178 protein-coding genes, 4 tRNA genes and 2 riboswitches are annotated in these 214,828 nt (G+C 49.6%); of the genes, 120 read left to right on the top strand and 62 right to left on the bottom strand.

All coding sequences use genetic code 11. The features are described 5' to 3' along the window. Positions 1–105: 105 nt before the first annotated feature. The 21 genes from D889_RS0108925 (at position 106) to D889_RS0108820 (ending at position 20,307) form a co-directional block, all read left to right on the top strand. Positions 106–182 (top strand) — tRNA-Met (locus D889_RS0108925). A 2-nt stretch (positions 183–184) separates the two neighbouring features. Then, positions 185–261: transfer RNA gene (locus D889_RS0108920), tRNA-Asp, on the top strand. Positions 262–312: 51 nt separating this feature from the next. Beyond that, positions 313–385: transfer RNA gene (locus D889_RS0108915), tRNA-Phe, on the top strand. Between the two features lie 244 nt (positions 386–629). Continuing rightward, positions 630–1,346, top strand: coding sequence for a response regulator YycF (gene yycF / locus D889_RS0108910; protein WP_010630819.1), 717 nt, complete (start codon positions 630–632; stop codon positions 1,344–1,346). Continuing rightward, entirely contained in the window at positions 1,343–3,154 is a 1,812-nt protein-coding gene (walK, locus tag D889_RS0108905) for a cell wall metabolism sensor histidine kinase WalK (protein ID WP_010630818.1), read from the top strand. The genes yycF and walK overlap by 4 nt, the downstream gene beginning before the upstream one ends. Next, positions 3,151–4,476, top strand: a complete 1,326-nt coding sequence (locus tag D889_RS0108900) for a YycH family regulatory protein (protein WP_010630817.1) — start codon at positions 3,151–3,153, stop codon at positions 4,474–4,476. The genes walK and D889_RS0108900 overlap by 4 nt, the downstream gene beginning before the upstream one ends. Continuing rightward, positions 4,473–5,279 carry a two-component system regulatory protein YycI gene (locus D889_RS0108895; RefSeq protein WP_010630816.1) on the top strand — a complete coding sequence of 269 codons (807 nt, stop codon included), beginning with the start codon at positions 4,473–4,475 and terminating at the stop codon, positions 5,277–5,279. Before D889_RS0108900 ends, D889_RS0108895 begins: the two co-directional genes overlap by 4 nt. A 50-nt stretch (positions 5,280–5,329) precedes the next feature. Continuing rightward, on the top strand, positions 5,330–6,124 hold the full coding sequence (locus D889_RS0108890) for an MBL fold metallo-hydrolase (RefSeq protein WP_010630815.1): 795 nt from the start codon (positions 5,330–5,332) through the stop codon (positions 6,122–6,124). A gap of 171 nt (positions 6,125–6,295) precedes the next feature. Further along, entirely contained in the window at positions 6,296–7,534 is a 1,239-nt protein-coding gene (locus D889_RS0108885; protein WP_010630814.1) for a S1C family serine protease, read from the top strand. A 477-nt stretch (positions 7,535–8,011) separates the two neighbouring features. Further along, positions 8,012–8,491, top strand: coding sequence for a 23S rRNA (pseudouridine(1915)-N(3))-methyltransferase RlmH (gene rlmH / locus D889_RS0108880; protein WP_010630813.1), 480 nt, complete (start codon positions 8,012–8,014; stop codon positions 8,489–8,491). Between the two features lie 240 nt (positions 8,492–8,731). Beyond that, the gene (locus tag D889_RS0108875; RefSeq protein ID WP_010630812.1) at positions 8,732–8,980 is read left to right on the top strand and encodes a PepSY domain-containing protein; all 249 of its coding nucleotides are present in this window, start codon (positions 8,732–8,734) and stop codon (positions 8,978–8,980) included. A 381-nt stretch (positions 8,981–9,361) separates the two neighbouring features. Then, positions 9,362–10,120, top strand: coding sequence for a YveK family protein (locus D889_RS0108865; RefSeq protein WP_010630811.1), 759 nt, complete (start codon positions 9,362–9,364; stop codon positions 10,118–10,120). Then, positions 10,117–10,809, top strand: coding sequence for a CpsD/CapB family tyrosine-protein kinase (locus tag D889_RS0108860; protein WP_010630810.1), 693 nt, complete (start codon positions 10,117–10,119; stop codon positions 10,807–10,809). The genes D889_RS0108865 and D889_RS0108860 overlap by 4 nt, the downstream gene beginning before the upstream one ends. Before the next feature lie 78 nt (positions 10,810–10,887). After that, the gene (locus D889_RS0108855; protein ID WP_010630809.1) at positions 10,888–11,577 is read left to right on the top strand and encodes a sugar transferase; all 690 of its coding nucleotides are present in this window, start codon (positions 10,888–10,890) and stop codon (positions 11,575–11,577) included. A 102-nt stretch (positions 11,578–11,679) separates the two neighbouring features. After that, entirely contained in the window at positions 11,680–12,780 is a 1,101-nt protein-coding gene (locus tag D889_RS0108850; RefSeq protein WP_238537543.1) for a glycosyltransferase, read from the top strand. A gap of 62 nt (positions 12,781–12,842) precedes the next feature. Beyond that, complete coding sequence (locus D889_RS0108845) at positions 12,843–14,087, top strand: O-antigen ligase family protein (protein WP_010630807.1); 1,245 nt, start codon at positions 12,843–12,845, stop codon at positions 14,085–14,087. A 4-nt stretch (positions 14,088–14,091) separates the two neighbouring features. Further along, the gene (locus D889_RS0108840) at positions 14,092–15,312 is read left to right on the top strand and encodes a glycosyltransferase family 4 protein (protein WP_010630806.1); all 1,221 of its coding nucleotides are present in this window, start codon (positions 14,092–14,094) and stop codon (positions 15,310–15,312) included. Between the two features lie 16 nt (positions 15,313–15,328). Further along, positions 15,329–16,546: a glycosyltransferase family 4 protein gene (locus D889_RS0108835; protein ID WP_010630805.1), complete on the top strand. Its 1,218-nt coding sequence runs from the start codon at positions 15,329–15,331 to the stop codon at positions 16,544–16,546. A 54-nt stretch (positions 16,547–16,600) separates the two neighbouring features. Next, positions 16,601–17,587, top strand: coding sequence for a glycosyltransferase family 2 protein (locus D889_RS0108830; protein WP_010630804.1), 987 nt, complete (start codon positions 16,601–16,603; stop codon positions 17,585–17,587). Between the two features lie 72 nt (positions 17,588–17,659). Further along, positions 17,660–18,763, top strand: a complete 1,104-nt coding sequence (locus D889_RS0108825) for a glycosyltransferase (RefSeq protein WP_010630803.1) — start codon at positions 17,660–17,662, stop codon at positions 18,761–18,763. Positions 18,764–18,861: 98 nt separating this feature from the next. Beyond that, positions 18,862–20,307 carry a flippase gene (locus tag D889_RS0108820; RefSeq protein ID WP_010630802.1) on the top strand — a complete coding sequence of 482 codons (1,446 nt, stop codon included), beginning with the start codon at positions 18,862–18,864 and terminating at the stop codon, positions 20,305–20,307. A gap of 57 nt (positions 20,308–20,364) precedes the next feature. Here D889_RS0108820 and D889_RS0108815 read toward each other — a convergent pair whose 3' ends face one another. The 9 genes from D889_RS0108815 to D889_RS0108775 all read right to left on the bottom strand — a co-directional run bounded on the left by D889_RS0108815 (position 20,365) and on the right by D889_RS0108775 (position 29,562). Continuing rightward, a complete protein-coding gene (locus D889_RS0108815; protein WP_010630801.1) occupies positions 20,365–21,243 on the bottom strand; it encodes a beta-1,6-N-acetylglucosaminyltransferase in 879 nt (292 codons plus the stop codon). 63 nt (positions 21,244–21,306) lie between these two features. After that, positions 21,307–22,416, bottom strand: coding sequence for a DegT/DnrJ/EryC1/StrS family aminotransferase (locus tag D889_RS0108810; protein WP_010630800.1), 1,110 nt, complete (start codon positions 22,414–22,416; stop codon positions 21,307–21,309). Positions 22,417–22,423: 7 nt separating this feature from the next. Beyond that, the gene (locus D889_RS0108805) at positions 22,424–23,353 is read right to left on the bottom strand and encodes a glycosyltransferase (RefSeq protein ID WP_010630799.1); all 930 of its coding nucleotides are present in this window, start codon (positions 23,351–23,353) and stop codon (positions 22,424–22,426) included. A 72-nt stretch (positions 23,354–23,425) separates the two neighbouring features. Continuing rightward, entirely contained in the window at positions 23,426–24,442 is a 1,017-nt protein-coding gene (gene rfbB, locus D889_RS0108800; protein ID WP_010630798.1) for a dTDP-glucose 4,6-dehydratase, read from the bottom strand. 23 nt (positions 24,443–24,465) lie between these two features. Continuing rightward, the gene (gene rfbA, locus D889_RS0108795) at positions 24,466–25,341 is read right to left on the bottom strand and encodes a glucose-1-phosphate thymidylyltransferase RfbA (RefSeq protein ID WP_010630797.1); all 876 of its coding nucleotides are present in this window, start codon (positions 25,339–25,341) and stop codon (positions 24,466–24,468) included. 64 nt (positions 25,342–25,405) lie between these two features. After that, positions 25,406–25,837, bottom strand: coding sequence for a sugar 3,4-ketoisomerase (locus D889_RS0108790; protein WP_010630796.1), 432 nt, complete (start codon positions 25,835–25,837; stop codon positions 25,406–25,408). Positions 25,838–26,022: 185 nt separating this feature from the next. Beyond that, positions 26,023–27,270: an Nramp family divalent metal transporter gene (locus tag D889_RS0108785; RefSeq protein ID WP_010630795.1), complete on the bottom strand. Its 1,248-nt coding sequence runs from the start codon at positions 27,268–27,270 to the stop codon at positions 26,023–26,025. A gap of 30 nt (positions 27,271–27,300) precedes the next feature. Beyond that, on the bottom strand, positions 27,301–28,530 hold the full coding sequence (locus D889_RS0108780; RefSeq protein WP_010630794.1) for a magnesium transporter MgtE N-terminal domain-containing protein: 1,230 nt from the start codon (positions 28,528–28,530) through the stop codon (positions 27,301–27,303). A 195-nt stretch (positions 28,531–28,725) separates the two neighbouring features. Beyond that, positions 28,726–29,562, bottom strand: coding sequence for an aldo/keto reductase (locus D889_RS0108775; protein WP_010630793.1), 837 nt, complete (start codon positions 29,560–29,562; stop codon positions 28,726–28,728). A 197-nt stretch (positions 29,563–29,759) separates the two neighbouring features. Here D889_RS0108775 and D889_RS0108770 point away from each other — a divergent pair, with 197 nt between their 5' ends. The 5 genes from D889_RS0108770 to D889_RS0108745 all read left to right on the top strand — a co-directional run bounded on the left by D889_RS0108770 (position 29,760) and on the right by D889_RS0108745 (position 35,817). Beyond that, the gene (locus D889_RS0108770) at positions 29,760–30,092 is read left to right on the top strand and encodes a peptide-methionine (S)-S-oxide reductase (RefSeq protein ID WP_238537535.1); all 333 of its coding nucleotides are present in this window, start codon (positions 29,760–29,762) and stop codon (positions 30,090–30,092) included. 269 nt (positions 30,093–30,361) lie between these two features. Beyond that, the gene (locus D889_RS0108760) at positions 30,362–32,326 is read left to right on the top strand and encodes a putative bifunctional diguanylate cyclase/phosphodiesterase (protein WP_010630791.1); all 1,965 of its coding nucleotides are present in this window, start codon (positions 30,362–30,364) and stop codon (positions 32,324–32,326) included. A gap of 122 nt (positions 32,327–32,448) precedes the next feature. Further along, on the top strand, positions 32,449–33,633 hold the full coding sequence (locus D889_RS0108755) for a pyridoxal phosphate-dependent aminotransferase (protein WP_010630790.1): 1,185 nt from the start codon (positions 32,449–32,451) through the stop codon (positions 33,631–33,633). Positions 33,634–33,708: 75 nt separating this feature from the next. Next, entirely contained in the window at positions 33,709–34,929 is a 1,221-nt protein-coding gene (locus D889_RS0108750; protein ID WP_010630789.1) for an EAL and HDOD domain-containing protein, read from the top strand. Positions 34,930–35,007: 78 nt separating this feature from the next. Beyond that, positions 35,008–35,817, top strand: coding sequence for an outer membrane protein assembly factor BamD (locus tag D889_RS0108745; protein WP_010630788.1), 810 nt, complete (start codon positions 35,008–35,010; stop codon positions 35,815–35,817). 138 nt (positions 35,818–35,955) lie between these two features. Here D889_RS0108745 and D889_RS0108740 read toward each other — a convergent pair whose 3' ends face one another. The 3 genes from D889_RS0108740 to D889_RS15250 all read right to left on the bottom strand — a co-directional run bounded on the left by D889_RS0108740 (position 35,956) and on the right by D889_RS15250 (position 37,988). Next, positions 35,956–36,360 carry a hypothetical protein gene (locus D889_RS0108740; RefSeq protein WP_010630787.1) on the bottom strand — a complete coding sequence of 135 codons (405 nt, stop codon included), beginning with the start codon at positions 36,358–36,360 and terminating at the stop codon, positions 35,956–35,958. A 131-nt stretch (positions 36,361–36,491) separates the two neighbouring features. Beyond that, positions 36,492–37,229, bottom strand: a complete 738-nt coding sequence (locus D889_RS14925) for a glycosyltransferase (RefSeq protein ID WP_010630786.1) — start codon at positions 37,227–37,229, stop codon at positions 36,492–36,494. Between the two features lie 261 nt (positions 37,230–37,490). Beyond that, entirely contained in the window at positions 37,491–37,988 is a 498-nt protein-coding gene (locus tag D889_RS15250) for a glycosyltransferase (protein ID WP_051077506.1), read from the bottom strand. Positions 37,989–38,054: 66 nt separating this feature from the next. On the opposite strand from D889_RS15250, the gene D889_RS0108725 reads away from it, so the two are divergent. Continuing rightward, entirely contained in the window at positions 38,055–39,005 is a 951-nt protein-coding gene (locus D889_RS0108725; protein ID WP_010630784.1) for an NAD-dependent epimerase/dehydratase family protein, read from the top strand. A gap of 76 nt (positions 39,006–39,081) precedes the next feature. On the opposite strand, the gene D889_RS0108720 is transcribed toward D889_RS0108725, so the two are convergent. Continuing rightward, positions 39,082–40,083: a glycosyltransferase family 2 protein gene (locus D889_RS0108720; protein WP_010630783.1), complete on the bottom strand. Its 1,002-nt coding sequence runs from the start codon at positions 40,081–40,083 to the stop codon at positions 39,082–39,084. A gap of 134 nt (positions 40,084–40,217) precedes the next feature. Between D889_RS0108720 and D889_RS0108715 the strand changes: the two genes are divergently transcribed. From D889_RS0108715 to D889_RS0108705, 3 genes are all read left to right on the top strand, one after another. Next, positions 40,218–41,135 (top strand): glycosyltransferase family 2 protein, encoded by a 918-nt coding sequence (locus D889_RS0108715; protein WP_010630782.1) that lies wholly within the window; start codon positions 40,218–40,220, stop codon positions 41,133–41,135. Continuing rightward, positions 41,136–41,903 carry a glycosyltransferase family 8 protein gene (locus D889_RS0108710; RefSeq protein WP_010630781.1) on the top strand — a complete coding sequence of 256 codons (768 nt, stop codon included), beginning with the start codon at positions 41,136–41,138 and terminating at the stop codon, positions 41,901–41,903. Positions 41,904–41,983: 80 nt separating this feature from the next. Next, entirely contained in the window at positions 41,984–43,048 is a 1,065-nt protein-coding gene (locus tag D889_RS0108705; RefSeq protein ID WP_010630780.1) for a glycosyltransferase family 61 protein, read from the top strand. A gap of 42 nt (positions 43,049–43,090) precedes the next feature. On the opposite strand, the gene D889_RS0108700 is transcribed toward D889_RS0108705, so the two are convergent. The 4 genes from D889_RS0108700 to D889_RS0108685 all read right to left on the bottom strand — a co-directional run bounded on the left by D889_RS0108700 (position 43,091) and on the right by D889_RS0108685 (position 47,812). Next, the gene (locus tag D889_RS0108700; RefSeq protein WP_081498652.1) at positions 43,091–44,299 is read right to left on the bottom strand and encodes a glycosyltransferase; all 1,209 of its coding nucleotides are present in this window, start codon (positions 44,297–44,299) and stop codon (positions 43,091–43,093) included. A 380-nt stretch (positions 44,300–44,679) separates the two neighbouring features. Next, entirely contained in the window at positions 44,680–45,483 is an 804-nt protein-coding gene (locus D889_RS0108695; RefSeq protein WP_238537530.1) for a putative nucleotide-diphospho-sugar transferase, read from the bottom strand. Next, positions 45,473–46,453 carry a UDP-glucose 4-epimerase GalE gene (galE, locus tag D889_RS0108690; protein ID WP_026038996.1) on the bottom strand — a complete coding sequence of 327 codons (981 nt, stop codon included), beginning with the start codon at positions 46,451–46,453 and terminating at the stop codon, positions 45,473–45,475. Before galE ends, D889_RS0108695 begins: the two co-directional genes overlap by 11 nt. Positions 46,454–46,528: 75 nt before the next feature. Continuing rightward, positions 46,529–47,812, bottom strand: a complete 1,284-nt coding sequence (locus D889_RS0108685; protein ID WP_026038995.1) for a UDP-glucose dehydrogenase family protein — start codon at positions 47,810–47,812, stop codon at positions 46,529–46,531. A gap of 426 nt (positions 47,813–48,238) precedes the next feature. Between D889_RS0108685 and D889_RS0108680 the strand changes: the two genes are divergently transcribed. The 7 genes from D889_RS0108680 to D889_RS0108650 all read left to right on the top strand — a co-directional run bounded on the left by D889_RS0108680 (position 48,239) and on the right by D889_RS0108650 (position 55,659). After that, positions 48,239–49,267: an NAD(P)-dependent oxidoreductase gene (locus tag D889_RS0108680; RefSeq protein WP_010630775.1), complete on the top strand. Its 1,029-nt coding sequence runs from the start codon at positions 48,239–48,241 to the stop codon at positions 49,265–49,267. Positions 49,268–49,699: 432 nt separating this feature from the next. Beyond that, positions 49,700–50,671 (top strand): ketopantoate reductase family protein, encoded by a 972-nt coding sequence (locus tag D889_RS0108675; protein ID WP_010630774.1) that lies wholly within the window; start codon positions 49,700–49,702, stop codon positions 50,669–50,671. A 172-nt stretch (positions 50,672–50,843) separates the two neighbouring features. Further along, positions 50,844–52,037, top strand: a complete 1,194-nt coding sequence (locus D889_RS0108670) for a phosphopentomutase (RefSeq protein WP_010630773.1) — start codon at positions 50,844–50,846, stop codon at positions 52,035–52,037. 16 nt (positions 52,038–52,053) lie between these two features. Continuing rightward, the gene (locus tag D889_RS0108665; protein ID WP_010630772.1) at positions 52,054–53,355 is read left to right on the top strand and encodes a pyrimidine-nucleoside phosphorylase; all 1,302 of its coding nucleotides are present in this window, start codon (positions 52,054–52,056) and stop codon (positions 53,353–53,355) included. A gap of 17 nt (positions 53,356–53,372) precedes the next feature. Beyond that, positions 53,373–54,020: a deoxyribose-phosphate aldolase gene (gene deoC, locus D889_RS0108660; RefSeq protein WP_010630771.1), complete on the top strand. Its 648-nt coding sequence runs from the start codon at positions 53,373–53,375 to the stop codon at positions 54,018–54,020. A 116-nt stretch (positions 54,021–54,136) separates the two neighbouring features. Next, positions 54,137–54,208, top strand: a tRNA-Glu gene (locus tag D889_RS0108655). Positions 54,209–54,456: 248 nt separating this feature from the next. Then, positions 54,457–55,659, top strand: a complete 1,203-nt coding sequence (locus D889_RS0108650; RefSeq protein WP_010630770.1) for an NAD(P)/FAD-dependent oxidoreductase — start codon at positions 54,457–54,459, stop codon at positions 55,657–55,659. A gap of 98 nt (positions 55,660–55,757) precedes the next feature. Here the strand turns inward: D889_RS0108650 and D889_RS0108645 are convergent, their stop codons facing one another. The 4 genes from D889_RS0108645 to rpiA form a co-directional block, all read right to left on the bottom strand. Next, a complete protein-coding gene (locus D889_RS0108645) occupies positions 55,758–57,065 on the bottom strand; it encodes an O-acetylhomoserine aminocarboxypropyltransferase/cysteine synthase family protein (RefSeq protein ID WP_010630769.1) in 1,308 nt (435 codons plus the stop codon). Positions 57,066–57,195: 130 nt separating this feature from the next. Continuing rightward, positions 57,196–57,302, bottom strand: a riboswitch (SAM riboswitch). A gap of 151 nt (positions 57,303–57,453) precedes the next feature. Further along, a complete protein-coding gene (locus D889_RS0108640) occupies positions 57,454–58,950 on the bottom strand; it encodes an aldehyde dehydrogenase family protein (RefSeq protein WP_010630768.1) in 1,497 nt (498 codons plus the stop codon). A gap of 158 nt (positions 58,951–59,108) precedes the next feature. Next, on the bottom strand, positions 59,109–60,077 hold the full coding sequence (locus tag D889_RS0108635) for a Gfo/Idh/MocA family protein (RefSeq protein ID WP_010630767.1): 969 nt from the start codon (positions 60,075–60,077) through the stop codon (positions 59,109–59,111). 11 nt (positions 60,078–60,088) lie between these two features. Then, positions 60,089–60,757: a ribose 5-phosphate isomerase A gene (gene rpiA, locus D889_RS0108630; RefSeq protein WP_026038994.1), complete on the bottom strand. Its 669-nt coding sequence runs from the start codon at positions 60,755–60,757 to the stop codon at positions 60,089–60,091. 383 nt (positions 60,758–61,140) lie between these two features. On the opposite strand from rpiA, the gene D889_RS0108625 reads away from it, so the two are divergent. From D889_RS0108625 to rlmN, 12 genes are all read left to right on the top strand, one after another. Further along, positions 61,141–61,938: a transporter substrate-binding domain-containing protein gene (locus D889_RS0108625; protein ID WP_010630765.1), complete on the top strand. Its 798-nt coding sequence runs from the start codon at positions 61,141–61,143 to the stop codon at positions 61,936–61,938. 2 nt (positions 61,939–61,940) lie between these two features. Then, positions 61,941–62,636, top strand: coding sequence for an amino acid ABC transporter permease (locus D889_RS0108620; protein ID WP_010630764.1), 696 nt, complete (start codon positions 61,941–61,943; stop codon positions 62,634–62,636). Between the two features lie 18 nt (positions 62,637–62,654). Further along, on the top strand, positions 62,655–63,398 hold the full coding sequence (locus D889_RS0108615) for an amino acid ABC transporter ATP-binding protein (RefSeq protein WP_026038993.1): 744 nt from the start codon (positions 62,655–62,657) through the stop codon (positions 63,396–63,398). A 348-nt stretch (positions 63,399–63,746) separates the two neighbouring features. Further along, on the top strand, positions 63,747–64,958 hold the full coding sequence (locus tag D889_RS0108610; protein ID WP_010630762.1) for an NRAMP family divalent metal transporter: 1,212 nt from the start codon (positions 63,747–63,749) through the stop codon (positions 64,956–64,958). A 40-nt stretch (positions 64,959–64,998) separates the two neighbouring features. Next, positions 64,999–65,760 (top strand): LamB/YcsF family protein, encoded by a 762-nt coding sequence (locus D889_RS0108605; protein WP_010630761.1) that lies wholly within the window; start codon positions 64,999–65,001, stop codon positions 65,758–65,760. Positions 65,761–65,807: 47 nt separating this feature from the next. Beyond that, positions 65,808–66,611, top strand: coding sequence for a putative hydro-lyase (locus D889_RS0108600; RefSeq protein ID WP_010630760.1), 804 nt, complete (start codon positions 65,808–65,810; stop codon positions 66,609–66,611). Between the two features lie 70 nt (positions 66,612–66,681). Then, complete coding sequence (gene pxpB / locus D889_RS0108595; protein WP_010630759.1) at positions 66,682–67,401, top strand: 5-oxoprolinase subunit PxpB; 720 nt, start codon at positions 66,682–66,684, stop codon at positions 67,399–67,401. Beyond that, the gene (locus D889_RS0108590) at positions 67,392–68,396 is read left to right on the top strand and encodes a 5-oxoprolinase subunit C family protein (RefSeq protein WP_010630758.1); all 1,005 of its coding nucleotides are present in this window, start codon (positions 67,392–67,394) and stop codon (positions 68,394–68,396) included. Before pxpB ends, D889_RS0108590 begins: the two co-directional genes overlap by 10 nt. 129 nt (positions 68,397–68,525) lie before the next feature. Next, a complete protein-coding gene (locus tag D889_RS0108585; RefSeq protein ID WP_010630757.1) occupies positions 68,526–69,869 on the top strand; it encodes a C1 family peptidase in 1,344 nt (447 codons plus the stop codon). Between the two features lie 266 nt (positions 69,870–70,135). After that, complete coding sequence (locus D889_RS0108580) at positions 70,136–72,493, top strand: hypothetical protein (protein WP_010630756.1); 2,358 nt, start codon at positions 70,136–70,138, stop codon at positions 72,491–72,493. A gap of 182 nt (positions 72,494–72,675) precedes the next feature. Further along, a complete protein-coding gene (locus D889_RS0108575) occupies positions 72,676–73,731 on the top strand; it encodes an AI-2E family transporter (RefSeq protein WP_010630755.1) in 1,056 nt (351 codons plus the stop codon). Between the two features lie 40 nt (positions 73,732–73,771). Beyond that, positions 73,772–74,845, top strand: coding sequence for a dual-specificity RNA methyltransferase RlmN (gene rlmN / locus D889_RS0108570; protein WP_010630754.1), 1,074 nt, complete (start codon positions 73,772–73,774; stop codon positions 74,843–74,845). Positions 74,846–74,932: 87 nt separating this feature from the next. Here the strand turns inward: rlmN and D889_RS0108565 are convergent, their stop codons facing one another. The 4 genes from D889_RS0108565 to D889_RS0108550 all read right to left on the bottom strand — a co-directional run bounded on the left by D889_RS0108565 (position 74,933) and on the right by D889_RS0108550 (position 78,727). After that, positions 74,933–75,592: a ferric reductase-like transmembrane domain-containing protein gene (locus D889_RS0108565; RefSeq protein ID WP_010630753.1), complete on the bottom strand. Its 660-nt coding sequence runs from the start codon at positions 75,590–75,592 to the stop codon at positions 74,933–74,935. A gap of 23 nt (positions 75,593–75,615) precedes the next feature. Continuing rightward, the gene (locus tag D889_RS0108560) at positions 75,616–76,551 is read right to left on the bottom strand and encodes an FAD:protein FMN transferase (RefSeq protein WP_018962283.1); all 936 of its coding nucleotides are present in this window, start codon (positions 76,549–76,551) and stop codon (positions 75,616–75,618) included. Further along, positions 76,551–77,270, bottom strand: a complete 720-nt coding sequence (locus D889_RS0108555; RefSeq protein ID WP_010630751.1) for a DUF2271 domain-containing protein — start codon at positions 77,268–77,270, stop codon at positions 76,551–76,553. The genes D889_RS0108560 and D889_RS0108555 overlap by 1 nt, the downstream gene beginning before the upstream one ends. A gap of 284 nt (positions 77,271–77,554) precedes the next feature. Further along, positions 77,555–78,727 carry an MGDG synthase family glycosyltransferase gene (locus D889_RS0108550; RefSeq protein ID WP_010630750.1) on the bottom strand — a complete coding sequence of 391 codons (1,173 nt, stop codon included), beginning with the start codon at positions 78,725–78,727 and terminating at the stop codon, positions 77,555–77,557. Positions 78,728–78,987: 260 nt separating this feature from the next. On the opposite strand from D889_RS0108550, the gene D889_RS0108545 reads away from it, so the two are divergent. Continuing rightward, entirely contained in the window at positions 78,988–80,385 is a 1,398-nt protein-coding gene (locus D889_RS0108545) for an MFS transporter (protein WP_010630749.1), read from the top strand. Positions 80,386–80,469: 84 nt separating this feature from the next. Here D889_RS0108545 and pepT read toward each other — a convergent pair whose 3' ends face one another. Continuing rightward, positions 80,470–81,696: a peptidase T gene (pepT, locus tag D889_RS0108540; RefSeq protein ID WP_010630748.1), complete on the bottom strand. Its 1,227-nt coding sequence runs from the start codon at positions 81,694–81,696 to the stop codon at positions 80,470–80,472. Positions 81,697–81,924: 228 nt separating this feature from the next. On the opposite strand from pepT, the gene D889_RS0108535 reads away from it, so the two are divergent. The 8 genes from D889_RS0108535 to ybaK all read left to right on the top strand — a co-directional run bounded on the left by D889_RS0108535 (position 81,925) and on the right by ybaK (position 91,505). Beyond that, the gene (locus D889_RS0108535; protein WP_010630747.1) at positions 81,925–82,695 is read left to right on the top strand and encodes an ABC transporter ATP-binding protein; all 771 of its coding nucleotides are present in this window, start codon (positions 81,925–81,927) and stop codon (positions 82,693–82,695) included. Positions 82,696–82,732: 37 nt separating this feature from the next. After that, a complete protein-coding gene (locus D889_RS0108530; RefSeq protein ID WP_010630746.1) occupies positions 82,733–83,560 on the top strand; it encodes an ABC transporter permease in 828 nt (275 codons plus the stop codon). Positions 83,561–83,578: 18 nt separating this feature from the next. Beyond that, on the top strand, positions 83,579–84,586 hold the full coding sequence (locus D889_RS0108525) for an ABC transporter substrate-binding protein (protein WP_010630745.1): 1,008 nt from the start codon (positions 83,579–83,581) through the stop codon (positions 84,584–84,586). A gap of 227 nt (positions 84,587–84,813) precedes the next feature. Further along, the gene (locus tag D889_RS0108515; RefSeq protein WP_010630744.1) at positions 84,814–85,776 is read left to right on the top strand and encodes a TerB family tellurite resistance protein; all 963 of its coding nucleotides are present in this window, start codon (positions 84,814–84,816) and stop codon (positions 85,774–85,776) included. Positions 85,777–86,426: 650 nt separating this feature from the next. Then, on the top strand, positions 86,427–87,491 hold the full coding sequence (locus D889_RS0108510) for a PTS sugar transporter subunit IIC (protein WP_051001342.1): 1,065 nt from the start codon (positions 86,427–86,429) through the stop codon (positions 87,489–87,491). A 429-nt stretch (positions 87,492–87,920) separates the two neighbouring features. Continuing rightward, positions 87,921–89,402, top strand: a complete 1,482-nt coding sequence (locus D889_RS0108505) for an APC family permease (RefSeq protein ID WP_010630742.1) — start codon at positions 87,921–87,923, stop codon at positions 89,400–89,402. A gap of 40 nt (positions 89,403–89,442) precedes the next feature. After that, on the top strand, positions 89,443–90,786 hold the full coding sequence (locus tag D889_RS0108500; RefSeq protein WP_238537541.1) for an aspartate aminotransferase family protein: 1,344 nt from the start codon (positions 89,443–89,445) through the stop codon (positions 90,784–90,786). A gap of 236 nt (positions 90,787–91,022) precedes the next feature. After that, complete coding sequence (gene ybaK / locus D889_RS0108495; RefSeq protein WP_010630740.1) at positions 91,023–91,505, top strand: Cys-tRNA(Pro) deacylase; 483 nt, start codon at positions 91,023–91,025, stop codon at positions 91,503–91,505. Positions 91,506–91,514: 9 nt separating this feature from the next. Here ybaK and D889_RS0108490 read toward each other — a convergent pair whose 3' ends face one another. Beyond that, positions 91,515–92,000: a hypothetical protein gene (locus D889_RS0108490; RefSeq protein WP_010630739.1), complete on the bottom strand. Its 486-nt coding sequence runs from the start codon at positions 91,998–92,000 to the stop codon at positions 91,515–91,517. A gap of 322 nt (positions 92,001–92,322) precedes the next feature. On the opposite strand from D889_RS0108490, the gene D889_RS0108485 reads away from it, so the two are divergent. Further along, entirely contained in the window at positions 92,323–94,119 is a 1,797-nt protein-coding gene (locus tag D889_RS0108485; RefSeq protein ID WP_010630738.1) for a carbon starvation CstA family protein, read from the top strand. 155 nt (positions 94,120–94,274) lie between these two features. Here the strand turns inward: D889_RS0108485 and D889_RS0108480 are convergent, their stop codons facing one another. Further along, positions 94,275–94,664 carry a hypothetical protein gene (locus D889_RS0108480; RefSeq protein ID WP_010630737.1) on the bottom strand — a complete coding sequence of 130 codons (390 nt, stop codon included), beginning with the start codon at positions 94,662–94,664 and terminating at the stop codon, positions 94,275–94,277. Between the two features lie 411 nt (positions 94,665–95,075). Between D889_RS0108480 and helD the strand changes: the two genes are divergently transcribed. The 7 genes from helD to D889_RS0108440 all read left to right on the top strand — a co-directional run bounded on the left by helD (position 95,076) and on the right by D889_RS0108440 (position 104,898). Then, positions 95,076–97,409, top strand: coding sequence for an RNA polymerase recycling motor HelD (gene helD, locus D889_RS0108475; RefSeq protein WP_026038989.1), 2,334 nt, complete (start codon positions 95,076–95,078; stop codon positions 97,407–97,409). Between the two features lie 290 nt (positions 97,410–97,699). Continuing rightward, entirely contained in the window at positions 97,700–100,549 is a 2,850-nt protein-coding gene (locus D889_RS0108465) for a sigma-54-dependent transcriptional regulator (RefSeq protein WP_010630734.1), read from the top strand. Between the two features lie 332 nt (positions 100,550–100,881). After that, positions 100,882–101,379 (top strand): PTS sugar transporter subunit IIB, encoded by a 498-nt coding sequence (locus tag D889_RS0108460; protein ID WP_010630733.1) that lies wholly within the window; start codon positions 100,882–100,884, stop codon positions 101,377–101,379. A gap of 163 nt (positions 101,380–101,542) precedes the next feature. Further along, the gene (locus D889_RS0108455) at positions 101,543–102,520 is read left to right on the top strand and encodes a mannose/fructose/sorbose PTS transporter subunit IIA (protein ID WP_010630732.1); all 978 of its coding nucleotides are present in this window, start codon (positions 101,543–101,545) and stop codon (positions 102,518–102,520) included. A 29-nt stretch (positions 102,521–102,549) separates the two neighbouring features. Continuing rightward, positions 102,550–103,356 (top strand): PTS mannose/fructose/sorbose transporter subunit IIC, encoded by an 807-nt coding sequence (locus D889_RS0108450; protein ID WP_018962276.1) that lies wholly within the window; start codon positions 102,550–102,552, stop codon positions 103,354–103,356. Positions 103,357–103,373: 17 nt separating this feature from the next. After that, positions 103,374–104,285, top strand: coding sequence for a PTS system mannose/fructose/sorbose family transporter subunit IID (locus D889_RS0108445; RefSeq protein ID WP_010630730.1), 912 nt, complete (start codon positions 103,374–103,376; stop codon positions 104,283–104,285). 229 nt (positions 104,286–104,514) lie between these two features. Next, a complete protein-coding gene (locus D889_RS0108440; RefSeq protein WP_010630729.1) occupies positions 104,515–104,898 on the top strand; it encodes a DUF956 family protein in 384 nt (127 codons plus the stop codon). 174 nt (positions 104,899–105,072) lie between these two features. Here D889_RS0108440 and D889_RS0108435 read toward each other — a convergent pair whose 3' ends face one another. Beyond that, a complete protein-coding gene (locus D889_RS0108435) occupies positions 105,073–108,135 on the bottom strand; it encodes a hybrid sensor histidine kinase/response regulator (protein ID WP_010630728.1) in 3,063 nt (1,020 codons plus the stop codon). Between the two features lie 244 nt (positions 108,136–108,379). On the opposite strand from D889_RS0108435, the gene D889_RS0108430 reads away from it, so the two are divergent. From D889_RS0108430 to D889_RS0108375, 12 genes are all read left to right on the top strand, one after another. Continuing rightward, positions 108,380–109,462 (top strand): response regulator, encoded by a 1,083-nt coding sequence (locus D889_RS0108430; RefSeq protein ID WP_010630727.1) that lies wholly within the window; start codon positions 108,380–108,382, stop codon positions 109,460–109,462. A 352-nt stretch (positions 109,463–109,814) separates the two neighbouring features. Further along, positions 109,815–118,220: a SpaA isopeptide-forming pilin-related protein gene (locus tag D889_RS0108425; protein ID WP_010630726.1), complete on the top strand. Its 8,406-nt coding sequence runs from the start codon at positions 109,815–109,817 to the stop codon at positions 118,218–118,220. A 172-nt stretch (positions 118,221–118,392) separates the two neighbouring features. After that, positions 118,393–119,235, top strand: coding sequence for a DUF488 family protein, N3 subclade (locus tag D889_RS0108420; protein ID WP_010630725.1), 843 nt, complete (start codon positions 118,393–118,395; stop codon positions 119,233–119,235). Positions 119,236–119,407: 172 nt separating this feature from the next. Beyond that, positions 119,408–120,058 (top strand): class A sortase, encoded by a 651-nt coding sequence (locus tag D889_RS0108415; RefSeq protein WP_010630724.1) that lies wholly within the window; start codon positions 119,408–119,410, stop codon positions 120,056–120,058. A gap of 42 nt (positions 120,059–120,100) precedes the next feature. Next, positions 120,101–121,993 (top strand): ABC-F family ATP-binding cassette domain-containing protein, encoded by a 1,893-nt coding sequence (locus tag D889_RS0108410; protein ID WP_010630723.1) that lies wholly within the window; start codon positions 120,101–120,103, stop codon positions 121,991–121,993. Positions 121,994–122,071: 78 nt separating this feature from the next. Continuing rightward, positions 122,072–124,810 carry a sigma 54-interacting transcriptional regulator gene (locus tag D889_RS0108405; protein WP_010630722.1) on the top strand — a complete coding sequence of 913 codons (2,739 nt, stop codon included), beginning with the start codon at positions 122,072–122,074 and terminating at the stop codon, positions 124,808–124,810. Between the two features lie 120 nt (positions 124,811–124,930). Then, positions 124,931–125,443 carry a PTS sugar transporter subunit IIB gene (locus D889_RS0108400; RefSeq protein WP_018962275.1) on the top strand — a complete coding sequence of 171 codons (513 nt, stop codon included), beginning with the start codon at positions 124,931–124,933 and terminating at the stop codon, positions 125,441–125,443. Between the two features lie 15 nt (positions 125,444–125,458). Beyond that, the gene (locus tag D889_RS0108395; RefSeq protein WP_010630720.1) at positions 125,459–125,932 is read left to right on the top strand and encodes a PTS sugar transporter subunit IIB; all 474 of its coding nucleotides are present in this window, start codon (positions 125,459–125,461) and stop codon (positions 125,930–125,932) included. 21 nt (positions 125,933–125,953) lie between these two features. Beyond that, positions 125,954–126,751 carry a PTS mannose/fructose/sorbose/N-acetylgalactosamine transporter subunit IIC gene (locus D889_RS0108390; RefSeq protein WP_010630719.1) on the top strand — a complete coding sequence of 266 codons (798 nt, stop codon included), beginning with the start codon at positions 125,954–125,956 and terminating at the stop codon, positions 126,749–126,751. Beyond that, positions 126,744–127,592 carry a PTS system mannose/fructose/sorbose family transporter subunit IID gene (locus D889_RS0108385; protein ID WP_010630718.1) on the top strand — a complete coding sequence of 283 codons (849 nt, stop codon included), beginning with the start codon at positions 126,744–126,746 and terminating at the stop codon, positions 127,590–127,592. Before D889_RS0108390 ends, D889_RS0108385 begins: the two co-directional genes overlap by 8 nt. A gap of 72 nt (positions 127,593–127,664) precedes the next feature. Beyond that, on the top strand, positions 127,665–128,078 hold the full coding sequence (locus D889_RS0108380; RefSeq protein WP_010630717.1) for a PTS sugar transporter subunit IIA: 414 nt from the start codon (positions 127,665–127,667) through the stop codon (positions 128,076–128,078). A gap of 1 nt (position 128,079) precedes the next feature. Further along, complete coding sequence (locus tag D889_RS0108375) at positions 128,080–129,780, top strand: glycoside hydrolase family 13 protein (RefSeq protein WP_010630716.1); 1,701 nt, start codon at positions 128,080–128,082, stop codon at positions 129,778–129,780. A gap of 110 nt (positions 129,781–129,890) precedes the next feature. Here D889_RS0108375 and D889_RS0108370 read toward each other — a convergent pair whose 3' ends face one another. The 3 genes from D889_RS0108370 to D889_RS0108355 all read right to left on the bottom strand — a co-directional run bounded on the left by D889_RS0108370 (position 129,891) and on the right by D889_RS0108355 (position 134,250). After that, entirely contained in the window at positions 129,891–132,071 is a 2,181-nt protein-coding gene (locus D889_RS0108370) for an alpha-galactosidase (RefSeq protein WP_010630715.1), read from the bottom strand. A 257-nt stretch (positions 132,072–132,328) separates the two neighbouring features. After that, positions 132,329–133,534, bottom strand: coding sequence for an ABC transporter permease (locus D889_RS0108360; RefSeq protein ID WP_010630714.1), 1,206 nt, complete (start codon positions 133,532–133,534; stop codon positions 132,329–132,331). Continuing rightward, positions 133,531–134,250: an ABC transporter ATP-binding protein gene (locus D889_RS0108355; protein WP_010630713.1), complete on the bottom strand. Its 720-nt coding sequence runs from the start codon at positions 134,248–134,250 to the stop codon at positions 133,531–133,533. The genes D889_RS0108360 and D889_RS0108355 overlap by 4 nt, the downstream gene beginning before the upstream one ends. Before the next feature lie 175 nt (positions 134,251–134,425). Between D889_RS0108355 and D889_RS0108350 the strand changes: the two genes are divergently transcribed. Then, the gene (locus D889_RS0108350) at positions 134,426–135,043 is read left to right on the top strand and encodes a TetR/AcrR family transcriptional regulator (protein ID WP_238537529.1); all 618 of its coding nucleotides are present in this window, start codon (positions 134,426–134,428) and stop codon (positions 135,041–135,043) included. 44 nt (positions 135,044–135,087) lie between these two features. Here the strand turns inward: D889_RS0108350 and D889_RS0108345 are convergent, their stop codons facing one another. Next, positions 135,088–135,717 carry a fumarylacetoacetate hydrolase family protein gene (locus tag D889_RS0108345; protein ID WP_010630711.1) on the bottom strand — a complete coding sequence of 210 codons (630 nt, stop codon included), beginning with the start codon at positions 135,715–135,717 and terminating at the stop codon, positions 135,088–135,090. A 71-nt stretch (positions 135,718–135,788) separates the two neighbouring features. Further along, complete coding sequence (gene pdxK / locus D889_RS0108340; protein WP_010630710.1) at positions 135,789–136,625, bottom strand: pyridoxine/pyridoxal/pyridoxamine kinase; 837 nt, start codon at positions 136,623–136,625, stop codon at positions 135,789–135,791. 247 nt (positions 136,626–136,872) lie between these two features. Between pdxK and D889_RS0108335 the strand changes: the two genes are divergently transcribed. From D889_RS0108335 to ptsP, 9 genes are all read left to right on the top strand, one after another. After that, on the top strand, positions 136,873–138,648 hold the full coding sequence (locus D889_RS0108335) for a sensor domain-containing protein (protein ID WP_158511563.1): 1,776 nt from the start codon (positions 136,873–136,875) through the stop codon (positions 138,646–138,648). Between the two features lie 127 nt (positions 138,649–138,775). Next, positions 138,776–139,879, top strand: coding sequence for a LysM peptidoglycan-binding domain-containing protein (locus D889_RS0108330; protein WP_010630708.1), 1,104 nt, complete (start codon positions 138,776–138,778; stop codon positions 139,877–139,879). A gap of 454 nt (positions 139,880–140,333) precedes the next feature. Further along, complete coding sequence (qoxA, locus tag D889_RS0108325) at positions 140,334–141,266, top strand: cytochrome aa3 quinol oxidase subunit II (protein ID WP_141629368.1); 933 nt, start codon at positions 140,334–140,336, stop codon at positions 141,264–141,266. Positions 141,267–141,268: 2 nt separating this feature from the next. Then, a complete protein-coding gene (gene qoxB, locus D889_RS0108320; RefSeq protein WP_010630706.1) occupies positions 141,269–143,233 on the top strand; it encodes a cytochrome aa3 quinol oxidase subunit I in 1,965 nt (654 codons plus the stop codon). Beyond that, positions 143,233–143,862, top strand: coding sequence for a cytochrome aa3 quinol oxidase subunit III (gene qoxC, locus D889_RS0108315; RefSeq protein WP_010630705.1), 630 nt, complete (start codon positions 143,233–143,235; stop codon positions 143,860–143,862). The genes qoxB and qoxC overlap by 1 nt, the downstream gene beginning before the upstream one ends. A gap of 1 nt (position 143,863) precedes the next feature. Beyond that, positions 143,864–144,184, top strand: a complete 321-nt coding sequence (gene qoxD, locus D889_RS0108310) for a cytochrome aa3 quinol oxidase subunit IV (protein WP_010630704.1) — start codon at positions 143,864–143,866, stop codon at positions 144,182–144,184. Between the two features lie 301 nt (positions 144,185–144,485). Next, positions 144,486–145,403, top strand: a complete 918-nt coding sequence (gene pfkB, locus D889_RS0108305) for a 1-phosphofructokinase (RefSeq protein ID WP_026038986.1) — start codon at positions 144,486–144,488, stop codon at positions 145,401–145,403. A gap of 198 nt (positions 145,404–145,601) precedes the next feature. Further along, on the top strand, positions 145,602–147,527 hold the full coding sequence (locus D889_RS0108300; RefSeq protein WP_010630702.1) for a PTS fructose transporter subunit IIABC: 1,926 nt from the start codon (positions 145,602–145,604) through the stop codon (positions 147,525–147,527). Between the two features lie 235 nt (positions 147,528–147,762). Next, positions 147,763–149,481 carry a phosphoenolpyruvate--protein phosphotransferase gene (gene ptsP / locus D889_RS0108290; protein WP_010630701.1) on the top strand — a complete coding sequence of 573 codons (1,719 nt, stop codon included), beginning with the start codon at positions 147,763–147,765 and terminating at the stop codon, positions 149,479–149,481. Between the two features lie 209 nt (positions 149,482–149,690). On the opposite strand, the gene D889_RS0108285 is transcribed toward ptsP, so the two are convergent. Continuing rightward, positions 149,691–151,709 carry a penicillin-binding transpeptidase domain-containing protein gene (locus D889_RS0108285; RefSeq protein ID WP_010630700.1) on the bottom strand — a complete coding sequence of 673 codons (2,019 nt, stop codon included), beginning with the start codon at positions 151,707–151,709 and terminating at the stop codon, positions 149,691–149,693. Positions 151,710–151,915: 206 nt separating this feature from the next. Here D889_RS0108285 and D889_RS0108280 point away from each other — a divergent pair, with 206 nt between their 5' ends. Both D889_RS0108280 and D889_RS0108275 read left to right on the top strand, forming a co-directional pair. Beyond that, a complete protein-coding gene (locus D889_RS0108280; protein ID WP_010630699.1) occupies positions 151,916–153,514 on the top strand; it encodes a bifunctional metallophosphatase/5'-nucleotidase in 1,599 nt (532 codons plus the stop codon). 12 nt (positions 153,515–153,526) lie between these two features. Next, complete coding sequence (locus tag D889_RS0108275; RefSeq protein ID WP_010630698.1) at positions 153,527–154,240, top strand: uracil-DNA glycosylase; 714 nt, start codon at positions 153,527–153,529, stop codon at positions 154,238–154,240. Positions 154,241–154,331: 91 nt separating this feature from the next. Here D889_RS0108275 and D889_RS0108270 read toward each other — a convergent pair whose 3' ends face one another. The 7 genes from D889_RS0108270 to glpA all read right to left on the bottom strand — a co-directional run bounded on the left by D889_RS0108270 (position 154,332) and on the right by glpA (position 163,696). Continuing rightward, positions 154,332–155,999, bottom strand: coding sequence for a glycerol-3-phosphate dehydrogenase/oxidase (locus D889_RS0108270; RefSeq protein WP_010630697.1), 1,668 nt, complete (start codon positions 155,997–155,999; stop codon positions 154,332–154,334). Positions 156,000–156,184: 185 nt separating this feature from the next. Beyond that, the gene (gene glpK / locus D889_RS14915) at positions 156,185–157,717 is read right to left on the bottom strand and encodes a glycerol kinase GlpK (protein ID WP_238537540.1); all 1,533 of its coding nucleotides are present in this window, start codon (positions 157,715–157,717) and stop codon (positions 156,185–156,187) included. Between the two features lie 24 nt (positions 157,718–157,741). Then, on the bottom strand, positions 157,742–158,578 hold the full coding sequence (locus tag D889_RS0108255; RefSeq protein WP_010630695.1) for an MIP/aquaporin family protein: 837 nt from the start codon (positions 158,576–158,578) through the stop codon (positions 157,742–157,744). A 336-nt stretch (positions 158,579–158,914) separates the two neighbouring features. Next, positions 158,915–159,478, bottom strand: a complete 564-nt coding sequence (locus D889_RS0108250) for a glycerol-3-phosphate responsive antiterminator (protein WP_010630694.1) — start codon at positions 159,476–159,478, stop codon at positions 158,915–158,917. A gap of 225 nt (positions 159,479–159,703) precedes the next feature. Next, on the bottom strand, positions 159,704–160,939 hold the full coding sequence (locus D889_RS0108245) for an anaerobic glycerol-3-phosphate dehydrogenase subunit C (protein ID WP_010630693.1): 1,236 nt from the start codon (positions 160,937–160,939) through the stop codon (positions 159,704–159,706). Continuing rightward, positions 160,936–162,081 (bottom strand): FAD-binding protein, encoded by a 1,146-nt coding sequence (locus D889_RS0108240; protein WP_010630692.1) that lies wholly within the window; start codon positions 162,079–162,081, stop codon positions 160,936–160,938. The genes D889_RS0108245 and D889_RS0108240 overlap by 4 nt, the downstream gene beginning before the upstream one ends. Further along, on the bottom strand, positions 162,074–163,696 hold the full coding sequence (gene glpA / locus D889_RS0108235; RefSeq protein WP_010630691.1) for an anaerobic glycerol-3-phosphate dehydrogenase subunit GlpA: 1,623 nt from the start codon (positions 163,694–163,696) through the stop codon (positions 162,074–162,076). The genes D889_RS0108240 and glpA overlap by 8 nt, the downstream gene beginning before the upstream one ends. A 395-nt stretch (positions 163,697–164,091) precedes the next feature. Here glpA and D889_RS0108225 point away from each other — a divergent pair, with 395 nt between their 5' ends. Continuing rightward, positions 164,092–164,472, top strand: coding sequence for a hypothetical protein (locus tag D889_RS0108225; RefSeq protein WP_010630690.1), 381 nt, complete (start codon positions 164,092–164,094; stop codon positions 164,470–164,472). A 42-nt stretch (positions 164,473–164,514) separates the two neighbouring features. Here the strand turns inward: D889_RS0108225 and D889_RS0108220 are convergent, their stop codons facing one another. The 3 genes from D889_RS0108220 to D889_RS0108210 form a co-directional block, all read right to left on the bottom strand. Continuing rightward, positions 164,515–165,924 (bottom strand): PH domain-containing protein, encoded by a 1,410-nt coding sequence (locus D889_RS0108220; RefSeq protein WP_010630689.1) that lies wholly within the window; start codon positions 165,922–165,924, stop codon positions 164,515–164,517. After that, positions 165,914–166,396: a PH domain-containing protein gene (locus D889_RS0108215; RefSeq protein ID WP_010630688.1), complete on the bottom strand. Its 483-nt coding sequence runs from the start codon at positions 166,394–166,396 to the stop codon at positions 165,914–165,916. Before D889_RS0108215 ends, D889_RS0108220 begins: the two co-directional genes overlap by 11 nt. Positions 166,397–166,526: 130 nt before the next feature. Next, positions 166,527–167,720 carry an MFS transporter gene (locus D889_RS0108210; RefSeq protein WP_345938775.1) on the bottom strand — a complete coding sequence of 398 codons (1,194 nt, stop codon included), beginning with the start codon at positions 167,718–167,720 and terminating at the stop codon, positions 166,527–166,529. A gap of 457 nt (positions 167,721–168,177) precedes the next feature. Between D889_RS0108210 and D889_RS0108200 the strand changes: the two genes are divergently transcribed. Both D889_RS0108200 and D889_RS0108195 read left to right on the top strand, forming a co-directional pair. Beyond that, positions 168,178–169,323: a branched-chain amino acid aminotransferase gene (locus D889_RS0108200; protein ID WP_010630686.1), complete on the top strand. Its 1,146-nt coding sequence runs from the start codon at positions 168,178–168,180 to the stop codon at positions 169,321–169,323. Positions 169,324–169,432: 109 nt separating this feature from the next. Further along, positions 169,433–170,593, top strand: a complete 1,161-nt coding sequence (locus D889_RS0108195) for an aminotransferase A (protein ID WP_010630685.1) — start codon at positions 169,433–169,435, stop codon at positions 170,591–170,593. Between the two features lie 153 nt (positions 170,594–170,746). On the opposite strand, the gene D889_RS0108190 is transcribed toward D889_RS0108195, so the two are convergent. Further along, entirely contained in the window at positions 170,747–171,223 is a 477-nt protein-coding gene (locus D889_RS0108190; RefSeq protein ID WP_010630684.1) for an Hsp20/alpha crystallin family protein, read from the bottom strand. Positions 171,224–171,359: 136 nt separating this feature from the next. Here D889_RS0108190 and D889_RS0108185 point away from each other — a divergent pair, with 136 nt between their 5' ends. From D889_RS0108185 to D889_RS0108175, 3 genes are all read left to right on the top strand, one after another. After that, positions 171,360–171,947 (top strand): cysteine hydrolase family protein, encoded by a 588-nt coding sequence (locus D889_RS0108185; RefSeq protein WP_010630683.1) that lies wholly within the window; start codon positions 171,360–171,362, stop codon positions 171,945–171,947. Positions 171,948–172,043: 96 nt separating this feature from the next. Next, entirely contained in the window at positions 172,044–173,837 is a 1,794-nt protein-coding gene (recQ, locus tag D889_RS0108180; RefSeq protein ID WP_010630682.1) for a DNA helicase RecQ, read from the top strand. A gap of 73 nt (positions 173,838–173,910) precedes the next feature. Further along, positions 173,911–174,090: riboswitch (Lysine riboswitch) on the top strand. Between the two features lie 171 nt (positions 174,091–174,261). Further along, positions 174,262–175,716, top strand: a complete 1,455-nt coding sequence (locus D889_RS0108175) for an amino acid permease (protein WP_010630681.1) — start codon at positions 174,262–174,264, stop codon at positions 175,714–175,716. Positions 175,717–175,840: 124 nt separating this feature from the next. Here the strand turns inward: D889_RS0108175 and D889_RS0108170 are convergent, their stop codons facing one another. Continuing rightward, positions 175,841–176,404: an LOG family protein gene (locus tag D889_RS0108170; RefSeq protein WP_010630680.1), complete on the bottom strand. Its 564-nt coding sequence runs from the start codon at positions 176,402–176,404 to the stop codon at positions 175,841–175,843. Positions 176,405–176,623: 219 nt separating this feature from the next. Between D889_RS0108170 and D889_RS0108165 the strand changes: the two genes are divergently transcribed. Continuing rightward, positions 176,624–176,953, top strand: a complete 330-nt coding sequence (locus D889_RS0108165) for a DUF1516 family protein (protein WP_010630679.1) — start codon at positions 176,624–176,626, stop codon at positions 176,951–176,953. 47 nt (positions 176,954–177,000) lie between these two features. On the opposite strand, the gene D889_RS0108160 is transcribed toward D889_RS0108165, so the two are convergent. Next, positions 177,001–178,194, bottom strand: coding sequence for an aminotransferase class I/II-fold pyridoxal phosphate-dependent enzyme (locus D889_RS0108160; RefSeq protein WP_010630678.1), 1,194 nt, complete (start codon positions 178,192–178,194; stop codon positions 177,001–177,003). 249 nt (positions 178,195–178,443) lie between these two features. On the opposite strand from D889_RS0108160, the gene D889_RS0108155 reads away from it, so the two are divergent. Next, positions 178,444–179,703, top strand: coding sequence for a glycosyl hydrolase family 18 protein (locus D889_RS0108155; protein ID WP_018962267.1), 1,260 nt, complete (start codon positions 178,444–178,446; stop codon positions 179,701–179,703). Between the two features lie 79 nt (positions 179,704–179,782). Then, complete coding sequence (locus D889_RS0108150; protein WP_141629367.1) at positions 179,783–180,661, top strand: NAD(P)-dependent oxidoreductase; 879 nt, start codon at positions 179,783–179,785, stop codon at positions 180,659–180,661. A 73-nt stretch (positions 180,662–180,734) separates the two neighbouring features. Here D889_RS0108150 and D889_RS0108145 read toward each other — a convergent pair whose 3' ends face one another. Then, complete coding sequence (locus D889_RS0108145; RefSeq protein ID WP_010630675.1) at positions 180,735–181,304, bottom strand: PilZ domain-containing protein; 570 nt, start codon at positions 181,302–181,304, stop codon at positions 180,735–180,737. Positions 181,305–181,522: 218 nt separating this feature from the next. Here D889_RS0108145 and D889_RS0108140 point away from each other — a divergent pair, with 218 nt between their 5' ends. Next, the gene (locus D889_RS0108140) at positions 181,523–181,897 is read left to right on the top strand and encodes a DUF423 domain-containing protein (protein ID WP_010630674.1); all 375 of its coding nucleotides are present in this window, start codon (positions 181,523–181,525) and stop codon (positions 181,895–181,897) included. 38 nt (positions 181,898–181,935) lie between these two features. Here the strand turns inward: D889_RS0108140 and gerQ are convergent, their stop codons facing one another. Together gerQ and D889_RS0108130 are read right to left on the bottom strand one after the other, a co-directional pair. Beyond that, positions 181,936–182,454: a spore coat protein GerQ gene (gene gerQ / locus D889_RS0108135; RefSeq protein WP_010630673.1), complete on the bottom strand. Its 519-nt coding sequence runs from the start codon at positions 182,452–182,454 to the stop codon at positions 181,936–181,938. A gap of 42 nt (positions 182,455–182,496) precedes the next feature. After that, positions 182,497–182,919 carry a cell wall hydrolase gene (locus D889_RS0108130; protein ID WP_010630672.1) on the bottom strand — a complete coding sequence of 141 codons (423 nt, stop codon included), beginning with the start codon at positions 182,917–182,919 and terminating at the stop codon, positions 182,497–182,499. 321 nt (positions 182,920–183,240) lie between these two features. Between D889_RS0108130 and pta the strand changes: the two genes are divergently transcribed. Further along, on the top strand, positions 183,241–184,233 hold the full coding sequence (gene pta, locus D889_RS0108120) for a phosphate acetyltransferase (RefSeq protein ID WP_010630671.1): 993 nt from the start codon (positions 183,241–183,243) through the stop codon (positions 184,231–184,233). 267 nt (positions 184,234–184,500) lie between these two features. On the opposite strand, the gene D889_RS0108115 is transcribed toward pta, so the two are convergent. The 3 genes from D889_RS0108115 to D889_RS0108105 form a co-directional block, all read right to left on the bottom strand. After that, positions 184,501–185,388, bottom strand: a complete 888-nt coding sequence (locus D889_RS0108115; RefSeq protein ID WP_010630670.1) for a DMT family transporter — start codon at positions 185,386–185,388, stop codon at positions 184,501–184,503. 271 nt (positions 185,389–185,659) lie between these two features. Further along, positions 185,660–186,862, bottom strand: coding sequence for an FTR1 family protein (locus tag D889_RS0108110; protein ID WP_010630669.1), 1,203 nt, complete (start codon positions 186,860–186,862; stop codon positions 185,660–185,662). A gap of 160 nt (positions 186,863–187,022) precedes the next feature. Next, on the bottom strand, positions 187,023–187,496 hold the full coding sequence (locus D889_RS0108105) for a hypothetical protein (protein WP_010630668.1): 474 nt from the start codon (positions 187,494–187,496) through the stop codon (positions 187,023–187,025). A 176-nt stretch (positions 187,497–187,672) separates the two neighbouring features. Here D889_RS0108105 and D889_RS0108100 point away from each other — a divergent pair, with 176 nt between their 5' ends. From D889_RS0108100 to D889_RS0108065, 7 genes are all read left to right on the top strand, one after another. Beyond that, positions 187,673–188,635 (top strand): CPBP family intramembrane glutamic endopeptidase, encoded by a 963-nt coding sequence (locus D889_RS0108100; RefSeq protein WP_010630667.1) that lies wholly within the window; start codon positions 187,673–187,675, stop codon positions 188,633–188,635. 132 nt (positions 188,636–188,767) lie between these two features. Then, positions 188,768–189,547 (top strand): hypothetical protein, encoded by a 780-nt coding sequence (locus tag D889_RS0108095; RefSeq protein WP_018962263.1) that lies wholly within the window; start codon positions 188,768–188,770, stop codon positions 189,545–189,547. Positions 189,548–189,584: 37 nt separating this feature from the next. Continuing rightward, positions 189,585–189,962 carry a GntR family transcriptional regulator gene (locus tag D889_RS0108090; RefSeq protein ID WP_010630665.1) on the top strand — a complete coding sequence of 126 codons (378 nt, stop codon included), beginning with the start codon at positions 189,585–189,587 and terminating at the stop codon, positions 189,960–189,962. Then, positions 189,959–190,651: an ABC transporter ATP-binding protein gene (locus D889_RS0108085; RefSeq protein WP_010630664.1), complete on the top strand. Its 693-nt coding sequence runs from the start codon at positions 189,959–189,961 to the stop codon at positions 190,649–190,651. Before D889_RS0108090 ends, D889_RS0108085 begins: the two co-directional genes overlap by 4 nt. After that, on the top strand, positions 190,641–191,573 hold the full coding sequence (locus D889_RS0108080) for an ABC transporter ATP-binding protein (protein WP_010630663.1): 933 nt from the start codon (positions 190,641–190,643) through the stop codon (positions 191,571–191,573). Before D889_RS0108085 ends, D889_RS0108080 begins: the two co-directional genes overlap by 11 nt. Continuing rightward, positions 191,566–192,522 carry an ABC transporter permease gene (locus tag D889_RS0108075; RefSeq protein WP_010630662.1) on the top strand — a complete coding sequence of 319 codons (957 nt, stop codon included), beginning with the start codon at positions 191,566–191,568 and terminating at the stop codon, positions 192,520–192,522. The genes D889_RS0108080 and D889_RS0108075 overlap by 8 nt, the downstream gene beginning before the upstream one ends. Before the next feature lie 161 nt (positions 192,523–192,683). Beyond that, positions 192,684–192,980 carry a hypothetical protein gene (locus D889_RS0108065; RefSeq protein ID WP_010630661.1) on the top strand — a complete coding sequence of 99 codons (297 nt, stop codon included), beginning with the start codon at positions 192,684–192,686 and terminating at the stop codon, positions 192,978–192,980. Between the two features lie 70 nt (positions 192,981–193,050). Here D889_RS0108065 and D889_RS0108060 read toward each other — a convergent pair whose 3' ends face one another. Beyond that, positions 193,051–193,884, bottom strand: a complete 834-nt coding sequence (locus D889_RS0108060) for a lipoate--protein ligase family protein (RefSeq protein ID WP_010630660.1) — start codon at positions 193,882–193,884, stop codon at positions 193,051–193,053. Positions 193,885–194,085: 201 nt separating this feature from the next. Here D889_RS0108060 and D889_RS0108055 point away from each other — a divergent pair, with 201 nt between their 5' ends. The 5 genes from D889_RS0108055 to D889_RS0108035 all read left to right on the top strand — a co-directional run bounded on the left by D889_RS0108055 (position 194,086) and on the right by D889_RS0108035 (position 200,128). Next, positions 194,086–194,889 carry a GNAT family N-acetyltransferase gene (locus D889_RS0108055; RefSeq protein WP_238537527.1) on the top strand — a complete coding sequence of 268 codons (804 nt, stop codon included), beginning with the start codon at positions 194,086–194,088 and terminating at the stop codon, positions 194,887–194,889. 229 nt (positions 194,890–195,118) lie between these two features. Further along, positions 195,119–197,137, top strand: coding sequence for a beta-glucoside-specific PTS transporter subunit IIABC (locus D889_RS0108050; protein WP_010630658.1), 2,019 nt, complete (start codon positions 195,119–195,121; stop codon positions 197,135–197,137). Positions 197,138–197,322: 185 nt separating this feature from the next. Further along, positions 197,323–198,108 carry a PHP domain-containing protein gene (locus D889_RS0108045; protein ID WP_010630657.1) on the top strand — a complete coding sequence of 262 codons (786 nt, stop codon included), beginning with the start codon at positions 197,323–197,325 and terminating at the stop codon, positions 198,106–198,108. Between the two features lie 137 nt (positions 198,109–198,245). After that, complete coding sequence (locus tag D889_RS0108040; RefSeq protein WP_018962261.1) at positions 198,246–199,541, top strand: HD domain-containing protein; 1,296 nt, start codon at positions 198,246–198,248, stop codon at positions 199,539–199,541. Positions 199,542–199,615: 74 nt separating this feature from the next. Then, positions 199,616–200,128, top strand: coding sequence for a YwgA family protein (locus tag D889_RS0108035; protein WP_010630655.1), 513 nt, complete (start codon positions 199,616–199,618; stop codon positions 200,126–200,128). Between the two features lie 62 nt (positions 200,129–200,190). Here D889_RS0108035 and D889_RS0108030 read toward each other — a convergent pair whose 3' ends face one another. The 3 genes from D889_RS0108030 to D889_RS0108020 form a co-directional block, all read right to left on the bottom strand. Beyond that, on the bottom strand, positions 200,191–201,423 hold the full coding sequence (locus D889_RS0108030) for a glutathione synthase (RefSeq protein ID WP_010630654.1): 1,233 nt from the start codon (positions 201,421–201,423) through the stop codon (positions 200,191–200,193). Positions 201,424–201,511: 88 nt separating this feature from the next. Further along, on the bottom strand, positions 201,512–201,742 hold the full coding sequence (locus tag D889_RS0108025) for a YdbC family protein (RefSeq protein WP_010630653.1): 231 nt from the start codon (positions 201,740–201,742) through the stop codon (positions 201,512–201,514). Positions 201,743–201,770: 28 nt separating this feature from the next. Then, positions 201,771–202,001, bottom strand: a complete 231-nt coding sequence (locus D889_RS0108020) for a hypothetical protein (RefSeq protein ID WP_010630652.1) — start codon at positions 201,999–202,001, stop codon at positions 201,771–201,773. Between the two features lie 179 nt (positions 202,002–202,180). Here D889_RS0108020 and D889_RS14905 point away from each other — a divergent pair, with 179 nt between their 5' ends. Next, complete coding sequence (locus D889_RS14905) at positions 202,181–202,705, top strand: YwhD family protein (protein WP_428834901.1); 525 nt, start codon at positions 202,181–202,183, stop codon at positions 202,703–202,705. 61 nt (positions 202,706–202,766) lie between these two features. On the opposite strand, the gene D889_RS0108010 is transcribed toward D889_RS14905, so the two are convergent. From D889_RS0108010 to D889_RS0108000, 3 genes are all read right to left on the bottom strand, one after another. Next, the gene (locus tag D889_RS0108010) at positions 202,767–203,231 is read right to left on the bottom strand and encodes a DMT family transporter (RefSeq protein ID WP_010630649.1); all 465 of its coding nucleotides are present in this window, start codon (positions 203,229–203,231) and stop codon (positions 202,767–202,769) included. Between the two features lie 17 nt (positions 203,232–203,248). Continuing rightward, positions 203,249–203,698: a DMT family transporter gene (locus D889_RS0108005; protein WP_010630648.1), complete on the bottom strand. Its 450-nt coding sequence runs from the start codon at positions 203,696–203,698 to the stop codon at positions 203,249–203,251. A gap of 132 nt (positions 203,699–203,830) precedes the next feature. Further along, positions 203,831–205,873, bottom strand: a complete 2,043-nt coding sequence (locus D889_RS0108000; protein WP_010630647.1) for a transglycosylase domain-containing protein — start codon at positions 205,871–205,873, stop codon at positions 203,831–203,833. A 262-nt stretch (positions 205,874–206,135) separates the two neighbouring features. On the opposite strand from D889_RS0108000, the gene D889_RS0107995 reads away from it, so the two are divergent. Beyond that, positions 206,136–206,561: a DUF1934 family protein gene (locus tag D889_RS0107995; protein WP_010630646.1), complete on the top strand. Its 426-nt coding sequence runs from the start codon at positions 206,136–206,138 to the stop codon at positions 206,559–206,561. A 79-nt stretch (positions 206,562–206,640) separates the two neighbouring features. After that, on the top strand, positions 206,641–208,311 hold the full coding sequence (gene argS, locus D889_RS0107990) for an arginine--tRNA ligase (RefSeq protein ID WP_010630645.1): 1,671 nt from the start codon (positions 206,641–206,643) through the stop codon (positions 208,309–208,311). 74 nt (positions 208,312–208,385) lie between these two features. On the opposite strand, the gene D889_RS0107985 is transcribed toward argS, so the two are convergent. Further along, positions 208,386–209,597 carry a phospholipase D-like domain-containing protein gene (locus D889_RS0107985; protein ID WP_010630644.1) on the bottom strand — a complete coding sequence of 404 codons (1,212 nt, stop codon included), beginning with the start codon at positions 209,595–209,597 and terminating at the stop codon, positions 208,386–208,388. A 396-nt stretch (positions 209,598–209,993) separates the two neighbouring features. On the opposite strand from D889_RS0107985, the gene rpoE reads away from it, so the two are divergent. The 4 genes from rpoE (at position 209,994) to murA (ending at position 214,423) form a co-directional block, all read left to right on the top strand. Then, a complete protein-coding gene (gene rpoE / locus D889_RS0107975; protein WP_345938774.1) occupies positions 209,994–210,467 on the top strand; it encodes a DNA-directed RNA polymerase subunit delta in 474 nt (157 codons plus the stop codon). A 203-nt stretch (positions 210,468–210,670) separates the two neighbouring features. Continuing rightward, entirely contained in the window at positions 210,671–212,269 is a 1,599-nt protein-coding gene (gene pyrG / locus D889_RS0107970; protein ID WP_010630641.1) for a CTP synthase, read from the top strand. 208 nt (positions 212,270–212,477) lie between these two features. Beyond that, complete coding sequence (locus tag D889_RS0107965) at positions 212,478–212,849, top strand: response regulator (RefSeq protein ID WP_010630640.1); 372 nt, start codon at positions 212,478–212,480, stop codon at positions 212,847–212,849. Positions 212,850–213,127: 278 nt separating this feature from the next. Continuing rightward, positions 213,128–214,423, top strand: coding sequence for a UDP-N-acetylglucosamine 1-carboxyvinyltransferase (gene murA, locus D889_RS0107960; RefSeq protein ID WP_010630639.1), 1,296 nt, complete (start codon positions 213,128–213,130; stop codon positions 214,421–214,423). The last annotated feature ends 405 nt before the right edge of the window (positions 214,424–214,828 follow it).

The following is a 214,828-nucleotide window of genomic DNA, read 5'->3' as shown; positions in this document are numbered from 1 at the left end:
CTTCATCTGAGGAACATTTGCTATTGTGCGTGAACGATGTTATAATATCACTTGTGCCGCGAAAGGGAATACACCGGCAGGCTGAAACAGCCGATAATTGAACATCGCGGGGTGGAGCAGTCTGGTAGCTCGTCGGGCTCATAACCCGAAGGTCGCAGGTTCAAATCCTGCCCCCGCAACCAATGGGTCCGTGGTGTAGTGGTCTAACATGCCTGCCTGTCACGCAGGAGATCGGCGGTTCAAACCCGCTCGGACCCGCCATTTTTATTTTCAATTAATTTTTTTTACATAAATTCTCTCTACAATTTTTATGGCTCGATAGCTCAGCAGGTAGAGCAGAGGACTGAAAATCCTCGTGTCGGTGGTTCGACTCCGCCTCGAGCCATCGGAGGGCAGTGCGTTCATCACGATGAACCATTAAAATAACAGGGTTCCCGGAATTGTCCGGGGGCCCTGTTTGCATCGGTATCATTATGACAGAGCCTGAATGGATATGGTAAAATAACTAAGTATAAGACATTACCATGCATATCTGACCGGATGGGTCACTGTTGAATGAAACACAACCTCGATTTCATGTAAGCATCCGGAAGATCTGAAAGCAGTTATAGACGCGAGGGGATTAGAAAATGGCAAGTAAAATTTTAGTCGTTGATGATGAACAACCGATCGCAGATATATTGCAGTTTAACCTGGAAAAGGAAGGATACGACGTCGTCTGTGCCTATGACGGTCAGCAGGCGATCGATATGGTAGAACAGGAGAATCCGGATATGATCCTCCTGGATGTGATGCTGCCGGTTAAAGACGGTATGGAAGTCTGCCGCGAAGTGCGGAAGACACATAATATGCCGATCATTATGCTGACCGCCAAGGACTCGGAAATCGACAAAGTGCTCGGTCTGGAGATGGGTGCCGATGACTATGTCACCAAGCCCTTCAGCAACCGGGAACTGATTGCCAGAGTGAAAGCAAATTTGCGAAGGCACAAACAGGAGTCGGACGACAGCGACAAGCCGAAAGAGAATACGATTGAGATCGGGGATCTGGTCATCCATCTGGATGCCTACGTGGTGACAAAGCGGGGCAAACCCATCGATCTGACGCACCGGGAGTTTGAACTTCTGCACTATCTGGCGGATCATATCGGTCAGGTTATGACCCGGGAAAATCTTTTACAGACAGTCTGGGGCTATGACTATTTCGGTGATGTTCGGACAGTGGATGTCACCGTCCGGCGGCTCCGGGAAAAAATTGAGGACAACCCGAGCCGGCCGATCTGGATTATCACCCGCCGCGGTGTCGGCTATTACCTTAATGCTCCGGATCAAGGAAATCAGGAATGAATAAAGTCGGCTTTTTCCGGTCCATTCAATTTAAAGTTGTACTGGTCTATACTCTACTGATCCTGCTGGCCATGCAGCTGATCGGCGTGTATTTCACTGAGAATTTGAAAACCATGCAGCTGAACAACTTTGAAGAATCTCTGGTGAACCAGAGCAAGCTGATCGCTGTAAATATCAGTGAGGTACTCAAGGTATCACAGAACCAGGTCGCCGATCATTCAAACCGGCTTGCTGAACAGATTGGCAATCAGTTTACAGGAATCAGTGATATCCGGGAAGTAGAGGTCATTGATGAAAACCGGGTGATCGTTGCTGCGGATGACCGGAATGCGATCGGGAAGAGTACGACCAACGACCTGATTATTCAGGATCTGTCCTCCAGAAAAACGAACAGTTACCGGCGGACGGACGGCAGCAGCGGCGAACGCGTGGCGATTGTCACTGTGCCGATTATGATCGGCAGTCAGCATTATGGCGTACTCTATGTGGAAAAAAGTCTGGAAAGTGTCTACAGCCAGCTTCAGCTGATCAATAAAATTCTTGCTACGGCAACCATTTTTTCTCTGCTGATTACGGCGGTGCTCGGTTTTTTCCTTGCCAGAACGATCACCAAACCGCTGGTGCAGATGCAGCGCCAGGTACTTGCCGTCACTCAGGGTAATTTCAACCGAAAAGTGGACATGGTGGAGAAAGATGAGATCGGTCAGCTGGCCGCATCATTTAACAATATGACCGCGAAGCTTCGCGAGGCAACATCGACAACCGAATCGGAACGGCGCAAGCTTAAATCTGTACTGACGTATATGACCGACGGGGTTATTGCCACCGACCGAAAAGGAAACGTGATTCTGATGAACAACCGGGCGGAAGAACTGCTCGGTGTTTTCCGCAACGATGTGATCGGGAATTCGATTCTCGATCTGCTGAAGATCAGAAAAAAGTACCGCACGATGGATCTTTACAAATTGACTGATTCGATTGTTCTGGATTTCAGTAATGATACGGAGACCGTTCTCCTGCGTGCCAACTTTTCAGTTGTAAAAAGGGAGAGCGGGGTGGAAAGCGGACTGATCGCCGTCATCCATGATGTCACCGAGCAGGAACAGGTAGACATGGAGCGCAGGGAATTCGTGGCCAACGTCTCTCATGAACTGCGCACGCCTCTGACGACGATGAAGAGCTATCTGGAGGCCCTGCAGGACGGTGCGGTGGAAGATCCGAAACTGGCGGCTAAGTTTCTTGATGTGACTCAGAAAGAAACAGAACGCATGATTCGTCTGGTCAAAGATCTGCTCCAATTGTCCCGCCTTGACTCAAAGGATTATAAAATCAATCTTCAGCGCACGGACTATGTCGGCTTCTGCAGTCAGATAATTGATCGTTTTGAAATGACCAAGAGACAGAATATCCAGTTCGCCCGCAAATTACCCAAGGGCTCGTTTTTCGTTCAGATTGACCGGGACAAGCTGACACAGGTTATCGATAATATTCTGTCTAATGCAATGAAATATTCTCCTGAAGGCGGGCTGATTACTTTTCGGGTTGCCCGGAGGGGGCATAAGATCAGAACGACGATCAGCGATCAGGGCGTCGGCATTCCGAAAGAAAATCTGAAGAAAGTATTTGATCGTTTCTACCGTGTCGACAAGGCACGTTCGAGAAAACTTGGAGGCACAGGCCTTGGCCTGGCTATTGCCAAGGAAATGATCGAAGCTCAGGGCGGCGAGATTTGGGCGGACAGTGAGTGGAATCAGGGCACTTCGATTCACTTTATCCTGCCGCTTGACCGGGACGGTGAGCGCGTATGAACCGGGAATTTTTCAAATCATTGCTGCTTGGGGTTCTGGTTGTGGCCAGCATCGCAATGACCTGGAATATCTGGTTTTATAAAATGGACTATAAGAATTACAAAGGGCCGTCTAATTCGGCTAATTCTGTTGCGATTGCCGGATCTTATAAGATGAATGAGGTTATTCGTCCAACGCTTGTGATCGCACACGCGCAGAATGGGACAAGCGGCGAGACGGCATCCGCGCAAATCCGGGAGATGTATCAGGCTTTTCAGCGCGTCTCATTCACAAATATTGTCCCAAGCAGTAAAAAAAGCCTATCACGCAAGTCAGGTACGGTTTCCTATGAGATTGTTTTCCCGTCGCCGTTGATACAGGGCACGCTGAACAAATTGTTCCATTTTCACTCCGGAAATGGTCAGATTCCCCAGAGTGCGCAGATCGACCGGATCGAAATTTATCAGGCTGCAGGTACGGGAACACTGATGGCTTCATTTCGTTCAGGAGCAAACCAGGAACAGTTTTCGGCAAAAGTTTCCGGGACCAGCCTGAGCAGACTGTCCGCAAACTACTCGGAAGACCGTTCTTCACCGTATCGCCTGCAGCGGCTGAAAAATTATACGGCCTATTTACCGGCAGGCTACACCAAGATACGTTCGCAGCTGATGTATTTTCAGAAGACGCCGATCAATGCATTCATTCCGATTTTATTTACGGATCCGAAAAATGTTTTTCATGACCGGGGGAAAACCGCATTCAATGACGGGACAAGCCAGCTGGAAGCCACGAACAATATTATGCAGTATGTCAATACAGGGATTACCAATAATTCTTCCGGCCTGTCCGATCCGATCATTCATAGTTATGAGTTTATCGATAACTTCAAGGCATGGACCAATAATTTCATTTATGACGGCTATTCCGATGCATCCGATCAGCAGAAGACGGTGACCTTCAGAATGATGTTCGGGGATTATATGGTTTTTAATACCGAATATTATCCTAATCCGTTTCTTACGACCATGGAACTGACCTGGGAGAATCAGGATCTGACAAGCTTCAACCGGACCCTGCTCACGTTCAGCAGAATCGACGCAACGAATGCCGTTGTCCTGGACCCTGGAAATATGGTCCTGCAGAAACTGCGACAGGCTTCGGTGCCGGTCAACCAGATTGAGGATATGGTCATCGGCTATAAGGTCGCCAATCCTATGTCCGGAAACAACACTTCGTTGATGGCCTCTCCGGACTGGTTCTATAAGATTAACGGCAAATGGTATTCTGAAACTTCGGCACTGCTCTCCCGGCAGCCGAATTCGCAAAGGGAGAATCTGCAATGAACTGGAGTAAAACCAAGTCCATTTTCATTATCTGCTTTCTTCTTCTGGATGCTTTTCTGATTTTTGAAATATATATGCGCCAGCAGAGCGACGAGATGTCACGGCTGAATACGGGATCCGGGACACAGAACTCATTCCGGATGCAGACGTCGATTCCGGCAACACCTCAGAATGTGACATTTCTGAGCGGCAGCCGGATGGACTTTTCCCGGGAAAGAAAAAATATATCCAGTCTGATCAGTCCGGGAACCGGGACGGTCCGTCAGAAAATCAGTATTGACGGCAGCGGGAAGCAACTGATGAGTGTTTTCGACTCACCGATCAATGGGAAAATCACTGATCCGGTGGTCCAGAAGGGAATATTGACGCAGGTGTACAGAGGCCAGGCGTATAGTTACTGGAAGGGCGGATCCGGCGAATCAGATGCGAGCTTTACACAGGTTTATGATAATCGCCCGGTGTTCATCAGCAAGCACAGCAATATCCAGATGCTTACCTTCACATTAAGAAATCATAAAGTGGTCAGCTATCGTCAGAGTTATTTCAAATTCAAGCAATCGAACACCGTCGACATCATCAGTGCCGATAAAGCAATCAGTAATCTTGGTGAGAATACCAATCTGCTGGATGCTCAGCAACCGGTTATCAAGACGATTGAACTGGGTTACATCAATCTTATCGGAGATTCCAATACGGATTCACTGGTTTTCATACCGGCATGGCATATTGTCGTGCAAACCCGTCAAACGCAGAGAGAATACTTTGTCAATGCCATGTCGGGGAACGTTCAGACAATGAACTGACGGATCGCAGGAATGATGTCGGCAATCGGATCGGGGAAGGAAGAACAAATATGGCAGTACAGTACAGCGTGCTGGCAAGCGGGAGTACGGGCAATTCGTTATATATAGAGACACAGCAGCAGCATCTGCTGATCGACTGCGGTCTGAGCGGAAAGAAAATGATCGGCCTGCTCGGGCAGATCGGCCGTAAGCCGGAAGATATCGACGGGATACTGGTCACTCATGAACACAGCGATCATGTCAGAGGCCTCGGCGTTTTTGCCAGGCGTTTTCATACGCCGGTTTACGCCAATGATAAAACATGGAAAGCAATGGCTTCGATCACCGGCGGTATTCCGGATGAACAAAAATTTGAATTTCAGGCGAATACAATCAAAAAATTCGGGAATCTTGATATAGAGTCGTTTTCTGTATCCCATGATGCGGCAGATCCGATGTTTTATATTGTCCATGACGGTAACCGTAAATTAACGCTTCTGACGGATCTCGGTTATGTTTCCGAGCATATCAAGGGGTTGATCCGTGATTCAGATGCGTACATAATGGAAGCCAATCACGATACCGAGATGCTGATGATGGGGCCTTATCCGTGGAGCGTCAAGCGAAGAATCCTTGGGGACACGGGACATATCTCGAATGACGATTCCGGAGCCGCGCTGACCGAGGTACTGGGAAATCATACGAAGCGCATTTATCTGGCTCATCTGAGCCGGGACAATAATATGAAAGAACTTGCCCGGCTGAGTGTCGGCCAGAAGCTGGAGAGCATCGGTCTGAAAATGGGCCGGGATCTCACGCTGATGGACACAGATCCGCAGCGGGCCACGCATCTCGCCGCCATCTGAGCCGGAGAATGACCAAAAAGGATAAAGATAGGGAATTTTTTCTTTTGTATATAAATCGTCACATATTTATGATGCATACCGCTTCCGGTGTTACATTATGGGTAAAATGATTTTGCCGGCGGAGTGCACTGATCTGCCGCTGCCGGCAACGGAACACAGGGAGGAATAGGAATGGGCTATTATGACGACAATCATAATGAGGAGCTGCCGCAATCCGAGAAGAAGCCGGCTCACCGGGCAGGAAACCGGAGCGGGTGGTTCTTTGCCGGATTTATCGGGGCGATCGTCGGGATTGTCTGTTTTTTGATTTTTGCGCCGATCCTCTCCGATCTGGGGATATTACCCTATACGATTAATACGGGGAGTCAGGTGACCAAGGGCCTTGGCGCGGGTAAAAGTACCGCTACCCAGCAGGTCAATGTGAAAGTCAGCTCCAATGTCACTCAGGCTGTAGCCAAATTGTCTCCGGCTGTCGTGGCTGTCATCAATCTGCAGAAAGCGAATTTCTTTGATAATAAGTATACAGAGTCGGGCATTGGATCAGGCATTATTTATAAACGCGCAGGCCCTTACGCTTATGTGGTAACCAATGATCATGTTGTTTCCGGTGCCGGCCGGGTGGAGGTCCGTTTCTCAGGGAACCAGAAAGTGCAGGCCAAAGTGCTGGGCAAGGACGCATTATATGATCTGGCTGTTCTCAGGATTCCGTCGACTTATGTAACGACTGTTGCCGAGTTCGGAAATTCGGCAACCCTGCAGCGAGGTGAACCGGCAATTGCGATTGGGAATCCGCTTGGTTTTTCCGGATCGGTGACGGAGGGCATTATCAGTTCCACCAACCGGACGATACCGGTCGAAAGCAACAATGCATCCATTGAGGCTCAGGTGCTTCAGACGGATGCAGCGATCAACCCCGGGAACAGTGGCGGTGCGCTGGCGAATATTGCCGGCCAGGTCATCGGGATCAATTCATCGAAGATTACCTCAATCGGTTCCGGTTCGAATACCAGTGTTGAAGGCATTGGCTTTTCAATCCCGATAAATGTTGCCAAGCCGGTGATCAGCAAACTGGAACAGAACGGCAAGATCGAGCGTCCGATGCTGGGCATCAGTATCGTCGACCTGACCATGGTCCCGTCGGATGAAGCCAGTCAGCTGCAGATTCCGAAAAATGTGAAAACAGGTCTTGTTGTCACGGATGTCACCAGTGGGAGTCCGGCAAAGAAAAGCGGTCTTCAGGCAGGCGATGTGATCGTATCGATCAACGGTCACAAGATTTCAAGTTACCTCTCCTTCTCGACGTATATGTACACCAATCTGACTCCGGGTCAGGTTGTACCGATCCAATATTACCATAATGGAAAACTGCGGACGGCGAAACTGATTCTGGGCAGCAAGACATTCTCATAGAGATTAAAATATTCAGCGGCCGGCGGGGATTTTCCTGCCGGCCCTGTTTTTTTGTATGAATCGTTGTTAATATGTTGCGGCTGTGGATAAATTGTGTGCAGAGTGTCGATTTTATCCACAAGTTATCCACTTTCTATGTCATACTGTGGATAAAGGTAATTATTTTTTTACCTTCCCGGACGTGATGAAAAATTGATTTGAAACAGGAAAAGGACGCTCCGGCGCAGCGCAGTACTGCTTCATGTGATCTACGCAGGGTCTGATTGGATAAGCGGAAAAGAAAGAATTCCGAAAAAAGTGCGAAAACAGGCGGTCTATTGGGAAACAAGGGAGAAGTTATTCACAATCAGGAGAATCCAGGATTTTTTTAGCTGCAGATCTCGTGGCAAACGCCTGATTCCATACTGAATGTGGATAGAGGCTGTGGATATGTGCATAAGTTCTGTGCATAAGTTATGTATAGGGATGGGATAAGCTGTGAATATTGAAATTTTGACGGTGGGTAAACTAAAGGAAAAATATTTTAAGCAGGGAATTGCCGAATATTTGAAACGGCTCTCGCCCTATGCCAAGGTGTCAGTCATCGAGGTAGCCGATGAAAAAGCACCGGAGAATTTGTCCGTTGCAGAAATAGAACAGGTTAAGAATACGGAAGGCGAGCGTCTGCTGAAAAAGATACCGGAAAATGCCTATGTGATCGCGCTGACGATACCTGGAGAACAAATGGATTCGGAGGGTTTTGCGGGAAAAATCAGGGAACTGGCAACCTATGGACACAGTCATCTCGCATTTATCATCGGCGGCTCCAACGGGCTTAGCACCGAAGTACTACGTCGGGCGGATTTTCAGCTTTCTTTTTCCCGGTTTACCTTTCCTCACCAGTTGATGCGGCTGATCTTAGTGGAACAAATTTATCGCGCCTTTAAAATCATCCGCGGAGAACCTTATCATAAGTAAGCACATAGTTATTATTTTTTGAAGCGTCAAAGCGCAACTCAATGGCTTTGACGCTTTTTTTAGTTGGTGAATTTCCTTCATTGCCGGTTATTTTCTGAATCATGGTATGAAGTAAAGTGCAATATGAGGGCGGATTTTTAAAAAGGTGTTTCATACATAAAAGGGCTTTTGGTGCACCAAAAATGGGTCAAATACATATCGATAAATGAGTTGAACTCTTTAGTGAGGAGGAGATCTTCAATGTATGAAAATTTTTATCACGTTAATCCAACACCAATGTATAGACAAAGAATTACCATGCAACAAGCTCAAGAAATTGCCCTTCAACGTGTATCTGGGGAAATTCTACATGTAGATATGGATTTAGAAAATGGTGTGTTGGTTTATGAGGTTTTCATTCTAACACCACAAAACAGAATATACGAAGTGGAGATTCTTGCAAAATCAGGGAGAATCTTAAAAATAGAAGAAGAAAATGATTTTGATTAATGCCAACCCTTGTTGAATTCGAGTTCGACAGTAATAGATACACAAGATCCCGAAAAGAGCCGTGATGGTACCTCTTTTCGGGATCTTCGTCATTCTCTGCGCGTGGATGATTGATTGTGCCACAGCACTTCCCCGCTACAAATTTTAAATCACTGGATGCGTGATGTGATGAACCCTGCAGCAACTTTTATTGGGCAGCGTCAATAGCTCAATTTTTGAAAAATGTGGTTCGAAACATGTTTCCCAGAATATAATTCTTCAGATTACTTGTGAAAAGCATATTGGACGCTGCCAGAACACCGCGAAGTCTAAAATAAACCAAATGACAATACATTATTACTCCCTCATTTTTGGAAATGAAATAAAGTTGGAGGGGATTCCATGAAGAAGAACGTGGGTCTGAAAGAAATTTATCTGATTGTCAGGAAGCGGTTATGGCTGATTACTGCGATCATTCTGGTCGCCGGTGTCATCGCTGCAATTACCACACACTTTTTCATGGCACCAATGTATGATGCAACTGCCCGTATTCTTGTGAATCAAGGTAATGGCAAGACGCTTTACAATTCAAACGCGGTTCAGACAAATGTACAACTGGTCAACACCTACAGTGAACTCATCGAGGACCCATCCATCCTGAATAAGGTGATTCGAAATTTGCACCTGAATTTATCGGCAAAGGATTTGCAAGGCATGCTGACGGTCACGTCGAATCAGGATTCGCAGATTTTCTCGATTACAGCGGAGACCGGGCAGGCAGATTTGTCGGTACAGATTGTGAACAGAGTCGCAAATGTGTTCAAAGCGCAAGTGCGGACCATGATGAAAGTGGATAATGTCAGCCTTCTTTCTCCCGCCACTGTTTCTGAGAGTGGCGGGCAGGTATCGCCCAGTCTGAGTAAAAATATGACACTTGCAGTATTTCTCGGGCTGCTGCTCTCATTTGGTCTGGTCTTCTTACTTGAGTATCTGGACACCACGATCAAGACAGAAGAAGACATCGAACAGAAATTAGGTGTGCCAGTTATCGGTGTCGTCGCGCATCTAGAGAATCGTGACAGAAAGAGGAAAAAGACCGACGGGAAGTCTGATATGACCACAAGGGTGGGAAGGTCAAAAAGAGGGAGGCGGTTCTTTTGAAACGACTTAGAAAGGGAAGAACGGAGAGACGGTATCTTGTAACTTCTTTACAGGAGAACGATTCACTTTCCGAACAGTACCGGACATTGCGTACGAATATTTCCTTTGCTAAGGCGGGCGGGGGTCTGAAATTGATTGTTGTGACTTCTGCGGAAGCAGGGGAGGGAAAGTCAACAACCGCGTCGAACCTTGCTGCGGTCATGGCGCAGCAGGGCAAGCGGGTGCTGCTGATCGATGCCGACACACGCAAACCGTCGCAGCATAGTTTTTTTAGTATGGATAATCGGGAAGGGTTGACGAATGTCCTGACAGGGCAGGCAAGCTTCACAGATGTTGTCCGGGCGACAAGTCTGAATCAGTTGTTTCTTTTGACCAGTGGACCTGTACCTCCTAATCCTGCCGATTTGCTGAGTGCCGCGGAAATGGTGACTGTGATTGAGCAGGCAAAGGAACATTTTGATCGGGTGATTATCGATTCACCGCCGGTTTTAGCTGTATCAGATACCCTGCTGCTGGCTAATTTGTGTGACGGAATTCTCTTTGTCATACGGAGTGAATTGACTGAAACCGATAAAGCCAGAAAAGCCATCGATCTGCTTTCGTCAGTTAATGGAAAACTTCTTGGTGTTGTGTTGAATGACAAGAGAGTGAGCAGAAAAAGCCCGTATTACGCCTATAAGGATTATTGATGCGATGATTGCTTGCTGTCAGGACGTGTTTTCTACCAATCACAAAGACTAATCTTTTGTCTACAGGAGGCCGGCTCTATGGCTTTAGTAAAGCCGCCAGCAGATAAAATGTTCTCTTCCACAGTGAGGGTTCGAGAAAATGTGCGGCAACGAACACAGGATGAAGTTTATTTATTCACTAAAAGAGTGATGGACATATGTGGTGCACTGTTAGGCTTGCTCATTTTATCCCCGCTTTTTCTATTGATTTCGATTCTGATCAAATTGGATGATCCTGCCGGCTCAGTGTTTTTTAAGCAAATTCGTCTCGGAGAGAATGGGAGAATATTCACGATCTATAAATTCCGTTCTATGGTCCATCAAGCGGAAGATCTTCTGGGCGCGCTTATCGAAAAGAATGAGACCAGCGGCCCGATGTTCAAGATGAAAAATGACCCCCGAGTCACCAGATTCGGACGTTTTCTAAGGAAAACGAGTTTGGATGAGTTTCCCCAGCTTGTGAATGTCCTGAAGGGGGAGATGAGTTTAGTCGGTCCGCGTCCGCCGCTTCCGAGAGAAGTGGCGGACTACACTGACTATGACCGGCAAAGATTACTCGTCAGGCCCGGTTGTACGGGTCTTTGGCAGGTCGAAGGGAGAAGCAGCGTCGGATTTGCGTCGATGGTCAAATTAGATATCGAGTATATCAACAGGCGAGGAATCCTCCTTGATCTAAAGATCATTCTAAAAACGATTCTTATCATATTCCACGCCAGAAATGCTTACTAATGGACTGATCTTGTTTGTCAGATCGTGTTGCTCCGATCTTAAAAACCCTGGTGGTCAGCGGTAAATACAAATAGGGCTTCATGAGGGTGAGTGCGATTGGCCATGAAAATTCTACATGTCTGCGAATATGTCCGAGGCGGGATCACAACATACCTTAACGAGATTCTTAATTACCAGGCGACAGCGGGGCAGATAAGCAGTGTTCATGTATTAATGAGCGACGATAACTCTGACAAACTGTCCATCCCGGGCGTTTCGATTAACTACTATCATTATGAAAGAAAATTAGTGAAATTTATCCCGGCCATCATTCAGATTCATCGGGCGATCAAAAAGATTCGTCCGGACATCATACACGTCCATAGCTCTTTTGCCGGTTTATTTGTACGGCTGTGTTTCTTTTTCAAAAGGAAGCGCCCCAAGGTTGTTTATTGTGCTCACGGCTGGTCCTTTTTAATGGAAGTTTCCCGGATGAAAAAGAAGATGTACGGAATTTTGGAGCGGGTAATGGCAAGAAAAACGGATCGAATCATCAATATTTCCGAGCATGAATTTATCGGATCACAGAAATATAGAATTCCTGAAGAAAAGTCATTAGTGATTCCAAACGGTATTGAAGCGCAGCCGCATATAAATAAAGACATCAAATTGAGACTTGATCCGGTAAAACTGAATTTACTGTTTGTTGGCCGGTTTGACAGGCAAAAGGGAATCGACATCCTGCTGGAATTCTTTAAAAGTGATCCGCCGGCGCATGTCCGCTTGTATCTGATCGGAGGAAGTGTTCTTGATCCGATTTCAATGAAAATACCGGAACAGATCACTTCCCTCGGCTGGATTGATCATGATCAGATAGACAGCTACTATGAAAAATTCGATGCGGTGATCATTCCCTCAAGATGGGAGGGCTTCGGATTGGTTGCGATTGAAGCGATGAAGAATAAAAAGGCGGTGATCGCCAGTAACCGGGGAGACCTTCCCGATTTAGTAAAAGACGGGGTCAATGGTTATTTGTTTGACCTTAACCATTTAGAGCGATTAACGCAGATTCTGACAACGGTCAGGAAACAGGAACTTGAGGTCATGGGCAAACGAGGATTTGCCATCTTTCAAGAAAAGTATACCGGAGAAAAGTTAAATCAAAGACTCATCGAGGTTTATCGACAATTGCATGAAAGCAATAATCAGCCGGCAGTCCGGTAAACAGAAACACGATGAGGTCAGGTGATGTCGTTTTTGATGGGAAGAAAATGCGGAGGAAAGCTATGTCTGTTTATTTTTTTGAATTCATGACTTTTGCATTTCCCAAAGCGGGGGCGCAAATTGGTGTTCCGCTAACGATCGCGATGTTTTTATTCTTGTTTGCCCTGTTAAAATGTCACGATCAGGTGATTCCCGGATTCATGCAAATAAAGGGGCTGGCTTTCTCTTATCTGCTCTTTGTTTCAGCCGTTCTGGTCTCACTGCTCTTTAATCTGGGAAATTTTCCGGTATTTCAGTTAGCCACAGTCATGGTGGTGATTGCTTCTCCGCTTGCCCTGGGAATCGGAAGATCGATTAACCCGCAAGTAGCCCTGAAGCTTCTCGCTGTTTCCTTAGTCATTGTCGGAGGCTATGCACTCATTCAGAGAATTGCCGGCATTGTCCATACTGCCGTTCCGGGTGTGACCTACACCCTTGGCCAGAACCTGGCTGATAAGCCGATTGGTTACGGCATGGCCGCTTCAGGCGAGGCGCAAAAAATGCCTTCAACGTACCAGAACGGCAATGGGGCCGGCCTGTTCTACGCAATGAGTATCCCCATTCTACTCTCATGGCTTCCTTTATCTATAAAACAAAAGGTATTAAAAGTTGTTTCTATTTTTATCGGCTGTGTCGGGCTTATCCTCTCAGGGTCCAGATCGATTATGATACCCTTTGTTTTCTCCCTGATTTTTCTTCTTGTGTTCGTAAAAAACAGATTAGGCTACCGACATCAAATGCTGTTTTTTTCAAGTCTAATGTTCTTCACTGCTATCGGGGTCGTATATGTGCTGCGGACAGATAATCAGTTTCTCCAGCAGCTTTATCTGCGGTATATTGATCAGACGCTGTCGGATCCGACGGCTGCCGGCCGTACGTCCCAATTTGTCAGTGCATTTGCCCAGGTGAATGCGTTGAACGGGTTCGATTTTCTGAGATTTCTCTGCGTTGGATTGCCATGGGATCAAATAGATTCACTGGAAGGAATCGTATCGACACTTTTCAATTATGGACTTTTCGGATTATTAGGCTTTCTTTCTGCGCTGGCTGCCGCGATTTACGGAATCTATGAACGTAATAAATTGGCATCGATTGGTTTTATCTGCGTTTTCGTTGCTTTTATAGTCGACGGTTCATTCAATTTTCCGCCGACATTGATGAATTTTTTCTTTCTGGCGGGACTGCTGACGCATCAGGGGGTCCAAAAGCGGCCCGAAGCAACAAGAGCACGCGATCAGACAGATATTACCTCACTGAAAGGTGGATGAACGGATGGAAGTCGCAATGGTAACATCCGGATATCAGCCGGTTCCTGCAGCCATGGGAGGCGGGGTAGAAACATTGATTGATCATCTTATTCTCAAAAATGAAGAATATGGTGCGATCAACTTGACCGTATTCAGTACTTATCATGAACGAGCGATCAATATGGCCGATACGATCCAAAGAACAAATTTTATTTTTATAAAACCGCCGGCACTCGTCAGAATCTGCGACCGCGTCCTTTACTTCATGGCAAACAGGATTTTTAAAAAAGAAAGAAAGATGTCCTACCGGTATATCATTCAGCGGCTTCATTACATTGCGAAGGTCAGCAAATACTTGCAGAAAAACAATTACGATAAAGTGATCCTTGAAAATCATGCCACCCTGTTTATGACGTTAAAAAAGCACCGGAATGCTCAGAAATATGCCGGAAAATATTATTATCACCTCCATAACAAGGTGGCTGACGATTATGGTTTCAGACAGATTATGCTTGGCTGCCGGAAAGTGCTCGGCGTAAGCCGATATATCAATCAGACATTATCAGGCTTTCTCGGCAGTATCCCTGCAGATAAATTTGATATCCTCCGGAACTGTGTGGATACCCTGAAGTTTGGCAACGCGAAGAGCAAAAAGGATGCGGTTGCCCTGCGCAGAAATTATGATATTGGGCCTGACGATCGCGTTATTCTCTTTACCGGAAGGCTGAACAAAGAAAAAGGGATTAAAGAGCTCCTGCTTGCTTTTAAGAAAGTTCGTTATCCGGGAATAAAACTGGTCATTGCAGGCGGTTATTTTTACGCCAGCGGGATGATCAGTGATTATGAAAAGGAGCTGCAAAAGATTGCTGCACCGATGAAAGACAACATTGTTTTTACAGGATTTATTGATTATCGTGACATGCCGGCGTTGTACCAAATGGCGGAAGTTGCCGTTATTCCGTCTCTATGGGATGACCCGGCCCCATTGACAGTGATTGAATCGATGGCGTCAGGACTGCCCCTGATTTCCACTGTTTCCGGAGGCATACCGGAATATGCCGGCACAGACGCTGCTATTCTTCTAAACCGGGATGATCAGTTTGTAGACCGGCTTGCGGATGCATTAAACCGAGTTCTGCTTAATGATGTGCTGCGCCGGCAAATGGCGGAAGCCGGCCGTAAAACTGCTGAACGGATGAATACAGACCGGTATTACTTAGATTTCATTGCGAAAATCTTAGATTAACATTGGGGGATCCTGAATGAAGGTAGCCATCGTGACAGCCGGTACATTGCCCGTACCGGCAGTAAGAGGCGGAGCAGTCGAAACCCTGGTAGAGAATCTGGCGAAAGAAAATGAAAAATATCGCCGGCTTGAACTGGTTATTATCAGCGTCTTTGACCATGAAGCGGAGAAACAGGCGCATAATTACCCCCACACCCGTTTTATCTTTCTTCGTCCCGGTTTGTTTCTGGAAGCTCTTGATAAAGGTGCTTATTTTATTGCGAATAAATTACTGAAAAAGAGCCGGGCTGCCTCTTACCGGAATATTTTCAGACGCTTTTATATGTTACATCGAACAGCCCGGATCCTGGCCAGAGGGACGTTTGATCGGGTGGTCCTGGAGAATAGTGCGACGTTATTCCAGACATTAAAAAAGGGAAAAAACGATAAAAAATATGAGGGAAACTATTACTATCACATTCATAATGTTGTAACCGGAAGTTACGGTTGCGCGCACATCATCAGCGGATGTAAAACGCTGGCAGTCAGTAACTATATCAATCACACACTTCCGGATTTCATGCAAACAATACCGAAGCAAAATCGTCGCGTGGTCTATAACGGAATTGATACAGAGCGATTTAACCGTGCCATCAGTAAAAAAGACCGTGAACAGCGGCGTCATAAATTCGGCCTTGAAGCAACAGACATTGTCCTCATTTTTGTAGGCAGGCTGACTCCGGAAAAAGGGATAAAAGAGCTGTTGCAGGCGTATCGGAAAATCGATGCACCGAACGTAAAGTTGCTGATTGTGGGCAGCCATTTTTTTGACAGTGATCTCTGGAGCCCGTTTGAAGAAGAGATCAGACAAATGTGTGAAAATATGAAAAATAGGGTAATCGTCACAGGATTTATTCCTTATAAAGAGATGCCTTTCATTTATTCAATAGCCGACATTGCCGTGCTGCCTTCAATTTGGGAGGAACCGGCCGGACTGACCATGATCGAAGCCATGGCGTCCGGGCTGCCGCTGATCACAACTTTATCCGGCGGGATTCCTGAATATGTACAAGGGGATGGCGCAGTTCTCTTGCCCCGGGATGAGCATATCATTAATAACATTGCCGGAGCGTTGAGAGAATTGGTCATGAATCACGACTTGCGACTCATGATGGCGAAGAACAGTCCGTTAATCTCACAAAGGATGGATCTTGACCGTTATTATTTGAACTTTATCAATGCGATCTCTGACTGAGAGGCGGGGAGGCCGAAAGAATCTCATGCTGAACTAGTGGAGGAGGAGTTTGCAATGGAGCCGCTCATTAGCGTGATTGTTCCGGTGTATAAGACGGAACAATATCTTGATCAATGTATTGAAAGTCTTGTCATGCAAACGTACCGGAACCTGGAAATTCTTCTGGTGGATGACGGATCTCCGGATCGCTGCCCGGAGATCTGTGACTCCTGGGCAGAACGCGATCCGCGCATTCGTGTGATCCATAAAGTAAACGCCGGAGCTTCATCCGCCCGGAATACTGGCCTGGATCTTGCAAAGGGCGATTATCTGGCTTTCGTGGATTGTGATGATTGGATTCATTGCGATACTTATGAATGGCTCATAAACAATCTTAAGAAAGAACATGCAGATCTGGCCATCTGCAGCGAATTCCAGGTCTTTGGGAAGAGTATCCGGCGTCCTGAAAAAAAAGAAAATGTTTATTTGGTCATGAACAGCGAGGAAGCTTTTAAACGAATTAACAGCATCGGCTATTTCGGGGTGGGTGTATGGGACAAACTCTATGCGAGGCATTTGTTTGACCATCTGCGCTTTCCTGAAGGGCGCATCTGTGAAGACTATCTGCTCACTTATACGGTATTGGATCGTGCGCGCACAATTGTTTATGACTCCACACCGAAATACTATTATCGGCAGCGTGCGGGGAGTCTGACCCATGGTAAGGAAATCGACCTCTGGTCTGTCCAGTCCACTGAGAAAATGTTGGCCCTTGTCAGGGAAAAATATCCGTTGATTGAAATTTATGCTGTCTTCGGTTATGTGATCTCCCGTCTTGGCGTCTACGACTTGCTGCTCCGCACGGGTGCACGCGACCCAAAATGGAGGGCTTTTAAGAAAGAGACCAGTAAGATTATCCGTAAGTATTATTCGGAACTTGCATCGGTCATGGAAATACCTTTTTCAAGGCGTTTGCAATTGCTTCTCGTCGGATGGTGTTCACGCATTTATGCGCCGATATTCAGACTCTTTTACCGGTGGAAACACCGGGGCATTCACTAATTCTTATTTGTAAATCGATCAGGAATTGCCCGGTACTTGTACAGGAAAGAAGCAGACGGAGGCGGTTGATGGATGGAACGCGTCTTGGTTTACGGCCTGGGAACGTCGGTGGGCGGGATGGAAGAATACGTGATGAACTTATTCCGTACGATCGATAAGTCGAAGTATGTTTTTGATATTATTCCGCATGGCGGGAAATTCTTCTATGCCGAACGCGAAGTGAACGAACTGGGTGGAAAGGTGTATAAAATTTCTGCTCAAGCAAAGCATCCGCTCCAGTCAATGAAGGAATTAAATCAGTGCCTCAAAGCATTGCGCCTCAGTCACACGATCCTCTACTTTCAGTCGTGCGGCTTTTATAATATTGTGCCGTTTTTATTAGCGAGGAAATACCACTATACGATCATCACGCATGGTCATAATACACGGGACGACAGGCGACATGCAGCTGTTCAGCTGCTGCATCTAATCCATCGGATCTATGTGCGGCGGATTTCTAAATATTGTTTTGCCTGTTCCAGGGCTGCCGGTGCGTGGATTTTCGGTAAACGTTCTGTTCGTCAAAACAAGGTGCACATCATCAATAATGCGATTGATTGCGAGAAATTCCGGTTCAGGGAGGACGTGCGGCAAGCGGTTCGTAAGCAATTGAACATAGACAGCGACACGGTGATCGGTCATGTCGGGCGATTTGTGGATCAGAAGAACCATGACTTCCTGATTGACCTGTTTTCTGCGATCCACCAGCGGAATGAGCAGACAAAACTGCTCATGATCGGCGAGGGTGAATTAAGACCGGTCGTTGAGAAAAAGGTCAATGCCTTAGGTTTAGATCAAGCTGTGCTGTTTCTCGGGAAGCGCAAAGATATCCCTGAACTTATGTGGATAATGGATGCCTTTGTGCTCCCGTCTCGTTTTGAAGGGTTGCCGGTTTCCGCTGTTGAAGCACAGGCTGCCGGGTTGCCCTTAGTGCTTTCCGACACGATCAGCAGGGAAACAAAGCTTACCGATCGGGTGCAGTTTTGTTCATTGGAAAAACCGGTCTCGTACTGGGCAGAAAGAGTTCTATCGGATACCGCAGAACATAAGGATACGACAGAGGAACTAAAGACAAGTGGTTTTGATCTTAAACGTCAGACATGCCGGTTTGTGGAATTATTAGAGCGGCTGACTTGAGGTGCGGCCATCGACCTGTCTGAATACCACTCTCTTTCTTGGTGAGCCACACGATATGCGGGCAGCTTTACTAAATTCAGTGAGGGTGAGTGGCTGAAATGAGTCTTAAAAAAAATTATTTGTATAACCTGGTCTACCAGGTTTTAGTCATGATCCTGCCGCTCATCACGGTTCCTTATGTTTCACGTGTGCTCCTCCCTCAGGGGGTCGGGACTTATGCGTATACTGCCTCGATCGTTTCCTATTTTTCTTTTCTGGGCATTCTCGGCATTGATACTTATGGGAATAAGCTGATTGCCATGTCCAGGGATGATAAACGAAAGATGAGTCAGAATTTTATCAGCCTGTATTTTCTGCAGCTCATGCTTACGACTGCTTCGTTGATCGTCTACTTAATCACCGCCATTTTCTTCATTCAGCAGGACCGGTCCATTGCCTTGATCCAGACGATCAGTCTGCTCGGCACCGTCATCGACTGTTCCTGGTTTTTCTTCGGCATCGAACTGTTTAAAAAGATTGTCACCCGGAATATTATCATTAAGCTCCTCTCTTTAGCCGCTATATTTATTTTGGTGAAACAACCATCGGATTTGCCTGTTTATACGGCGATTATGTGTCTTTCTATTTTCCTGAGCGCACTGATTATGTGGTTTTACTTAAAAGGGCGGATCATGATCGTCAGGGTTTTGCTTCGTCAGATTATGAGCCATTTTAAACCATCGATTGTTTATTTCATCCCGGGTATTGCGCTTGAGGTTTACTTCGTATTGAATAAAACGATGATCGGCGTTGTAGCCAATAATAGCGAAGTAGGGATCTTTGATTATGCCGATAAAATCCGGATGATGGCTTTATCCGTGGTGACGTCGCTTGGAACCGTCATGCTTCCGAGAATGGCGCACACATTCGCCGTCGGGCAGATTGAAAAAGCCAGGGATTATTTGCTTAAATCACTTGATTTCTCCACACTTTTAGCCATCCCGCTGATGTTCGGCGTTGCGGGCATTGCCGAGGAGTTCATTCCCTGGTATATGGGCGATCATTTTCTAAAAAGCATTGTTGTCCTGATTATTCTTGCACCGACGATCGTCATCATGGCCTGGAGCGGCGTGTTCGGTACTCAGTATCTGCTTCCGCTTGGCAAGATGAAGGCCTATACAGCTTCTGTCTACGCCGGGGCAATGGTTAACTTCGGGGTTAACCTGATGCTCATCAAGCCGTTCGGATCAATCGGGGCAAGTTTCGGGACACTGGCTGCAGAGGTCGCAGTGACACTGGTGCAGCTTTATTTTGTCCGGAAACTTATTCCATTCAGACGTATTGTTCCAAAAACGATTTATTATTTTATGGCCGGACTAGTGATGTTTCTGCTGATTCGAATGACGGGAAGTGTCATGGGGGCATCAATCCTGACGACCGGGGTTCAAGTAGCCCTTGGCTGCATCGTCTACTTTGCAATTATTGTAGCGATTGAATCGGTGAAACGTGACGGCATGGTTTATCACGAATTCAGGAGCGTGTTACAGAGAAAAAGAAACAGATGACAAAGATGATGGGAGGTTCTGATCGGAAAAATGAGGGCATTGAGATGCCCGGTCCGATCAAAATCCTGCCCTGATTTTTTCGATTTCATCAAGGATTTTTGATGATTGATCAGTGAACTTTCGTGCAAAACAATAAATGGACAACTTGTGATTGGCATAAATAAATTCGTTTTTGAAAAGGCGAAGATGCATGGTTTGAATGGACGAGGGGTAGGGGGGGCCGGATTCCCAATCGGCATAGGTCAGCGTGTTCCGGACCGTCTGTGCAAACGGGGAGTTCATAATGATCGTCTGAAAGAACATTTCATCCGGGACGAATGTATGCTTGAAGAATGCGACCCAGGCTGCATTTGCAGTCAGAAAGGTTAGCAGATAATCAACGAATGCATCATTGAATGCCCACCATTGACTGCCGGCAAATGGCCGGTAATCCTGATGTTCCTGAGGATAGGCCCTTCTGAACCCGGAAAGACGGACAATTCGGTTAACCGCCCTCACCGGTAATGATTGCAGCGTTGCGTCCCGATCGCATTCGAGGCGATAACAAAACAAGCGGTCAAAAGTCTTATTCAGTGTAGGCATCGGTTCGGCTTCGATAAAATTAATCGTTTGATTTTTCTCGAAGAGTTCTTCAATATAAGCATTGCTTTTGATTGGGTAGTCTGCACCGCTTAAGAGTACATACCGATCAAAGTGTTCAAAATGGAAGGCAGTTTTTAACAACTCAATGGTTGCCTCCACCATGCTGAATCCGCCCCAGGTAATGGCGTAGTGCTTAGGGATCACCTGGATATGATAAAATTCATCAAAGGAGACCAGGGGGGATTTACGGTCAATATGAATAAAAAAGTAAGTATATTCGGTTTGAATCGCCCGGATTAACCGTTTTAAATGGTCAAAATTATTGTGAGCAATCACTAGGTAGGCAATCTTCATTTTTGAACACGCCGCTTTCTTTTAATCTTCTAAGCTGTGTGAAAAATGTTGATCTGTACTCCTTCAAAGATCATCTGGTTTCCATACGTTCACTTTCTCAACGACATAGCTTACTTCTTCATCGCTCATTCCGTACCAAATCGGCAGACTGATTTCCTCATCGGCGATTTGTTCGGCGATCGGCAGCTGACCTTTTTTCATATTCAGGTCTTTATAAGCTTCCTGCAGGTGAATGGCGATCGGATAGTGAATCACGGTTCCGATTCCGTTTTCTTGCAGATATTTCTGGAAATGCTGTCTCTTTTTTGTTCGAACAGCGAAAATATGCCAGACCGCTTCGGAATCATTGCTGACTGACGGTTTGATGATTTGATCCTGATCGATTTGCGCAAGGTATTTTTCGGCAATCGTTTTTCTCTGTTTGTTAAACCGGTCTAAATGCCTCAGTTTTACCCTAAGAAAGCCTGCCTGGACTTCGTCAAGTCTGGAATTAATGCCTTGATAAATATTGTGGTATTTCCGGTCGGAGCCATAATTGGTTAATGCTTTTACTTTTGCAGCTAATTCCGGATCATTGGTGACGACGGCTCCTGCATCCCCAAGTGCGCCTAAATTCTTACTCGGGTAAAAACTGAAGCCGGCAGCATCGCCAAGATTTCCTGCCCGGTAACCTTTGTACCTGGCACCATGTGCCTGAGCAGCATCCTCGATCACTTTTAACCCGTATTTTTTGGCTATCCGGTTAATGTTGTCCATATCTGCGGTTTGTCCGTACAAATGAACTGCGATGATTGCTTTTGTTTTCTCAGTGATTTTTTCTTCGATGCGTTTCGGATTGATCATAAAGGTGTCGATGTCCGGTTCAACGAAGACGGGTCTGGCACCGGCGTAGGAGACGGCAAGGGCCGTGGCGATATAGGTATTAGAAGGGACAATGACTTCATCACCTTCGTGAATCTCATATCCTCTTAAAATCAGGTACAACGCATCCAATCCGTTACCGCAGCCGACACAGTGATTTGCACCGCAGTAGCTGGCAAATTCGTGTTCGAAACTTTCCACCTCCGGACCATTAATGTACCAGTCTTTCTGGTAAAGTTTATGAAACGTATCAAGAATGTCCTTCTGAATTTCCTGATGCATCGGTCCGAAACGAACAAAAGGTACTTTCATCGCTTATTCATCTCCTGAAAACCTGCCATTTGCCTTCTATAAGATTTTTAACGAAAGCCTTTATTCTGGACATGACTTTTGCCGCAATTACGTCAGGATATCTCCAACTAAGTAGGAACAGACGGTGCCTTTTCTCCGTTCGTCTGCGGTAGTCGAACATCTTTTCCCGGTACAAGTGTTTGTTTATTTTTTCCTTATAGGGCAAAATCTCCTGTTTCAGGACCCGGTTAATGTCTGATTCAAAAACCGGATTCGTAGCTTTGCGGGTGCTGATCCCACCCAGTCTGTACTTTATGATCGTTCGATTGAGGAAATGAATCCGCTCACCGAGGCGTGCTAATTTAAGATACAACGGATAATCATCCAAAAATGTGTAGCTTTCATCAAGATAGCCGTAGGTTTCAAATAATTTTCTGCTGAATGAGGTACATGCGCCGGCAATGAAGTTTCTCCTGCACAGTTCCTCAAAGAGTTTGTCGGTACTCTTGAATAACTTTATTTTGCCTTTGTCCGGAGAGCGGTTCCTTAACTTCTTGAAGCTGCTGTCATAAATCTCCATGCAGCCGGTAATGATGTTTGCTCCTGTTCTCTGGAATTCCTGAACGAGAGCGGTGATGACTGTTTCATCATAGAAGCAGTCGTCGCAATCCAGGGGCACAATATAAGTACCCCGGCTTCTTTTGATGGAGCGATTGGAATTTTTTACGATACCCAGATTTTCAGGGTTTTGGGTCACCGTATATGCGATGATATTCTTTTGTCTGTGCTCTTCCAGGTAGGCATTGAGGGCGGTTTTATCGAAATACTCCGAGCCGTCATCGCTGATGATGATCTCGATCTTTGGATAGTCCTGGCTTAAAACGGAATCAATGGCTTGCTCCAGATAGTGAAAATGATTATAAGTCAGGATGACGACAGACACGAGCGGCTGATCCATAGCATAGCTCCTTTTCAGAATGTACATTAGGAATCAGCTGGCAACCTGAGGCATTGTTAAAACGCCTGGCCGTCACTCAATTGCTGAACCATATTGATGTTTGTAATAGCTTTTGTATGCTCCGGATCTTATTTTTTGCCACCATTTTTTATGAGTCAGATACCACTGAATCGTTTCGTTAATCCCTGTTTCAAAGCGATACTGCGGCTGCCAGCCCAGTTCAGCTTTTATCTTTGATGCGTCGATCGCGTAGCGCCGGTCATGCCCCGGTCGATCGGAGACATAGTTGATCAGGCGATGCGGTTTGTTCAATTTATCGAGAATCAGTGTGACAAGATCGATATTGCGCATTTCATGATGATTGCCAATATTAAAGACCTCGCCAGGTTTCCCTTGATGAAGCACAAGGTCGATCGCTGCACAATGATCGTCAACATAGAGCCAGTCGCGAATATTCTTCCCGTCACCATAAACAGGCAGTTCTTTATTTTCCAGTGCATTGATGATGATCAATGGAATCAATTTTTCAGGGAAGTGCCAGGGTCCATAGTTGTTGGCGCAGCGGGTGATATTTATGTCTAATCCGTACGTTTCAAAATAGGAGCGGACAATCATATCCGCTGAAGCTTTGCTTGCCGCATAGGGACTATTGGGTGCCAGAGGGGTAGCCTCAGTAAAATAACCGGCAGAACCTAATGAACCATAGACTTCATCCGTGGAAATCTGCAGATATTTTTTTATGTGCTTGTTTTTTGCCACTTCAAGCAGAGTCTGCGTGCCAAGCACATTCGTTTTAATAAACAGCCCCGGTTCGTAAATACTGCGGTCAACATGGGATGCTGCGGCAAAATTAACAATGGTATCCACCGCAAACTGATCCACGACAAAATAAAGCAATTCCTCGTTGCAAATATCGCCGTGAACAAAATGATAATGCGGATTGTTTTGAACGTCTTCCAGATTTTCCGGATTTCCGGCATAGGTGAGTGCATCAAAGTTAATGATTGTATCGCCTGGGTGGGCCTTAATCATATAGCGAATAAAGTTGCTCCCAATAAAGCCGGCTCCTCCGGTCACAAGCAGTTTCATCAATCCTGCCTCCCGTTTCATAACTACTCAGCATGATTTTTCAATAGATGGAGCAGGTATTGGCCATACCCATTTTTCCTTAACGGCTGCGCCAATTGGTATAGTTTATTTTCATCGATATATCCCATACGATAAGCAATTTCTTCAAGACAGGCAATTTGCAGCCCCTGTCGATTTTCGATTGTCTGGATAAAGAGGGAAGCACTTAACAATGATTCATGTGTGCCTGTATCCAGCCAGGCAAATCCTCGCCCTAGTAACTCAACATGTAATTCGCCCTGATTGAGATAGACTTCGTTAACGGCTGAAATCTCCAGCTCTCCGCGAGGCGAGGGCTTCAGCTCCCTGGCAATATCGACAACCTGATTGTCATAAAAATAAAGACCGGTTACCGCAAAGGACGATTTGGGATGCTCCGGCTTTTCTTCAATTGAGGTCACATGCCCCAGATGATCGAACCCGATAACGCCGAATCGTTCAGGATCTTTGACGCTGTAACCGAAGACCGTTGCGCCTTTTTTTTGAGATACAGCCCGATGAAGCACCGTTTTGAAATCATCGCCGTAAAAAATATTATCTCCGAGGATGAAGGCCACATTTTGGTTGCCAATGAAATCCTTCCCTAAGAGAAAAGCCTGAGCCAGTCCGTCAGGCCTTGGTTGTATCTTATAGCTCAGCTGTATTCCGAGACTGGCCCCATTACCGAGTAATTCTTTGAAACGAGGTGTATCTTCAGGCGTCGAAATAATCAGTATATCCCGGATTCCGGCAATCATTAAAACAGATAATGGATAATAGATCATTGGTTTATCATAAACGGGAAGCAATTGTTTTGATATCGAGCGCGTGATCGGATATAAACGTGTACCGTTTCCACCGGCCATGACAATGCCTTTCAAATAAACCCCCCACTTCTTTTCTAATAAACTATCCGGGCAACTGGGGTTATTTCTTAATGACAATTTATGGATCAGTATTTTGATGCTCCTGAAATGCGGCCTGCGCTTCAGTTAAGTAAAGATTATAGTCTGCTATATAATCATTGGCCGAATAATGTTCCGAAGCGACAACCAATAAAACGCTTCCTTTTGTGAAATCAAACAGTTCACTCCATACCAGGGGTCCTATATACAGACCTGCTGATGGGTTGTTTAGCGTTACGATTTCTTCTTTATTTGGGGCCTTAATCCTTATACTTATTGAACCGTTTAAGCAGATAAGAACCTGTTGCAGATTTTTATGGGCATGACAACCTCTTTCTGCTGCTTGAGCAACCCCGGTAATGTAATAAACGCGTTTTATTTGAAAGGGAACATCAATTTGTTCTTCAATGGGCGTTAAGTGACCCCCTTTGGAGACACAGTCCTTAAAGTTCAAGAGTGTATAATGATCCATTTACGGCCCCCCTATTCTTGAAACGATGCAGCAAAAACCTGCACTTTTTCTATATGCATTGGCTTCCATAATGAGTACATTAACTCCCATTTGTATGGCCTTGTGCACTGGAACTTAAGAGTGAAGTCAGGGGGGCGGAGTCTTAGTTCTACGTAAATTTTCAATATGAAGGGAAAATAGGTCGTTTATCTGAAAAACAGAGGGAGAATGACAAACAGAAGAACAGTCATCACGACAATGAAAGCAACCGTTGCGATAGAAAGAATATTTTGCAGCCAATTATTTACATATTTCCCCATGATCCGTTTATTATTGACGAGCAGCGTCATGAAGATCAGAATGACCGGACTCAGCATTCCGGCGAGCTGCTGTGTGAATAAAGTAAGGCTGATCAATGAGAGACCGGGAATGAGAACAACAACTGCACCAAGGATAATCATCAGAGTATAGATACCATAGAATACGGAGGCATCTTTAACCTGATTGTCGACGCCGCTTTCGAAACCGAAGGCCTCGCAGACAGCATAGGACGTGGAGAGCGGGATCACGGCGCAGGCCAGCACCGATGCCCCCAGCAGTCCGGCTCCGAAGAGGATGGAGGCAAAATGTCCGGCGAGCGGGGCAAGCGCCATCGCAGCCTGATGCGCCGAGGTGACACTTATTCCGGCTTTGTATAAAGTGGCTGCTGTACAGACAATAATGAAGAAGGCAATCATATTGCCCCAGACAGCCCCGACACAGGCATCAAGCTGAGCATCGCCAAGTTCTGAAATTTTCATCCGTTTATCCACGATCGATGATTGCAGGTAAAATTGCATATAAGGCGTAATCGTTGTTCCAATCATCCCGATGAATGTCAGCAGGAAACCCTGGTTTAGGTCGAGACCGGGAGTCAATGACTGGCGGAAGACGGTTCCCCAGTCGGGACGGACAAGAAAGCAGGTAATAATGTAACTGAAAAAAACAAGGGTGAACAGGAGAAAAATTTTCTCAACGCGCTTGTAGGAACCCTTGGATACAAGAAACCAGATCGCAACAGCGAACACGGGAACAGAAATGTACTTGCTGATGCCGAAGAGTTCAAGACTGACGGCGATGCCGGCAAAATCGGCGATAGAGACACCAAAATTGGCGATCATAAGGACAAGCATGGCAATAAAAGTGAGTTTAACCCCAAAATTTTCCCGAATCATGCTGGCGAGTCCCTTGCCGGTGACGATGGCCATCCGGGCATTCATCTCCTGAACGACGGCGAGACTGATCGTAATGAAGATCAGTCCCCAGATCATCCGGTATCCGTACGAGGCGCCGACGGAGGCATAGGTGAAAATACCGCCGGCATCGTTGCCAGCGTTCGAACTGATCAGACCCGGTCCGAGGATGCTGAAAAGGAACAGAATATTAAAGGATCTCTTTCTTGTGCCATGCACCATGGTTCAACTTCTTTCGATCACAGGAACGGATCAGTGTTTGTGCAGCAGGTCATAAAGAACATCGGTGGCGATGACCGTTCCGGATAATTTGTCTGTTTTATCGACAACCGCCACGGCGGGCAGATTATATTTTGAAATGATCTGAATCAGATCGGGCAGAGTATCATTATCACGGACCACATGAAAATCTGTATTCATCATGTCGTGGATCCGCACCGTGGGTTCGGAGACGGCGAGGTCTCTCAACGAGACGATACCGGTCAGCCGGTGCGCTGCATTGACGACGTAAAGGAAATAAACCGTGTCCAGTTCCGGTTTCTCCCGGCGAAGCCTGACCAGGCAGTCTTCCACGGTCATCTGCTCATTGATTGAAACCAGGTCGGTGGACATTAAACTGCCGACCGTATTCTCCGGGTATTCCATCAGTTCCTGAACTTCCCGGGAAGTCTCCTTATTCATTACTTTCAGCAGATTATGGACAATGTCCTGATCAAGTATGCCGAAAATGTCGGCCACCTCATCCGACGGCATCTTCTCAAGAACGTTTGCGGCTTTTGTGATGGAAAGATTGTCGATCAGTGTCACCTGGGATTCAGGTTCCATTTCCTCCAGAACATCTGCCGCCTTTTCTTCATCTAATGCGGTAAACATCGACATCTGCTTGTCTTTATCAAGATCTTCAATAATATCCGCAACATCGGAAGGATGCAGCATTGAGATTTTTTTCGCCTGTGCGGCCAGCTTCAGGACGTTCTCTCCGGATTCCACAGTCTGCACATCGTCCCAAAGGATCAGCTGTCCCGGAAGATTTTTGTGAAACAGCTGTAAGACATTTTTCATCGGTTTGGCGACATCAAGCCTTCTCAGTAAACCTTCCAGTCCGATATCAACGGCAATCAGAAACAGGCCCTCAGAGACCACCGCGAAACGCAAATCATTAACACGGACGACCTTCCGTCCGTCCAGATCAATAATCTGTTTGTCGAGCATGGTTTCTTTCAGTGAGAAATAGTTTTCTTTGCCGGCAACATCTTTTCCGCGCAGCCGGCGGCAGTAGAAATTGTATTTTGAACCGTTCAATTCAATGGCAACGGCTGTGCTGTCGAGCGTGACACCGCCGCGCAGTTTAATCGCAACAACTTTAGGACGTTTATAATCGGTATCGACATACAAGTCGGCGATCCTGCCGAGCATGTGATGCACTTTCGACTGATAGACCGGCCTGCCGAGAATGCGGCTGAAATAAAATTTGGATATCATGTCGGTTTCATCCCCCTTTGCGTCGCAGTGACCTGCAAAATGGCGGACATGGTGCCGTCTCTCTGGTTGAGCAGATCCCAAACACTGAAAAAATTTTGACGTCCAGCCGGAATGAGCCGTTTAATCTCATTTTATCACGACGACAACGGACCGTATCAAAGACGATCAGTGAAATTCACGTGATGGCTCAGTAGATCAATGAATCAATGAGGAGAGCCATAAGAATAATTTATTGTTCGGGTCAACAAAGCGGCGGCTGTTTTTGTCCAGGGAAGCAATCCCATCCATTTCCTGATCCGTTAATGCAAAATTAAAGACATCCAGATTCTGCTGCAGGCGATCAGGATGAACGGATTTGGGAATAACGGCAATATTTCGCTGCAAGTTCCAGCGCAGGATGATCTGAGCCGTCGTTTTACTGTATTTCGCAGCAAGCCCGACTAAATATTTTTGCCGGAACAGATTCTGGTTGCCGTGTCCGAACGGCCCCCAGGCTTCATGCTGAATGTGATGATCCGTCAGATAGCGATGAAGTTCACGCTGCTGCATATTTGGGTTGGTCTGAACCTGGTCGACCATCGGGATCAGGTCGCTGTTTTGCGCCAGTTTTTCCAGATGTTCTTTTTCAAAGTTGGCCACGCCGATCGCACGTATGCGGCCGGCATGGTACAGTTCTGTGATCGTTTGCCAGCTTTCGGCATAATGAGCCGATGGCCAGTGAATCAGATAGAGGTCCACATAATCTGTGTCCAGACGTTCAAGACTCTTCTGAAAAGCAGCTAATGTCTTCTCCCGGCCGTGATCCGAATTCCACAGTTTTGTGGTAATGAACACGTCTTCACGTTTTAACCCGCTTTTTTTAATAGCGTCCGCGACCAGCGCCTCATTGTGATACAGGGCGGCTGTATCAATCCGGCGGTAACCGTGCTGCAGCGCCCAAATAATCGTATCTTCCTGGCTTTTTTTGACCTGATAGACGCCCAGCCCGATTTTGGGCATGGATACACCATTGCTTAGCAGAAAGTCTTCCATATCGTTTCCCCCCGTTGCGTATAAAAGGATGCTTCTGAGATTATTTTACTTCTAATGAGATAAGGATTCATTTGCGGAGGTTCCGGTGCAGATGGTTTGAAAAAACAAATGCGCGGGTACAAAGTAATTAAGGAGAAAATCAATCGAATTGCGGGAATAGAATATAAAAAAATTGATGATGAAGAATGGGGGATTGATTGGAAAAGTATGAGCAGGCCACATTTGCCGGCAGGTGTTTCTGGTGTATGGTGCAGCCGTTTGATCAGGAACCGGGGATCATTCAGGTGGTGTCCGGATATATCGGCGGGAATACGGAAGCGCCGACTTACGAACAGGTCAGTCATGGCAAAACGGGTCACGCAGAGGCAGTCCAGATTCCAGTCCGGTGTCTTCTTCCGATTTGTTGTGGCAGTTCCTCGCATCATCTCTTGATACATCAGCCACCCAAAACAGCAGCTTCCGGAACGGATCTGGCAGCAACGGATCTGAATGCCGCTCAGGGCAGCCAGAATACAACATCGATTATTTAATCATGATGAAAAATCATAGCGTGGCGCACCAGCCTGATGACCCGGCTGGTGTTTTTTTACGGCCGGGTGCTGGTAATGTTATTTTTCGCTCCAGGAGCCCGCTTACCAAAAAATAAGAATAAACTGGAAATTTTTCACGGCAAGGTTCAGATTATGAAGAAAATGCCGATATAATAGTGTAGAATGAAATGGTTCTTTAGACTCATTTTTTCATTAAGTTCTTGATCTGAAAATTGCCGTATCGTGGAACAGGAGGTTAAGCAAATATAATGCGCCAAAATCAGCGGCAGCCGCCGCGAACCATTCCTGCGCTGCTGCGCCAGATCAGTCGGTCGAACGATATCCATGAGGTTGAAGAAAAAGAGGCCGTCATATCGGCCTATTTTCTTACTCCGGTTCTGCTGTTGTCCGGTCTGGTCACAAGCATTTCAGGCAGAACGGAGATTTATACATTTGTTCAGTCCCTGATCTTCTTCTCAGTCATGCTGTTCTGCAGTGCGGCGATTCTTGTTGTCGTTCGCTCGGGACTTCATCTGCATCTGCGGAATCATATTACCGGGGGTCTTATTTCTCTGACCATCCTGATGCAGATGTTTTCCGGTATTGATGCGGTTGAGTCTGTAAATATCACTTTTCTGCTGATTATTCTTGTTATTGGTCTGATGCGCGTCGATCTGACGCTTTTTCTCTATACGGTGCTGACGTCAATCGGCGGCGGGATCCTGCTCTGGGTACGGCTGATACCGGCAGAACCACTGTCCGATTTGTTCTTGCATACTGTTGAACTTACTCTGTTTCTGGTTATTCTGGTTGTCGGACTCGCGCTGCACCGTCTGTTCAACAACCTATTATCCGTCTATTTCAGTCAGATTATCGAAAGCCGCAAACAGTACCGCCGGCTTAAGCTGGCGAATCATCGGCTTACCGAGAGTGAGAAGGCACTGTTCCGGCTTGCCAGTCGGGACAGTCTTACAGATCTTCCGAACCGCGAGAAGTTTTTGCGTGAACTTGACAGACAATGCACTCGGGCAGAAAAGCCCTTTGTTGTGGTGTTCATCGATCTGGATAATTTTAAGAAAATCAACGATACGATGGGCCATTATGTCGGTGACCGTTATCTTGCCGGGGTTGCACACCAGTTTTCAGGATGCCTGACGGCTGGCGATGTACTCGGACGTATCGGCGGCGATGAATTTGCGATGATTATTCGCAGCATTTCGGACAAGTCCGAAGTCTTTCACTATATTGAAAAACTGAGCAGTATTTTTGATACCGTTTTTCGTGTTGAAGAATACCAGCTGAGAACAAGCGCGAGTTTCGGTGTTTCCCTTTTTCCGCAGGATGCGTCCAGCGCGGTCAGCCTGCTTCGGGCGGCGGACCGGGCACTTTATCAGGTGAAGGAAAATGGAAAAAATAATATCTGCTTTTTTAACGACGCCATGCGTGAGCAAATGAGTGTCGAGCAACGGATCGACGCGGCACTTGCAAGGGCCGTAGCCGACGATGAACTGTTTGTCGTCTATCAGCCGTTGTTTGGCCTGGATTCAGGGGCACTGCTTGGATTTGAGGCACTGGTGCGCTGGCAGATGAGTAAGAGCGAGGTGATCTTTCCCGATGTTCTGATCCCTGCTGCGGAAAAAACCGGATTGATCGACGAAATCGGTCTATGGGTATTAAGGCATGTCTGCAGGCAAATTAAAGAAATAGAAAGGATTAGCGGCACGCACTATCCTGTATCCGTGAATGTGTCGGCCGGTCAGATGAGGAGTCCGCAGTTCGCCGGCTCGGTTACGGAAATTATCCGTGAAGAACAGGTGGATCCCGGACTGATTCAGCTTGAGATGACGGAATCGGCATTCATCCACAATCTGGCACTGGCTGCATCGATCATGGCAGAGCTGAAAGAAGCCGGTGTACACCTGACCGTCGACCATTTCGGGGAAGGGTATTCGACATTCAACTATTTGCGCCGGCTGCCGATCGACACACTGAAAATCGGCGGACAGCTCATCAGAGAGATGAAGCAGCCCGAAGAGGCATCGCGGCTGATCCGTTCGATCGTGACGATGATGCATCACATGTCGATCCGGGTGATATCGGAAGGGGTTGAAACAGAAAATCAGCTCTCGATGCTGAAGGCGTCCTCATGCGACGGCGTTCAGGGATTTCTTCTCGGGAAACCGATGGATGAGAAGCAGCTGGCTCTTTTTATCCGGAACCGTGCGGGCTGCTGATCATTAGTGACCGGATGATTTTGCCGAAGTTTCCGGCCGTGGCGTATAATGTCAGTGAAGCGATATGCCGTTGTCCGAACCATGCAGGTAAATCGTAAAACAGGCAGGAGGAAGCTGCAGAAATGATTAATCAGGAATATAAGAAAATGCTTGGAAAGAAGTCGGTCATCCGGGAATTGTCCGAATATGCCACCGAGCGGGCGAAGAAAGTCGGTTATGAAAATGTGTTTGACTTCAGTCTGGGCAATCCGTCTGTCCCTGTTCCCCAGGCTTTTACAGATCAGCTCGTTGCTCTGGCGAAAAGCGATGATCCGGTCGCCGTTCACGGATACAGTCCAAGTCTCGGCATCACATCTGTCCGGGAGAAAATTGCCGTCTCTTTGAAACGGCGTTTCGGCCTTGACTATACAAAGGACGACATCTTTATGACCTCCGGCGCTGCAGGCGCAATAGCCCATGCACTGCGGGCGGTGACGGTAACCGGTGATGAAGTGATCACGTTTGCCCCCTATTTTCCTGAATACAATCCCTACGTCAATAAAACCGGAGCGATACTGAAAGTTGTCCCTCCGGATACAAAAAGTTTTCAGATCAATTTTCCTGAGTTCGAAAAGATGTTCTCTTCAAAAGTCATGGCGGTTCTGATCAATACGCCAAATAACCCGACCGGTATTGCCTATTCTAAAGATACAATCGAAAAGCTCGCAGCATTTCTCGAACAGAAGGAGCAGGAATACGGCCATGAGATCTACCTGATTTCCGACGAACCTTATCGGGAAATCGTCTTCGGCCATGTTGATGCGCCGTTTGTTGCCGGTTACTATCGCCATTCGATCACCTGTTACTCATTCAGCAAGTCGCTGTCCCTGCCGGGCGAACGGATCGGTTATGTGGCGGTAAATCCGGCTTGCGAAGATGCAGCGCTGATCGTTCAGATGTGCGGTCAGATTTCGCGCGGGATCGGACACAATTGTCCGCCGTCGATCATTCAGCTTGCTGTAGCGGAAGTAGCCGACATGACGGCAGATCTTTCGGTCTACGAAACGAATATGAATATTCTCTATAAAGAGCTTACAGCACTCGGTTTTTCAATCGTCAAACCCGGCGGGACATTTTATATGTTCCCGAAAGCTCTTGAAAGCGATGCTGCTGCTTTTTGCAAACACGCGCTGAAGTATGATCTGATTCTTGTTCCCGCCGACAGTTTCGGCTGCCCGGGCTATTTCCGGATGGCTTACTGCATCCCGACGGAAAAAGTCAGGCGGTCCATAGCGGCATTTAAAAAATTGGCTGCTGATTACCGATAATTAGAGAAAGAGGCAAAATACCGGGAACACACCGAACAGTGAAAGCCGCCGGTCCCGGCCGGAAGGATGAACAGGATGGACGTCTATGTCGCGCGCCAGCCGATTTTTGACAGAGAGATGAAGCTCCGCGGCTATGAACTGCTGTACCGGCAGGGGAGACACAATTATTACGAAGGTACCGATGATCAGAAAGCAACAGCAACGGTTCTGTCAAATTCGGTACTGGTTGCTCATTTCAGCGAACTGGTCGATGGAAAACGGGGATTTATCAATTTTCCCGGAGAATTCCTGACCGCCGGATTACCGCGGCTGCTCCCGCGGAAAAAGATTGTGGTGGAAATACTGGAACGTGTTCAGGCCACCGACGCCGTGATCGCGGCCTGCCGCCGGCTGAAAAGGGACGGGTATACGATTGCCCTGGACGACTTCAGTCTCAGCAACAGCCGGGAATATCGGGCACTGATCGAGCTGGCAGATATTATCAAAATTGAATTTCCAAAAGTTCGTATCCCGGACCAGCTGAAACTGATCCGTGCGCTGCGTGATAAGACGATCTTTCTCGCCGAAAAAGTAGAAACCGTCCAGCAATACCAGCTGGCGATGAGAATGGGCTATCAGCTTTTTCAGGGCTATTTTTTTAGCAAACCGGCGATGATCAATAAAAAAGATATCGGCATGCTGAGTGTCAGTTTAGTGACCATCATTAAGGAACTTGAACGGAAAGAGCCTGATGTGCAGAAGATGGCCGGCCTGATTGAGAAGGATCTCGGTCTGTCCTATAAGGTTCTGCGGCTGGCGAATACGGTGAACTTCGGCAGCCGCTATCCGGTCCGGTCCATGCAGCAGGCACTGGTCCGGATCGGCTCGGATCAGCTTCTTCAGTGGATGCATCTGTTTCTGCTGAACAGTGTCAGAAACACCGAGAATAATGAGCTGATCAAAGCGTCGATGATTCGCGGCAAGATCATGGCCCTGTTGAGCAACGAGATCGGCTCCGGCGATCAGGAGTCCGACTACTTCATTGCCGGGATCTTCTCTTCGATTGACAGCATTCTCAATGATTCGATGGACCATATCATCGACGGCCTGCCGCTTGACTTGAATGTCCGGGAGGCCCTGCTTGGTAGGGAAAATGCAATCCGGCGTGCACTGGATTCAGTCATCGCCTGTGAACAGGCGAACTGGGAAGCCCTGAAAAAGGATACGGATGAAAACAGCATCTTGTCGGAGAAGTATATGACTTTTTACCTGCGGGCACTGAAATGGCGGAAGAGTATTCCGAAAGACCCGGTGTGACAATAAGCGGTGCGGGATCAGAGGAAACAGGCTAGAATCAATCAAAGCAGGGATTTTTCTGCAGATCGGAGAACCGATATGAAAAAAATACTGACAGCCATCACCATTATGGCCCTGTTGCTTGGCGCCTGCGGGCATCAGCAGAATCCATATGATCAGGCAATAAAGCAGGGACAGAAAGCGGTCCAGTCGGAACATTATACTTCGGCACAAACCTATTTCCGGCAGGCACTGGATGCAAAGCGTACCGACCGGACAGCACTGGCTTACCTGAATCAGCTGAAAAATTTTCAGAAGGCGGTGAATAGTCTGAAGAAAGGGGATCCTGAGTCGGCGATCAATGCCGCAGACAGAGTACTTCTGGAGAAAAATGGGTCAGGAACACTGATTCGAAGGGCAAGGACGCTGAAGGATTCCGCCCTGGCAGAACTGAGCCCGTCACAGTCCGGCTCCAGCGGGACTGTGACCGCCGGTTCAGACAGCCGGCCGGCATCCTCCGCGCCGGCATCTTCTGCCGAAGCCAGTTCATCTGAACCGGCTGTTTCAACAGCCGCCAGTTCTTCAGACGGAACAGAAAGCAGTCCGTCTTCAGTCGCCGCCGATGCACCGGCACCGGCTCAGTCCGGCGGGACGGTGAAATCGTCGGCTCAGAAACAGGCCGAAACTGCTGTTGTAGAAGCTGCCGGCTATTCCCGGGATCAGGTGTACGTCTCCACAAGGGACAGCGGTGTCTACTATTCGATTGAACTGCGGGAGAGTCATTCGGGAGACAGTGCGACGGATCCGAATACAGCCCCGTCAATCGGGTTCTTCCGTTACTATAAAAGCAGCGGAAAGATCACGAAACTGGATATTATCAGCAATCAGTACAAGCCGTTAGCGAATTAAGCGGATGGCCAGCCTGACCGAATGAGTATTTTCACAGGTACGATCATGTTATAAATCAAAGAAGTGACGGTAAAACGTCACTTCTTTGATTATCACAAATTTCTCGAAAAGCAAAGGTACATAATTATATTTTCTTCATTAAGAGGGTGATGTGAATACAAGACTCTCAATTTTTTTACAGTCAACAAAAACGATCTCACAAGGAATAGGTGGGGAAAGGAGTTCATTCACTTCAATCGTAATGCAACAATCCGTCGAGCTGAACCCAAGGAATTTTCCTTCAATAATATCTCCGGAATCCGTGACGATCCTGATTGTTGTTCCGGTACCTGCTTTTCTTAGCAATTGGCAGATGCACCCATGGCAAGAGCACGGGTGATTTTCTTTATTCGAGCAGTTGCATTCCGTCTTCTTATAGTGATCATCCTTTTTATGTTTCTTACATTTCTTTTTCTTATCATGCTCTTCTTTTTCGGACCAGCTGCACTCTCTTTCTTTATCACTAAGTTTTTTTTTATCATCATACTTTTTCTTGTCGCCCAATTATTTCACCCCTTTGATCTTCTCACCTGTACTCTATTCGATAAAGGGATCCGCTGTAAGTGTACTAACCTACTTTGATAAGAAATTAGTCAATCAGCCTGTTCCATCTGCTTTTAAGCCGGAGTGGAAACTCAGTATTCGGGTTTTGACTGGTTGACATAGCGGCGGAATGTGACTGTACGTGCGACAAAATCGCTTTTTCTTTTTAATAATAGGTCCTGGTGATCAGAGGGCCCATTGTGTATGCCCGGATATCTTAAATAGACATAGTTCATTCGGGAAGTCGCATACATCCTGATCCCATTGAGAAAACAGTTTTGCTGAAACCGGCTGTCTTCACCTCGATTTAGATCCGGGAAGGGATAAGCCTCAGCAATTTTCTTTTTTATGATCAATGTTCCTCCGCTGAAGAAATAAGTGTTTTTATAAGCATAAAGATTGTTGCGGGAAGGAACCCATTCATGTTCATGATATGGGTTGAACAAACGAAGTTCCTGCGTATTTTTAAAGTAAATAAAGAATGAGCGCTTACCTGCAATTTCAGCTCCGGATTCTGCCAGAGAATGCTGCGCCTCTTCGAGATAGTATTTCCCGTAATAGTCATCATCGTCAAATTTGGCAATCACCGGATAATTAGCGCTTCTCACACCGTGATTAAGACATTCGCCAAGACTTATTTTTGAAGGTATCGAATGGATAGAAGCACGGATCCTGCAGCTTGCAATTTTCTTCTTTATGGGAGAAACGTCAATAGAATTTGAATTAAGGATCAGAATCAGTTCTTTTTCTTCCAGCGTTTGTCTCGAAAAATTTTCAATGATGTTATTAATGAATCGGGGACGAAAGGTTGAGACAATGACTGAAATCATGGTGTACCATCCTTTATGTGCGGTCTCCGGATCAGATCGTCAAAATCGTTGGTCACAGCAATTAAGTGGCTGTTTTTCTGAAATAAACGAGGATCGGCATTCCATGTATGCTGATGCTGCTTTGACTTATACCGGATGAGGACGTAATCATAGGGATCGGTCGAGAACACAGATAAACCCTGACGGAGACAATCCTTTTGAAATTTAAGGTCCTCTCCGAGATTCAGCTGAGAAAAAGGGACTATTTTCAGCACTTCTTTTTTAAAGACCAGTGTGCCTCCCGCCAACGGCCTCTTTAAATCGCTTTCCTTTCTTAGAAAGGTATTTTTTTTTTCTTCTCCGGAACAGGCTCAGTTTTTTTTCGTCTGTAAAATAGATGAAGATCGAGGATTTACCGATCACATCGGTCTTCTTTATTTCCAGCTGGCCGACCATATTTGTTAAATAGTCAGGTGAGTAATAATCGTCGTCATCAAATCTGGCGATAACATTATAATATGAGCGTTCGCTGGCAAAATTTAAACATTCCCCCAATGTCTTAGTATTATCTAATTGATAAATACGTATTTCGCCATAATGGGCTGTTTTCTTCCTCCATAATTCGACATTCATGTTTTTATTATTTAAAAGGATAATGAGTTCCTTTGGCCGGAAATTCTGCCTCAGAAAATTATTCAGAACAGCGTTTTCCATATTCTGTCGATTTGTACATGTTACTACAGTTACCATAAAATCACTCCGATTAAGTTTAATGTCCATGCACGTCTTATCCTTTATTCATAGTATGTTAGCAACATGACATGAAGTGATGAATGAGGTGCATAGATGAGCAAAAGAATAGTCGTAACAGGAGCGGCCGGTTTTCTGGGATCGCATCTTGTAAAAGAGCTGATCAGCGAGGGAAACCGGGTTATCGGCATCGACAATTTTCTGACTGGAAAAGCAGGAAATCTTGCCCAGATAAATAATAAGCATTTTATCTTTTTGAATCTGGATGTCTGTTCCGGGGATTTACAGGATCATCCACTATTAAATGCTGTTGATGAAATTTATCACCTGGCCTCCCCTGCTTCTCCGAAAAGCTATCAGGCAAATCCAATAAAAACCGTTATGGTGAATACCCTGGGTACCGAGAATATGCTAAAGCTGGCAAAAAAACACGATGCGAAAGTTGTCTATACAAGCACAAGTGAAGTTTACGGTGATCCAAAGGAAACGCCGCAGACGGAAACCTATCGGGGAAATGTCAACACCTGGGGGCCAAGGGCTTGTTATGATGAATCCAAGCGGTTGGGTGAGGTACTCTGCTACCTTTATAACACGCTTTATGGTGTCAAAGTAAAAGTCGCGCGCATTTTCAATACGTATTCTGCAGGGCTGGCGAACGATGATGGCCGGGTCATATCAAATTTTGTCACGGAAGCATTGACAGGTAAAGATATAACGGTCCATGGGGACGGCACACAGACACGATCCTTTTGTTATGTTTCGGATACGATTCGCGGATTGAGGCAACTGATGGAAACAGATGAAGCCACCGGGCAAATTATCAATATTGGCAGTCCTGACGAAATAACAATTCTGGATCTTGCAAAGAAAATAAAATCTTTAACAAATTCCAGGAGTAAGATTGCCTTTCAGCCGCTTCCACTGGATGATCCGTTAACACGGAGACCGGATATTACAAAAGCAGGCGTGATTTTAAATTGGTCGCCCACTGTTTCACTTGAAAAAGGACTGAAAGCCACAATACAGGCCTACCAGAACAAACTCTGACAGCAGAATGCTCTGCCGACACATTGAAAACTCCGTCTGTTCTTTGGAAAGCTTGCACATCGGCAAGCTTTCGTTATTATGCAGAAGTTTCAGGAATCCAGACTTTAAAGAGCTGATGATTGAATGACAGCCCTCTGCTGACAAAAAAGCGAAAAATCCGGTCAAACTGGGAATTTGAAGCCAGAACAATCCCATCTATTTTTTTTAACCGATATAAAGCGTAAGCCTTTTTCAGGTCACTTAGTTTTTGCCCGAGAAAGAGCATATTTAAATAATGATTTCCCGGGGCAATACTTTCATGATAAAAGTTCGCTTCTTTTTTTGAACAGAGGAGAACCAATCTTGGTTGTCTGTCCAACTGGCCGAACCGTAATCCGGAGATTGATTTGAACGTACTGAACAGGATCTCCCGGGTTGTCTCCAATCGGTCCAGATGTGCCAGAGAAGAAACCTGTACCCGGTATTGATAGAGGACATCCGGCATTCTCCCAATTTCCCCTTGTTCAAACATTCTCGACCAGAGATCGTAATCATAAGCAATTTTAAATGCCGGATCGTATCCGCCGGTAAGATCAAACGCTTTTTTTAAAAAAAGGGCGGTTCCATGACAGATTGGCGTGCTGTAAAATTGTTCCATTCGGAATTGTTCTGGGGATTTAGCGTTAAAAAAGAATTCTTCCGTGTCAAGGAAGCTCCGATCAATGGCTGTTTCACTGGTGATACATTGAATGAGAGAACCGACCGCGACAAACTCCGGATGTGATTTAAGAAAGGTTAATTGATTTTGTAAGCGATGCTCCATGCTGATGTCGTCGGCATCCTGAACCGCAATCCATTTTCCTCTGGCTTCGCGGATCCCTGTATTTAAAGCATTGGCAGCCCCTTTATTCTTCTCGAAATGAATCACTTTGACTCGGGGATCAGTTATTTCTTCCAGTATATCTCTTGTTCGGTCAGTAGAGCCGTCATTCACAATGATGTACTCAAAATCAGTGAAGGTTTGGTTAAGAATGCTGTGAATGGCTGATTCAACGTGTGCTTCACCATTGTACACTGCGGTTACCACAGACAACTCCATAAATGAACTCTCCTCAGGTGTTTTCTGTATTTTATGCAGCATTAGAATTTATGGAATCATCCTGACACAAAGAAACCCAGTTGAATAAACTATAAGAGCCTGCCTGATCATGATAAGAAATAAGGGGGATGGCAATGAAAAAGGCATTTTGTGTCGGGATGATTAAGAATGAGGCAGATATCGTTGAGTCGTATATCAGATATCATTTGAATATTTTTGACGGTCTGGTCATCCTGGATAACGGGAGCACGGATCGGTCTCTTGATATTATTCGCAGTTTGCAGTCGGAAGGGCTTCCGGTTTATCTTGATCAGGACGCGAGCCTCGAATATGTCCAGGGGGATAAGACTACAGAGTTGATTAAGCGTACCTTTGATCAATTTGGACCGGATTTTATTTTTCCGCTTGATGTTGACGAGTTTTTAATTGCCCCGGAATATTCCGGGAATCCTCGAAAATTAATAAACAACTTATCAACCGCTAAAGTTTATTACCTTGAAAGGGAATATACGTACGCACCGGTTAATCTAAATGAAAATGAGTTGTTCATTCCCCAAAGACTGACCTTTGCCAGTCCCATCAAAGATTATTGGCCGAAGGTCGTCGTATCGAAAAAAATCATGGATGCATACTCCCCTTCTATAACGGGGGGCAACCATGACTTGATCTTTGATAAAAGGAATATACGGACGCAGAAATTACAGTCACTTAAGTTAAGGCATTTTCCATACCGTTCGCTTGAGCAGCTCAAATCAAAGATAACTGTAGGATGGATGAACACACTCGCTTCTTATAACTATAGCGAGGGATTTAATTATCACTGGCATGCGCTGTTCGATGAACTGAAAAAAAATAACTTTACAATCGCCGTGGACGCAATTTCCGATCATCAGGAAAAGTATGTTCCCATGAATCTTTCCTTCTGCCGCTCATTGGATTTAAAGTACACTACAGAACATGAAGTCAATGCTATTGTCAACCTGTTGAACTATTGTGAATCATTGGCCGCAGATTACAGTAAATTGGTCAGACAGCAACGTGAGGGATCATAAATGAAAGATATTTCTATAGTTACTATTTGTAACGATCATTATGCTGTCCATTTGGCGACAATGCTCCTTTCCTTATTCGAGAACAAGGCACCGACGACGCCCTATCGGATCTATATTATCGACGGGAATTTATCAAGTGAGAATAAATCCAGGTTTTGCCGCCTCCTGCAGGATTTCAACACCGCACCGGTTTTTCTTCATGTTGATCAAAAACTGTTTAAATACTGTAAAGGCTGGGGACATGTAAGTCGGGAAGCTTTCTACAGGATTGTCATACCTGATCTTTTGGATAAGAAAATTAAAAAAGCTGTGTATCTCGACAGCGATCTGATCATTAAAGATGATCTCCTGAATCTATGGAACAATGAGCAACTGAGACACTATTTTATAGGTGCTGTGGAGGATCCGGTGGATGTCACAGGGATAAGATTACCAAAGAAATATAAATATTTTAATTCTGGCGTGATGCTGATGAATCTGGAGAAGTGGCGAAAAAACAAAACATCGCAACGGATTTTGCAATTTATCAGGAGGCACTCCTCGAAAATTATGTGGTGGGATCAGGATGCATTGAATGCTATCTTGTATAATAAATGGTTTGAACTTGGTTACACGTGGAACTTTCAGGTCTACCGGATGAAACACATCAAAATTCAGCCAAAGATTATACATTTCAATACAGAGGTTAAACCATGGAACGGAGAGACTTATCTTAAAGAGGAGTATGACCACTATAGACAGCTGCTGAGCGCACGGCTGAACTGGTAATAGGAACACAAGTCCCGAAACGCTCAAGCTGATTCTCACAAAGCCTGAGTAATCCGGGGAACGAAAAGAGATGTTGTCTTTTGACTGATTTAACGCCGCCTGTCGGTATTATTAATTCAATGAAAGAGTGGGCTTCGGAGGACAAATTACAAAATGTGAGGATTAAAGAAATCTACCCGCAAACTTCTATTCCGGGTAAAACAAAGCGTCGCCCTCCCTGGCCGTCTTCCTGGTTTCCGAACCCATTAAAGTCCCAAAGCGGATATGTGGCGGTGATTCCGGACGGACGTGTCTGGGGTGTGAACGGGGCGATTATTTCTCCGGATAACCGGCTTATCTGGGAGGCCTCCTTTGAAGGTGTTGATGTGTCACAGGAAAACCACTCTATTTTTAGGGAACAGTCACTGACGGAACCCTTATATATTCGTGATGCCGCGGATCTGACCCATGTTTTTAGCGGAAATTATTATCACTGGATGTATGAGGTGATACCGCGGATTCATTTGATTCATCAGAGCGGTCAAACGGTTGACCGGTTTATCGTGAATACAGAATCGGAGCAACCATACCAGTCGGAAACCCTTCACCGGTTGGGATTGAATCAGGAGAAATTATTAAGAACATACAAAGGCTTTCATGTTCAGGCGGAACATTTAATTGTCCCTGCGCAGCCCGCCTTTCCAACAAAATGGGGATATGACTTTTTGCGAGACTCCTTTCTGAAAGATTCTAATAGCATCGGTCGTAAAAGGATCTATATAAGCAGAAAATGGTCGCGAAAAATCACCAACGAGGATCTGCTTATGGAAATTATTTATAAATATGGCTTTGAAAAAGTGGAGTTAGAATCTCTTTCCGTTGAAGAACAGGTGCATCTCTTTTCATCTGCAGAGGCAATCATCGGCGTACATGGTGCGGCTTTAACCAATCTGACATTTTGCCGTCCGGGAACCAAAGTGTTGGAAATATTCGCTCCAAATTATATTATTGCCCATTTTTATGGGATCAGTTCTATGGGTGACTTAGACTATTATTACTATATCGGTGAAAAAAGTTCACGATTGTCAAAGGGGTGGCCGGGGGCTGAAGATATTGTCCTGAACATACCCAGGTTTATGTCCTGCCTTAAGAGAATGCATTTGTAAGAGAATCCGGCGGCCCTTGCGCGCTATAAATGAGCTCAAGAGTTATGAACGATAGAGTGCCAGATACTGATGGGCTTCTTCCTCGATTGTCCGGACTTTTTCTTCACTTATTTTTTTCTTGATTTTATTTAAAATCATCGGGTGATGATTTAACTTTTTTATGAGTTTCGTTAGTTTCTCCGAATTGCCTCTCGGAAAGATAAATCCATTTCGCCCATGATCAATGATCTCGGTAATCCCTCCGACATCCGAAGCGATAACAGGCAATCCACAGGCTAAAGCTTCGTAAATGACAAAGGGGCAATTCTCATGCCAGATTGATGGGACGATCAGGACATCGACACTGCTGAAAATATGCCCGATATCTGTCTCACTATAAACACCGCAAAATTCGATGTTTTTATTTTTCGAAGCGGATTTTCGAAGCTGATCGTTATAAAATGAATCTTTCCCGGATCCATAGATCTTCAGCTTGGATTTATTTATTTTGGAACTCAGGAATGCTTCGGTTAAAACATGAAGACCTTTATGCGTATAGTGGCTTCCGGCATAACAAAAAGTCAGGTGCTGGTGCTTCCTGTAAACGGTTTTATTTTGTATAAAATTCTCCTGATCAACTCCGTATGGGATCACTTCAATGCTTATTTCGGGATACTCCTTCTTAAAGATGCTCGCCAGATAAAAGGACGGGGCGATGAGCTTTTTGGCGGACAAAAGAATATTTTTCGATTGATTATACCTGTATTTAACAAAATCAGTGTTAAGTTCCGGGCAGGATGTTTTGCACGCCTCTCCTTGTTCAGCGCCGAAACAGGGAACTCCTGCACTTGTCATCAGGATCCCCTTCGGACAGATCAGGAAGTAGTCTGTGAGTGTGATTATATAAGGAATATTCCGTTTTATAGAGACATGAATAAATTCGCTCATCCGGATCGGATGGGCTACATGAACAAGATCCGGTTGCTCTTTTTGAAGGATCATATCTGCAAAACCGGTTAGTCCGGTATCTTCCAATGATTGATAGAGAACCTGAGGACCAGGATTATTCATATGTTTATAGGCAATAATCGGGATATCTTTATAGTGAAACTCTCTGTACATAATGTGCCCATAAGTTTGATCAAAATAGGAGTCAGGCCGAAAACTGTGGGTGATCACTTTTACTTCATGACCATTGGTCTTTATTTGACTGGAAAGATTCAATAAGAAATTCTCAGTACCCGTATACGTCTCCGGAAAGAATTGATGGATCAGATACAGAATTTTTATTGTAATCCACCCCTTTTTATGCCTTGATGGAAATCAGGATCTTCCTCTTCCTGATGTATAAAAATATGTAGACCGCCGCTCTGAACGGGTTACAGTTAACAGTTGCAATATATGTGGCTATTTCAGATTTATGCTTTGAAGGCAGTGTCTCCGCAGTATACATTAATTTAAAATGAGCTGATAAGCAGCTTTTCGTAGGCAGGTCCTCAGGGCGCCGAAGCTTCTTTGTAGCGATCGGAACAGCAGGAATATGATTACGGCCTGAAATTTAATTTTCTGAAGGTATTAAAAGAGCTTCCGGTTGCTCCGGAAGCTGGTGAACCTGTTTCAGCAGTGCACGATCTGTGTATATAATGATTTGCTTATCGATAATGGTCCCGTCTTGTTCTGATCTTAAAAATCCGGAAACAAGATATCATTCCTTTGATCCTGGTTCGATGAGGAAGTCCGCCATAATGCATGATCACCGGATCCTTGCTGATATCACCGTCGATCGGCCGGGAATTCCATTTAAGATCTAATGAACCAATCAGATTGCTGTACTGATTTGGATGATAGCCGATAATGTTGTGATACTCATTTTTATAGCCCAGAACGTTAAAGATAGCCTGTTGCTCCCACCATGGATGATGTATTGCATCTGTCTGATTCCATATCCTGGTGAGTAAATCAAATGTTTTCGGATCCTGTTTCGCAATAATCAGACCACCGTTCGGCCAGATCGGTGTTCTTCCGTAATGCGTGACCATATACATGACATGGCGGCTGTCTAATTCGTTTCTTATATCTGAACGTGTATCCAGAAATATAGCATCTGAATCCATCCACATAACCAGATTGTATTTCTTTAATAAGTTATATAAGATGATAATTTTGTCCCATGATGCAGGTCTGTCCGCTCCGAATCTTTCCGTAAAGAAGGCAGTATCCATACGATACTTTTTTGCATAAGCTTCAACGGTAGTTTTCATGATTTTTAATTCTGCTTGATGCATCTTTCCGGTTGCACTGGTGCAAATGATCATATCATTCTTGACAGGGATGTTGATATTAATTCTTGGTATTATAAGCTCAGGTTTTGCCTCATCACCTTTACGTCTACTAGCAATCTTAGAAAAAAGGGCTTCCTTTTTGAGTGCTATACCGGACACTCTGTCAGTAACCATGAGGATGTTTGCTGTGCCATTGCCATGCTGACCGGATTATGTCTTCCAGCGAATAAATAGGGTTCCAGCCTAAATCTTGCTTGATTCTTGAAGATGAGGCAATTAAAAAAGGAGGGTCACCCGGTCTTCTGGGCGCATAATGAACATTTGCTTTTACATTCGTAATCCGTTCACATTCCGTGATTACTTCTTTAACAGAGTATCCTTTTCCATTTCCGAGATTATACTGCATCCTGGTTACAGGATTTGATAAAAGATACTTCAATGCAAGTACATGGGCATTTGTCAGATCAAGAACATGGATATAATCGCGGATACAGGTACCATCGGGAGTAGGATAATCGTTGCCCAGTACATCGATTGCATCGGAAGCGCCTTGTAAGTGTTTCAAGATCTTTGGAATCAAATGTGTCTCCGGATCATGATCCTCTCCGATTTCGGCGGATAAATGATCTCCCGCTGCATTAAAATACCTCAGAGCAATATAGCTTAGCCCGTTGCTTTCGGCGGCATCATGCAGTATCGTTTCGATCATAAGTTTAGATTTTCCATACGGGTTGATTGGATTCTTCGGAAGTTCTTCAGTGATTATCTCCTGCCCGGGAATCCCATAGATAGCACAGCTTGAAGAGAAGATGAACCGGTGGACACCGTGATCGATCATCGCATGAAGCAGCTGCGTTGTTGCACCTACATTATTTTCATAATATTTCAGCGGATGGCGCACCGATTCGCCGACCAGACAACTGGCGGCGAAATGCATCACGGCCGTGATGTCGTACTGATCGAATAAATCGTTCAGTAATTGACGGTTACTAATATCACCTGATATAAAAACCGCCCTCTTGTCTACAGCAGCCCGGTGTCCTGTTGTCAGATTATCCAGCACAACAACTTTATAGCCCTGGTTGATTAATTCTCTTGTGACGTGACTTCCGATATAGCCGGCCCCGCCGGTTACAAGAATAATAGGTCTTCACCGTCCTTAAAGATATGATTAATCTAAGAAATCAGTCACTGCCGTAACGACCTGATCTTATGAAGATCATCTTTTGCCGATCGCGTAATAATTGAAACCGGCCTGCCTGATTTGATCCGGATTTAATACATTTTTGCCGTCAAAGATAAAAGGACTGCGTACCCGTTTTCTGACTTCTTTCCAGTCAATTGCTTCGTACTGTTGCCAGCCGGTACACAAAATGACAGCGTCTGAATCAGTGACACATTGCGCAACAGTGGCAAGCTGCTCAAAGATGGCATCTGATCCTGATTTTACAGCCGGATCATGTGCTTTTACTTTAGCTCCTGCCTTGATCAGCTGATGAATCACATTTAAACCCGGGGACTCACGTATATCGTCAGTATCCGGTTTAAACGCCAATCCGAGTACAGCGACGGTTTTGTCCTGCAGACCGCCAAGCGCAGTCTCAAGTTCCCTGATAAAATACTCGGGCTGTGTTTTGTTGACAGTAACAGCTGCCTCCATTATTGAAAGTGACTGATGATGCGATTCCGCTGTTTTGAGCAGCGCATTGACATCTTTAGGAAAGCAGGATCCTCCATAGCCGATGCCGGCTTTCAGAAACGCTTCGCCGATCCGCCGGTCAAGTCCGATCCCTCTGGATATGTCATCGATTTCCAGTTCCAACCGGTCGCACAATCGTGCGAGTTCATTAATAAAGGAAATTTTAAGAGCCAGAAATGAATTGGCAGCATATTTAATCATCTCGGCTGTTTTAGGTGTTGTCTCGACAACCGGGCACCGGAAATCTTTATAGAGTTCACGCATCATTTCACGGGATTTTGCACCGGAATAGCCGATGACGATCCTGTCGGGGTGTAACGCATCCCTCAATGCGGAACCCTCACGCAGAAACTCGGGATTTGAAACAACATCGAATGGAACTCCTTTTTTCTTATTCTGCTGGATCCAGTCACGGACTTTGCCAGCCGTCCCGACAGGAACAGTACTCTTATCAACGATGACTTTATAGGCGTTCAGATTCTTTCCAATCTCTTCAGCAACATTTTTGACGTATCTTAGATCAGCATTACCATCCTTTCCTTGCGGAGTACCGACGCAAATAAAAATGATGTCGTTTTGCTTAATGGCTGCAGAACTGTTTGTTGTAAAAGAGAGGTTCCCTGCCTGAAGATGTTCTTTGAGTAAATCCGGTAACCCGGGCTCAAAGAAATGAAGCTGACCTGATTGAAGTTTCTCAATTTTTTCCTGATCAAGATCCAGGCCGGTCACCTGATGACCTTTCTCACAAAATACAAGGGCCGTAGTCGTACCAACGTACCCAGTTCCGACGATTAGAATTTTAATGACCCGCCACCTCCGAAGCATTCGTAGTTCATGGACTGTTAACAATGTATTCAGCGTGGGACGAAGAGTAAGTTGTCCGACTTATAACGGGCCTTTGGCGGAAGAACGTAATCGAAGCGAGGAGAGGAGGGGTGTGATTAATATCATGTTCACATAAAAAACACTTTTTCGGCACATTGTCAGATTGCCGTCGGTTACTGTCAATGATATAATTTTTATGTAAAAAAGAATTTCATCATATTTCTCTTCTTAACAGGGGAGAATAGGCGCAGCAGGGCATTGGCGCAGCTCAGAATAAAGAGCATTGTTCCTTTCCACGTCTTGTGAAGAGCATCACGAAAATAATTTTCACAAGTGACCTGGTTACAGCCGGATATTCAGAAATGCCCGGTGGAGAATAAAATTTTTTTAGGAGGATGTTTAAGAATGGCTTTCAAAATCATTGCATACGGCGTTCAGCCCTATGAAGAACACTTGTATGGCGAACTGAATAAGTATGGCTTTGACGTCAAACTGGTTAACGATCTGCTGACTGCTGATAACGGCGATCTGGCTGAAGGCTTTGACGGTGTTCTGTTGTTTGTCGATTGCCTGGCAAACCGTGCCAACCTGAAGAAGTTCAAAGACTTCGGTATCAAGTATGTCTTCACACGGACGGCCGGCTACAACCACATCGATCTGCAGGCCGCCGCTGACTTCGGTCAGAAAGTGGCTCGTGTTCCTGCTTATTCACCGAATGCGATTGCCGAACTGGCTGTTTCACTCGGCACTTCACTGTCCCGTTCGACGGTTTATTCATCCGGCAGAACAGCAAAGCTGAACTTCAAAGTTACTGAAACAATGTTCAGCCATGAAATCCGCAAGAGCACCGTCGGCATCGTAGGCACCGGCCACATCGGCTGCGTTGAAGCAGAGCTGTACAAGGGCCTTGGTGCGAAATTGCTCGGCTATGATATTTTCCAGAGCGACTTTGCCAAGAAACTCGTTGAATTCAAGGAACTGGACGAACTGCTTGCTGAATCGGATATTGTCAGCCTGCATCTTCCTTACTTCCCTGGCAAGAATGAAAACTTTGTCGGCGAAGACTTCATCAGCAAAATGAAAGACGGCGCGATTCTCGTCAATACGGCTCGTGGCGAACTGGTTGACGAAGCGGCTGTTGTCAAAGCGATTAAGAGCGGCAAGCTCGCCGGCTTCGGTGCTGACGTTCTGACGGAAGAAGGACGCTTCCTCGGCAAGGATTATTCCGACAATCCGGATGCCTTCCCTGATGCATCGATCAAGGAACTGCTGAGCCTGTATCCGAAAGTACTCGTTACGCCGCACGTCGCTGCGATGACGGACGAAGCCGTTTCGAATATGATTTCCACAAGCTATGACAACTTCAATACCGTTATTAACGGCGGCGATCTTGGCAGAGCAGAAGTGAAGCTGCCGGAACCGGCTGCAAAATAAGCATCAGCAGCATTTAAATATGTGATCTGAAGAGCTGTTCTCTGCATGTATCTCGCGGAGAGTAGCTCTTTTTGACTGCTGCAGGCTGCGAGATTGAAAGACAGATGAAACATATTTCAGAATATTAAATTTTTAGGTTGACATCGACGGTAGAGGTCGGTACAATAATGACTGAATCACAATTGTCATGATCAAAGAGGCTGAATCTTATGTCCACGGCACACAATAGCGAACAGCGAATTATTTTGATTTGTTAGGACTCCGGTAAGCGATTGTCGCAGAAACGACAGCGTTTGCCCGAGTCCTGTTCGCTTTGGTGCGGGGGCTTGAGCGGGGCCCCATCCAGAGTGATCCGGATGGGGCCCTTTTTAGCTTCTGATGATGACTTGTGACCGATAAATCACAATATAGAGAAAAGGGAGACGAAACAGGATGAAGGTTGTTGTTGCAGGAGCAGGAGGAATGGGCCTCAGGTATGGTGTATTATTGCAGGAAGCAGGAAATGATGTTCAGTTTGTCGACACATGGAAGGCCAATGTGGATGCCATTCATCAGAATCATGGGGTTGAGGTAACACGTGACGGAAAAGACCCGAAGCTGGTTGACGTTGCTGTCTGTTATCCTGAGGAATATCATGGACATCCCGACCTGGTTGTTGTCTTTGTTAAAGACATGCATACTGTTGAAATGATGGAACGGTGCAAACATTTTATTGGAAAAGATACCTACGTGCTCACAAACCAGAACGGCTATGGCGGTGCGGAAGATGTTGCGAAATTCGTCGACCGGAAACGGATCATCTCCGGTACAGCTATGATCGCGACCGTAATGAAAGGTCCGGGCAAAGTAGACTTTGTCGGCAAACGTGGGGCAGGCCATGTCCATCTTGTCAAGGTGGAAGGAGAACCTGATCCGTTTATCTACAAAGTCGCCGATGAGATGGAAAAGGCATTGATGCATCCGACGGTTAAAAAGGATTATCTGGGAACGGTCTGGACGAAGCTCGTCTTTAACTCAGTGGTCAACACGCTGTGCACGCTGATGAATCTTAAAATGGGCCAGTTTGCGGCCTATAGGAACTCTGATGAAATGACCCGGAAACTGATCGATGAAGCTTATGATGCCACCGATGCTGAAGGAATTAAACTGGAAGTCAGCCGTGAGGAACTGGTCAAACAGGTTCGCTTTGTTTCTGAAGTGTCCAATCCGCGCCATTATCCGTCCATGCATCAGGATATGGCTACGAACAGGCCGACGGAAGTCGACTACATCAATGGGTCGATTGTCCGTCTTGCTGAAAAACATGGCCTGAAAGCGCCGCTGCATGCGATGCTGGTTGATCTTGTCCATCTGAAGGAAGCTTCCAGGCAATATGAGCCGGCTGTATCTGAAGCACAAGCCTGATTATCATTTAAACTCCGGATCTCAGGAAATATTTTTGATCCGGAGTTTTTTGCGGCTTTTTTTTAGATGGGTTAAAATAGCAGGAGAATAGATTCGAAAGCAGTCAGGGGCAGCGTACTTTGAGCAAAGCAAGCCCATTATGACTGGTTCCGGACTGTACAGGGGGATAATGATGGCGGAAAAATTCAAACGTATTCATATCATCGTCATGGATTCAGTAGGCATCGGCGAGGCATCAGATGCCGCCAGGTATGGCGATGAGGGTTGCGATACACTGGGCCATACGGCCAAAGCAAAGAGCGGACTTCATGTGCCCAATCTGGAAAAACTGGGACTGTCGAATATTCGTCCGGAAAATCCGATCGAAGGGGTTGCCGTGATGGAGCAGCCCGCCGCTTATTTTACCAAGATGCATGAAATTTCGGCTGGAAAAGACAGTATGGACGGTCACTGGGAAATGATGGGGCTGCCGGTAATGACTCCGCTGCATACTTTTCCAAATGGTTTTCCGGACGAACTGATCCGCAAAATCGAGGCTTTCAGCGGACGCAAAGTGATCTGGAACAAGCCGGCGAGCGGAACGGAGATCATTAAAAAGTTCGGTGAACGGCAGATGAAGACCGGGGAGCTGATTATCTATACATCAGGCGATTCGGTGCTGCAGATTGCCGCTCATGAGCAGGTGATTCCGCTAAAAGAATTGTATTCGATCTGTGCGTACTGCCGGAAACTGACGCTTGATGAACCGTACCATCTGGGCCGGATTATTGCCCGTCCCTATGTCGGCGACCGGGCCGACAACTTCGAGCGGACGGCCAATCGTCGTGATTTAACGCTTGAACCGCCGGAAGAGACAGTGATGGACAAGTTGAAAGCAGCGGGATTGGATTCACTGGCGATCGGAAAGATCAATGATATTTTTAGCGGGCATGGTATTACCGAGGGCTGGCACACGCTCAGTAATGAGGACGGCATGAACCGCCTGATCGAAGTTCTGGCACAGGACTTCCACGGTCTGAGCTTTACCAATCTGGTTGATTTTGATGCTAAATACGGGCATCGCCGGGAGCCGGTCAAGTTCGGGAATGCGCTTGAAGCCTTCGACAATCAGCTTGGCACGGTCCTGTCTCGTCTTTCGGATCATGATCTGCTTCTGATTACGGCAGACCACGGCAATGATCCCGGCTTCAGAGGGACCGATCATACGCGGGAATATGTACCGCTTCTGGCTACTTCTCCGATGTTTGCTGAGGGCCGTCCGCTTCCGGTTCGGAAGACGTTCGCAGACCTTGGTGCGACGATTGCCGATAATTTTGGTGTTCCGCTGCCTGACGTCGGCAGCAGTTTCTTGAATGACTTAAAATGAAACGGGGTGCGTCCGGGTGCGGATGGTCGATATTATCACAAAAAAACGGGACGGACATGCGCTGACGCCTGAGGAAATCAACTTTTTTATTAACGGTTACGTCACCGGTGCCATTCCTGATTATCAGGCAAGTGCGCTCACGATGGCGATCTATTTTCGTGATATGAGTGATCAGGAAATTGCCACTCTGACAGAGGCAATGGTGCATTCCGGCGACACGGTGGACTTATCGGGAATCCGGGGGGTCAAGGTCGACAAGCATTCAACCGGCGGGGTCGGCGATACCACAACGCTGGTGCTCGCACCGCTTGTCGCAGCAGCCGGTGTTCCGGTTGCGAAAATGACCGGCCGCGGACTTGGATTTACCGGCGGGACGATCGACAAACTCGAATCGATTCCCGGTTTCCATGTCACTCTGACACCGGAACAATTTATCCGCTCGGTCAACGAAGATCAGATTGCTGTGATCGGTCAGAGCAGTGAACTGGTTCCGGCCGACAAGAAACTCTATGCGCTTCGTGATGTGACCGGTTCCGTCGAATCCATCCCGCTGATTGCCAGTTCCATTATGAGCAAGAAAATCGCGGCAGGTGCCGATGCCATCGTCCTGGAAGTGACGACCGGTGCCGGGGCTTTTATGAAAGACGAAGAAGGTGCAGTTCGTCTGGCCGAGACGATGGTGCGGATCGGCCGTCATGTCGGCCGGACAACTGCTGCGGTTATTACCGATATGTCCCAGCCGCTTGGGAGAGCCGTCGGCAATGCGCTCGAGGTAAAAGAAGCGATCGAGACACTCCGGGGTGCGGGTCCTGATGACCTGAAGGAGCTCGTCCTGACTCTGGGCAGCCTGATGGTCTGCGCGGCCGGGAAAATGACGGATCCAGGTGCAGCAAGAGAGCAGCTCGAATCTCTCCTGAATGACGGCCGGGCGCTTGAGAAGTTCAGGCAGTTTGTCGCCAATCAGGGCGGAGATCCGAACGTTATCGATCATCCGGACAGTTTACCGGCTGCCCGGTTCCAGATTGAACTTCCGGCTGAGCATTCCGGTTATATTACCGAACTGGCTGCAGATCAGATCGGACTGGCGGCCATGCAGCTTGGTGCCGGGAGAGCAACGAAAGATGACCGGATTGATCCGGCTGCCGGGATCGTGCTGCACAAAAAGGTTGGTGACCCGGTTAAACAGGGTGAATCGCTGCTGACCATCCATTCCAACAGGCAGGATGTGACTGAAGTGACGGCACAGCTGAAGCGGTCGATTCGGTTCGGCAGCCGTTCTGTCCGGCCGAAACTGATCCATGGAACAATTACCGAATAGAAAAGGGAGTGTCGTTGATGAACGATCTTGCCAGATACATTGATCATACTGCATTGAAACCGGACGTTACGGAAGCGGACATCATTAAACTGACAGGGGAAGCAAAAGAATATGGATTTGCCTCCGTGTGTGTCAATCCTTTCTGGGTAACCCTTGCAGCGGAACAGCTGGAGGGGTCGGACGTCAATGTCTGCACGGTGATCGGCTTTCCTCTTGGGGCCGGCACAGCGGCAACGAAAGCCTTCGAAACAAAGGACGCGATTGATCATGGTGCGGATGAAGTCGATATGGTGATCAATATCGGGGCGCTGAAGGGCGGGCAGACAGATACGGTGGAGAGGGACATTAAGGCTGTCGTTCAGGCGGCGGCCGGTAAAGCGCTGGTTAAAGTGATCATTGAAACCTGTCTCCTGACGGATGATGAAAAGGTGCTGGCTTGCAAACTGGCTGCCGGAGCAGGTGCCGATTTTGTGAAGACATCGACGGGCTTTTCAACCGGCGGAGCGACAGTGTCAGACGTTGCGCTGATGCGCCGGACGGTTGGACCGAAGTTCGGCGTGAAGGCGGCGGGCGGTATCCATTCAAAAGCTGAGGCACAGGCGCTGATCGCAGCAGGGGCGACCCGAATCGGAGCCAGTTCAGGCATTCAGATTGTGAATGGGTGAGTCCGGCTAAGTGATTTAATGGATATGGTTACGGTTGCCGACTTCAGATACTTGAAATCAGGGTACACTATATGGTATAATTTTTTCCGTGCTCGATAGAAGGCACGTAGAATGATAGGGCGTTGGGCAAGTGGTTAAGCCAATGGATTCTCATTCCATGATCACGGGTTCAATTCCCGTACGCCTTATAATTCAAAAGCGAACTGCTCTTTCAGGAATATTTCTTGAAAGAGCAGTTTTTTTTATTTCTAAATACGGATCGTTGATGCTCACAGACGTCGTGAGCATTGTCATTGACAAAATGATAATTACTATTGAAAGCGCTTGCAATTAAAGCTACAATGGTAGTGGAAATAATGTGAACAATATGTGAACAATTGATGCTTAATAAAAGTGCATTGGCCGAACAGAATTCAAATGAAGGGAATGAATCATTTTGACAAAGAAAAGGATTGTGATTCTTGGCGCGGGATACGGTGGACTCCGGACACTGAAAAAGTTACAGAATATGCATCCTGATGCTGATCTGGTCCTGGTGAATAAAAATGATTATCACTGTGAAACGACGCTGCTTCATGAAGTGGCGGCAGGTTCAACAGAAGCGAAAGGAATTTGCTATCCGATAAAACAGGTCGTCGACAGCAGGCAGACGATTTTTATTCAGGATACGGTTCAGTATGTAGACCGTGCCGGAAAGAAAATCATCTTTGAGGCGCATCCGCCGCTGTCGTATGACTATTTGTTGATTGCACTGGGTTTTGAATCGGAATCTTTCGGGATACAAGGTATTCCTGAATATGCGATGTCGATTTCAGATATTCCTTCGGTCAATCACATCCGCCGGCATATTCACCATCAGCTTGCCGCCTGGCAAGAGGACAGAGACGAGACGCACCTGACCGTCGTTGTCGGCGGGGCGGGATTCACGAGTTTTGAATTTCTGGGCGAATTGACCAACCGACTGCCAAAACTTGCCGCACGTTACCATATCGATAAGGATCAGCTTCATGTGATCTGTATTGAACCAACGCCTCATGTACTGCCGATGTTCAATCGCCCGATTGCCGAATACGGCAGCCGAAAGCTTGCGGAGCGAGGTGTCCGGTTTGTCATCGGCCGTGTCAACCGTGTCGTTCCGGGGCATGTTTATTACAAACATGAGGATGATCTTAGCGTGATCCATGCCGGAACATTTATCTGGACGGGGGGTGTCCGCGGCAGTTCGGTTATTGAGGCTTCCGGATTTATTCAGAAACGCGGCCGTGTTAATGTGAATGCTGATCTGACTGTACCCGGCAACCCCGAAATTATGATTATCGGTGATTGCTCGGCGGTGATCGATCCGGAAAATGGTCGTCCTTATCCGACAACAGCACAAATTGCCATCCAGCAAGCGGACTGTGCTGCCCATAATCTCAATGCCCGCATTCAGGGGAGGGCACTGAAACCGTTTGTTTATAAGTATAAAGGAACGGTCTGCTCACTGGGGAGAAATGATGCCATGGGACAAGTAATGGGCAAGAATATCAAGGGATACCCTGCTTCCTTCATGAAGAAAATGATTGAGAACCGGTCACTTGTAAAAATCGGCGGTGTGGAAACGATGTTGAAAAAAGGTCGCTTCGATTTCCTGAACTAATCGATAGGCAATCGCGAAGATTAAAAAAACAGCCTGGCGACATAATGCCGCCAGGCTGTTTCAGTGGTTTGATCCCCCATATATTCTCTTTGTAAAACTTATTTTGCCGAAACGTGTTCCGGAATCTTGGCAAGTGCCTGATCCAGATCCCAGATGATATCATCAACATCTTCAATACCGATTGAAACACGGATCAGATCCGGTGTAACGCCGGCGACAGCCTGTTCTTCAGGTGTCAGTTCGGCATGTGTCGTGCTGGCCGGATGAATAATCAGCGACTTTGCATCGGCAACATTGGCGAGGAGAGAGAACAATTTAACATTGTTGATCAGTGTCTTTCCGGCTTCATAACCACCCTTGACACCGAATGTGAAGATCGATCCGGGGCCCTTCGGCAGGTATTTCTTCGCCAGGTCGTAATATTTATTTCCTTTGAGACCGGGATAATTAACCCAGGTTACTTTCGGATGTTCACTGAGGAATTCTGCCACTTTCTGTGCGTTCTGAACATGACGTTCAACACGAACCGACAAGGATTCAAGACCCAGCAGGAAATAGAAAGCGTTTTGCGGACTGATCGTTGCACCGGTGTTACGCAGCAGCTGTACTCTGGCTTTGGCTGCGAAGGAAGCCGGTGCCAGATCAGCATAAACAAGACCGCCGTAGCTCTTATCAGGTTCGGTGAAGTCAGGGAATTTACCGCTGGCACGCCAGTCGAACTTACCGCCGTCGACGATAACACCGCCGATCGCTGTCCCATGGCCGCCGATGAATTTCGTTGCTGAATGGACAACAACATCTGCGCCGTATTCGATCGGACGGATCAGATAAGGTGTTCCGAAGGTATTGTCGATAATGAACGGTATTTTATTTTCATGAGCAATCCTGGCAACAGCTTCGAGATCCAGAACGTTAATTTTCGGATTGCCGATGGTTTCGCCATAGATCGCTTTCGTTCTGTCATCAATGGCCGAGCGGAAGTTTTCCGGATCGTCCGGGTCAACAAATTTAACACCAATGCCGAGTTTTTTCAGTGTGACGGAGAACAGCTCATATGTACCACCGTACAATGTGCTTGCAGATACAATGTTGTCTCCTTCGCTGGCAACGTTCAAAATGGCGTAAAAGATAGCTGCAAGTCCCGACGCGGTGGCCAGTCCGGCAACCCCGCCTTCCAGCGCAGCGATACGTTTTTCAAAAACGTCTTCGGTAGGGTTCATAATTCGTGCATAGACATTACCGGGTTTCTTCAGCTGGAAAAAGTCTGCCGCCTGGTCAGCGTCTTTAAATACGAAAGAACTTGTCTGATAAATCGGTACGGCACGTGCACCGGTTGCCGAATCCGGTTCCTCCTGTCCGGCATGTACCTGCAACGTCTCAAACCCAAATTTTCTTTCTTCAGCCATTTCGATCTCTCCCTTGATCATGATTTGTAATTAAATAAAATCTTAGCTGGAAAGATTACAGATTGGAAAGAGCTGCCAATGAAAAAGCTGCCTCCCGTCAGATAGGGAAGCAGCTTTTTCGCCGATTCTTTTCTTATCTGCCAGAAATTAATCTGCTGGAATTAACACCATACATAAAAAAACTATGCTGGTTGTCGGGCTTCACAGGGCCAGTCCCTCCGCCGCTCTTGATAAGATTTATTTAATTGTGTACAGTTTACTCCCGGTCGAGCGTGTTTGTCAACACATAAATACAAGTAATTTGCTAGATTTAATATTATTTTTAACGCTCTGCATATAGAAAAAGAAGAACCACAAATGGGTTCTTCTTTTTTGCGGAACGGCATGATTAATACAAACCGTCGACCGTATCTTTTGTGCTGATGTAAATGTTCTTTGTCTGGGTATAGGCGTCGAGAATGCTCTTATAGGTCTCACGGCCGATACCGGACTTTTTGTATCCGCCGAACGGAGCGCCGGCAGGCAGCTGGTTATAAGTGTTAACCCACATACGGCCGGTCCGGACGCCGCGGGATACCTTGAGCGCAGTATTCAGATTGCTGGTCCAGACGGCGCCGCCAAGGCCATAATCAGATTGGTTGGCGAGCTTGATCGCATCATCCGCATCTTTGAACTTGATGACCGTAGCGACCGGTCCGAAGATTTCTTCCTGTGCGATCCGCATATCATTATTCGCGTCGGCAAGAATCGTCGGTGCCAGGAATTCGCCTTTTTCCAGGCCATTGGCAGATAGTTTCTTACCGCCGGTTACCAGCTTGGCTCCTTCGTCTTCACCGATTCTGACATAGTCAAGAATCTTCTTCAGCTGACGGTCATTGACCTGAGCACCCATCTGAACGCCGTCTTCCCATGGGAGGCCGACCTTGACGTTTTCAAATGCGGACTTCAGAGCAGCAACAAACTTATCATAGATTCCTTCCTGTACAAAGAGACGGGATCCGGCGCAGCAGACCTGGCCCTGGTTGAACAGGATGCCGAGCTGAGCTCCTTCAATTGCTCTGTCCCAAGGTGCGTCGTCGAAGAAGATGTTCGCCGACTTGCCGCCGAGTTCAAGAGTGGCAGGAATCAGCCGTTTGGCAGCTGCTTCAGCGACTTCGTAGCCTACCTGAGTGGATCCTGTAAAAGCTAATTTAGCGAAGCCGTCATGATGCAGCATATAGTCGCCGGAATCCGAACCGCGGCCGGTAACCACGTTGACAACACCGGCCGGAAGAACCTGATCCAGCAATTTTGCCAGTTCAAGCAAGCTCAGTGAAGTCGACGATGACGGATGGATGACCACGGTGTTGCCTGCGGCGATGGCCGGAGCAATCTTCCAGGCAGCCATCAGTAATGGGAAGTTCCAGGGAACAATCTGTCCGACGACGCCGATCGGTTCTTTCAGGTTGATCGTCAGCGTATTTTCGTCAAGTGCCTTGGCCGTACCTTCTTCGGAACGGATGACACCGGCGAAATAACGGAAGTGATCGGAGCTTGCCGGAACGTCGACGCCCTTGGTTTCTCTCAAAGGTTTGCCGTTATCCAGTGTTTCGACCAGAGCGAGGTGATCGGCATTTTCATCAATCAAATCAGCGATCTTCAGCAGCAATGTGCTCTTTTCCTGAACGCTGACATCTTTCCATGATTCAAAGGCTTCGGTGGCCGCTTTAACGGCGGCATCGACATCGGCATGGCTGGCATCGACAAATTCTGCCAGCTTTTCGCCGTTGCTTGGATTGTAGCTCGTAATCTTTTTTCCTTCTGAACCATCAATCCATTTTCCGCCGATGTACAGCTTGTATTCTGTGTCCACTGCGTTACCCAGGACGGTGCTATCAATGCTCATAACAGATCTCCCTTTCAAAAATTGTGATATTTTTGTAACAATTTGATCTACGCTTACATTGTAATGCACAAGGCTAAAAAAGAAAATGAAAACGCTCTCTATTGGAGGAATTTTTATTTGATCCCTATAATCAATCAGTGGAAAAAAGGCGAATACTGTCACTCAAATGGATAGTTAATGCCCCATTGGTGACGCACGCGGGTCATGATGTCGACGACATCGGATGTCAGTGGTAAAGTATTTTCCTGACGCGCCCCGGCAACCACTTGATTCATATAAACATATTCATAGGCCATTGCCCTGTCCGTGTCACCGGCACTGATTTCCTCTGTGCTCCCGTCGGGATAGGTGAGTGTCGCATTTTCAGCTCTTGGAAAATTGTCCACTGTGATAAAGGCTTTATCCCCGGTGACGATACCCCTTTTGGGTAATTTTGCCCGCATCGTTAATGTGATGACACCCATCTGATCATCCGGATTTTTCAGGACAATGCCGGAGGATTCGTCGGCACCAGTTTCAAACTTTTTGACCGTCGTCACGATTTGATTCGGCTGGCTGGACAGAAAAAAACGGGCAAAACTCAGGGCATAAGTGCCGATATCCAGCAGCGCACCCCCAGCCAGATCCATATTGAAAAACCGGCTCTTTGGATCATAGGGCTTCAGGCTGCCGAAAGTTACATTAACCATTTTCAGCTTCCCGATTTTCCCGGAAGCAACGATTTCCTGCAGCTTCTGATAAAGCGGCATGTGGAAAATCGTCATGGCTTCAACAACAAACAGATGTTTCTCTTTGGCCAGCTGAATCACCGGCCGCAATTGTTCCGTGCTGACGGTGATGGCCTTTTCGCAGATAACATTTTTCCCGTTCTCCAGGCACTTCATCAGGTATTCGTAGTGGTTGGAATGCGGCGTCGACAGGTAAACGATGTCGATCGCCGGATCACGGAGCATCTCGTCATAATTTCCATAAGCCTTTTCAATATGATGCTTCCCCGCAAAGTCGTTCGCATGCTCCAGACGCCGTGAACCGACGGCATAAATCGTTTTTCCGGCTGCATGAACGGCATCTGCAAATTCAGAAGCAATTCTACCGGGACCAAGAATAGCCCAGTTTAATTTTTTCAAAAATTACCGCCTCACTGTTTTCTCGTGATCCATTGAAAACCATTTTCCCCGGCGACAAGTGCTTTAGTCACGACGCCGGCGAACAGCGACGTGCCGATCACACCGTTGATGGCGTTCAACTCCTGATTAAGCGTATCGATATCCGTTACAGTATGAAAAGTAACGTCCATCAACGGATGACCGTAGTCACTGACCGTAAAACCATCCTTGGCTGAGCTTGTCCGCATCACCGGTTCGCCGCCCAGCTCGCTCACTTTTTTCTTTACGTAGGCGAGCGCGTCGTCCAGAACTTCCAGGACTACAGGGAGCTGGAAAGTCAGTCTCGGAACAAATTTGGTGTCGTCAACAAGGAGTACATAGTTATCAGCCATTGAAGCCACAAGCTTCTCTTTTGTGTGGATACCGCCTCCGCTTTTTAGCGCATGGAGTGCTTCGTCGACCTGGTCACAGCCGTCGAAGGCGATTGCCAGATGATCGACAGTTTCTGCAGGAAGGACGCGGAGTCCCTTCTCGCGGCAGAGCCACTTCGTCCGTACGGAAGGCGTCACAATCTGAACGTCCAGATCAGGCGCTTCTCTGATGAAATCGATCAGGTAGCTAATTGTACTGCCGCCGCCTAATCCGATGATTGTGTGGCGCGGGATGAGTTTCAAAGCTTCCCGGGCACATTCTTTTTTTATATTAACCGTAAAGACACCCCCCCTTCAGGTAGTGAAAAGTTCTAATGAGCAACCGTTTCCAATTTTTTCATTATACGAGTGAAAATTGACTGGTGTCAATCAATCGGCTCAACAGGTGGCAAACTGAAATGATTCCGGATCAATTGTGATACACTAAAGAACGGATGTCTGTGAGTTCCGCTGACATCGACGGACATCCAGGGCAATGTTCATGCGGCAGCGGAGGATAAATCAATACGCAATACGTTGTTGTCGTGTCCCCGGAAGCGTGATAAACTTACCCATATAATAGCATCAATTTAGTAGGAATAAGGACAATCAGGCGTTATGGCTGAATGATTCCCGTTCAGGGGCATAGCGCAACAGGAGGAACAGAGATATTTATGAAGAAACTCATTTTCGGGTTGTTAACGGTCATTCTTGCAGCCGCGCTGACAGCCTGTGCAACGCAAAGTGGCAGTTCATCGAAACCGCAGAGCCTGACTGCTCAGATTCAGAAGAAAGGCGTACTGACAGTCGGTACGGAAGGAACCTATGCGCCGTACACCTATCATGACAGCAAGACCAATAAGCTGGTGGGCTTTGATGTAGATGTTATTCGTGAAGTCGGCAAACGGATGGGCGTCAAAGTGCAGTTCAAGGAAGCCGTTTTTGATTCTTTGTTTGCCGGGCTTAATGCCAAACGTTTCGATACGATTGCCAACGATATCGGTGTCACTCCGGATCGTCAGAAGGCTTATGATTTCTCAAGGGTATATTCTACATCGCAATCAGTGATTGTCACCAGAAAAAATAATAACAGGATCAAAAAGCTCAGCGATCTGAAGGGCGTCAAGGTCGCCCAGGGGCTTTCCAGCAATTACGGTGAAATGACGAAGAAAGCCGGCGCCGTGATTGTCGGTCAGGACGATGTGTCCAAGGCGTTGAAACTGGTCAGCCAGGGCAGAGCGGATGCATTGGTCAACGATCAGGGAGCTGTTCTGAACTACTTTAATACGACGAAGGACAACAATCTTAAAATCGCGGCAGTTGTGCCGTCCAATGCCGCCGATATTGCCTTCCCGGTTCTGAAAAAGAGCGGACTGGATAAAACGTTCACAAAAGAGCTGAAAGCCATGAAAGCCGACGGGACGTTAACTAAAATCTCGGAGAAGTATTTCGGAAAGGATATCAGTAAGTAAACATGTCACTCTTTGTTGCCGGCCAGATTACGGTAGACTGGCCGCTTGCCGCACATTCATTCTGGCCGATTTTGCAGGGCGGCCTGATCTATACAATTCCTCTGGCCATGATCTCCTTTGTGTTCGGACTGATCATTGCGATGGGGATGGCACTGCTGCGTCTGTCACATGTAACCGTGCTGCGGTGGATCGCCCGTGTCTATATTTCAATTATTCGCGGGACGCCGCTTTTGGTGCAGCTGGCGATTATCTTTTTCGGGCTTCCCGATCTGGGGATTGATGTCAGTCCGCTGATCGGTGCCGTGGTCGCCCTGTCAATGAACGTGGGCGGTTATGCCGCAGAAACAATCCGGGCGTCGATACTTTCCGTACCGAAAGGCCAGTGGGAAGCCGGTTATACCATCGGCATGGGCTACGGCCAGACCTTGCGCCGGATCATTCTGCCGCAGGCGGCCCGTGTTTCGATACCGCCTTTGTCGAACTCATTCATCAGCCTGGTTAAAGATACCTCTCTGGCATCGACGATCACGGTGACGGAGCTGTTCCGCAGGGCCCAGGAAATCACTGCAACCAGTTACGATTTTCTGCTTCTTTACTCCGAAGCGGCACTGATCTACTGGATATTCTGTTTTATTCTTTCTATTATACAGGGACGTATCGAAGCCAGACTGGATCGCTATGTGGCATCGAATGAATAAAGGAGGAGCAGATTCATGCTGCTCAATGTGAAAAACCTGCAGAAATCGTTTGGCGGGCGCCGGATTCTTAACGGAATCGATTTTACGCTTGATGAAGGAAAGGTTCTCGTTCTGATCGGACCGTCCGGATCCGGGAAGACCACGACACTCAGAAGCCTTAATCTGTTGGAGCGGCCGGAACAAGGCGTACTTCAGATTGATGGCGACGAGGTGGACTTCAGTAAACCCGTTTCGAAAAAAACAATTCGCGCCATTCGCCGGAAATCGGCCATGGTCTTCCAGAATTATAATCTCTTTCCGCATAAAACGGTGCTCGAAAATGTGATCGAAGGCCCGGTAATGGTTCAGAAGACAGCGAAGGAAAAGGCTGTCGACAACGCCAGAAAGATTCTTGAGAGAGTCGGCCTGTCGGATTTTCTTGACAGTTATCCGCACCAATTGTCCGGCGGTCAGCAGCAGCGGGTAGGGATTGCCAGGGCAGTGGCTCTGAAGCCCAGACTGCTGCTGTTTGATGAACCGACATCCGCTTTGGATCCGGAACTGGTCGGTGATGTGTTGAAGGTTATGAAAGATTTGGCCCTGGAAGGCTGGACAATGGTGGTCGTCACTCATGAACTGAAGTTTGCCGAAGAGGTGGCGGACAAGGTCCTGTTTCTGGATCAGGGAACGATTCTTGAGCAGGGAACACCGGATGAATTGTTCGGCCATCCGAAGCATGAACGGACCAGACAGTTTCTGAGCAGAATTATGAATAAAGTGTAATCACAGATCAGTATTAAAGCCATGATCAGGCAACCCGAATCAGGAGTCCGGGATGTCCAATCATGGCTTTTTTTGTTGCGGTAAACGGACAAGAAAAAGTATGAGGTGATTTATTAATAATTTGTAATATTGTATAATTTTTTTATATTAGGTCTGGCGAAAAATATTGCTGATTCGGGTTACCCTATCGATTGGAGCGGAGGAGGCAAGGCTCCGGCGGTTTCAGCAATCCGCCCTGCTTCGTAGCGGAGACAGACGGATCGTTAATGGCAGACGAGTGCCCAAAATCGAGAAGCAGCAGATCAGTTTAACAGAGCCTAATAGGAAAAAGATCAGGGGGATGAATCAGTGGGAAAGAAGAAGAATACGGCATTGAATGTTGCCATGGGCGCCGCCTTTCTGATGGCGATGTCTGCAGTAGGTCCGGGATTTCTTACCCAGACTGCCGCATTTACATCTCAGCTTGGTGCAGACTTCGGATTTGCCATCTTGATCTGCATTCTTGTCGACATCGGTGTGCAGCTGAATATCTGGCGGATCATCTGTGTCTCCGGCAAGAAGGCCCAGACGATTGCTAATGAGCTGGTGCCTGGTCTTGGTTACCTGCTGACTGTGTTGATTGTTGTCGGCGGACTGACATTTAATATCGGAAATATTGGCGGTGTCGGTCTGGGATTTAATGTGCTGTTTGGTATTTCACCCGAGAACGGTGCATTGATCGGCGGCACTATTGCACTGATTATTTTCCTCGTTCGCAACGCACTGACTGTGATGGACCGAACCGTGCAGGTGCTGGCCGCGGTCAAAGTACTGCTGATTATCTTTATTGTTGCGGTCAGCTCTCCGCCTCTGGGTCAGGCGGCGATACATACCTTCGTCCCTTCTCATATCGACTTTTACTCGATTGTCACCATTGTCGGCGGTACCGTTGGCGGCTATATTTCGTTCGCCGGCGGCCATCGGCTTCTTGAAGGCGGGCTGAAAGGGAGAAAAAGCATACCCTATATCAATGGCGGAGCGCTGACCGGCATCGGGGTTGCCTCAATCATTCGGGTTTTACTATTCCTTGCGGCGCTGGCGGTGATTGCTGAGGGCTTTAAACTGAATCCTCTGAACCCGGCCGCAAGTATTTTTCAGGATGCAGCCGGCGACTTCGGCTACAAGTTTTTTGGCTTGATTCTGTTTGCCGCCGGGATGACATCCACTCTGGGATCTACCTTTACATCGGTATCGTTTCTGGACTATTCTAAGGCTGACGGGGATCACCACACGTTTTTGAAAATTCGTCCGTATCTAATCATTTTCTTTATTTTGTTTTCAACAACTATTTTTTATTTCATCGGCAGTCCGGCTAAAGTGCTTGTTGTGGTCGGAGCGATCAACGGACTGATTCTCCCGATTGCCCTGGCGATCCTGCTGCTTGCCGTGACGAAGAAAAAGATCATGGGTGAAGGATACAAACATCCGCTGTGGCTGACTCTTTCCGGCTGGATTATTGTCGCCTTTATGGCATACGCCGGAGTACAGACGGTGATCAAGGTCGTCGGTTCAATGGTCTGAAAGTGTTGTGCCGTGGAATTTTAAAGGGGAAGGGTTACAGATGACACAGATTGATTTAAATTGTGATCTTGGGGAAAGTTTCGGACACTTTGTGATGGGCAATGATCCGAAAATTCTGCCGCTCATTTCATCAGCAAATGTCGCCTGCGGATTCCATGCAGGTGACTTTTCGGTTATGCACCGGACGGTTGCCGTAGCCAAAGAGGATGGAGTGGCCGTCGGAGCTCATCCCGGATTGCCCGATCTTGAAGGATTCGGAAGACGGGAAATGAAAGTAACACCTACGGAAGTCTATGATATGGTTGTCTATCAGATCGGAGCACTTCAGGCGGTAGCCCGCACGCAGCATACAGCTGTGAATCATGTCAAACCGCACGGTGCATTGTACCACATGGCCTCCGAGGACAAGAAGATCGCGGAGGCTGTAGCTCATGCAGTAGCCGACACCGATCCTGATCTGCTGCTATTTGGAATGGATGGCTCTCATTTGACGGAGGAAGGAGAAAAGGCCGGACTGCATGTTATTTACGAGGCTTTTGCCGACCGAACCTATCAGGCGGACGGTACACTCACCCCGAGGTCAAAACCCAATGCACTGATTACGGATACCGCTCAGGCATTGGAACAGGTGCTTCAGATGCTTCAGAACGGCACGGTGACCGCGACGAACGGTAAGTCTGTATCGGTCCGGGCACAAACAATTTGTGTACACGGTGACGGAGCGGTAGCAATCGCATTCGCCGCTACCATCCGGAATGAATTGCAAAAAAAAGGGATCGTTATCGCAGCCTGGCATAAATGAATCAATGGGTTCATGGAAACGTGACAGAATAAAGGGGGATAAAATACGTGATACAGCCTGAAACAGAGGCAGCGGCGAAAAATCCTGACGAAATTCGCCAGCTGATACGTGAAGGAAAGCTTGTCCGGCCGACCAGTGGTTTTGCCAGGGGTTACACGCAGGCGAATCTGGTGATCCTTCCAAAAGATGACGCTTTTGATTTTCTGCTTTTTTGCCAGCGTAATCCGCGTCCCTGTCCCCTCCTTGAGGTGCTGGATACGGGGAGTCCTGCAGTCACATCCATTGCGAACCATGCGGATATACGAACCGATGTTCCGAAGTATCGTGTGTATATCAGGGGAAAGCTGACAGATGAACCGACGGATATCTGCGCTTACTGGAGAAACGATTTTGTTACGTTCCTGATCGGATGCAGCTTCAGCTTTGAAGAGGCACTGCTGCAAAATAGCATACCCGTGCGCCAGATTGAAGAACAGTGCAACGTGCCAATGTTCCGGACCAATATTTCGTGTCAATCGGCCGGTTCTTTTCAAGGGCCGCTTGTAGTCAGCATGCGTCCGATGACGGAGAAACAGGCGATCCGGGCAGTCCAGGTAACCAGCCGGTTTCCCTCCGTTCACGGTGCACCGGTACACTTCGGGAATCCGGAAAAGATCGGAATCCACGATTTGTCTCATCCGGACTTCGGTGATGCGGTAACCATTAAGCCGGGTGAGATTCCTGTCTTCTGGGCCTGCGGTGTAACTCCCCAGGCTGCAGTGATGGCCTCCCGGCCGGAAATAGCGATCACACATGCACCGGGTTATATGTTTATTACCGATAAGAAGAATACGGATTTCAGTATTCTCTGATCCAATCGATGAAATAGCCGGTGATGACTGTGTCACCGATGAAAAAATAACCATCCCGGGAGCGTAAACTATGCAGATTGTACCTTTTGGCGACCGTGCTGTCCGGCTGATTTTCGGAGACCGGATCGATCCGGCCGTACAGCTGAAGATTGGCCGGTTCATGCAGGTATTGGCGCAATATCCTTTTCCGGGCTATATTGAAGATGTGCCTGCCTATACTAATCTTGTTGTTTATTATGATCCGCTGACCGTGATCAGACATGGTGAGGTCGGTGTGGCGGCTCAGGAACAGGTCAGGTCGTACCTTTTTTCAGTGCAGAACCAGATCAACGATGAGGAAGAAGCCGCGGCCGAAAAACAGACTGTCCGTATTCCCGTCTGTTACGGCGGCTCGTACGGGCCTGACCTGAAAGAGGTGGCAGAATTCCATCATCTGTCGGTGGATGAGGTGATTGCCAGACATTCCGCACCGCATTATCTAGTCTATATGCTTGGGTTTGCACCGGGTTTCCCTTTTCTCGGAGGGCTTTCTGAAGCACTGGAAACACCGAGGCGTGCAGAACCACGGCTGAAAATCGCAGCCGGTTCCGTCGGCATCGCCGGGAAACAGACGGGTGCCTACCCGCTCGATTCCCCGGGAGGCTGGCAGATTATCGGACGGACGCCGGTCCCGCTGTTCAGGCCGAAAAGTGATCCTCCAACCCTGCTTTCGGCTGGTGATCTGGTTCAATTCGACCCTGTTTCAGAAGAAGAGTATCAGGAAATAAGGGAGAGAGCACCATGGCATTGACACTGATTCGGGCGGGCTTTGCTTCCGCAGTTCAGGACCTGGGGCGGCACGGCTATCAGAAGTACGGCATCATTGTCGGTGGTGTGATGGACCCGCCGGCAGCAAAACTGGCGAACTGGCTGGTCGGAAATCCGGACGGATCGGCAATGATCGAGTACTCTTTTCTCGGCCCGAGTGTGCTGTTTGAGGAGGACACAGTGTTTGCCTTGTCCGGGGCCGATTGTCGCCCTGAACTGGATGGGAAAGCGATCATTTGCGGAAGACCATATGTCGCCCATGAAGGCGAGATCCTTTCTGTTGGGGGCATGATTTCCGGAAGCCGCGGTTATCTCGCTGTTGCCGGAGGTATCGCGACGCCGGAATGGTTGGGCAGCCGGTCGACCTATGAACGGGCGGGACAGGGCGGCTTTAAGGGCCGCTTGCTTAAAGACCACGACCGGCTTCCTGTCGGTCGGCGCTCAGGAACCTCGGCTAAATTAATGAATGGTCTGGCAAATACAAATAGCGCAGTTTCATGGTTTTTCTCTCTTCGCCGTTCCTACAGGGGCGTAAAGCGTATCCGGGTGATTCCTGATGAACTCTGGAATAAGTTCACGGAATCAAGCCGTAGACTATTTCAAAGTGCCGTCTATACGATTACCACCTCGGCGGATCGAATGGGCTACAGACTGGACGGACCTGAAGTGTCACTTGGTGAGCCATTCGAACTTTACTCCGAAGCGGTGACGAATGGATCCATTCAGGTTCCGCGCAGCGGCCATCCGATTATTCTGATGACCGACCACCAGTCGACCGGCGGTTATCCGCGGATTGCTCAGGTTGCAACGGTTGATCTGCCGATTCTTGCCCAGCTGCCCCCTGACAGCCGGATTCGTTTCAGTCTGATCAGCGTTGACAAGGCTGAGAATTTGCTGATTCAGCAGGAGAAACAGCTGCTCAGGCTCCGCAAATCGGTTACCCGGAAGTTGAAAAGTCTGACGGATGCAGTCATCTAGGGCGGAGTACGGGAAAAAGTGTGCATCAAGCAAATTAACCTACATAATGATGAAGGATTGTGTCTTTGCCTCAATATCTGATTAGGCATATAATATTTTTGTCGAATGATTTATGAGGAGGAACCGGAAGTGGCTAAAGAGATTACAGATTCACTAGTTGCAAAATATTCAGATAAGATACAAACAAAGCCGAAAAACAAGATTATAAAAGATGCGGTCATGAAGAACGGGATCAATGCAGCAACATTGAACAACGACGCGGTTGTTGTAATGAATCCGGTATTTTCAGAAGAAATTGAAACAGGCAAGGTAACCAACCAGAAAATGAGCGGCCGGTGCTGGATGTTTTCTGCACTGAACACGTTCCGCCACAAATTGAATAAAGCATTTGATCTGAAAGACTTTGAGCTTTCTCAGAACTACACCTTGTTCTGGGATAAATTTGAGAAGTCCAATTATTTCCTTGAGAGTATCATTAAGACGGCAGACGAGCCCCTCGAAGGACGTCTGGTATCCTGGCTGATGACTACCCCGCAGCAGGACGGCGGCCAGTGGGATATGCTGGTGTCGATCATTGAAAAATACGGGATCGTGCCCAAACAGGTCATGCCGGAGACGTACCAGAGCAATCGCACCGTGGAACTTAACCGCCTGCTGAACGCAAAACTGCGTGAAGACGCCGGGAATCTGCGGGCGCTGCATGAGAAGGGGAAATCCAGGGACGAACTTGAAGCTGCCAAAGAAGAAATGCTGGAGGATATCTATCGGATTCTCGTATTTGCTCTGGGCGAACCGCCGAAAAAGTTTGACTTCGAATACCGTGATCACGAAAAGAAAGAATTCCACAGGGAAACCGGGATTACGCCTCAGGAATTCTTTAAAAAATATGTCGATGTGAATCTGGATGATTACGTCAGCATCATCAATGCCCCGACGAAGGACAAACCATTCAATAAAACCTATACGGTTCAGTACCTGGGCACCGTTGTCGGTGGACGGAAGATTAAATATCTGAATGTTGATATCGAGACGCTGAAACGTCTGGCGATCAGCCAGCTGAAAGATCAGGAAACCGTGTGGTTCGGCTGCGATGTCGTGCTCTACACGGAACCGAAGATCGGCGTGATGGACAAAGATGTCTTTGATTATGACACAGCGTTCAGCACCAAATTCGGCCTGACAAAGGCAGAACGCCTCGATTTCCATGAGAGCTGCCTGACTCATGCGATGGTTCTGACCGGTGTCAATCTCGTCGACGGCAAGCCGAATCGCTGGAAAGTCGAGAACAGCTGGGGCGAAGACCGTGGTTATAAAGGCTACTTCGTGATGAGCGACAAGTGGATGGATGAGTTCACCTATCAGGTGGTCGTTAATAAGAAATACCTGCCCGACGCACTGAAAGCCGCGTATGAACAGAAACCGACCGAACTGAAGCCCTGGGATCCGATGGGCGCTCTGGCAATGATGCACTGATCATCAAAAAAATGGATCATAAAAAGCCGTTACCCTCAGTGGAACGGCTTTTTTTTAGGGGCAAAGACAATAAATTAGTACTTAAGTCGGAAAACTCTTGTTCGGTTACTGGAATTCGCGTTATACTGATTTTACCCATAGAGAAATGATGCGAATGATTTGCAATAGCGGACCGTGCTGATGGCTTCTTTTGATTCCACTATATTTTGCCTCTTCAAAATGGTGCGGAGTTATAGCCTGATAGAAAGAAAGGAGTAATTAGAGAGTTGAGGGAAAGGTTACATTCATTCATTAAAATTGTTTCAGTTTTTCTCGCTATTTTACTCGTTGTAAGCAGTGTTTCATTTTTTTCAGCAGAGGCAAAAGGATCTCGTACTTATTATGTGCATCGTACATCGATTCTCTATACCAATTCAGGGCGTTCGAAGACAAAGATCCGGTATTTGCCGGTTAATGCCCGGGTGACTACATACAGTAAGACATCAAGCAGAATGTATAAGGTGTACTATAATGCGGCAAGCGGGAAAATCTCAGGATATGTGTACCGCTCCAATCTTTCGACACGCCATACAACCGTTTACCGGTACATTCATAAGACTTCTTACCTGTATACAAGTTCTTCTGCCGATAAGGTCCGCAAGTGGACGATCAAGATCAATAACACAGTCTCCACAGCAAGCAATCTTTATTCAAAAATGTATTATGTGAACTATAGAGGGATGAGAGGCTATGTTTACGCATCCAATCTGTCAACAGCGAAAACACCGATCGTAAAGTACGTTAAAACCTATTCTAAAGAATACAGAAATTACAGCAGAACTTCCAGATATTCCGGACTGATTCCGGTGAATACAAAGCTGACTACGACGAGTCCGCAGTCCAACAGGTTGTACTGGGTCTATTATAAGGGGCGGGGATGTTACGTCTACGCTGCCAATCTGTCGGACACCAAAACGGTAATTACGAAATATACGAAGATGGCTTCAAGACTGTACAATGGCTATATTCACACCGCCGCAGACAGGGCGAGAACCTCATACAGCCTGACCGTGCCTAAGGGCGTGCAGCTGCAGACAACCAGCCCGCAGTATAATCGTATGTTCTGGGTAAGTTATGGCGGTCACAGCGGATATGTCTATGCGGCAAACTTGTCAAATAAGGAAGTGAATTTTGAAAATCCGGCGATTGCCATTCGCGAGGTCAGAAATGGTAATGGCTATGTTTACGATTCTCCGGATGGCCAGACAATCAAAGATGCTGTCGGAAATTCGGAAAAGCTGGGTCTCTTTGCCGGCATGAGACTGAAAGTGGACAGGGCCGCAATGGAAGGAGGCCAGCCATGGTCGCGGTTAAGGAAACCGGTCGGCACCTATATCGGCTGGGTAAAAGACAGCGATCTGGACAGTTCTCCGCTGGCAAATGGTTATTCATACTTTGATTTCAAGTCAAATGCAACAATCACCCATAGTGGGAAGTCCATTTTCAGTATCACTCCGGATGCGGTCAGCACAGGGTCGACGCCGGTTACAGCTCAGTTTTTAAAGTACACTGATGGGTATGTCAGTCATCAGGTGACTATTTCAAAGGTAGAGACTGTTGAAGGGAACACCCTATACTATGCGGACAATATCGGCTGGATCGACGGATCGGCTCTGGACGTTGACGGCGTCAGACCGATCGGATTTAAAACGCCATCCAACCTTTCCGGAGTAATATATGATCCGAATGGGAATAGTCTTGGATCGCTTGGATATTTTAAAAATAGAATGCTTGAGGTGATCGATCAGAAAAACGGGAGAGATCTTCTCAAGTATAATAACTGGTACGAGCAGGCAGGCAGAGATTCTTTTACCGGCTGGGTAAACGATGCGGATCTTAAGGATCTGGCGGACGGAACCGGCTATTTCAATGCTTCCCGTCAAGCGGGAAGCTACGGAAATCAGCAAGGTCTGGCCTATGATCCGGATAATAACTCCTATTATATCGGGTATGACCTGGGCGGCGGCATTGGGAAAATTGTCAGGTATGATCATGAATTTAATAAAGATACAGTAAAGTTTTCAGATCCTCTTAAACTTGGCCATGCCACTGCCATAAGTTACTATGGCGGCAAACTCTATGAGGTAGATAGTGAGGGAACAAAAGCTACAATCAATGTGATTGATCCTGATAGCTTAAAAGTCACAGAGACCATCAATCCAGTAGATAAGTCAGGACAAAACGTCGGTTATATGTCGATGCTGGCCATCAAGGATGACGGTAACGGCGATCCTGAATTTATTCTGTTGTCCGAAGCAGAATCGAACAAAGATGTGTTTATTTATCTGGACAGCAACGGCAAGGAGAAGTATCGGACATGGATGACGAAGATGGGTGTCGTTCAGGGTATGCAGTATGATCGCGGCAACCTGTATTTTCTGGCTAACAATTACATCACGGTTATTGACGAACATACACTGGAGAATAGTTCAGACAATCAGGCAGTGATCCGGAAAGCCTATCATTTTTCGATACCATCCGGAAGTTCACCGGCTGAAGCTGAAGGTCTTACAATAAATGGCGACAAGACGGTTATCGGATTCGGAAATCATGAAATTTATTCCGGAGTACTGCCGCTGAAATGAAAAGATGAATAGGACATTACGTTTTTATTGGTTCTGGTAATCATTTGATTACTGGGGCTTTTTTTAAAGGGTTCACATTATTTTTTGCATAAATTCTGCAAACCCTCTACAATAAATGAAGCATCGCTTTGCAGAAGGGTTGAAATCTACTGCGACCAGACAGAGATTGGGGAACGGCAACGATGGATGTACTGATTAATTTTATGAAGCGTCAGACGACCAGACGGGTGCTGATCTTTGCCCTGCTGATTATCAGCGTTATCCTGCTCAGGAGCATGATTAACCTGTTTCTGCTGACGTTCATCTTTTCATTTCTGATTGACAGGCTGGAAACATTTTTGCACCGTCATCTGAAGATTCCGCGAAGACTAGTTGTGATCGTTGTTTACTGCCTGATCGCATTGGGCATCTATCTGGCCGTGACGATTTATCTGCCGATCGTTGCCGATCAGACCGTTCAGCTGTACAAGTCGATTATCAGGGAATTTAAAGATTTCCACGGCTCTTACATCATGACGGCGATCATTGATCAGATGAAGAAAAACAATGTCGGGTCTTATCTGGGATCCGGTGTGAAGTTTGTGATTGATTCATTTTCTTCTTTCGGTACGTTTACGATTGATCTGTTTCTCGCTTTGCTGCTCAGTCTCTTTTTCTCCCTGGAGAAGGCGCGTCTGATTGAGTTCACTAAGGGGTTCAAGAGCAGCAAGATCGGCTTTCTGTATGATGAAGTGGCCTTCTTTGGCTCACGTTTTGTCGATACATTCGGTAAAGTTCTGGAAGCACAGTTCATGATTGCCATTGTCAATACGGTGATCACATCGGTGATTCTGGCTGTGCTGCACTTCCCGCAACTGTTCAGTCTGATCCTGATGGTGTTTGTGCTCAGTCTGATTCCTGTTGCCGGAGTGATTATTTCCCTGATTCCGCTATGCATCATCGGATACACAATCGGCGGGATTCAGGATGTCATCTATATGGTGCTGACCATTCTGGCTGTTCACTGCGTCGAAGCTTACGTGCTCAATCCGAAACTGATGTCTGCGAAAACAGAACTTCCGGTATTCTATACGTTTGTCGTATTGATTTTTTCCGAACACTTCTGGGGGATCTGGGGTCTGATTGTCGGTATCCCGATCTTTGTTTTCCTGATTGATGTTCTGAATGTGACCTATAAGCGGCCGAACAAAAAGAAAATCCGTGTGTACGGAAACAAAGATGAGCAAAGCCACCACTGAGCGTCGACTCAGTGAATGATGAAATGAAAGAGGTAGAATTATGGAAAAGCAATCCATCTATGGATTGACGAAAGACCAGTTGACGTCCTGGCTGATCCGGCGCGGAGAGAAGAAGTTCCGTGCCGCCCAGATCTGGGACTGGCTGTATGTCAAACGGGCCGGCAGTTTTGAAGAGATGTCGAACCTGTCAAAGAAAAATATTCAGCTGCTGAAGGCAAATTTTACAATGCGTTCACTGGAACTTGAGATTGCCCAGAAAGCAAAAGACGGAACCACCAAATTTCTGTTTCGCCTGACCGACGGCAACTTAATTGAAACCGTGCTGATGCCACATGAATACGGCCTGTCGGTGTGTGTGACATCTCAAGTCGGCTGCAATATCGGCTGCAGTTTCTGTGCCAGCGGGCTGCTGAGAAAGAACCGCGACCTGACAAGCGGTGAAATGGTGGAACAGCTGCTGGCTATTCAAAAGAATCTGGACGGCCGAAATAAAGAGGAACGGGTCGGCCATGTGGTTGTCATGGGCATCGGCGAGCCGTTCGACAACTATGAAAATGTGATGGATTTTCTCCGGATTATCAATGACCAGACGGGCCTGGCGATCGGAGCCCGGCACATCACCGTGTCGACAAGCGGTATCGTCCCGAAGATTTATGAATTTGCCGACATCGACTGGCAGGTGAATCTGGCTGTCTCGCTCCATGCGCCGAATAATGAACTGCGCAGCCGGATCATGAAGATCAACCGGGCCTATCCGATTGAGAAACTGATGGATGCCGTGGACTATTATCTTCAGAAGACGAACCGACGGATCACGTTTGAGTATATCATGCTGAAGGACGTCAATGATCATAAGGAAGAAGCGATTCAGCTGGCAAAACTGCTGGAAAACAAGCGGCACCTGGCGTACGTCAATCTGATTCCTTATAATCCGGTTGCCGAGCACTCGGAGTATCAGCGCAGTGAGAAAAATACGGTCGGTGTTTTCTACGAGACGCTGAAACGCAGGGGGATTAATGCCGTGGTACGCAAAGAATTCGGTACAGATATTGATGCCGCCTGCGGACAGCTCAGAAGCAAACAGATCAAAAAAGAACGTGTGCGCAGATCCTGACCCTGATCGATCAGCGTATACATATGAACACCCCGGATGAAAGAAGACAGACGATCACTTCTCATTCGGGGTGTTTTATTACAAGGTTCAGCTGATGGGCTGTTTCCGGGCCTTCTTTCTTAGCGAGCCGATCATTCCAACCTGAATGATCATCAGGATGAGGACAATCAGAAAGGTACTCACGTACATCATGAAAATCAGCGGATTCCGTGCGTCCGAACCACCGAGAATGCCATGGGTCAGTGCGGCGAGAAACAGCAGGTAGCTCAGAAGATGAATAGAATGCCAGACTTTTGCCGGCATAAGTCTCCTCACATCAGCAGTGATGAGCAGGAACAGAAATCCATAGAAAGTCAGAGTCCCCAATCCGTAAAGAAAGGGTTCATGGGGTGCTGTAAAAGGTACAAGAATCTGCAGCCAGGTGAACGGTAGTGTATCGGCGATCAGCAGCATCGGATGCAGAGCTGCCAGGAAAATACAGCCGCTATTCAGATAGAAATGAACGCTGATCCACCGGTCTCTGGAAGCTTTCTTTCCTCTCCAGACCGGCATCCCGAGGACAATGCCGACGCAGATGCCAAGAAATAGAAGCAGGAAAGCAAGAATACCGAGGACACGAATCATCGTTGAGCTTTGCACCGGGTCAGGAGCCAGACCGTTTCGCTGCCCCAGATCCGTGATCAGGCCGATAAGCAGAAGGATGGCCAGTCCGGCGGTTCTTTGAAAAACAGGATACTTTTTATTCATAGGTGCCGCGTCCTTTCACAAAATCAATGGAAGTCAATGTGTTCCGGCATGTCGATGTTCCGGCAGCAGCTGCCAAGGTTTTCTGAAGAGAGGAGCTTCCCGTCATGATCAACCATGATCCAGGCGAGATCCGGCTGCCGGGACCGGATCCATTCCGGTCCTGCGGCGCTGCCCTGTATCACCAGACACTTGGCATAAATGTCGCAGAGAAGCGGAGAATGGCCGATGACGGTGGCCTGGATACAGTCCGATTCAGCTGCGCGTCCGGTGCGCGGGTCAATGATGTGATGGACGAGTGCATCTCCGCTGACCCAGCGCCGTTTGACCGCACTGCTTGTGGCCGCAGCGGTCCTCCCGGAAGCGGTCAGCGTTCCGATTGTCCGGTCGTCTGAATAAGGATGTGCGATGCCAATCGTCGTCGGTTGTTCACCCCAGGACATGAGGTCGCCGCCGGCACTGATCAGCCCTGAAGTCGTGCACGTCATCATTTCCTCAGCCGCCCGCGCAACACTCCATCCCTTGGCAATACCCCCAAAGTCGATCATCAGCCCCTCCGGTACCCGGAGGATCCGTCGTTCCAGATCAAAATGGACAGGCTCAGCGCCTGATAAATCAGGCGCTCTCGGCCGGGGTGAAAAAGTTTTCCGCTTTCGCACTTGTTCGATCGTCCGGTCATAACCGAGCCTGTTCATCACGGCACCGAGAAAGGGATGGAACAGGCCGCCGGTTTCGCTGTAATAGCGGATCGCCTCAAAGAACAGTTCGGCAAACAGCCGGGAGACGGAAACAGTCCTGCCTGCACAGCGATTGATACGACTCAGTTCGCTTTCAGGGTCGAACCGGGAGAATCGGGCCTCAACGGAAGCAAACCATTCAAACACATATCCGGCCTGGGGCGCAGTCAATCCATACGTCAGCAGGTCGGTATCCATCGCCCGGCCATGATAAACAACCCGCATCATGACCCCTGAGTGGTTACAGCTTCCTGATTCACAGAAGTGATCAGTTTACCGGGATCGAAGGCGGCGTGAACATCGGCGAGCAGTTTGCCCTTTGACGCAGCATCCGACGGTATGTAATGTGCCCGGGCAGTGGAATTTTCCTGTTTTTTACCGAGCGTGATTTTTCCTGTAAAAATGACGCGGTTTTCCCAGTAAATATTTCCTTCAATTTTATAAAAGTATGTGCCGGACTTTACCGCTTTGCCGCCGGAATCTGTTCCATCCCAGTAAACCACGTGTTCACCGGCAGGCTGCTCAGCCATTCTTACCTTGCCGACCTGTTTTGTCGAAGCGTGCGACCAGTCGGCTGTTTTACGCCAGTCAGGGAGCGCTTCAGGACGCATCCGGTAACCGCCGCCTGCGGTGAAACTGGAGGCACGCAGCGTCGTGACATAGTGTCCCGCTTCGTCCTCGATCCAGATGGCAATCTGATTGCTTGCCAGTTGATTCAGATGATAAAGATGATAGTGAATGGCAACAAGGCCTAGTGTTTTTACCTGAGGAACTGGCGTCTTTCCGGACCCGGCTGCTGCGGCCTGAGAACCGGCAATGGAATGCCCTGGCAGTTGCCGGGATGAGGCAAAAGGATTTTCCAGGCTTGAAAATTGCGACATTCCGGAGATGAGGATGACACCGGCACCCAGTGTTCCGAATACGGGAATCAGAATCTTTTTCATGAGCGTTCTCCCCCTGTGAAAATGTCTGTGAACGGAACCATACAGGCAAGCAAAAATATGAGCATTCAGATAAGAAATAGCTTTTAACTCATTGTACGATACAAAGAAAACAAATTTCAAAAAGAATGCCGCAAGTTCACAGGATCACCAATTATCATCTTTTTCCCGTCAAGTCTGAAATCAGAGACCGATGGCGAAAATGTAAAGGCGCAGGGTCCGTTTAACTAAAAAAGCCGCCCCCGGATTTCCGGAAGCGGCTTCCCGACAAACGCCATAAATGCCTGTCAGGATTCATAATTAATTTTATTCAGATGCGGCACATTATGCACGACACCGGCGGGCTGCAGATTCTCATCCGGAATATTGAGGATGAATCGTACAATATTCTCGGGAATCTGAGGATCCCTGTATTGCTGCTGTGACTTCTTGATTTCTTTCAGCATTGCGACATTGTTATCCAGCAATCCGTTGATGGTCGGGACCAGATCGTTCATGGAATCGCAGGTAATCGCCAGATGATATTTCTCCGCAAAACGCGGGTTTCCCGCTTCCTGGCCGGGAAGCGCACCTGTGATCACGATCGGTGTATTGCAGGACACGGCTTCCATCATGACATTCGGGCTGCTTCGGACAAAAGCAATATCCGAATTGGCGATCAAATCCTGAATGTTTTGGGTGAATCCATAAATTTTGACTTTGTCGCCGTATTTCTTGCCCAGGGTTTTCTGAAGATGTGCCTGCAGTTTCTCATTTCTTCCGGCTACAATGGTAATGTTGAAGCCAAAATTGTTAATCAGTGTTTTAGCCATTTTGCCCATGTTGCCGACACCTTCACCGCCGCTCATGATCAGGCAGTTCAGCGGTTTACCGGGACGATAAGGTTCTTCTTCTTTCGGCGACTGATTATAGAACCTTGAACGTACGGGAAAGCCGAGAACCCTGATTTTGTCCGCAGGAACGCCGAACTGAATGCATTTCTCTTTGGCCTCCTCTGTCGGACTGATGATGTAGTCCGCACGCGGATCCGCCCAAAACGGCGTAATGCTGATCAGGTCGGCGATCAGGGTGACGAACGGGATATGAATATGATTCTTTTCCAGGATATTCAGCACCGAGCCGTTGAAGTTCGGGTGAACGGTCAGAATAAGATCCGGTTTTACTTGATCAAGCAGTGCCAGAAAACGTGTACGTATTTTCAATTCGATCAGATGATTGACGAAGTTTTCTTTTACAGATGTGTAATCCCAGATGATCTTCCACAGATGTTCGGAGTTCCTGGTGATCGGTCCGTACATCTTGCCGACTTTCAGCAGTGTGCTTCCGCCAAGGGAAAAGCCATCGACGACATGGATCTTGACATCCGGTACGATGTCGAATTTCTCACTGAGTGCCTCAGTGATGCTTTTGTGTCCATGGCCGGTGTAGTTAGACGAAATGATGAGAATGTTTTTAATCATCGAAGATATCCTTTCTGCAACATTGGACTGTTATCAGAATCAGTCAGTCTCTTCTGTCTAAGTTACATTGTATGATAAACTGAGACAAGAAACAATTTATTTTATTATTTTCTAAGAAGTGGGATTGTCAGTCTGGCAGTGTTCAGCCGATGATTTTGTGGCTTCCGGCCGGCTCCGGCAGGCCGACAGTCCCGTTTCCGGAACGACGAATAACTGATTGGTGAACCTTGCCATTAGGTTCTTAAGGAGACACTTTCTTCATGTCATTCTCAAGAGTAAAAAAGATCTATGCCATCACGGTTTACGTCAGTCTTGCAGCATTTGACAATATTGTCATCGGATTATTTCCCCCGCTGTTCCAGAATATCGCCCATGATATGGGTGTCGGTGTCTCGGCAATGGGCGTTGTTTCAGCCATCAACATACTGGCAACGTCTTTTTCTTCACTGCTCTGGGGCTATCTGTCGGGAAAGTTTCATCGAAAGCGGCTGATCATCGTCGGGACGAGCATCTGGGTTGTCGGCGTCTTCCTGACAGCGGTAAGCAGCAATTACCTGATCCTTCTGATTTCACAGATCATTACCGGTGTCGGTCTGGGTTGTGTCGCATCGATCGGGTTCAGTGCACTGACGGATTATGTGCCCTATCGTTCCAGGGGGATGATTCTCAGTCTCTGGGGCATGTCCCAGGGCTTTGGCGGTATTGTCGGTGCGCTGATTGCATCGATCATCTCCACGTTGTCCAACTGGCGCCTGCCGTTTGAAGTGCTTGGTGTGGTCGGTATGATTCTGGCCGTTTTTTATTTCTTTGTTGAAGAACCGAAGTTCGGCAATGCCGAACCGGAATTGCAGAAACTGATACAGCGGGGGCAAAGTTATACGTACCGGATCAGTCTCAATCAGGTATTCGCCATGCTGAGCAAAAGGAGCAATCTGCTGCTCTCTCTGCAGGGATTCTTCATGAATATCGCAACCGGAAGCCTGATCTGGCTTCCGACGCTATACATTGCCAAAATCAGGGAGATCGGTTACGGGCAGCAGACGGCGATGATCGTTGCCGCATTTCTGTTCGGCATTTTTCAGATCGGCGGGCTGTTCACCTCTTATTTCGGCTACCTGGGCGACGTGCTGCAGCGGAAGAGTTATAAAGCACGGGCGAGGATGACCGCAATTTTCGTTTTTCTGACCATGCCGTTGTATATTCTATTATTTATTTTTCCAATCCATAAATTATCACTTCCGGAGACCACAAATTCGGTCATGCTGTTCTTCGCTCTGGTCAGGCAGCTGTTTGTCAATCCATGGATGCTGACTTTACTGATTATTTCCCTGCTCGCTTCTGCCGCACAGTCGGCCAATACGCCGAACTGGCTGGCGCTGATCACCGATGTCAATCTTCCTGAACACCGCGGCACGGTGTTCAGTATTGCCAATCTGGCCAACAGCCTCGGGAAGACGGTCGGTAATCTCGGAATCGGTGCAATTCTCGCAATTGTATCGCTGAATCTCCATTCACCGGCCGACTATATTCTGACCATGTGTCTGCTGCAGCTGCCGCTGATTCCCTCGGCACTATGCTATCACTACATGGAAAAGTTTAATGACGATGACATCCGGTCGGTGAAGCAGACGCTGAACCGGCGCGGCAGAATCAGCTGAACCTTCACCCTGTCTGTGAAAAAAAGTCCCCGGTTCAGCCGCACGGGTGCGGCGAGCCGGGGGCTCCTCTTTGATCCGTAAAAATTATTCAGCGAACAACCGGGTGATCTCGACAATAGTTTGGGTTGCCTTAACCATATTGTCGACCGAGATATACTCATATTTCCCGTGAAAATTTTCGCCGCCGGTGAACAGATTCGGTGTCGGCAGGCCCATGTAAGAAATCTGAGCGCCGTCGGTACCGCCGCGGATCGGCAGTACCTGCGGCTCGATCCCGAGATTTTTCAGCGCCTTGTAGGCCACGTCAACGACCTCTTTATGCTCTTCCACCTTTTCCTTCATGTTATAGTACTGATCTTCCAGCTTCAGTTCGATGGCTTTTTCGCCATACTTCTTCTGCAGCTTATCCGCCAGTTCCCGGATAAAGGCTTTCTTTGCCGCAAATTCAGCCTTGTCGAAATCGCGGATGATGTAAATGAGCTTCGTCTGTTCAACGTCGCCGGTAAAGGTCAGAAGATGATAGAACCCTTCATAGCCCTCAGTCCGTTCCGGCGTTTTATCAGCCGGAATCTGGTTCTGAAAATCAACGGCCATTTTGATTGAGTTCAGCATCTTGCCTTTGGCAGATCCGGGATGCACGTTGCTGCCGTGGAAGATGACCCTGGCTTCGGCTGCATTGAAGTTTTCATATTCCAAACCGCCGAGCGCACCGCCGTCCACCGTATAAGCGAGTTTCGCGCCGAATGCGGCAACGTCGAATTTATGCGGGCCGCGGCCGATTTCTTCATCCGGTGTGAATGCGATGCGGACTTTTCCGTGTTTGATCTCCGGATGGCGGAGCAGGTAGTCCATCGCGGTCATGATTTCGGAAATACCGGATTTGTCGTCGGCGCCGAGCAGCGTCGTTCCGTCCGTTGTGATCAGCATGTGGCCGACATAGTGCTTCAATTCCGGAAAAGTTGCCGGGCTGAGTACGATATTTTTCGCTTTGTTCAGGACAATATCTTTTCCATCATAGTTCTCAACAAACTGCGGATTGACGCCCTCGCCGGTAAAATCCGTTGCCGTGTCGAGGTGCGACATAAAACCGATGACCGGGACGTCTTTGTCGGTGTTGGCCGTCAGTGTTGCCATCACGTAGCCGTTTGCATCAACGGTAACGTCGGACATGCCGATCGCCTTCAGTTCACCGACAAGCTGTTTCCCGAGCGTCAGCTGACCCGGCGTCGACGGGCAGGCAGGATTGTCTTCATTGGACTGTGTATTGACTTTTACATATGAAGTAAATCGTTTGATAATGTCTTCCTTCAACAGATTCAGCTCCCTTTCCATTCTGTACAAAAAGTAGTCATCGACGGACAAAAGGTGCCGGCCGGCGACATCCGTCTCCGGCACAGGATGTCACCGGGCGGTTCCTGACTCTCATTATCTTACCACTTCCGGGTGTCACGGCATAAGCCCATTGCATATAACATTAGCGAAGCCCATTTTTCCACCTGTCCGGAAGCAAAACCGGGTTGAAGGGAGGCACTGCCGCTGATGAGCGAGTTAAGGACGATTCACTGCAGTAAATATTATCTGAAAAACGGTGAGCCGATGGGCGCGCTTGATGACGCAACGATGCAGGTCGGTGACGGACGGTTTGTCAGTATTATCGGGCCAAGCGGCTGCGGGAAATCGACACTGTTCAATATCATTGCCGGCCTCACAGAACCCTCTTCGGGCCACATTCTGCTTGACGAAGAGGAAATCACCGGTAAGAGCGGCCGCGTCGGCTACATGCTCCAGAAAGATCTGCTTTTACCCTGGAGGACCATTCTCGACAATGTCATTATCGGTCTCGAACTTCGCGGCGTCGCAAAGAAAGAAGCGCGCCGGCGGGCACTGCCGATGCTGCAGAAATACGGCCTGAAAGGTTTTGAATATGATCATCCTGATGCCTTGTCCGGAGGAATGCGCCAGCGTGCCGGTCTGATCCGCACGCTGCTCGACGACAAGGCGGTGATTCTGCTCGATGAACCGTTCGGAGCACTGGACGCGCAGACACGGCTGCAGATGCAGAACTGGCTGTTGAAAATATGGAGCGACTTCCGGAAGACGGTCCTGTTCGTCACCCATGACATTGATGAAGCCATCTATCTGTCGGATGAAATTATTGTTTTTACGCATCGCCCCGGCCGGATCAAAGCACAGATCGATGTCGCCCTGCCCCGGCCCCGAAATGAAAAGACACTGATGGAAGAGCGCTTTCTGCTTCTGAAGCGGGAACTGCTTCTGATGTTGCGGGAAGAACGCAGCCCCTGCGGCTGATCCCGCAGGAATACTTTCCGCAAAGGAGTGTGAAAGAATGGCTGGAAAATCAATCCATCGGCAGCCCGTACTGAAGATTGAAGACCCGGGTATTGCCCGGAAAAGAATGCGGCGAAGGGCCGTCTCCGGACAGATCATTGTCGGTCTGCTGCTTGTTTTCCTCTGGGAATTTCTGAGCCGGATCGGCTGGCTTGACAGTTATTACTGGAGCAGTCCGGGCACCATTGTCCGCACGGGCTGGAAAGCAGCAGCAGAGGGGACCTTGCTCCAGGATCTGGCGTATACGTCGGGCGCGACGATTGCCGGCTTTATCCTGGGGACGGTTGCCGGATCACTACTCGGTCTTTCTTTCTGGTGGTCGGAACTCTATTCACGGATCACAGAACCTTATCTGATTGCGTTCAATGCGGTACCGAAGCTCGCCCTGGCGCCGGTCCTGGTCATCATGTTCGGAATCGGCTTTGATTCGAAAGTGATCCTTGCCTTTCTGATGACGGTGATCGTTGCCTCGATTGCCGCTTACAGCGGGGTTAAAAATGTCGACCGCGACCTGGAGCAGATGCTGCGCTCGCTCGGTGCGAAGCGGCACCAGATTTTTTTGAAAGTCGTGATTCCTTCATCGGTGCCCTGGATGGTCAGCACCCTGAAGATCAACATTTCTCTGGCTCTGGCCGGGACGATCGTCGGTGAATTCATCAGCTCGCGCCAGGGCATCGGACGGATGATCCTCTATGCCGGGCAGATTCTTGATATTGATCTGGTCTGGGTCGGCGTTGTCGTGCTCTCGTTCCTGTCGATTTTTATGTATCTCGGCACAGTTTGGCTGGAACATGTGCTGATGAAGGGAAGACAGCCTAAATCTTAATTGGAGGCCAAGGAAACGATGAAAAAAATGAGCTGGATGCTGGCTGTGCTGCTCGTGGCAGCCATGATTCTGAGTGGTTGCGGAACCGGAGGCAAACAGCCGGTGAAACGCATTATTATTGCCGAACCGGTGCACCTGATCGCCTATTTGCCATTATACGCGGCTATTGACAAGGGCTATTTCAAACAGGAAGGGCTCGACGTCAAAGTAATCACAGCGACGGGCGGCGCTCATGTGACTTCAGTGGTCAGCGGGGACGCCTGGGGTGTGATCGGCGGCCCGGATTCGGTGCAGATCGCCAACAAGGGCAGCAAAGATCCGATCACCTCGGTGGTCAATGTCGTGAACCGGGCCAATGTCTACCTGATGGCTAATACGAAGCTGAAGTTAAAAGGTACCAGCGAGCAGGATCTTGCTGCCTTCCTGAAAGGTAAATCGATTGCTGCCGGACGTTACGGCGGCAGCCCGAATCTGCTGACCCGCTGGCTGCTGCTGAAACTGGGGCTGAATCCGAACAAAGACGTCAGGCTTGACGAACCGGCTGATGCAGCGGCAGTTGTTTCACTGGTCGCCCAGGGTAAAGACGATATGGCCAACGGTGCCGAACCCCAGATTAACGAAGGCATCAAAAAAGGGGCCTGGGGAGAACCCTTTTACGGCTTTCCGAGTCTTGGTGATTATGCCTACTCGGTGATCAGTACCAGGGCGTCGACGATAAAGAAAGATCCCGAAACGGTACAGAAGGTGGTCAATGCCACACTCAAAGGGCTTAAGCTGGTTCAGGAGAACAAAAAAGAAGCTTACCGGATCCTGAAAAAAGAATTTCCGACGGCATCTGAAGCAAGTCTCACAGCATCAATGAACCGGGCTTATAAAGATCACCTCTGGAGCAAGGACGGTTTTATCTCCAGGGCGTCAGTTGCCAAACCGCTTGATGTCGTCAAACAGACCGGCATTTATACCGGCGGCTACACCTACAGCAAACTCGTCGACATGTCGTTTGTGAAAAAGGCACAGAAAAAATAAGCTTTTCCATGATCATGAAGGCGCGCAGCCGGCTGCGCGCCTTCATTGTGCTGTTCTTGCTGCAGACTGTTCCGGAAGTGACCGATGCTGGATGCATAGAAAAAAGGTGTTCGATGACACGGGAACCGGACATATTTATTCTGGCAGCGGCAGTTTCTCCGGAATCCTGCCGAAATTTTTGCTGAGTGCGGTATAATATTTGGTATGTTGCGAAAGAAGGGGCCGGCTTGGTTACTGATATCCTGCTCAGACTCATCTGGGGCATCGCTTCGGCCGGTGTGGCCCGTGGCAAAGGAAGAAATCCGGTCGTCTGGTTTATTGCCGGTTTTGTCTTCGAATGGATTTCTTTACTGATCGTCCTGATTCTTCCGCGTGTCGGCGGCGGGTCTTTCTTTTCCCGTCCGGACAGCAGCGGTTCAGGGACGCACTGGAGAAGAAAAATCGAAAAGACCTGCCCGTATTGCGGACAGAGGATCATCATCGACGACATCCCGGGCAACTGGGTCTGTCCGGAATGCGGCCGTACCGTCCAATATGACGGAAGCGGTCCGGTGCATGCGGCAAATGCAGGTGCGCTGCTTCCTCAGGTTACCTGGATGGTCACCCTGTTTGCCAAGCTGGCCAAGGGTGACGGCGTGGTCACCGAGAATGAAGTTCGTCAGGTGGACATCATTGTCCGTCAGGCCTTTCAGCCAAATAAAGTGCAGCTGAAGCAGATCATGGCGACGTTTAATCAGGCACGCTATTCTGCCGAAACATTCGAAGACGTTGCCCACAAACTTTATCTGATCGCAGGCGGACGGCGTGATTTTTTAACAGATACGCTGACGGCGCTGCTGGCGATTGCCTGTGCCGATGGCGTTTTGCGCCCGGAAGAAGATACAATGATCCGCGGCGCAGCGGCGATCTTCAGGCTGGACGGGGTTTATGAACAGATCAAGGCCGAGTTTTTCAACCGAGTGCATCCGGAGGAACAGACGGTCAGCCTGGATTCAAGCTATCAGTTGCTCGGCTGCGGACCATCGGATTCCGATGAAGCCGTGAAGAAGGCGTACCGGAGGAAGATCAAGGAGAACCATCCGGACCGGCTGGCCGGCCAGGGGGCAACGGATGAAATGATCCGGGAGGCCAATCAGAAAATCACGGCGATTAAAAAGGCTTATGACCGGATCATGACGGCGCGCAGCTGACGCTTTTGACCGATCGTGTGAAACATACCGGTTACCTGTTGCTTCAGATCCACAGGCCGGCAGTGCGGAAAACATGGCCTTCTTGTCAGATGTTCTGACAGGCAATCGGCTTTTGTGACAAGAAAATCATTGATAATATGGCAAAATTCATTAATCTGTAATTTAACAGAAAATTTTATTTAAAAAATGTATTTAGGTATTTACAAGTGAAACAATCTTTGATAGTATCAGTGTCAACCACAAAAAAGAAATATTCAAGGAAGTGAGAAAAATGGAACAGGTCATTAACAGCATACGAGTGAAAGGCTTGATTCGAATTATTTTGCGCTTGCGCACATGAGGACTGAAACATTACCATTCAATTAACTGAAATGGCATTGTTTGAGTCCGACTTAGCTTCGTTAAGGAATAGGCGCTCAGGCAATCCGCGAATCAGGCGCCTATCCGGCAATAAACGGATAGGTTTTTTTATCGGCTTTTTTCAGGATATCCGTACTGTTACAGACAGCGCTGAGTATAAATGGCAACTGGTATCAGAAAGAGTCAGCAATTATTGTTTGAATTTTTTCAAAAATATGAAATCATCGGGGAGAGAACAGAGCATGAAGGATGCAAAGCAGATGAAGTCAGGAACGGAAGAAGTGAAGAACATGGAAAAAGCGAATGGAAAGACGAAAAGAAGGCAGAGCTTCAAGGATTATTTCATGGATCGAATGTATGCCGTATCCGGCGGCATCGCGTACGCAATTCTGGTTACTCTGGGTGTCGGGCTGTTATTTGAAACGCTGGCCAAATTCACCGGGTTCGCCCCGTTTGAAACGATCGGCGGAGCAGCCAAAGTACTGCTTGCCCCGGCACTCGGCGCCGGCGTTGCGTACGCGCTGAAAAGCAATACACTGACGATGTTCTCGGCTATGGCGTGTGCGGCAGTCGGTTCGAATGCGATTCATCTGACGACCACCGTACCGGCTCAGGTGTTCACGATCACAACCGGTCAGCCGGTCAGCGGTGTGCTCGCCGCTGCAATCGCCGTCTTTGTCGGTAAGAAAATCACCGGCAAGACGAAATTTGATATCATGGCGATCCCTTTCTTCTCCATCCTCGTCGGCGGCATTTGCGGCTACGGTCTGGCCCTTGTCGTCACCCCGTCACTAAACTGGGTCAGCGGACAGATTACCAACTCCGTACAGGGTTCTCCGCTGATCGCCTCAATGGTTATTTCACTGGTCTGGAGCATTTTCCTGATGTCGCCTGCATCTTCCGCAGCACTGGCGATCGCTCTGCAGCTTGACCCGACGTCGGCCGCTGCCGCGCTGATCGGATGCACCGTTCAGTTCGTCGGCTTCACGGTTATGTCCATCAAGGAAAACGACTTCGGCGGTTTCTTCGCTCAGGCGCTTGTAACACCGAAAGTCCAGTTCCCTAACCTTGTCAAGAATCCGAAGCTGATCATTCCCCCATTCGTTGCGGCCATTGTCAGTGCACCGATTGCAACCATGATGCTCGGCCTGAAGGTGCCCTATGAGCTTGGTGGACTCGGACTCAGCTCACTCATTGCACCGCTGAATATTCTTGCCGTACAAGGCTTCAGAGGACTGATGGTCTTCATCGTTTCCGGTGTCCTGATTCCGGCAGTCATTACGCTTGTGCTTTATCACGTGATCAAAGTGGCCGGCTGGGTGAAACAGAACGATCTTCGTCTGGAAGTTCAGTGATGAGGTAAAGATACAGAGATACAAAGAAAAGTATATCGATACGAATACAGAAAAACGGCAGTCCGACGGAACGATACAGAGACAGAATGGATGAAGCTCCCGTGCGGCTATTTGCAGGACTGCTGTTAAGATAAAATACTTGAAGTTTAAGAAAAAATACAGAGAGATAAATGAAGAGTACTGTTCATTGCCTGTGCTGATTTTGCTGTTCCATGGATTGAGTCGAAGGGTGTGGAATCAGTGAGCGCATGAGCAAATGGATAAGTGTATCAAATGTTAAAGAATGAAACAAACTGTAAGATCGGAATTATCTTATTTGAACGATTGATCTAAGCTTTTGTTAATGATGAGATAGGTTATTCACCGTAAGTGAAGAAGTGTTTTATGCTGCTTTCAAAACGGTAATTTGTCCAGTTGGAGTGGAATTTAATGAGTACATTACGAGAAAAAATGTTTCGCAAGGAAGATCCGCACGTTTATCAGGACAAGGATTCTCACCTCGTTCGAAGTCTGACAACGAAAGATTTCTTAGCTCTCGGAGTTGGAACGATTGTCTCTACATCTATCTTTACGCTGCCGGGAATTGCTGCTGCCGAACATGCCGGCCCGGCTGTTGCCTTATCCTTCCTGGCTGCGGCAATTGTTGCCGGAATGGTTGCCTTTGCTTATGCCGAAATGGCTTCTGCAATGCCGTTCGCAGGTTCCGCATACTCATGGATCAATGTCGTTTTTGGTGAGTTCTGGGGCTGGATCGCCGGTTGGGCGCTGCTCGCCGAGTACTTTATTGCTGTGGCATTCGTTGCTTCCGGGTTATCTGCAAACTTTCAGGGCCTGATTTCACCCTTGGGAGTAAAGTTACCAACGAGCCTTTCCGCGGCATCGACGGGTACAAACGGCGGCTTCATGGATTTAATTGCCGCCATTGTCGTCCTGCTGGTTGTTGCCCTGCTTTCAAAGGGAACATCGCAGACCGCTCGTGTTGAAAACACACTTGTTGTTCTAAAAGTTATTGCCATCCTGGTTTTTGTTGTTGTCGGTGCTACTGCTCTTCATATGGGAAACTATGTACCCTTTATTCCAAAATATCATGTAAACCCTGATGGTTCTGCATTTGGCGGATGGCAAGGAATTTATGCCGGTGTCTCCGTTATCTTCCTGGCCTATATCGGCTTTGACTCCATTGCCGCAAACTCGGCAGAAGCCAAGAATCCGCAAAAGACGATGCCCCGAGGAATTTTAGGTTCGCTTATAATCGCAGTGGTTCTCTTCGTTGCCGTTGCCTTAGTTCTTGTCGGTATGTTCCATTATACAGATTATGCTAATAACGCTGAACCCGTCGGCTGGGCACTTCGTCAAAGCGGCCATGAAATTATTGCCACGGTAGTTCAGGCAGTTGCCATAGTGGGCATGTTCACTGCGCTGATTGGTATGATGCTCGCTGGTTCGCGATTACTTTATTCCTTCGGCCGTGACGGACTGCTTCCAAAATGGCTTGGAAAACTAAGCAATAATTTACCAAATCATACACTTGTTGTCCTGACCATTGTTGGTATCGTACTGGGCGCATTCTTCCCATTCACGTTCCTGGCACAACTTATTTCCGCCGGTACGCTGATCGCATTTATGTTCGTTTCGATCGGTATTTACGCACTCCGTCCGCGTGAAGGTAAGGATATTCCGATGCCAAGTTTTAAAATGCCTTTTTACCCGGTTCTTCCTGCTCTTGGATTCCTGGGTGCTCTAGCCGTCTTCTGGGGACTTGATGTTCAGGCGAAAACCTATGCGCTTTGCTGGTTTGTTCTAGGAATGGTGATCTACTTTGCTTATGGTATGAACCATTCAACCTCAACCAATGACACGAAAGAGGAAGAACTGGAGCTGAAACAGGCCAGGAAATTAATGAAAGACTAAGAATCGGTGATTTGATGTGATGAGTTTGATAAGCAATAATCTGGAGAAATCATCTAAATTAATTAAAGAGGAAAACAAATACTATGCACGTTCCGCACGGATCAATTACTATAATTTAGTCATTGATCATGCTCATGGCGCAACATTAGTGGATGTCAATGGCAATAGGTATATTGATCTCCTGGCAAGTGCGTCGGCTGTTAACGTGGGCCACACTCATGAACGGGTCGTCAAAGCCATTATTGATCAGGCACAGAAGTTGATCCACTATACACCGGCATATTTTCATCATGTTCCGGAAATGAAATTATCGAAGAGATTAGCGGAGATCGCACCCGGCAATTCGCCGAAAATGGTTAGTTTCGGTAATTCAGGTTCCGATGCGAATGATGCCATCGTTAAATTTGCTCGTGCATACACGGGGCGTCAATACATAGTGTCCTACATGGGTTCGTATCACGGCTCAACCTATGGTTCGCAGACCTTATCGGGCACCAGTCTGAATATGACCAGAAAAATGGGGCCGATGTTGCCATGTGTCGTACATGTCCCCTATCCTGATCTTTATCGCCGTTATCCCGGCGAAAGTGAACATGATGTGTCAATGCGTTACTTTGACGCCTTTAAACGACCATTTGAGTCCTTTCTTCCTGCTGATGAGACAGCATGCGTCCTGATCGAGTCCATCCAGGGAGATGGCGGAATCGTTAAAGCGCCTGAAGAATATATGCAGCTCGTTTATCAATTCTGTCGCGATAATGGAATCCTGTTTGCGGTTGATGAGGTCAATCAAGGGTTTGGAAGAACAGGGAAAATGTGGGGGATTCAGCAGTACAAGGACATTGAACCCGACTTGATTTCAGTTGGCAAATCACTTGCTTCCGGGTTGCCGCTCAGCGCTGTGATTGGCAAAAAGGAGGTCATGGAGAGCCTGGATGCACCAGCGCATCTGTTTACCACTTCAGGCAATCCGGTTTGCTCGGCAGCTGCATTGGCCACACTGGATGTTCTTAAGGACGAACATCTGGTTGAGAAATCCGCTGAAGACGGGGAGTACGTTAAACAGAGATTTGAGGAAATGCAAACGCGGCACCCGATGATCGGCGATATTCGCATGTGGGGATTGAATGGCGGCATCGAGCTGGTTAAGGACCCGGAGACCAGGGAGCCGGACAATGATGGTGCGACGAAGGTCATCTATTATGCTTTTGATCATGGTGTTGTCATCATCACACTTGCCGGAAATATTTTGAGATTCCAGCCGCCCCTGGTCATCAGCAGGGAGCAGTTGGATCAAGCCCTTCAGGTGCTGGACGACGCATTCACTGCCGTGGAGAACGATACTGTAGCGATGCCGTCAGGTACAGGGAAAATTGGCTGGTAAAAAGGCAGGTAAATTTAGTAAAGCCTATGACTGATTAATCTTTAAGAGAAAAAGATATAGAATAAAAAACATAGAGAATAAAATGGGGGTTTAAAGGATGTTCGCCGGCCGGCGGGCATCCTTTTTGGCATTCTCACAAGATCTGTGGGGGATTCGCCATCTGTGTTATGATAATACTTATTAGGTAAACGGAACGGATTACTTTCTCAGATTTGAAAGAAGGAGAGGCTTGAATCATGGCAAAAACAAAGGCGAAAACGAATGCCATGCGCATTCTTGATACGGAGCATATCCACTACGAGGTCAAGACTTATGAGATCAGCGACGGGCTGATCGACGGCATTTCAGTCGCTGAAAAGTGCGGTGAGGATCCGAAAAATGTTTATAAAACACTGGTCACTCAGGGGCATAGCGGGGAATTCTACGTTTTCGTGCTGCCCGTTGCATCGGAACTTGATTTGAAAAAGGCCGCAGCCTGTGTCGGCGAAAAAAGAGTGGAAATGATTCACGTCAAGGATATTCAGAAGCATACCGGTTATGTCCGCGGCGGCTGCTCTCCGATCGGCATGAAGAAGATGTACACGACGGTTATTGATGCCAGTGCTGAAGAGCTGGATCACATTGCTGTCAGCGGCGGCAAGAAGGGGATGCAGGTCATTCTTGCGCCTGACGATCTGGTGAAAGCCGCACATGCCCAATTACATGCGATCGTAAAGTGACCGGAGGGATCAGGCTCCGATAAACCAGTTTGCAGAGATCAGAAAAGTATATGGCGCAGTGGCAATCGCAAACACCAGTGCCATTCGTTTTGCCTGGACGGCGGGCAGCCTGCGTCGCAGATAGATCCGGTCAAGCAAATAAATGATCAGTCCGGCGAGGATAATGGCCGACACGATCAGTACCACAGCTGCCGGTGAGGAATAAATAGTGTAGTAATTAATCGAAACCTGAGGAATATAATTGTTAACGAACAATGTCAGGCTCAGAAACAGCGAGCCGGCAACGTCTGCTGCCAGGCCGAGCAGCCAGAGGGCGATCAGCGTACCCAGCCGGTTTTTCATCGTGATATGAAAAAAGCGCAGTGTGGCAAAGAAAACAACAGCGTCGATAATCAGGTTTGCTGACGCCGCCAGGCCGAGCAGCGGCGGGTAGAAATAGAGCATAAAGATCGGAAAGATAATATCGGCCAGGATGAAACTGGAAAACGGAAACATAGTGATCCTGCTCCTTTCTCGTATGCATTGGTGACAACCGGAATCTAATTCATCTTAACATTTTTCATTCATTTCAGCAGACATCTGCTCGTGAATTATTTATAATGGAAGTGTGACATACATCACCTCAGCTAACGCAAAAAGAAACAAGATGACGGTTGGAAAGGGGGGAGATCGGCGTCTCCAGTAAGAAAACGTCCTTTTTTTTATCTCATATTGTTATATAACAGAATATAACTGTTATATTCATTGGCTCCTGCAGATTTATGGCACATGAAGCTGCCGGTAAGCTTCGGTGTAAAAAAATGAAGGAAGTGAATCCATGAACGCCATAACCATTGTGATCGGATCAATCTGTATTCTGGCACTGACGTATCGGTTTTACGGTATCTTTATGGCTAATAAAGTACTTCGCCTGAACGACTCAAGCCCGACACCGGCACATGTACTTGCTGATGGAAAGAACTATGTGCCGACCAATCGCTGGGTGGTTTTCGGACATCATTTTGCGGCCATTGCAGCGGCGGGCCCGTTGGTCGGTCCGGTGCTCGCAGCTCAGTTCGGCTATCTGCCGGGGCTGCTCTGGCTCCTAATCGGGGCTGTGGTCGGCGGCGCCGTGCACGATATGGTCGTTTTGTATGCTTCCATGCGCCATCAGGGCAAGTCGCTGTCCGAAGTAGCCAAAAAAGAACTGGGTCCGGTCGCCGGATTCTGTACCGGACTGGCGATGCTGTTTATTATCACCATCACCATGGCCGGTCTGTCGATGGTCGTGCTCAATGCGCTGACCAATAATCCGTGGGGTACTTTTACCGTTCTGATGACCATTCCGATCGCTATGGCAGTCGGCCTGTACTATCGGAAAACCGGACAGTTGAAGGTTGCTACTGTTGTTGGTTTTCTTCTGATTATGCTGGCCGTATTCGCCGGTCCCTATATCCAGAATACGGCATTAGGACATTTCCTGACACTGGACACGAAAACACTGGCGATTCTGCTGCCCGTTTATGCGTTTTTCGCTGCGGCATTGCCGGTCTGGCTGCTGCTCACGCCGCGGGACTATCTCAGTTCATTTATGAAAATCGGCGTGTTCGCCGCACTGATCATCGGTGTCTTCATGATTAATCCGATCGTCCGGATGCCGGCACTGACGCAATTTACAGCGGGCGGCGGTCCGGTGATCGGCGGCCCGGTCTGGCCGTTCATCTCGATCACGATTGCCTGCGGGGCCATATCCGGATTCCATGCCTTCATCAGTTCCGGAACGACACCGAAAATGCTCGACCGCTGGAAAGATATTAAAATGGTCGGGTTCGGAGCCATGCTGGTGGAATGTCTGGTCGGGATCATGGCGCTGATCGCGGCCACGGCGCTGCATCCTGCAGACTACTTCGCAATCAATTCATTGCCCGCCGTTTTTCAGACACTGGGCATGAACGTCGTTGATCTGCCGCATTTGAATAATGAGATCGGGCTGGCACTTCAGGGCCGTCCCGGAGGCGCAGTGACGCTGGCTGTCGGCATGACGTTTATTTTCACCAGCATCAAATGGTTTGCCGGTCTGGCGCCTTATTTCTTTCAGTTCGTCATCCTGTTCGAAGCGGTGTTCATCCTGACGGCAGTTGATGCCGGAACACGGGTCGCACGTTATCTGATTCAGGACTTCTTCGGCGACTTCTATGCACCGCTTAAACGCCAGAATTGGCTGCCGGGTTCGATCTTTGCCAGTGCGCTGGCCTGCTTCTTCTGGGGTTATCTGCTCTATTCCGGGGATATCAGCTCCATCTGGGTACTGTTCGGTGTATCCAATCAGCTGATGGCGGCCATTGGTCTGATCGTCGGCGCCACCTTTGTCCTGAAGATCGCGACAAAGAAACGCTACATGCTGACCTGCCTGATTCCGCTTGCTTATCTTTATGTCACCGTTAATGTCGCCGGATACTGGATGATTAAAAATGTCTATCTCAATCCGGCCGCACCGGGATTCAATATATTGAATGCCGTACTGTCGCTGATCATGCTGGCACTCGGTCTCGTGATCATGATCACTGCCGTGAAAAAATGGGTGGAGATGCTGAGGAGCCCGGCAACGGGTCTTGATGAACCGGCAGCCGGATAAGAAGTCGTACAAGGATCATGCGTAGTAAACAAGGCTGCTTCGGAACCCATCACCGGGTTCCGGAAGCAGCCTTTTGAGCAGGACGGCAGACATAAAAGTCCCGCTCCGGAACGGTTCGCCTGAAGATAAAATGGATCAGGTAACCGCTCTTTTAATTAACCGAACTTATCCATTCTGAAAACACCTTTTATTTCTTCAGGCGTTTTGCCGCGGACGAGCAGACAGAAATTCTCATAACCGATTTCCCTGTTGGCAGCCATCAGCTTTTTCAATGCTGCAAGTCCCTCCGGATGTTTGTGGATCTTCTCGATTTCGTCTTTATAGAGATCAATGATCGACCGCTGGACAAAATGAGGGGCGAACCGATTGGCATAAGCGTCATTATCCAGCATCAGACCACACAAATATTCATATTTAAACTGCAGCTGACGGGTAAAGTTGACGAGATGCAACAGTCGGTAATAGGTATTGGGATAACTGGTCTTAAATTTTTCCACGCCCGCCTGAGCTTTTCGCAAATCCTGAATACTGCTGATCGTTTTCAATGGGCACGCCTCTTCCTTAGATCGGACATCTTCAATAAGCGTCTTATTAATTCTATTATATCCGGAAATTGTGGTGAACGCATTAATGTGGCCTCTTTTTTACATAAATTGCAGAAAAAAATCATCGGAGGCCGCAACGGCTATGTTTGAAATCAACTGATTTCAGAAATATAATACCGCATGAGAGGGGCAAACTAGAAGCAATGGCAAACAAAAGCAATGCTGCGGCACTTCCGGGCGGCACAAAGGCCGGTGAATATTGAAGTTTACAGTTAATCGTGCTATTGTTAAAACTCAATAGAACCCGATGGAGCTGTCTGAAAAATTTATTGAAAAATGAAACAGGCATTTGCCGACAGACATATGATGGAATCAGCGAAAGAATTCAAGAAGATCGGAGGTGGGCAATCGATGATAAATGAAGAACGTGGTCAGGAGCAGGCCCGTGTCAATGGTGTCCGGGAGATCATCAGCGGAAAGATCGGCCGTCTGACCGGCAATAAAGAAGATGTAACCAGGGGTATCGTCGACTTGCGAAAGAATTTCTGGGATGACGTGACGGTCAATATGGACGAATCCGACGACGTCTATGAAACGCAGGCAAGTATCAAGCAGCAGGCTGAACTTCTCTCGGAGCGTGAACGCCGTCACGGGCAGATGACGCACCAGCTGAAGACGTTGTACCGGCTTCTGGATGCGCCTTATTTCGGACGGATTGATTTTCATGAAGTAGGCGAAGAAAAGGCGGAGCCGATATATATCGGTCTCGGTTCCCTGATGGACCGAAATAATGAAGATTTTCTGATCTACGACTGGCGGGCACCGATTGCCAGCATGTACTACGACTTTGCACCCGGACCGGCAAAATATGATTCACTTGATGGTGAAATCAAGGGCGACATGAAAGCAAAGCGGCAGTTTATTATACATAATGGGGAGATCACGGGGATGTTCGATACCGGGCTGACCATTGGTGACGCCATGCTCCAGGCTGTATTGGGCGGCCGCGCTTCCTCGCACATGAAGAGCATTGTGGCAACGATTCAGAAAGAGCAGAACCAGATTATCCGGAATGAGGCCGATCGATATCTGATCGTGCAGGGAGCGGCCGGGAGCGGGAAAACTTCGGCTGCACTCCAGCGCGTTGCTTTCCTGCTGTACCGTTACCGGAAGACGCTGCGGTCGGATAATATGCTGTTGTTTTCACCGAACCCGCTTTTCTCCAGTTTTATCTCGACCGTGCTGCCCGAACTGGGTGAGGAAAATGTGACTCAGATGACATTCAAGGATTTCGTCGCCGGACGAATCGGCAATGATCTGCAGATGGAAAATCCATTTGATCAGACGGAGGACTGCCTGACCATGGAAGACCGGGAAGCTTACCGGGTTCGTCTGGACAGCATCCGCTTCAAGGCTTCTCCGGCATTTCTGCGGATCATGGATCACTGGCTGGAGCAGCTTTCGGAAGGAGGCATGATCTTTCGTGATATTCCGTTCCGCGGCCGGATGATTGTGCCCGGTTACGAAATCAGCAGATACTTTTATGCCTTATCGCATGAGTTGCCTCTGTCTGCACGGCTTGAGAACGTGCGCGACTGGCTGCTGCGGCGGATCTATGCCTTTGCGAAGAGAGAACGGCGCAAGGACTGGGTGCTTGAGGAGGCGGAGCTTCTCGATGAGTCCGAGTATGCATCGATCTATCAGAAACTCCAGCAGAAGAAGCAGTTCACGGAGAATACGTTTGACGACTACCGCCGCGAAGAAGTGTTGCTGCGGAAGATGGTGATGAACCGCGAGATTAAACCGCTTCGCCGTCATATCAAACAGCTGGAGTTCGTCAACCATCAGCAAATTTACAGTGAGCTTTTTTACCGGAATCACAGTCCGCTTCCGGTACCGGATGACTGGGATGCCATTTGCCGGGCCACACGGATACGTTTTGAAGAAGGCGACTGCCCCTGGGAAGACGCTGTACCCTACCTGTATATGAAGGAAAAAATTCAGGGACGAAAAGGAAATCAGGAAATCCGCCATCTGATTATCGATGAAGCACAGGACTACTCACCGGTTCAGCTGGCTTATCTGCAGACCGCATTTCCGCGCTGCCGGATGACGATTCTCGGTGATCAGAATCAGACTATTTATGTGCAAAGCTTCATCGGAGAAACAATGCTTTCCGAACGCCTGTATGCGCCCGATCAGGTGCACAAATTGACGCTGACACGCAGTTACCGGTCGACCCGCGAGATCATGGAATTTGCCCGTCATTTGATCCCCGGCGGCGAACAGATCGAGCCCTTCGACCGGAGCGGCAGGTTGCCGAAACTGATTGATGTTCCGGAAGAGAAGAGGGCAGCAGTGATCACAAAAGCGATTAAAGCGTTCAGAGAGGCAGGTTTCGGCACGCTCGCCCTGATCTGCAAAACGATGAAAGAGTGCCGGAAAGCCTATAATCTTCTGAATCAGCGGCACGATGTGAAGCTGATCACTCAGGCGACCAGTCAGTTTGGCAAGGGTTTTTTCATCATTCCCTCATATCTGGCGAAGGGCATTGAATTTGATGCAGCGATCATTAATGATGCCTCAGCGGCGAATTTTCACCGCGAGCATGAACAAACCATTTTTTATACTGCCTGCACGCGGGCAATGCATGAACTTATCCTGCTGTACACAGGCGAACCGACACGGTTTTTGAAAAATGTGCCCGACGATAAATATGTGCGTGCAGCGTGGGATGAAGATTAAAGCAACGGTCGGCGGTCAGAACGTGGCGTATGCGGACGGGAATCTCGTTTCTTCCGATTTAAAAGAACAGAGGTATGGATTGTCGCCGGGCTTCGATGTCCGGCTTTTCTTCTGCCGAAAAGCGCAACGGCCGCAGACTCTGAAACCGGCAGTCAAATATTTTCGAAAAATACATAGTGTTAATAATGAAACCGCTTTAAATTGTGATACACTATCGATACAATAAAGGAGAGTTCTGTTAAAATTGTGTTGCAGGGAACAGAATCTGCGTGAAAAGGATGGCATATTCTATGACAACACGGCGTGAAAAAGTGTTAGTCTATCTGGAACGGCACGCACGTACAATGGCGCAGGGTATCTCTACCAGTCAGATATCTGAAGCTGTCGATATACTTCGTCCCAATGTCAGCAAGGTGTTAAATCAGCTTGTCAGAGAGGGAATAATTAGGAAGACAAACGGTCGGCCCATTTACTATTATATGAACCATGCAGCCAAAGATCATCAATTTAAGATGGAGCAGAAACCCTTGATCGGTTTTGCCGGAGATGCCCGGATCAGCGATCGGAACATGAAGAAGCACACTGAAAATAAGAACGAAGCGGATGTTTTTAAGAACATGATCGGCAGCCGCGACAGTCTGAAGAACCAGGTTGAGCAGGCCAAAGCTGCATTGCTTTATCCGCCGCACGGGCTGAACACACTGATCATCGGCCCTACAGGATCCGGCAAAACCTATTTTGCCAATAAGATGTACCACTTTGCATGGGACAAGGAAATTATTTCTAAAGAAGGATTTATTACCTTCAATTGTGCCGACTATGCGCACAATCCGCAACTGCTGATGTCGCATCTGTTTGGCTACGTCAAAGGGGCTTTTACCGGTGCGAATGAAGATAAAGGCGGCCTGATACAGGAAGCTGACGGTGGCATGCTTTTCCTTGATGAAGTGCATCGTCTGCCGCCTGAAGGGCAGGAAATGATTTTCTATTTTATGGATCACGGAATATACAGCCGTTTAGGTGAAACAGCCAAAATTCATCATGCAGACGTCAGGCTTGTCTACGCAACGACAGAGGATCCGGAAAGTTCATTGCTGCAGACTTTTGTCCGTCGCATTCCGATTATGATTCAGCTGCCGAGTTTTAACGAGCGAAGTGCACGGGAAAAGCTGCAATTATTAGAGCAATTATTAACATTTGAAGCGAATCGAATCCATAAAAATATCCGCCTGGATGAAAATGTTGTTCAGGCTCTGCTCGGGAGTGTCACTTACGGCAATATTGGACAGTTGAAGTCGAATATTCAATTGGTCTGCGCTCAGGGCTTCCTGAACAGCATGCATGATAAAAATGAAATCGTGCTCAAGTTCAGCCAGCTGCCGCCCAATATCAAGGACGGTCTTTCCAATTTAGCCGACAATCGGAAAGAACTGGGGAATCTGAGCCGCCTGCTCGAGCCGACGATGGTGATCAAACCCGATGACAAGCGCGGCCTGCCCGATATTGACAGCTATGAATTACCATATAATTTGTATGAAATCATCGGTGATAAAGCGGCACTGCTGAAAGACGAAGGACTGAACCAGGCAGCGATCAATAACTTTATCATGACCGATATCAATCTGCATTTAAAATCATTTTATCGCCAGGGGAAAATGGAGAAAACGGCCAGCAGCCTGAATGAGATCGTCGACCAGGAAATTATTGATGTCACCCGACAGATTCAGCAGCTGCTTCTGGAACGCGAGGACTATCCGGTCAGGGATAACTTCATTTATGCCATGAGTTTGCACATCAGTTCGTTTATTAAGCGGGTTCAGTCTGGCAAGCCGTTGCGTCATATCTCGCAGGATTTGATTTCAATGGCGCACGATTACCCGGATGAACTCGAGATTGCAGAACGCGTTAAAGATTTAATTGAAGAGCACTATCATTTTCCAATTCCGGAATCTGAAGTGTATTACATTGGGATCCTTCTCGTATCATTAAAATCTGAGCCTAAAACCGGGAAAGTCGGGATTGTTGTGGCGGCCCACGGGAACAGCACCGCCTCTTCTATGGTGCAGGTGGTTTCACAGCTGCTGTCGGTTGATAATCTTGCTGCCTATGATATGCCGCTTGAGATGAGTCCGAAGATCGCCCTGGACGGCATTGCCGCACAAGTTAAAAATGTTGACCGGGGCAACGGGGTTTTACTTCTGGTCGACATGGGGTCTCTTAGTACATTCAGTACGAAGCTGACAGAGAAGACGAATGTTCATGTCAAAACGATTGATATGGTGACCACTGCAATGGTGCTGGAAGCTGCCCGCAAAACAGCGCTGATCGATTGTGATCTTAAAACAGTGTATCAGGAATTGCGTGAATTTAATGGCTACTCACGAACGGCAGAAAGAGCCAATGAACAAAAGTTTGCGGTTCAGAAAACATCTGATCAGCGGGAGAAAGCAATCATTGCCATTTGTTCCACAGGCGAAGGAACGTCCCGGAAGATCAAGGACCTGCTGGACAGGATATTGGTCGATAATCTTATTGACGACATCACGGTGATTGCCGTGTCGGTTGTGAATATGAAAGAACAAATTGCCAAGATCCAGCAAAGATACCGGATCATGATGACAACCGGTATTGTGAATCCGCAAGTTGCCGCTCCATTTATTTCTCTGGAAAACTTATTACAGGGCGGCGGTGAGCAGTTCATCAGTATGATCGAAAAGGGAAACAGCCGTACCGCACGCGAGGCAGAGACGCTGGACCATTCGGAATTATTAACGGAAAAAATGAGTCAGAAATACTTAGGACAATACTTTACATTCATTAATCCGGAAAAGGTTGTAAAAATATTGTGGAATTATTGCAATTTTATCAAGGAACACAGTGATTCTGAGATGTCGAACACGTTTAAAATCAGTTTGATCATGCATCTGGCAGGTACGATTGAGCGCTACCTTCTGCACTCGGAAATGAGCGTTGATGCGCAAAAATTATCAGACGTCAGAAAAGAAGTATTGTACCCTGTCGTGAAACAGGCGAACCAGTTTCTGAATGAAAAGCTGAATATCAATCTCTCAGATTCAGAAATATATTATATCATCGAATTATTTAAGACAGAAAAAGAGAAAAGTCATGCTGAAATGTAACCGGCTGATCGGATTGGACAAGTAAAGAAGATAAAAGTGATACACAAGTTCAGGTGATACACATTTTAGTGTATCACCTGAACTTTTTATGAATGGAAAAAGACTGTTATTTCAATGCTTCAATGCGATACACAAAAATTGGCATGGAATTTGCTTATCTAATCGTGTTGTGTGCGTATCTATGAGTACGCTAAGCCTCTTCATGATTTAAAAAACAAACAAGAAAAAAGGTAGCATAACTCAGAAAATGCGAATACATGGATTTCTTACTCGAATAAGGTGGAGAGTGGTACTTGTTATCCTGGACGCACTGAAAGTGGTGGCGGATGATCATGACGATGGATGTTCGTTTATTACGTATTGACAGCCGGTTGCTTCACGGGCAAGTGACCACAAACTGGGCAAAGGCGATCAATGTGAATCGGATCTTAGTTGTGTCGGACCGCGTGGCACGGGACCTGACACGCAAGACATTGATCATACAGGCTGCACCTCTTGGGATCAGAACCAATGTCATTACGGTGGAGAAGATGATCAGAATTTATCACGATCCCCGTTTTGATGTTTTAAAGCCGATGATTCTGGTTGAGGATCCCGTCGATGCAAAACGTGTGGTCGAAGGCGGTGTAAAGGTCAGCTCGATCAACATTGGTGCGGTAAGCTTTGACGCTGCGCGTGTCATGGTTACCGATGCAATCGCTGTCAGTGAGGCTGATGTCGAAGCGTTCAAATGGTTTCATCATCGTGGCATTAAACTTGATGTCCGCAAGGTTTCCAATGATAGTTCAAAGAATCTTTGGAAGTCGCTTTCTGAAAAGGGTTTGGTATAAATTCCGCCTGACTGTGTCCATGCCATGAAGGGAGGTGAGGAACGCTCCAAACGGCAGATCGATCCGGTATGTGTTTCATTTCATGATAATGAAAACGATTACATCCCGGATGATTGAGCAAGGTTCTAAGTTACAAATATTTGACATAGGAGGTATGGAACAAATGGTAGGTATTATCCTGGCAAGCCACGGCGGTTTTGCTGAAGGCATTTTCCAATCCGGCTCAATGATTTTCGGAGAGCAGAAAAATGTCAAAACAGTGACCTTAATGCCAAACGAAGGCCCCAATGACATTAAGGAGAAAATGAAAAAAGCGATCGCCTCTTTTGACGATCAGGAAGAAGTGCTGTTCCTGGTTGATCTCTGGGGCGGTACACCGTTCAATCAGGCCAACAGCTTGTTTGAAGCGCATAAAGACAAATGGGCCATTGTTGCTGGACTGAACTTACCAATGTTAATCGAAGCGTACGCTTCACGTGCTTCATTGAACACCGCACGGGACATCGCTGCACATATTTTGGGTGCGGCTAAGGAAGGCGTCAAAATAAGACCTGAAGCATTAGCGCCGGCAAAAGAAGCGGCTGCAGCTTCTTCGCAAGGATCAAATGCGGGTGCCCCCGGTCAATTTAAATATGTCCTGGCACGCGTCGACTCCCGTCTGCTTCACGGACAAGTGGCGACGGCCTGGGCCAAGACGACACAGCCGACACGCATCATCGTCGTTTCTGATGCCGTAGCCGAGGATGACCTTCGGAAGAAATTGATTCAGCAGGCAGCTCCGCCAGGCGTGAAGGCACATGTTGTTCCTGTGGATCAAATGATCAAACTTGCGAAGGATGATAAGCATTTCGGCGGTCAGCGTGCCTTGCTTCTGTTTGAGAATCCACAGGATGCGCTTAGAGCAGTTGAGGGCGGCGTCCCGCTGAAGACGATCAATGTCGGTTCGATGGCCCACTCGCCGGGCAAAGTACAGCCGAACAAGGTGCTCGCCTTCGGCCAGGAGGATATTGACGCGTTCGTTAAGCTAAAAGAATATGGTCTGGACTTCGACGTACGCAAAGTGCCGAACGACTCAAAAGGTGACATGAACGAAATTCTAAAGAAGGCTCAAGATGAACTAAATAGATTGAAAAAATCATAATTATCAGGAGAAACGGAGGATTAATAATCATGGATTTGAACTTTATACAAATGATATTAGTCGTAATCGTCGCATTTCTAGCTGGTATGGAAGGGATCCTGGATGAATTTCATTTCCATCAGCCAGTCATTGCCTGCACGCTTATCGGTATTGTAACAGGAAACTTAATCCCATGTCTTATCCTGGGCGGTACACTTCAGATGATTGCCCTTGGCTGGGCAAATATCGGTGCCGCCGTAGCGCCTGATGCTGCGCTGGCATCCATTGCATCAGCAATTATCCTGGTTCTTGGCGGGCAGGGCAGCGCCGGCGTATCTTCAGCGATCGCGATTGCCATTCCGCTGGCCGTTGCCGGTCTGCTGTTAACGATCATCTGCCGTACGATCGCCACTGCATTTGTTCACTTTATGGACGCAGCAGCGAAAGAAGGAAGTCTCAGAAAAGTTGAAATGTGGCACATCATTGCCATCTGCATGCAGGGCCTGCGTATTGCCATCCCGGCTGCATTGATCCTGGCTGTTGGTGCCGGCCCCGTTCGCGGCTTGCTGTCATCGATGCCGACCTGGCTGACAAGCGGCTTAGCCATCGGTGGTGGTATGGTCGTTGCCGTTGGTTATGCAATGGTTATCAACATGATGGCGACAAAGGAAGTATGGCCCTTCTTTGCAATTGGTTTCGTATTAGCGACGGTAACACAAATCACACTGATCGGCCTAGGTGCAATCGGTGTTGCTCTTGCCCTGATCTATCTGGCTCTGACCAAACAAGGCGGTTCAGGTAAGGGCGGAGGCAGCAACACCGGTGACCCATTAGGCGATATCATTGACAATTACTGAGAAGGAGGGAAAATAAAATGGCAGAACAGTTGAAATTAACAAAGAAAGATCGTATTTCCGTTTGGTGGCGTTCAACGTTCCTTCAAGGTTCCTGGAACTATGAACGTATGCAAAACGGTGGCTGGGCTTATACAATGATTCCTGCAATAAAAAAATTATACAAAACTAAGGAAGATCGCGCTGAAGCCCTGAAACGCCACCTGGAATTCTTCAACACGCATCCGTATGTCGCTTCACCAATTATCGGTGTTACCCTGGCACTTGAAGAGGAACGTGCAAACGGTGCACCGGTTGACGATGTAGCCATTCAGGGTGTTAAAGTCGGCATGATGGGACCGCTGGCAGGTATTGGCGATCCGGTCTTCTGGTTCACAGTGAAACCGATTCTTGGTGCGCTGGCTGCTTCGCTGGCAATGACCGGTAACATTCTCGGACCAATTCTTTACTTCGTCGGCTGGAATATTATCCGTATGGCGTTCATGTGGTACACACAGGAATTCGGCTACAAGGCCGGATCGAAAATTACCGAAGACTTGTCCGGCGGATTGCTTCAGGATATTACCAAAGGCGCGTCGATCCTTGGTATGTTTATCCTTGGTGCGCTGGTTAACCGCTGGGTATCGATAAAATTCACGCCGGTTGTATCCTCCGTTAAACTTGACAAAGGTGCTTATATTGACTGGAGTAACTTACCTGCCGGAGCTCAGGGAATTAAATCCGCTCTGGAACAACAGGCAGCCGGTCTGTCACTGGAAGCGCATAAAGTAACGACGTTGCAAAATAACCTGGACAGCTTGATTCCCGGTCTGGCAGCACTGGTACTGACTCTCTTCTGCATGTGGCTGCTGAAGAAGAAAGTTTCTCCGATCGTGATCATTCTCGGCCTGTTCGTCGTCGGTGTTGTCCTCCACGTACTCAACGTGATGTAACAGCGAAGACTTCGGTCCTGGTATTTAGAAACAATGATTGGTGCGCACAGAACCTGAATCTCCACAGATTTCCCATAATATTTGAGCCTGATTCCTGTTAAGTCAGGGACTTCAGGCTTTTTTACAACATACTGCGGGCCTGCTGTCAGGCGGACAGTGCCATATTGTTTAATCATCAGGGAGAACGTATAATGAGTCAATGAGATGAACGAGATTGGGGTAAGAGAAAATGGTTCAATCGATCAACACAAGAGTCGACTTTGTGACGAATGCTACCTCTTATATTGGACTGACTGACTATGGAAAAATCATGATTGGCGACAAGGGCTTTGAGTTTTATAATGACCGGGATGCTAAGAAATATGTCCAGATTCCCTGGGATACAGTGGATTATGTTGTCGCGTCAGTGATGTTCAGGGGCAAATGGATCCCGCGTTATGCGATACGCACAAAGAAAAATGGCACATATTCTTTTTCATCCAGAAATCCGAAGAGAGTTCTGCGTGAGATACGCAAATATGTAAAACCGGAACGAATGGTCAAATCGCTGACATTCTTTCAAGTGATCAGGCGTGGCCTGAAAGCCAGATTTGGCCGCAAGAACAGCAATTGACAGGCGGTATTGTTGGCCATGTCAATACCCGGCTAACCTTAATGGAGCAGAAAGGATGACAAATCGTCTCTCCTCCATTAAGGTTAGTCTGTCTTATCTCTTCGATCCGGATTAAACTCTCCGGCACTTGATCCTCAGTTTGCTTTAAATTCAAACAGTGCCGATCTTTTCCGCTCACTTCACCGGAATCTGCATTGAGATTGTTGTGCCTTTCCCCTGTTTACTGTCGACCGTCAGCCGGCTGCCATAAAAATGTTTCAGCCGGCTGTTGATGTTCTTCAGGCCGACGCTGCCGCTGCTCCCCAAGATCAGGCCGGCAACCTGTGCCTCAGACATACCGACGCCATTGTCCGATATGCTGATCACACAGTCGTTTCCGTTACGCCGGGCGGAAACGGCGACTTTGCCCCCGGTCTTGCATTTGCCGATGCCGTGCAGGACGGCGTTCTCGACAAGCGGCTGAATCATCAGCGGCGGCAGTGGAAAGTCAAGATCCGGATCGATGGTAAAGGCCACGTGAATCCGGTCTTCAAAACGCATTTTTTCAATCGCCAGATAGGATTTAACCAGTTTGATTTCTTTACTGAACGAGCTCATTTCCGAGGTGTTCTGAAAATCGAAACTGCTGCGCAGATAGCTGGCAAACTGTGCGGTCATTTCCCGTGACTTTTCAATATCTTCATAGCTCAGCGCGATGATCGAATTCAGAACATTGTACAGAAAGTGCGGACGGATCTGCGACTGCAGAAAAGCAACCTCCATATTGGCCGCCTGACTGGCCGTCTGTTTCATGAGAATCAGGCCGCGGATCCTTGATGAGAATTCGGAAAAATTATAAGGCTTCTGTAAAATATCATTGGCGCCGGCACGAAAAGCAAAATGCTTGTCGTCATTAATGATCGCTGCCGTAAGCATCAGCACCGGAAGATCTGTCAGACTGTAGGATTCCCGGATTTTTCTGCAGACATCATAGCCCGACATGCCCGGCATCATCAGATCAAGAATGACCAGATCAAGCGGTGTATGGGCGACTTCATCCAATGCTTCCCGGCCGTCTTTTACGGCAATTACATTATATGGTATGCCTTCCAGCATATCGATCAGGACTTTCAGATTATCCGTATTGTCATCTACCACAAGGATCGTTGCCGCATGTACTTGCCGGGAGTGATACGGTGTTTTTAATTCCGGCACATTCATCGAACTGATCTGTTCCTTTGCTGAAGCCCGGCCCGGCAGACTGACGGCCGATCCGGGAACAAGCCCTTTCTTCTCATCAAACAGTGGCAGAGCGACATGGAAAACCGATCCGATGCCGACTTCGGAATCTACCCAGATCTTTCCGCGCTGCAGTTCGACAAGCTGCCTGACGATGCTCAGCCCAAGTCCGGCCCCTTCGCTCTGATTCAGCGCATCATGACGTTCAAACGCCTGGAAGATATTCTGAAATTCCGATTTCGGTATCCCGACGCCGGAATCGGCAACCGTAACTTCAATGAAATGCCCTGCCGACTTTGCATCAAGCGTAATTTTTCCATGATGGGTGTATTTAATCGCATTATCCACTAGATTATTGATAATCTGCCGGAAACGGTTCTCATCAGCGAAAATCAGCGGCAGGTTTTTGGGGACGTCGTTTTCAACAGTCAGCCCTTTCTTTGATGCCAGGAGTTCATAATACGCCAGTTCCGCCCGGATGGCCGTATACACATCGAGCGGAACCGGCTTGATTTCAAGGGATCCCTGTTTGATCTTCTCCAGATCAAGAATATCATTGACCAGCTCGGACAGCCGGTAACCGATCCGGGTGATCAGGTAGAGCTTGTCCTTTTCATCGCGAATCGATTTCGGATGGCTTTCTTCCTCAGTAAGCATCGTCTGAACGATATTAATGATGCCGTTTAGCGGTGTCCGGAATTCATGGGATGTCCGGGCAATGAATTCATCCTTAAGGTGGTCATTCCGGACGAGTTCGCTGGCAAGCTGTTCGTTGCGCCGGAAGGCATTAGAGAAGCGCTGGGACAGCATCAGCGACAGCATCAGAAGAAAGATCAGCGAAGAAGGCGAGTAAACAGAATAGAGCGGTTTCGACGTAAAGCTATTGATCGTGGTGACGATCACGAAAATACTGGCTGCCGAAGCGGCAATAATCAGATAGACGCTGCTCTCCACTTTTTTAATGATCGCGAGTACAAAAATATAGGAGGTATAGATCAGGATTGACCCGGCAAGCAGGGAATGCAGGATCATCGTTGCCGAAACGATGGCCGGCAGACTGGAAAAGTCACCGGACAGGGTGAGCAGTGAAATCACGCCGCCGCTGATCACGATGCTTTTCGACCGGAATGACGGATAGGAAAAGTAGATACATAAAAGAATTGCCATTCCGGCAGACAATGTCGACAAAGACTCAATCCATATCACGGCGTGCATGGACAGGGAGGGCCAGATCAGGTAGATGACCCGTCCGCCGCTGATCCAGGAAATGATCAGTGAGAAAAGCAGGCAGATCATCGAGAAAAAGAGCAGATAAAGATCCTTGCGGCGCTGCGCATAGTATCCGAAAAAGTACAGGCCCATAATGAAAAAGGCAATGATCATGGTCAGGTCGTTGAACAATATCAGATCATGCGTCCGTGAAATCTGCGATTGAAGACCGAAAGTCAGCGGTTTGGCGATGCCCCAGCCGGTATTGCCATTTGCTCTGGCAACCTGGATAACGAGTTCATTAACCCCGCGATGCATGGGAAAATAACTGACGGACGGCTTTAGCGAAGCCTGGCTGTCATCACCGGATGTGGGATTCCCGGTTTGGGCGACAAGCTTTCCGTTCATATAAATTTTATTTGAACTGTAAATGACCGATGTTTGCAGTCCGAACATTTCCTGATGGCGATCGGCCCGGATCAGCAGTCTGTAGGTCCCGTTTTTCAGGTCATACATCTTATGATTTTTCAGACTCTGCGCATTTTCGGGTACCGGCATATAGATCCGGTTTTTTCCCAGGCCTTCCTTGATAGATTTTGATGTCAGAAGCTGATTCGGATAAAAGTTCCACTCGCCGTTGAGCTGGACCGTTCCCTTTTGTTCAAAATTCCAGCGGCTGAGGTCAAGAATGCCGTGACTGGCTGCAGGTCCTGAATAGCCGCTGAAATGCGACCAGACGAAAAAGATCAAAAAGAGTCCCAGATAGCTCACAATCACTGTAATCATCGCCGGAAGACGGTATTTGCGCATGTCAGTCACTCCTCTGATGCGGCATAGCCCCTGAAAAACCCTAAATGCCGGTATCCAGCCGGTACGGTCGCACCTACGGAAATCATTTTAACAGTTCAGATGAGGAAAATGAATAGGCTGAAGCTGAAAGGCAGCCCGGATACGATACCTGAATTTGTTCTCATGTTATAATTAGTGTAATGATCGTGTAATGCATATGAAAAGAGAACGTAATCCTCAGTCCCGCAATAGAGGAGGAGTCTGCATGAGAGCGATTGTCGTTGATGATGAACCGCTGGCCTGTCGGCAGCTTGACCATTTACTGAAAGCAACAGGCGTATTCGAACAGATCAGCGCCTATTCCGATCCTGAAAAAGCACTGAAGGATGCCGGACAGCGGCACCCGGATGTGGCTTTTCTGGATATCGAAATGCCGGAAATTGGCGGTATCGAACTGGCGGAGAGGCTCCAGTCGGAAGATACGGCGATTCAGATTGTGTTCACTACAGCCTATAACGAGTTTGCGGTCAAGGCTTTTGACCTTAATGCCGTCGACTATGTTCTGAAGCCGATCATGAAAGGCCGGATCGACAAGACGATCCGGCGTCTCATCAGGAACCGCCAGTCTGCAGGCAGGCCGGCAACAGGGCAGAAGGAAACATATGGTATTGAATGCTTTGAAAGCCTCAAATTTTACCGGCTGGACAGTCAGGGCAGGAAGCGATACATACCGGTGAAATGGCGGACATCACGGGCGCGGGAACTTTATGCCTATCTGCTGAAAGAGCACGGCCGGTTTGTCAGCAAGGAGACGCTGATCGATCTTCTCTGGCCGGACAGTGATCCGGAGAAGGCGAATACGCAGCTCTATTCGACGATCTACCAGATCCGCAAGCTGTTGGAGAAACTGCCGTTTCATCACCGCCTTGTGAAAAATGATATCGGCTACTCGCTGGATCTTGACGGTACACCGATTGATGCTGAAGAATGGGAAGCGGCGGTATCCCGCCTGCCGACAATTGAGCGCAGTAATTATAAGGAACATATCCGTCTGTGCAAAGCGTACCACAATCACTATTTTGCGGATTACAGTTATCTCTGGGCCGAGTCGGAGCGCATCCGTCTCTGCCAGCTCTGGCTGGAACACGCCTATCATCTGATCGATTTCCTGATGAAGGAACGCCTTTATACCGAAGCACTGGACATCTGCCAGCAGATCGACCGGATCGAGCCGGACGACGAGAAATGCATGAAGTACGAGATCACCCTGTATAACCAGACGGGCAACATTGAAGGCGCCATCCGTGTCTATGAAAAATATAAGGGCAGCAATAACGCCATGGGATAAGACGTAACAATTGAAGAAAAAACGAGCCGGGCTTCTCTGAAGAAGAGAAGCCCGGTTTTTGTACCCAATTACAGGCAACAGTCTGTGACTAAAGTACCATAAATATGACAAAAACCGACATTTTTTTGAAAATGTTCAGAAACTGTATAGTTTTCGAGAGTACACTTTTCTTTACTCGAATGATGGGATGATTTTGCAGAGCTTCCTGTCTTATTTCCAGTTCAGTCAATGAATTCTGCCGGCTGGAGATCGAAAACGTCCACGTAACTACTTGATACGCTCCATTAGTCCTGGAATTTACATAATTTATCAAAGAGAAACAAGCTTTTAAGATAAGGAAGGGGAATACTTTATGAGATCAAAAAGACTGCCGCTTGGACTCAAAAAGACAAAGAAAAGAAAACTGTTCAAGCAACTGTTCATCATTGCCGTCTCCATATTTGTCATTTTCAGTCAGATGTCGATTTCGCCGCTGAGTAATGCACTGGCAGAAACGGGCAATACATCAATGACTCCGAACAACAGCCAGTTCTTTGACGCAACGAAACCTGTTCAACTGACTACAGGAACTGAGCCGGACCAGACTAAGGAAGTGTCTCAGAACGATCCGATTCAGAAAGACAATAAGGTTAACGTTGAATACAATTACAATCTGTCTCAGAATCTGCTCCAGAGTCTGACCAAACAGCTATATACAACAACGATAAACATTCCAAAAGAATTTCAGTTCGACTCGAGTGCTTTGAAGGGCGACATCAAGCTTGCAGATAACACAACTGTAATCGGCAGCTATTCGATTGACACCAAGACCAATGCGCTGACACTGACAATTAATAAGACAGCAACAGCACTGTCTAGCGCGAAGGGTAAGATTGCTCTTCCGGCAACATTCAACAATGATCTGCAGGAAGGCCAGAGCGAAATCAAGTTCGATCTCGGTAACATCGCGAATAGTCCATATGCTGTGCCAGTGTGGACAGTTAATGACAATCAGAATACGAGTAATGGAAGTTCTGCGGTCGCTAAATCGTCTACAAGTAGTACGGCAGGTTCCTCTTCAAATTCAGGGTCATTCAGCAGTACGGGAAGTTCGAGCTCTGCAACGATTTCGTCGAGCAGTAATGCAATATCGTCTGCAGATAGCGGCAATACTATAAACTTAAACTCTTCAAGTACATCATCTAGTGGTACAAACAATAAGACAAGTACACAATCATCTGAAAATGATGTGAAAGGTACAAACATTCAAGATTCACCATCAAGCGACAATGAAACAAATTCAAAATCAAATTTACTACAGCGAGCAGGGTTAAAAAGTGTCACTCTTTTTGACGCCTCTTCTGTAGCTGATACATCTGCAGTTTTCGGGAATACAAATATACTTGACAGTGTAACGCTCACGGATTCTAGTAATCAGCCTTATGATGCTGACAATCCTGCAAAAACAGATGCCCCTGTAAATATTGATTTTACATGGTCAATTCCTGATGACATAGGGAAAAATGTTAAAAGTGGAGATACCTATACGTTCGACTTGCCAAAAGAATTTATTATGCATACACCGATTACCAACGGAACTCTAGGTGATTATGGCACTTTTACTGTTGATACTCACGGACATGTTGTGATGACTTTTAATCAAAATGTAAGCACTGACTCCAATGTCCAAGGCACATTGTATATAAAAACTCAATTTGATCAGGCACAAATTAGTGGACCTACAACACAGACGATCACTTTCCCAGTAAAGGATACAGCACCACCTGTGATAGTTCACTTTGCACCCAATGTTGACAAAACGATTACGAAACAAGGGGCCTTGAATAATGATATTAATCCAACTCAGGTAACCTGGACAGTAGATATAAATAAAAAGCTTGCTTCTGTAACTAACGCAAAAGTAACAGAAGACTGGCCCAAAGATAGGAATGGCAATCTGCAGACAAACTTTTCCTCCATTAAGGTATACAACCTCGGGATGGATGTTGATGGTACTCCTCACCGGGGCAGCCTCGTGGATCCATCGAGCTATGATGTGGATCCTGCTAATGGGAAGGTGACATTCAACGGAACAATAAATTCCGCCTATGAACTTGTGTACGAGACATCAATAAACAATGCAACCATCCCGGATGATGGCGGCAACGTTTCTTTGATAAATACTGCTTCATTCAGTGGTGATGGTCTTGCAGCTATTTCAGCAGATGCAACTGTTACAGCAAATTTTGGGAAAATGATAGATAAGACAAAAACAAGTTATGATGGCCCTTCCCAGACATTTGGGTGGAAACTTGACTATAATTTTGCCTCAAAGCATATTGACCAAAAAGATGCGACAATTACCGACACATTTCCAACTGATAAATTGCACTTGCTTGACGGACTTACAATTAAACAAGTAACTGGATTTAACGGTGCTACCCCAACATTTAGTAATACAGCTTTAAAAGAGGGTACTGACTATTCGCTTACTAAGACGGATACCGGATTCACCATCCATTTTAAAAATGATGTAAATACGCCCTATGTGATCACTTATCAGACACAAGTAAATGATGGCGTTTATATCGATTCTAATACATCTTCACAGGATTCAACTTATCTTAACTCCGTGGAAACAGGAACAGGGGCTACAGGCGAGGATTCTGGTACCGCTGTTTCTCAAGGACTCGTTAAGGATGCTTCAAGCCCGGATTATGAAAACAAAACGATTAATTGGTCATTTACGGTTAATAAAAGTAAGTATGAAATGCAAAACTGGAAATTGGCCGACACTTTCGATAGTGGTGCTTTAGCGTATGTACCTGGTTCTATGAAGATCCATGATGATACAAATAACAAATATTTAACGGGATTCAAGGTAACACCTACAAATCTGGAAGGGACCAACGGATTTGAAATTGATTTAAATGCGACGACCAGTAGCCAGCTGACAATCACTTATCAGACAAAATTCAATGTTGATTTTTCAAATCCTGATACGGCGAAGAATTCAGCTGTTGCAACTTGGACAGATAAGAGCGGCGGGTCACATACTGATAAGGCGGAAAAGGATTTACCATTGAATAACTCAACCCAATTTAACGGTTTTAAAAACGGATCCTACAATCCAATATCCAAGGAAATAACGTGGAAGGTCGGAGTAAACTATAATGGCGAGAAAGCTACCAATGCGTATATCACGGATCCGATAACAGACAATCAGCAGTTTATTCCATATGATGATAATAATCAGGTGCTCGTTAAGCCTTACACAATTAAATCCGATGGAACAGTTAATGAAGGTGATCCACTTACAAAAGGGTACACTGTGACTCCTCCATCTCAGGGCAATAACGTGCTAAGAGTAGATTTTAATACCGGAACAGATGATACGAAGCAATATATGGTGATCTTTAAAACATCGCTTGTGAGACAAGTTATCCATGATCAAGATAATTACACAAATATTGCGACTTATCATAATGGTACTTACCCTCCGCGTGATATTACTGGTAAGGTATCCATCAGTCATGGTGGAGAATTAATCAGCAAAAACGGTCAGCAAAACGAAGGAAGTATTGACTGGACAATCAATGTCAATGCAAGCCAGTCAGATTTGCAGAATGTCGTTGTAACCGATAATCCTGATCCTCAGGCAGGCCATGAGGGAGATCAAATTCTTGATCCAAATCTGGATAATTATAAAGTATATGCTGCTAAATACGATGATAAGGGTCCCGTTTATGATGGTAAAGAACTTGTTCCGGATACCAGTAAACAATTAGCCAGAGAAACCGATTATACACTGAAAATAACAACGGACAATACCACTGGGAAACAGAACTTTGTATTGACATTCATTGGTGATTATAAACATATAAACACTGCTTACGTGATTAAATATAGCTCATTAATTAATATAGCCGGGGATAGTGGAGATGTTCAGAACCAAGTAAGCATTTCTGGGGATAATGTTACAACCCAGACACAACAGAATGATGGTTCAGCGCAGGTTCAAGTAACAACTGGAGGCGGAACAGCAACCGGTGAAAAGGGAAGCCTGTCGATCTTAAAAACAGATTCTAAGAAAAATCCGCTTTCTGGGGCAACAATCGAGTTGTTGAAAACAGATGGGACAACAATACTTCGCACCGGTACGACGGATACAGATGGGAAATTAACCTTTGGAGCGATAAGATACGGCAACTATCTATTAAAAGAGGTAAAAGCTCCAGATGGATACATGTTGAATACAGATTATATGAATGGGAAGAAAGTCTCAATCAACAGCACAACATCAACATCCGGTGTACAAACGACTATTGTAGACAACAAACCGTCTGCAAAACTGATAAAAGTGGATTCAGATAATCCAAACGTAAAACTTAAAGGAGCAGAATTCGAGCTGCAGGATCAGGATGGTAAACCAGTTACGGGCTTCGGCACCCTCTCAACCGATCAGAATGGTCAGCTGACCATTCCAAATCTTGAATTAGGGAAGACTTATCAGCTAGTTGAGACGAAGGCACCCGTCAATTATGCTATTGATCCTACTCCGCACCCATTCACGATCGCTGCTGATCAGACAACGGTTAAGAATCTTGGTACGATAACCAACAGTTTAACCAGAGGATCCGTTGTTTTAACGAAGACGGATGCGGATGACGGTCATGTGCTTTCAGGCGCCGAGTTTGACTTGTATGATGCAAATAACAATAAAATTAATGGTGTACCGTTAGTAACAAACGAAGATGGTCAGATTAATGTCGACAATCTTAAACCAGGAGATTATCATTTTGTGGAAACGAAGGCCGCTAATGATGACTATACATTTGTTTCAGACACTTCGATTCGATTTACAATTCAAAAAGGACAAGTAAATCCATTATCACTTCCAGTAACAAATAGTCTGAAAACTGGTAGTGTAGAATTGACAAAAGTTGACTTTGATAATAATGATGCTCCTCTGACAGGAGCTGTATTTGAACTACAGGACAACAAGGGAGAAACATTAAAAAGCGGTCTCACTGACCCCAATGGTGACGGAAAAATTTTTGTAGATAATCTTAAACCAGGAGATTATCAATTTGTCGAGACGAAAGCACCCGATGGTTATGTTTTGAATCAAACCCCAGTCACTTTTTCGATTGTAAAAGGTCAAAAAGAAACTTTAAAGATACATGCGCCTAATGCATTAAAAACCGGCGGCGTTATTCTAACTAAATATGGTGAAGATAACAAAGAACTTGGACTTCAAGGTGCAGTCTATAAGCTTGAAGATTCATCCAGTAAATTAATAAAGGATAATTTAACAACAAATGACAAAGGTCAAATCTCATATGATGGTCTGAAGCCTGGCAATTATCAATTCATTGAAACTAAGGCACCTAATGGATACGATACAGATTCGACACCAATCACGTTTACAATTACCAAGGGACAAACTCAGGCAGTTACAAAAACAGCCATTGATTCCGAGACCCCGGGGAGTCTCATCCTGACAAAATATGACTCTGAGGATCATACAAAAACACTTCAGGGTGCAACATTCGATTTGCTGGGTAGTGATAAGACAATAGAAGTTAAGCAAAATTTGACTACGGATGAAAATGGTAAAATTTCTGTGGATGGATTAAAACCGGGTACTTATTATTTTAAAGAAACTAAAGCGCCGACAAATTATAATGTGAACAACGATTTAGTCAAAGCCGTTGTCGATAAAGGGCAGACAACTGCTGTCAGTGTGCGTGCTTATGATACATTGACCCCTGGCAGTGCAAAATTGATTAAGAAAGCGGCTGAAGATCACAATACCCTTCTTCATGGTGCTGAATATAAGATTGTTCGTTTGAACAGTGTGGGGAATCAAGTATGGGTTAAAGAACACCTTGTTACAGATCAATTCGGACAAATAACAGTTAATGATCTGGCACCGGGACATTATCAGTTCATAGAAACCACATCACCGACAAATTATCAACTTGATCCAACACCAATTGACGTCACGGTTGTTCCTGGCCAGCAGTCTGTAGCAGATGCAACGGTAACAGCCTATGACACACTAACTCCTGGTGATGCGCACATTATTAAAACAGATGAGTCGACTGGATCAGTACTGAGTGGAGCTGTATTTAATGTTGTTGATAGTACCGGAGCTGCCGTTAAAACGGGTGTTTCAACAGGTCTCGATGGTACGGTGACCGTGAAAGATCTGGCTCCGGGTAACTATCAACTGATTGAAACCAAAGCACCGACTGGTTATACCAAGAGTATTCAGGCGATACCATTTACTATTGATAAAGGGCAGATTCTTCCCAAGGATGTTTCCGTAACCGACAAGATGCTGCCGGGAAGTATCAAACTGACCAAGGTAGATGGCGATCATACAGACACCGTACTGAAAGGAGCAGAATATGAATTGCTCAATTCAGATGGATCTGCTCCATCCAAAGATAATGATGGTCAGACAGTTGCCGACCAGACAACCGGATCGGATGGAACGCTGACATTCAGTAATTTAAGACCCGGTGCATACATGCTAAAAGAGGTTACACCGCCGGCGGGATATCAGAAAAACGATAATCTAGTATCCGTTAATGTTCCGGAATCAACTGTTGATAATCAGCCTCCGGCAACTAAGTCAATAACCGTGCAAGATTATAAGGGATCATTGACACTGACTAAAACTGACAGTTCAGGTAACGTAGGATTGAAAGGTGCTGTTTTCCAGTTAACTGGCCCAGATGGAACAAAAGAGTTAACATCAGATGCTGATGGCGTTGTCAGTGCAACCGGGTTATCAACAGGTGATTATACAATTAAAGAGATTCATGCACCTGATGGCTATTTGCTGAATGATAAAATTCAGACATTTACAATTGATGGGATTAACAAAACGGGTAATAAACCAGTTCCTGTAAAATTAAGGCTGACAGATGAAGACAATGTTGTTACATTGATCAAATCTGATGCGAACAACTCGAGTTCTAAACTTAAGGGAGCGGTGTTCGAACTTCAAGACAGTAAGGGCAACACCGTGTCTGAAGATGCAAATGGTAAAGCGATAAGTTCATCACTGACAACGGATGACCATGGCGAGATATCTGTTAAGAACCTCAAGGCAGGTGACTATCAGTTTGTTGAAACACAGGCACCAAGCGGTTATGAGTTGAATGCCACTAAGTATCCATTTACAATCAAGAATACAGATACGAAGGTTGCAGCTTCAATTTCTGCAACGGATAAACTTAATACGGTCACGCTCACTAAGTCAGATGTAAATGATAAAAGTGCAGTTCTTATTGGTGCAGAGTTTGAACTTCAGGACAGCAAGGGGAATGCAGTTACAAGAGATGTAACAGGTAAAGATCTGCAATCCAGATGGACAACAGATAAGAATGGTCAGTTCTCGATTAATGGTCTGCCTGTTGGTAACTATCAGTTTGTTGAAACGAAAGCACCAAGCGGTTATCAACTGGATAAAACACCGATTCCCTTTACAGTGACGAATACGGTTGTTAAGGCAATACCGATTACGGCAACAGATAAAATAAATTCGATTACGTTAACTAAAGTGGACAAGAACGACAATAATATCCACCTTCAAGGTGCAGAGTTCCAGCTTTACGAAAGTAACAATCAGCTGGTTACCAAAGATGTAAATGGCAAATCGCTCCCGACGACCTGGACAACAGATAAGAATGGTCAGTTTACAGTGAACGGACTGACACCTGGGACCTATTACTTTAAAGAAACCAAGGCACCGGCTGGCTATGATCTAGATGCGGTTCACTATCCATTTACCGTAACGAATAAAGATGCTCAGGCTCATGAAATTACGGCTACAGACAAACAGAATGAAGTCACGCTGACGAAGGAGGACAAGAACGACAGCAATATCCACCTTCAGGGGGCTGAGTTCAAACTTTATGACAGCAACAATCGTGTTGTCACTAAGGATGCGGGCGGCAAATCGCTTCCATCTGTATGGACAACCGACAGCAATGGTCAGTTTACGGTTAAAAATCTGATATCTGGCGATTATCACTTTGTTGAGTCTAAGGCACCGTATGGTTATGATCTGGATACTGTACCGTATCCGTTCAAAGTGACCGCAACAGACGTCAAAGCAATTCCGATTACGGCAACAGATAAGCTGACTCCTGGAGATGCGGTTCTGACGAAGGTGGATAAGAATGATAAGAACATTCACCTTCAAGGCGCCGTGTTTACACTTAAAGACAGCAGCGGAAAGGCACTGAAGACCGGGCTGACAACGGATAATAATGGTCAGTTTGTTGTCAAGGGACTAGCACCGGGTAAGTACTTCTTCGTTGAAACAAAGGCACCGAAAAATTATCTGCTGGATAGTACGCCGATTCCATTTACGATCAGCAAAGGGCAGGCCAAAGCAGTTGAAATTACCGCGAGTGATCAGTCGAAGACAATCACTAAAGAGCTGACTGGCAAGCCGGGTGCTACGTATAATGTGGTTGATCAGGATGGTCACGTCATTACCCACGGGGTCATGGCAGATTCTGAAGGTCATGTCCATTTCAAAGGACTGGCGTCAGGCAAGTACCATTTGGCTCCTGTCAGAGGTACTGAAGCAATAGTGAATGTGAAGACTCTTCCGGGTAAACCAGGGAAGAATAACTCGGGCTCATTACCAAAGACAGGCGATACGAACGATATCGTTGCAATGGCATCCGGAGCAGTTCTGCTGGTTGCCGGCGGAGCAGTAGTTTTCTTCTCGAGACGGCGGAGAAATAATTAAACTTTACAGTATCAAAAAAGATGTCCGGGCATGAATTAAGCCCGGACATCTTTTTTGATTTGATCATCTGACTTTCTTTTTATCACAGGTCGAGTTACTCTGTTAATTGAGAACTGGTATCAATTGTTTTTTCCTTGACTGGAAATCAAAAAATATTTAGGAAGTGACATAGATGGCGATACAGCTTAAAAGAATATATGAGCCTGTTTCGGACAGCGACGGTTACCGGGCCTTAATCGACCGTCTCTGGCCGAGAGGCGTGTCGAAGGAACGGGCCCATCTGGATGAGTGGATGAAGTCGGTTGCGCCGAGCGAATCATTACGGAAAGCTTTTCATCAGGAACACCTTGCATTCCCTGATTTTCGGAAAGCCTATGAGGAAGAACTGAGAAAAGACCCGGAGAAGCAGGACGGCATTCGAAACCTGTTGCAACTGGCTCAGAATCAGACTGTGACCTTGCTCTATGCTGCAAAGAATCCGGTGGAAAATCATGCGCTGGTTTTGGATCACTTCTTAAAAAGTGTCCGTAAGCCCAAAGTGCTGATCCTTTACGCCAGTGAAATGGGCAATACCCTCGAGATCGCGAAGAAGATGGCGGCCGGCATCCGTGAATCGGGTATTGAGCCGGTGGTAAAAGACGCGTTTGGCGCATCAGCCGATGAGATTCCTGAATTTGACGCGTTTTTGTTCGGCAGCGGAACGATTGACGATGGGGAATTGCCGGATGAGGCGCAGGATATCTATGATCGTCTGGATCACCTCGATCTCAAGGGCATGCCGTGTGCGGTATTTGGTGCCGGGGATACTTCGTACGAACTGTTCTGCGAAGCGGTGAATACGATCCATAAGAAACTGGCAGCACTGGGTGCGGATCTTATTCTTCCGGATTTCAAAGTCGATTTCAGTATGTCGCCGGAAGAGGAGAAGAAAGCGGAAGCGCTCGGGAAACGGTTTGCGGAAACGGTCTGGAACCGCGCTATCCGGAAAGTCCTGCAAAATGCCGAGGAAAAATAAATGAATCGTCTCTCTGAAAGATCTTGGTCACGGATCGCCCACGGAAAGCGACAACCATTGATTTTTAGATTTATGGAAGAGGTTCATTCGGCATCTGATCATGGTAAGATTTGATCAGATGCTTTTTCTTGCAGTGCGGTAAAATTTTAATCAGATGAATCGGGGAGAGAAGATGAAAAAATGGCTGGTACGAATACTGGTTATAGTGCTGCTGGCAGCGGGCCTGCTGCTCATATTTTCTCCGTTTATTAAAGAGAACCTGATCGGTCTGTTGAGTACCCGGTTTGGCCATCAAAAAGTCACTGCCGGCCAGCTTGAAAAAAATAACGGCCGCAACGCAACATTTGACTTTGGCACGATTCAGGCGCCATCGCTTCTGGACACACTGACCGGGAGCATGCAGCAGGATCCTAAAGCAATGATCGGGCGAATCACGGTACAAAGCGTGGGTATCCGGCTGCCCATCATGAAGGGAACAACGAACAGCAACCTGCTGCTCGGCGCGACGACGATGCGGTCGGATCAGAAGATGGGTGAAGGCAATTATCCGCTGGCGGGGCACCATATGCGTCAGTCCGGTTTGCTTTTTGGCCCGCTGATGCGGGTGAAGGTCGGCGCACGGATCGTGATTACGAATTTGAAGCAGGATTATATCTATCAGGTAACTTCCAGAGAAATCGTTTCTGAAACTCAGGGCAATGTGGTGGCGCAGACGAACGACAGGCGGGTCACTCTGATCACCTGCGACAAACCGACACGGACGCCGAACCGGCTTGTCGTCAGCGGAAAGCTGATACAGGTCGCGAAACACCAGGGAAAATAGGTATAATTGAATCGTAATCCATTTCAGGTTAGGATGGTTCATTTGAGTATTCTTGATGTGACAGATCTCTATAAAACATACGGCGATCAGACGTTGTTTGATCACATTTCTTTTTCAATAGCGGAGCATGAGCGGATCGGTCTGATCGGCGTGAACGGGACAGGAAAGTCGACACTATTGAATGTGCTGACAGGAAAAGATTCGGCCGAGAGCGGATCGATTCGCCACGCTAATGCTTTTCGCAGCGCGTATTTACCTCAGACACCCGTATTTGAACCGGATGTCACGGCTCTGGATTATATTTACAGCGGTACTTCTCCGGTGATGACCGCGCTGCGCCACTATGAGCAGGCGCTGGCAGCTCTTACGGATGATGCCGAGAACAAAGAGTTGCAGTCCCGGCTGCTTACCCTTCAGGAGAAAATGGATACGGCCGGAGCCTGGGAAGCGGAAGCATCGGCTAAAGCCATTCTGACCCGGCTCGGAATCAATGACTTTCATACTCCGGTGACGGAACTTTCCGGCGGGCAGAAGAAACGAGTTGCTCTGGCACGCGCGCTGATTCAGCCGGAAGATCTCCTGATTCTTGACGAACCGACCAACCACCTGGATAATGAAACGATCGACTGGCTGGAAGAAGAGCTGGAACAGTACCCCGGTGCGCTGCTGATGGTGACACACGACCGTTATTTTCTCAATCGGGTCACGAAAAAGATTTTCGAACTCGATCATGGCAAACTTTACATTTATGACGGCAACTACGAACTTTTTCTGGAGAAAAAAGCGGAGCGCGAGGAGCAGGCAACGGCCGATGAGGCAAAGCACCGCAATCTGCTGCGCCGCGAGCTGGCCTGGCTGCACCGCGGTGCGCAGGCACGCTCGACGAAGCAGAAGGCCCGGGTGGAACGTGCCCATGCGCTGCAGGAGCATAAGGGACCGGAACTCAGCAAGTCGGTGGAGATCACAATTGGCTCGGCACGGCTGGGGAAAAAAGTGATCGAAGCAAAAAATCTGACCAAGTCGTTTGAGGATCATCAGCTGATCGATCATCTTGACCTCCTGATCACACCGGGAGAACGTCTCGGCATCATCGGGCCGAATGGAGCCGGGAAGTCGACGCTGCTGAACCTGCTTGCCGGGCGGATCCAGCCGGATTCCGGCACCGTTGAGACCGGTGAAACCGTAAAAATCGGCTATTATACCCAGGAACACCAGGAAATGAATGAAGATCTGACCGTCGTTGACTATATTAAAGAGGCGGCTCAGGTCATGAGAACCGCCGACGGGCAGCAGGTCACAGCCGAACAGATGCTTGAGCGTTTTCTGTTCTCCCGGCCGCGCCAGCATACGTTTATCCGCAAACTGTCCGGCGGCGAGCAGAAGCGGCTGTATCTGCTCCGCGTTCTGATGCAGGAACCAAACGTTTTGTTCCTTGATGAGCCGACGAATGATCTGGATACGGAAACGCTGAGTATTCTGGAGGACTACCTGCTTCAGTTTCCGGGCACCGTTCTTGCTGTTTCTCACGACCGTTATTTTCTCGACCGGATTGCCGACCGGCTGATTGTCTTTGAAGGTGCGGGCCGGATCCGCCCCTTTGAAGGGGATTACAGTGACTACATTGATGAAAAGAAAGAACACGATAAAAAGGCGGCGGCGGTTTCAAAACCGCAACCCGCTCCAAAACGTCCTGAGCCGAAGAAGAAAAAACTGAGCTATAAAGAGCAGCAGGAATGGAACGGCATTGAGGACCGGATCGCGGGTCTGGAAGAAAAAGTTGCCGGGTTGAAGAAAGAAATCGCCGCAGCCGGCAGCGATGCGGGAAAGGCACAGGAACTGTATACACAGCAGCAGGCCGCCGAGGCAGAACTTGATCAGGCGATGGACCGCTGGGCAGAGTTGTCGGAGAAAGTGGAAGAGATAGAGAAAGAGTGAACAGATTTTTCCTGTTCACTTCTTGAAGATCATATGTAATAGTTATAGGTAAGTGCTTTCATTATTGGGAGTGTCATGATGTTAACGAACAGAGAAAAAGTCATGAACGCGTTAGTGGAACAAAGCCGAAAGATGGACAAGGCGGTTTCGCTGGGAATTACAGCAAATGATATTGCTGACAGCATCGGAATCCAGCGCAGTACAGTCAGCCTGTATTTGAACGAATTAGCAAAGAGCAATGAAGCAATCAAGATAAATACACGGCCAGTCTATTTTCTTGATCGGCATATTTATGAACAGAATAAAGAAAAATACACAAGAATCAACGCATTTTTGAGACAAAATGCAAAAGATCAGACAACCGAAGATCCATTTTCCAGTTTGATCGGTATTGATGGCAGTTTGAAAAATGTTGTGGAACAAGTAAAATCTTCCGTTATCTATCCACCTAATGGGCTGCCTTGTTTGCTCATCGGCGATTCCGGTGTCGGCAAAAGCATGGTTGCTCATCTGGCTTATCAATATGCAAAAAAGAAGGGCTATTGTAGCGGTAACTGGGTAGTATTAAATTGTGCTGAGTATGCGAATAATCCCGAACTTCTCTCAAGCATGCTGTTCGGTCATGTGAAGGGCGCTTTTACCGGTGCTGACAGTGAAAAAACCGGCTTACTTGAGGCGGCACAAAACGGCTATCTATTTCTGGATGAAGTGCATCGACTGACTCCGGAAAACCAGGAAAAGTTATTTCAGTTTATGGATAAAGGAATTTATCGAAAAGTGGGCGAGACGCGGCAGAGTCACACATCAAATGCCCGACTGATTTTTGCAACGACTGAAAGAGCAAATCCCGATTTTTTGCAAACCTTTTTGCGACGAATTCCTCTGGTTGTTCAGATTCCGAATTTTCAGGAACGATCAGAAAAAGAAAAAATTGCGTTGATTTCGACGCTCTTTTTAAAAGAAGCAAAAATCATAAAAAGAAACCTGAACATTAATTCCCAGGTTGTTCAGCTATTATTGAACAATGTCACGAAAGGGAATATCGGAAAGTTGAGTAATATCATTAAATTGAGCTGCGCCAAGGTCTTACTGAACGGGAAGGTCGGTTTACAGGATAGGCTGGAAATAAAAATCGAAGATCTCCCGGTGGGTTTCATCAAACAGCAAAGCGCTGGGGCCAACTTGTCCGATAAAGACAGATCCATTCAGATCAATTATGAAGATGATGAAGTCACTAGTAAAAATACAAGCGAGAGTGACCGGCTTTATGATTTTGCAGGACGGATCACGCGGATCATCATTGACCTTGAGCACGAGGGCGAGATGACTAAGAAAGCCACAGACCGACTCTCTGAGCTATCCAATCAGATCATCGACTACATTTCGTTTGATTTAACAGACAACAGGCAGACAGTACTGACTGAGTATATTGAGAGTGCCATGAAGAGTGTACTGTCCAATTTGTATCTGAACTTCGGACTCAACCAGTTTAACAGCGGCACCAATTTGCTTACCAAACTGGTCATGTATATCAATAATTATGAAGACGGACGTACGGTCGATAATTTGATTGAAGCCTGTATGGAAATTAAAAGGAAGTATAACAATCAGTATAAACTTTGCCTGATGCTGGTGGATTCGCTGAAACATCAGTTTACAGTAAAAAATGAAATGCTGTACTGCCTGTTCCTGTTCGACTTTTTGTTTTCACAGGAGAGTCAGATGATCAGCCGGGACATCAATGCGGTTATTATTTCTCATGGGTACTCCACAGCTTCAAGTATTGCGACAACAGTCAACCGGCTTCTGAAAAACTATGTTTTTGAAGGATTCGACATGCCACTGGAAGCAACAGTCAGCGATATTCTTCGAAAACTCAAAGAATACTTCAAGACGATCGACAATGAGAAAGATCTGATCATTCTGGTGGATATGGGCTCACTGACCAAAATACAGGATCAGCTCAAAGCGATTTATGCGGGGAACATCGGTATCATTACCAATGTTACGACGCAGATTGCTCTGGTTGCCGGCAGCAAAATATTGAAAAATGAAGCATTTGAAAAAATAGTTGAAGAAACAACTGCCGGTGTGGTTCCTGAGTACGCGCTCATTCATCAGGAAAAAAAGCAGAGTGTGATTCTTACAACCTGTATTACGGGTATTGGTGCTATGAAGTATTTGAAGGAACTGGTTAAGAAGAACACCAATGGTGAAATTCCGATTATTTCCGAAGATTATTATCAGCTGAAAGAAAATGGCATCAATGACCATGTATTTAAAAACTATCACGTTAAGATGATCATCGGAACGGATGATGATCCGGAAATCGAAGGCATCCCTTACCTGTCCGTTGAAGGTCTGCTCAACCGTCGTGTCGGTGATCCGGTCTTTCTAAAGGCTTTTCCCAGAATATTTAACAATGAAAATCTCGAGAAAATGAATAAGAACATGATCAAGGCATTCACAGTAGACAGCATTGCCAGCAATCTGTCGATTCTGAATCCGGAACAAACCGTTGATCAGGTGGAATACTGCGTCAGAAAAATGGAACGGAGCCTTGGCACGAAACTTGATGTGTATTTAAAAGTCAGTTTGTACATGCATCTGTGTTTCATGATGGAACGCATCATTCTTAAAGAACCGAACATGGATTATCCTGATCTCGACAATTTACGACAGTGTTATGGACACTTCATCAGAATTGTCCAGGATGCGCTCAGTGAAATACAACACTATTATCAAATAAAAATCCCGGATTCTGAAATCGGCTTTATCTATGATATTTTGAAAAACAGAATAAAAATACGGAGTTAATGAACTGCCTTGCACGAACAGACCTCTGCCTGAATGGGTGGAGGTATTTTTTTTACCTTTATGATAGCGATTACACTAATTGGCATGAAAATTGCTTTATATAAAAGTGGAGTGAAGATAATGGAAACAAAATCAGCAAATTTAAATTTAATTGTACACATTGATAATCGTCTGGTTCACGGACAAATAGCGGTGAACTGGAAGCAGGCACTTCAATTTGACACTGTTGTGGTGGTGGATGACGCATTAGTCAATGACAAGCTGACCCAGACATTGATGAAAATGACGATTGAGGCTGCCGGACTTAAGGGCTATTTTGCAACTGTTGCCAACGCTCCGCGATTGATTCAAACACTTGCAGTATCAAGGCCATCTCTATTCCCGGGGAGGCGGCGGATTTCACAACTTTTTATTATCTGCAGGACACCGCGGTCAGCAAGACAATTAATCGAAGGTGGTATATCCGTTGAAGAAGTGTCCATCTGGAATATGTTCAAACGGGAGGGAAAACACAAGATCGTCGGTACAGTTTATATGGATGATACCGATTTTGACGATATTGCTGTGATCAAATTAAAAGGGACAAAAGTAGCCATTCAGGAATCTGCATTTTCAGCAAAGAGATATTTATAACAAGGAGTGAGTGAAATGGGAGTTGTATTAGCACGAGTCGATCAGCGCCTGATTCATGGATTGATTGTGAATCAGTGGGCACAGGCTTTACAGATTAAGAGGTTTATGGTTATTGACGATGAAGTAAGCCAGAACGAGGACATTAAAGCAAGCATGAGAATGTCTAAACCCGCAGGCACAGGAATGTCCATCATTAACACTGAAAAAGCAATTCATAATTTCCAGAATGGAAATTATGACGCACAGCGTGTCATCGTTCTTGTTAAAGAGCCTGCCAAACTAATAGAGTTACTCGATGCGGGTATTTCAATACCAAAAGTGAATCTGGGAATCATTTTTGCTCAGGACGGCCGGACGCCGCTGACCAAATTTATTGCTTTAAATGATCAGGAAAAGAAAGATATCAGGGAGATTCAGTCTAAAGGTGTGCCGGTGGCGATTCAATATATACCGACAGACCCGGAAGTAGACGTCAGCAAGTATCTCTGAATATAAAGGGGCGTAAAGATGATGGGAACGATTCAAGCTCTGTTAATTATACTTTTAGTTGCCTGGATGATTATCGATCAAAATGGTTTGGTTATTGTTTCTTATTTTCCTGTGATCGTTGGTTTTATTACCGGATTAATTATGGGGGATATTACGACAGCAATGATCATTGCCGGGACATTTCAATTGATGCAATTAGGGGTAGCCAACCTGGGTGGATCATCCATGCCGAATTATGGGCTGGCAACTATTATCGGTGCTTATCTGGCAATTCGCACGGGAACCGGAATTAAAACAGGAATTGCTGTAGGACTGCCTGTGGGCATGCTTGCGATTCAGCTCGATGTCCTTGTGAAGATTATCAATAACTTTATTGCTCATCGAATGGCAAAATTAAATGCCGAGCATAAATGGCGGGCAATGTTGCGGCAGCCATGGTATGGCGTAGCCTTTTTCGGACTGGAAGGGGCGATACCGGCGGCTCTGCTGGTATTCTTCGGACCATCAGCGGTTCAGGCAATTCTGACCTGGCTGCCAAAGTGGTTTACAAATGGATTAACCATTGCCGGCGGGCTGCTGCCGGTCATAGGTGTCGGCATGCTGCTTCACTATATGCCAACAAAGAAATTCGCAACTTTTCTGATTATTGGTTTCGTCTTAACGGCCTATCTGAATTTGCCGATTCTCGCGATTGCACTGATCGGTTTTGCATGTGCTTATTACTACTTTAACGGCACGATGAGACAGGCGAATGAGAAGAAAGCCTCTGCAAACAGTTCACTGGCGGCTGATCGTCAGGGGGATAATTACGATGAGTGATGAATTAAAGAGGGATGTCACACAGACCAGTGCCGATACCGTTGATCGTAAGGTGTTGTCGAAACATGATTTGCATCATGCAGCAGTGAGATGGTGTTTCATGGCCTGCAATGCATTTAACTATGAAACACAGGAGGCTCCGGGACTGACCTGGTCCCTGGCACCAGCCTTAAGAAAGATCTATCCGAAAGATGATGATTATGAAAAAGCGATTGCGAATCATTTGAACTATTTTAATACGACAACAGCAATGGCTAACGTTGTTATGGGCGCTACGATGGCGATGGAGGAAAAGGAAGGGGCCAAATCGATCGGTGCTGTCCAATCGTTAAAAACGAGTTTGATGGGTCCATTGGCCGGAATCGGCGACACGCTGATTTGGGTCTTATGGCCAACGATTATGGGGTCCATTTCAGGCTACATGGCTGTGAAAGGGAACCCTTTGGGAGCGATTATCTGGTTCCTGTGCAATCTGGCCTTTTTCTTTGTGAAAATTAAATTGACGGATGTCGGATACTTCTCGGGTACCAAATTAATCACTTCTTTAGGAGATCGTATTTCTGTATTTACTGAATCCGCATCAATCATGGGTTTAACCGTAGTCGGAGCGCTTATTGCCAGCGTTGTCAAAGTCCAGACGGCCATTAACTTTCAATTTGGTGCTGTAAAAATGCCGTTACAGTCGGGAATTCTTGATAAGATTATGCCAAGCCTTCTCCCTGTTCTTCTGACCGTGATCGTTTATAAATTAATCGGCAGTAAGAAATGGACCATGAACCGGATCATCATTCTCCTGATTGTACTTTCAATGGTATGTTCTTTCTTTGGCATTCTGAAATAATCAGTTCAAATTGGGAGGGTAATCCGGGAGCTATCAGGATTATCCTTTCTTAATAAATAAGGGGTGAATCATATGAGACATGTTATTATTGCATCACATAATATGCTGGCTGACGGGATGAAAAAGACACTGGAATTCATTTCCGGTCCACAGGATCGTGTAAAAGCACTAAGTGCTTATATTGATAATAAGCCGATAGAGTCAGAAATATCCAGCATTATCGATAAAATACCGGCTGAGGACGAACTGATTATTTTTACGGATATGATGGCTGGAAGTGTTAATCAGAAATTTTTTCCCTATCAGCAGCGACCGCATACACACATCATCTCTGGAATGAATTTGCCGATTGTTTTGGCGATAACTCTTTCCCCTGATAAAGACTATCTAACTGACGATCAAATTCGTCACCTTATTGACGAAGCAAGAAATCAGCTCGTATATGTTAATGATATTAAAGCAGAGATGAGTGAAGAAGATGAGTAAAATGAACAAGAGGAAAGATTGGTGGAAAAAAAGCGTTGTCTACCAAATATATCCAAAGAGTTTTAATGATTCAAACGGTGATGGAATCGGGGATATTCAAGGGATCATTGAAAAGCTCCCGTACATTAAAAAACTTGGAGTAGATGTAATCTGGCTGAATCCGATCTATAAGTCCCCGTATGTCGACAATGGATATGATATTTCAGATTATAAAATGATTCACGAAGATCTGGGAACGATGAGAGACTTTGAAGAATTACTTTCTGAAGCTCATAAACTGGGTCTGAAAATAATTCTTGATCTCGTTGTTAATCATACATCGAGTGAACATCCGTGGTTCAAGAAAAGCCGATCAAGCCGCAAAGATCCCTATCACAAATACTATATATGGAAAGATCCTGTTGATGGTCATGAACCGAATAACTGGGGATCCAGTTTCGGCGGATCTGCCTGGGAATATGTTGAGGATGTCGGTCAATATTATCTGCATTTATTCGCAAAGCAGCAACCAGATCTGAACTGGGAAAATCCTAAAGTCCGTGAAGAAGTCTATAACATCATGCGATTCTGGCTCGACAAGGGTATTGATGGATTCCGTATGGATGTGATCAACCTGATTTCTAAAAGACCGGATTATCCTGACGGTCCCGTCATTCAGAATAAAGAATACGGCAGTTATTATGCAGGAGCAGCCAATGGGCCACGTGTTCATGAATTTCTGCAGGAAATGAACCGTGAAGTACTGAGCCATTATGATGTGATGACCGTCGGTGAAGCGCCGCATACTTCAGCCGATGAGGCAGCTTTATATACTGATGAACGGCGTAAGGAACTGGACATGGTGTTCCACTTCGATCATATGCATCTGGACTATGGAAAGTATGGTAAATTCTCTGATCGACGCTTTAAATTGGCGGATCTGAAAACCGTAATGACACGGTGGCAGAAAGTTATGGAAGTCCATCATGGATGGAACAGTCTTTATTGGAGTAATCATGATCAGGCGCGTCCTGTTTCTCGCTTTGGCAATGACACTGACTATCGTGTACAATCAGCGAAAATGCTGGGGACACTGTTGCATTTTATGCAGGGTACACCTTATATCTTTGAAGGTGAGGAACTGGGCATGACGAACGTCGCCTTCGACAATATTGCGGATTACAACGATATCGAAACGCACAATATCTATCATGAGTTTAAAACAGTTCATCATTTGGATGAAGATTATATCATGAAAACCATTCATCTAAAGTCCAGGGATAATGCACGGACACCGATGCAATGGAGCGATAAGGAGAATGCTGGTTTTTCGGCAGGTACACCATGGCTTAAAGTTAATCCTAATTATCACGAGATCAATGCGGCATCTGAATTGTCTGATCCAGATTCAGTTTTCTATTATTACCAGAAGCTGATCCGTTTGCGACACAATTATGAGATTGTAACGACAGGTAGTTATCAAATCGTTGATGAAAAGAACCCGGATATTTATGCATATACACGATCAGATGAAAAACAAAAGTTATTAGTGGTTTGCAGCTTTTCAGAGAGCCCGATTACTTATAAAATTCCAGAAAGTCTACGCGTGCTTCCAAGAGAATTACTGCTGAGCAATGATGCTGCTTCAGAAACTGAGGATTCAACTACGCTGCGCCTGGCACCATATGGAGCCCGTGTTTATTTATGCAAGACTGGTGCGTGAATAGTTCGCATTGACTTTTGAAAAGAAGAAGTACCATTTATTAGAGGGCAGAATCCGTTTCAGAGGATTCTGCCCTCTATTTTTTGAGAACGAGAGTGGAAATTCATCACTTACTTTCTCCTGATCCGCCAGATATAGCTGTGAAAGTCACCTCTTTCATTCGGCACGTTCACTCCGGCATGCATCAGCTCGTCGCCGCCGAATGTTTCTCCGTTGGCCAGATTTTCATAGGGGGCGTCGGGATCGAGTCCCTTAAACTGGAAAAAACGTGGTCTGTAGGACGCATCGGCAAGGATTCGGAAATAGAAACCGATTGCTTCCGACCGGTCGGGGGCAACAAAGCACCAGGCGGCGTCGCCTTCGTCAAACGGATTCAGGATTCTGTAGAAATCGCCGAACTGAATCAGCGGGCGAATTTTCTTATAAAAGGCAACCTGCTCGCAAGCTTGTTTCTTTTCGGCATCGTTCAGCCGCGTCAGATCCAGTTCATAGCCGAAGTTTCCGGACATGGCGACGTGGCCGCGCAAGGGCAGGGACGTGATCCGGCCGACCTGATGATTGGGCACGGCCGACACGTGGGCGCCGATCGTCACCGGGGGATAAAGAAGACTCGTTCCGTACTGGATCTTCAGCCGGGAGATCGCATCGGTATTGTCGCTGGCCCAGGTCTGCGGCATGTAGTACAGCATGCCGGGATCATACCGGCCGCCGCCGCTCGAACAGTTTTCAAACAGAATCTCCGGATAAGCGGAAGTCAGTGTTTCAAGCACAGCATAGAGACCGAGCAGATAGCGGTGCGCCGTTTCTCGCTGGCGTCCGGCCGGCAACAGCGCCGAACCGACTTCACTCATGTGCCGGTTCATGTCCCATTTGACGTAGTTGATGTCCGCACTGTCCAGCACAGCAGAAACCGATGCGACAAGATAATCCCGCACATCCCGGCGCGACAGGTCGAGTACGAGCTGGTTCCGCGACAGGGACCGCGTCCGCCCGGGGACATGCAGACACCAGTCGGGATGTGTCCGGTACAGATCGCTGTCCGGCGAGACCATTTCCGGTTCGAACCACAGACCGAACTGCAGTCCGAGATCATGGATCTTCCCGGCCAGCCAGCCGAGCCCGTGCGGCAGTTTCCGGCGGTCGACGATCCAGTCGCCGAGTGAGCTGCGGTCATTGTCGCGGCGGCCGAACCAGCCGTCGTCGAGGACAAACAGCTCTATGCCGGCCTTTGCCGCTTCGCCGGCAATCGCCAGCAGTCTTTCCTCTGACAACTTAAAATAGGTAGCTTCCCAGTTGTTGATCAGAATCGGCCGCAATTGATCTCTGAATCGGCCTCTTGCCAGCCGGGAGCGATACAGTTTGTGATACGTATGGGATAACCTGTTCAGGCCGTGCCCGGAGTAAACCAGCACGGCTTCAGGTGTCTGAAAGCTTTCTCCGGGTTCCAGCAGCCAGGAGAAATCGAACGGGTTGATCCCGATTGATGCGCGTACGGTATGGAATTCGCTGACTTCGATGGTTGCGGCAAAATTACCGCTGTACACCAGGCTGCAGCCGTATACTTCACCGTGATCTTCGTCGGTGTTTTTCCGCAGCAGGGCAAAAAAAGGATCGTGCTGCGGACTGCTTGCGCCGCGCTTGCTGTCGACGAGCTGGATTTCTTCATGGAGCGGATGGCGGTTGATGTTGCGCTCGTTATTGTGAGATCCATAAAAGGTCAGGCTGTCGAATTGATCATCGCGGAAATCAAGAGAAGCGCTTAAAGCCCGCTGCAGGCGCAGCGGACCGGCACCGTTATTTTTCAGGACTGCCGATCGCGTGAGCACATCAAAGTCGCGAAAAACCGTATAGGTAAGAATAACAGACAGTCCGGATACGGCATCCTTCAAAAACAGATCGAGCGATTCGGCCTCCTGATCGCTTTCTACATAAGTCGCAGGCAGTCCGGGAAGCTTTTTCTTGCCTGGATAGATCCGGTGGCCAGAGTATCGCAGGTCGGAGACCGTGGTTCCATTATCCAGCTGAATATGAAAGGCGGGATGGCGGTAGTCGCCGGTCCCACTGGCGGGATATTCCAGCGGCAACGTGCCTGGCGAAAAGCCGGGCTTCTTGGGGTCGGCGTAAGGGGCGAATGATCGGTAGGCGTACCGGACCGGGGCGCTCCCGCGATAGATCCGAATGCGCTTTCCCCAATAGAGGTGCAGCGGATAGCCGTTTACGACCTGGATGACGTAACTGGAACCCGGCGTCTGCAGATGGAATTGAAGCGATGCGGCATCGAACTGGATCACATGCGGTCACCCCATTTATTGTGGGCATGGTCAGCGGCCCATTTAATCCAAGGGTATGCATGCAGTCCGGATGAAGAACAAAAGAATTCTATTCGTGCAGAGAAGTCTTGAATGTCTCCGGATTCATTACGATGATGAAAAAAGGAGTCATTCATCAAGGAAAAGCGACACCGCATACTTCTGCAGCCAAAGAATGAAGGACGAAAAAAAACGCACCGGGAAAAGCTCTGGTGCGCTTTAATGCATGATTCAGGGCATCAGGCCAGAGGCCGCGAACGGCGGATGGCAATGATGTTGATCGTAATGAAAACCACGGAGAACAGGACAAGTACCAGCCCGTCAAGCCACCACCCGGCGAATCCCGTGCCGCGGATCATAATATTCCGCAGCGCCTCAGTGGAGTAATGAATCGGCATCAGGTCGCCGATCACCTGAACCCATTTCGGCAGCGTGTCGATCGGAAACAGCCCGGACAGGAAAACCTGAGGAACGATGACGAGCGGGATGAACTGGAACATCTGCAGTTCATTTTTTGCCGCAGTCGACAGCAGGATGCTGAGCGACAGCGCACTGAATGAAAGAATGAAGACGATCATCAGGACGTCGAACAGACTGCCGACATTATAGATGTTGAGCACATAGACCAGATAACAGGTCAGAATGAACGACTGGACGATGACGAACAGGCCGAACCCGATCATATAGCCCCAGATAATCTGATAATTTTTGATTGGTGAGGCCATCAGCCGGTCGAGTGTGCCCGTTGTCCGTTCGCGAAGAAACGAGACACCGCCGATCATGAAGATGAACAGAAAGACGAAGATACCGACCATGGCCGGACCGAACGCATCGAAGGTGTTCAGGCTGTTGTTGCCGTGCAGGTAGGAAAGATCAAGGGAAACCTTCTCCGGCGTCTGCATAGCGGCAGGACGGGTTTGCTTCGGTGCCTGCTTCTGAATCTGTGCCAATGTACCCGGCGCATACAGATGCAGGGCGGCCATCATCTTCTTCATCACCTGCTGCTGGCCCTGAATCGCCTTTTGCTGCGTCTGAATGATGCTTTTCAACTGATTCGACATCTTTGTGACATTGATCTGCTGGACTTTCTGCATCGATTTCTGAATCCGGTTCATTGCCAGTCCGTTGCGGGAAGGATCACTGCCTTCAAGATGTACGTTGACTGGTGTGCTCAAGTCAACATAAGCGTCAATTTTTTTATCTGCGAGAGCCTGGTGCGCTTCCAGCGGGCTCATTCGCGTATATTGAGAGGTCGGAAATGCAGATGCAAAATCCGATGACTGGGCATTGATGACGGCCAGATTCGGTTCGGACGTTTTGGCGCCGAAGATGAACCAGACGAGTGTCAGGATCAGGAGCGGTGCCATGATCAGGAGGGCAAGCGTCCGTCTGTCGCGGAGAATCTGGCGGATAATCCGGCGGGCCATCGCGAAAAGATTACTCATTTTGCCGCACCTTCTTTCACCAGAAAGACGTCTTCAACCGTCGCCACGCCGTAGCGTTCGGTCAGCTCTTTCGGTGCCCCTTCCGCAATCAGATGGCCGTCGCTGAGCAGTCCGACCCGGTCGCATTTGGCGACTTCGTCCATGACATGGGTCGTGACGATCATTGTTGCGCCTTTGCTTCTCAGAAACCGGAACAGGGTCCAGATGTCGCGGCGGATCAAAGGATCAAGCCCAACTGTCGGTTCATCGAGAAGGTAGAGCCGCGGCTCGTGAATCAGTGCCGCCGCGAGTGACAGGCGCCGCCGCATGCCGCCGGAAAACTGGGCGACACCTTTCTTCATCTCTTTTTCCAGCCCGACGCTTTCCGCCACTTCCATGATCCGCTGCCTTTTTCGATTTCCGTGCAGACCCTGTATCGATGCAAAGAATTCCAGGTTCTGATAGGCGGTCAGCTCGTTATACAGCGCGTCGGACTGAGCCATATAGCCGAGCGAACGAAACGCATCCAGCGTCGGCCGCTGTTCGAACAGCTCCACGTCTCCGCTGTCCGCCTTTTCCAGACCGAGCAGAATCCGGACAAGGGTGGTCTTGCCTGCTCCGGACGGACCGATCAGCCCGTAGATCTCCCCTTCGTTCAGGGTCAGCGACACATCATCCAGGACAACCTGCTTTTTAAATTTTTTATAGAGATGTTCGCCTTTAATCGGGTGAGACATGCGCATCACATCCTTGATGATTATTGAACACCGTGTTCATTAATTATGATAGAATGTTCCCAGCAAATGTTCAATATTCAATAAAGCACAATGTGGTCATTTATGGACATTATGAATGATTCTGTCTTTTTTCGACGGATCATTCGGCACGGCACAATCAAAGGAGGAAAAAGTCATGAGTGGAACGACGGATCTTCGGATCGTTAAAACTCAGGCGGCGATCCGCTCCCGCTTTCTCGATCTGCTGCTGCAGAAGAACTTTAATGAAATCACGGTAAAAGATATCACGCAGGCCGCCAATATCGGTCGCGGCACATTCTACCTGCACTATAAAGATAAATTCGACCTGCTGGATAAAGTCATGCGGGAAGGTCTGGATGCGACGGTCGGCCACTTCCAGCCGCAGCACTATTTCCAGAACGGAATCATCGTTCCGGAACGGGGAATCCGTTTTCTGAGCAGCATCTATACTTTTTTCCGGAAGAATGAACGCTTCTTCCGTGCCATGCTGTTTAATGAAGGTGTCCCCAATTTCAAAGGGCGGCTCCAGCAGTGCTTCCTGGCCAAATTCCGCCGGGAAATCGGCGGGATTCTGCCGACGGACAGTCATGCCGATGCGATAACGATGGAGATCCTGCCGATTTTCATTTCCTCAGGTATGATCGGACTGATTGAATGGTGGTTCCGGACCGGCAGGCACATTTCAGAGCAGGATATGGCCCGCCGGATCTATCAGGTTGTCACCAGGGGACCGCTGCAAACGCTCGGCATCCGGATTGACGATAGAACATAAGCTGCAGCTCATGTTCGGCGGCACTTAGATACGGGCGTACCGGATCACTTCTCCAGAGCTGCACGGAATGCGCCGAGGCTGACGTCTCCCCACTTCAGATCGAACTGATCGCCATCGGCAACCTGGCCGACGCCGGCGGGCGTGCCGGTGAAGATGATGTCTCCGGCTCCGAGACCGTAATGGGTGCCGCAATAGTCGATCAAGGCCTGCGGATCGAAAATCATCTGGCCGATGTTGCCGCGCTGCCGTTCATGCCCATTGATCTCCAGTGAAAAATCTGCTTTCGTGCAGGCCTTGATGCCGGGAAAGTCGGTAAAGGGCGTCAGCACGGCAGAATGAAGGAAGCCTTTGGCGGCGAGCCACGGGTAGCCCTTCTTCTTCAGGACGGACTGGACGTCGCGCAGGGTAAAATCGATGCCGAGGGCCATGCTGTCGATCAGGTCGTCTGCCGCTGCGCCGGGTGTGAAATCGCTGCCGATATGGATAACCCACTCTGCTTCATAGTGGACACTTCCCTGATGACCCGGCAATGTGACGGTTTTTCCATCCGTCCACACGACGGCGTGCGTCGGCTTGAAGAAGAACATCGGTGCGTCCGGGACTGCATTATTCAGTTCCTGGGCGTGCAGCGCGTAATTGCGGCCGACGCAGTAAATATTTTTAATCACTGTCATAGCGCATCGATCCTCTGATCTTTATTGGCGTAAAAATACAGCCCCGGGGTCGAATCTTCCGGGGCTGCCTGTTATTTATTGGCAATGAGCTGACGTTTGTAGGCACTGTGGTCGGTCGGACCGGCATACTGGTTGAGCGGGAACGATGCGCGGATGCCGGCAGTGACAAAGTCTTTGGCTACATGGACGGCATCCGGTACAGAGTTGCCCTTGGCAAGCTCAGCGGTGATCGCTGCAGCATAGGTACAGCCGGCACCATGAATGTTCGGTGTATCGATCTTTTCCCGAGCAATCACGTCGAAATTTTTCCCATCATACAGGACATCAATGGCCTGATCCGTATCTTTCAGCCTGCTGCCGCCTTTGACCAGCGCATTTTTCGCACCGAGAGCAACGAGCCTGGCCGCAGCCTTCTTCATGCCGTCCACATTCGTAATCACTGAAGTTCCGGCAAGTTTAGCGGCTTCATACAGATTCGGTGTCGTAATCAGCGCCTGAGGAAGCAGCAATTCCCGGATGGCGGCCGTATTCTCCGGCTGCAGCTCCGGCTGGAGTTCTTCTTCAGCACCCTTGCAGATCATGACCGGATCAATGACAACAGATTTTAACTTATTGTTCCGAATCGTATCGGCAGCGGTCTGAATCACTTCAGGAGAACCGAGCATTCCTGTTTTCATCGCATCGACACCGATTCCGTTCACGATCGTCGCCAGCTGCTTTTTGAGCAGATCGACATCCAGCATGGTGACGGAATGTGCCCAATGGTGAAAGGGATCCATCGTCACGACGCAAGTCAGCGCCGTCATTCCGTAAACGCCGAGTTCCTGAAAAGTTTTCAGATCTGCCTGCATGCCGGCGCCGCCGCTTGTATCCGAACCGGCGATCGTCATTGCTTTGAAATGTTTCATCACTATTTTACCTCCCTGAAGGATTCACTGTTTTCTTAATTATAATGAGTCGGCGAAAAAAAAACTATCCGGATTCCTTTTGTCAGGTGTAACAGTCGGGGAAGAAAGAACATTTCTGCATGGATGGAACCGGTAAAATGAAATTGTGAACATTATCTTTTTCATATTAAGAGATTCATTGATGTGCCGATATAAGATATGGGAAATAGATTGCCTGATCACGGTTCATCAGAAAGCGGGTGTATTGATGAGTATTGCGACTCCCGGAGCATTGACAGTGATTATGCTGGCCGCATCCGCCATATTTTGCCTGATTGTTTTATGGCTGTATTTGCATCACGTGCTCCAGCATTCCGAAAGCAATCGGGAAACAACAATCCGGGAGCTGACCGACAGTCTCAGCGACGGTGCTTTTATCCTGAAAAATGATCACTTCATCTATGTTAATCCGAGCTTATGTGCTGTATTGGATTACAGCATTAAAGATTTTAAGAGGATGAAATGGCAGGACATTACAACGGTCGAAAATTCCGGGAATGCCGCACAATTGTTGAAAGAACTCCGGGAGGGAAAGCGCAGGGAATTTCAAGCGAAACTGACCGGAGTACGGCGTGACGGGTCGAAGATTTTACTGAACGTCACCGCAAAGCGGGTCAGCAGTTCCGGCGGCGGGAAACTGTACGCGGGTACCATCCGGGTCGCTTCCGAACCGTCTGCGCCATCGGATCAGCCGGGAACGGATCCGATGACCGGCCTGCCGGGTCGCCTGCGTCTGCGCCATGATATGCTGCATGAGATTCTGGATGGCGGGGCCGTTTCGTTTGCCCTGATCCTTGTCGATGTCGACGGCCTTACCCGGGTGAACGACACGCTTGGTCATGAAGCTGGCAATCAGCTTCTTATTCTGGCCGCGAAACGGCTTGCCGCCTGCGAGCGTGATCATGTGTACCATTTTCAGGGGGACACATTTGCAATTCTTCTGAAGGATATCTCGCGGGCAGAAGCGGAGCGGCATATGAAGAGGATCAGCGAGGAATTTACCGGACCCCTGAGCCTGAACCAGTCGCCCTGGTATGAATCCGTGACGATGGGCATCAGCTTCTTCCCTGATGATGCCGATAACCGGAGCCAGATGATCGAACATGCGGAAGCAGCCATTCATTACGCCAAAAAAGTCAGCAAGGGGAAATATCAGATTTTCAACCCGGCGATCGGCAGAAAGATGAAGAAGCAGCTGGAACTGGAAATGGATCTGCGCCGGGCGCTCAGCCGCGATCAGCTGGTCATGTATTATCAGCCGCAGATTGATTTGCGTTCGGGGACGATGCAGGGCAATGAAGCACTGATGCGCTGGGTCCACCCGAATCTCGGGGTGATTTCGCCAAGCGTGTTTATTCCGCTTGCAGAACAAATCGGGATCATTGAAGAGATCGGCGAGTGGGCGCTGGAGACCGCCTGCCGGCAGACAAAAATCTGGAATGAGCTGGGCTTTGATTTTCGCCTGTCGGTCAATTTGTCGCCGAAACAGGTCCTGCAGGACAATCTGGCTGACCTTGTCCGACAAACACTCCGGAAGACGCATTTTCCACCGCAGCTGCTTCATCTTGAAATCACTGAGACAGCGGATGCCGATCTGCTCATGATGGCCAGAAAACTGGGCGAGCTGCGCGATCTTGGTACCGGAATCAGCATTGATGACTTTGGAACCGGCTATAATTCACTGAATTATCTCAAGGCGCTGCCGCTGACGCAGATGAAGATCGATCAGTCTTTTATTCGTAAGGACTACTACAACCAGCACAATACCGCATTGATCCGCACGATCATCGCCCTGGCTGAGGAGCTGAAACTGCAGGTTGTTGCCGAAGGTGTAGAGACGGCGGAACATGTCCGGTTCCTGAAACAGCTGCATTGCGATCTGGCTCAGGGGTACTTGTTCGGCAGACCGCTGCCGGCGGCCAGTCTGTTGAGCCAGATCCCGCTGATTAACCGGCAGATCACCCTGGCTTCTCTGGATGCATGAGTGAAAAAGGATTCGGTAAAAATTACCCATCCCGTGGATAAAGATGGTAATATTAAAGAAACAACTCAGAATGAACGGATCATCCGCAATTCATACAGAACATTAAGCTTTTCGGAGGCGATGGATCATGAAAAAAATGATCGTGCCTGCGGTGCTCGCCGGAGGTTTTTTCCTTTCTGTTTCCGGTCAGAGCGCTTCGGCGGCAACAGGTCAGGAGATTATCAATCGGGCCATTGATTTCAAGGGGACACCGATGAATTACGGCGCACCGGCATTTTCGACGGCCAGCTTTGACTGTTCTTCGTTTACCCAGTACATATATAAGACCGCAGCCGGTATTACTTTGCCGCGGACTGCGGCACAGCAGGCAACCAGGGGGACAACCGTAGACCGGAATCATTTACAGCCCGGCGATCTGCTGTTCTTTGACATCTCCGGCAATGGGCGAATCAGTCATGTCGGGATCTATATCGGCAACGGGCAGATGATCAGTACGGAAGACACATTCGGTGTTCACGTCACCAATGTATTCAGCGGCGGCCATGCCCAGGTTTACTGGGAGCCTCGCTTTGTGCTGGCGAAAAGAATTCTGGATGGAAAACCGGCTGCACAGACATCTTCTTCTGCATCGCTGTCGTCAGCGGCTTCGGTCGCTGCACCGGCCGCATCCGCTTACACAGTGAAGAGCGGCGACAGCCTGTGGGCGATCGCGACGGCGCACGGCACATCGGTGAAAGCGATCAAACAGGCGAATGGGCTCCGTTCCAATCTGATTTATCCTGGCCAGCAGCTGAAACTGTCAGGTTCTGCATCCAGTGGGGCAACAGCTGAGAAGACGTCCTCTGCACCGGCACCATCATCCGGGCAAGGAACGACGGGCCGGGCGGCAAATTCCGCTTACACGGTAAAGAGCGGCGACAGTCTGTGGGCCATTGCGGCTGCGCACAGTACATCGGTGAAAGCGATCAAACAGGCGAATGGGCTCCGTTCCGATCTGATTTATCCCGGCCAGCAGCTGAAACTGACTGGTTCTGCACCGGCAACTTCTTCCGCACAGAAGGCGGCGGCCCGGACCGCATCCGTCAGCGGCGGAAGCTATCAGGTAAAGAGCGGCGACAATCTCTGGACAATTGCGACGCTGAACGGGATTACGGTCAATAAGCTGATGCGCCTGAATCATCTTTCCTCGACGCTGATCTATCCAGGTCAGCATCTGGTCTTGCCGGCATAATCATGAGCAGCATGTCACAGCAATAAAGAGGACGGGAATCACATTAATGTGGTTTCCGCCCTCTTTTTACATCTGCTTAAAGATGTAAGTTAATGGATGTAAACGCTTCTATTATTTATACGATTCTTCTATAATAAGACTGTGTAGAAAGTGTGAACACTGTGAGACGAAACAATGAACTATCGTAATTTGTCGAACCGTATCGAATTAACTGTGTGAAACGATATAGCAATAGTGTTTGCTATGCGTTATTATATAAAGTTTATGCTATAATGTGAATGTTTGTTTACAGTGAACGTGTCAAGGTGTTTTTACTGTAAGGTGATGGTTAATCAAGTGCTGCATTTGCTGCCTGACGGACTTTCCCATGGAGAGAAGACGCGCCCAAAGTGACAAACAACATGCAGCTTTCACTGAGCCACTGGAAAAGACAGAAGGGGGGAGAGAGACAATGATGAAAACCATCAGAGCGAAAGCAGCGGTGATTCTGCTTCCGCTGCTCGCGCTGCTGACCGGATGTTCAGACAAAATTGTTGTGATGAACCCGCAGGGTCCGGTAGCCCGTTCACAGTACCATTTGATTGTCTGGTCACTGATCATGATGAGCCTGGTTTTAGCTATTGTTCTCATTATTTTTATCTATGTGCTTGTAAGGTTCGGCCGGAGAAAGAGCAAGGGATTTGACCCCAATGATACAGGCAACCGGAAACTGGAGGTCATCTGGCTGATCGTTCCGGTGGTGATCTGCATCCTGCTCGCTGTGCCGACGGTGAAGACACTCTATGCCCTGGATCAGGCACCGAAAGCGACGGCCGCGGCACCTTCGGCAGTACATGGAAAGACGCTGACGATCGATGTCACCTCGGTTCAATGGAAATGGCTGTTCCGTTACCCGGGACAGAATATTGAAACGGTCAACTATGTGGTGATTCCGTCCGGAGTCCCGGTGAGATTTAATCTCCATGCCTATGATGCCATGAATGCCTTCTGGGTGCCGGAACTTGGCGGACAGCAGTATACCATGACCGATATGCCGATGAAATTGTGGCTGCAGGCGGACAAACCTGGTAACTACCAGGGCCGAAGCTCTAACTTCTCGGGCACGGGTTTCGCCCACATGACGTTCACCGTTCAGGCGCGTTCTGCCAGTGATTTCAATACCTGGGTGAACAATGTGAAGAGCAGCAAACCGGCACTGACGCACGATACCTATATGAATCTGCTGAAGCCGAATACGGTGAAGCCGCAGACGTATTCGTCCTACCCGCCGATCGTTGCCAAAGACTTGAACAAAGCACAGATGAATGCCTACATGAATGGACAGCCGACAGGCAATGATGCAATGCACGGCATGAATATGGACAACAGCGGGAAAGGGGGTAAGTAAGGATGAATTCAATCACAAATTTTCTTTCGCATTTCTTTGTCACCGGCGATCCGATGATCTATGGCGCAGATGTATCAATCGTCCTTGTGACACTGGCTATTTTCTTTGTACTGACATATTTCAAAAAATGGAAGTGGCTGTGGCAGGAATGGCTGACCACAACCGATCACAAGAAAATAGGCATTATGTATATTATCGCCGCTTTGCTGATGTTCTTCCGCGGCGGGGTCGATGCCCTGATGATGCGGACGCAGCTGGCACTTCCGGGCATGACTTTCCTGAACTCGGATCACTATAATCAGGTTTTTACGACGCACGGCACGATCATGATTATCTTTGCCGCCATGCCGTTTATTTTCGGACTGATGAACATCGCTGTTCCGCTGCAGATCGGCGCTCGCGATGTCGCGTTTCCTTTTCTGAACGCCGTGAGCTTTTGGCTGTTCTTCGCCGGCGCGATGCTGTTTAATCTGTCGTTCGTCATCGGCGGTTCTCCGGATGCCGGCTGGTCGGCTTATGCGCCTTATGCCGGAACGGAACTGAATCCGGGGGTCGGCGAGAACTACTATTTACTTGCCGTTCAGATTTCCGGTATCGGCTCGCTGGCCACTGGGATCAACTTCCTCGTGACCATTCTGAAAATGCGCGCACCGGGGATGACTTTGTTCAAGATGCCGATGTTCAGCTGGTCGATTCTGATTACTTCGGTCATCATGATCTTTGCCTTCCCGGCATTCACCGTTGCTCTGGCATTGATGACGGTAGACCGGATTTTCGGAGGGCATTTCTTTACGATTGCCAGCGGCGGCTCGCCGATGCTCTGGGCCAACTTGTTCTGGTTCTGGGGCCATCCTGAAGTGTATATCGTTCTGTTGCCGGTATTCGGCATCTTCTCTGAAGTGATTGCCACTTTTGCACACAAGACGCTGTTCGGCTACGCCATCATGGTCTGGTCGATGGTCGCAATATCCCTGCTGAGTTTTATCACCTGGCTGCATCACTTCTTTACGATGGGTAATACGGCTCCGGTCAATGCCTTTTTCTCCATCTCGACGATGCTGATTGCCATACCGACCGGTGTGAAAATTTTCAACTGGCTGTTTACACTGAATAAAGGGCGAATCCATTTCACCACGCCGATGCTCTGGGCGCTGGCATTCATCCCGAACTTTACAATCGGCGGTGTTACGGGTGTCATGCTGGCGATGGCGCCGGCCGATTATCAGTACCATAACAGTGCGTTCCTTGTCGCCCACTTCCACAGCACGCTGATTGCCGGCACCGTCTTCGGCATCTTCTGCGGGCTCCACTACTGGTGGCCGAAAATGTTCGGCTACCTGCTGGATGAGAAGCGGGGCAAATGGGCCTTCTGGGTATTCATGATCTCATTTAATATTTGCTTTATGCCGATGTACTTCCTCGGTCTGATGGGCCAGACGCGCCGCATGTATACGTACCCGGCCGGGCTCGGCTGGGGGCCGGTCAACTTTGTCATTACGATCGGTGCGTTCGGCATGGGCGTCGGATTTGTCATTATGGCCTATAACATTATCTGGAGCGCCCTTCACGGCAAGAGAGACACAACCGGTGATCCGTGGGACGGACGGACACTGGAATGGTCAATTCCTTCACCGGCGGCGGAATACAATTTTGCAACGATCCCGACGGTGTCGACCCGTGATGCGTTTGAAGCGATGAAAGAAGACAAACGGGCAGGAAAGGAAAAGGCTCCGGCAGCGTACAAGCCGATTCATATGCCGAACAACTCGGCAATCCCGGTCGTCATGTCCGCATTCATGTTCATTGCCGGATTCGGCTTTGTCTTCTGGTGGTTCTGGATGGCCATTCCGGGTGTGATCGGCGTTATTGGCTGCATGATCGCCCGCTCGTTTGTTTACAATGACGCGCATCTGATTCCGGTTGAAGAAATCGAGCGGACAGAGCGTGCTGCGGGGAGGTTATCATAATGGCTGAATCATTGCTGAGTCTCAACCCGAAGAAAAGAAAAGACCTGCCGCTGGAGTATTCAACTGAAGAAGGCGATCTGAAAATCGTCGGTTTCTGGGTTTTCCTCGCCGCTGAACTGGTCCTTTTCGGTACCTTGTTCGGTTCTTACCTGGTACTTCAGAGCCACACTGCCGGCGGTCCGTCTGCCCATGAATTGTTCAAAATTGGACCGGTGATGATCGAAACAGTGGTTCTGCTCGTCAGCAGTTTCACCTGCGGGCTGAGTACGCTTGAGCTGCGCCGCCATAATGTCAAAGGACTGATCGGCTGGCTGGTCGTCACGGTGCTGCTTGGTCTTGTGTTCATCGGCTTTGAAGGCAATGAATTTTTCACCTATGCGGCTCATGAGGGAGCAACGCTGCAAACGAGCGCCTTCCTCTCAGGATTCTTTATTCTGCTGGGCACGCACGGTGCCCATGTGTCGCTGGGCATTGTCTGGATCGCCGGGATCCTGATCCAGCTCGCCCGCCGCGGCATCACTCCGGTGACGGCGCGCAAGGCGTTCATTGTCGGTCTCTACTGGCACTTCCTTGATGTGGTCTGGATTTTCATCTTTACCGCAGTATATCTGACAGGGTGGGTGATGTAAGATGCAGGAAAATGAAAATCAGCCGATCCGGCAGGAACATGCCGGATTTCCCTGGAAACAAGTGATCGGGCTGCTGCTTTCCCTGGCGCTGACCTTTCTCGCCCTGTGGATCGCTGTCGGTCTGAGTCTCCCGGTCAATGTCACAATCGCTATCATTGTCGCACTCGCCATTTTCCAGGCGTTTATCCAGCTGTTCATGTTCATGCATGTCACTGAAGGCACAGAACCGGTGCACCAGCTGATCAGTATTCTGTTCGGCATTTACGTCGCATTTGCGGTGGTTGCCGGAACGATCTGGATTCTCTATGCGCAGATGGGTTAAAATTAACTGAAAAAGGATATATTATCAAACGGAACCGTGTGTGATCATACGGTTCTTTTTTTTGTACCGCTGCACGAACGACAGAATATGACTGGAAATGACACTTTATGATTGAATTTGAACGGTTATCCATCTATAATTTTAACTGTACGGACTTTAGCGTGATTTTCGTTCCGGCTGATCCTGGTATGATCTGTTAAAATGAGACAGAATATAAAAATGAAACCGCTCGTAAAAGCTGTACTTCATCATCCGGCAAGAACTGAATCATCCGATTAAACATAACAGGAGTTGATAAATGGTGATTTACACATGTACATTGAATCCGGCGATTGACTATTTTGTTCAGGTCGATCATTTCAAAGCCGGGGAACTGAACCACGTGAAAACCGACAGGAAAATGCCGGGCGGAAAAGGAATCAATGTGTCCAGAGTACTGAAACATCTCGGACAGGCATCCAGATGCCTCGGTTTTATCGGCGGTTTTACCGGCGAATTCATCAAAGGCAAGCTGGCCGCAGAGGGTATTGAAACCGACTTCATTACGGTTGACGGGGATACACGGATCAACGTCAAACTGAAAAGTGACGAAGAAACGGAGATCAACGGCGTCGCACCGACAATTACCGATGCTCAGCTTGATGCTTTATTCGCTCAGCTGGCGAAACTGAACGACAAAGATATTCTTGTTCTGTCGGGCAGTGTTCCGGCGACGCTCCCGGTGACGATTTACAGAGATATGATCGCCAAAGCCGGCGCGACCGGAGCTAAAGTGATCGCCGATACGAGCGGCGAAGCATTCACAAAGGTTGTCCGCGGCGAAGTCAAACCGTTCCTGGTCAAACCCAACCATCATGAATTAGGGGATTATTTCGGTGTGACCATCAATTCGGTGGACGATGTGAAGAAATACGGCCGACAACTGGTCGATGAAGGTATCGCACATGTGATCGTCTCAATGGGCGGCAAGGGTGCCGTATACATTGATCAGAATGACTATCTGTTCGCTCCGCCGGCAAAGGGCATATTGAAAAATTCAGTCGGTGCCGGTGACTCTCTTGTCGGCGGGTTCCTGTCCGAATATGCCGTTAGCGGCGATTTCCGCAAAGCGTTCCGGAAGGGTGCTGCTTCAGGGAGTGCCACAGCGTTCTCAGTCGATCTCTGCACGGCAGAAAAGGTCGAAGAACTTCTGCCGCAGATTACGGTCACATCGATTTAACTTTGCGGATCGGGACGTCCCCGGATGCCGGACGAGGCGTTCCGAGCATCCGGGAACCTGGAGATCCTTTGATTTAGCAGCAGTAAAGGTATTACATCAGAAGATAAGCATGTTAGGGCAGGCCGGCTGATCGGCTGCGGCAGATCAGCCGGGTTTCTTTAGCATCCTTCTGAAAAAAATCAGGAGGAATGAATAGGCATGAAAGTTACTGATTTATTAACCGCCGCCACTGTAAACCTGGATTTGAAAAGCACGACGAAGAAAGATGTTCTTGACGAACTGGCCGGTACGCTCGACAAAGCCGGTAAGCTGAACGATCTTGCTGCTTACCGTGCTGCAATTGATAAACGTGAAGGTGAAAGTACAACCGGGATCGGAGACGGCGTCGCAATTCCCCATTCGAAGACGGCTGCCGTCAAAGAAGCTGCGATTGCTTTCGGCCGCTCGAAGCAGGGCGTCGATTTCCAGTCGCTCGATGGAAAACCGGCTCATCTGTTCTTTATGATCGCCGCCGAAGAAGGCGCCAATGCAACACACCTGGAAGCTCTGTCGACGCTGTCGACGTTTCTGATTAAACCGGATTTCCGGGAAAAACTGATGAACGCAGCCACAGCTGAAGAGGTTGTCAGCCTGTTTGATGAACAGGAAGCCGGTGCGAAAAATGTTGCCGCCGAAGAGAAGCCGTCTGAAGATGGCTATCAGGTGCTCGCCGTAACCGGCTGCCCGACCGGAATTGCTCATACCTATATGGCTGCCGATGCGCTGAAGCAGAAGGCCAAGGAAATGGGCGTGTCGATCAAGGTTCAGACAAATGGTTCCACCGGGATCAAGAACCGGCTGCAGCCGGATGAAATCAAGAAAGCCAAGGGGATTATTGTTGCCGCCAGCATCAAGATTGATGTTGAACCGTTCCGCGGCAAGCCGCTCGTTCAGGCACCGGTGACCGACGGAATCCGCAAACCGGAAGCGCTGATTCAGGAAGTGCTGGACGGCAAAGCACCGGTCTATGAGGGTGACGGCAGTGAGGCACCGGCAGCCGCCGGCGCACCTAAGGAAGGCAGAAAGATCGACATTTATAAAAACCTGATGAACGGCGTTACGTATATGCTGCCGTTCGTTGTCGGCGGCGGTATTCTGGTCGCGATCTCCTATATGATCGCTTCGTTAATGCACATTGAACTGCGCCCGGTGACATCGGTCGGAGAGGTACATAATTTTGCGACACTGCTGAGTTTCATCGGTCAGGGCAATGCCATGTACCTGATGATCCCGATTCTCGCCGGATTTATTGCACTGAGTATTGCCGACAGACCTGGACTGGCGCCCGGTATGGTCGGCGGCCTGATGGCACTGACCAGCAATGCCGGTTTTCTCGGCGGCCTGATCGCCGGCTTCCTGGCCGGTTATGTCGTTGAACTGATTAAGTGGCTGTTCCGGAAGTGGCCGCAATCGCTGGATGGCCTGAAACCGGTACTGATTTATCCATTGCTCGGTATTTTCGTCACGGGATCGCTGATGTTCCTGATCAATCAGCCGATCAGCCTATTCGTGACGGCGATGACCCAGTGGCTCGGCGGACTCGGGACAAGCAACCTCGTGCTGATCGGGCTCATTCTCGGCGGCATGATGGGCGTCGATCTTGGCGGACCTTTCAATAAAATTGCCTTCACATTCGGTATTGCCATGATCAGTGCCGGCAACTTCTACCCGCAGGCGGCAGTCATGGCCGGAGGTATGGTACCGCCGCTCGGTATGGCTCTGGCGACAACCCTGTTTGCACATAAGTTCAATCGGGCACAGCGTGACGCCGGAAAAGTGGCCTATGTGCTCGGTGCCGCATTTATCTCTGAAGGCGCCATTCCGTTTGGTGCGGCGGATCCGCTCCGCGTCATCGTCTCGACAACGATCGGTTCGGCGATCGCCGGCGGCTTGTCCCTTCTGTTCCACATCGGACTCCGGCCGCCGCATGGTGGAATCTTTGTCATTCCGCTGGTCAACGGCAATCCGTTCCTGTACGCACTGGCAATTATTATCGGTGCTGTGGTAACCGGCCTGCTGTACGGTATCTGGAAACGGCCGCTCGCTGAGAATGACGCGGATCAGAAAGCTGCCGACGCACAGTAAGAATAAACGGGATCCGGCAAAATGTGACAAATGAGCAAAATGTATTGTAGTCGCTTTCAAAAGGAAAACACTATTGCTATAATAAGCGTTGACCTGTATTTTGAAAGAATATGAATTCTTTTTAATGATTATGAAAACGCATTTTCGACATCTTCTGACCAGGTTGCAGAACCTGGATAAAAAGACAACCGAAAGCGTGAAATTTTAATCTTGAAGGGCTGGGTGAACCGTAACCATGACGGAAAAGATTAAGGGTATTGCTGCATCTGCAGGCATTGCCATTGCAAAAACATTTATTCTGAAGAATCCGGATCTGTCTTTTGAAAGAAAGACAGTCAGTGATAAGGAAGCTGAGAAAAACAAGCTGAACAAGGCACTGGATGTGTCGAAGAAAGAGCTGACGAAGATCAAGGAAACTGCTGAAAAGGAACTGGGCAAGGACAAGGCAGAAGTCTTTGCCGCACACTTGCTGTTCCTGAGCGATCCTGAATTTGTCGGACAGATTGCCGGCAAGATCGATGACGAAGGGGTGAACGCAGAAGCAGCACTGCATGATGTAGCGGCCTTCTTCATTCAGACTTTCGAAGCGATGAAGGACAATGCCTATATGAGAGAAAGAGCAGCCGACGTCCGCGACGTTTCCAAACGGCTGATGGCTCATCTGCTCGGTGTTTCATTTACCACGCCGGCGAGCATTACTTCGGAAACGATCATTATTGCCCAGGACCTGACACCGTCCGATACAGCGCAGCTGAACCGTAAATATGTTAAAGGTTTTGCGACGGATGTCGGCGGCCGGACGTCGCACTCGGCGATCATGTCCCGCTCCATGGAGATTCCGGCCGTTGTCGGTACAAAGACGGTGCTGGAAACTGCCAAAGACGGAGAGACGGCGATTGTCGACGGGCTCAAGGGTGAAGTGATTCTTGATCCGACGGATGCAGAGATTGAAGAATACAAGCAGAAAGCGGCTGCTTATAAAGAACAGCAGGCAGAATGGAAGAAACTGCTTCATGAGCCGACAAAGACGAAGGACGGCGCGCATGTGATTCTCGGTGCCAATATCGGCAATCCGGGCGACGTGACCGGCGTTGTCAACAATGGCGGCGAAGCCATCGGTCTGTACCGTACTGAATTCTTGTATATGGGCCGCGACCAGTTGCCGACGGAAGACGAACAGTTCGAGGCTTATAAAGAAGTTCTGGAAAAGATGGACGGCAAACCGGTTGTTATCCGTACGCTGGACATCGGCGGCGATAAGAAGCTCAAGTATCTGCCGCTGCCGCATGAAATGAACCCGTTCCTCGGTTTCCGTGCGATTCGTCTCTGTCTGGAACGCCAGGATATTTTCCGTACACAATTGCGTGCGTTGCTGAGAGCAAGCGTCTACGGCAAACTCCGGATTATGTTCCCGATGATCGCGACGATCAATGAATTGCGCCAGGCCAAGAAGATTCTTTTTGAAGAAAAAGATAAACTGGTTGCCGCCGGAACAAAGGTTTCCGATCAGATTCAGGTCGGCATGATGATGGAGATTCCGGCAGCTGCGGTTCTGGCCGATCGCTTTGCCAAAGAAGCAGACTTCTTCAGCATCGGGACAAACGATTTGATTCAGTATACGATGGCGGCCGACCGGATGAACGAGCATGTCTCCTATCTGTATCAGCCGGTTAACCCGTCGATTCTTCGTCTCGTCAGCCATGTCATTGACGCAGCACATAAGGAAGGTCACTGGGCCGGGATGTGCGGCGAAATGGCCGGCGACGCGACGGCGATTCCGGTGCTGCTGGCACTGGGACTTGACGAATTCAGCATGAGCGCCACATCCATCCTGCCGGCGAGAAGCCAGCTGCTCCGCCTTTCCAAAGAAGAACTGGCGAAACACAAGGAAGCGTTCCTGAATATGGACACCGCTGAAGAAGTGCTTGAATACGTTAAAGCCAATATGAACTGATTGTTAAAATAAAGGCAGCACAAAAGCAGGACCGGAAAAATCCGGCCCTGCTTTATATTTAGGATCTTTTCACGTTTACTGGTGATTTATGCTGTGTTGTTCTGAGCGGAAGGCGCGAGACTCCCGCGGAAAACGAGCGCCTGCAGCGAAAAACAACAGACAAGTCAAACAGCAGAGCCTACTTTTAAGTAACATGTACCGCAAATCAATCAGCGGCTCTGGACCTTGTGGAAGACGGCTTTCACTTTGGGCGTGACGACATGGCTGCCGCCGCTCTTCTGCGTGTTTTCAACCATCATCGTGACGAGCAGATTTTTCTTTCCGGCATCGTAGGCAACAAACCAGCCGTTTTCGCGTCCGGTTGCCTTCTGTGACTTCTTGAATTCAGCCGTACCGGTCTTTCCGGCCAGAGTGACGCCGCTGATCTGTGCTGCATGCGCCGTCCCGGCAGGATTTGCGACGACCTGGATCAGATCTTTATTCAGCAGCTGGGCCACCTGCGGCGACATGACATTCTTCTTCCACATCTGCGGGGCGGCATCTGTCTTGATCAGGCGGGGACGTATGATGCTTCCGTCATTGACAAAAGCAGAGTAAATCAGCGAAAGATGCAGCGGATTGACACTGACCTGTCCCTGGCCGTAACCGGAATTGGCAAGCAGTAAGTCATTGTTTAATGTACCGTCATTGGAAATTGTCGACGCATGCATCGGATACGGGACAGGCAGGGCTTCACCGAAACCGTACAGTTTGCTGTCTCCGGCAAATGTGCTGCCGCCGATCTTCAGTGCAGCCTGTGCGAAATAGATATTGTCGGACAGGTACAGTGCCGATTCCAGATTAACTTTCGGCTCAGAGTCCAGCCGTGTGACATGGAAGTTGCCCCAGGACTTGTCCGCCTGCCAGCGCCGTCCATTGATGGCCACTTGCTGTGACGGGCGGATCGCGTTATGGCTCAGTCCGATGGCTGCGGTGATCGGTTTGAAGGTGGATCCCGGCGTTGTGACGCCTGAAAAGCGGTTGAGCAGCGGCTGCTTCGGATCCGTGCTCAGCTTTTTATAAGCGCTGTTTGAAATGCCCATGGCAAACTGATTGGGATCATAGGATGGTGCGCTGACAAGGCCGAGAATGTCACCGCTGGTCGGATTGATCGCAACGGCAGCGCCGCTGTTCTTCTTCAACTGGCCGTACATTGCATCCTGCACCTTCGCATCGATCGTCAGCTGGATATCCTTTCCGTTTCTCGGCTGCTTTTCAGCAACGGTTTTATAGGCCTGTCCGGCTGCGTTATAGAGACGGATGATCGCGCCGTCCCGGGCCCGAAGCTGTTTCTCATACAATTGTTCCAGGCCGGTGCGGCCGATGACCGACTGCGCATTGTAGCCCTGACCTGAATGAGTTTTCAGCAGTTCCGCGGTGATCGGCCCGACGTACCCGGTCAGGTGCCCGCTAGCTGCACCGTCCGGATAGACACGGCTCGGTACGGAGGTCCGGTAGACCCCTTTAAGCGTGGTTGCACGTTTGACCAGTGCCTTATCCGAACTGGCGACCGTCCGTACCGGAACCAGACTGTCGGGCTTCACCCAGCCGGCCTTCATGGCATCTTCAATGCTCTGAGGCGTGATCGCCAGTATCTTTGCCAGCCGGCGGATGGTTTTCGTCCGTGCAGCCCCCTTGCCCAGTTCTCCAGGCACAACATCGATCCGCGCGGCGGTGCCGTCGACAGCCAGACGTTTTCCGTTGCGGTCGAGAATATCGCCCCTTTTAGCCGGGACGATAGTGATCCGGACCATGTCGCCGGCTTTCATTTCAGGCAGAATCAGCGACGGCTGCCAGTCGATATACCAGTTTGTTTCCTTATTGGTTTTCTGCTGCCTTAGCTGAACCTTCTGATTGAACGTAACCGGACCTGCCGCTGTGTCAAGTGTTGCTTTAAGCGGCACGGAACCCGGTTTTTCTTTAGACGGCTGTTTCACAGATGCCGTGAATTTGTCGGCCGAAATACCTTCGTAGACGGTCTGATAGCGCGTGACGAAGTCGTCTTTGCTGATGGACTTCTTGGCTTTGTTCGAGAGATAACTGTACATTTTCGCATAATCCTGTTTCTGCCAGGCTTTCACATATTGATTCAGCCTGTCCTGGGCAGTCGGCTGATGGCCGCAGCCGGAAAGGACAACAATCAGTATGAGTACGAGCATGGATAAAAACGCATAGCCGCGGAATTTCACTGGAGCACCTCCTGAGGTTTATTCGTCGCGTGCGTGATGACGTAAGTATGTGTCCCTGAATCGATCTCTGTCTATTATACGTGATTTCTCGTCTCCATAGAAAGGAAGCAACTGAAAAAGACATCCGATCCTGTCCGAAAATAGGGTAATCCTTGCCACAGAAACGGCGTGAAATGATAGTATGTAAGAGAAGCGGAGGAAAAACGATGGACACGACGAAACTAGTGATACTGGAAACAAGCGATCTTCACGGAAGCATCTATCCGGTCAGCTATGCGGATCAGTCCTGCCGGGATGTCGGGCTCGGGAAAGCAGCGACCCTGATCCGGCGTGAACAGGCTGCCGGAAATCAGATACTGCTGATCGACGACGGGGACCTTATCCAGGGAACGCCGCTTCTTTATCATTATGTCAAATGCGATCATAAAAGGCCGAATCCGATGGTCCTGCTCGAAAACAGACTGGGGTATGACGGTGCGGTTATCGGTAATCATGATTTTAATTTTGGACGTGCAGTACTTGAAAAGACCATACGCAACTCTGATTTTCCCTGGCTTTCAGCCAATATTGTCAGTTCGGAAACAGGACAGCCGTACTTTGGCCGCCCGTATCTGATAAAAGAATTTGCAAATGGAGTCCGGGTTGCGGTGCTTGGCTTAACCACACGGTACATCCCCGTCTGGGAAAAACCTGAAAATATTTTGGGAATGCGTTTCGACGATCCGGTGGCAACAGCCCGGAGATGGATCCCGCGGCTGAAAAATGAAGGGCGGGCCGATGTGGTCGTGGTTGCCTATCATGGCGGCTTTGAACGTGACCCGGACAGCGGCGAAGCAACGGAAACACCGGACGGAGAAAATGAAGGCTACCGGATCTGTACCGATGTACCCGGAGTGGACGTCCTTCTGACCGGCCACCAGCACCGCCGGATCAGCGGCAAAATCATCCACGGTGTGACCATCGTCCAGCCGGGAGTGAACGGGAAGTATCTCGGAAAAGTTGTTGTGGATCTGGCAAGTAAGGGGGAGCGGTGGCAGATCACCGGAAAGCGTTCCGGGCTGCTCTCGGTCAGCGGTGTCCCTGCCGACCGGCAGCTGCTGCGCCTGACCGATCCTTATGAAGCGGATACGGAAGCCTGGCTCAACCGTCCGCTCGGCCGGATCGAGGGCGATATGCGGGTGACCGATCCGATGGACGTGCGGACCCGCGATCATCCGCTGATTGAGTTTATCAACTGGCTGCAAATGAAGGTGTCCGGGGTGGATATTTCACTGACTGCTCTGTTCGACAATGCCTCACCGGGACTGCCGGAACACGTCACCATGCGCGATATTATGGCCAATTATATCTATCCGAATACCCTGAAAGTGATCCGGATCAGCGGCCGCGACATGCGTGCGGCGCTCGAACGGTCGGCCTCCTATTTCATGCTGTTAAACGGAAAGGTCACGGTCAGTCCCTCGTTTACGACGCCGAAACCGCAGCATTACAATTATGATATGTGGGAAGGCATTCATTATATCATGGATATCTCCAAGCCGGTGGGAAGCCGGATTGTGAAATTGGAGTATCATGGCGCACCGGTAACTCCGGATGGACGTTACGACGTCGTGATGAATAATTATCGGTCCGGAGGCGGCGGTGATTATCAGATGTTCCGCGGCCGCCCGGTGATCAAGGATATTCCGGTTGATGTCGCGGAGATCATGGCCGATGCTTTTGAAAAGCAGAAAGTGATCCAGGCCCGGACAAATCATAATTGGAAACTGGTGTACGGACCATATCATAGAAAGGGTACAGACTGAGGTGGAGAAACAGTGAAACATATTCTGAACAACGATTGGGAACCATTGCTGGAACCGGAATTTCATAAAGACTACTATCTGAAACTGAGAGAATTTCTGAAGGAAGAGTACACGACGAAAACGATTTATCCGGATATGTACGATCTCTTTAATGCGCTGAAATATACGCCTTACGAGAAAGTAAAAGTTGTGATTCTCGGACAGGATCCTTACCATGAACCGGGACAGGCGCACGGCCTCAGTTTTTCGGTCAAACCCGGCGTCCCGCAGCCGCCGTCTTTGCAGAACATTTTCAAAGAGCTGCATGATGATCTCGGTTGCGCGATTCCGAAGCATGGCTGCCTGATCGAATGGGCGCGACAGGGTGTGCTGCTGCTCAATACGGTGCTGTCGGTACGCCGCGGTGCCGCAAATTCGCATAAGGGGATGGGCTGGGAGAAGTTTACCGACGCGGTGATCCGTGATCTGAATGAGCGCAAGACGCCGATTGTCTTCATCCTCTGGGGGCGCAACGCTCAGGCAAAGGAAGTGCTGGTTACCAACCCGCAGCACTTCATCATTAAGTCGTCACACCCGAGTCCGTTTTCCGCTCGATATGGGTTCTTCGGCAGCCATCCGTTTTCCCGTGCCAACCGTTATCTGGAGTCTGCCGGCGAAACGCCGATCAACTGGCAGATTTCGATGGAAGAACCGAGTCTCAAAGAGGACCAGCCGGTAAATAGATGATACAGCCTGTTGCATTAAAAGCAGACAAAAACCCCGCGCAGCCAGATCAATCTCTGATTTTGCGCGGGGTTTCAATTATGGAAGAGAGCGTTCAGTTGCCGGCAGGTTTCGATGCTTCATCGAAAGCTTTCGCCAGCTCTGCTTGAAAATGTGCTTTTTGTTCCTGATTCCAGGAAAGCCGGTCAGCCATGTAATCGATGACCGGCTCCGCCCATTTTTTTGCCCAGGAGATATTGAACAGGGTTGTGCCGGTTCTACGTGTAAAATAGTCGACAGGAGAAGCAGCCATCTCCTCGGTCAGCGCATAGTCGACGGTGGCACGAATGAGCGGAGAAAGAGCGTCCTGATGCGGTTTGTTTTGGCCACTACGGATCAGCTGGAACAGGGTATCGGCATTCGTCCCGTATTTCCGGACCAGATCCCATGCGTCCTGCTCCGACAGCCCCAGTTCGGTGCCTTCCGCCGTTTTCTTATGGACAAATTCAGGGAAATGGGCCGAACCGCCGAAATGACCGCCGGACAGGGGAACGTCCACAGTTGTGCAAGGTGGATAATTGATGCCGTTTTCCTCATGAAGTTGTTTGGTCACTTCGTCGACCACGCGTTCCGCCATTTTTCGGTAGCCAGTCAGTTTGCCGCCGGCGATCGAGATTAAGCCGGAATCCGACAGGAAAATCTCATCTTTACGCGAGATCTCGGACGGCGACTTTCCCTCTTCCTGAATCAGCGGCCGCACGCCTGCCCAGCTCGATTCCACATCACCGGCAGTCAGGTGAACGGTCGGGAACATGCCGTTGATCGCGTCAAGAATGTAGTCGCGGTCCTTCACTGTCGGAACGGGATTGATCGGATAGGCGGAGTAGGTGGTGTCGGTTGTGCCGGCGTATACTTTGCCGTCGCGGGGGATGACAAAAATCATCCGCTTGTCCCCGTTCGTCGTGTCGAAATAGATCGCCTGCTTTAATGGGAACCGTTTGCTGTCAATGACGATGTGTACCCCTTTGGTCAGGTGCAGGTGCTTGCCTTTTTTGGAGTGATCCATAGTGCGGATCGTATCCACCCACGGTCCGGCCGCGTTGACAATCTTTTTCGCATGAATCGTGTACAACTTACCGGTTAAACGGTCGGTGACTCTGACACCGGTCAGACGATGATTCGTATCATAGACCAGGTCCTCGACACGCGCATAGTTGACGGCCGTGGCCCCGCGCCGGACAGCTTCTTTCATGACTTCAATTGTCAGGCGTGCATCGTCGGTCCGGTATTCGACATAATAGCCGCTGCCGATCAACCCGTCCTTTTTCAGCAACGGGGCTTTCTTCAATGTTTCCCTGCGGCTCAGCATTGTCCTTCGTTCGTCTTTCCGGACGCCCGCCAGAAAATCATAGACGCGAAGTCCGATCGATGTCGAGAATCTGCCGAACGTGCCGCCTTTATAAATCGGCAGCATCATCTTTTCCGGACTCGTGACATGCGGTGCATTTTCATAGACAATGGCCCGTTCCTTACCGACTTCGGCGACGATCCGGACTTCAAATTGTTTCAGGTAGCGTAAACCGCCGTGAACCAGTTTTGTGGAGCGGCTTGACGTGCCGCCGGCGAAATCCTGCATATCGACCAGACCTGTTCTCAATCCGCGGACCGTCGCATCGAGTGCGGTGCCGGCCCCGGTGATGCCGCCGCCGATAATCAGCAGGTCCAGTTGTGTATCGGCCATCTTCTGTAAGTAAGCCGGACGTTCCAGTGTAGAAAAAGTCATTTTGCTGTCCTCCAATAGAATGATGATTTGCCGGGTACAAAATAAAGGACCGTCGTGTGCATCCTGAAATACGGGAAAAAATTTCCCTGAATGCACATGACGGTCGCTCCATAGTCATGACCGGCAATTAACTTTTCCAGTCTCATTGTCCGGCAAACGCTTTCACATTTCAAATCATCTGCTCATCAGTCGGTGACGGTATCAGCTTCCTGTTTTTTAACGGAAGGCTTGAAGGCACGGGTCGCTGCTACGGCCTGCTTCCAGCCGCTGTACAGTTGAGCCCGCGTATCCTCATTCATTGTTGGCTGAAAGGCTTTTCCCAGCTTCCAGATTTTTCTGATCTCATCGCTATCTTTCCAGACACCGACGGCCAGTCCTGCCAGATAGGCTGCACCGAGTGCGGTCGTCTCAATGTTCGTCGGACGTTCGACCCGGACGCCGAGCAGATCGCTCTGGAACTGCATCAGAAAATTGTTCAGGGAAGCGCCGCCGTCGGCCTTCAGCGTTTTCAGCTGGATACCGGAGTCCTTTTCCATGGCATCCAGAACGTCTTTCGTCTGATAGGCCAGTGACTCAACGGTCGCGCGGATAAACTGTTCCTTCGTCGTTGCGCGCGTCAGCCCGAAAGCCGCACCGCGCGCATCGCTGTCCCAGTAAGGTGTGCCGAGTCCGACAAAAGCAGGAACCAGATAGACCCCGTCGGTCGACGACACGCGGGTTGCATAATCCTCGCTTTCAGGCGACGTTTTAATCATCCGCATGCTGTCGCGCAGCCACTGAATGGCCGATCCGGCGACAAAGATACTGCCTTCAAGGGCATAGGTGACTTTCCCGTTGAGGCCCCAGCCGATGGTCGTCAGCATGCCGCTCTTGGACTGAACGGGCGTCTCACCGGTATTCATCAGCATGAAGCAGCCGGTACCATACGTACTTTTGACCATGCCTTTATCGTAGCAGGCCTGACCGAACAGTGCGGACTGCTGGTCACCGGCAATCCCGGCAATCGGCACCTCAGCACCGAAGAAGTGATAGTCGACGGTTTTCGCATAGGTCTCTGAAGAAGCATGGACCTCAGGAAGCATCGTTTTCGGTACGCCGAGCATCTGCAGCAGCTCGTCATCCCACTTAAGATCATATATATTGAACATCAACGTTCTCGATGCGTTCGAATAATCTGTGACATGGGCCCGGCCGCCGGAGAGTTTCCAGATCAGCCAGGTGTCGATTGTACCAAACAGCAGATCCCCTTTTTCAGCTTTTTCCCGGGCACCGTCGACATGATCGAGGATCCATTTAACCTTAGTACCGGAGAAATAAGGATCAATCAAAAGTCCGGTCTTATTGTGCACCATCTGGCTAAAACCTTTCTTACGAAGTTCATTGCAAATGTCTTCTGTCTGACGCGACTGCCAGACAATCGCATGATAGACCGGATGGCCGTTCGTCTTATCCCAGATCACCGTGGTTTCACGTTGATTGGTAATGCCGATTCCGGCAACCTGTTTCGGCTGAATCTCACTGGAAGTCAGGACGTCGGCAATGACCGCCAGAATCGAAGACCAGATCTCATTGGCATCCTGTTCGACCCAGCCGGATTTTGGGAAAAACTGATGAAATTCTTTTTGTGAAACTTGAACAGCAGTTCCGTTTTCATCAAAAATGATCGCCCGTACACTGGTTGTTCCGGCATCGAGTGCCATGATATATTTTTTCATGATGCAATCATCCTCCTCAGAATTTATTTATCTCTGGCTGAAAGCCGATTTTTTCTGTATCGCAGAAGCAGCGTGACTCTTATATTCATCATAGACGGCGGCGATGACAACGAGTGCAATGATCGCCGCGAACAGCCAGAAGACCGGCATCAGTTTGCCCAGGAAGAAAGCCTGGTAGAACAGCGCGCCGAAAACGCCGCCGATGATCGGACCGAACACCGGGATCCAGGAATAGCCCCAATTGGAGTTGCCCTTGCCGGGTATCGGAAGGACGGCATGGGCGATACGCGGGGCAAGGTCTCGCGCAGGGTTGATGGCGTAGCCCGTGGTCCCGCCGAGTGACAGGCCGATGACCACGATCAGGAAACCGACGATCAGCGGATTCAGACCAAAGGCAAACCGGTTCGCACCAATAGACAGAATGCCGACAAGCAGGATGAATGTGCCGATAATTTCACTCAGCAGGTTGGCCCATTTATGAGGGATCGCCGGTCCGGTGCAAAAAATTCCGAGTTTGACCGAAGCGTTGTCTGTTTCGCGCCAGTGGGGGAGATAATGGAGAAAGACGATACAGCCGCCAAGGAAGCCGCCGATCATCTGTCCTGCCAGATAGGCCGGAACTTTGCTCCACGGGAACGCGCCGATGGACGCAAGTCCGAGCGTCAGCGCCGGATTCAAGTGGGCGCCGCTGAACCGACCGACCGCATAGGCGCCGATGGCTACGGCAAGACCCCAGCCCATGGCGATCACGATCCACCCGGATTGATGGGCGTAGGACTTCTTTAAATTGACACCGGCACAGACCCCGTCGCCGAGGACGATCATAATCATCGTACCGATCAGTTCACCTAAAAAACCAGACATGATTCTTGCCTCCTTCATCAATTTGAGATGAAATCGGGGCAAAAAAATACTCCAGCGGCATCACGCAAGAAGCGCAATACTGCTGAAGTGGAAATACCCGATCTCAATATCCATTGAAGAATCATTAACTTTTACAAGGACCATCTTAATTCAAAATGTAAACGCTGTCAATCATCGGCAAAAATTAAATCACAAGAACTGGATGATCATCCGGAAATGCGCGCATTTCTGAAAAATCGCGCGTATTTCTGAAAAATCGCGCGCAAATTGAAATAAATGCGCGCATTTCACACAGAAAGCAATAGCTAAGTCTAGCAGATCCTTAAAAGTTAATCGCTAATAAACGTGTTCGCGTACAGTCCAGAGATTTCTGTCTGAAGTGGAGACGGCAACGGCACCTGCCGCAAACGCCTTCCGGATTTCTTCCCGGGTTCGAATCAGTCCGCCGGCAACGACAGGAATGCCTGTCCGGTTGCCAATTTCCCGGATCATGTCGTCAATCAGTCCGGGAAGCACTTCAACCATGTCCGGCTTCACCTGTTCCAGCTGACGGTAACTGGTTTCAATCGAGCGCGAATCCAGCAAAAAGAAGCGGAGAACGGTCGCCAGACCTCTTTTCTTAGCGATATTGAGCATCTCGCTGTGCGTCGAAATCAATCCATCGGGACGAATATTCTGGCAGATGAATTCAGCGGCGTAAAGATCGTTCTTCAGTCCATGAATTAAATCGGCATGCAGGAAGACGTTTTTGTTCCTTCTTTTTGCCATCCGCACCATATTCCCGACCTGAGCAATATGGCTGTCAAGAATGACGATCGTTTCATACGGCCCTTCAAGCGATTTCTCAAAGTCTTTCATGTTATTGACCGCCGGTATAATGCATCTGTTTGCGAAAAACAAGCGCATATTCCTCCTTGTGACTGAACTTATCGGTGATTTTTATCACAATTACATTTTAGTTCAAGTCAGAGCAAGAATGAAAGCATTTACACTCAGTACCTTTTTTCAGGTATAGAGGGAGGACCCGGATGTTTTATTCTGAAAGCGAGCGCCTGCAGACAAAAAGGGTCCGCTATTGAAGCGGACCCTTCCGATTGAAACGTTTATGTTTTAAAAATGAATCGATCAGACAGTCTGAAGCTGTTTCGCCCGTTCGTAGGACTCGGCAAGAATCTGCATCGGGTGCCGGACTTCCTTATCCGTCAGCTGGTCCAGCTGATTCTTGCACATCCCGCATTCCGTCACTGTGTAATCTGCATCCAGATTTTTGACGGACTCAGCCATGGTTCTGCCGAGTTTCATCGATATGCCGTATTTTTCTTTCTTGAAACCGAATGTACCGCACTGGCCGCAGCATCCGGCGCCAAGATCATAGATGTTGAAGCCCGGGATGAGTTCAAGAATATCCATTGCCGGCGTGCCCATCCCCTGGGCGCGCATATGGCACGGTGCATGGTAGCCGACCTTTTGTTTCATCGGTGCAAGATGGGTGTTCAGTTCTCCGTTGTCTTTCAGCATGCGCAGATATTCGTCGGCATCGTAAACATGAGCCGCCAGTTCCTTTGCTTTATCAGACCCGTCGATCGACAGGTACTCCTTTTTCAGTGCAAGCCCGCAGCTGGTACATGTCGTTACCACATCATAGCCTTTGCGGGTATACTCCAGCAGACTGTCGATGTTGAAGGCGGCGTTCTTGCGGGCCTGTTTCAGCCGCCCGTTCGCCAGCATCGGCACGCCGCAGCACTTCTGACGCGGTTTGACGACTTCAATGCCGTTGAAGTTCATGACTTTGACGAAGCTCTCGGCCACTTCCGGAGCATTATACATCGCATAACAGCCGACAAAATAGGCCACCTTCCGTTTTGAACCGTGCACTTTATTAGCAAACGAGCGATTGAAGTTTTTAAATTTATACTTCGGGAATTTCCGCTCTTTCGGAATCCGCATGACGGTCTCCATGACCTGGCGCATCGGCTTCATTTTCATCGCCGTATTGGTGACCGGAGCGAACGCTGAAGCCATTTTCCCGACCAGTTCGGCGTTGCTGAGGACAAAGTCACGGAAACTGGAGCCGTGCTTTTCGGTATGGATGGCCTTGGCATAAGTCGTCAGTGTGGAAATGTGGACATCTTCCGGACACGAAAGGTCGCAATTGCCGCACAGCGTGCAATATTCGATACGCTTGTCGTCAATCACCTGTTGATTGTCGATCAGCCTTTTCAGTTCCGGCCCCATGTGCTTCGGACCGCCAAAATCAAGGGTCGCGCCGGTGACCGGACAGCTGGCGACGCAGGCGTTGCATTTCAGACATTTCTCATAGGAATCTTCAAACATATTCAGATCAAGCAGTGCATCATTCATTTTGCCATCCCTCCCGCGACAGTTTTTCGAAGACCAAAGACCGATGCATAGCTCGACACAAGCGAATAGACACCGCCGACAATGCCGTGGCGGGTCAGCTGTCTGCCGCCGCTCGCACCGGCCAGAAACAGATTGTCCGGCGGGTTCATGGGACGTCCGTCGCCATCTGTATTCAGGTGAAGTGCCGTTTCTCTGATCCCGTCCGGGGTGACTTCCAGACCGCCGCCGAGGATGCCGCCGGTGGCCAGAACGAACTGTCTGCCTGCAACATCTGTGGCACGGTTGGCCATCCGGACGCGCACCGAGCGGATATGGTTTTTCTCAATATCAGCCCCGGTAACCGTTGTATCGGCATACAGGCGGACACCGGAACGGATGGCTTTCAGCTTCAGCCGGTCGTTCAGCCGGATGGCGGTAGCGTTCGGCGGCATTCCGGGGGCCTCGGTGACTCTGGCGCCCAGGCCTTCGGAAAATTGCTTCAGCGTCTGTGCCCATGCTTCATTGCCCAGAGATGAGGGGAAGACGAAGAAATCGGCCTGAGAAATACCCTTGTCGGCAAGCTGCCCGCTGATCCTGCGGAGGCAGCGCGCACGGACTTCCTTCTGATCGAGAAGCCGCGCGGCATCGAGCTGGGTCAGGACACGTTGTGAATCTTCACCAAGCGGAATCCGAATGGCGTCGACAGTCATCAGCGGCCGTTCCTTTTGCAGATTCTTGCTGATGAACAGCGGCTGGAAGTCCGGCAGTTCCTGGAAACCGACGACGACCGCATGGCCCCGGTCGGGCACGGGGGTCACCGTGTCCGGGTAAAGTGCTGTCTCTTTTATATGGCCTGAGCCGGTAACCACCGGAACCGGTTCCCGGACATCACCGTTATAGGGGTATCCGAGTTCGCGTGTCAGTGCCTTGAATTTGGCCACAGCCTGCAGCACGTCTGCTTTGTTCTCGGAATGAAACGGATACTGCTTCATCCATTCGTCAAGCGTACCGCGGGAGCCGGGGATCAGATCGAGTACCCCGGTGGACTGCATGATCTTTCCGGCACCGGACATGATCATGGCCGTTCGTTTACCTTCCCCTCTGGCCCAGATTGCGGCCAGCATTCCCGACAGACCCTGGCCGATCACGACTACGTCATACATGCTGCTTCTCCTCCTCATTTCCGAATCCTAATGAAACCTGATAGATCGTCTGCATCAGCTGCAGCTGTTTGGCTGTTTCTCCGGTCGCCACAACGCCCATGCCTTTCCGGCGTTCTTTAACCCCGCGCATCAGTGCGCAGTCTGCTTCCCTGGTTCCGGCTTTGCCGTGTTCCACGGCGAGCGCCGCCGTTCTGAAGTTGCAGAATGTCCCCTGGCAGGGGCCCATCCCGAGCCGGGTGCGGCGGCGGATGTCGCCGAGATCGAGATGCCCGTCGCCGGGAATGGCGGCATCGATTTCCGCCCAGGTCACTTGTTCACATTCACAGACGACGTTTGCGGCTTCTCGGTCTTTCAGAGAGGTTTCAAATTCAGGAGTCCGCACGCCGGCCCAGTTCATCAGTTTATGTCTGGCTGCCGGCGCGAGATTCGCCCCGCTGAACGAATCGGTACTCTTTCGACTTGGGAGCGCTGCCTCGCGGGTCGTACATTGGGCATCGCTGCCGAGTTTCTTGCAGACCAGGTCAACCGTCCGCTCGGCCATCAGCCGGAAGGTCGTCAGTTTGCCGCCGGTGATCGTAATCAGTCCGTCTAGGCCGTCACGTTCGCCATGATCGAGCAGTGCCATACCACGGGTCACGTCTCTGCCGCTCGAGCCCTTTCCTGCCGTTTTCTGATAGAGGGGACGGCTGCCGCTGTAAGCGCGGATCAGCCGCATCTGGTGAATCTCAGGAATCAGATCGGCGCCGGTCGTCAGCATCTGCTCCATTTCTTCCCGGTTCAGAGAGAAATCATTGGGATCGTCGGTATTTTTACCGGTCGTCCCGAAAATGGTCACATCGTGAGCCGGAACGAAGATGTCGCCGTCGCCCGGCATCCGCAGCCGGTTGATCACCCGTTTGTTGAAGCGATGGCTGAAGACGACCAGCATGCCCTTGTTGTTTATAATTCTCAGCGGTACGCCGGCCATTTTGGCAATATTCATGCCCCATGGTCCGGCCGCATTAATCACAATCGGTGCGTAAATATCCTGTTCTTCTCCGTTCCGTGTATCGCGCACATGAATGCCGGATACATGGTTCTGCTCCGTCATGATGCCGGTGACTTCATGATAGGTCAGCAGAGCGGCCCCATGTGCGACGGCATCGGCCGCGACGTCGATCAGCAAAGTAAAATCATCGATGGTTCCGTCCGGCACCTGATAAACGGCCTGCGCCTCCTTTGTCAGATAGGGTTCTTCACGGAAGGCCTGTTCCAGGGGGATTTCGCCGACCGGAATGCCCAGTTTGCCGCAGGAGTCCAGCCATCTGCGCACATAGGCATCATCATCACCCGGGACTTTCACAAACAGGCCGCCTGTCTGCTCAATCGAACCGGGGATTGTTCTCTTCAGAATCAGATTCTCCTGATAGCTCTCAACTGCAGCTTCAGGATCGCGTACCGCATAACGGCATCCTGAGTGCAGCAGGCCGTGGTTTCGGGTCGATGTGCCGTGACCGAGATCACCCTGTTCGACAAGAACGGCTTTGATGCCGCGTAATGCCAGGTCCCGCAGAATACCTGTCCCGGTGACGCCACCGCCGATAACCGCAACTTCTGTTTCCAAGGCCTTTTTCATCATATCTTTCCTCCTCGTAATCGGCACCGCAGCCGGAAAGCGGCGCCCCAAGACTCACTTCATATGAAATTAAGTAAGCGGATACATTTTACTAGTCGCATCACACTGCTGTCTCAATGCCCCCGGACATAATGAAAAAGGTCGACAGAATCCAGCCAGACGAGTGATCTGTCCAGCTGGAACCGCCGGCCTTTTCCATAATCTCCGGGCCGTCTATTATATTTTCACATTTATTATACTGCAATCGAATTTGTTTTGGCGTGAAAGGGGATACATATTGTGAACTTTCCTTGACGAAACGCCCTGTCGACTGACTCGCCGGGCAAAGGAATTTTCGTGATTGTCTGCAGAAGACCGTCATGTTATGCTTTTGGCAAATAGAGGGGGCAGGTCGCGTGATACCGTTTGATCATAATGCCGGGAAAGACCCGATGGCCGCATACGAGAATGAGATTTTAAAGGGGCTGCATTCGGCAAAACATCTTTCAAAACAGGACAGACGGACGGCGGATCCGGAATTTCCCGCGGCAGAGGAGTTCTCTTACCCCAATTCATGGCAGATGGACGAGGCCGCAAGACATCTGAACCACCGGATTGCGGCGCTGCGCCATGAGAACGGGCGGCTCCGGGCAGAGCCCAGCCTTTGGGGAGGCCGGGCAGACGATTCGTGTGATCAGGATGAAGGATGGTCGTCCTTTGAATCCGCCGATCCTTCAGACTGTTCATCCGGCGAAGAAGCCGGGGACATGGAAACAGACGGGCCGAATGAAGAGTAATACGCGCGACACGGCACATCGATCCGTGTGTCCGCGCCGGCATCAGCCGTCTCTGAACCATTGGAAGAGCCGGTCCGAATCCACTTTCTCCAGCTGGCGCACTCTGTAGCACTGGCCGGCCGAAGAGCGGATGAAAAGGCTGCAGGTGCCGAGGCTGAAACGGCGCTGAACGAGCGACTGATGTGCTGTAAACGACTGAATCCGGTTTTTCAGTGTGATCATCCGGGTTTTCGTCAGCAGACGATAGGAAAAAACAAGTCGTTCACCGTCAAGATCATAGCCGGAGGAACGAGACTGCAGAAAAACAAGAGCCATGGCAGCGGGCAGGACCGGCCACAGCCACAGCCCCCACTGGAAGAAGGAGGAAAGGGCCACAAGGACAACTGTGAGCGGCAGCACCGGCAGCATCATCATATAAAACTGACTGCGGAGCGGGACGGACTTGCAGCTGATCGAACCGGCAAATTCCGGAATCACTGTATCAAGGAAGGCCTGCAGCTTTTTTCTCCGTAGGATCGGGAAGACGAGCACGGCACCTTCCTTATTTTTATCGTTATTGACGCTGCCGCTGCACTCGGCATAAATGGTGCAGAAGCCGGTCAGCTGCTGCAGCCAGGACTCGCAGATCCGTATGGCCTGAACACGGTCTTTCATATAAGTCGCGTCCGCCGTCTCAAGAATCCCCTTGTGGATCAGCCACTTCTCCGGTGTGACGGTGAGTCTGAAGTTGCCCCAGCGAAAAAAGGTCACAACGGCTGAGCAAAGCCAGAGCCCGATCACCAGCAGGAGGATCAGCGGAATGAGTGTGGCCGGAGGGAGAAGGATAAACTGATGGAACGACCGGTTCAGCCACTGGTCGGGGACAAGCTGGCCGGCCGAAGACCAGAAGGCCAGCAGGACACCGATGATCCCGATGCTTGATGAGGTAAATGTGGCGAAGACAAAGTTCCGGATGGACAGTCGGAACACGATTCGTGATGACGCCGTCTCCATGTTTGCACCGGGCGCTGTATCCGGATCGCCATGGCCGAGAAGCCGGCGGACACGGCCGGCTTCCTGATGCGACAGTACCGCCAGGACTACATCACCTTTGTCGGCAGGATCTACCGTGTCGAGCCGCAGCTGGACCAGGCCGATCAGCCGAAGCAGCAGGTTGGTCTGGAGCTGAACGGACTGAATCCGGGAAATATGGATATAGCGGTCATGGCGGATGAGGACGCCGGACTGAATATGAAAGCTGCCGCCGCGGACTTCATAGGTGAAGCGAAGCCATTTAAAAAAATTGTAGATCAGAATAATGGCAAGAGTGGCGAGCACATAACCCGCCCATTGCGTGAAATGCTGCAGAAATGTGAAGAAACTGATGCCCAGTGGCAGGACCAGCTTCCGTAGTGTGCCCAGGCTCTCTGAAAGAACGGCAAATACGTGAAGACGCTTTTTCTCAGAGTTCATCGGCACCATTCTCCTTGATCTGTTCGGCAATCCGGTCGCGCAGAACATGAGCCTCCGCAGCGTTCAGTGCCGGAATCGTCTGGGTATCGGCCGCTGTGGTGATCGATACCGAGACCAGGTGATATCGGCGCAGCAGCGGCCCCTGTTCGGTGGTCACATTCTGTACCCGTGCCAGCGGGATGGAAACCTGCCGGATGACAAAGACGCCGTCCCGAATCAGAAAATCACTCTGGCGAAACGTGTAAAAAAAGGTGCGGTAGCGGATTACCGGGATCACCAGGACATACAGAATCAGATGCAGTGCCACAAGTATGGCCAGAGTGCCGGCAATAAGATAGAAGAAACCGGGCCAGCTAAAATATACCGTGCAGGTAAAAAATCCGGCCAGAATCAGCCAGAAGATCAAATTCGTCATGAGGGACCGCTGGCGCCAGACGGTTACAATGCCGGGGTCGAGATGCTGCTTTTCCAAATGCCGTGCCTCCGTTCAGAAGATTAATTAAATGATATCATGCCGCGCAAGGGCGGCGGGAGATTTTCAGGACGCAAAAAAGGAGGTGCCGCAGCGGCACTCCTTTGCAATTAATATAATATACGTCGGATTAAAATGAGCGTGCACGCAGTTTCTTCCGGCTGACTCTCGGGAAGAATGTGAAGGAACGTTCACCGCGGATCCGGTTGATGAGGATCAGGAACGTCAGATAGAAGCAGGCGATCGCGACGATGTACCAGAGCGTGGCGGCCATTCCGGCATGATCGAGAGAAAATCCGGTGAACGCCGGCAGCAGCGCCATCCCCAGCCCGCACAATCCTGAGATGACCGGAGTCACGAGATGGGCACTGTTCGGGATCGAGAAATTAGCGAAGACAAGTGTAATTGAATAAATGCCGGACAGCATCAGTCCCAGTGTCGCAACGAAAAAGTAGCCAAGCAGCACGTTCTTTAACAGGATGAACAGAATCAGTGAAAGAATGGCGCCGCAAATATTGGTGAGCAAGTATTTTTTATAGGTCACTTTCCGAATGATCACCCCAGTCAGGGCACGCCCGATCACCATCGATGCCCAGAAGATGCCGACACTGACGGAGGCATAATAGGCAACCAGATGGAGATAGTTCATGAAAATGGAAGACATGAAATTATTGAGGCTGCCTTCAAGGCCGCCATAGAGGAAAATGGCCAGCCCGAACAGCACCAGTGTAAGCATCTTGCGTCCGGGCGTCAGTGGAATCTGCTTTCCGGCACCGGAAGCGTCGAGCGGACGGGCGGATGAATCCGTACCATTCTGGGAAATCGAAATGCGCGTCGACAGAACAGCAAGGAATACAGCGAGAACGGCCGTAATCAGAAACAGGAAACGCCAGATGTCAAGAGCGATGAACGTGCTGGCCAGAAGCGGCATGGAAAAGGCGCCGAGTCCGAATGAAACTTCAAGATAGCTCATGGCAACCGCCTGACGACCGGTGAACACTTCAAGAAACAACGTCGCGACGACAATACCGATCGATGACGAGCCGATGCTGTTGATAAAATACAGGATCATGACGACAGGGAGCGGCGGCAGTGCCAGAATACCAAACTGAGCAAAAGCAATGATTGATGCCGCAATGGCCAGCAGCGGTTTCGGCGGGAAACGGTTGTTCAGCCAGGATGTGATCAGGACACCGACAAGAAAGCCCATCGCACCGACAAAAATCAGCTGCCCGCCGACTGTATAAGAAACTTCATAGAAACTGAGCAATTGTGGCATTACCGATCCGACGACGATCGCCGTCAGGCCGGTCAGAAAATACAGGGAACAAGCTGCAAAAGTAAACTGGCGCGTGATCCACGCCCCCTTTCAGAATTTCCTGAGAAAGACAAAGAAGAAGCGCTAAATCATTAACGTACGCGCCTCTTCCTTCTCAACTCAGACTATTGTAGCAGGAACGTTTGAATGTTTAAAGGGAATGACACAGGTTTTACAAAAAATATTTTCATCAGCTTCCTGTGCCTCTTTCTGCATCATGTTTCGCAACATTCCGGGCCCTATTTAATAAGGTACATAGCAGTTTTTTTGCTCTATTGTTATAATTAAGTAAACGGAATGTTAAGAATGGACGGCGATGTTAAACCTGACTGTTGATGTTCACTTCAGGCGCCTGCTTTCCGCGCCAGGCAACAGTCAGTGGCGACAGAGTCAAAAAAATCAGAGCGGCAATCCGAAAGCTGTTATCCCGTGCCTTCGGATGCCTTTCAGGAGGTTTCTCAACATGGGACAGCCGATCACGTTCCACAAGGCCGATCAGTTAAAAGCAAAACCGGATTCGGATCACCTTGGTTTCGGCAATTTCTTCACTGATTATATGTTTGTCATGGATTACACGGCGGATGTCGGTTGGCATGACGCCCGGATTGTGCCTTACGGACCGCTTGAACTCGATCCGGCAGCTGCGATTTTCCATTACGGCCAGGAAGTGTTTGAAGGCATGAAGGCCTATAAAGCAAAAGACGGCCGTATTCTTCTGTTCCGCCCGGACATGAATCTGAAACGGCTGAACCATTCCTGCGAACGGCTGGACATTCCAAAAGTAGACGGCGATTTTGTCATCAAGGCCATTAAAAAACTGGTGGCCGTTGAAAAGGACTGGATTCCGGAGAAACCCGGCCAGTCGCTGTACATCCGGCCGTTTATTATCGGTACGGATGCCTTTCTTGGCGTCCATCCGTCTACAACCTACAAACTGATCATCATTCTCTCACCGGTCGGCGCGTATTTCGGCGATTCCGTCAAACCGGTCAGCATCTACGTAGAAGATGAATATGTACGTGCCGTGCGCGGCGGTGTCGGTTTTGCCAAGACGAGCGGCAATTATGCGGCCAGCCTCCGGGCGCAGTCAAAGGCAGAGGAACTGGGCTTCGATCAGGTCCTGTGGCTCGACGGTGTGGAACACAAATATGTCGAAGAAGTCGGCAGCATGAATATCTTTTTCAAAGTCGGCGATGAAGTGTGGACACCGGAACTGAACGGAAGCATACTACCCGGCGTGACCCGCGATTCCGTGATCCGGCTTCTGAAGCACTGGGGTGTCCCGGTCAAAGAACGCCGGATTTCCGTGAAGAAGCTCTTTAAGAAGGCGGAGAAGCAGGAACTGAAGGAAGTCTTCGGGACGGGCACGGCCGCCGTCATCTCACCGGTCGGTTTTCTGAAATGGGAGGACCGGGTCATCAAAGTGGCCAACGGCGAAACCGGACCGCTGGCTAAGAAACTTTATGAAACGCTCACCGGTTTGCAAACCGGAGAGATCAAAGACAAACCGGGCTGGACTCAGGAAGTCAAGCTGAAGGGGAGTTCGAAAAAGGTTTCAGAAAAGGCTTCAGAAGTAACTCCGGAACCGGAAACCCCGGTCGCCGAATAAGAAGAAAAATAGGTGTCTCTGTGCGGGAAATGACTGCACGGAGGCTTTTTTGTTATGATAAGAACGTTAAAATTTGTCATGTCAGGATTCATCGAAGAGGAGGAGCAGGATGGAGCAACGGGTAAACAGCCGGGTCCGTTCGATTCAGATCAGCGGAATCCGCCGCTTTTTCAATAAAGTCAGAAATTATCCGGACGCTGTTTCACTCACAATCGGTCAGCCGGATTTCCCGACACCGCAGCATGTCAAGGATGCCGGGAAAGCAGCAATTGATCACAATCACACCGCCTATACGGCGAACGCCGGTCTTCCGGAATTGCGGCAGGCGATCAGCAGCTATGTGAGTGAAAAGTATGATCTGCACTACGATCCGGAGACGGAGATTATTACGACGATCGGTGCCAGTGAGGCGATTGATCTGTCATTCCGGACCATTCTCGAGCCGGGCGACGAGGTGATTCTCCCCGGTCCGGCTTATCCGGGTTACGCCGCACCGATCATTCTCGCCGGCGGGAAACCGGTCTATGTCGATACACGGGATACGGATTTCAAAATGACAGCCGGGCAGATTGCGGCCCACCTGACCGCAAAAACGAAGGCGGTCGTCATTCCGTATCCGTCCAATCCGACCGGCTGCGTGCTGTCGGGCGAGGAAATCGGTGCGATCGCCGCGTTGCTGCGGGATAAATCGATTTTTGTCGTCTCTGACGAGATTTACAGCGAACTGATCTACGGGAAAAAGCATGTGTCAATCGGTACTTTTCCCGGTATGAAAGACAAAACACTTGTGATCAACGGTCTCTCAAAGTCGCACGCCATGACCGGCTGGCGGATGGGCTATGTGCTTGCCGACCGGCCGATTGCCGACCAGCTGATTAAAATTCATCAGTACGGCATTTCCTGCATCACCAGTATCACGCAGTATGCGGCGATTGAAGCGCTGACGAATGGGAAAGACGATGCCGCGCCAATGCGCCGGGAATATCGGCGGCGCCTGGACTACTGCATGGAACGGCTTGAGCATATGGGGCTCGACGTCGTCCGCCCGTCCGGTGCTTTCTATGTGTTCCCGTCGATTCGCCGGTTCGGACTGACCTCCGAGCAGTTTGCCTTGAAACTGCTCGATCAGGAACGGCTGGCGGCCGTACCGGGCAGCGCCTTCTCGTCGTATGGCGAAGGCTATCTTCGTCTTTCCTATGCCTATTCCATGGATGTGCTGAAAGAAGGACTTGACCGGCTCGAACGATTTATCGGAAAACTGGAGAACTGACTCAAATAAACTGCCGGACATTTTACGACGCTGGTCAAATGTCCGGCAGTTTATTATTTTTGCTGATCGGTTCGGCAACAAATTTCCATAAAATGGTGTTCGGCTGGATTTCTGGCCTTAACGGCTGGATTTCTGGCCTTAACGGCTGGATTTTTAGTCGATGCTTAACGTATTCCCCGTCTTTGGATATTTCGGTCCGTGGATTTTAAGTACGCCGTTCAGGAAAGAGGCATGCGTCCGTGCCCGGTCAATCGTGTAGGGAACGGAAATGAAGCGCTCGGCATGCGCAAACTGGCGCTCCCGCGAATAGGTACCTTTATCTTTCTGCTCCGTTTCGACAGAGACATCGTTTTCAACGGCAATCCGGATTCGTTCCTCATAGAGATCAATATGGATATTTTCCCGGGTGGCGCCGGGCAGTTCGGCCTCCACAACCCATTCATTGCGGGTCTCATAGAGCCTGACGGGAAATCCGCCGGAGAACAGCGAATGATTTTCAAAAAAGTCGTCAATCGATTTCAGTATGCCGCGGAACGGATCCTGCCGGAAAAAAGCATCCAGTTCATCAAGAGGTTTCCGCCGGATCGGTTTGATCGGCCGGTTCGCTTCAGAATCTTTCGGCTCAGTCATTGTTCTTCCCCCTTTCCATAGCCAATCTACTTCAGCATATGAAAAAATATGCTGCCTGTTCCTGCATGAATGCCCGGGAATGATCCCGGATCCGGCAGGGAATAATGTAGAAAAATGACGGGAGGCGGCAGGGATCATGACGCAGGACACTTTTTCCGGGAACCAGGCAGCTTTGCTGATCATCGACATGATCAATCCGCTTCAGTTCAGTAAAGGATCGATGCTGCTTGAAGAGATGAAGAAAATCGGCGATCCGCTGGCCACATTGATTCACAGAGCAAGAGAAGCAGGACTGAACGTCATCTATGTTAATGATAATGCCGGCCGCTGGCAGTCAGAGAAGGACTTCATCATTCAGCAGGCACTTAATGGGCCGGCAAAGAAGATTGTTGAAAAACTGCTGCCCGGTGCCGGAGACTATTTTGTCATCAAACCGAAGCACTCGGGCTTTTTTGCCACACCGCTTCAGGCGTTTCTTGCCGAGCGGGAGATCCGTACGCTGATTCTTACCGGCGTCGCCGGAAATATCTGCGTCCTGTTTACCGCTAATGATGCCTACATGCGCGGTTACCGACTGTTTGTGCCCGGAGACTGCTGCGCCTCTAACGTATATGAAGACAATGTGTTCGCCCTGCGGATGATGGAGAATGTGCTGGGAGCTGACACTCGTCCTCAGGAAGAAATTGATTTTTCAGTACTGAGCAAGGGGCCGAAAGACCGGTGAACGGCGAAACTCCGTGCGGGAACGTGCGGCGCCTTGTGGTAAAATGAAACTGGTAAACTCGCAGTCTTTCAGCATGTGCGTAAGGTGGTTCGGATCATGGAAGAAACAGCACTCAGTCTGCTGAAAAAATATTTTGGCTATGACCGTTTTCGCAAAGGGCAGGACGAGATCATTTCCCGGCTTCTGGCCGGGCGGGACACGGTCGGGATCATGCCGACCGGCGGCGGGAAATCGCTCTGCTATCAGATTCCCGCACTGCTTTTGCCGGGCACCGTTCTGGTGATCTCGCCGCTGATTTCACTGATGAAGGATCAGGTCGATGCACTGGAAAACATCGGAATTCCGGCAACTTACATTAACAGTTCACTCTCCGCGGGCGACGTGGCCGGACGGCTGGCTGCTGCGGCGGCCGGCAAATACCGGCTGCTCTACATTGCGCCGGAACGGCTTGAACTGTCCGGCTTCCGTCAGGCACTCCGGGCGATGCATGTCTCGCTCGTCGCCGTCGACGAGGCCCACTGCATCTCGCAGTGGGGGCATGATTTCCGGCCGAGCTACAGGGAAATCGCCCGGATGCTGGAAGACTTTCCGCACCGTCCGGTTGTGGCGGCGCTGACCGCTACAGCAACGCCGCGCGTCACGGCCGATATTTGCCGCCTGCTCCGGATTCCGCAGGATCAGGTTGTCGCCACCGGCTTCGCCCGTGACAATCTCTTCTTTCAGGTGGTCCGCGGTCAGAATCCGGATGCCTTCTTAACCGATTATCTGGGCAAAAACCGTGACCAGCCGGGAATTATTTATGCAGCAACCCGTAAAGATGTCGACCGGATCCATCATCAGCTGATCACCGCCGGCTTTAAGGCGGCGCGCTATCACGCCGGATTGTCGGAAAAAGAGCGGGCGGACAGCCAGGAACGTTTTCTGTATGACGATGTATCCGTGCTCGTTGCGACCAATGCGTTCGGCATGGGGATCAATAAATCCAACGTCCGGTTTGTGATCCATTACAGTATGCCGCGCAACATTGAGGCGTACTACCAGGAAGCGGGCCGGGCCGGGCGCGACGGTGAGAAGAGCGACTGTATACTGCTCTTTTCACCGCAGGACATCCGCCTGCAGAAATTTTTCATCGATCAGTCGGATCTGGACGATAATTTGAAAGGTGAAGAATTCCACAAACTGGATCAGATGATCGGCTACTGTCATACAGAATCCTGTCTTCAGGGGTACATCCTGCGCTATTTCGGCGAAAAAGATCCGGCCCCCTGCCAGCACTGCGGCAATTGCCGGGACACGCGGCAGAAATCGGATGTCACCGTCTCTGCCCAGAAGGTGCTCTCCTGTGTCCGGCGGCTGCGCGAGCGTTATGGTAAGACGATGGTGGCGAAAGTGCTGGCCGGTGCTTCCGATCAGAAGATTCTCAGCTTCAGACTGAACCGGTTGCCGACGTACGGGATTATGAAAGAGCAGACGCAGCGCCAGATCGCCGAGTTCATCGATTTTCTGACCGGTGAGCAGTATCTGGAGCTGCGCGGGGGCGCCTATCCGACACTGTCCCTGACAGAGCGGGCGGTTCCCGTGCTGAAAGGCGAGGCGAAAGTGCTCAGGAAGGGCAAGGTCCGGGCGGTTCAGCTGGAAGTGCACAATGAACTCTTTGAAAAATTGAAGCAGGTGCGCAAAGAGCTGGCACAGAAAGAGTTTGTGCCGCCGTATATCATTTTTTCCGATCAGTCGCTCCGCGAGATGAGCGCGCAGCTGCCGTCGAATGACCGCGAATTTCTGATGATCCGCGGCGTCGGCCAGCAGAAACTGGAAAAATACGGCCAGGCCTTCATGACAGCGATTGCCGCGTACGAAGCGGCGGCTGCGAAGGCGGAATCGGGAAGCTGACGGTTGAAAATATTTTCCGGAACAAGTAAAATGAGGCCTGTTGGCATTAATATCTGAATCTCCTCACATGATCAGAGGGGGTAGAGGCTGCAGCACTTATGAAGCGCACGGGTGAAGCCGGGAGAGGCTGATGACGCCGCGCAAAAGGAAATGCTGCCGAAGCCGGTCCGGCACTCCCGCCGGGCCGGCTGGGATCGCTTCCGAAAGGGGCGGGACTGTCACATGCGGATGCATGTGTTGTGCTATCAGTGGACGACATGGGCGGAGAACGATAGGCTGGCGATCAGTTGTGCTTGATGATTGATTGTTTTGATAAAAACAGTTCCTGTCCGTGGTACGGCTCAGTCGAGCGTCCCGCGGGCATTTTTTTATTTTTGTCTGTCCCATCCCGCATGTCTCCCGAATAAAAGAGAGGGAGAGAGCAATGCAACAAAGAGCAGAAGGGTCACATCATTTAAGGAGAGGCCTGAAATCCCGCCATCTGACGATGATCGCGCTGGGCGGGGCGATCGGAACGGGACTTTTTCTGGCCAGTGGGAATGCCATTTATTCGGCGGGTCCCGGCGGCGCCTTGCTCGCTTATGGTCTGACCGGTCTCATGGTTTTCTTCCTGATGACCAGTCTCGGCGAGCTTGCCGCCTATATGCCGACCAGCGGCTCGTTCAGCACCTACGCGACCCGTTTCGTTGATCCATCGTTCGGGTTTGCGCTCGGCTGGAATTACTGGTACAACTGGGCGATAACGATTGCCAGTGAGCTGTCGGCAGCGACGCTGATTATGAAATTCTGGTTTCCGCACACGCCGTCGTTTCTGTGGAGCGGTCTGTTTCTGGTCATTATTTTTCTGCTTAACGCGCTGACGGTCAAGGGATACGGCGAGTCGGAATACTGGTTCGCTCTGATCAAAGTCGCGACGGTTATTATTTTTATTATCATCGGTCTGCTGATGATTTTCCGGATTATGGGCGGCGGCGTCCCGGGCTTTGCGAACTTTACAACCGGAGACGCACCTTTCCACGGCGGGTTTCTGGCCGCGTTCGGTGTTTTCCTGGCTGCCGGTTATGCGTTCCAGGGTACGGAACTGCTCGGCGTCAGCGCCGGTGAAAGCGAGAATCCGGAGAAGAATGTACCGAAAGCGATGCACACCATTTTCTGGCGAATCCTGCTTTTTTATATTCTGTCGATTTTCGTGATTGCGATGATTATTCCTTATACAGACCATAATCTTTCGGTGACCGATGCCGTCATGGTCAGCCCGTTCACCCTGGTGTTCCAGAAGGCGGGACTCGCTATCGCCGCTTCGGTCATGAACGCCGTGATTCTGACCGCGGTGCTGTCGGCGGGCAATTCAGGTCTTTATGCGTCGACGCGTATTCTCTATGCACTGGCGAAAAAAGGGAAAGCCCCGCGCTTCCTCGGTTATGTCACCACCCACGGAATTCCGATCTGGTCGCTGATCATTACCGCAGCGTTCGGGCTGTTCGCGTTTCTCGCCTCCGGATTTGGCGACGGTCTCGTCTATAACTGGCTGCTGAGCGCATCCGGAATGTGCGGATTTATCGCCTGGCTCGGCATCGCCATCAGCCACTGGCGGTTCCGCCGCGCCTATGTCCGCCAGGGGGGCCGCCTCGAAGACCTGCCATACCGGGCTAAATGGTTCCCGTTCGGACCGCTGTTCGCTTTTGCCGTCTGCATGGTCGTCGTAATCGGCCAGAGCTTCGGCGCATTCTCCGGCGGTCAAATCGACTGGGGCGGGATCATCTCCGCCTATATCGGCATCCCGATTTTCCTCGCCATCTGGCTGATCGCCAAATGGAAGATGAAAGCACACCTGATTCCGCTGGAGAAGTGTGATATTTCGCGGATATCCATAAAGTGAACAAGTTGAAATAGCCGGAGCGGATGCTCCGGCTGTTTCATAGGTAGGAAGAAACACGGAAAGACTACCTGAGACGGTCTTGTGGCGTTCGAAAATGTTTTATTTTCCTCGGAAATCAGCTTTTTTAATAAGTCCTGATCTTGGGCGGTATGTAGCTGCTCATAAAATTTAAAATTTCATCCAGAGAATCAGAGAATAATAGTTTTTGCCGGTCAACTGCCGTCAGAAAGTTTTTATCGGTCATTTCATCAAACATTTTCTTCAATGGATGATAATAACCGGCAACATTGTAGAAGACGCAAGGATTCGGATTATCTCCGAGTCTTGCCCAGGAAAAAGCTTCGATGATTTCTTCCAGAGTTCCCGGTCCGCCGGGCAGAGCAATACAACCATCGGATAACTTCAGCATGGTTTGTTTTCGAATGGACATATCAGCAACGACGTTTAAGTCCGTCAAGCCATCAAAGGCGGCGCCCCGATCAAACAGTTCCTGAGGCATAACCCCATGGACCTGTCCGCCTGCCGACAGCACCTCTTTCGCCAGGAGGCCCATTAAACCGACACCGCCGCCGCCATAAACAAGCTCCAAATTGTGATCAACCAGCCAATCGGCTAGTTTAATTGCTGCCTCTTGATAGACCTTGTCATTTCCCGCGGACGCACCACAATAAACAGCTATTCTTTTCACGCTCCAACATCCTCGCTTCTCTAATTAGTTGAAAGCCGGTCTCACAAGCATTATTTGTCAGGCGCCGGTTGATTCTCGCTCCATTCGCATCGTTTCTGCCTTTTTTCATCCGCTGCCGCCGGAGATCGGGGTTCGTCCGGGCCTTTGCCGTGCACTAATGGTAAAATGGAACTGGCACTCGAGAATTTTATATCACCTTGAAACGGAGTGAACAAGATTATGGGACATGTTCTCTTGCAGATTCATAATATTACCTGGATCGTCATGGCTGTGCTGTTTCTCATCAGTCTGATCGCGTACCGGCAGAAGGCCTGGAGCATGGTGCTGCGTCTGACGTATGTCGTCATGCTCGTGACCGGTATCTGGATGCTGATCCGGACCCATTTTCCGATCGTGTACGACATCAAAGGCATTCTGGCGCTGCTATTGATTGGGCTGATGGAAATGGCGCTCGGCCGGCGGCAGAAACAGAAATCCGCCGCCCTGAGTCTCCTGTTTGTGGTCATCGATTTAATCCTGATCCTCCTGATTGGCTATAAAATCATCTAATGACGCAAAAAAGAGAGCTGCCCGGCTCTCTTTTTTTCTGAAAGAATTCATTCCCGCGTCGGTGCCATTTGCAAAATACCGGATGCCTTAATCCGTTCGGCCGCCTCACGCAGACGGTCTTCCGGCTCAAGCAGTCCGGCACGCACGTACTGGTCGCCGTTCTGGCCGAAGCCGATGCCCGGCGCCATGGCAACATGCGCACGCTCGATCAGTGCATCGACAAACGTTTCCGAAGTATACCCGTCAGGCACTTTGAACCAGCAGAAAAAGGAACCCTTCGGTGCGTCGACCGGCCAGCCGATCGTTCGCAGACTTTTGACGAGGACGTCGCGCCGCTTTTCATAAAGGGCGCACAGTTCACGGACGGATTTCTGCGATCCGCGCAGGGCTTCCGCGCCGGCATCCTGTACGGCACCGAACACATCGCTGTGGGCGAGATCGTGGAACTTGCTCAGCGACCGGATCAGTGAGGCATTGCCGACAGCAAAGCCGAGGCGCCATCCGGCCATATTGTACGTTTTTGAAAAAGTGTAGAGCTCAATGCCCTGCTCTTTCGCGCCCGGTGTCTGCAGGAAGCTGAGCGGCCGGTTGCCGTCAAAACCGAACGCGCCGTATGCCAGGTCGTGCACAACCGGAATCTCGTGTTCGCGGGAAAAGCGAACCGTGTCGGCGAAAAATTGCTGTGTCGCCACTGCGCCGGTCGGATTATTCGGGTAGTTCAGCATCAACAGCCGGGAGTGATCGAGGACACTTTTCGGCACTGCCTGGTAATCCGGCAGGAAACCATTCTCGGCCCGGATCGGCATGCCGTAGACCTTGGCATAGGCGAGCATCGGGCAAATATAATACATTGGATAACCAGGATCGGTAGTCAGCAGAATATCGCCGGGATTAAGCAGCGCCTGCGGCAGGGCGGCGATCGCCACTGTCGCACCGGCGAAGATGGTGATCTCCGTCTCCGGATTCAGTTTGACGCCATACTCACGCTTGTAAAACTCGGCAATCGCTTCCTTGAGATTGTCTTTTCCGCCATATGGGGGATACCCTTGATTCTCCGGCAGTCGTGTTGCCTGATCCATCGCCCGGACGATGGCATCCGGCGTCGGCTGGTCGGGGCTCCCTTTTTCCAAATGAATCAGATCAATACCGTTTCGAACAACTTTATCAATCTTTCGGTCAATATCGGCAAAATAATTCCCGGGCATCGCCTGAAGCAGCCGGGAAGCATGAAAATCAGTCATTAATTACATTCCTCCGTTTATCCGCAACCTGGCCCGGGTCAAGTGAACACCCGGGTCTTACACCTGTTTTCATCCTATCATACTCTAACAGATTTCTCTCCGTTCGGAAAAGGTCTGTTCCCCCTGTTTGTTTTCATCGGTAAAAACGGATTTCCGCTTCCGCACCTGTCGCCTGTTTCGGGAATAGGATGATGCGGGATGCCTTTTTTCAGGAAAAATGTGCGCCCGGAAAAAGGAGAGGGTGGGACGATGTTTGTATATGTTGTAAAATCAGGGGACTCGCTGTTCGGCATCAGCCAGAAGTTCGATGTCCCAATGGATACGTTGCGGTCGGTGAACGGACTGACAGCGACGAACGTAGTCATCGGGCAGGCACTGCTCGTTCCGGGGAGCGTGTATACGGTTCAGGCAGGAGACAGTTTCTGGACGATCTCCCGGGCGGCACATGTACCGCTGGAGGCGCTGATGCAGGCGAATCCGGGCATCCGTCCGGAAAGTCTTAAACCGGGCATGCGGCTCAATCTGCCGTCGATTGCGCGGCGGGTCGGAACGCACTTCAGTTACTCGCAGCTGCGGACACCGGCGGCCGACCGGGCGGTGATTGCTGATAATGCCCCTTATTTAACGTATATTGCGCTGTTTGAGACACACTTTAACTGGAACGGCGATCTGAGTCCGCTCAATGACAGCGCGGGTGTGCTTGCCGCCTGGCAAGGCAGGGTGGTGCCGGTACTGACGGTGACGAATCTGACCGAATCCGGATTCAATCCGGCGCTGGTGCAGCGCATCCTGAATACGCCGGATGTCCAGACCCGGCTGATTAATAATATGATCAATACGGCGACAACGCGGGGATACGGCGGCATCAATATCGATTTTGAAGGCGTGCCGGCATCGGAACGTGACGCCTTTGTTGCCTTCCTGCAGGCTCTGAAAGCGCGAACGGCCGCGGCGAACCTCAACCTCAGCATTGCGGTGCCGGCAAAGACCAACGATACAGTGCCCTGGGTGCGCGGCTATGACTATGAAGCGATCGGCGCCATCGTCGACCAGTTTTTTATCATGGCGTACGACTGGCATCATGCGGGCAGCGAGCCGGGCGCAACGGTGCCGATTGCCGACGTTCGGGCTACCGTCAGCTATGCGGCCAGTCTCATGGATCGCAATAAAATCATCATGGGTACACCCTTTTACGGCTATGACTGGGTCATTCCCTATTCGAGCGCGACGCCGGGCCGGGCGATCACCAACCAGGCAGCGATCAATCTGGCGATGGCCGAACAGGTGCCGATCTATTTTTCGGAAGCGGACCAGGCGGCATACTTTTATTACACCGACGACAGCGGGCGCAATCACGTTGTCTGGTTCGAAGATACGCGCAGTCTGTTCGCCAAGACGCGGATCGTCTACAATGAGCGGCTCGGCGGCATCGGGACCTGGCAAATTAATTTTGCCATGCCCCAGTATCCATGGGTGTTCACCCACTACCTGCAGATCCGCAAAGCCTGACCGGCCGCATATCGCGTGAATTCACCCGCTGTTCGTGCTATGTTGGGGACGGAGTAAATACCGAACAGTTCGAAAGCGAGTGACAGCCATGGGAGAAAAAGTGATCGGTTTTGTCGGAACAGGTGTGATGGGAAAAGGGATGATCCGTAACCTGATGAAGGCAGGGTACACGCTTCAGGTCTTCAACCGGACAAAGAGCAAGGCGGATGAACTGGTAGCCGAAGGGGCGGTATGGAAGGACAGCCCGGCCGCAGTGGCCGAGGGCGCCGACGTGGTGATTACTATTGTCGGCTATCCGAAAGACGTCGAATCCGTCTATTTTGACAATGGGATTCTTGATCACGCGGGAAAAGGCACGTATCTGGTCGATATGACCACATCTTCACCGCAGCTGGCGGAAAAAATCAGTGCGGCAGCAGAAGAAAAAGGACTGCATGCCCTGGACGCACCGGTCTCCGGCGGTGATCTCGGGGCAAAGAACGGCACCCTGTCGATCATGATCGGCGGGAAAAAAGAAGACGCCGATGCATTAAAACCGGTGTTCCAGGCCATGGGTCAGAAGATTGTCTATCAGGGCAAAGCAGGATCCGGCCAGCACACCAAAATGGCCAACCAGATTGCGATTGCCTCGAATATGATCGGTGTCGCTGAAGCACTTGCCTATGCGAAGCATGCCGGTCTCGACACCGATAAAGTGATGGAAAGCATTGCGACTGGTGCGGCCGGCAGCTGGTCGCTGTCGAATCTCGGTCCGCGGATGCTGAAGGGCGATTTCGAACCGGGATTTTATATCAAGCATCTGATCAAAGACGAGCGGATCGCCCTCGAGTCGGCCAAGGCGATGGGCCTTGAGACACCGGGACTTGCATTGTCCAAGAAAATCTATGACGACCTGGCTGCGGCCGGAGAAGAGAACAGCGGCACTCAGGCAATTTATAAAAAATATCAGAAAGACTGAAAGAGGAATTGCGGCTGTCGCAGCGGATCATGTTGCGGCAGCTTTCTCTTTTTTTGTGGCCTGTTCACGCGGCTCAGCGGGATGTCCGTTTCGGATGATTTCCCTTCTTTTCATCAAGATCCGTCTGATTGATCAGCGACTGAATCAGTGTTTCCTGCGCCGCTGTCAGTTCGGTAAACTGAACGCCGTAACGGACGTGGGTGTCGCCGGTCTTTTCTTCTTTTCGCAGGACCCGTCCGCTCAGCTGAAAGTGCATCGCTTTTGCTGTGAAGGTCACAGTGACGTCGACGCCGTGACGAATCGGGAAATCGAGCTTACTGGCAAATTTCATTCCGCCGACACTGAGGTCGAGCATCTCGCCGTCCAGTGTTTCGTTATTCAGAGGGCTCAGTGAAGATTCCTTGAAATCAACGATGCGGATCCGACATTTTTCGTGATTGAGACGGACTCGCCGGAATTTGCGCCGCTCTTTCAGCCGGAGCGTCAGTGCCCGGACCCGGGCATAATCTGATTTCAGTCCGTTGATTGTTGCCTCATCTTTTCGCAGCACGCGGCGGTAGTGATAATGGAAAATCAGACCGGCCAGCAAGATCATAAAAAGCATCACGCCGGCCAGGGGTACGAGTTGCCATACAGGGATCATGAGATGGGTATTCCTCCGTCAAAGGTCGGACGCGCGCAGCTTTCAGTAAGAATCATGGCTGCACGATCATACTGACCAAATTGTATCATGGTCTCACGCGTATGGCAGAAAAAAATTGACTGATTCTGGAAAAACGCCCCTCCTCCCTGGCACGTGCGGATCGGCAGATATGCTAGAATGGATGAAAGAAACGGAAAAATCCAGGGGGGATCAGCGATATGAAAGGGTTTATTGTAACAGGTGCTTTACTTGCATTCCTGTCCGTGGCATTCGGTGCTTTTGGCGCGCACATCTTAAAAAGTCACCTGAGCGCGCAGGCTTTGTCGGTCTATGAAACCGGGGTTCAGTATCAGATGTATCATAGTCTTGGCCTGATTCTGTTCGGGCTGCTGGCGCTCACCGTTCTCCACGGATCCGCGAGTCTATTGAGCTGGGCGGGCGGACTGATGATTCTAGGCATCGTTCTTTTTTCCGGCAGTCTCTATGCGCTCAGCATCAGCGGGATCCGTCTGCTCGGAATCATCACCCCGTTCGGCGGAGTGGCTTTCCTGGCCGCCTGGGCACTGGTCGCCATCGCGGCGATTAAGGCATAAGAAAAGCAGAACCGCTGCCGGTCCTGCTTATCTGAAGATCAGGGTCTTCCGCCCGGCTGTGCCGGAGCGAACGGGTAGCTGTAGTTCATCGTTCCTTCGAATGTCACATAATTAACGAAAACCATTGGAATCAGGAAACGGGTTTCGGAGGATGCATCTTTGATAATCACATGGTCCCGGCCGGCCGCTTCCACTGTTCCGGTGAAGACCTTCGCATTCCACTCGGTGTTTCCTTCAAACGTACAGTATACCGATGCCGTTTTGCCAAGGTTCAGCCGCAGAATATTTTCAATGTAGGATTGCTCGACAAAGACCGGTGCGGCCGGCGGCTGAGCCGGTCCCGGCGGTGGTGCAGACGGCGGCGCCGGAGCTGAAAAGGACGGAAAGGGAAAGGGCACGGCCTGCGGCGGCTGGGTCGGCTGGGCGATCTGTCCCTGAAACGGGAAAGATCCGGTCCCGGCCGGCGGCACCTGCTGTCTGGAAAAGTCGGGCTGTCCGTCGCCGGCGTTGAACGCGGCGCCGTACGGCCATCCCTCCGGTGGAAATTGCGTACTCATGGGAACCACACTCCTTCTCATAGTGATGGAACTGTTTCCGGCTCAATACACATTCGGGCACACAGACTGGGCGGGTGAAAAGAAGCAGTGGGCTTTAAAACGTCCGGTGTTCCACTGATCGTACCATTGGGCCGGACAATTGCCGGGCGGCTGAAAGAACCAGAGGGCGTTGGATGCCGGGTGAAAACGTTCACCATTGATCACCCGGCGAGCCAGACGCTTATCCTGAGACCGGGCAGCCTGATAGAAATACCCTTTTTGCGTGGCCTCAAAGCCGCCCGGACTTTGAAAGACCATCTGCGGGATACTGCGGATGCCCTTAAAGTCAAGACAATTTCCCAGCACCCGGTTCACGCCGACATTGCCGACCATCAGCATACCGAGCTGCCCGTCTCCCTCGGCTTCAGCCCGTATCAGGCGGGCGAGCAGTGCCAGATCACTGGATGAAGACTGAATCGCAGGCATAAGAGAATACAGACCCCCTTTATCAACAAAGGTTCATGACGGCTTGACGCCGTCCGAACGCGGAACAGCAGTCGCGGCACAACTATTAATATGCAGGCGGATGAAATTCATGCTGCGATGATGCATGATCGGCAAAATCGGACAGGCGGGAGGATCACCGTCGTCCCGGTCGGCATCATTCTGTGGCAAAGCGGTGAATGAATTGTAAACGGATACACGAATTGCAGGCCCGATTTTGGTATTCCTGCTGATTGACCGGTGTAATTAGTTTATACTGAATAGTAACAGCGACAGACGCTAATTATGGAGGCGAACCGCATCATGGCAGATTTGTTTGGGAAACTTGAATCCGAAATGAAGCAGCACCGGCTGACGATCGTTTTCCCGGAAAGCGGGGACGAACGGGTGGTCGAGGCCGTGAAACGAATGGCGGCCAACGGCGTTATCCGACCGCTTCTGATTGGAAAGGCTGAAGAAGCGGATGCAGCGTTGCAGAAACTTGCTGAAGAAGGAAAAATTTTATTCAGACATCCGGATACAGAAAAAAGCATGGATTATCTGGTCCGTGAACTGGTTGACCGGCGCAAAGGAAAAACGGACGAACCGACAGCCGGAAAATGGCTTCGGGACCCCGGCTATTACGGAACGATGCTTGTCTATACCGGGGATGCGGACGGCCTGGTCAGCGGCGCCGCACATTCCACGGCATCCACCGTCCGTCCGGCACTTCAGATTATTAAGTCGCAGCCGGGAAAACATCGGATTTCCGGATCGTTTATCATGGTTCGCGGGGATGAGGAATACGTCTTTGCGGATTGCGGTATCAATATTACGCCCGACAGTGAAACATTGTCTGAGATTGCCATTGAGTCGGCGGAAACGGCGAAACTGTTCGGCATCGATCCGCGAATTGCCATGCTCAGTTTTTCGACCAGGGGATCAGCCAAAGATCCGACGATTGATAAAGTCACTGAGGCAACGCAGCTGGTCAGGCAGAAGGCACCGGATCTTCCGGTCGACGGCGAGCTGCAATTCGATGCCGCCTTCGTTCCCGAAGTTGCGGCGAGAAAAGCACCGGATTCACCGCTTAAGGGCAGAGCCAATGTTTTTGTTTTCCCGAATCTTGATGCCGGCAACATTGGCTACAAAATGGTGCAGCGGCTCGGACATTTCATTGCCCTCGGGCCGATTCTCCAGGGACTGAATAAACCGGTCAACGATCTGTCGCGCGGCTGCAACGCGGACGACGTCTATAAAGTCGCCCTGATCACAGCAAAGCAGGCGCTTGCGGTGAACAGCCATCAGCACGCCTAACAGAAAGGTTTTGTGAAACAGAGCTGTTGTTTTCCGCTTCAGGCGCTCGCTTTCCGCGGGCGATCCGTGAGCCTCCCCGCTCGCTCTGCTCACTGCGGGGGTCTCACTTGGCTCGCTATTCCCGCACGAGTCTCGCACCTTCCGCTTCAAACAACAGAGGTAATTGACAAACACTAGTTTTTGACAAAACCGATAGAAGTCAGCAAACTCGGTAAATAAAGGAGCGGCCCTCTGCACAGAAGGGCCGCTCCTTTGGGTTAGCATCGGTTACGCAGTCTTTTCCGTGCTCGCCAGGGCAACGCCGGCCAGAATCAGCGCGCCGCCGAACACGAAGCCAGGCGACAGTTTCTCACCGAGCGGCAGCCAGCCGAGAAAGGTGCCGACGAGCGGCTGAAAGAACAGAAACAGTGAGCCGACACTCGCATCGATCAGCGATAAACCTTTATTCCACAAAAAGAAGGCGCCTGCTGTCGAAACGATACCCAGATAGAGAATGCCGATGATGACCGGGGCGCTGTTCAGATGAACGCTTCCGGCATTCCAGTCGCGGACCATAAACGGTGTGGTGAACAGCAGGGCGAACAGCATCGCATAAGCGGTAATCGTCAGTGACGGCAACTGTGCCGAAGCCATCCGGACAAAGACGGACAGCAGGGCCCAGGTGACGGCTGCGGCGACCAGAATCAGGCAGCCGAGGAAGTACTGACCGATCCGGTTGGGAATACCGATCGTGATCACGACACCGGCTGTGGCGGTCAGCAGGGCGACAAGCCGCCGCCAGGTGATCTTTTCTTTCAGCACAAGCCGCGCGAAGATCACGACAAAGGCCGGGGTCGCCGAGGTGATGATCGACCCGGTGTGGGCATCCGACCATTTGGTGCCGATGAACTGGCAGACGATCGAAACAAAATAGCCGATGAACCCGATCCACAGCAGCATCAGCCAACTGCGGCACGACAGGTGCTGCCGCCGTCCGGTGCGCAGCCATTGAAACAGCAGAATAAGAAACAGGACGCCCGCGCCGAGCAGATAGCGGATCCAGACCAGCGCAAGCGGAGAAACAAATTGCAGGACATATTTGCTGACCACATACATGCCGCCCCAGATGCCAGCGGCGACAGACAAATAAATGGCCCCGAAAATGGATTTATTCATGAACATTCAGCCCTCTCTTTATAGGAAATCAAAGCTTTTCCCGAGAAAGGGACATGCAGCAAGGTCAAGAAGCGGCTTGCTGTCCGGAATCCCCGCCTCAGAACGGGCGGGCCGGCTGATCATTTTCAAACAGATCGCTTCTCATTCGCATCCACCTCTCATCTTCATGTTTGTCTCTCATTATACAAGTTGGGCCGTACATTGTAACGGCTGTATCAATAAAAAAATCCCCCTCTCCGCAATGCAGGATGGGGGTCAGGAAATGCATGAGTTATTTAATTGCCCGGCGGTGGAAACCCAGCCTGGTTCCGCGAATAAAAATCAGGATGAAGGCCAGCAGCAGCAGTGCCTGTGGAATCGTACTGTACCAGGACGGGAAAATGCTCAGACCGCCCACCGTCGGCAGTGCTTCCGACAGACCTGACGGCAGCGTACCGGCCATTTGCAGGCTGTGAATGCCGGATCCGAGAAATTTAAAGCAGAGATAGAAGACAACAAGGCTTGAAATCAGAAAGAGCGGTTTGAGCGGGATCAGCGAGCTGGCTTTCAGCAGCACAAAGCCAAGCACGGTCAGGATGCCGAAACCGACGGCAATGCCGAGTACCAGCCGCGATGCCGGCATATGTCCGGCCAGCCCGAACAGGAAGATGACGGTTTCCAGACCTTCGCGCAGGACGGCAACGAAGGCCAGCATTGCGAAAACGATCATCCGCTGCTGACTGACTGCTTTTTCCGTCTTTGACCGGATGAACTGATTCCAGCGTTTAATATCGGCGTTCCGGTGCAACCAATAGCCGACATACAGAAGCATCAGACTGGCGAAGACGCCTGACCAGCCGTTGATCAGCATATTATTATGGCCGAATGCCGCGGCAGACAGGAGCAGCGACACGGCGGCGCCGATGGCAAGACAGACGGCAAAGGCCGCGCCGGTGCCGCTCCAGATCCATGCTTTCGCCCGGCGTGACTGCGCCCTTTTCGCAAATGTCAGCAGCGCGCCGATGACGAGTACGGCTTCGAGACCTTCGCGGATCGGAATCAGGGCTGCGTCCCAGATGCTGTACCCGGATGCGGCAAGCGGCTTCAGACTGTCGCTCATCCGTTCCGCAACCGAAATGGCTTTTTCCCGGGTATCCGCTTTAGCGGCATAGCCGCCCATCAGCCCGAGATCCTTTTCCGATTGCTCATAAACACTGTGCGACTGGCTGACGACGTCGCCTTCGACCGAAATCCAGTCCCGCTGCAGCTGTTTTACCTGAACGGCAGCCTCGTTCCATTTTCCGGCCTGCATCGACTGTCTGGCTTGATCAATCCGGTCGATGTAAGCCTGAAGATTTCCGTGGCCGGCTTTTTCCTGCGTCTCCGTGCCGGCAGCTCTGGCGGTATCTGCCGCCGGACTGATCAGGGGCAGAACCAGCAGAAATAAAATGATGAAAAGTGTGACCGGTCCGGTGATGAATCGGTTGACAGACATGAACTGTCCCTCCTATATAAATGGTACTGATAATCATTATCAACTATATGATTATCATAAGGGACACATAACAGGCTGTCAACAGTCATTTTCCGGATGAGGGAATGAAAAACGCGTTCCGGCAGACTCGTGTCGGAACGCGCCTTCAGGACCGGGAAAATCAGTCTTTCGGATGGAATCCTTCTTCAATCAGATACTCTGTGGCTTCTTTATAAGTTGTAAATGTGCCGTCAAGGAGTTCGCCGGCATAAACATTCCAGAGCTCGTTTTCATAAATGATCTCAAGGGTCTGACGGTCGCGGTTCGTCCAGATCTGGTGATCGACACCGTCCGCGGTCCGGGCTTCATAGACGCCCTCCGGAGACAGGGTGTGGATCGATTTGGCAATAATCGATTTCAGTGCGTCTTCGCTGAAATCACGGATATTGACCAGACCTTTTTTATCTGCCGAATAGCCGTCGATGCCCCTGGCATAGACATAACCATTACCGTTCGGATGGAGATGATACACGACATTTTTCTTCTCTGAGGCACTGCCGGGATATTGAAAGTTAACGCGTCCGAGCGACACTTCTTTTTTCTCAAGTTCAGGAAAGGATTCGATGATCGCCAGTTTCTGCTGATAGTCTAGCATGAATCGACAACAACTCCGTGTTTGGATTTTCTTCGCTACATTATAGCATACAGCGGGCGGTCAGTGAAAACGGCCGGCCCGAAGAACAGCTGGAACGCGCAAAAAAAAGATTGACAGCTGCTCCGGATGCGGGGAACATGCTAAGTAGGAAAGCAAACAGCCGGGAGGAGATCACAATGACGGATGCACGCCGCAGGCAGCGGAGGGCTTTTAAAAAGCACATACGGGGCCTTGGTCTGGCTCTGATTTTTCAGATGGCCGTGATGGTGGCCGTTGTTTTCATCGCGATGATCGTTTCCGCCGTTGGTTTGCTGATCACGCATCCCGGTCTGAGCGAACATGCCTTTGAGACGCAGATCACCGATTTGTCGGAGCAGAGCGGGATCCCGATGATTCTGGCGGTACTGCTCGGGTTCCTGCCGGTCCTGATCTACCGCCGGAAACGGTTTTTCACAGAGGATCTAAAGGCAACCGGAGAAAAAATAACGCTTAAGGTTGTCCTTATAGGGTTCGCCTGCGTGCTCGGGGTGAACATGCTGCTGACACCGCTGTACGTTCCGGCGGAGTGGCTGCTGAACCGGATCGGTCTGACCGCCGCACCTTCGGAGGATGTGCTCGGCAGCGCCCAGACGCTCTCGATGTTTCTGTATGTCGGATTCATCGCACCGCTGTTTGAAGAGTTTCTCTATCGCGGCGTCGTCCTGCACAGCCTCCTGAAATTCGGCAAGCCGTTTGCCATCATCGGTTCGGCACTGCTGTTCGGCCTGATGCACGGCAATATTGTCCAGATTCCGCTCGGTATCGGCATCGGCCTGGTCCTCGGCTATCTAGCGATGAAATACTCCGTCTGGCTGACCATTATCCTGCATATGGCGAACAACCTGACGACCGAACTGCTCTCGAGGATGCCCGACAATCTGCTGTCCGTTCTGCTCTATGCAGCGATGTTCGCGGCACTGATCACGGCCGTCGCGGTCATCTGGATCCGGCAGCGCGCGCAGCTCGCTGTGACGTGGCATGAACTGCGTGCTGTCCTGCCCGGAAAAAGGCTATGGTTGTATTTCTTTACTTCGATACCGATGATGATTCTGCTGCTTGGCGATCTCATCCAGGCCGCCCTCGGCATCAGCAGAATGTGAACATCAAAGACATGAACCGAGGTGGTCAGCAGACAGACGTTCCTGGAAAAAGCTTTCTGTCTGTTGACATCTTTTTACACCTAGTGTACTATAATACTCATACAGTAATACAAAAATAATGGAGGTATGATGATGACCGCTTGGACGGCATTACTTAAAAAAGAACTGCGGCTCGGGAGCCTGGCCTTTTTCATCTTTCTCGGGTTTGAACTGGCACTGATGGCGCTTGGCATTTTCATTCAGTTCCGCTTTGAATCTGCACCGCAGCATGTTGCCATTTTCGTGATCGGCATGATGCTGATCGGCGCCCACTTTCTCTATTTAATCAGTTATCTGCTGGTGAACATGATCTCGGAGCGCAAGACGTTCCATCTGTGGCTCCATAACCCGCTTCCCGGCTGGTCGATGCTCTCGGCCAAAATCCTGAGCGGGCTGATCTATCTGACGGTGTCTCTGGTCGTTGCCGGATCCTACGCGCTGATCGGGTTCTCGCTGTTAAACAGCACCGCGCATCTGGATCGTTACGTCCATGTCGCCCGTGCGGCTGTGCTGCTTGTCGGATCGCTTTACTGGGTCAGCATCTACAGCGGGATTGTGCTGATCTTCTTATGGCTGGTCCTCCGCTTTTTCCGCTCCCGCGTGGGGAAGTGGGCCTGGCTGATTCTGCTGGGCGGCATCGCCGCATTTATTTATGTGACGACCAGGCTGAGCCAATGGGGTGTCTTTGACTTTCTGACCAACTGGGGCAGACTGCCGGATTCCTTTACCCGCTACTGGATTCTGACCGGAAATGCTCCGAACCTGCAGATCGGATCGTTTTACATCGGGAATTTCGTCTTCGATCTGATCATCATGGTGATTCTGTTTACTTTCTCCTCCTGGCTGATGGACCGCAAGCTGGAGGTGTCCTGAATGAAGATCCGGAAACGGTGGAAGGAGGCTGAACCTGATGGGTGATCCATTCAATGCCTCATCCCCGATCTATCTGCAGTTGTGCGAACGCATTAAAAACAAGATGGTCCGCGGCGAGATCCGGCCGGGCGACCGGCTGCCCTCGGTCCGTGACTTTGCCATTGACTCAGGGGTTAATCCGAATACGGTTCAGCATGCCTATCGCGCGCTGGAAGAGACGGGCATTGTTGAGAAGAGGCGCGGCCAGGGCACATTTGTTACTGAGGACAGGGAAATCCTGCAGCGGATGCGCAGCGGGCTGAGATCACGGCATATTTCCGCCTTCGTCCAGGAGATGAGTGCGATGGGCTGCTCTGAGGCAGAGATGCTGGAAGGCATCCGGCAATTTTTCAAAACGAAGGGGGAACAACTGTGATCCAGCTGGAAAATGTATCAAAACGTTATCTGACGAAAAAAGCGCTGAATGCGGTCAGCCTTCAGATTGAACCCGGGCACATCATCGGTCTGATCGGTTCGAACGGCAGCGGCAAGTCGACCACGCTGAAACTGATCGCCGGCCTGATTCAGCCGACGGCAGGCACGGTGCTCGTCGACGGCAGGATCGCCACCAGGAGGATCTGCGACAAAGTGGCCTATCTGTCCGAACTCGACAGTTACTATTCTTTTTTCACGGTGAACCAGATGGTCGATTTTTACGCGCAGACGTTCCGTGATTTTGACCGGAAAAAGGCAAAGAATATGCTCGATTTCATGAAACTCAACGGGACCCAGAAAGTGAAGCATCTGTCGAAAGGCAACCGCGGCCGCCTGAAGATCGTCGTGACCCTGTCGCGGAACGTGCCGTTTGTGCTGATGGACGAACCGCTGTCGGGCCTGGATCCGATCGTTCGCCGGTCGATTGTGAAAAGCCTGATTTCCTTTATCGATCTCGGAAAACAGACGGTGATTCTGACAACGCACGAACTTCAGGAAATCGAACCGCTGCTCGACCAGGTCATTTTAATCAAAAACGGGGGAATCCTGGCTCAGGAGAATGTGGACGATCTTCGCAGCCGGGAAAACCTCAGCCTGACAGACTGGATGGTGAAGCACTATGGCGAATGAACCGAAGAAGCCGGCGGTGGTACTTGAACACGTGACGAAAAAGTTCGGCCGGAAAACGGTGATTGACGACCTTAGTTTTAAAATATACGGCGGCGAAGTATTCGGTTTTCTCGGACCGAACGGAGCCGGCAAAACGACGACCATCCGGATGATCGTCGGCCTGATGCGGATGACCCGCGGCAATATTTTCATTCAGGGGCACAGCGTCAAGGGTGATTTCAGGCAGGCGATGCGGCAGGTCGGTGCGATCGTCGAAAATCCGGAGATGTACAAATTTCTGACCGGCTATCAGAATCTGGTACACTACGCGCGGATGATTCCCGGGATCAGTAAAGAACGGATTGGGGAAGTCGTGAAGCTGGTAGACCTCGAAGAACGGATCAATGAAAAAGTAAAAAAGTATTCACTCGGTATGCGGCAGCGGCTCGGACTCGCGCAGGCGCTGCTGCACCATCCTTCCGTATTGATTCTTGATGAGCCGACCAACGGCCTTGATCCGCAGGGCATCCATGATCTGCGCAACTATCTGCACGACCTGTCGCGCCGTGAAGGCGTTGCCGTCATCGTGTCCAGTCATCTGCTGTCGGAGATGCAGCTGATGTGCGACCGGATCGGGATTATCCAGAAAGGGAAACTGCTCGGTGTGGAAACGGTCAGCCAGTTCATGGAAGAAGGCGGCGGAAAGGTTCGCTTCACGGTCAACGACGGAGCGAAAGCGGCTCAGACGGTCAAGGATAAACTCGCACTGAATCCGCTAACTGTGCTGACCGATGCCTTTGAACTGGCCATTGCCTATGAAAAAATTCCGGTCGTGGTTGACACGCTGGTCAACGGCGGGACCAGAATTTACGGTGTGGAATCGGTCACACAGTCGCTCGAAGACCGGTTCCTCGAAGTGACGGGAGGAAAGCAGCATGACTGAATTTTTTCGCTTGATCCAGAATGAAAACATGAAAATTTACCGCCGACAGTCGGCCAAAGTAATGCTGATTCTGCTGCTGGGGCTGATTCTTGCAGCAGGGCTGATCGTCAAAACCAGTCAGCCGGCACCAAAAGAGAACACGCACTGGAAGCAGGAACTGGTGCAGCAGAATCAAGTGCTTGAAAAGCAGCAGACCCAGGTGGGCGGCAACCGTCAGGCGATCAACCAGATTAAAAAAACGATTGCGCTGAATCAGTACCGGATCGACCATAACCTGAAACCGTCAGGCGGTGAAACGCTGTGGGGCTTTGTATCCGGCGCGGCCGGCAATACTGTGCTGCTGATCAGCATCTTCACGATCATCGTCGTGGCCGGTTCAATCGCCAGCGAGTTTGACACCGGCACGATTAAACTGCTGCTGATCCGGCCGGTTTACCGGACGGAAATCCTGCTGGCCAAATATCTTTCATCACTCTTATTTGCTGTGCTTTGTCTCGTTCTCCTGTTTCTGTTTTCCTGGCTCATCGGCGGCCTGTTTTTTGGTTTCGACGGTGCCGCGGAGGCCCATCTCAGTTATACAAGCGGTGTCGTGCATCAGACCAGCTGGACGCTGGCGGTCTGGAAGGATTATCTGCTGAACGGCGTTTCCCTGTTCATGATGGTTACCGTGGCCGGGCTGATTGCCGCCGCGTTCCGTAACGGGGGCCTGGCGATCGGGCTGTCGATTTTCATGATGATGGGTTCATCGATCATCGTCACCCTGCTGAGCGGATACAGTTGGGTCAAGTACGTACTGTTTGCCAATCTTGATCTGACGCAGTACGCTTCGGGTACGCCGCTGCGCAGCGACATGACGCTCGGTTTCTCGCTGGTCGTACTGGCTGTTTACTATGTCGTGATCGCACTTGCCGGCTGGCTGTTTTACACTCGCCGTGATATCAAAGCGTGAGCAGGACGGTCTGCCTGTGTTTTGTAATTCTTCTCACAGATGCTTAAATTTCACCAAACTGGGAGATTGTATTCAGGGAAAGTTCATAATGAACAGGTAAGTTAAAGATATCCGAAGAAGCAATTGTCGGAAATCGAATGAATCTTCCGAGGCGGACAATCATGAAAAACATCTTTTCGTTTAAAATCTATGCAGCGGCATTCCATGTCCGGCAGATGATCCGCTTCTATCTCTATTGTGAAAAATTGAAGCAGACAATGTATATTTATGGAAAAAGAAAAGTGGATCAGATTCATCAGCTGCCGGAGCTGCTCTCCATTCTGATCGACAATCTATCCCATGATGAAGAATGCCTGGTCGTCGTTGAAGGCAGCCATGCCGGACAAATGAAAAAAATACTGGCGGGCATTCGCCGGCGCATCGACGCCGGAACAGCCGCCGTCCGTCCTGCTTATTAAATGGCGCAGCAGATTAAAAAGCAGAGCGGCGGAAAACAGGCCGGGACGCAAAAGTCGTCTCCGGCCTGTTTTACATTTGCTCGTGTTCGAATACTTTTTCGTTCCGCCGGATCATCCGCTCATAGTAGCTGCCGAACAGCCGGGTTTCCTGCTCGGAAAGCGGCGTGCTGGCAAGCTGTCCGAACGTACTTAACGACCGGATGATGGTCTCGGTCAGCCCGGATACCGATATTTTTCTGTGACAGAGTTCCTCAAGGGAGCCCATCACTTCGGGTTCAATGTGCGGGTAGTGAAAGCGTGTCGGCTGACCGCGCAGGCCTTTTTTGTAAAAGGCGCGGATCAGTTCCGCCCGTTTTGGTCCGCTTCCGTCCACGCACAAATAAATCTGGACGGCGACGCCTTTCCGGACACGGCGCTGCGAAATTCCGGCAAATTTCCGCCCGCCGATGCTGAGATCGTAGCGCCCGGGACAGTAGGATCCGGAAACTTCGCCGGGCACGCAGGAAACGCCGTAGACCGTCAGTACATGGGAGATGAACTCGGCCATGGCCTGAAACGGTTCATCGATCGACAGCAAACCGTCCCTCTCGGAAAAGATCAGCGACAGGTTCAGTACGCCGCTGTCCAGCACAACGGCCAGTCCGCCCGAATTCCGGACCAGATACCGGAACCCGGCCTGTTTCAGCACGCCAAGTGCATCATGGAAAAAGGGGAGACGGGTATCCTGAGTGCCAAGCATGATCGTCCGGTCGTGCACCCAGAGACGGGCCGCAGCGGGCGACTGACCGGAACCGACCGACTCGCACAGCGCATCATCGAGCGCAAACGACTGGCGGCCGTCGAACGAACTGCCGAGTGCAGACTGGTCGATCATTCGCCAGACCGGCTGGCTGAGCAGAGACATGCTGGATCGCATCCTTTCCTTATCGTTAATTATAACAGGACCTGTCCGTTGTCAGTGATACGGCGGTTTGCTTTTTTACGCGGATAAGGTGACAATCTATTGACACAGCGATGTTTCTTTTGAAGCATTTTTCCCGGAAAGATATACTGAATCTTGAAAAGTTAAGAAGAAAGCAGTATGGCAGAACAGGAGGGAATATTTGTGATTCGCAAACTTGAAGAAAAAGACAGGGAAACTGTACTGGCGTTCGTCGGCGACCGGCCTTCAGAGAATGTATTCATCATCGGAGATATTGAACAGTTCGGATTCGGCAGCCGCACGGTTTCCTTGTGGGGCGATTTTGATCAGGACGATCATCTTCGGTCGATGCTCCTCCGGTTCGCCGGGAATTTCATTCCTTATGCCAGAGATCCGAAGCAGTTCGACGGGGAAGCGTGGGCCCGGCAGATTGAACAGACCGGCCGTCTGAAAATGATTTCCGGTTTGAAAGAGTTGACAGATAAACTGACACCATTCATCACCCGTCCGGAGAAGCAGCGCAAGCTCTGCTACTACGCAAGGCGTGAGAACGTTCTGCCGCTGGACGGTGATGCCAGGATGCGCGAGGTCAGAATGCTGTTTCCTGAAGAATCGGATGCGGTGATCCGGCTCTGGTCGGAGATTCCGGAGTTTACCGGATCCATGGAGACAGCGGAAACGCTCCAGAAGAATATGGAAAATGGTTTTTCCAGAACCTACTATATTGAAAAAGATGATGCGCCGGTCAGTGCAGTGTCGACCACGGCGGAGACGGCCAGCGCGGCGATGATCGTCGGCGTCTGTACGAAGAAGGCCTATGAGCATCATGGCTTTGCAACGGCCTGTCTGAGAAAAATGATCCATGTCCTCAAGTCAGAACACAAGCAGCCCTGCCTTTTTTACGACAATCCGGAAGCCGGTAAAATCTATCGGCAATTGGGTTTTGTGTCGATCGGCTTATGGGCCATCACCAGTTTCATCAGTTGATCAGGGTGAAAATTAATTTGACAAACAGACAGAGTTTAGCCTAGAATATTTTTACACGGTTTATGCGCTTTCATAATTAAAATGATGTTGTTACCTGCCGATCAGTGCTTCGTTCAGAGCGTGTTTGACTTTGAACGTGGATTTTTATGGATTTTGATGAAACAATATTTCATATTATTTAATTTTTTATGAACAATATTTTGTAAACGGTTCAGGGGGATTTAAAATAATGGCCAAGAAGGACTACACGCAGCTGGCAAAAGAGATTGTTGCCGGCGTCGGCGGTGAAGAAAACGTCAATTCATTGATTCATTGTGCAACACGGCTTCGTTTCAGGCTCAAGGACCATACCAGGGCAAATAAGGAAGCATTGGAAGCCCTCCCGAAAGTACTCACCGCCGTCAGTGCCGGCGGGCAGTATCAGGTGGTCATCGGTGATGAAGTCGTTCCGGTTTATGAGGCGATTATGAACCAGTTCCATTTCAGCGCCGTCGACAGCGATACAAGTTCCGGGCTGAATGCAAACGGAACGGATCCTGTCGAGGAAGAGGCAAAGAAGGAAAACTGGTTTGAAAAATTTGTTGCAGTCATTTCAGGCATTTTCACCCCGTTTATTTCGGTGCTCGCCGGTGCGGGTGTTCTGAAAGGCCTGGCGATCCTGATTGCAACGCTGCACTGGCTGCCTCTTTCCTCGCCCATCTATATCAGCATTAACGCACTGGCAAGCGGTGTATTCACCCTGCTGCCGATCTTCATTGCGATCACTGCTGCGGACAAGTTCGACACCAACCGGTTTATTGCCGTTGCGCTGGCTGCGGCGATGATCTATCCGCTGACGGATAAACTGATTCCGGATGTCGCACATCTCGGCGCCTACAGTGTCGACTTTAAGACATATGGAGGCGCAGTGATCCCGACCATCCTTGCGATCTGGCTGGAGAGCTACATTGAAAAATGGTTCAAGAAACATCTGCCGTCCGTCATGCAGCTGGTGTTTGTCCCGTTTCTAACCTTGATCGTTGCCGGACTGCTGACCTTTTTCATCATCGGACCGCTCGGCACGTCACTCGGCACCGGGCTGGCCTATGGCTATAAATTTCTGTATGAATTGAGTCCGCTGATTGCCGGAGCGATCCTCGGCGGCACGTTCCAGATCTTCGTGATCTTCGGCCTGCACTGGGGCATTCTTCCGATTTCGATGATCAATATCCAGACCTATGGCTACGACACCCTGCTGGCGGTCATGTTCTGTGCGGTGGCCGGACAGTTCGGTGCCGTCACTGCGGCCATTATCCGGGCGAAAAAAGCGAAGAACCGGGACATTGCCATCTCCGCGGCAATCAGTGGATTTTTCGGCATCACCGAACCGGCTATCTACGGTATTAACCTGAAATATAAGAAGGGCTTTATCTTCGGCCTGATCGGCGGTGCGGTCGGCGGTGCCATTGTCGGCGTGGCCGGCGTCAAATGCTTCCAGTACACGCCGATCATGAACGTCTTTGAATTACCGCTCTTTATCGGTAAGAATTCCAGCCTTGTCATGGCGGTGATCGGCGGTCTGGCCGCCTGGATTGCCGCATTCCTGCTGGTTGTGCTGCTGGGCTTCAACGAGAGCAACTCGGAGAAACTGTTCGCTAAAGTCACCTCCGGAAAGAAAAGCCTGACGGAGAAGAAAACGGCGGCATTGAATGATAAACTCGGCGGCACGGCCGATGAAGAAGCGGCTCCGGCAGCAGCACCTGAAGAAGCCGCGCCGGATCTGTCCGGACTGACCCTGACCGATACGGTTGCAAGTCCCCTCAACGGCACGGCCGTACCGCTGAAGAACGTCAATGATCCGGTTTTCAGTTCGGAAGCGATGGGCAAAGGGGTCGGCATTGAACCGGCCGACGGCAAAGTCATCTCTCCGGTTGACGGCGAAGTCAAGGTGGCTTTCCCGACCGGACACGCCTACGGGATCACGTCGGATCACGGCACAGAGCTCCTGATTCATATCGGCATCAACACGGTCCAGCTCGGCGGCAAATATTTCACGCCCAAGGTTGAAAAGGGGACGAAAGTCCATAAAGGCGACGTCATTGCTGAATTCGACCGGGATAAGATCAAAGAAGCCGGGTACGACACGACGACCATGCTGCTGGTCACAAATTCGAAAGACTTTGAAGCGGTGCTTCCGCAGACGGGGAAAATGCACGCCGGAGAAGAACTGGTCAGAACGTACAAAAAAACAGAACATGCGGCCGGATGACCGTTCATCGGATTTCCGGCACATTAAAAGAAGGTTCGGCTTAGGCCGGGCCTTTTTTACCTTTTACAGTTGATCGTGCGAGGTGCAAGGCGCCGGCAGTTTCCGGGGATTTTTTTCAAAAAAGGGCGTCAGGCGGCAGACAATAAAATGGTACAATGAACAAAAAAGCGCCGGGAGGTAATTTTATGCCGTTTGACACCCATAATCACACGGACTTCTCCTTCGATTCGGAAATGAGGATTGAGGAAGCTCTGAAGGCGGCGGAAGACAGCCGGCTGAACCTGATTCTGACGGAACACTTCGATTTGAATGAGAAGCAGGATGACGGTTCCCCGGTCGATTTTCCGATCGGCCGTTACTTTGAAAAATACAGGCGCTACCGTGGCCGGCACTTGCTGCTCGGCATTGAACTCGGCCTGGATAACCGGCCGGCATTCAATATACAGAATCGAAAAATTGCGGATGAATACCCGTTTGACTATGTGATCGGTTCGGTTCACAACATCCAGAACTACGACATCTGTACCGATCAGGATAAGAATTTCATGATGAAAACCGATTTTTTCAATCATTACCTGATTTATGCTGAGAATGTGGTGAACCGCAATCCGTACATTGACGCTTTTGCCCACATCGACTATCCGTGCCGCTACCTGGATTACGGTGATAATGTGCTCCGCTATGAGGAGTTTCCGATTCTGATCGACAATTTCCTTTCCGCGCTGATCCATCACGACATCTGTCTCGAGATCAACCTTCGTCTGCTTGACCGGAAAGAATTCTGCGACGGGCTGACCGGCATCCTGCACCGGTACCGGGAACTCGGCGGATCCTATGTGACGATCGGCGGCGACAACCATACTCCGAACACGATCGGCACAAAGTTTCAGCGCGGCGTCGACCTGGCACGGGATACAGACCTGATCCCGGTCTATTTCAAAAACAGAAACAGAATTATCGACGACCTGTGATGCTTTTCGGAGCAGACATTTGCAAGGATTTTCCGGTCGCAGACAGCTTTTAACGTTCTGCAAAAAAAGTTATAATGAGTCAGGATCGGTCCGGGCTGCTGCCCTCGTCCGGTCCGGAAAGATGCGGGTGCTGCGGAATGGTTCAGTTTGAACAGCTCAATGAAGAAAAAGTTTTCAAAGATCCGGTGCATCGCTATATCCACGTCCGCGACCGGCTGATCTGGGATCTGATCGGGACGCCGGAGTTTCAGCGGCTGCGCCGGATCCGCCAGCTGGGCACGACTTATCTGACCTTTCACGGCGCCGAACACAGCCGGTTCGGCCATTCGCTCGGCGTTTACGAAATTGCCCGTCGGGTGATCGGCATTTTCCGCAACAGGGGGGACTGGGACGACAGCGAAACGATGCCGGCTCTGTGCGCCGCACTGCTGCACGATGTCGGACACGGGCCGTTTTCTCATTCGTTTGAGAAGGTGTTCGGCACGAATCATGAGCAGTTCACCCAGGAGATCATTCTCGGCGACACGGAAATTCATCGGCTGTTAAGCCGGGTGTCTGCCGATTTTCCGAAAAAAGTGGCGGACATCATCGGGAAGACGTATGAGAACCGGCTGGTGGTCAGTCTGATCTCCAGTCAGATCGATGCCGACCGGATGGATTATCTGCTGCGCGATGCATACTTCACCGGCGTCAGCTACGGCCACTTCGATATGGAACGGATCTGGCGGGTCATGCGGCCGCATGGCGATCAGATTGTGTTCAAATTCAGCGGCATGCATGCCGTTGAGGATTACATCATGAGCCGTTACCAGATGTACTGGCAGGTATATTTTCATCCGGTCACCCGCAGCGCGGAAGTGATCCTTACCCAGATCCTCCACCGGGCGAGCCGTCTGTACCGGTCGGGTTTCCGGTTTAAACAGATGCCGGACGTACTGATCCGTCTGCTTGAGGGAGAGATCCCGCTGGCTGACTATCTGCGTCTGGATGAATCTGTGTTCATGTACTGTTTTCAGGTCTGGCAGGATGAAGACGATGCCATTCTCCGCGACCTGTGCTGCCGGTTCATCAACCGCCGTCTGTTCAAATACGTTCAGCTTTCCAGAGACCAGCTCAATGCGGATGCAGAGCTGACCGAGTTGTTTCGGAGCGCCGGCATCGACCCGGACTATTATCTGGAAGTGGACTCTTCCTCCGACTGCCCGTATGATTTCTACCGTCCGGGTGAGGAAGAAGAACGTCTGCCGATCCAGTTGCAGATGCCGGACGGCAGTCTGCACGAGCTGTCCCGGGAGTCCGATGTTGTCCGGGCGATCACCGGAAAGAGGCGGACGGATCATAAGCTCTATTATCCGAAAGACCGGGTACTGAACCTGTCCGACAGTCTGCCGGAAAAAAAGAAGATCTGCGCGCTGCTGCACATCAATGGATGAACCGCATCTACGGTGAAAAAATGAGTCAATCAGGATCAGGGAAAAGGCTGCTGATACAGGAGGAATTTATTCGAATGCTGGAAGATCATGCGAAAATAGCGGCAATCATCAAACAGGTTGGGGTTGTTGCCGGACGGAAAAAGCTGCAGAAGATGGTTTATATTTTGCAGAGGATGGGTTTTCCGTTTCGCGAAATGTTCCATTTCAATTTCTACGGACCGTATTCAGACGAACTGTCACTGCAGCTTGAGGAACTGTGTAATTTCGGCTTTCTGATCGAAAGCCGCGACGAACGGAGCACGGAAAGGTGTTACCGCTACAGGCTGTCGGAAGCCGGCGAAAGCTTTATCAGCCACTACTCCGGCATTATCCCGGAAAAAGACGGACTGGTCGACGCCTTGTCGAGGGAAACAGCTTCTTTTCTGGAACTGGTTTCCACGCTGCTTTATTTTGACCAAATTCCCGCTTCAACTTCGGACGACAAAGTGCGGGCACTGGACACGCCTTACAGTCAGCAGGACATCAGTCGGGCGCGACATTACATAACCGTGCTGGAGAGACAGGCACAGACACTTCAATTTTCCTGAATAAATCCGCTTCCCTCAGGCCGGGAAGCGGATTTATTCAGCGGGAAACAACAGAATAGAACTTATTTGTTCACGGAACAGGTTTTGCAGCCTCCGGATGTTTTCAGGTAAAACGCCTTGAATTGTTTTGCCTGCAACAGGCCGGGGGCGTTCTTTTCTTTTCCGGACGCGGCGGCGATCATCTTTTCCGCATAGCGCTGCTCGGGATGCATCCAGCGGCTGTGCGCTGCGTCCAGTGACTGAAGATAATCCTGCGGCAGACGATGCCGGAGCGCGAAGGCATTCAGCCGGTCGAACAGGTACACCATTTCCGCTGTAAAATCCGAACCCGGCTCCATCAGAGCGGCTTCATCGGACAGGGCATCGGCTTTTTTCTGTGCCGCGGCATCGAATGGCGCGTCGTCCGCCCGGGTTTCATAGAGAAGGAACAGATGCATCAGATAAAGATCCTCAGGGTTGATCCCCGTGTGGAAGAACGGATTGAGGTCGGGAATGCGCAGCTCGATCCGGTCCGCATCGGCCGGGGACGCCAGATCCTCGAAACCGGCGCCTTTGATCCGGACGAGCTGGTACAGTTCACGCGCACCCTCAATTTTCTTCTGCCGGACCAGCGAGCGGATCGATGCGATATAGGCTTCCGGACTGCTGTAATCCGGGTACAGCGGTTCCGGATTGTGGTAGCCTTCTGCACCGAGCCGGACGGAGCGGTAGGACACCGTACCGCGTTTTTCCGGACTGGCTGCCAGAAGGTTTACCAGAAAGAAGCGGTCACGCAGCACGCCCGCAGCCAGTTTCAGATAAAACCGGCTGCGCGCTTCCGGTGAATCGAGCAGACCGTCCGCTGATTCCTTCAGAAAGGAGAAATTAAAATGGCTGCCGCACAGCAGCTGTTTGCGCCGGCCGTATTTTTTGGACAGGTAGATCCGATAGTCGGTCTTTTCGCGGCCGGCCGGCCCGAAATCGGCAATCGGAATCGCTTTTTCCGGCGGCAGTCCGTCCGGCGGCAGACTCAGCGGCCAGAGCAGCTCGTCACCAATGCCGTCGATGATCCGCGCCGTTACCCGGTCCTCCTCCGCCAGCGCCTGCGCAATCGAAGGAACAGCCGGTGTTTTCAGCTCGACCTGGCTTTCGGAGAAGTCGGTGGTAATCTCCGGATCCGTCAGTTTGTCCCCGAGTGCAGCCGGATGCGGCGTCAGAGCCAGTGAACCGTCGGCATCGATCCTCAGATTTTCGCGTTCCAGACCGAAAAGCCCTCTTGTTGTTACCGGAAAAAAGTGACCGTTCTCCTCAGGCATTCTCCCTCTGCCTCCTTGAAAGTGATCGTTTCTGCAAAAAACAAGCGGCATCTTTGACACCGATGTCGCAATGGCCGCAGCATACCGTTCAATCGTTTAATTCTTCCATATGTTCGAGCAGCCGCTTGAGCGACTGCAGTTCTTCGCGGGTCAGCGTGATACCTTTTCCCATCTTCTCACCGTCGGGCGACCAGTCTCTGAGGTCATACTTCGGTGCCCGTCCATTCCAGCTGATGATGTTCAACTGCTTCTCCCAGCCACGCGAAGACTGAGAGATCGTGCCGACTTTTTTCACCAGATCATAGTTTATCCCTGCCATTACGCTGCCTCCTGTTGTCCGTTCCCCGTCATGCGACGGTAAAATGTTCGTGAAACCACGAATCGCCCGACAGCATATCCCGGCCGTCGGCGATGACATGCGGCTGGCCTTCTTCATCCTGCGTCAGCAGATGCCCGTCGCCGTCCTGATCGGCCATATACAGATGATCCGCCCGAAACAGCAGACGCGCCTCAAGCAGATCGCGTGCCGCATCGCCTGTGTCTCCGTAAACATTTTTAATACATCTGACCAGAATCATCTTTCAGAAATCCTCCAAATGAAAGCTTGCTACCATAAGGATAATAGTTACCGGATCGTTTGGCAACGAAAGCGCCGTATGCGGCGGGCCGGTCGAAATCAGCGCATGCCGGCCGCCGCCTGTGATAAAATAAGAAAAGCGATACTGTGAGTGAAATCACTATTTGGAAGGGATGAGCGATTCTGGACATCTTTCATCAGGACCCGAAAAAGTCGGGCTTCAACATTATCCGCGGCGACGCAACCAAGGGCCATGGCGGTTTCGGCGCCGGTCTCGTGAACCTCGACAATATGTCGCCGGTGATCATCGACACGGAAGCGGGTACCGCGGAGGTGGATCCGGGTGCGATGCATGCGCGCAGTTCGGTGGAACGGCGCATCCGCTTTTCCAAAGACAAAGCCGATCTTCAGGGCGGTGGAAAAAAATACTGGATCGTCTGGGTCAACACGGCGGTGACGGAAGAAGGGCCGCGCTATGACGGTGCGGCGGCTTCGGAGATGATCATCAATCGTGAGCTCCGGCGCGGCTATAAGATTCTTGCCGACCACGTCGCCAAAATGGAGAAGGCGCTGAAAGGGCAAGTGGTGCTCGATGCGCTGGATGACCGGTCCCGGCAGATACTCCGCGAGTTTCTCGCGGCGGCCGATCCCGGTCAGTGGGAACGGGCGAATCCCGAATTGAAAGCCCAGCTGCCTGCAGACTGAAAAGAGAGGATGTCTCAGAAGCCGGTTCTCCGGCGGTGAGGCATCCTCTCTGTCCTTAGGTTCAGAACTGCTGAATCAGCACAATACCGGCGACCATCAGTGCCATGCCGGCGATCCGCTGCCAGTTAACCGGGTGGCGCGGGACACCGAACCAGCCGAAGTGGTCGACAGCCAGTGCGGCGGCCATCTGACCGCAGACGATCGAGACGACGGTCAGGGCGGCGCCGAGTTCCGGGAGCAGCAGAATATTGGCGGTAACGAAGATGACGCCGAGCGGACCGCCGATCCAGATCCACCAGCGGGAATGGGGAATCAGGCGCAATCCGAAATTAAGCCGGTGATCGGCGATGAGGGTTGCAAGCACGAGCAGCACGGTGCCGGTCAGAAAAGAGATCAGTGAAGCGATCAGCGGAGAATTCACGGCGGTCCGCACTTGCGCATTGACCGCCGTCTGTACCGGAGAAACCATGCCGGCCGCAATGCCCCACAATATAAATAGGGATGTAAGCAAGAAACTTTTTTTCATCGAGTTGCAGCCTCCAGTTAAAATTTCTGCATCAGCAGGACACCGCCGAGCAGACAGACAACGCCGATAAAACGCGGCAGGCTGAACGGCTGAACCGCGACATTGAACCAGCCGAACTGGTCGATACAGATGGCCATGATCATCTGGCCGCAGAGGGTGGAAACAACGGTCAGGGCGGCGCCGAGTTTCGGCAGCAGCAGCAGATTACTGGTCAGATAGACAACGCCGAGCGTGCCGCCGCCGAACCAGATCCACCAGGGCAGCGTATGGAGTGCTGAAGGCGGAAAGCCGAGCCGGTGGTCGACGATCAGTGCCAGAAACATCAGGGTCAGGGTACCGGTCAGAAAAGAAATCAGCGAAGCCATCATCGGCGACCCGACCTTGCGCCCCAGTCCGGCATTGATCGATGTCTGTACCGGAACAACCGATCCGGCGACGAGCGCACTGACGATGAATAACAGAATCATAAAACAGGCCTCCGATTTTTCCTCAATAATCCCAGTATAGAAGAAAATCCGGCCAATGTGGATATAAGCGGCTGCCGAATAATGAAAAATATTTTCATAAAGAGAATTCGGTATGAAAAACTCTTAAAAAACTCACCACCAGTGAAATAGTCGGTAAAAGAAACCGTGATGCTGCGGTTTGCCGGAACTGTCGCCGTTGTTTCCGGTTCCGTTTGAATAGGCTGTCGGTGCGGTACCCCGGACGAAATAGGTGGGCCGTCCGGAAACGCCTTTGCCGGCAATCAGGCCGGTTTTCGGATCGATGGCGACATCAACGACGCCCTTCGGCGGCCGGAATGAATTCTGCGGTTTGCCCGTCAGCGCGGATTCCACGAAGTGCGACCAGATCGACTTGGCATAGCCGGTTTCCGGATAGGTGCTGATGGTTTCGCCCTTGTCGTACCCGATCCAAACTGTGGAGACGAGTTCCGGTGTGAAGCCGGCCATCCAGCTGTCGGTGGCCGTCGTGCCGGTCTTCGCGGCGATCCGGTGCGTCAGCTGGCCGGCAACCGGTGCTCCGGTGACGGTTGTATAACCGTTCAGCCGGGTATCGAAAATGCCGGTCATCATCTGCGACAGGACAAATGTCGTTTTTGGATCAAGAACCTGCTTTCCGGCGGGATGCCAGGCATAGAGCACGTGTCCGCTGCGGTCGGTGACCTTGGTCACCAGTTCCGGCCGGTTGCGGATTCCGTTACTGGCCAGTGTGGCATAGCCGCGCGTCAGCTCAAGCACACTGACCGGTTTTGATCCGAGCGCCAGTGAAGGGATCGGCGCCAGCGGACTGGTGATCCCTGCCTCACGCGCGGCACGGACCAGTTTGTCCATGCCGATTGCCAGATGGGTTTTCACGGCAAAAATATTGTCGGAAACGGCAAGTGCCTGCGCCATCGTAATGGGTCTGTCGGCATAATAGCCGCCGAAATTATCCGGTGCATAGCTGCTGTGCCCGTCGTCAAAAGTAAACACAGACGGGGCACTCTTGAGCATGGTCGCCGGCGTGAACCCGTTTCTCAGCGCCGCATAGTACAGAAACGGTTTGAACGCCGACCCGGGCGCACGCCGGGCCGCAACTGCCCGGTTATAGGGACTTTGCTGATAGTTGCGGCCGCCGATCATCGCGACGACGGCGCCGTTGTCCGGATCCATGGCGAGCAGTGCCGCCTGAATGCCGGACTTCTGCGGAATTGTTTTCCGGACCCAGTATTCCGCTTCCTTCTGGACTTCAGTATCCAGTGTTGTGTAGACATTCAAGCCGCCGGACTCAAGCTGTTCCGGACTGAAATGCAGCCGTCCGGTCAGCTCACTGCGGACCGCATCCTGAAAATAGGGTGCGGTCTGTCTTGCTTTCTGATCGCTGCGGGCGAAGTCAAGCGGCACCCTGTAGGCTGCAGCCGCCCGGCTCCGGGTCAGATAGCCGCCGGCGACCATCATGTTCAGGACGAGATGCTGCCTTTTTTTCGCCTGATTGTAGTGGAGAAGCGGGGAGTAGCGCGAAGGGCCGTTCGGAATGCCGGCCAGCATGCTCGATTCAGCAAGGGTCAGCTGGCGTGCATGTTTATGGAAATAAGTTTTTGCGGCCGCCTCGATGCCGTAGGCCCCGTGGCCGTAATAGATCGTGTTCAGATACCCTTCGAGAATTTTTTCCTTCGGCAGATTCATCTCAAGACGCATCGTGTAAAAGACTTCGGTTGCCTTGCGCAGCCACGACTTATCCTGATTCAGAAATAAATTCTTCGCATACTGCATGGTGATCGTGCTGGCACCTTGTGCCTTGGACAGGCTGAGCAGATCGACGGTTGCCGATCCGGCGACCCGCCGCAGGTCAAATCCATGGTGTTGAAAAAAATGCCGGTCCTCAACCGCAAGAGTAGCCAGTTTCAGCGAAGGCGCCATCTGGCTGACCGGCACCCACTGACGGTTGGATGTGTCCCATTTTCCGATCACCTTTCCGGTGTTGTCGTGGAAGACGGCCGGCCGGATTTCGGGAATTTCCATCGGTCCGGCGATCTTTGCAGCCAGCAGTACCAGCAGTAGCGCCAGTACGGGAACGGCGGGAATCAGGAGGGCCAGCCGGACCAGCCGGCGCTTTTTCTTCTTTTTATTGATTGGGTTCCATGTACTCCAGCGTGTCATGGCGGAACCTCCCGGATGAAAATCTTGTGCTGCTGTTCATTATCGGTTTGAATCGGATTTATTAAACGTCCGGATCACCGGCTTAAAAGCGGATCATCCTGGCCAGGATAGAAGCGGAGAAGCCGCGCACGCGTGCCTGAGTCCGCAGCGAAATCAAGGGAAAAAAGTCGCGGTTCAGCCTTGCCCGATGAGAGCCAATATTTTATAGTAGTAGAAGTGTGGACATTTGCGCCGGATTGGACGGCAGGCAGGAGGCGCAGCAATGAAGACGCATAACGTCAGGATTATTTTCACAAGCCGGACGGCGGAAGATATGGCGCCGGCGACACGTTCCGTGGTCGACGGCCGGCTTGGCGAAGGGGCTGCCGGGCTCTACCTGTTTTTCAGCGATACCGTGGCCGGCGCCGGCGACGTAAAATATACGATAAAGATCGGTCCTGATGAAGCGCTGCTCCGCCGCTCCGGCATTCTTGCACTGCGGCAGCCGCTGTTTCTTGGAAAACGCGTTGCTGGCAGCTGCGTTCTCCCGGCTGGACCGGTGGGGACGCAGGCGGTTGCCGAGAAAATTGACGGATCCTGGGATTCCGGCAGCGCGACAGGCACTGCTTCGCTCGTGTACGAACTGTCGCTGCAAGGCCAGTATGCCGGAAAATTTTATCTCGATTTTCATTTTGCAGCGCGTGACTGAATCGCGTGACTAAATAGGGAACGATCCGTTCGTGACCATGATATATAAGCCGATTGAAAGCTTTTCTGGAGGGTATAAGATGACGATTGTCGAGCAAGTCAAACAGCAACTAAAGGAAGAAATAAAGGCTGCCGTAATCCGGGCGGGACTCGCCGCCCCGGAACAGGTGCCGGATGTGGTGCTTGAAGTGCCGAAGGACAAGGCACACGGCGATTTCGCGGCCAATATGGCGATGCAGCTGGCGCGGATCGCACACAAGGCGCCGCGGAAGATTGCGGAGGAACTGGTCGCCGCACTGGATAAAAAGAAGGGACACATCCGTCAAATCGCTATTGCCGGTCCGGGGTTCATCAATTTTTTCCTTGACAACGCCTATCTGACGGATCTGATTCCGACGATACTCAATGCCGGATCCGACTACGGCGCATCACAGGCCGGTGCCGGGAAGAAAGTACTGGTAGAATTTGTTTCCGCCAATCCGACCGGCAATCTGCATCTCGGCCACGCGCGCGGCGCAGCGGTCGGGGATACGCTTCACAAGCTGCTGAACAAGGCGGGGTATCACGCGGATGCCGAATATTACATTAATGACGGCGGCAACCAGATCACCAATCTGGCCGTGTCTCTCGAAGCCCGCTATCGCCAGCAGCTCGGCGAAGAAGCGGAAATTCCCGCGGACGGTTATCATGGCAAGGATATTATCGCGCTGGCGAAACAGCTTGTCGGCCAGTACGGCAGTACGCTGAAGGAGAAGCCGGACGATGAGCGTCTGCGTTTCTTCCGCAACTTCGGCGTCGAACACTTGATGCGCGAAATCAGGAAAGATCTGTCGGATTTCCGTGTCGTGTTCGACAACTGGTATTCGGAACGCTCGCTTTATGAAACACATAAAGTCGAAGCGGCGCTGGATACGTTGAAAAAGAAAGGCGAAACGTACGAAAAGGATAACGCCCTCTGGCTGAAAACGACGGAATACGGCGACGACAAGGATCGCGTGCTTGTCAAAACAGACGGATCCTACACCTACTTCACGCCGGATATTTCCTATCATAAGGACAAGTTCGACCGCGGGTACGACCAGCTGATCGACGTATTCGGTGCCGATCACCACGGTTATGTGCCGCGGCTGAAAGCGGCGATGCAGTCGCTCGGCTATGATCCCGACCGGCTGACCGTTGAGATCATTCAGCTCGTCAACCTGTTCAAGGACGGCGAGAAGGTTAAGATGAGCAAGCGGACCGGGAAGGCGGTCACGATGCGCGAGCTGATGGATGACGTCGGCGTTGATGCTGCCCGTTACTTCTTCGCCATGCGCAGTTCGGACAGCCATCTGGACTTCGACCTTGATCTGGCCGTTTCCCATTCCAATGAAAACCCGGTTTACTATGTCCAGTATGCCTATGCCCGGATCACCAGCATGCTGAAACGGGCTCAGGACTTTGAACCGGCTGAGGGCGAAGAGACCGATCTGAGCACGCTCACCGGGGAAAAAGAAATTGACCTGCTGAAAAAGCTCGGCAATTTCCCGCAGGTGGTGGCCGAGAGCGCCGCGAACCTGGCAATTCAGCATATCCCCTCCTACCTGTTCGATCTGGCTTCAAGCCTGCACAGTTTTTACAATGCCGAGAAAGTGCTGGATGAAACGAACATACCGCTCAGCAAGGCACGTATCGCGCTAATGAAGGCCGTGCGCATCACCCTGAAGAACGGCATGGACCTGATCGGCATCCACGCTCCGGAAAAAATGTAACACCGAACTCAATCTGATTCGATAAAAAAGGCTGCCTGCAGCGCCGGAATGGCGATGGGCAGCCTTTCTCGTGCTTATAGAAAGGAACGGAACCAGTCGGAACAGACGGACTTTAATTTCTCAAACGGCGAGCGCCCGGCAATGGTCTCCGCACCGACCAGGACTGAACTGTTTCGGATTTCTGTCTCCAGTTGTCCGGTGACGCTCTGAATCAGCTGGTGGTCGCTGCTGAATCCAATCAGTTCGTCATTCCAGAAGAAGCTGCGCCGGTCAAAGTTTGCCGTTCCGATATAGCACAGGCTCTGATCGATGACGAAGACTTTCGAATGATAGAAACCCTGGTAGAAGTGGTACAGCTGTGCCCCCTTTTCGACGAGCGGCCGCAAGTACAGATAGGACGCCGGACGGACCAGCGGATGATCCTTCTTCATCGGCAGCAGGATGGTCAGTCGGACGCCGTGTTCCAGCCGGTCGGTCAGGACATTCATGAGTTTCCGGCTGGGGATGAAGTAGGGCGAACCGATTGTGATCGACTGGTGGGCAGCACTCAGTTTCTCGGCAAATAACCCTTCAACCTGACGGCCGCTCGACCCCATCAGCGTGAGATCCGACGGCCCTTTAGCCAGTTGCGGATAAAAATGGCCGCGGTCCTGTGCGTTTTGGCCGGCTGCTGCCCAGTCGGCGAGAAAGAGACGCTGCAGTTCAGCGACACTTTCGCCCTCCACCTTCAGATGGTTGTCATGCCAGGAACCGGTCTCCGGTTTGTTGCCGATATAGTCGCGGCTGACATTAAATCCGCCGAAATAACCGGTTTTTCCGTCAATCACGGCAATTTTCCGGTGGTTGCGCCGGTTGAGCAGATAGAACGTGAACGGGAAAGATACGCTCCCGGAAAAGGCGAGATGGACACCTGCACGGGTCAGCTCATCTTCATATTTCTTTACCGACCGGCTGGCAAGAGTGTCGACGAGCAGCCGTACGTCGACCCCTTCTCCGGCTTTTTTCTCAAGCAGGTTCAGCCATTCCCGGCCGACATGGTCCACTTCGAAGATGAAAAAGCTGAGATGAATATGATCGCGAGCCTGAGCCATCGCTGCCGCCATATCGGCGAACAGGCTGCGCCCGTCAGTAAAATAACGGAGCCGGTTCATTCCCGTTGCCGGCTTATAGAGCGGCAGATGCGGGTGGCGTACCTTGATACCGGTGACGATGTCCAGCAGGATGCCGATAATGACAAGCAAGAGCAAAAGCAGGATCAGCAGAACAATAATTAGAATCAGATGCATCGGAACGTGGTTCCTCCTGTTCGGATCCGGAGCGGATTCACTAACTGCAGCATGAAAGCAAAGCTTCCGGGAAATCTTTTTCTGATCTTAATATATCCCAAAAAGGAAGATGTATCGAGAAACGTTAAAAAGAACCCGGCATCCGGATTGAAACAGGCCATGGGACGTACCGAGTGAAGAAGCCGCAGCGAAGGCGAACCGTGCTGATTTTTTAATTGGGACTTGATTTTAATTCCGGAACTGATTAATCTATGTATTGTGTAACCTCAAAATCGGCTGATCGATCACCTTTTCAGAAGCCTCCGTGCGGATATGGCGGAGCAGGATACACGGATGCCGCACGTTCCGGCATACCGTGTCGGGAACGGGCCGATGGTTTAAAGACAAAGGGAAAGGGTGTTAACCGTGGCAAATCATGTTGTCGAAGAATCAAGAGTGGATCGAATGTATGATATATTGGTAAAAACGCATGAGCCGCAGGATTTCTATGCGATGGCGGATAAGGTTTTTGAAAAAGGGGAAATTGAAGCGGACAATGGAGAGACGATTGCCCGTCTTTATACCACTTTGTCGCTTGACGGCCGCTTTCTGAGTGTCGGCCATAACCTCTGGGCACTTCGCGACTGGTACCCGCTCGAGAAGCGGGAAGCCGATGTGGCGAAGACCCTGGGTGATGCCACACACAGAAAAAATAAGATTGCGGAAGATGGATTCGACGATTACGACGATGATGACAATGAGAATCAGGACAACGAAGATCTGAACGACGATAACGATGATTCAGATGATGACGGGGACAACTACAATGACAACGATGACGACGTTCAGCGGATTCGGAAGAACGCCAGCATTGACGACGAGGAAGAATAAATTCCGACCCTGGAATGGTAATGTACGGCGCGGTTTCTTTCCTTTTTTTACAGCTGTTTTGTCCCCTTGATTCGACATGTCAGGTCTGTTAAAATGGCAAAGGGCGCAAGAGAACGTTACAGAAAAGCGAGCCCTCCGAATAGGAGCGGTGTCGCTTTTATTTTTATTTTATTTTTTATGAAACGAGGGGGAAAAGGCGCAGAATGACGAAATACATCTTTGTAACCGGAGGAGTTGTCTCATCACTGGGCAAGGGGATCACCGCAGCTTCTTTGGGACGCCTGCTGAAAAACAGGGGCCTGAAGGTAACGATCCAGAAATTTGATCCGTACATCAACGTGGATCCGGGAACGATGAGTCCTTATCAGCATGGCGAAGTGTTCGTGACCGACGACGGCGCCGAAACCGATCTCGATCTTGGACATTACGAGCGGTTTATCGACATCAACCTGAACAAGAACAGTAACGTGACGACCGGGAAAATTTACTCTTCCGTTCTGAAAAAGGAACGGCGCGGCGACTATCTCGGGCGGACAGTGCAGGTCATTCCGCACATTACCAATGAGATAAAAGACCGCGTGTTCCGGGCCGCGAAGACGACGGGTGCCGATGTCGTCATTACGGAAATCGGCGGAACGGTCGGCGATATCGAAAGTCTGCCGTTCCTGGAAGCAATCCGCCAGATCAAAGGCGATGTTGGTGTGGACAATGTCCTCTATATCCATGTGACGCTGGTTCCTTACATCCGGGCAGCCGGTGAAATGAAGACGAAGCCGACCCAGCACAGTGTCAAAGAACTGCGCGGGCTCGGCATCCAGCCGAATGTCGTCGTTCTCCGGACGGAATACCCGATGACACAGGAAATGAAAGACAAGATTTCGCTGTTCTGCGATATTGATAAGGAAGCCGTCATCGAAGCACGTGATTCCGAGACGCTGTATCAGGTACCGTTGCAGATGCAGGCAGAGCATCTCGACGACATCGTCTGCAAGAAGCTGCACCTGCCTGAAGGCGAAGCCGACATGAGCGAGTGGCATGATCTTGTGGACAAAGTGCTCCATCCGAAGCGGGAAGTCAAGATCGGTCTCGTCGGAAAATATGTCGAGCTCAAGGATGCCTACATTTCAGTTGTCGAAGCACTGAAACACGGCGGCTACAATTATGGGGCCGAAGTACATGTCCAGTACATCAATTCTGAAGATCTGCTTCCCGACAATGTGGCCGATACGCTGAAAGACGTTCAGGGCATCATTGTCCCCGGCGGTTTCGGTGACCGCGGCATTGAAGGAAAAATTCTCGCAATCCAGTATGCCCGGGAACATAAGGTGCCGTTCTTCGGCATCTGCCTCGGCATGCAGCTGGCGTCGATCGAGTTCGCCCGCAATGTCATGGGCCTGTCCGGCGCAGATTCCTCCGAGTTCAACAAGGAAGCCAAGGATCCGATCATCGATCTGCTGCCCGAGCAGCAGGATGTGGAGGATCTCGGCGGCACGCAGCGACTTGGGCTGTATCCATGCAAGATCATTAAAGATACCAAAGCGTTCGCCGCTTACGGCGAGGAGATCATCTACCAGCGCCACCGCCATCGTTACGAGTTCAACAACCAGTACCGCAAGCAGATGGCGGAAGCGGGTCTGACGTTCTCGGGACTGAGCCCGGACAACCATCTTGTAGAAATGATCGAACTTAAGGATCATCCGTGGTTTGTCGGCTGCCAGTTCCATCCGGAATTCAAGTCCCGGCCGACACGTCCGGAGCCGCTGTTCCGTGATTTCATTCATGCTTCACTGGAAGGAAAATAAGATCGTCGATCAGATACTGCTTCCTGAACCGGACAACATCCGGCAGACGGGAGCAGTTTTTTACCGAAAATAGTGTCCTTCCGAGCAGGTGATCGATGTCCCTGTGTCGAATAAATAGACAGCATGAAATTCAGCCTTCAGAAATCTGTCGTTTCCAGGCAGCAACAGTAAGACACTGAAAACAGGAACTAATATGGAGGCAACAGGTATGTCGGGGAAAATAATGATTGTCGATGATCAGCCAGGCATCCGGCTGCTGCTTGGCGAGGTTTTGAAAAATGAAGGCTATACGACACTTGCGGCGGGGAACGGAACACAGGCGCTGCAGATGATCGCCGGGCAGGATGTGGCACTTGTGCTGCTGGACCTGAGACTTCCGGGAATGAGCGGTACGGAGGTACTGAAACAGATTCGGGAGCACAGTCCGGAGACCCGGATCATCATCATGACGGCCTACACCAACAGTGAGATTGCCCGGGAGGCAATGGAGAGCGGCGCTATTGCCTGCTTTTCCAAACCATTTGATCTCGCCGCCCTGGTGGCAGCGGTCAAAAAAGAGATGCATCAGCTTCAGGCATGACTGATGCGATCCTTGCGCCGCTTCCGGCTGACTTAAGAAGTTAATTCCGGGGATAGACGGATTCCTTTTATGCTATAATCTAGATGAGTCATCTTATCGGAGTTGCAACGGCCTTTCTTTTGAAAATGATGCACACAGGCAGGCAGTTGTCGCTTGTCCGATCGTTACCTGAATTTTGCCATCTCGGTTTACATAGCCTGATGTTCGCATGCAAACAAAGGTCAGGTAATTGAGGTCGCCCGACCCCATCAAGCAACGGAAAAGGAAGTTACTCATCTATGGAAAAGTTACTGATTGAAGGCGGACACCGTCTTGGCGGCACGGTTCAGATCAGCGGCGCAAAGAACAGCGCGGTTGCTCTGATTCCTGCCACTATTCTCGCTGATTCGCCGGTTACAATTGATCAGCTCCCGGACATTACCGATGTACGCACACTTTGCCATCTGCTTCAGGAAATCGGCGGCAAAATTACCTTTCACGGCAACACCGTGACGATTGATCCGAGAAGCATGGTGGACATGCCGCTGCCCAACGGTTCCGTCAAGAAACTGCGCGCCTCTTATTATATGATGGGCGCGATGCTCGGCCGTTTCGGCAAAGCGGTCATCGGTCTGCCTGGCGGATGCAACCTTGGCCCGCGGCCGATTGATCAGCACATCAAGGGTTTTGAAGCACTCGGCGCCAAAGTAACGAATGAACAGGGTGCCATCTATCTGCGTGCCGATCATCTGCACGGCGCCCGGATCTATCTGGATGTGGTCAGCGTCGGTGCGACGATCAATATCATGCTCGCGGCTGTACGTGCTGAGGGTCAGACGATTATTGAAAATGTGGCGAAAGAGCCGGAAATCATTGATGTCGTCACACTGCTCACCAGCATGGGTGCGAAGATCAAGGGGGCCGGCACGGATGTGATCCGGATCGAAGGCGTGCGGGAGCTGCATGGCTGCCGCCACATGATTATCCCCGACCGGATTGAGGCCGGCACCTACATGATCATCGGTGCCGCCGCGGGCCGTGAGCTGCTGATCGACAACGTCATTCCGCAGCACGTTGAATCTCTGACCGCCAAGCTCCGTGAAATGGGCGCCGACGTTCAGACAGGCGAGGATCAGATGCTGGTGTCGCGCTGCAAGGGTACATTAAAAAGTGTGGATGTCAAGACGCTGGTCTATCCCGGCTTCCCGACTGATCTTCAGCAGCCGCTGACCAGCCTGCTGACCCAGGCAACGGGTACGAGCATCGTCACCGACACCATCTATGGCGCTCGCTTCAAGCACATTGATGAGCTGCGCCGGATGGGCGCCGACGTGAAAGTAGAGGGCCGGTCGGCGATCCTGAGCGGCTCGTCACAGCTGGAAGGCGCCAAAGTCCACGCATCGGATCTGCGCGCCGGCGCATCACTGGTCATCGCCGGCCTGATTGCCCGCGGCATCACGGAAATCACCGGAGTCGAGCACATCGACCGCGGTTATGACCATTTGATGGAGAAACTGAGCGGTATCGGCGCTCACGTCTGGCGCGAACAGGCCGACGAAGCCGATATTCATGAGAACCTGAAACATCAGGATTGAATCGATCATATTCTTAGCAAATGATACGCAAGAGCGGGACTTATTCGGTCCGGCTCTTTTTACTGTGCTCAAGATTACCCGAATCCGTAAAAAGTTTACCCGAACCGTCGCGAAGTTTACCCGAATCGGGGAAAAGATTACCCGAAAAACAAGAGTTTACCCGAATCCACAAAAAGTTTACCCGAACTACCGCAAAGTTTACCCGAACCGGGAAAAAGTTTACCCGAAAAACAAGAGTTTACCCGAATCCGTAAAAAGTTTACCCGAACTGCCGCGAAGATTACCCGAATCCACAAAAAGTTTACCCGAACCAGGGAACAAACCGAATTTATGAAAAATCGCGGCTTTTTCCGCTTTTTTTTCTGATTTCTGTTAGAAAAGTTGCGTAAACGGGTATAATGTGCT

Source organism: Sporolactobacillus vineae DSM 21990 = SL153 (genome assembly GCF_000377985.1).
Classification (GTDB): domain Bacteria; phylum Bacillota; class Bacilli; order Bacillales; family Sporolactobacillaceae; genus Sporolactobacillus; species Sporolactobacillus vineae.
This window is presented reverse-complemented; position numbering and strand designations above follow the sequence as displayed.

Coding starts and splice junctions, on each gene's coding strand:
- yycF (WP_010630819.1), top strand. CDS start 630: ATGGCAAGTAAAATTTTAGTCGTTGATGATGAACAACCGATCGCAGAT.
- walK (WP_010630818.1), top strand. CDS start 1,343: ATGAATAAAGTCGGCTTTTTCCGGTCCATTCAATTTAAAGTTGTACTG.
- D889_RS0108900 (WP_010630817.1), top strand. CDS start 3,151: ATGAACCGGGAATTTTTCAAATCATTGCTGCTTGGGGTTCTGGTTGTG.
- D889_RS0108895 (WP_010630816.1), top strand. CDS start 4,473: ATGAACTGGAGTAAAACCAAGTCCATTTTCATTATCTGCTTTCTTCTT.
- D889_RS0108890 (WP_010630815.1), top strand. CDS start 5,330: ATGGCAGTACAGTACAGCGTGCTGGCAAGCGGGAGTACGGGCAATTCG.
- D889_RS0108885 (WP_010630814.1), top strand. CDS start 6,296: ATGGGCTATTATGACGACAATCATAATGAGGAGCTGCCGCAATCCGAG.
- D889_RS0108875 (WP_010630812.1), top strand. CDS start 8,732: ATGTATGAAAATTTTTATCACGTTAATCCAACACCAATGTATAGACAA.
- D889_RS0108865 (WP_010630811.1), top strand. CDS start 9,362: ATGAAGAAGAACGTGGGTCTGAAAGAAATTTATCTGATTGTCAGGAAG.
- D889_RS0108855 (WP_010630809.1), top strand. CDS start 10,888: ATGGCTTTAGTAAAGCCGCCAGCAGATAAAATGTTCTCTTCCACAGTG.
- D889_RS0108850 (WP_238537543.1), top strand. CDS start 11,680: ATGAAAATTCTACATGTCTGCGAATATGTCCGAGGCGGGATCACAACA.
- D889_RS0108845 (WP_010630807.1), top strand. CDS start 12,843: ATGTCTGTTTATTTTTTTGAATTCATGACTTTTGCATTTCCCAAAGCG.
- D889_RS0108840 (WP_010630806.1), top strand. CDS start 14,092: ATGGAAGTCGCAATGGTAACATCCGGATATCAGCCGGTTCCTGCAGCC.
- D889_RS0108835 (WP_010630805.1), top strand. CDS start 15,329: ATGAAGGTAGCCATCGTGACAGCCGGTACATTGCCCGTACCGGCAGTA.
- D889_RS0108830 (WP_010630804.1), top strand. CDS start 16,601: ATGGAGCCGCTCATTAGCGTGATTGTTCCGGTGTATAAGACGGAACAA.
- D889_RS0108825 (WP_010630803.1), top strand. CDS start 17,660: ATGGAACGCGTCTTGGTTTACGGCCTGGGAACGTCGGTGGGCGGGATG.
- D889_RS0108820 (WP_010630802.1), top strand. CDS start 18,862: ATGAGTCTTAAAAAAAATTATTTGTATAACCTGGTCTACCAGGTTTTA.
- D889_RS0108815 (WP_010630801.1), bottom strand. CDS start 21,243: ATGAAGATTGCCTACCTAGTGATTGCTCACAATAATTTTGACCATTTA.
- D889_RS0108810 (WP_010630800.1), bottom strand. CDS start 22,416: ATGAAAGTACCTTTTGTTCGTTTCGGACCGATGCATCAGGAAATTCAG.
- D889_RS0108805 (WP_010630799.1), bottom strand. CDS start 23,353: ATGGATCAGCCGCTCGTGTCTGTCGTCATCCTGACTTATAATCATTTT.
- rfbB (WP_010630798.1), bottom strand. CDS start 24,442: ATGAAACTGCTTGTGACCGGAGGAGCCGGCTTTATTGGGAGCAACTTT.
- D889_RS0108790 (WP_010630796.1), bottom strand. CDS start 25,837: ATGGATCATTATACACTCTTGAACTTTAAGGACTGTGTCTCCAAAGGG.
- D889_RS0108785 (WP_010630795.1), bottom strand. CDS start 27,270: ATGGTGCATGGCACAAGAAAGAGATCCTTTAATATTCTGTTCCTTTTC.
- D889_RS0108780 (WP_010630794.1), bottom strand. CDS start 28,530: ATGATATCCAAATTTTATTTCAGCCGCATTCTCGGCAGGCCGGTCTAT.
- D889_RS0108775 (WP_010630793.1), bottom strand. CDS start 29,562: ATGGAAGACTTTCTGCTAAGCAATGGTGTATCCATGCCCAAAATCGGG.
- D889_RS0108760 (WP_010630791.1), top strand. CDS start 30,362: ATGCGCCAAAATCAGCGGCAGCCGCCGCGAACCATTCCTGCGCTGCTG.
- D889_RS0108755 (WP_010630790.1), top strand. CDS start 32,449: ATGATTAATCAGGAATATAAGAAAATGCTTGGAAAGAAGTCGGTCATC.
- D889_RS0108750 (WP_010630789.1), top strand. CDS start 33,709: ATGGACGTCTATGTCGCGCGCCAGCCGATTTTTGACAGAGAGATGAAG.
- D889_RS0108745 (WP_010630788.1), top strand. CDS start 35,008: ATGAAAAAAATACTGACAGCCATCACCATTATGGCCCTGTTGCTTGGC.
- D889_RS14925 (WP_010630786.1), bottom strand. CDS start 37,229: ATGATTTCAGTCATTGTCTCAACCTTTCGTCCCCGATTCATTAATAAC.
- D889_RS15250 (WP_051077506.1), bottom strand. CDS start 37,988: ATGGACATTAAACTTAATCGGAGTGATTTTATGGTAACTGTAGTAACA.
- D889_RS0108725 (WP_010630784.1), top strand. CDS start 38,055: ATGAGCAAAAGAATAGTCGTAACAGGAGCGGCCGGTTTTCTGGGATCG.
- D889_RS0108720 (WP_010630783.1), bottom strand. CDS start 40,083: ATGGAGTTGTCTGTGGTAACCGCAGTGTACAATGGTGAAGCACACGTT.
- D889_RS0108715 (WP_010630782.1), top strand. CDS start 40,218: ATGAAAAAGGCATTTTGTGTCGGGATGATTAAGAATGAGGCAGATATC.
- D889_RS0108710 (WP_010630781.1), top strand. CDS start 41,136: ATGAAAGATATTTCTATAGTTACTATTTGTAACGATCATTATGCTGTC.
- D889_RS0108695 (WP_238537530.1), bottom strand. CDS start 45,483: ATGGTTACTGACAGAGTGTCCGGTATAGCACTCAAAAAGGAAGCCCTT.
- D889_RS0108680 (WP_010630775.1), top strand. CDS start 48,239: ATGGCTTTCAAAATCATTGCATACGGCGTTCAGCCCTATGAAGAACAC.
- D889_RS0108675 (WP_010630774.1), top strand. CDS start 49,700: ATGAAGGTTGTTGTTGCAGGAGCAGGAGGAATGGGCCTCAGGTATGGT.
- D889_RS0108670 (WP_010630773.1), top strand. CDS start 50,844: ATGGCGGAAAAATTCAAACGTATTCATATCATCGTCATGGATTCAGTA.
- deoC (WP_010630771.1), top strand. CDS start 53,373: ATGAACGATCTTGCCAGATACATTGATCATACTGCATTGAAACCGGAC.
- D889_RS0108645 (WP_010630769.1), bottom strand. CDS start 57,065: ATGGCTGAAGAAAGAAAATTTGGGTTTGAGACGTTGCAGGTACATGCC.
- D889_RS0108640 (WP_010630768.1), bottom strand. CDS start 58,950: ATGAGCATTGATAGCACCGTCCTGGGTAACGCAGTGGACACAGAATAC.
- D889_RS0108625 (WP_010630765.1), top strand. CDS start 61,141: ATGAAGAAACTCATTTTCGGGTTGTTAACGGTCATTCTTGCAGCCGCG.
- D889_RS0108620 (WP_010630764.1), top strand. CDS start 61,941: ATGTCACTCTTTGTTGCCGGCCAGATTACGGTAGACTGGCCGCTTGCC.
- D889_RS0108605 (WP_010630761.1), top strand. CDS start 64,999: ATGACACAGATTGATTTAAATTGTGATCTTGGGGAAAGTTTCGGACAC.
- pxpB (WP_010630759.1), top strand. CDS start 66,682: ATGCAGATTGTACCTTTTGGCGACCGTGCTGTCCGGCTGATTTTCGGA.
- D889_RS0108590 (WP_010630758.1), top strand. CDS start 67,392: ATGGCATTGACACTGATTCGGGCGGGCTTTGCTTCCGCAGTTCAGGAC.
- D889_RS0108575 (WP_010630755.1), top strand. CDS start 72,676: ATGGATGTACTGATTAATTTTATGAAGCGTCAGACGACCAGACGGGTG.
- rlmN (WP_010630754.1), top strand. CDS start 73,772: ATGGAAAAGCAATCCATCTATGGATTGACGAAAGACCAGTTGACGTCC.
- D889_RS0108565 (WP_010630753.1), bottom strand. CDS start 75,592: ATGAATAAAAAGTATCCTGTTTTTCAAAGAACCGCCGGACTGGCCATC.
- D889_RS0108560 (WP_018962283.1), bottom strand. CDS start 76,551: ATGCGGGTTGTTTATCATGGCCGGGCGATGGATACCGACCTGCTGACG.
- D889_RS0108555 (WP_010630751.1), bottom strand. CDS start 77,270: ATGAAAAAGATTCTGATTCCCGTATTCGGAACACTGGGTGCCGGTGTC.
- D889_RS0108550 (WP_010630750.1), bottom strand. CDS start 78,727: ATGATTAAAAACATTCTCATCATTTCGTCTAACTACACCGGCCATGGA.
- D889_RS0108545 (WP_010630749.1), top strand. CDS start 78,988: ATGTCATTCTCAAGAGTAAAAAAGATCTATGCCATCACGGTTTACGTC.
- D889_RS0108535 (WP_010630747.1), top strand. CDS start 81,925: ATGAGCGAGTTAAGGACGATTCACTGCAGTAAATATTATCTGAAAAAC.
- D889_RS0108530 (WP_010630746.1), top strand. CDS start 82,733: ATGGCTGGAAAATCAATCCATCGGCAGCCCGTACTGAAGATTGAAGAC.
- D889_RS0108525 (WP_010630745.1), top strand. CDS start 83,579: ATGAAAAAAATGAGCTGGATGCTGGCTGTGCTGCTCGTGGCAGCCATG.
- D889_RS0108510 (WP_051001342.1), top strand. CDS start 86,427: ATGGAAAAAGCGAATGGAAAGACGAAAAGAAGGCAGAGCTTCAAGGAT.
- D889_RS0108505 (WP_010630742.1), top strand. CDS start 87,921: ATGAGTACATTACGAGAAAAAATGTTTCGCAAGGAAGATCCGCACGTT.
- ybaK (WP_010630740.1), top strand. CDS start 91,023: ATGGCAAAAACAAAGGCGAAAACGAATGCCATGCGCATTCTTGATACG.
- D889_RS0108490 (WP_010630739.1), bottom strand. CDS start 92,000: ATGTTTCCGTTTTCCAGTTTCATCCTGGCCGATATTATCTTTCCGATC.
- D889_RS0108485 (WP_010630738.1), top strand. CDS start 92,323: ATGAACGCCATAACCATTGTGATCGGATCAATCTGTATTCTGGCACTG.
- helD (WP_026038989.1), top strand. CDS start 95,076: ATGATAAATGAAGAACGTGGTCAGGAGCAGGCCCGTGTCAATGGTGTC.
- D889_RS0108465 (WP_010630734.1), top strand. CDS start 97,700: ATGACAACACGGCGTGAAAAAGTGTTAGTCTATCTGGAACGGCACGCA.
- D889_RS0108460 (WP_010630733.1), top strand. CDS start 100,882: ATGACGATGGATGTTCGTTTATTACGTATTGACAGCCGGTTGCTTCAC.
- D889_RS0108455 (WP_010630732.1), top strand. CDS start 101,543: ATGGTAGGTATTATCCTGGCAAGCCACGGCGGTTTTGCTGAAGGCATT.
- D889_RS0108450 (WP_018962276.1), top strand. CDS start 102,550: ATGGATTTGAACTTTATACAAATGATATTAGTCGTAATCGTCGCATTT.
- D889_RS0108445 (WP_010630730.1), top strand. CDS start 103,374: ATGGCAGAACAGTTGAAATTAACAAAGAAAGATCGTATTTCCGTTTGG.
- D889_RS0108440 (WP_010630729.1), top strand. CDS start 104,515: ATGGTTCAATCGATCAACACAAGAGTCGACTTTGTGACGAATGCTACC.
- D889_RS0108435 (WP_010630728.1), bottom strand. CDS start 108,135: ATGCGCAAATACCGTCTTCCGGCGATGATTACAGTGATTGTGAGCTAT.
- D889_RS0108430 (WP_010630727.1), top strand. CDS start 108,380: ATGAGAGCGATTGTCGTTGATGATGAACCGCTGGCCTGTCGGCAGCTT.
- D889_RS0108425 (WP_010630726.1), top strand. CDS start 109,815: ATGAGATCAAAAAGACTGCCGCTTGGACTCAAAAAGACAAAGAAAAGA.
- D889_RS0108420 (WP_010630725.1), top strand. CDS start 118,393: ATGGCGATACAGCTTAAAAGAATATATGAGCCTGTTTCGGACAGCGAC.
- D889_RS0108415 (WP_010630724.1), top strand. CDS start 119,408: ATGAAAAAATGGCTGGTACGAATACTGGTTATAGTGCTGCTGGCAGCG.
- D889_RS0108405 (WP_010630722.1), top strand. CDS start 122,072: ATGTTAACGAACAGAGAAAAAGTCATGAACGCGTTAGTGGAACAAAGC.
- D889_RS0108400 (WP_018962275.1), top strand. CDS start 124,931: ATGGAAACAAAATCAGCAAATTTAAATTTAATTGTACACATTGATAAT.
- D889_RS0108395 (WP_010630720.1), top strand. CDS start 125,459: ATGGGAGTTGTATTAGCACGAGTCGATCAGCGCCTGATTCATGGATTG.
- D889_RS0108390 (WP_010630719.1), top strand. CDS start 125,954: ATGGGAACGATTCAAGCTCTGTTAATTATACTTTTAGTTGCCTGGATG.
- D889_RS0108385 (WP_010630718.1), top strand. CDS start 126,744: ATGAGTGATGAATTAAAGAGGGATGTCACACAGACCAGTGCCGATACC.
- D889_RS0108380 (WP_010630717.1), top strand. CDS start 127,665: ATGAGACATGTTATTATTGCATCACATAATATGCTGGCTGACGGGATG.
- D889_RS0108375 (WP_010630716.1), top strand. CDS start 128,080: ATGAACAAGAGGAAAGATTGGTGGAAAAAAAGCGTTGTCTACCAAATA.
- D889_RS0108360 (WP_010630714.1), bottom strand. CDS start 133,534: ATGAGTAATCTTTTCGCGATGGCCCGCCGGATTATCCGCCAGATTCTC.
- D889_RS0108355 (WP_010630713.1), bottom strand. CDS start 134,250: ATGTCTCACCCGATTAAAGGCGAACATCTCTATAAAAAATTTAAAAAG.
- D889_RS0108350 (WP_238537529.1), top strand. CDS start 134,426: ATGAGTGGAACGACGGATCTTCGGATCGTTAAAACTCAGGCGGCGATC.
- D889_RS0108345 (WP_010630711.1), bottom strand. CDS start 135,717: ATGACAGTGATTAAAAATATTTACTGCGTCGGCCGCAATTACGCGCTG.
- pdxK (WP_010630710.1), bottom strand. CDS start 136,625: ATGAAACATTTCAAAGCAATGACGATCGCCGGTTCGGATACAAGCGGC.
- D889_RS0108335 (WP_158511563.1), top strand. CDS start 136,873: ATGAGTATTGCGACTCCCGGAGCATTGACAGTGATTATGCTGGCCGCA.
- D889_RS0108330 (WP_010630708.1), top strand. CDS start 138,776: ATGAAAAAAATGATCGTGCCTGCGGTGCTCGCCGGAGGTTTTTTCCTT.
- qoxA (WP_141629368.1), top strand. CDS start 140,334: ATGAAAACCATCAGAGCGAAAGCAGCGGTGATTCTGCTTCCGCTGCTC.
- qoxB (WP_010630706.1), top strand. CDS start 141,269: ATGAATTCAATCACAAATTTTCTTTCGCATTTCTTTGTCACCGGCGAT.
- qoxC (WP_010630705.1), top strand. CDS start 143,233: ATGGCTGAATCATTGCTGAGTCTCAACCCGAAGAAAAGAAAAGACCTG.
- qoxD (WP_010630704.1), top strand. CDS start 143,864: ATGCAGGAAAATGAAAATCAGCCGATCCGGCAGGAACATGCCGGATTT.
- D889_RS0108300 (WP_010630702.1), top strand. CDS start 145,602: ATGAAAGTTACTGATTTATTAACCGCCGCCACTGTAAACCTGGATTTG.
- ptsP (WP_010630701.1), top strand. CDS start 147,763: ATGACGGAAAAGATTAAGGGTATTGCTGCATCTGCAGGCATTGCCATT.
- D889_RS0108280 (WP_010630699.1), top strand. CDS start 151,916: ATGGACACGACGAAACTAGTGATACTGGAAACAAGCGATCTTCACGGA.
- D889_RS0108270 (WP_010630697.1), bottom strand. CDS start 155,999: ATGACTTTTTCTACACTGGAACGTCCGGCTTACTTACAGAAGATGGCC.
- D889_RS0108255 (WP_010630695.1), bottom strand. CDS start 158,578: ATGTCTGGTTTTTTAGGTGAACTGATCGGTACGATGATTATGATCGTC.
- D889_RS0108245 (WP_010630693.1), bottom strand. CDS start 160,939: ATGAATGATGCACTGCTTGATCTGAATATGTTTGAAGATTCCTATGAG.
- D889_RS0108240 (WP_010630692.1), bottom strand. CDS start 162,081: ATGTATGACGTAGTCGTGATCGGCCAGGGTCTGTCGGGAATGCTGGCC.
- glpA (WP_010630691.1), bottom strand. CDS start 163,696: ATGAAAAAGGCCTTGGAAACAGAAGTTGCGGTTATCGGCGGTGGCGTC.
- D889_RS0108220 (WP_010630689.1), bottom strand. CDS start 165,924: ATGAACTCTGAGAAAAAGCGTCTTCACGTATTTGCCGTTCTTTCAGAG.
- D889_RS0108200 (WP_010630686.1), top strand. CDS start 168,178: ATGGGACAGCCGATCACGTTCCACAAGGCCGATCAGTTAAAAGCAAAA.
- D889_RS0108195 (WP_010630685.1), top strand. CDS start 169,433: ATGGAGCAACGGGTAAACAGCCGGGTCCGTTCGATTCAGATCAGCGGA.
- D889_RS0108190 (WP_010630684.1), bottom strand. CDS start 171,223: ATGACTGAGCCGAAAGATTCTGAAGCGAACCGGCCGATCAAACCGATC.
- D889_RS0108185 (WP_010630683.1), top strand. CDS start 171,360: ATGACGCAGGACACTTTTTCCGGGAACCAGGCAGCTTTGCTGATCATC.
- recQ (WP_010630682.1), top strand. CDS start 172,044: ATGGAAGAAACAGCACTCAGTCTGCTGAAAAAATATTTTGGCTATGAC.
- D889_RS0108175 (WP_010630681.1), top strand. CDS start 174,262: ATGCAACAAAGAGCAGAAGGGTCACATCATTTAAGGAGAGGCCTGAAA.
- D889_RS0108165 (WP_010630679.1), top strand. CDS start 176,624: ATGGGACATGTTCTCTTGCAGATTCATAATATTACCTGGATCGTCATG.
- D889_RS0108160 (WP_010630678.1), bottom strand. CDS start 178,194: ATGACTGATTTTCATGCTTCCCGGCTGCTTCAGGCGATGCCCGGGAAT.
- D889_RS0108155 (WP_018962267.1), top strand. CDS start 178,444: ATGTTTGTATATGTTGTAAAATCAGGGGACTCGCTGTTCGGCATCAGC.
- D889_RS0108145 (WP_010630675.1), bottom strand. CDS start 181,304: ATGATCCCTGTATGGCAACTCGTACCCCTGGCCGGCGTGATGCTTTTT.
- D889_RS0108140 (WP_010630674.1), top strand. CDS start 181,523: ATGAAAGGGTTTATTGTAACAGGTGCTTTACTTGCATTCCTGTCCGTG.
- gerQ (WP_010630673.1), bottom strand. CDS start 182,454: ATGAGTACGCAATTTCCACCGGAGGGATGGCCGTACGGCGCCGCGTTC.
- D889_RS0108130 (WP_010630672.1), bottom strand. CDS start 182,919: ATGCCTGCGATTCAGTCTTCATCCAGTGATCTGGCACTGCTCGCCCGC.
- pta (WP_010630671.1), top strand. CDS start 183,241: ATGGCAGATTTGTTTGGGAAACTTGAATCCGAAATGAAGCAGCACCGG.
- D889_RS0108115 (WP_010630670.1), bottom strand. CDS start 185,388: ATGAATAAATCCATTTTCGGGGCCATTTATTTGTCTGTCGCCGCTGGC.
- D889_RS0108110 (WP_010630669.1), bottom strand. CDS start 186,862: ATGTCTGTCAACCGATTCATCACCGGACCGGTCACACTTTTCATCATT.
- D889_RS0108105 (WP_010630668.1), bottom strand. CDS start 187,496: ATGCTAGACTATCAGCAGAAACTGGCGATCATCGAATCCTTTCCTGAA.
- D889_RS0108100 (WP_010630667.1), top strand. CDS start 187,673: ATGACGGATGCACGCCGCAGGCAGCGGAGGGCTTTTAAAAAGCACATA.
- D889_RS0108095 (WP_018962263.1), top strand. CDS start 188,768: ATGACCGCTTGGACGGCATTACTTAAAAAAGAACTGCGGCTCGGGAGC.
- D889_RS0108090 (WP_010630665.1), top strand. CDS start 189,585: ATGGGTGATCCATTCAATGCCTCATCCCCGATCTATCTGCAGTTGTGC.
- D889_RS0108080 (WP_010630663.1), top strand. CDS start 190,641: ATGGCGAATGAACCGAAGAAGCCGGCGGTGGTACTTGAACACGTGACG.
- D889_RS0108075 (WP_010630662.1), top strand. CDS start 191,566: ATGACTGAATTTTTTCGCTTGATCCAGAATGAAAACATGAAAATTTAC.
- D889_RS0108065 (WP_010630661.1), top strand. CDS start 192,684: ATGAAAAACATCTTTTCGTTTAAAATCTATGCAGCGGCATTCCATGTC.
- D889_RS0108060 (WP_010630660.1), bottom strand. CDS start 193,884: ATGTCTCTGCTCAGCCAGCCGGTCTGGCGAATGATCGACCAGTCTGCA.
- D889_RS0108050 (WP_010630658.1), top strand. CDS start 195,119: ATGGCCAAGAAGGACTACACGCAGCTGGCAAAAGAGATTGTTGCCGGC.
- D889_RS0108045 (WP_010630657.1), top strand. CDS start 197,323: ATGCCGTTTGACACCCATAATCACACGGACTTCTCCTTCGATTCGGAA.
- D889_RS0108040 (WP_018962261.1), top strand. CDS start 198,246: ATGGTTCAGTTTGAACAGCTCAATGAAGAAAAAGTTTTCAAAGATCCG.
- D889_RS0108035 (WP_010630655.1), top strand. CDS start 199,616: ATGCTGGAAGATCATGCGAAAATAGCGGCAATCATCAAACAGGTTGGG.
- D889_RS0108030 (WP_010630654.1), bottom strand. CDS start 201,423: ATGCCTGAGGAGAACGGTCACTTTTTTCCGGTAACAACAAGAGGGCTT.
- D889_RS0108025 (WP_010630653.1), bottom strand. CDS start 201,742: ATGGCAGGGATAAACTATGATCTGGTGAAAAAAGTCGGCACGATCTCT.
- D889_RS0108020 (WP_010630652.1), bottom strand. CDS start 202,001: ATGATTCTGGTCAGATGTATTAAAAATGTTTACGGAGACACAGGCGAT.
- D889_RS0108010 (WP_010630649.1), bottom strand. CDS start 203,231: ATGAAAAAAAGTTTCTTGCTTACATCCCTATTTATATTGTGGGGCATT.
- D889_RS0108005 (WP_010630648.1), bottom strand. CDS start 203,698: ATGATTCTGTTATTCATCGTCAGTGCGCTCGTCGCCGGATCGGTTGTT.
- D889_RS0108000 (WP_010630647.1), bottom strand. CDS start 205,873: ATGACACGCTGGAGTACATGGAACCCAATCAATAAAAAGAAGAAAAAG.
- D889_RS0107995 (WP_010630646.1), top strand. CDS start 206,136: ATGAAGACGCATAACGTCAGGATTATTTTCACAAGCCGGACGGCGGAA.
- argS (WP_010630645.1), top strand. CDS start 206,641: ATGACGATTGTCGAGCAAGTCAAACAGCAACTAAAGGAAGAAATAAAG.
- D889_RS0107985 (WP_010630644.1), bottom strand. CDS start 209,597: ATGCATCTGATTCTAATTATTGTTCTGCTGATCCTGCTTTTGCTCTTG.
- pyrG (WP_010630641.1), top strand. CDS start 210,671: ATGACGAAATACATCTTTGTAACCGGAGGAGTTGTCTCATCACTGGGC.
- D889_RS0107965 (WP_010630640.1), top strand. CDS start 212,478: ATGTCGGGGAAAATAATGATTGTCGATGATCAGCCAGGCATCCGGCTG.
- murA (WP_010630639.1), top strand. CDS start 213,128: ATGGAAAAGTTACTGATTGAAGGCGGACACCGTCTTGGCGGCACGGTT.